The following is a 230,686-nucleotide window of genomic DNA, read 5'->3' as shown; positions in this document are numbered from 1 at the left end:
TCGATCACCGCCAGGGTCTGCCCGGCTTCGATCTGCTCGCCGACCGTGACAAACGGCGCTTCCCCCGCAGCAGGCGTCAGATGCAGCACGCCGTACAGGCTGGCCTTGATCTCGAGCGCCGCCACCGACGGGGTCTCGAGCGCGGATGTTGTCGATACCGGCGATTGCGGGGGCAATGGCTCGCTGGCTAGAACCTTTGCGGCCTGTTTGAAAAGACGAATCGTACTGTCGCCTTCGGTCAGACTCAGTTCGAGCAGATCGGATTCGGCGAGCAAATCGATCAACCCCTTGATGCGTTCTGAATCCATGCGTGGGCCCCTGCCTGTCGAGCTGTCTTAAGTGGATGGGGTCAATGTAGCGAGCCCGCCGAAAGACGACCAAGACGCTTTGGCTTTGGGGTGATAAGCCGTCCTTATGACCACTCAGATCAGGCTGCCGCGCATCTCGGCGACCAGTTCCAACAGGATCGCCTTGACCGCCTGGGCCGGCACAGACAGCGGCAGATGACCGGACAAGCACAGCGCCAGTGGCGCCTCGACCTCGGGCTCGACAATGCGGCACATATGCACCGACGTGGTGGCGACCATCACCCGGGCCGAGGACTCAGGCAGGATCGTCGAACCGAAATGCTCGGCGACGGCGGCGGTCAGAGTGATCGAAGATTCGATTTCAGCCACCACCTTTGCGTTCAGGCCGATGCGCAGGAAGGCTTCATCCACCAATCGACGCATGACGTTGTAGGGACGCGGCAGGAGCATGTCCATGTCCGCCAGTTCGGCCAGCGGGATCTCTTCGAGATTGCTGATCGAAGGATCGGCACTCACCAGATAGAGGTGCTCGCGCAGCAGCGAGACGAAGCTCAAGCCATGGACTTCGCGCCCGCCATAGAGCACGGCCATGTCCATCCGGCCGTTCATGATCAACTCGCTCAAGGTGGTGCCGAAGTTTTCGTTGAGGTACAGCAGAATGCCCGGATGGCGTTCGCGCACCCTGCGCAGCAGCGGCAGTGACAGCGTCGACGCCGCAGTGCCCGGCGCCAGGCCGACCGAGACCTGCCCGGACAACGCCTGCCCCGTGGCATTGATGTCACTCTGAGCCTGTTCGCATTGACGCAGAATGATCTGGGCATGGCCATAGAGCACCTTGCCTGCCTCGGTCGGGGTGACGCCGCGTTTGGTCCGAATCAGCAACTGCTGTTGCAACTCCGCCTCCAGCGTAGCCAGTTGCTGACTGAGTGCCGGTTGCGCGACATGCAGCACATCGGCGGCCTGGGTCATGCTGCCAATATCGACGAGTTTCACGAAATACTTCAAACGGCGCAGGTTCACGGTGGCGGTGCTCTTGCTCGAAAAAGGAAGACAGCCCATAGGCTTTAGCAAGAGCCAGGCCAGCCCCGGCACATCGCGCGCGGGGTTAACGGCAAGACCCAAACCATAAGCCTTTGCTATGGCTGGATCGCAGTGGTCGTGAATGACACCCGCCACGGGCAGACAGGCTTGATCGCACCGCCTTGGTGCAACGGCTGTTCAGTTCCAGCCATAAGCGATGCCTATCCGACCAGAACGATCTCGTCTTATGGCTGCCCGGGTAGCGACTCGTACTGTAGGGCCTCGTCAACGTCATCAACGAGGAACGACACGTGACTGCCTCCCGCATCGCCGCCCGTGTGCAACGCATCAAACCGTCCCCCAGCAGCGCTGCTTCCGACCGTGCGAACGAACTTCGCCGGCAGGGCAAATCCATCATCAATCTGGTGGTCGGCGAGCCGGACTTCGATACCCCGGCAAACATTCGGCAAGCAGCGAACGCCGCCATCGAACGTGGCGAAACCCGTTACACGCAAAATGCCGGTACCCCGGAACTGCGGCAGGCCATCGTCGCCAAGCTGGCACGGGAAAACGGCCTGACTTATGCGGCGAATCAAATCCTGGTCACCAGCGGCGCGAAGAGTGCGATCTTCAATGCCTTCGCAGCCACCCTTGGCGCCGGCGATGAAGTGCTGATTCCGGCACCGTACTGGGTGTCGTACCCGGACATGGTGCTGGCCTGCGAAGGTGAACCGGTCACCCTCGCCTGCCCGGAGGAGCACGCTTTCAAGCTGACCCCGGAGCAACTGCGCGGCGCGATCACCGAGCGTACTCGCTGGCTGCTGCTCAATTCACCGAGCAACCCGACCGGCGCCAGCTACAGCGCTGCCGAACTGCGCGCCCTGGCCGATGTGCTGCTCGATCATCCACAAGTGTTGCTGATGACCGACGACATCTACGAACACATCCGCTACGAAGGCCTGGACAACCCGCACATCCTCGCCATCGAACCGGCGCTGACCGAGCGCACCCTGGTGGTCAACGGCGTGTCCAAGACCTATGCCATGACCGGCTGGCGCATCGGCTACGCCGCAGGCCCGGCCGACCTGATCGGCGCCATGGCGACCCTGCAATCTCAATCGACCAGCAATGCCTGCTCAGTCAGCCAGGCCGCCGCGGTCGAGGCGCTCAACGGCGACCAGGCCTTCGTCAAGGAAAGCGTGGCGGTTTACCAGCAACGTCGGGATCGCTGCCTCGACCTGCTCAACGCCATCGATGGCCTGAGTTGCCGCAAACCCGATGGCGCGTTCTATCTCTATGTGAACTGCTCCGGGCTGCTGGGCAAATCAACCCCTCAAGGCAAGCACCTGGACACCGATTACGACGTGGTCATGTATCTGCTGGAAAGCCAAGGTGTGGCGGTAGTGGCAGGTACCGCTTATGGCCTGGCGCCGTTCTTCCGGATGTCGATTGCCACCGACATCAAGACCCTCGACGAAGGTTGCTCGCGCATTGCTGCTGCCGTTGCAGCGTTGAGCTGAGGACTGACGATGGCCGTGGCGACCCACCCTCCCCTGAGCTTCAAACAGGCCCTGCTGGCGATGCTCGGCATCTCGTTGGTGCTGATGCTTTCGGCGCTCGACCAGACGGTGATCGGCAACGCCTTGCCGAGCATCGTCGCCGAGCTCAAGGGTTTTGAACTCTACGCCTGGGTTGCCACGGGCTACATGCTGGCGTCAATCGTCACTATCCCGATCTTCGGTCGATTAGGGGATTACTACGGGCGCAAGCCCTTCGTGATTGCCGCCACGCTGATCTTCACCCTGGCGTCACTGGCCTGCGCGTTGGCCAGCGACATGCTGTTGCTGGTGATCGGCCGCGCCTTGCAGGGCGTCGGCGGCGGCATGCTGATCGGCACGGCGTTCGCCTGCATCCCGGAACTGTTTCCCGACACCCGACAACGCCTGCGTTGGCAGATGTTGTTGAGTGCCCTGTTCAGCGTAGTCAACGCTATAGGCCCCGGATTGGGTGGCTATCTCACCGGGGCGTTTGGCTGGCGCTCGGTGTTCTACCTCAATCTGCCGCTGGGTTGTCTGGCGCTGTTCTTCGCCTGGCGCTACCTGCCTTACTACCGCCCTCAACAACCGACAAAAATCAGCCTCGACTGGCCCGGTGCATTGCTGATTGCCCTGGCGCTGGGAAGCCTGCAACTGTTTGTCGAATGGCTGGGGCATTCCAGCCTGATGTTGAGTGCGGCGCTGGGTTTGTCCTGCTTGGCTGCAACCGGTGCATTGTGGTTTTGGGAGCGGCGCTGCCAGCACGCACTGCTGCCCTCGGCATTGCTCAGACTACCAAGCATGCGCCTGCTGTTTCTGCTGTCGGTGGCGGCCGGCGCGATCATGTTTTCGCTGCTGTTCTATCTGCCGTTGTTACTGCAAGGCAGCTATGGCTACTCGCCGCAGGATGCAGGTCTGTTGATTACGCCGCTGGCGCTGAGTATCACGCTGGGGGCGATCGTCAACAGTCGCATCGTCACTCGCCTGCGCAATCCAAACTGGTTACCGCTGGGAGGGTTCGTCGCGCTGTTGCTGGCTTGCCTCAGCCTTGCCATTGCCGGACGCGGCGCGTCTTTCAACCTGTTGCTCGGTTTGATCCTGCTGGCAGGTCTTGGCTTGGGTTTCATTCTGCTTAACCTGACCGTCTTCACCCAGACCCTCGCCGAGCGGCAGTTTCTGGGGATCGCCACGGCGTTGACGCAATCCTTGCGACTGGTGGGAGGACTGCTCGGAACCGCCTCGATGGGCGTGCTGGTCAACCTGCTCTACAGCGCCAACCTGCAACGTCTTTTTATCGCCCAAGGGCACGCTGACGGTTTGGCGCTGTACGCCGACCCGCAGGTCCTTTTACGCCCCAATGCCGCCCTGCTCGAACATCCGCAATGGCTGAACCTGGCCCGTGATGCCCTGGCCCAGTCGGTAGGCGTCGGCCTGCTGCTGTGCGCCGGCATCGGCGTGCTGGCGCTGTTCATTCTGTACCGCTTGCCGCCCGTGAGATTGAACGTCTTGCCGGCCACCGTCGCTCCTGAAAAACAATAAAAACCTTTACTGCCGCTTTTGACTGCCTCTCACAACACTCGACAACTCATGGGGATGACTCCGATGGAGCTTTTCAATCGCGCACCTAAAGTAGTGGCCGGCATTTGCGGCCTGATCATCGCTCAACAGGGTTACGCCGCAGGCTTGGTAGAAGACAGCAAGCTGAGCGTGCTGGCCCGCAACTTTTTCAGTAATGCTGACAACCGCAGCGGCGCCGCCGACCCCAACTACACCCAGGAATGGGGCCAGGGTTTTATCGCCAACTTTCAGTCCGGCTACACCCAAGGCTCGGTCGGCTTCGGCGTGGATGCCATTGGCATGTTCGGGGTCCGCCTCGACTCCGGTAAAGGCCGGCACTACAACCCTGAAAGCAGCGCCTTCAACGGCAACATCTTCCCGACCGACAGCGATGGCCGGGCGGTCGATGAGTTCGGCAGCCTGGGCCTGACAGCCAAAGCGAAGTTCTCCAACACCGAACTCAAATACGGCACCCTGGTTCCGATGTTGCCGGTGGTGATGTCCACTGACCGCATGCTGCAACAAACTTTCAACGGCGGGCAGATCCAGTCCAAAGACCTGGAGAATTTCACCTTCACCGTCGGTCAGTTGGAGCATGTGAAAGGTCGCGGTTCAAGTAACCAGATGGGCATGTCCATCCCCGGTGCAAACAACGCGCAGACGGGCGAGTTCGTCAACAAGTTCTATTACGGTGGCGTGGACTACAAGCCGACCAAAGACCTGACCTTGCAGTACTACTATGGCAACCTGCAGGACTTCTACAAACAGAACTTTCTGGGTCTCAAATACGACTGGCAGGTCGGCCCCGGCACCCTGCGTACCGACCTGCGCCACTTCGACAACCGCTCCGATGGCGCCAACGGCCATGATCCCGACTTCTTTACGTTCGGCTACTACGGCGACGGCGTGACCAAAGGCAAGGTCGACAGTCGCCTGAGCAGCGCGCAATTCACCTACCTGGTGAACGGCCATACCTTCGCGGCCGGCCTGCAGCAAGTCAGCGGCGACAGTGATGCAGTCTGGTTGAACCAGGGTGACGGTTCTACCGCCTACTTCATGACGGAGTCGATGATCGGCAAGTTCCAGCGCGCCGGGGAAACCACCTGGCAGGTTCGCTACGGCTATGATTTCGCCAAGGTCGGGGTTCCTGGCTTGAGTTTCCTGGGCATGTACGAAAGCGGCTCGAACATCCGTACCCCGACCGGCGACAAGAGCGAGTGGGAGCGCAACCTGACGGTGAGTTATGTGATCCAGCAAGGTCCGCTCAAGGACCTGAGCATTGCTTTGCGCCACGCCTCGCTGCGCACCGAAGTGTCCACCCAGCGTGACAGCGACGAGCATCGGGTGATCATCAGCTACCCGATGAACATTCTGTAAAAGCCAACACGCTGGGTGATGCGCATCGTCACCCAGCGTAGTGCGACAGCGATTCCCGAGGCTATAGCATCAGACCGCAATCCGGTGTCGTCTCTTACGACAATGGAACAACCGTGAGCCTGTTTGATTCGACCGTCGCAGTCATCTGCATTGCCTGCGGATACGCCAGCAAACACTCAGCGATGGCAGGCTCCAGCTCAACCCGCACTCGCCTTGTCAGGGCCCGAGCACCGAAGCGTGGGTCATGCTTTCGGCACAGCCAGGCGCTTGCCGCAACGTCCAGGACCAGCGTACGGCAATGCTGACCGAGACGTTGGTTGAGTTTGTTCAGTTCGATCTGCAACAACGCTTCCAGCCATTGGGTTTCGATACGTTGGAAAACCAGGATGCGATCAATACGGTTTAGAAATTCCGGTTCGAACCAGGCGTGCAACGCTAGCTCCAACATAGCCTGCTCACCTTGTGGGGCGATGCCGAGCCAGCGCCGCCAACCGCGTGAAAAACGTTCCCTGTAGGTGCTCGCTTGTCGGGCGCCAATGTTGCTGGTCATGAAGATCAGGCTATTGCGAAAATCCAGCGTTCGGCTACCGCCGGCCAAGGTCAGTTGGCCATTCTCAAGAATACCCAACAAGCTGCGCACCACTTCCTTGCTGGACTTTTCCAATTCATCGAACAGCACGATGCCTGGGCGACTGTAGGTACCTTGAATCAATTCGCTATTGAACAGACTGACGCCCTCTTTACTCCCCACATAACCAGGTGGCGCTCCGGTGAGCGCCGCCGAGTAATGCTCCTGGGCCAAGGTGTGCATGTCGATGCGACAAAAAGCATCGGCGCGACCGTGTATGGCCAGTGCCAGCAGACGGACGATTTCGGTCTTGCCGACACCGGTCGGCCCCATGAACAGGTTCACCGACAACGGCCTCTCACGTTCACCAATATCGACCTTAACCACGTTCAGCAACGCCTCGACCGCGCTCATGGCATGTTCTTGGCCGACAATGCGACTGCGCAACAACGCCATGACTTGGGCGGGATTGAAGACGAAGCGTGAGGTCAACGGATCTGCTGCCGGTGATGCTCTGGTCAGGCTGGGCTGTGGGTGGTTTGGGTCGATGCGATCATTCACGAAAGGCATGGTTTAGCCTGCGTGTTTTTCTTTACCGTCGTGGGGAATCTCTCCCACCGGGCAATGAGCCACGCCGACGGTGCTACGGGTCAGTTTTTCGACGTTTTCCCGGGCTTTCTGCGCATCCAGTACCCAGGTGCGGTAAAAGTCGAACGGGCAGTCAGCCACGCCCTTGTCGCCGTCCCCGGAGTTATAGACTCCGGTGTAACCGCGATGCAGCAGCTTGAACAAATGATTCTGTGATTGGTCGTTCGCTCGCGCATCGCGGATTTGCGAAACGGATAATTGTGCGTACTGAATGCCCATTTCCTCTTCACCGCATTCGCCCAGGGTGCGACCGTCGAAGCCAATAATCGCCGAGTGACCAAAGTAGGAATAAACCCCATCGAAGCCGGCCGCATTGGCCACTGCCACATAACAATTATTGGCCCAGGCCATGCTCTTGGACATCATCACCTGCTGCTCTTTGGCCGGGTACATATAGCCCTGGCAACGGACGATCAACTCAGCCCCTTTCATTGCACAGTCGCGCCAGATCTCCGGGTAGTTGCCGTCATCACAAATGATCAAGCTGATTTGCAGGCCCTTGGGACCCTCGCAGACATAGGTCCGGTCACCCGGATACCAGCCTTCAATGGGGCACCAGGGAATGCACTTGCGGTACTTCTGGACGATTTCGCCCTGGTTATTGATCAACACCAACGTGTTGTACGGGGCTTTGTGGGGATGTTCCTCATGCCGCTCACCGGTCAGTGAAAACACCCCCCACGTGTCTGCCGCACGGCACGCGGCGGAAAAGATCGCAGTCTCTTCGCCTGGAATACTGGCGGCAGTCGCCATCATCTCATCGTGGTCGTACATGATGCCCATGGTGCTGTATTCAGGAAACACCACCAGATCCATGCCGGGGAGACCGCGTTTCATACCGGTGATGATGTCGGCAATCTTGCGGGCGTTTTCAATGACCTCGGCTTTTGTATGCAGCCGCGGCATTTTGTAATTGACGACCGCGACACCCACGGTGTCCGGGCTGCTGGAAATATCACCATGACGCATGAAATTTACCTCTGTTAATGGCTGATCATCCAAGGTCTGGAGCCGGTTTTACGCTTGAGCCCCTGTGGATTTTCTTTGGTCGGGGCCAGCGGTTTGCTCGGTGCGCAACAACTGCACCCACTGGGGTGACGACGGTTCTGCTGGTACTCGCCAAGCGTCTGCGGCGCGTGGGCACTTCGCTCGTTGGTCGCCATGGCCTGGCGTTGGCTGCTCGACAACGTCGTCAGTGCCGGCGCAGACAACAGCAACCGCCCTCCTGGGCCCGCGCAAGACGGGCACTGGCACGACTCGTGCCGTTGGGCCATGGGCCGCAACATTGTGAAAGAGCCACAGGTTGGGCATTCGTACTCATAGGTCGGCATGGCGCTCTCCGGACATTGATCGGGCTCGGGCGTGTCTCACAGGTCCGGGGCGATCGGCAGATCGATACTGCCATCGAGGTGTTTGATGGGGCCGTTGGCGTTGGGGTTGATGTCGAACTCGAAGATTTCGGTGGGTAACCAGAGGGTCGCGCAGGCGTTGGGGATGTCGACCACGCCGCTGATATGCCCTTGCACCGGTGCGGAGCCCAACAGTGCATAGCCTTGGGCGGGCGAATAACCAAATTTGGTCAAGTAGTTGATCGCATTCAGACAGGCCTGGCGATACGCGATATTCACGTCCAGGTAGTGCTGTTTGCCGGCTTCATCCACCGAGATACCTTCAAAGATCAGGTAATTCTGGTAGGTCGGGATGATCGGGCTGGGTTTGAACACCGGGTTCTTGATTCCGTACTTGGCCATGCCGCCCTTGATCAGCTCGACTTTCATATGGACCCAGCCGGCCATCTCGATAGCACCGCAAAAGGTGATCTCGCCGTCGCCCTGACTGAAGTGCAGATCCCCCACCGACAACCCGGCGCCTTTGACGTAGACCGGGAAGAAAATCTTCGAGCCCCGGGACAGGTCCTTGATATCGCAGTTACCGCCATGTTCACGCGGCGGCACGGTGCGTGCGCCCGTGGCTGCGGCATCATCCCGCGCCTGGCCCTTGAGCTTGCCCATGTGCGCGGTGGCGGCCAGCGGGGCGTTGGCCAGGGGCGGCACGCGGGTCGGGTGGGTGTCGATCAACTCCTGCTCACGGCGGTTCCAGTCGCCGAGCATTACCGGGTCGGGCAGGCAACCGATCAATCCGGGGTGGATCAGGCCGGCAAAATTGACCCCGGGAATGTGCCGCGAGCTGGTGAACATGCCCTTGAAATCCCAGATGGCTTTCTGTGCGCTGGGAAAGTGGTCCGTGAGGAATCCGCCACCGTTCTGCCGCGAGAAGAAACCGTTGAACCCCCACATGGATTCGGCCTTGGCGCCGATGTCCAGCAGGTCGACCACCAGCAGATCCCCCGGCTCGGCGCCATGCACGCCCACCGGACCGGACAGGTAGTGCACGGTGGACAGGTCGACGTCACGCACATCAGAGGCGTCGTCGTTGTTCTTGATCGCGCCGGCGGTCCAGTCGTAAGTCTCGAGAATAAAGTCATCCCCCGGCTTGACCCAGCAGGCCATGGGAATGTCCGGATGCCAGCGGTTGTGGATCTGTTCGTTCTCGGTGGCGGGCTGGTTGAGGTCGACTTTGATCAAGGTATCGGTCATGGCGAAGCTCCTGAACATTAGGGATGTACCGCGTTGGAACCAGTCTCGAATGGCGGCACGAATCGGCCAATACGTTGGATGACGTACCCCTTTGAGCGGGCTTGCCAGCTGCTACAAAAGGGGCCGATAAACCATCGCGCCGCCCGGCCGCGCCTACACGCAGAGGTAGCGACTGATGGTGGCTTCGTCGACCTTGTCCCGGGTCTCCTCAATCACGAAGCGACCCTTCTCGATCACCAGGAAGCGGTCGGCGATTTCCAGGGTGAATGACAGCACCTGCTCGGAGACCACAATGGTCAGGTCGCGCAGGTGGCGGATCTCTTTCAACGTGCGGGCGATGTCCTTGATGATCGACGGCTGGATGCCCTCAGTGGGTTCATCGAGCAACAGCACCTTGGGATTGGTCGCCAGCGCCCGGGCAATGGCCAGTTGCTGCTGTTGCCCACCCGAAAGGTTGCCACCCTTGCGCGAGCGCATGTCGTGGAGTACCGGAAACAACGCATAAAGGTCTTCGGGCACCTGGCCCCGGGCCGATGCCGGCAGGCCGGTCTGAATGTTTTCCAACACCGTCATGCTGGGGAAAATCATCCGTCCCTGAGGCACATAGGCGATGCCGTGCTCCACCCGCTCGTGGGTTTCCAGGTTCGAGACTTCCTGGCCATCGACGCTGACCTGCCCCCGCCACTGCGGAAGGATGCCCATCAAGCTCTTGAACAGCGTGGTCTTGCCCATACCGTTGCGCCCCATCACGGCGACAATCTCGCGTTTGGCCACGGCCAGGTCGAGGTCGTGGAGGATCTGGCTCTGGCCGTAACCACAGGACAGCTTGTCTACGTTGAACATGCCTGCTTCCTCAATGGCCTAAATAGACTTCGATGACTTTCGGGTTGTTCTGCACCGACTCCATGCTGCCCTCGGCCAGGACCTTGCCCTGATGCAGCACCGTGACCTTGTGGGCGATGCTCTTGACGAATTCCATGTCGTGTTCGATCACCAGCACCGAGCGTCCCTGGCTGATGCGCTTGAGCAATTCCGCAGTCTGTACGCGCTCGTTGACGCTCATCCCGGCGACCGGTTCATCGAGCATCAACAGGTCAGGGTTCTGCATCAGCAGCATGCCGATCTCCAGCCACTGCTTCTGGCCGTGGGACAGCAGGTCGGCCTGCTGCTGCAGCAGTTCGCCGAGAAAGATCTCCCGCGCCACCTCTTCAACCCGGGCAATCACTGCGGCACTGCGTTTGAAGAACAACGCGCCAAACACCTTGCGCCCCGCCGGGTAGGACATCTCCAGGTTCTCGAACACCGTGAGGTTTTCGTAGATCGACGGGTTCTGGAACTTGCGCCCGACGCCGGCACGGACGATGTTGTACTCGCGCATCTTGGTCAGTTCCTTTCCATCGAACTGGATGCTGCCGCTGGTGGCGCGGGTCTTGCCGCAGATCAGGTCGAGCACCGTGGTCTTGCCTGCGCCGTTGGGCCCGATCACCACCCGCACTTCATTGCGGTCGATGTACAGGTTGAGGTTGTCCACGGCCTTGAAACCGTCGAAGGACACCGTCAGCCCCTCGATAACCAGCACCGGCTTGTTCATTTGAAAACCCACGGCGGTCATGGCTGCGTCTCCAGCGAAGGACGTTCAGGAGCCGGGGTCGGCGGCGCGGTGCGCGGCGTCTCCGGCAGGGGCGCGGCAACGGCGGCTTGCTGCGGAGTACGGCGTAATAAACGGCCAAGGGTCTGGCGGCCATGGCTGTCCCAGAGTCCGGCCAAGCCATTGGGAAAGTACATGACCACGGCAATGAACAGCCCGCCCATCAGGTACAGCCATAGCTCGGGGAAGGACTCGGAGAAATAGGTCTTGCCGTAGTTCACCAGCAAGGCCCCATACACCGCGCCGAGTAGCGACATGCGCCCGCCGACAGCGGCAAAGATCACCATCTCGATGGACGGCACGATGCCGACGAACGAAGGCGACATGAAGCCCACCTGCAAGGCGAACATGGCGCCGCCAATGGCCGAGAAGGCAGCGGCGATGCAGAACACGAAAATCTTGAAACTGGCCACGTCATAACCGGAGAAACGCACCCGCTCCTCTTTGTCGCGCATCGCCATCAGCAGCCGCCCGAGCTTCGACGCGAGGACGAAGCGGCCGATGAAAATGCAGCCGAACAGCAAAGCTGCGTTAATGAAGTACAAAAGCAACTTGGCGCTGTCGCTGCGCAGGTCCCAGCCGAGCAGCGTCTTGAGATCGGTGATGCCGTTGACCCCGCCGGTCAGGCCCTGCTGGCCAACGATCAGCACCGTGAGGATCAGCGCGATGGCCTGGCTGACGATGGAGAAATAAACATCCCCCACCCGCCGCTTGAACAGCGCCATGCCAATGATGAAGGCCAGCACTACCGGCACCAGGATCACCGCCAACAGGGTGAAGCTGAAACTGTGGAACGGTACCCAGAGCCAGGGCAGTTCGGTGATCTGGTTCCAATCCATGAAATCCGGAATGCCCGGCGTCGACTGGATTTTGGTGCTCTGCGGGTCGGAGGCTTCGAGCTTGAGAAACATCGCCATGCAGTAGCCGCCGACGCCGAAAAACACCCCCTGCCCGAGGCTGAGAATGCCGCCATAGCCCCAACACAACACCAGGCCGACAGCGACGAAGGCATAGGTCAGGTACTTGCCCACCATGTTCAGGCGAAAAGCATCCAGGGTCAGCGGGAAGACCACGAAAATCAGCAGCGCCAACAGGGCAACGCCCAACAGGTTCCGCTTGCCCGCCAGCATCTTGTCTAAAAGCTTCATCGGCTTGCCTCTACTTGCGCACTTTGATGGAGAACAACCCTTGAGGGCGCAACATCAGGATCAGGATCACCCCGGACAGGGTCAGTACCTTGGCCATCGAACCACTGAGGAAAAACTCCGAGATCGATTGGGTCTGGGCAATGACGAACGCCGACGCAATAGTGCCGAACAGGCTTTGTGCGCCGCCGAAGACCACCACCAGGAAGGTGTCGACGATGTACTGCGAGCCCGCGGTGGGCCCGGTGGAGCCAATGGTGGTAAAGGCCGCGCCGGCCACCCCCGCGACACCACAACCGAGGGCAAAGGTCATGCGGTCGACCTTGCGCGTATTGATGCCCACGGCACGGCTCATCAACCGGTTCTGTACCGTAGCCCGTACTTGCAGGCCCCAGCGTGAGCGGTAGAGCAAGAGAAAAATGGCCCCGGTGAGCAGCAGGGTCAGGGCCATCATGAACAGACCGTTGCGCGGGATCTCGATGGACTCGGTGAAGTTGAACGAACCCATCAGCCATTCCGGCGGCGTGGCGCTGACTTCACGGGCGCCGAACACCGAACGGAAGGTCTGTTGCATCACCAGGGACAGCCCCCACGTCGCCAGTAGCGTGTCCAGCGGACGCTTGTAGAGCCGACTGATCATCGCCCACTCCACCAGCCAGCCAATGGCCCCGGCCACCAGAAACGACAGGGCGATGGCGATGAAAAAGTAATAGGGTTGAAACCACGGGGTGAAATGGCTGGTCAGGCTCGAACAGACATAGGTGGTGTAGGCGCCGATCGTGAGGAACTCGCCGTGGGCCATGTTGATGACCCCCATCTGGCCGAAAATGATCGCCAGCCCCAATGCCATCAACAGCAGCACGCAGAACACGGACAAGCCGTTGAACCCCTGCATCGCCGCGATGGCACCAAATTCCGATAGCCATTCCATGATGATGGACTCCTGCTTGGAGGGAGGATGTGGAAAACCGTAGGGGCCCCATCGCCCAGCCAGCCATCTCCTACACAACGCCCGTAGGAGCTGGCTGCCAGGGATGACGCCAGCCCTTACTGGTAGCCTTTGGGGAAAGGATTCGGTTCGATCAGATCAGACTCGTACACCACCTTGAACTGGCCATCGGGCTGCACTTCACCGATGCGGGTCTTGCTCCACAGGTGATGGTTTTCATGCACTTTGACGTAGCCTTCAGGCGCGGTTTTCAGCTCGATGCCCGGCGAGGCTGCAACCACCTTGTCGACATCGAAGCTGCCGGCTTTTTCCACGGCAGCCTTCCACAACCATGGGCCCAGATACGCGGCCTGGGTCACGTCGCCGATCACCGAATCCTTGCCGTACTTGGCCTTGAAGGCGTCGACGAAGGCTTTGTTGTTGGGGTTGTCCAGGCTCTGGAAGTACTTCATCGAGGCATAGAAGCCGGCCATGTTCTCGCCGCCGATGCCCAGCAATTCATCTTCGGTGACTGAGAGAGTGAGCAAAGTCTGCTTGGCCGAATTGACGCCCGCCGCATTGAGTTGTTTGTAGAAGGCCACGTTGGAGCCACCCACCACGGCGGCGAACACCACGTCGGGCTTCTTCAGCTTGACCTTGTTGATCAGCGAACCGAACTGGGTGTTGCCCAAGGGGTAGTAGTCTTCGCCGACCACGGTACCGTGCAGCACGTTTTCAATGTGCTTGCGGGCGATCTTCATCGAAGTGCGTGGCCAGATGTAATCCGAACCCACCAGGTAGAAGGTCTTGGCGCCCTTGGTCTTGGCGATCCAGTCGAGGCTGGCGAGGATTTGCTGGGTGGCTTCCTGGCCGGTGTAGATCACGTTCTTCGACTGCTCCAGCCCCTCATAGAAAGTCGGGTAGTAGAGCAGGCCGTTCTCTTTCTCGAAAATCGGTAGCACGGCCTTGCGCGAGGCCGAGGTCCAGCAGCCGAACACCGTGGCCACCTTGTCATTGACCAGGAGCTTCTTGGCCTTCTCGGCGAAGGTCGGCCAGTCGGAGGCGCCGTCTTCCTGGATCACCTTGATCTGCCGACCGAGGATGCCGCCTGAAGCGTTGATCTGCTCGATGGCCAAGCGTTCTGCCTGGATCGAACCGGTTTCGGAAATCGCCATGGTGCCGGTGGCCGAGTGCAACTGGCCGACCGTGACTTCAGTGGCGGTCACCGCCAGGCCGGTGCTGTTGGCCTCGTCCGCCCATACACCCTGGCTGAACACACTGGCAGCCAGTAACGACAGGGCCGCCGCCCCTAGCGCCAAGCGGCGCGGCAACAAGCCTTTAGTCCGGATCAATGGTGGTTGCATGCTGCTACTCCTCTGCGGTGACGCTGGTGGTACGCCCTATGGCGGCCAGCAACGGTGGTGGTATCAGCATGGAGGGGCGTATCGACGACGGGTATACGCAGCCTGACGTAAGCGCATACGTCATTTGACGTAGGGAAAAATGCACCAAGGCGGCGCAGGCTATTGCTCCAGGTCCCGACCGACCGGCACTGCGCACACGCGCGCGCAGGCACCAGCTGGCGCGGCAAGACGGCGTGGTGCAGGGCATGAAAATTGCTCGGCTATCCGCCACGGGCACACCCGCCAGGCACGGAGCGCCTTGACCCCAGGAGTCTTTCACCGTGCTTCCACCTGGCACCCAGCGCATCGCCAAGATCCGTCGCGACTACAACAGCTGGGTCGCCGACGAAACCATGGAAGACTACGCCCTGCGTTACACACCAAAGTCCTTTCGCAAGTGGTCGGAACTGCGCATCGCCAACACCGCCCTGGGCGCGGTGTCGTTCCTGGCCCTGGAGGCGATTGGCGGGGTGCTGGCCCTGAGCTACGGCTTCACCAACACCTTCTGGGCGATCCTCGCCGTGAGCCTGATCATCTTCCTCACCGGCCTGCCCGTCAGCTACTACGCCGCCCGCTACGGCGTCGATATGGACCTGTTGACCCGCGGTGCCGGCTTTGGCTACATCGGCTCGACCATCACCTCGCTGATCTACGCCAGCTTCACCTTTCTGTTCTTCGCCCTGGAAGCAGCGATCATGGCCCTGGCCTTGGAGCTGTACTTCCATATCCCATTGGCCTTTGCCTATGTGATCTGCTCTGTGCTGGTGATCCCCCTGGTGGCCTATGGGGTGACCCTGATCAGTCGCCTGCAACTCTGGACCCAGCCGTTGTGGCTGGTGCTGCTGGTGCTGCCCTATCTGTTTGTGCTGCTGAAAAACCCCGAGGCCTTCAGCGACTGGACCAGTTTCCAAGGCCGTGATGCCGGCGGCGACTTCAATCTGCTGGCGTTTTGCGCGGCCTGTACCGTGGCCCTGTCCCTGGTGACGCAGATCGGCGAACAGGTCGACTACCTGCGCTTCCTGCCGGAAAAAACCGCGGCCAACCGCAAGCGCTGGTGGGCCGCCCTACTCTGCGCCGGCCCCGGCTGGATCCTGCCCGGCGCCCTGAAAATGTTCGCTGGCGCCTTCCTGGCGTTTCTCGCCCTGCAACACGAGATCCCCATCGAGCGCGCTACGGAACCGACCCAGATGTACCTGGTGGCCTTCGGTTATGTGTTCGCCTCGCCGGAATGGGCCCTGGCGGCCATGGTGCTATTCGTCTTCGTCTCGCAGATGAAGATCAACCTGACCAACGCCTACGCCGGTTCCCTGGCTTGGTCGAACTTTTTCGCCCGGGTCACCCACAGTCACCCCGGCCGCGTAGTTTGGCTGGTGTTCAATGTGGCGATTGCCCTGATGCTGATGGAGCTGGGGGTATTCGACGTCATCGACCAGGTGCTCGGTCTCTACGCCAACATCGCCATCGCCTGGATCGGCTCGGTGGTCGCCGACCTGGTGATCAACAAACCCTTGGGGTTGTCACCGAAACACATCGAGTTCAAGCGCGCTCACCTCTACGACATCAACCCGGTGGGCGTCGGCTCCATGCTGATTGCCTCGCTACTGTCGGTCCTCGCCCACTTCGGTCTATTTGGTGCGCTGGCCCAGGCAGCACCGCCCTTCGTCGCCCTCGGCACCTCGCTGGTGATGACCCCGCTGCTGGCCTGGGTCACCCGCAGCCGCTATTACATCGCCCGCACCAGCGATCCGCTACTGCTGCAACCGGTGGCACCGAGCACGCAGATCACCTGCGGCCTGTGCAGCAACCCGTTCGAAACCGCCGACATGGCTTTCTGTCCGGCCTACAGCACGCCCATCTGCTCACTTTGCTGTTCGCTGGACGCGCGTTGCGGCGATCGCTGCAAACCCCACGGGCGTCTGTCGGCGCAGTTCGAAGCGCTGTTGCATTGGTTGCTGCCCAATGCAACGGTGCCACGCCTGCACACCCGGCTAGTGCATTACTTGGGCCTGCTGCTCGCACTGATCCTGATGCTCAGCGGCGCTCTGGCGCTGATCTATGGCCAGGCCTCCCAGGGGCTCCCCCACTCGCCGCAAGCCCAGGCGACGCTGTACCAGGCATTTTTCAAGGCCTTCCTGACGCTCTCGGTACTGGCGGCCATCCTCTCCTGGTGGGTGGTTCTGACGCGGGAAAGCCGCCACGTGGCCCAGGAAGAATCGGACCGCCAGACCCAGCTGCTGATGCAGGAAATCGAAGCCCACCGCTTGACCGACCAGGCCCTGCAAGATGCCAAGGAGGCTTCCGAGGCGGCCAACGCGGCCAAGAGTCGCTACGTCACCGGACTGTCCCACGAACTGCGTACGCCGCTGAACAGCATCCTCGGTTTTACCCAGATCCTGCAGCGCGACGCGGCCATGCCGGAGCAGCATCAGGATGCCCTGGCGACCATCCTGCGCAGCGGCTCGCACCTGCTGTCGCTGATCGACGGCCTGCTCGATGTGGCCAAGATCGAGGCCGGCAAACTGCGCCTGGAAGCGACGGAAATCCCCTTCCCGGAACTGATCCACGATCTGGAGCTGATGTTCACCCCACAAGCCCGGGACAAAGGGTTGCGCTTTCGCCTGGAGTTGATCGGCAAGATGCCGGCGGTGGTGCGAGGCGACGAAAAGCGCGTCCGGCAGATCCTCATCAACCTGTTGGGCAATGCGGTCAACTTCACCGACAGCGGCGAGGTCTGCCTGCGGGTCAGTTACATGCGCGAGACGGCAACCTTCGACATCATCGACACGGGTATCGGCATCGACCCCGAGCACATCGAGCGAATCTTCCAGCCTTTCGAACGCGGTGATCTGATGCGCCAGGACAAGGGCGTTGGCCTGGGCCTGACCATTACCCGCATGCTCACCTCGCTGATGGGCGGCGAGTTGCAGGTCAAGAGTCAGCAGGACAAGGGCACCTGTTTCCAGGTGCGCCTGTTTCTCTCGCAAGTACGGGTGCCGCAGGCGGTGATCCATGTCGAACACGACATCATCGGCTACCAGGGGCCGCGGCGTCTGGTGCTGGTAGTGGACGACCATGTGGACCATCGCAAGGTCCTCAGCGGCATGCTCACGCCCCTGGGCTTTGAAGTGGTCCAGGCCAGCAACGGCCAGGAAGCGATTCGCCAGGTCGCCCTGCTGGGGCCGGACCTGATCCTCATGGACCTGTCGATGCCGACGATGGATGGCTGGGAAACCAGTCGGCTGATCCGCCGCAATGCGTTGTCCACGGCACCGATCATCGTGATATCGGCCAATGCCTTTAACGACGAGCGCGAGCGCAGCCTGGCCAGTGCCTGCAACGACTACCTTGCCAAGCCGGTACACACCCCGGAGCTGCTCGAACGGATCCAGAAACAGCTGGACCTGCACTGGCTGCGCCGCGAAAAACCAGCCCCTGCGACATTCCCCGAACCGGGGATATTGCCCTCACAGCCTGACCTCATCGCCCTCGGCGAACTCAGCGCCATCGGCTACGTACGCGGTCTGCACGAAAAACTCGACGCCATCCAGGCCGAGACGCCAGCCACCGCCCCTTTCATCAGTTCGCTACGCAAGCTGCTGAAAAACTTTCGCCTGGACGAAATCAACCGCGCCCTCAAGGAGGCAGAAGATGAATGCACTGACCACAGTCGCTGAACCCGGTGTCGTGCTGATTGTGGACGACACCCCGGACAACCTCGCCATGCTCTCCGACGCCCTCAACGATGCTGGCTACATGGTGCTGGTGGCCCTCGACGGGCTCAGCGCCCTGAACCGCATCGAACGCCGGCGCCCGGACCTGATCCTGCTGGATGCGATGATGCCGGGCCTGGACGGCTTCGAGACCTGCCGGCGGATCAAGGAGCACCCGGCCAACGCCGATATTCCGGTGCTGTTCATGACCGCGTTGACGGAAAGCAGGCATGTGGTCCAGGGCTTTGAAGTGGGTGGCAGCGACTACGTGACCAAGCCGATCCAGACCGACGAAGTGCTGGCCCGGGTCGCCGCGCACCTGCGCACCTCGCGCATCCTGCTGTCGGCCCGAGCGGCGTCACAGCCAGCCGCGCCGAGCCTGGACGACGAGCCGGCGCACAGGGTGCTGTCGGCACGCTTTCAGCTCACCGGTCGGGAAGTCGAGGTTCTGCGCTGGGTGGCCTGCGGCAAGACCAACCGCGACATTGGCACCATTCTCGATCTGAGCCCACGCACCGTGAACAAACATCTGGAACATGTGTATGTGAAGTTAGGTGTAGAGACGCGCACAGCAGCGACCTCCGTGGCCTTGTCGGCCATGACCGATTCACGCAACAGTGCTTCAAGGTAAGCCGCGATAGCCAGATGTAGTGTTGGATCTATTACCGGCCGCATCCGGCAATGGTCACAGTAGCGCCGCTGGGCTTCAGCATCGAAGCCCTTGTCAGCAAAAAGCCAGCGACAGCGTTTGCGAGGATGATCGCGCAATTGGGGGATATAAGGTTGCACGACTTGAAACACACGTCACGCAAAAGTCACGCACATGAAAAAGGCCAATGCTGTGAACATTGGCCTGAGTCATTGAAAAATATGGTCGGGACGGAGTGATTCGAACACTCGACCCCTAGCACCCCATCTCCTTTTGCATACTTCTTGAAAGACTCCAAAATTTTACTGTGGATTTTTCTAAGCTAGTATTTACTTGAGCTCCCGCGGTGTTCTGCTCTACGAGAGTCCAGTAACGTCCATCAAGAGCCAGCGTTTTTGTGGGGGTAAAAGTAGGGGGATCGTACATCAGCAGGGTTCACAGACCATGGCATGATGGTGATCATGCCCTGATCTCTTTGCGAGGTAGTAATGCAACTCTTCGCTGCTCAAATTAGCCCAAGGCTGTCCAAGTAAGCACTCACCTCTCCCATTCCTCGCTCCGCTACACCCAGTAGGTCATCTCGGTCTTTACGATTCAGCGGCAGCGGACCTGCGTTAGACACCCATTTAGAGACGCTGGTTTTGGGTAAACGCCTGGATGACAGAACCATCGCCATAAGGTCGTCCCGTGCTTTTTCATCGTTGAAAACGGCCTGCAAGTTTTGGCCCTTTGGATTGTAACTCGTGCCATCTTTCATACCTGCGGCGTGAAATGAAGCTCGTCTGATAATGCACGGAACGCATTTGCCACACTGCTGATGCGTTCTCTTCCATTTCCCACAGGAGACAGTATCGGTGGCCAGAGCGCTGAGCGAGATTTGATCGGAACAGCCAAGAAGCATTTCCCCTTTTGTCTTTAGCGCATACGGGTTTTTGACAACGACTGGCAAACCAACGGTGTCCAGAATCTGCTGGAACAACCCAAGAAAATGAGGATGAGTCGTTCGGGTGCTCAGCGCCCCTATGCGTCTTGGCGTCATCGGTGGATTGAGAGCGATGAGACCGTTCTCTGGAACGAATAACTCCACCGGTGTACTGGCCACTCTCAATTGCGCCAAAGTAGCAGCGACTAACGTGCCATAAGCAAGGAAGTTGAAACTGCGTGTACGCATCTGCACATCGAGCGTGGTACCAAGCCATGAGGTGGGGTTCGCCACGGCAGCAAATCTCGAGACTTTTACGGGAAGCTGGCTGCTCACAAGGATTTGCTTCTCCGAATCCCCTCTGTAGGAATGACTGATCAGAATTGGCCGTCGCCCTTTACCCAACAGATCAAGCGCACCAATGCCACTGTCCATGCCTCCGGAGAACAAGCTCACACAATCATGGCCAGCAAGCACGGTGATGTGGCCACGATTTTGCGATTTTGATTGTCTAGGGCCGTCAGGCAGCAACTCGATCGTCCAGATGTCACCACTTAAAAAATGAAGCGCTTTTTGAAGCAAAGGAACAGCTGCATACCAAAGATCCGGATCGGCTAATGGAATGACCAAGCGAAGCTGTCGTGCCCACCCATCGTCCGCCTCGGCTTTATCGACAAACGTGTCTGCCGCCGTAACTGCCATCGCAATAGTGAGCAAATCGAAGCCCACGCGACTCACGGGCGCACCTAGACGTCGAACAGCGGTACGAACAGGCCCACCGATTGAACAGGTCCCCTTCGCCAGTGGTCGACTTCCGTACATCAGTACGGGTATGACATTCGGAGAGCATGGTGGAAGTTGGTCAAATTCGTGATGAAAAATTAGGTCAGTCACTGTTCGTAGCTCTCCCACTCGACCCAAACTTCTTTAATCGCACTGAGCTGGATTTTTTCGATTTGGGCACTCGTGAAGGACTTCAAGTTACCCGTTAAAAGGGGGCGCATGTGCTTGTCTGTTACGGCTTCCACCAAAGAAAACAAATCCCTTTCCGCCTGCTCTACCTGCCCAGGAGAGGATGCTTTAGCGAAGGCCTCATTGGAGTCCAGCACTATCTGCCCAAAAACACATTTCGTGACGTACACGAGCATCATTTGGACAAGCATTTCATCATTTATCTTCGTGAAGTCGAATTCATCATAGCCTTCCAGGCAATCCGATAGTGCTTCATTCATCGCTACGCGAACCCGATCTGAATCGCCATCTTCTGGAACGAGTGCTTGGACGATTATGTCAATCGCAACGTCCGTATCTTTCCCGTTAAGGGACGCTAGATCGAGCCCGCTTGGTGACTGGCCGTCACTCAGCGCTGCCATTGCACCAAACAGTGCGCCGCCAGCACCAGCCATCGAGCCAAATCGAATGGGGCCGACACTGCTACCACCTGTAGAGCCACTGGCATAGCTTCGTACAGCAGAGCGAAGGTAGTCGCCGTCTCCGCTGGAGACGAATTTACCCAAGGATTTACGGAAATCTTTGAACCGCTGCGGAGGAGTTTCTGGAATCGCACCCTGGCCCGTTGTGTCTATCCATTCAGGAACAAACGGAGAGTTACCACCGGGCCCTTTACTCGAAGTCGACGTTCCCATGTCATTGCTTCTCTTTAGGCTTAAACCAGCTGACGCTTTTCACCCTGGTACTGAGCCAGGGCTTAATTTTTCCTGGCATGACCGTATGGATGAAATCGGATAACGAAGAGCCTGCATCGGATGAGCGCTCGGCCAACATAAATGCGCCATCAAAACCAGGCGCTCTGGTAGTCCAATCCACGTGGGACCGCATTGACTGAATAAGCTGTGCCATAACAGCCACATGCTCGCCAGTTGGAATTGTGAGAATGGCAGCGATGGCAGATGGGGAGGATGTGTTGGACGCTCTCTTGAGAACCGCAAGCGCTTCTGTCGCAGCGGCCGATAAGCCCGCTCTCAGTACGCGTAATGGCGTGGTCTCACGACTCAAATAGACAATCGGACGGAGATCAGTGTTTGAGAGTGAAGGCTCAAGCGTCAGCCACTCTCTGATAAATTCAGCTTTTACGTTCCACGGTTCAGGGCAAGCTAGTTTGAATTTATCTGGATCCTCCAGCAGGTTTTCGAGTGTCGCCAGTATTTCCGGTTTCCCCCCCGCGGCTGCGTTGATCACCGAGTACATGTGAGCAACCGACTTGTCTTCCATGCACCGTTCAAACAGAGCGAGTTTGGCAATCAAAGCCTCATCCACCGGCATGTCTCTTTGCTTGGCAACACGAGAGCGCATACGAACTACGTTCAACATCCGCTTAACGATTCGTGGATTTCCAAGGATCAGCGTTGAGTTCGCGAGCATAGAGGCCATGCGATCAGCAATCGCAAACCCTTGGGCGATCTGATCTGGAACACCTGTACCAAGAAGACCTAATGCGACCTCGGTGACGATAGGCTCTTCCTTCCAGGCTTTACGCAGATTCTCCTCAAGCCCGGCTCGTAGCTTTTCGATTTTATCCGCTGAAATCACTGCGCCGGCGGACGCGAACAACATGAACAAATAGGCTCTCACTTCTTGTACCCCGAGCCTAGGAACACGTACTGGCACCTGGATGAGCTTGTCCAAATAGTCAGTTACGTGTCGGTCATCTGGGTCTTTGAAATGCTCGCTCACCGAATGTCTGACCATGTCTTCATCGGCAGCGACGACGAATGCCGTTTGCCCCATGAACAAAAACAAGCGAAGGGCTTCGAGGGTTTGGATGGTCTGCTTTGGAAGGCACCGATCGAGGTTGTCTACAAATACGACCAGCGTTTTATCCAACGCAGTGAGAACGTCGGCAAATTCTGACCTAAAGGCGGCGATTTCCTTCGGTGGAGTCCGCTGCTTTTCCTCATCCAACAAACCAGTAAGGTGCCCTTTAGCCTTGCCACCAGCTTCCTTTAGGGTCGATAGCGTTTCTTCATCCGCCTCGCCCGAGAATAGATCGCCTAAGGCCTGCACACCTTTCATGCCAAATCCAAAAGCTGGTATCCCCATGGCCATTGCGCCACCTTCGACCAGAAGACCAAGTGCACGCATTTTATTTACACGGCCCATCAGTTTCTTGGCTTTGGGGATAACCGCTGGTTTTCCTTCCGCAGCTTCAATCAATGTCGATGCGATGATTTCCATCAAGGCTGCTCGGGAATCGTCAAATCCCTGATAAAGCCATGCATCAAAACGCACCACAACGTATTTACTTGGGGCCTCGCCGGGGTTGAGGCCTTCCTCAATCAAATTCAGCAGAGTTGATTTTCCGGTGCCCCAAGAACCAAAGACACCGACCGTCACAGGCCTCATGTTCGGGTCGCGAATTACGTCGACGACCAGATCAGCGACCTCTGAATAATTCAGAAAATCTTGTTTTGTATCGACGTCAGCCCACATTTGAGCCTCCCTGCTTCACATTATTTGCGCACCTGACGGCTTTAAACGACCCATATCCAAAGCCGCAGGCCGTACTGGATCAGTATTGAACGATCCGTATCATTATCGAAAAATAGCACCCATGCCACTATTTTGGCACTGCATTTTCTGATGCAATGCTCTGCATTCGGTGTAACACCACAGCTCAAGGGCTGACTAGGTCGGTACGCGATATATTTCATAGACATTCCGAGCGAAGCTGATGACGTTATTTGAGTTTCTATCTCCTTATGTGAGGTTCTTCCACGGTGCGGCGTATAACCTGCATCAAACGTTAGATGGGTTAGGCATTTCCTCTGCCGGGTTCATCGAACAGGCGGCGGATGGTGGGCTAGTGGGCGGCTTCGCTCCCGGTGAAGCAGTTGTACCCGTATTAGTCGCCATTATGTTTCTAGCACTCTGCTCTTTACCATTGGTACTTTTGGCTGGATACATTCTCGGCAGAGCAAAAGGCATAATGGTAATAGGGCTTCTATTATTATTGCCAGGACTGCTAAACACACTTGGTTTTCTTCCACCTTTTAGCCTAACCCCATCCAAATATTCTGTGGGTGGCACAGGTAATTTGGGAAGCGCCTTTGGATTTGCATCTATAATATTATATGGTGTACTAATCGGATGGTCCGCAACTATAATTATATACGACGCATTCAAATTGAATGACCGTTTCCGCCACTATTACGATCATATTTGGTTTCTTACGGCTATTTTGACAGGAGTATTTTTCGTTGCTGATAGTGGTGCCTCCGAGGACGCTCAGGAGCTGACAGACGCTAGCGCCGCGACTAGAAATGCGAGCTTGTATTTACTAGCGCAAGTACGCGAGTACGATAATTACTGCAAGCAGAACGGATCCTCAGAATCTGTATCCTGTCGCTGGGCTTCACGTGTACAGCAACAGCTTAACGAATACGCTAGTGATCACCATAAGATCTATAAAGAATTCGGCCCTCACGTCAGTCGCACTCTTTACGCTCCAAGCTGGTCTCAAATAACGGATAAAGAAATAATTAAAATCAGACAGGAGATAAATGATTACAACAACCAAAGATGCCCAACTACGAAACTTGGCGTTGGCTCTTACCAACTCTCCCCAGCATCCGGTATCTGTCAAACCGTACCGGCTTCTTATTGCACCGCCTTTCCCGATCCGCCTGAAAACCTCGTCGACAAATATATTATTGGGAGAACTGTAGCTTTAGCATCTGAATGCATAGTACCAACCTTGGTCAGACTCAGGTATGAACAAGAAAAAACGATTACCATAGTATCTCAAAATCAACGCTCCAAACATTATCGCTGGCTATTTTTCATAGTGTTCTCAATCATTGTAGGCGGGAAAATAGCAAACTCCACTACTCGTGTAATCGATATTGATCGAAGGGCTCCCGAAGAACAACAAAGAATTCGAGAACTTGTTTATAAGGTGTTGAAAAAAACCGGTAGCTTGTTGGGATGGGTGGCTAGATTTTTAATCTGGAGTTACCGGTTTCTCAAAAACCAACACAAGACTTCTTGAAGCACGGGGTTACCTACCCGATCGAGCGCTGCGATGCTGCAACGTGTAGCCGGATAGCAGCGGCTCAATGGTATAGTGGCCCACCCACCCCTGCCCCTGATCGGTACAGTCAAGGAAGATAAAATGAATATAAAAAAAATCGAAGTACCACCGTACGTTTCCCTAGCAGGTGACAGATGAGTTTCGTTCTTGAGGATTTAGGATTAGCTTATCGAAAGGCTAAGGTGGATTTATTCTATTCGTCCAGCCCCGACTTATTGGCAATAGCAGCCTACGAGGAACACCTTTCCGAAAATCTCAGTGCTCTTTTGATTCTGCTCAATGGAAGCAACCTAAAGTGGGTTGAGCAGAAAGCGTTTATCGGTGGGTGGACCTTTGCCACTAAGTCTGTTACTTGGGCAGACCGCAAGGAATTTCGCGAAAAAAATGGTACTGGCCTAATTTTTTCTTCTCCTGAAGAAGATTGGGACCGCACTTGCGAGTTGCTTTCGGAAACTGAGGAATATTCAAAGCCTAATGCGGAATTCCGCTTGATGGCTCAATGCAGCATAGATTTTCATGTATTATCTGCTTTATGGTTGCTTAAAGTAGGACATCAGTATGATGCGAAACTTTCCAAATGTGCCTACGGAAATCGATTGCGCCGCACACAAGATGGCAAAAATATAAACCCTCTATCACTAGGCTCATTTGTTCCTTATTTGACACCTTTTCGAAACTGGCGTGACAATGGCATTTCCTCAATGCGTGCCGCCTTGGATGATGGAAAAAAAGTCGTCGCACTCACGGCTGATGTCAGTTCTTTTTACCACGAACTTAAACCTAGCTTCATGCTGGAGTCGTCCTTTCTCCGTGATGTGCTCTCACTTGAGCTAACAGAAACCGAGAAGAAACTAAATCATTTATTCATCAACGCTCTAGAAGCATGGGCAGCGACAACTCCGCTAAAGAAAGGTCTGCCGGTTGGATTACCAGCGTCTGCTGTAGTCGCCAACATGGCTTTGATAGAGCTGGACCGCGTGATCGAACAGCAAGTCATTCCACTGTACTATGGACGATATGTTGATGATATTTTGCTCGTCATGGAAAATGGCGCCCACTTTCGGTCAACGGATGAACTTTGGGATTGGTTATTCGAACGTTCTGACGAAAAACTTGCCTGGGATGGTAAGGGAGAGAGTAAAAGAATAATTTTTCAGCCTAGCTATTTCAAATCGGGAAAAAACAAAAGTCAGATATGTTTTGCCAATGCAAAGAATAAAATCTTTATATTGAATGGCGATACGGGCAAAACGTTCATAGACGCTATTGCTCATCAAATTCACGAACGCGCAAGCGAATGGCGTGCAATGCCACGCTTACCTCGTTGGGCCGAACACGTTGGGACCGATCTTTTGGCAGCAACACAAAGCGACGGTGAGACGGCTGACAACTTGCGAAAGACGGATGCATTAACAATGCGTCGCGCGGGTTTTGCTATTAAGTTACGTGATTTTGAAGCGTATGAACGTGACTTACCTCCCGAAACTTGGAAAGCGCACCGGCATGCATTCTTTCGCGCATTTACCCAGCACGTCCTGGTGCTGCCACAATTTTTTGAGTTATCGATTTATCTACCTCGCGTGATACAGCTGGCAACCGCATGTGAGGATTTTCGGGAGCTACGAAAAATCATCAGAGCGCTTGACCAATTGTGTACGAAGGTTAGGCGAAACTGCTCAGTGAGCGTGAAGGCGTGGCCTGACGATGGACCGGTCGATGACGAGAATGTTCTTGCGTTGTGGGAAGGACACTTACTCAAAACCGTACTTGAAAGCATTATGTCCGCATTTCCGCCTTTTCTCTCCAAGAATGGCAAGCGGGAATGGAAAGAACATATGGCCGACTATCGACCAAGCGATCTTGGAGTAAAATGGCCTTGGTCTACCAAAGCCTTCCAGCGAGCCCAAGCTAGACTCTTTTCTTTTGATTTGGCCCACATGCCATTCCGCTTTATTGGCTTGCCAGAAGAAATGGTCGCGCAGCGGGGTATCCCTGATCGTCGATCAGGTGCAATTCACGATGAATCGGCTCAAATGCTTCCCCAGAGCGTATTACGTGGAGCAACATTCCTCGCAGAATGGAGCAATCTCGAAGGCTTACCCCGGGGTCTTCTTTTCGCCACACGACCTTTCAACCTCCCCGAGCTTTTCGTACTCAGCAAAAATGTCTACTCCAAGGATCATGAGGAGGAAATACGCGCAGTTGTTCTAGCTCTGAGAGGTTTCACGCTAAACGACAAAATGCCGTTTATGGATCGACGAGGAGTTCTACACATTCCCGATGGTACGCCCCCATCAGATTACCGTATTGCCGTATCCAGCTGGCAGACTCGACTGGAAAGTTGGACAGCATCGGTGTCGCAGCAGCCTGACCCTGACATTCAAAAAAGGTACGCTAGGCTGAATCACTTGCTAGACGGCGTGATTTCAAACCCTGAGAAGAGTCGTTACCTAATCCTGCCTGAATTGGCGTTGCCAGCCCTATGGTTCATTCGCATCGCGCGAAAGTTACACGGTCGTGGTATCTCTTTGATTTCTGGGGTCGAATACCTTCATGCCAAACATGCGAAGGTTCACAATCAGGTTTGGGTAGCTCTTTCTCACGACGGGCTGGGGTTCCCCTCAACGATGATTTACCGACAGGACAAGCAACGACCCGCGTTGCATGAAGAACAGGAACTGCGTCGCATAGCGGGCGTGGAATTAAAGCCAGAAAAACCTTGGAAAAAACCACCAATTATTCAACATGGGGAGTTCCGCTTCGCTTTATTGGTATGCAGCGAACTTACAAATATCGGCTATCGAAGTGCGCTTAGAGGAAAGGTAGATGCGCTGTTTGTTCCTGAGTGGAATCAGGACACAGATACATTTAATGCGTTAGTAGAATCTGCCGCGTTAGACATTCACGCTTATGTTATCCAGTGCAACGACCGGCAATACGGTGATAGTCGTATCCGCGCTCCTTACAAGGATAGCTGGAAACGAGACGTTCTTAAGGTCAAAGGTGGGATCACAGATTATTGTGTCATTGGAGAAATCGACATTCAGGCATTACGGCGATTTCAGAGCAGCCACCGCTCACCTGCGGGTCCATTTAAACCAGTTCCAGACGGTTTTAAAATTTCTAAAACTCGTAAAGTCTTACCGAAGTGATCATCATAAATTATCAGTTATGAATGGTCTGCTACTCGCAGGAGTTCCAAACGTAAAAGGCCGCTAACGAAGCGGCCTTTTTATGTCTGCTAGGCTCAGCTGCTAGACAAGGTTTCGCAAAGCTTCAATCCCTTTTCCGTCACCGCAGCCCCCGAAAATTTATAGCCATCCTCTTTATCGAACAGCAGATAGCTCTGCGACGCCAACCATCGAACAAATCTGCAAAAAAATGCTCATCTTCTATCGATTGACCAGACGCCTGCTTTTCAACCGCAGAGGTATGAATCGACTTGTACGCTTCATTGGCCTTGGAGTCCAGAGCCGTCGCATCCAGCTCGCGAGGCACTGAGTAACTTTCCTGCCGCCCTTCCCGGAGTTACATCGTGCACGGATCATAGACCACTCCAACGCCATAGGCCTCTATACCTTCGCAGCTGCCCATAACATCGGCCACACGCCAGCCGGACGAACCGTAACACTCCTTCCTTCAACAGCACATCGCGAATACGGTTATCAAGCATGCAGTTTTGGCAGCAGAAACCTTAGGATTTTCGGAGGCATAGGTCAGTCCACAGCCAAGGATCTGCGGCGCTGCTGCAATTGCAATTGCTCGTTCTGAATCGCTGACAGCGACGACAACAGCGTTGAAGGCATCTTGCAGGCAAATATTGCCGAGGCCCGGCCTTGAGACGCATTCGTTGGATCGTTCTTGCCGGCTCCCTATGCCAATAAAAAACGGATGTAATCCGTCGGGGCATTCAACACCGGAGCACTCGATGCAAGCCAGGCGCCACGATCCTCAAGCTCCCTGATCCAAGGAAATCCGGGGTAGTAGTCACCTGAGACAGAGACTATGCACGTGAGGGCATCGAAGCTAGCCAATTCTCGACTACTTTCACCACTTAAATACGCGCAGCCTGGACAACTCCTAGTTGAACTGTGGCTTCGGATCGATTGCTCCCTGACTTAATGGCGGACCGTAGGGTCCAATTGACAACCGAATCCTACTGCCCCAGCGTTTCACAGCGACGGGCTATCCGTATGCCTCTAACTCCCCAAACAGCGAAATCGCCCTCACAGTCCTTTCGATTTCCGCTGAGAGCCAGTAGTTTTGAGGGGGTAAAAACACTTAAAAAACAAAAGGGGTCGCGAGATAAAATCTCGCAACCCCTTGAATTATATGGTCGGGACGGAGTGATTCGAACACTCGACCCCTAGCACCCCATCTCCTTTTTCATACTTCTTGAAAGACTCCAAAATTTCACTCTGGATTTTTCTAAGCTAGTATTTACTTGAGCTCCAGCGGTGTTCTGCTCTACGAGAGTCCAGTAACGTCCATCAAGAGCCGACGTTTTTGTGGGGGTAAAAGTAGGGGGAGTCTGATTTATGGCCAAAATTACCATCAAAGAACTCGAGTCGCTGACCGCCAACGATGCCGGCCGCATCCTCCGGGAAGATGGCAATCTCGCAGGTCGAATTTCCCTGCGTAAGGACGGCGTGTCGGTCAGCTTTTTTTATCGCTATCGGTGGGGCGACCAGAACAAAGAATACGCCTGCGGGTCCTGGCCACGCAAATCCCTGACGGACATCCGCAAGGCCCGCAACCAGGCACGGGCACTCATTGATGTGCAGATCAATCCCAACGAGCACAAGAAAACCGCCAAGGCACAGGCATACGCCGCGGCTAACGTAGAGGCCGAACAAGTAAAAACGACGAAGGTGCAAACACTGACGGTCCAAGATTTGGCGAAGGCCTGGCTGTTGGATGGCGTGGCGCGTAAAGATGGCAATGCTGAATTGCAACGACGCTTTAACAAGGACCTTTTTCCGGCACTTGGCAAGACCGCGGTGAACAATGTTTCAGAACACGATGTTCGGGTGCTGATCCGGGCCGTGGTCAACCGCGGCGCTTACCGGCAAGCCATCAGCTTCTTCGCCGACCTCACCCAGATGTTTAGCTGGGCTAGAAAACGTCAGCCCTGGCGGGCCTTATTGATCGAGGGTGATCCAACTGAGCTGGTCGACATCTCCCCCTTGATCCCTGCCGACTACGAAGCCGAAAGAAGCCGCATCCTTACGCCAACTGAGCTGTTGGAACTGCACAACCGCTTCCAGCAAATGACCGCCGATTACAACGCCCTCCCCGCCGGCCAAAAATACGAGGGCATTCGGCCGTTAAAGAAAGAAACTCAACTCGCGCTCTGGATCAGCCTGGGCACCTTGTGCCGGATTGGCGAGCTGCTCCAGTCCGAATGGAAAAATGTCGACCTGGACCGGCAGACCTGGTTCCTCCCGAGCGAAAACGTCAAAGGCGCCCGGGGCAAGAAACAGGACCACCACGTTTTCCTCTCCCCCTTCGCATTGCATTTCTTTCAGGAACTTAAAACCCTGACGGGCGACTCCCAGTGGTGCTTCCCCAACAAGCAGGATGATGGGCATGTGGACGTCAAAGTGGTGAGTAAACAGGTCGGCGATCGCCAGGCCCGGTTCAAAAACCGCAAGGCCCTCTCAAGAAGGCGTCACGACGACACGCTGGTCCTTGCCGACGGCCAAAACGGCGACTGGACGCCGCATGACCTGCGCCGCACGGGCGCGACCATGATGCAGGCTTTGGGGGTCAGCCTGGACGTCATTGATCGCTGTCAGAACCATGTGTTGGCAGGCTCGAGGGTCAGGCGCCATTACCTGCATCACGACTATGCCGAAGAGAAGAAGTGTGCCTGGAACCTGTTGGGCGATCGACTCAGTGCCGTGCTGTCCTCAACTTACGAGCATCCACCAAGCAAGTCGATGATGTCTTTTCCAGCGTACGCCTCCACTGAATCCTTGCCGCCTTCATCAGCCTAATCAGCTCGATTAGCCCGGTAGCATCCTTGGCCACCGCTGTGTCTGATCTCACGACTGATCTTAGAGTCTGCTCGCCCTAGCAGCGTGTCCATGGAACGGATCGAGTTACCTGCCACCACTGAACGCGAAATCTCTTCGCGTTCAGCCAACGTCAGGCCCAATCCGGACCTGCGCTGTACAGAGGGGCTGATACCGCCTATTTCCGTCAGGATGCGCTGTATCAATGAGCGGTTTCGTTCAAATAGTAGGGCGACCTGCTGGATAGTCGCCTTTTTACCAGTGATCCCACATCAATTTTTTCTGACTTTCGGTGTAATAGATCCGAGGTCTCTGCTTCATCTGTAACATTCCTTTTGCTTACACAGAATTTAATTGTGGTGCATCGACCGGTTGAATCCACAGTAGATAGCAGCCCTTTCATAACAGGCTGCAACGGACCAAGATTGGTCATTGTTTTCGAACTAGTTGTAGGAGGAACAACACCAGTATCACATTCAACATAGCCAACGAACTTAGCCCAGCAAGCACTCCGCCCGCCCCCCACGTTTGCAAAAGGTAACCACCAGCAAGAGGTGTGAGTGCCTGTCCAATAAGTGAAGGTCGAGACATGCGACCCATTAGCAAAACATAATGCGTTGGCGACATCAGCGTCAACGGTAGCAGCCCCCGAACAATCGCTCGCAAACCATTACCAGCACCATAAAGTACGAGGCCAAGACCCGTCATTGCCGGCGTCATGGTCACAACCGACAGACCGATTGCCACTAGTACGACAGAGATCAACGTCGTCCAAATTGGGTGTCGCTTTCGTGAAAATACTTGCAGAATCCGCGAGCCTACCTGACTCGGCCCCAGTAAAGCGCTGAATCCGATGGCAGCTGCAAGTGAATACCCCTGACCTTGAAGCAAAGAAATCAGCTGAACAGAGATTGCCGTCATGATCACTGCGCCCAACGCAAAAACCGTCGTGAGGAGCCAGTACACCCGTCGATCAATCGACAGACTTTCATCGTACAACGCGTCATTTTTTCTGAGTGAAACCGAGCCTCTCGGTAGCACCCACATATAAAGCGGTGCCACAGTCAGCACTAACAACGCTCCATAGGCCAAACACGTTGAGCGCCAACCGATGTAATCGATGACTAACGCAACCGCCGGCCAGGAAAGCGTTGTCGCAAACCCTGAGATCAATGTAATTCCTGTAATCACACCGCCCGCTCGCTCACCGTAAAGTGAACCTAAACAGGCGAATAGTGCTTCATACAATCCAAGCGCCATGCCAATGCCGATGACTGACCAAGCCAGTAAAAAAAACGGCAATGACGTGGCATTGGCCATCAGAAACAATCCAATGGCGACTCCTAGACCACTGCTGGCAAGAATTGGGCGACCGCCATAGCGGGCAATCAGTCGACTGATCAACGGAGCCAACACCGCAGAAACAAGAATGCTCAGAGACAATGCGCCATAGACCCACTGGCTAGCCCACCCTGTCTCTTCAATGATCGGATCGGCCATTACGGCCATAAGGAAGAACGAACCTCCCCAGACCAAAACTTGCAGTATCCCTAACAAGACGATGCCGAACTTTCCAGGTAGTGGAGTTTGATTTCTCAAAACAATGTCATCAAAGATAAGAAATGCATGCAAAGCCACGAACGCATAAGCGACTGGGCTCAAGGGTGTTAACTATCTTCAAGCCACCGACTCAATAGCAGAGTCGTCAGTTGCGGCTGCTCAAGCGGCGGCAGATGCCCACATTGAGGCACCACCACCAATCGAGAATGCGGTATGCCGCGATGGATTTCTTCGGACTCAACTGGAGGGGTGATTTCGTCGCTTTCACCAACAACGATCAAGGTCGGGACCACAATGCTCTTCAATAATGGTCGATAATCGGGACGCTCTATAATCGCCAATTGCTGCCGAACAAACCCTTCCTTTCCTACTGCTGCGGCCATTTCCTGCACCGTATCGGCAATCGCAGTTCCAATGCAGCGGGGATGCACAAGCTTGGGCAACAGTTGTGGTGTTACGCCCTTGAACCGGCCAAGTTGTGCAAGAGTCAGCAGGCCACGTCTCGCCTTGGTACGGGCTTCATCGTCCGGTCGCACCATCGTGTCTATCATTGCCAACTTCAAAACCCGCTCAGGTGCCTTTTTCATAATTTCCATGGCTACATATCCGCCCATGGACAACGCAGCGAGTGCAAAAAAAGGTGGTGCTTCATCCAGAGTCCGCTCCGCCATCTGAGCAATGCTGGAGTCAAGGGAGACATCAGGGATGCAGATATGCGTTGAGTTTTCCAAGACAGATTTTTGATGTGCCCAAAGGCGGTCATCGCAAAGCAATCCGGGGATAAGCACGAGCGGCGTAAGGTTGGAAGACAACGGGGTTTCCTTCATAGGTTCATGGTCGAGGATTGATGTTGTTCAAAGCATGTGCCCTGCCCAGATTTCGCGACCTACTAGATCGGCGGCAATCTCGATGAACGCATCTCCAACAAATTTTGCGGCGGGGCTGACTCGCCTGTCCGCGGGAAATACCTGGACCAATTTACGCATGGGAATAGGGTCGACCAAAGGTGCAGCACTGAGCACTCCCGATTCAATTTGCGTGTAAATCGATGCCAGTGGCAAAGCTGTCAAACCGAAGCCATTGCGAACCAGGTCAATCATCGCGCCGAAGGAGTCAGCTTCAACACTGGTTTTGAGCTTGATGCCGACTTCTCGCGCACAATTATCCAGAATCACGCGAAGACTGTGGCGGGCGCTTGGCAACACCAATTGCTGCTCGGCCAAAGACTCGAATGACACCGGCGCATCCAGGCGTAGATTGGCACTGGCAGGTCCGACCAGCAGCAAGTTTTCCATCATCACCGGCACGATACGCAGCGTATGCAAGGGTTGGGGATCGTAAGAAATCGCCAGTTCCAATTCGCCACGCTGAACCCAATCCAGCAGGTAGCCGCTAAAGGCGGAGGAGAACCTGATGGCAAGATTCGGATGCTCTTCTTTGATTTTCCGCACCAGCGGAACGGTGACAATTTCCGCTACCGTCGGTGTTGTACCGATCATCACCGTGCCCCGAAAAGAAGACTTCCCGCCCACGACCGAACTTCGAATGGACTCCATCTCTTCCATGATCCGAGTGGCATGCGCCAAGACTTCACGGCCGGCATCGGTAATTTCCATGCCTCGTCCATGCCGATCAAAAAGGTAGGTCCCGAGTTCCTTTTCCAACAGACGAATTTGCCTACTCAGTGCCGGTTGTGCGATGTGAAGCCGGTCGGAGGCCTTGCTGAGACTGCCAAGCTCGGCCACATGAATTAGGGTCTTGAGTTGAACGACATCCATTACCAGGCCAGTCAAAGTCGGGCTCGGCGCGAAATGCGTCGAAAGTAGTATGAGTGTAAACGCATTAGCGTTTCCTGGAATGCCACAGGGCCCGCGTCGCATGGGGCCTAATGGCTTTCTAGCCGGCTGTATCCCCCAGCCCGTAGGGGCTGCAAGACAAGCTATAGAATTTCGGTATATCAGTTAGACCTGGCTGACGGCTTATTACCCTCGTCACTCTGCGGTAGCGTGCAATCAACGTCGACGCCAAGAGCGATCGACTGACTACAAGAATAAGATTCGAGGGCTTGCCGCCATGATTGACTACCTTTCTCGTTACCTGACCGACCCGCCTTATACAGTCAGCGAACAGCTGACCTCTCATATACACCCCCCCGCTTCAAGTGCCTTGGTCGTCGAAGGGTCACAGCACTTGCGTTAAGCACATCAACCCATCGAGCTAGCAACGTCGGACACGCATCAGCGTGCGCCTCGTATCGTCTCGCCTTGAAAAAAGGGTGAACAGAATGTCTGCATCAACCAGCGACTCAACACGCCACACTGAAAAGTCCGATCAGATGAAAAGTCCGAATCGTGTCAGAGCCATCATGGGTGCCTGCTCGGGCAATCTGGTGGAGTGGTACGACTTTTTCATTTACGCCTATACCGCCATCTATTTTGCGAGCTCGTTTTTCCCCAAAGGCGACACCACCAGTCAGTTGCTCGCAACCGCCGGCGTCTTCGCCGTCGGCTTTTTCATGCGGCCGCTCGGCGGTTGGATTTTTGGCTGGATTGCTGATACCCGCGGCCGCAAGGTATCGATGATTATCTCGGTGTTCATGATGTGCGCCGGTTCCTTGTTGATTGCCGTCATGCCGACCTATGAAACCATCGGTGTGGCGGCGCCAGTTTTGCTTGTCGTTGCCAGGCTGATTCAGGGGCTGTCAGTCGGCGCGGAGTACGGCACCGGCGCCACCTACATCAGTGAAATCGCGACACCTGGACGTCGCTGTTTTTATGGCTCCTTTCAGTACTTCACCATCATTGCCGGTCAGCTCTTGGCATTGATGACCGTGGTCATTCTCCAGCAAACCCTCACCGGCGAAGAATTGCGCGAATGGGGCTGGAGGATTCCGTTCTTCATCGGTGCCCTGAGCTCAATCGTGGTGGTGTATCTGCGCCGCGCCATGCATGAAACCGCCACCAAGAAAGACATGAGCCGCAAAGACGCCGGCTCGCTACGCGGCATGTTCAAGCACAAACGGGCGGTCGCGCTGGTGGTAGCGTTTACCATCGGTGGTTCTTTGTACTTTTACACCTTCACCACCTATATGCAGAAGTTCCTGGTGATCTCAGCCGGTTTCAGCCCGGAAACGGTTAGTTTCATCATGACCGCGGCCCTGGTCGGTTTCATGTTCTGCCAGCCACTGTTCGGCTTGCTGGCGGACCGTATCGGGATCAAGGCGCACATGCTGATGTTTTCCGGGTTGGCGATGCTGTTGGTGATTCCCCTGCTCTATTCACTGCAATCGGTCAGCAGCCCGTTTACGGCGTTCCTGCTGGTGTTTGGTGGCCTGGCCATTGCGTCGCTCTACACCCCGATTGCCGGGATCGTCAAAGCTGAACTGTTCCCACCTGCGGTACGCGCATTGGGCGTAGGCTTTCCGTATGCCATCGGCAATGCGGCATTCGGCGGCACCGCCGAATACGTCGCCTTGTCGCTCCGGTCCCAAGGCATTGAGGAATATTTCTTCTTCTATGTCGCGGCCGTCGTGACCATCACTTTCATCGCCGCGATGCTGATGCCGAATCTTTCGCGCTATGGGTACATCAGCGGTTCCGGTGAGATCGAAGAGCGCACCGGTTTGAAGGGTTGCGCAAAGTCGCACGCTGCGAGCGTTTGAAGCACTGACGATTACAGAGGTATTTGAAAAGGGCCCATGAGATCCATGGGCCCTTTTTGCATCACTGGGTAGCAGATGCAGGTGCAACTTGAGTAACAGTTTCGGCGAGGACGTTGGCCGCGTGCTCCCGGTTCGGCCATGCCTGCAAATCAAGATCAAGATCCTTGAACTGACTTGAGTCGAAGACAGGCGTCTTGATACCGGCTTTGCGTTGCTGGTCATAGTCGCGCAGCAAGCGCATGCCAACATTGAACAACAGCGCCAGGGCGATCAGATTCACGAAGGCCAACAGCGTCATGGTGATATCGGCAAAAGCGAACACGGTGCCCAGGTTTTGCACAGCCCCCCAAAGGATCAGCAGCAACACCAAACCACGATAGACAATGACCGCAGCGCGCTTGTCACCCAGCAGAAAGCGCAGGTTATTCTCGCCCAGGTAGTAGTTGTAGAGGATCGACGTGAAGACAAACAGCGCCAACGCCACGCTGATGAAGGTGCGTCCCCAGTCTCCGACCACTGCCGCCAACGCGTTCTGAGTCAGCACCAGGCCATCGCCCTCAAAACCAGCCGTGTAAAAGCCTGACAGCAGAATCAGCAGCGCCGTACAGGTACAGATCACAAAGGTATCGAGAAAAACGCTGAAGGCCTGAACCACCCCTTGAGCCGCCGGGTGATCCACTTTCGCCACCGCGGCTACGTTGGGAGCACTCCCCAGTCCCGCCTCGTTGGCAAACACCCCACGTTTGACGCCCATGACAATGGCACTGCCGACCAGGCCGGCAAACGCCTGATCCAGGCCGAAAGCACTTTTGAAGATGGTCATCAGCATTCCGGGAACATGATCAAACTGGAGCACGATCACATAAACGGTCACGCCAATGTAAGCCAGCGTTTTGACCGGCACCAGCAGGTCCGAGACCGCGGCGATGCGCTTGATGCCGCCCATGAACACCAGGCCCAGCAATACGGCAATCGTAATGCCGGAGTAGGTCGTAGAGAAACCAAACGCATTATTCAGCGAGTGAGTCACGGCATGGGATTGCAGTCCGTTGAAGGCGAAACCAAAGGTCACCAAGAGCAGTAATGCCATGACCTTGCCCAGCCAGGGTTGTTTCAGTCCGTACTGGATGTAATACGACGGCCCGCCGCGGAACTGTCCGTTCGCATCACACCGTTTGTACAATTGCCCCAGGCTGCACTCAAAGAAGCTGGTGGACATACCCACCAGCGCGGTAACCCACATCCAAAACACCGCGCCCGGCCCGCCCAACGTTACCGCCAACCCAACACCGGCGATATTGCCCGCACCTACGCGCCCCGCCAGGCTAAGCATCAAGGCCTGGAAGGAGCTGATCTGCCCGGCACTCTTTTGCACGCTATCGCGGAAGGCGCCGAACATATGCAGAAAATGGCGGAACTGGACAAAGCGTGAACGCACTGTGAAGTAGCCGCCCAGGCCTACTATGAGCACGATCAGAAGCTTGCCGGAGAGAAAATCATTAATGACATCAAGCATGGGTCGAACCTCTTGTTGTTATAGGTACACGGATTTCAGGCACGCACGCGCCTGCACACGTCGCCGCCCGAAGGCAGGAGAAGTGACTGAATCAGCTTTTGAATTTCAACTTCGTGGCCTGGCCAGGCTCCCGCGAATGATCAGGAAGCCCTCAGGACGACCGGGCTTACCCGGTAAGGCTGCTCACCTGGAAATCGGCGATCTGTTGCCACATCGCGATGGGGTTGGAATACATCGGGAAATGCCCGCAATAAGGAATGGGGGCCAGCCGGACACCTTCGGCCTGGATATGCGGCAGATAGGACAGTGACGCGTTCTGCTCGCCGTACATGAACATTCGTGGGCATTTCAAGCCGAGGAATTTGCTCATCAGATCGGCATTATCGGAAAGATCTACCATCGACTGGAATATCCCCCGCACCGCACCGGCACGCACCTTGTGCCGCAAGCTCGCGGAATAGAGTGCACTGGCATAGGCAGGGGCGTGTCGGGCACGTTCGATGAAGGCGGAGAAAAACACCTCGGGATCGTTGCTCGGATAGTCGATGATCTGCCGGCTGAGGAAGCAGTCTTCCGGGGCGATATTGCCCTCGATATCGACGAAACTAAGCACCCGGTCCGGGAACTGATGCGCCAGCATCAATGCGGTCAGACCGCCCATGGAATGGCCGACCAGATGGAAGCGTTCGATGCCGAAATGTGCCAGCACCTGCAGCGCTGTCTGCAGCAGAAAGGGAATGGAAATCCTGGAAAGATCATCGCACTGGCTTTCACCACAACCCGGTGCGTCGTAAGCCACGAAAGGGTGACCGGCGAACGCGGGCTGCTGCACGATGTCGGCATAGTCCTCCTTGGTCGAACCAAAACCATGCAGGAACACGATCGGCGCAAGGACGCCGTCGCGATGGATGGCGGCCACGTTCAGTTGGACACCCTCCACCGTCAGAGGGAGTTGCACATGAGTGAACGTTTCTGGAGAAGACACGTTGTTGACTCCTTGAACGAAAAGGTACCGCCGAACCTGGGTTGCCGGCAGCCAGGCTCGCAATTTCAAGGGAATCGAGCCTTCTGTAAATTCCTAATACGGGAAGGCTTTCATACGCCAAACCTATCATTCTTGTTCACGCATAGGGCCTTGGTCGACTCACACACGGGACTGGAGACGGGTGACCAGCTCCTGCACCAGCGGATTGGGCCGATCTGCATTCCAGGCCACCGCAGTGGTCACGACATTGAGCTTCTGGATCAGTGCTCGGAATACCACATTGTCCGGTGCCAGTTTTTTCAGCGACGCTGGTACCAGTGCGATACCCTGGCCGCAGCTGACAAAGGCAATTTGCGAGGCGACCGAGCGCACTTCATGCAGCACGCGCGGGGAAAAACCGCTGGCGCGGCAAGTCGCGATCAGATTGTCGAAGTAGACCGGACTAACCTTTCGGGAAAACATCACCAAGGGTTCAGTGGCCAGGCTGGACAGGCTGATTCGCGTGCGCGCAGCCAAGGGGTGATCGCTGGGCAGGGCCACAACCAGGCGGTCCTGAGTCAGCGGCAGTGATTTGATCGAGGCCCCCAGATCACCGTCCAGCCGGGCGAAAGCCAGGTCGATATCCCCGGCTTCCAGCGCCGGCACCGCTTCGACGCTGTCGATTTCCCGTACAGACACGGTGAGGTGCGGGTAATCGCTCTTCAGTTGCTCGATCAAACCCGGCAAGACATCAAACATGGCCGTAGAAATCGCGCCGATGGTCAACATCCCCGACTGCCCCGCCACCGCCTCCTCCACGGCGAGCTCCAGCCGTTCCAATTGGTCGGCGAACTTGCGCACGGCCGGCAGAATCGCCGCTCCCACCGGGGTCAGCTTCGCACCGCGTCGCGAGCGATCAAACAGCTTGACCTTGAGCGCCTGCTCCAACACTTGGATCTGCTCGCTCAGCGGTGGCTGGGACATGCCCAAACGCTTGGCCGCACGGCCGAAGTTCTGTTCTTCGGCCACCGCCAGGAACAACCAGAGATGACGAATCAGTCGAAAATTGATCATGATTAATCCATAGGTTTAACGTATCTAATGCATCTGTGATTAGTAATATACCTATCAAATTGTCTCACTGACACTGGGCGCCTCCGTCACCACTGGGGCTTTCCCATGATCAATAAGAGTTTGCTGGATCGCTTGGCGGCGCTGGATACCAACACGGTCTCCGATGCGCTCGACTTCCTCGGCCTGCCGGGTGCCACTGTTGGGCTGCGCCCACTGTGGAACTGCCCAAAGATTGTCGGCCGCGCCAGCACCGTGCTGCTGGCTCCTAAATCCGACAACGTCCCCACTGTGCACCTGATTACCCCCGTGGTGGAACAGATCGACAGCGATGACCGTGTGCTGGTGATCGCAGGTGGAGTCGAAGGCATCTCCTGTTGGGGCGACATCCTCGCCAACGCGGCGGCCAGCAAGAAAGTGCGCGGCACGGTGATCGACGGTTTCAGTCGTGACATCGACGGCAGCGAGTCAATTGGCTACCCGGTTTATGGCCGCGGGGTGACCATGATCAGTGCCCGCAATCGGGTGGTGCAGATCGATGCCGCCGTAACCATCAACGTGGCCGGCGTCGACGTCAGCGAGAACGACTATGTCATCGCCGATACCTGCGGCACCGTGTTCGTGCCCTCAGCCTATATCGAGAAAGTGCTTGACCTTGGCGAGCGTATTGCCCGCCGCCAGGACGGCATGGTCGAGGCTGTCCGCAGCGGTCGCTCGGTCGCCGAAGTGATGCATGACACCCAATTCGAAGCGATCCACACGGAGCACGCCTGATGAATATCGAAGACAAAGAACTGGTCGCCTTGTTTGAAGGCCTGGACACCCCGGGCGTCTCCGATGCGCTGGACAAACTCGGCCTGCCCGGCCAATGCCTCGGAGTGGCGCCACTGGACAACTACAGCAAGGTTATCGTCGGCCCAGCGTTTACTGTGCAATACGTCTCGGCCAGCGTACCTCCGGGCACCGTTGGTGATTTCATCGACGACGTCGCGCCCGGCGATGTGGTGGTCATCGACAACGGCGGCCGCACTGACTGCACCGTCTGGGGCGACATCATGACCCAGTACGCCGGTACTCGGCAGATCGCTGCCACAGTTATCGATGGTGTTTGCCGTGACGTGAACAAAGCACTGGGCGATGGCTACCCGATCTTCAGCAAAGGCCGCTTCATGCGCACCGGTAAAGACCGCGTACAGGTTCAGTCGGTCAACCAGCCGGTGTCCATCGGTGCCGCCCGGGTCTGTGCCCGCGACATCGTAGTCGCCGACGCCAACGGTGTGGTCGTCGTCCCCCGGGCTCGTGCAGCTGAAGTGGCAGCGTGTGCCCGTCAGATCGAATCGGTCGAAGCCGACATTCGCGCGCTGATCAGCCAAGGCAAAACCCTTAAAGAAGCCCGGGTCGCACTGGGTTACCACAGCCTGCAGAGGAAAGTCTGATGACTATGCTCCCCCTCCCCCTGGATTCTTACGCACGGGCAAAAGTGCTGGGCAGTTCGACGCTGTATGAAGCATCTCATCTGCCTTGCGCGGTCGACAGCGCGATCCGCCCGATCTGGGACGGTGCCTTTATCTCCGCTCCCGCTTACCCTCTGGAATGCTCACCCGGCGACAACCTCGCCCTGCACCTAGCGATGGAACGTGTGCCCCGTGGCAGCGTGCTGGTCGTAGGCACGGGCAGCTTCATCGCCGGTTATTGGGGCGAAGTGCTGACCGTGGCGGCCGAAGCGGCTGGCGTGGTCGGGCTGGTGATCGATGGTGGCGTACGCGATATTGCGGCCCTGAAGAAACGCCAGTTCCCGGTGTTCGCCCGCGGCATCTCGCTGAAAGGCACAGTCAAGGCCAGTGCGCCTTCGGTGGGGCAGCCGTTCAATTTCAATGGTGCTTTCGTGACACAGGGCGACTGGGTGGTGGCCGACGATGATGGTGTGATCATCATTCCCAAGGCGGATGCCGCACGCACCCTGGCAGAAGGTGAAGCGCGGGCGGACAAGGAAGCGCAGATGATGCAGGCGTTGACCGAGGGCCGCTCGACCCTGGAACTGATGAACCTGACTGAGTGGAGAACTCGCGCATGAGCGCCGATATCCAACGTCTGAATCAGCGTCTTGCCAATGCGCAGCCGTCCGCGACTTACCGAATCATGGATCGGGTGGCAGAGCGCCGGGCGCAAGGCGCGAAAATTATTTCGCTGTGTGCCGGCGAGCCGGATTTCGATACGCCCAAGCATGTGCGTGAAGCGGCCATTCATGCCATTGAACACGGCCACACCCGCTACACCCAGGTCGCCGGTGTACGTTCACTGCGAGAAGCAGTGGCCGCCAAGTTCCGTCGTGAGAACGGTCTGGACGTGGCCTGGCAAGACACCCTGGTCTGCAACGGTGGCAAACAGGTGATCTACAACGCCTTGGCCGCGACCCTCAATGAGGGTGACGAAGTCATCGTGCCGGCGCCGTACTGGGTCAGTTACCCGGAGATGGTTCAGTTGTGTGGCGGTGAAGCCCGAATCGTTACCTGCGAGGCCGACACTGGCTTCAAGCTGACGCCCTCGGCGCTGGCCGCCGCGATCACACCGCAGACCCGCTGGTTGATCCTCAATTCGCCGTCCAACCCGACCGGCGCGGTGTATAGCCGGAAAGAACTGCACGCCTTGGCTGAGGTGTTGTTGACTCACCCTCACGTGCTGATTCTGGCCGATGACATCTACGAGCATCTGATTTTTGATGATCAAGCGTTCTACACCCTAGCCCAGGTTGAACCACGATTGGCACCGCGCACCCTGACCATGAACGGTGTGTCAAAGGCCTATGCAATGACCGGCTGGCGAATCGGTTTCGCCACAGGGCCGCGCTGGTTGCTGGAAGCCATGGAAAAACTGCAAGGTCAGCAAACCTCTGGCGCCAGCTCTGTGTCGCAACAGGCTGCGCTCGCGGCACTGGAAGGTCCCAAGGATTTCATCCGTGAAAGCCGGGTGGCATTCCAGAGTCGTCGCGATTTGATGGTGGCGCTGCTGAACGACACCCCAGGTCTTGAATGCGTCAGTCCAGCTGGGGCGTTCTACGCGTTCGCTTCCTGTGCCGGATTGATCGGGCGTACCTCAGCGGGTGGCCGGGTACTGCACACCGACGAAGATGTCGCGCATGCACTGCTCGACGAAGCGAATGTGGCGGCGGTGCATGGCAGCGCTTTTGGCCTCGGCCCCTACATTCGCATTGCCTACGCCTTGGATGACGCTTCATTGCGCAAGGCCTGCGAGTCCATCCGCTCGTTCTGTACCAGCCTGCGTTAATCCGCCGCTGAAAAACCAACCCGGCCATGGCCGGGTTTTGCTGTTTATCAGCTGCGTTAACTCGATGTTTCTGATAAACAATCGATCACTTTTTTTCAATCGAGCCTGAGCCATGATCACGTTCAAGCAACTGGAAGCTATCTACTGGATTGTGGAACTGGGTAGCTTCGAATCCGCAGCCATGAAACTGAACATGTCCCAGTCAGCCATCTCCAAACGTATTCAGGAGCTGGAAGATGCTTTCGACATGCCGATCTTTGATCGTTCAAAACGCAGTGCGCGTCTGACGGAAAAAGGCACGGAGTTGTTCGAGCAGGCCACGGAGATTCTGCGCCAGCGCGATTACTTGCTTGAACGCATAAGCTCCAAGGAAGTGTTGGTCAGGCGCTTTCGCATCGGCGTCACCGAGCTGACCGCCATGACTTGGCTGCCGGCGCTGGTCGAGGGTATTCGCAGTGCTTATCCCAAAGTGGTGCTCGAACCCTCGGTCGAGCTCAGCACCGAACTGGTGGCCAAACTGGAGAACGATCAGCTCGACCTGATCATCGTTCCCGACATCTTTGCCGACGCGCGTTTCGTCAGCACGCCGCTGAGTTCAGTGGAGAACGCCTGGATGTGTGCACCTTCGCTGCATCAGGGTAACGAGATCATGAACATGCAGGCTATTTCCTCGTACACCGTCCTGACTCAGGGCGGCGGCTCCGGCACCGGGTTGATCTATGAGCGCTGGTTTGCCCAGAATGACGTCCGGGTCCACCGTACGATCAAAAGCAACTACCTGATCGCCCAGTTGGGCCTGACCCTGTCCGGTGTCGGCATCAGCTACCTGCCTCGCCAGTGTCTCTCGCCATTGGTGGACCAGGGTCGGCTACTAGTCATCGAAACCGAGCCTGCGCTGCCTCCCATCCAATACATCGCCGTGCACCGCTCCGATCGTCTTCAGGGCCTCAGTGTCGAAGTTGCACGTCTGGCGGCAGATTGCTGTGATTTCAGTCGCATGGTGATTTAGCTCTTGAAACAAGAAAAAAAGCGATGCTTTTACATAGATAAATATCGCTAATAGTACCGAGCGACCTTTCTTACTATGAACGCATAGCCCACAAGGGTTCAGTCGTTCATGGAGGTCGCTATGTCATTGCCCGGTTCACGCATCTACCCTTCTCCACCCCAGGCACCACGCTCGCTGCTGGACGCTTTTCAGAGCGTCGTCACGCCGCATATCAGCGACAACCTCGGGCGTCACATCGGTGCCCGGGGGCTGACGCGCTATAACCACACCGGCAAACTGGTGGGCACCGCCCTGACAGTGAAGACTCGCCCCGGTGACAACCTCTACATCTACAAGGCCCTGACGCTGATCGAACCGGGGCATGTGTTGGTGATCGACGCCCAGGGTGACGCGACCAACGCGGTCATCGGTGAGCTGATCAAGCTCTATGCCCAGCAACGCGGCTGTGTCGGCTTCGTCGTCGACGGCGCCATCCGCGATGTCGCCAGTTTTGAAGCCACACCGTGCTATGCCCGCAGCGTGGTGCATTGCGGCCCCTACAAAAGCGGCCCAGGGGAAATCAACGTCCCGGTGTCAATCGGCGGGATGATCATCAATCCGGGCGACATCATTGTCGGTGACGAGGATGGGCTGGTTGCCTTCTCGCCCGACCATGCCGAGCAGGTGTTGGTCAAGGCGCGCGAGCATGACGCGCACGAACAGCAGGTCAAAGCCGAAATCGCCACTGGCGCCATCGATCAGTCATGGCTGGACAAGGTGCTGGAAAGGGCCGGACTGGCGAACTGAGTTTCGCTATGAAGCAATCCTGAATTCCCTTTAGCACGTTATTGACTGCGCTATTTTTGCCGGGCTTTCAGCCCGTTTTTTTTTGCGCGCACATTTTATACAACGCGAATCAGGCCTCAAAGTTTCATCAATAAAAGCGATCTTTTGACAGGAGTATTTGTCGCTTTTTTTACGGTTTCATAATTATTACTTTGGCCGGACAACACCGACAAAAACAAGGTCCGCCCCATGTCTATGCCTGAAGTCACAAAACCAGCCGTGCGCAGCAAATACCGTTGGGTGGTTGCGGCCCTAATTTTCTTGATCTACACCATTGCCGCCGCCGACCGAGCCAACCTGGGCGTCGCGCTACCGTTCATTCGTAAAGAGTTTGAAATGAGTAATGCCGAGGCCGGCGGGTTGATGAGTTTGTTTCTGCTGGCCTATGCATTGGCACAGATCCCATCCGGCCTTGCCTTCGGCCGTTTCGGCGTCAGCAGGATCCTGCCGGGCGCCATGGTACTGACCTCATTGCTGACCGGCCTGGTAGGCACCGTCGGCTCACTGTTGGCATTGAAGCTATATCGCCTGGGTCTTGGCGTCGCTGAAGGTCCGCTGCCGATCAGCATGACCACGACCATCAACAACTGGTTTCCTGCACGGGAAAAGGGCACTGCGTCAGGGATCTTTCTGTCGGCGGTCAAGTTCGGGCCCGTGATCGTGCCGCCACTGTGTGCCGTGATCATTTCGGTATGGGGCTGGCGAGAGATCTTCTACTTCTTTGCCGTGCCCGGGATCGCACTGGCAGTCGTCTGGTATTTCATGGTCACCGACCACCCCTCCCGAAGCCGGTTCGTCAACGCAGCCGAGCTCAGCTACATCAGCGAAGAAACCGGCAGCACTGAAGCGACTCGGCAAACCCGCCCCAAAAAGACACCAGTCTGGGTGAGCAAACTCGATCGAGTCATACGTGCCCGCCAGGAAACGCCCCTCGAGACCAACCGGCAGGTATTCAGGTCCTGGAACATTTGGGGCTGCGCCACAAGCTATTGCTTCCAACTGGGTGTATCAAGCGTACTGCTGGCGTGGATTCCGACCTACCTGATGACGGTCAAACAGTTCTCGATCATGAACATGGGGTTGGTGTCGGCTGCGCCATGGGTGGGCGCCGTGCTCGGCAACCTGCTGGGTGGTTTCTGCTCGGATCGACTGATGGGTGGGCGACGTAAACCGGGCATGCTGCTGTCTGCGCTCGGCACTTCGCTGATGATGTACCTGCTGATCAATTCGCCTGCCGAACCCCTGCCCTACGGCTTGTTACTGATGCTGACCGGCGCTGTGCTTAGCCTGGGTTTTTCCTCCTACATGGTCTACCCAATGGGCCTGACCACCAAAAAAACGTTCCCCATCTCCAACGCCATCGTGAACATGATCGGTCAGTTGGGCGCGGCGGCGACGCCTTTCATCACTGGATTGCTGCTGGACAATTATGGCTGGAACTATGTGTTCGCCTGGCTGGCGGTTGGCTCATTTATCAGCTTCATCATCTTGCTGACCATTTCCGAGCCACGGGAGAAATTGAGCACTCCGGGCTGAAATGCTTTCCGAACAAAGCCCAGCCGCTCGTTTGAGCGGCTTCTGTCTGAACGATTCTGTCATCACTGCGAGGCGTTACACATGTCCCCCCAAGACAAAGAACTGGTTGCCCTGTTTGAAGGCCTGGATACGCCAGGCGTGTCGGATGCCCTGGATAAACTGGGTCTGCCGGGCCAGTGCCTGGGCGTCATGCCCCTGGACAATTATCGGCAAGTGGTGGTCGGGCCGGCCTTCACTGTGCGCTACGTCACTGCCAGTTGCCCGCCGGGAACGGTCGGCGATTTCATCGATGATGTGGCAGAAGGCGACGTGGTGGTTATCGACAATAACGGGCGCACCGACTGCACCGTCTGGGGCGACATCATGACCCAATATGCCGGGAGCAAAGGGATTGCGGCGACCGTTATCGACGGTGTCTGCCGGGACGTCAGCAAGGCACTCGGTGACGGCTACCCACTGTTCAGCAAAGGCCGCTTCATGCGTACCGGGAAGGATCGGGTCGAAGTAGAGTCCGTCAATCAGCCGGCGTCCATCGGCCAGGCCCGCGTGTGCGCCAGAGACATCGTGATCGCCGATGCCAACGGCGTGGTGATCGTGCCCCGGGATCGAGCCCATGAAGTGGCGGCCTGCGCCCGCTCAATCGAAGCAGTGGAAGCCCATATCCGCGCCTTGATCGCCGAAGGCAAATCCCTCAGGGAAGCCAGGTCAGAGCTTGGTTACCACACCCTGCAACGCAAGTCCTGATCGCCTCCCTACGCCCCTTTTCCCTTTGCCCTCACTGCCTGCCCACGACAGCGCAATGTGAGGGCTTTTTTGCTTGTGCGTCCAGAGTCTTGGCGAACGACAAAGGGTGAGCAGCCACTTCTGTGAATGCTCACCCTTTGATCTTGAAGATATGCCGATAACAGGTCAGACCGTCAGCGGTTTTCCTCCTGTGTCACCCTGAACATCCAGCACAGCCGCATGACGCTCAGCCTCGCCCTCACTCATCAACTCGCCCTCCCATTTGGCCACGACCGCCGTGGCGATGGAGTTACCCACTGCGTTGATAGCCGAGCGGCCCATGTCGAGGAAGGTGTCGATCCCCAGAATCAGCAGCAAACCGGCTTCGGGAATATCGAATTGGGTCAGTGTCGCGGCAATCACTACCAGCGAAGCGCGCGGCACACCGACCATACCTTTGGAGGTCAGCATTAACGTCAACAACATGGTGATCTGCGTACCAATGGACATCTCGATGCCATAGGCCTGAGCGATGAACAGTACGGCAAACGTGCAGTACATCATCGAGCCGTCGAGGTTGAAGGAGTAACCCATGGGCATGACGAAACTGGAGATCCTGCGCCTGACCCCGAAACGATCCAGTGCATGAAGAATCTTCGGGTAAGCCGACTCGGAACTGGCCGTGGCGAAAGACAGGAGGAAAGCCTCCCTGATCAGCACCACCAGTTTGAATACACGCCGCCCCAGGAACATCCAGCCGGCAAAGACCAGCATCGCCCAGAGCACGATCAGCCCGAAATAGAAGTCGCGCATGAACACCGCGAATTTCACCAGAATGTAGAGCCCGTTGACCGCCACGGTCGCGGCCATGGCCGCCATCACCGCCAGCGGCGCGAGCTTCATCACATAACCCGTGACTTTCAGCATCGCCTGGGACAGCTCCTCAATGACATTGATCAGCCCCTGAGCCTTCTTGCCCAGAGAAGCCAACGCCACGCCGAAAAACAGCGAGAACACCACAATCTGCAGAATTTCGTTCGTGGCCATGGCCTCGGCGAAAGACCTGGGCACCAAATGCGTGGCGAAATCCTTGAGGGTGAACACCGACGTTTGCAGGTTGGTCGCACTGGTCACCTCTGGCAATGGCAAGCCCAGGTTGTGCCCGGGTTGCAGCAGGTTGGCCATGACCAACCCCACCGACAGCGAAATCAAAGAGGCGGTGACGAACCAGCCCAGCGCCTTGCAAAAGACCCGGCCCACAGCGCTTGCGTCGCCCATGTGGGCGATGCCCACTACCAGCGTCGAAAACACCAAAGGTCCGATGAGCATTTTGATCAGGCGTAGAAAAATGTCGGAGATGATCGAGATGTATCCGGCGATCCTGATCGCCGCCGCTTTGTCCGGGAAGTTGAGGAAAATCATGTAGCCGATAAGGATCCCCAGCAGCATGGCGATCAATATGTCTGCCGCAGCCGGTAGCCTGTTCTTCATCACGCACCTGTTGTCGTATTTTCTGGAAAGTAGCCTGGGTAAACGCCCGCGTGATCACGCGACAGCGTTGAAAAGCGCAAGGGCCGCCGCAGTGCTACGGAATGAAAAAGGCAAGTGCAAAGTGCCTGTATCGGCAGGCCGAGGATGGATGCGGGTGGAACAGATCATGGACAGAGGATAGGACGGGGCAAGCCAACTGCAGGAGGCTGTCATACATAGGTGCAACCCTCGGATCTTATAGTTGTGGTTGCGTCGGTTACGCGCTGTACCGACGTAGCCGGAAACTACGCTAGTGCTGCTCCCCCAATAAGAGCCGATCGCGCTCTACCAGATATGCCCAAATGCGATGGCGGCGCGCTCAAGCTCCGCGTTTTCTCCAACGGCAATTTCTCGGTTTTCCCTTTCCCATAATTCGTGGTTATCGCCGCACACTGCTGCGCCACGCATTCACCGCCCAGCTATACAAAACGGGCATATCTCAAAGACAAAAACGGTAGTCGTCGTTCTCCTTCAGCGCTCCCAGAATGGGTGAAAACACAAAAGCAGCACTGCTTGGGAGATGGGCATGTCAACAGAAGCTGAACAAACCGTGGGACAGGATTGGCAGGAGGACGTATTCCGCGTGCTCAAGGCCCACGACGTCAAACACGTGGTCTTCGTACCGGATGCAGGTCACTCGGCGGCCATCCGCATGTCGTATGCCGACCCGGCCATCAAGGCCGTTGTCCTCACCACCGAAGAAGAAGGCATCGGCTATCTCGCCGGCGCATGGCTTGGCGGCGAGCGCGGCGCTCTCTTGATGCAGTCCAGCGGCGTCGGTAACTGCATCAATACCCTGGCACTTCAAGTCTGTGCCGGCTTTCCGCTGTTGATGGTGGTCACCATGCGCGGCGACTGGGCCGAATTCAACGCGTGGCAGAACCCGATGGGCCAGGCCACAGAAGCCTCCCTGAACCTGATGAAAGTGATGACCTGGCGCGCGGACGTCCCTGAAGACGTCGCCCCCCTGCTGCACGGTGCCGCGACCATGGCCTTCAACGGTGATTCGTCCACTGCCCTGCTGCTCGGTCAGCGCCTGATTGGAGAAAAGAAATGGGTCAAGTAAGTGCAAACCACACCCTGTGCCGCCGCGAAGTGGTCAAGGCCTTGCTGGCCGACCGCAAAGACGTGCTGGTCGTGACGGGTCTCGGTTCGGCGTCCTACGACGTCATGGCTGCCGGTGACAATGATCTGAATTACTACCTGTGGGCTGCCATGGGCAGCGCAATCACGGTGGGTCTGGGCCTGGCGAATGCGCAGCCAGACAAGTCGGTGGTGGTGGTCACCGGTGACGGCGAGTTGCTCATGGGCTTCGGCGCACTGGCCACAGTGGCACTGCAAAAGCCCGCCAACCTGACCATTGCAGTGCTGGATAACGGTCACTTTGGTGAAACCGGCATGCAAGTCAGCCACGCCGGTTTTGGTATTTCCCTGGACCAGGTGGCGAAGACTTGCGGCTTCAGCTGGACCGATGAAATCCGCGACATGGAAGGCGTACATGACCTGCGCGAGCGCTTTGCGAGCCGCGACGGCGTCAAGCTCGCGACGATAAAGATCAAAGCGGAGAACCCGCCTCGGGTGCTGCCGCCGCGCGATGGTCATTACGTCAAGAATCGCTTTCGTGCCGCCTTGGGTTTCAACCCGATCTGATTGCTATTTGCCCGGCCCCGGTCACGCAGGGCAGATGCCGTGCGTGACGCGTTGAGGAGAATAAAAATGACTGACCGTAACTCTGAAGAACTCAATGCCATCCGCGAGGGCGTACGCGCTCTGTGCGCTGAATTCGATGCGGCTTACTGGCGCAAAGTCGACGAAGAAAAAGGCTTTCCGGAAACCTTCGTCAAGGCACTGACCGACGCAGGTTGGCTGGCAGCGATGATCCCTGTCGAATATGGTGGCTCCGGCCTCGGGCTGGCTGAGGCCTCGGTAATCCTGGAAGAAGTGAACCGCTGCGGCGGTAATTCCGGCACCGTGCACGGCCAGATGTACAACATGTTCACCCTGCTACGACACGGCAGCGAGGCGCAGAAAAGCTACTACCTGCCGAAACTGGCCAGCGGCGAATTGCGCCTGCAATCGATGGGCGTCACCGAACCCACTACCGGTACCGACACTACAAAGATAAAGACCACCGCCGTGCGCAAAGGTGACAAGTATGTGATCAACGGGCAGAAGGTTTGGATCTCGCGCGTCCAGCACTCCGATCTGATGATCTTGCTGGCGCGTACCACGCCGTTGACCGACGTGAAGAAAAAATCCGAAGGCATGTCGATCTTCCTCGTCGATCTACGCGAGGCCATCGGCAACGGCATGACCGTGCAGCCGATCGCCAACATGGTCAATCACGAAACCAACGAACTGTTCTTCGACAACCTGGAAATTCCTGCCGATAGCCTCATCGGCGAGGAAGGCAAAGGTTTCCGCTACATCCTGGATGGCCTGAACGCCGAGCGCACACTGATCGCCGCCGAATGCATTGGCGACGGTCGCTGGTTTATCGAAAAAGCCAGCGCCTATGCGCGTGATCGCGTCGTGTTCGGTCGCCCTATCGGGCAGAACCAAGGCGTGCAGTTCCCCATCGCTGAAGCACACATTGAAATCGAAGCGGCTGACCTGATGCGCTGGCGTGCTTGCGAGGAATACGACAGCGGCATCAACGCCGGGGCCAGCGCCAACATGGCCAAGTACCTGGCGGCGAAAGCCTCTTGGGAAGCCGCGAATGCTTGCTTGCAGACCCACGGCGGTTTTGGTTTTGCCTGCGAGTACGACGTCGAACGCAAATTCCGTGAAACCCGTCTGTATCAGGTTGCTCCCATCTCCACCAACCTGATCCTGTCGTACGTTGCCGAACACCTGCTCGAACTGCCGCGCTCCTTCTAAAGGAACAGCGTAAAGCCCAGTGCGTCGGCTTAAGCCGGAGCGACTGGGGAGCCATGACAAGAGAGATAATAATCATGAGCCAACCCAAAGGCATCCGTCCCCTCGATGGCATTACCGTCGTCAGCCTGGAGCATGCGATTGCAGCGCCCTTCTGCACCCGACAATTGGCCGACCTTGGTGCGCGTGTGATCAAGGTCGAACGACCAGGCACGGGGGACTTCGCCAGAGGTTACGACCAACGCGTCAACGGTCTCGCCTCACACTTCGTCTGGACCAATCGCTCGAAAGAAAGCCTGACCCTCGATCTGAAACAAGATTCGGCCACCGAGGTGCTGGACAGTTTGCTGGCCACTGCCGATGTCCTGGTGCAGAACCTGGCGCCGGGTGCGACAGCACGAATGGGACTGTCATTTGAGGCTTTGCATCAGCGATTTCCACGCCTGATTGTCTGTGACATTTCAGGCTACGGCGCAGGCGGCCCCTATGAAAAGAAAAAAGCTTATGACCTGTTGATCCAGAGCGAAGGCGGATTCCTGTCGGTCACCGGCGGACCGGGTGAAGAAGAAATGGCCAAGGCCGGTTGCTCGATTGCTGACATCGCGGCCGGCATGTACGCCTACACCGGAATTCTGTCTGCCTTGCTGTTGCGTGGACGCACTGGCGAAGGTAGCCACCTCGATGTGTCGATGCTGGAAAGCCTGGTCGAGTGGATGAACTACCCGATGTACTACGCCTACGATGGCGCTACACCTCCCCCTCGCGCCGGCGCCGCCCACGCCACGATTTACCCCTATGGTCCCTTCCCCATCGGTGACGGCACCACAGTAATGCTGGGTTTGCAGAACGAGCGAGAGTGGCAGCTGTTTTGCGACAAGGTACTGCTTACTCCTGAACTAGCGAAAGACGAACGCTTCTCTGCCAACTTCAAGCGCGTCGAAAACCGCCAGGCGCTGCGGGCACTCATCGTTGAATCGTTCTCCACACTCAATTTCGATGCCGTGTTTGATCGGTTGGAGCATGCGCAAATTGCTAATGCTCGGGTCAATGACATGCAAGGTGTTTGGGACCATCCGCAACTTCAGGCGCGTGATCGCTGGCGGGAAGTCGAAACCTCTGCTGGCACGGTTCCTAGCTTGATACCTCCAGGCAGCAACAGCGCATTCGAGCCACGTATGGATGCAGTACCAGGCCTCGGCCAGCACACCGAACAGGTGCTCAGGGAATTGGGGCTGGGTAAGGATCGTATTGAACAAATGCGCGCAGCCGGGGCGATTTAGCCTTGAGCTGAAAACAAAAAGCCTGCCTGAAACGATCAAAGTTTTTGAGAGAACACTGCCCAATGAAGATCCTGGTAGCTGTGAAACGAGTGGTCGACTACAACGTGAAAGTTCGCGTCAAAGCGGACAATTCCGGTGTCGATCTTGCCAACGTCAAGATGTCGATGAACCCGTTCTGCGAAATCGCAGTGGAAGAAGCCGTACGCCTGAAAGAAAAGGGTGTTGCGACCGAAATCGTTGTCGTCTCCATCGGCCCGTCCACCGCTCAAGAGCAACTGCGCACCGCGCTGGCTCTGGGTGCCGACCGCGCCATCCTCGTCGAATCCGCCGAAGATCTGACTTCCCTGGCCGTTGCCAAACTGTTGAAAGCGGTTGTCGACAAGGAACAGCCTCAACTGGTGATCCTTGGCAAACAAGCCATCGACAGCGACAACAACCAGACTGGCCAGATGCTCGCTGCATTGAGCGGTTACGGTCAGGGCACATTCGCTTCGAAAGTCGAAATCAGCGGCGACAGCGTTGCTGTAACCCGCGAAATCGACGGCGGCGCGCAGACAGTTTCCTTGAAACTGCCGGCCATCGTCACCACCGACCTGCGTTTGAACGAGCCGCGCTACGCGTCCCTGCCAAACATCATGAAAGCCAAGAAGAAGCCTCTCGAAGTGCTGACTCCGGACGCTTTGGGCGTTTCCACCGCCTCCACCAACAAGACTCTGAAAGTCGAAGCGCCTGCTGCACGCAGCGCGGGTATCAAGGTCAAGTCGGTGGCTGAACTGGTCGAGAAACTGAAAAACGAAGCGAAGGTAATCTAAATGACTATCTTGGTTATTGCTGAACACGACAACAAAGTGCTGGCCCCGGCCACACTGAACACCGTTGCTGCCGCTGCCAAGATTGGCGGTGACATCCACGTTCTGGTTGCAGGCCAGGGCGCTTGCGCCGTGGCTGAAGCCGCTGCGCAAGTGGCTGGCGTGAGCAAAGTATTGGTCGCTGATAACGCTGCCTACGCTCACCAACTACCGGAAAACGTCGCTCCTCTGGTCGCAGAGTTGGGCAATGGCTACAGCCACATCCTGGCTGCCGCCACTTCCAACGGCAAAAACATCCTGCCGCGCGTTGCCGCTGCACTGGACGTTGACCAGATCTCCGAGATCATCTCGGTAGAAAGCGCCGACACTTTCAAGCGTCCGATCTACGCGGGTAACGCCATCGCTACCGTTCAATCGAGCGCTGCAGTGAAAGTGATCACCGTGCGTGCCACCGGTTTCGACCCGGTTGCCGCTGAAGGTGGTTCGGCTGCTGTTGAAGCGGTTGCTGCTGCTCACGACGCTGGCATCTCCAGCTTCGTCGGCGAAGAACTGGCCAAGTCCGATCGTCCGGAACTGACCGCTGCCAAGATCGTCGTTTCCGGCGGCCGCGGCATGCAGAACGGCGACAACTTCAAACACCTGTACGCCCTGGCCGACAAGCTGGGCGCTGCCGTCGGTGCTTCGCGTGCCGCGGTCGACGCAGGTTTTGTACCGAACGACATGCAGGTCGGTCAGACCGGCAAGATCGTTGCTCCACAGCTGTACATCGCGGTCGGTATCTCCGGCGCGATCCAGCACCTGGCCGGCATGAAAGACTCCAAAGTGATCGTTGCGATCAACAAGGACGAAGAAGCGCCGATCTTCCAGGTGGCCGATTACGGCCTGGTGGCGGATCTTTTTGAAGCGATTCCAGAAATGGCCACCCTGGCTTGATCACTGACCGATTGGAGCAAAGAATATGAGCAGCAGTTCCGATTTTTCCGCCTGGATTGGACGACGTCAGGAAAGCCAGGACCGGATCAGTTTCACTCTGGTCAGACGCATTGCCGCGACATTGGGCGAGTCGGCACCACAACCCGGTGAGCCGCTGCCGCCCCTGTGGCACTGGGCATTTTTTCAGGAGCCGGTGGGTGCCAGCGAACTGGGGCCGGACGGCCATCCAGCGCTTGGGGGATTTTTGCCGCCGGCCCATAACCGCAATCGCATGTGGGCGGGAAGCCGAATTGAGTTTTTCAAGCCATTAAAAGTGGATGCTGAAGTGAGCTGTGTATCGACCATCCTCAACGTCGAGGAGAAGCACGGTCGCACGGGTTCCTTATTGTTCGTCACAGTACGCCATGAGTTTTTCCAGGACGGCAAACGCGCCCTACAAGACGATCAGGACATTGTTTACCGTGAACCTTCCCCGCCCAAACTGAACGGTACCGAAAAGCTACCTGAAGGCCAATGGCAGGAACGGATAGAGCCCACTCCAACCCTGCTGTTTCGCTATTCCGCAGTGACCTTCAATGGTCATCGTATTCACTATGACTGGCCGTATGTGACAGAGACCGAAGGTTATCCGGGGCTGGTGGTACATGGTCCATTGATCGCCACGTTGAATTTACGTGCCTTTACCAAAGCGCATCCAACTGCGCGCCTGGAGCGTTTCGCATTCCGCGGAGTACGACCTCTGATTTCGCCTCAGCCTTTCGAGGTGGGCGGACGTCTAATCGAAAACGGCAAGGCACAGGTCTGGGCTGGCAATCAGGACGGCACAGCACAGATCGGAGAGATCGAGTTCAGCAATGGAGCAACGCCATGAGCAAATCAATTGTTCGCTCCGCCCTGTTTGTGCCGGCCACTCGACCAGAGCGCATCTCAAAAGCTATTGCCACCGGGGCGGATCGGGTCATCGTTGACTTGGAAGATGCCGTGCAAGAAAACCTCAAGGAGCAGGCGAGGGGTAATCTCGACGCGTTCCTGACCGAAGCCTCGGATGCACGGATTCTGGTCCGAGTGAATGCCCCAGATCACTGGGCGCATGTTGCAGATCTGGATCTTTGCCGACGCCACGCCGGCGTTATCGGAATTCTGCTGCCCAAAGCAGAAAGCGCGAAACAGGTCACCACAGCTGCCGGTACCGAAAAACCGATTTGGCCAATCATCGAGAGCGCGAAGGGCTTGTCAGCACTCAACGAAATTGCCGGCACTCAAGGCGTTGAGCGCTTGTCGTTTGGTAGCCTGGATCTGGGTCTGGACCTGAACCTGTCTACTGGCAGCCCTGCCGCTGAAGAAATCCTTAGCCATGCGCGCTACGCCGTTTTGCTTGCCACCCGGGTTGCCGCGCTCGCTCCAGCGTTGGATGGGGTATTTCCGTCGATCCAGGACACCGCAGGGCTGCTACGTGCTGTTCATTTTGCACGCGACATGGGCTTTGGTGGCGCGCTGTGTATCCATCCAACCCAAGTCGCGATCATTCATCAGGCGCTAAAACCAAGCCAAGAAGAATTGCACTGGGCGCAACGCATTATCGAAGCCGCTCGTTCAGGTGAAGGCGTTTTCGTGCTGGATGGGCAAATGGTCGATGCGCCGGTCATTGGTCGCGCCCAATCCATTTTGGCTCGCGCGATCTGATTCAACACCGGCGCTGTTGCTTAGAAGCTATGCATCCATTCCCATCCTACAGGACGGTGTCATGACTAACGTTTCCAGCCTTACCCATGCCATTTCAATCAACCCCACCAATGGTGAGCAGATCGGCCACTACCCCTTCGAATCCGCAGCGGAACTGGAGGCGTCACTGTCACGTGCGATTACAGGGTTTTACACCTGGCGTAGCCAACCCGTCGAAATGCGTTCGCAAGCACTCATCGCTTTGGCAAGGGCATTGCGCGACAACGCAGAAACGATGGCGAAGATGATCACTCAAGAGATGGGCAAACCCAACACTCAGGCGCGCGGTGAGATTGAAAAGTGTGCGCAGCTCTGTGAGTGGTACGCCAAACACGGCCCCGCCATGCTGACTGCCGAACCCACACAGGTTGAGGGCGGAAAGGCACGAATTGAATATCGCCCACTGGGCCCGATTCTCGCCGTGATGCCGTGGAACTTTCCCGTCTGGCAGGTGCTGCGCGGCGCCGTCCCGGCGTTGATTGCCGGCAATACCTACGTCCTCAAACATGCGCCGAACGTGATGGGATGCGCCTATCTGCTGCAAGACGCGTTCAAGCGCGCCGGCTTTGCTGATGGTGTGTTCGAAGTCATCAATGTCACGCCCGACGGTGTCTCAACTGCGATAGCAGATCCTCGCATCGCAGCAGTGACGCTCACAGGCAGTGTTCGAGCTGGCATGGCTATTGGCGCGCAGGCGGGTGCAGCCTTGAAGAAGTGCGTGTTGGAACTGGGTGGCTCAGATCCATTCATTGTGCTCAACGACGCCGACCTAGACGAAGCCGTCAAAGCCGCTGTGATTGGCCGCTATCAAAACACCGGACAAGTCTGCGCGGCTGCCAAACGCCTGATTGTCGAGCAAGGCGTTGTCGAGGAGTTTACCCGCAAGTTTGTCGAGTCCACCTGCAAGTTGGTCATTGGCGATCCACTGGCCACAGACACTTACATCGGACCCATGGCCCGTTTTGATCTGCGCGATGAACTGGATCGTCAGGTCCGGGATACCCTGGAAGAAGGTGCGACCTTGTTGTTGGGAGGCAGAAAAGCCGAAGGCCCTGGCAACTACTACGAGCCTACGGTATTTGGTGATGTCACCGACCAGATGACCTCATTCAAACAGGAATTGTTTGGGCCCGTGGCATCGATCATCACCGCGCGGGACGCAGCACACGCACTGGAACTGGCCAACGACAGTGAGTTCGGGCTTGCCTCGACCATCTACACACGCAATGTCGAACTGGCCCAGAAGCTGGCGGGCGAACTGGAAACCGGAGGCGTATTCATCAATGGCTATTGCGCAACCGACCCACGCGTCACTTTCGGCGGCGTAAAGAAAAGCGGTTTTGGCCGTGAACTGTCGCATTTCGGTGTGCGCGAGTTCTGTAATGCACAGACCGTCTGGCTGGACCGTCACTAACATCAAGCAAGTCGCCAAGCCCAGCGAAAACGTCCGCTGAGCCAAAGATGGGCGAGTCAGAAAAAGACTCGCCCCACCCTTATGAGGAGCTTTTGATGCGAGTCTTCCCTGCAATGCTGGGCGCTACTCTGACTGCGGCGTTAACCTTCACGCCAGCGATGGCTGCCGAACTTACCGGTACACTTAAAAAAATCAAGAACTCGGGGACCATAACCCTGGGGCACCGAGACTCTTCAATTCCGTTCTCCTACATCGCCGATGCTTCCGGCAAACCAGTTGGCTACTCCCATGATATCCAATTGAAAATTGTCGACGCTATCAAGCAGGAACTTGAGATGCCCGAGCTGAACGTACGGTACAACCTGGTGACGTCACAAACGCGCATCCCGCTTGTGCAAAACGGTACTGTCGATCTGGAGTGCGGTTCTACAACCAATACCGCAGAGAGGGCGCAGCAAGTCGAATTTTCAGTCGGCATCTTCGAAGCCAGCACCCGACTGTTGGTCCGAAAGGATTCGACCTACAAAGACTTTGACCATCTCAATGGCAAGAACGTAGTGACCACTGCTGGCAGCACTGCCGAGCGGATGCTCAAGGTCATGAATGCCGAGAAAAAGATGAACATGAACGTCATCTCTGCCAAAGACATTGGTGAGTCTTACCAAATGCTCGAGTCCGGCCGCGCCATTGCGTTTATGCAGGACGATGCATTGCTGGCGGGCGAGATGGCCAAGGCAAAGAAACCGGAAGATTGGGTGGTGACCGGCACCCCGCAATCCAACGAAATTTATGGTTGCACCATGCGTCGGGGTGATCCGGATCTCAAAAAAGTCGTGGATGACTCGATCAAGTCACTTTTCGTCTCGGGCGAAATCAACGCCATCTACGATAAATGGTTTACTCAGCCCATCCCTCCCAAAGGCTTGAATCTCAAATTCCCCATGAGCGCAGAACTCAAAACAATCATCGCCCAACCCAACGACCAACCGGCGCCGGAAAAGGCTCTTTAACGGTCGTCCCCTTCTGCTCGAGCGACCAGGACACAGCGAGGCACTCTCCTCGCGCCATGACCTTTGTATCAGCTGAAGATTCCACCAAGAGCCAGAGCTTTTGTAGGGGTAAAAACACCTAAAAATAAAAAGGGGTCGCGAGATAGAATCTCGCAACCCCTTGAATTATATGGTCGGGACGGAGTGATTCGAACACTCGACCCCTAGCACCCCATCTCCTTTTTCATACTTCTTGAAAGACTCCAAAATTTTACTGTGGATTTTTCTAAGCTAGTATTTACTTGAGCTCCAGCGGTGTTCTGCTCTACGAGAGTCCAGTAACGTCCATCAAGAGCCGACGTTTTTGTGGGGGTAAAAGTAGGGGGAACCCATTTTATGGCCAAAATCACCATCAAAGAACTCGAGTCGCTGACCGCTGAAGATGCCGGCCGCATCCTCCGGGAAGATGGCAATCTCGCCGGCCGAATCTCCCTGCGTAAGGACGGCGTGTCGGTCAGCTTTTTCTATCGCTATCGCTGGGGCGAGCAGAACAAAGAGTACGCCTGCGGCACCTGGCCGCGCAAATCCCTGACCGACATCCGCAAGGCCCGTAACCAGGCCCGTGCGCTCATTGATGAGCAGATCAATCCCAACGAGCACAAGAAAACCGCCAAGGCACAGGCCTATACCGCGGCTAACGTCGAGGCCGAACAAGTAAAAACGACGAAGGTGCAAACGCTGACCGTCCAGGATCTGGCCAAGGCCTGGCTGTTGGATGGCGTGGCGCGAAAAGACGGCAATGCCGAGTTGCAACGACGCTTTAACAAGGACCTTTTGCCAGTACTCGGCAGGACAGCAGTGAACAATGTTTCCGAACACGATATTCGGGCGCTGATCCGCACCGTGGTCAACCGCGGCGCTCACCGGCAAGCCATCAGTTTCTTCGCCGACCTCACCCAGATGTTTAGCTGGGCTAGAAAGCGTCAGCCCTGGCGGAACTTATTGATCGAGGGCGATCCGACTGAGTTGGTCGACATCTCCCCTCTGATCCCCGCCGACTACGAGGCGGAAAGAAGCCGTATCCTTTCCCCGGCGGAGCTGTTGGAACTGCACAACCGTTTCCAGCAAATGACCGCCGATTACGACGCCCTCCCCGCGGGCCAAAAATACGACGGCATTCGTCCGCTAAAGAAGGAAACGCAGCTCGCGCTCTGGATTAGCCTGGGCACGCTGTGCCGAATTGGTGAATTGCTGCAGGCCGAATGGAAAAATGTCGATCTGGACCAGCAAACCTGGTTCCTCCCCAGCGAAAACGTCAAAGGCACCCGCGGCAAGAAACAGGACCACCATATCTTCCTCTCCTCCTTCGCCTTGCATTTCTTTCAGGAACTCAAGACCCTGACGGGAGACTCCCTGTGGTGCTTTCCGAACAAGCAGGATGATGGGCATGTGGACGTGAAAGTGGTGAGCAAACAGGTCGGCGATCGCCAGGCCCGGTTCAAAAACCGCAAGGCCCTCTCAAGACGGCGTCACGACGATACGCTGGTGCTTGCCGACGGCCAGAACGGTGACTGGACACCGCATGACCTGCGCCGCACGGGCGCGACCATGATGCAGGCCTTGGGAGTCAGCCTGGATGTCATTGATCGCTGCCAAAATCATGTGCTGGCCGGCTCTCGGGTGAGACGCCATTACTTGCATCACGACTATGCCGACGAGAAGAAAAACGCCTGGAACCTGTTAGGCGATCGACTCAGTGCCGTTCTGTCCTCAACTTACGAGCACATACCAAACGAGTCGATGTTGTCTTTTCTAGCGAACGATGCGTCAGAGCGGGCTCCCTTATAAGGCGGTTACACCTTGTGCTCCGCGGAGTTTAACATCCGCGACAACCGGTGTTTTGACCTTACATTCGCGATGAACAAAGGTGACAGGCCGCATGCACACATTCGTCAGCTTCACCGTTGCGGATCTGTTCGGAAAACTATGGCGAATGCCCATGATCAAGTTGTCCCACGACATTGGTGTTTCCGACGTCGCCGTCGCCAAAACTTGCCGCAAAGCCGGCATCCCTCTCCCTGGCCGTGGCCACTGGGCCAAATCGGGATCGGGAAAACAACGGCAACGCAAACCCAAACCTCCTCAGGCCGAAGGCAAGGTCCGATTCCAGGTGCTCGACCGTGACACCCCACTTGCCACGACTGGCACTGATTTGAACTCACCTATAGTCCGGCGAACGATTATAGATAGTTGTAAGCGCTCTCATTATGCTCGGCCAAGTCCAGGCCTATCTCTTCGACATGCTCATCCGCGCGCAAGCCAATCACCGCGTTGACCAACTTCAGAATGATGCAGCTAACCGCAAAGCAATAAACCGTAGTGAACAACACGCCTTTCATTTGCGCGACCACTTGGCCACCCATAGTCACGCCTTCGACTAGACCGCCAAGCGACGGGACGCAAAATACACCGGTCAATACGGCGCCGATCATGCCACCGATGCCGTGCAGGCCAAACACATCTAGGCTGTCGTCATAGCCAAAGCGTTTCTTCAGCACCGTGACACTCAGGTAACAGAACACGCCACACAACAGACCGATTGCCAGAGCACCGCCGACGCCGACATACGCACACGCGGGTGTAATGCCGACTAGGCCGGCCAAGGCACCGCTTGCCAGACCTAGTGCACTCGGTTTTCCGACCCTGAACCACTCAGTGAACATCCAGCCGAGAATACCGGCACAGGCGCCCAGTTGAGTGTTGAGCATGACGGTGCCCGACAGTCCGTTTAACCCGCCACCAGAGCCGATGTTAAAGCCGAACCAGCCGACCCAAAGCATTGCTGCACCGACCATGGTCAGGCTGAGATTATGCGCTGGCATCGGCGAGTTTTCGTATCCTTTACGCTTGCCCAGCATCAAGCATGCTGCCAATGCTGCGACGCCAGCGTTGATATGCACTGCGGTGCCGCCAGCGAAGTCCAGCACTCCCCAGTTATGCATCAAGGCGCCCGCCCCGCCCCAAACCATGTGCGCCACGGGCGCGTAGACCAGGGTGAACCATATCGCCATAAACAGCAGCGCAGCGGAGAATTTCATGCGCTCGGCGAAGGCACCGGCAATCAGTGCCGGAGTGATGATCGCGAAGGTCATCTGGAAGGTCACGAACACACCCTCGGGGATTTCGCCCACCAGGCTTTCTGGCGTCATGCCTGACAGAAACGCACGACTCAAGCCACCGACGAAACTATTGAAGCTGACCTCGCCCTCAACCATGTTGGTGGTGTCGACCACCATGCTGTAGCCATAGATCACCCACAATACGCCGACCAGTCCAGCGATACCGAAGCACTGAGTGAACAGTGACAACATATTCTTGGCCCGCACCAGACCGCCGTAAAACAACGCAAGGCCCGGGAGACACATGAACAGCACCAGCACTGCCGCCGTGACCATCCAAGCGGTACTGCCGGTGTTAAGCGTTGGTGCATCGGCAGCCTGGGCCAGAGGAATGAGGGCGCCGAGCGCAAGTAATGCAAGAAGGGATTTGCCGAGTAGACGGTTTACCATTTTCGAAGCTCCTGCAATGAATGGAAAAGTGTCTGGCAGAAAGCGAGGTAGAAGTGACGGGCCTTGATGGCCTCTTCGAGGAAGTAACTAGAAGTCGAAGCATTTGTAAAAGCGCACTCACCAGCGACAAATTCCTATCGCAGGCGAGCGCGCTCAGAGGTGGTTAGGGTCTTAGTACTACTTACCTGGAATCCACGAGGTTCCTGCCAGCGGCACTCGGGCCATCGCTGCCGATTCCACAGTCAATGCCACCAGATCCTCGGGATCGAGGTTATGCAGATGAGATTTACCGCAGGCGCGCGCCATGGTCTGTGCTTCAAGCACCAATACGCGCAAATAGTTGGCCAATCTGCGTCCGCCCTCGACCGGGTCGAGCCGTTTCGATAGTTCCGGGTCTTGGGTGGTGATACCTGCCGGGTCACGGCCGTTCTGCCAATCGTCATAGAATCCGGCCGCCGAACCGATCTTCTTCAGCTCCTCGTCGAGGCGCGGATGATTGTCGCCGAGGGCGATCAATGCCGCTGTGCCGATTGCCACTGCATCAGCGCCAAGCGCCATGGCCTTGGCCACGTCGGCACCGTTGCGGATACCGCCGGAGACGATCAGCTGCACTTTGCGGTGCATGCCCATTTCCTGCAGTGCCTGCACTGCCTGCGGGATGGCTGGCAGAATCGGGATGCCAACGTGTTCAATAAACACTTCCTGAGTTGCCGCAGTACCACCCTGCATGCCATCGAGCACGATCACATCGGCACCGGCCTTCACCGCCAACTTGACGTCGTAGTAAGGGCGGCTAGCACCGATCTTCACGTAAATCGGTTTTTCCCAATCGGTGATTTCACGGATCTCGGCAATCTTGATCGCCAGGTCGTCAGGCCCTGTCCAGTCGGGGTGACGGCAAGCGGAACGCTGATCGACGCCGATTGGCAAAGTTCGCATGCCCGCGACACGCTCGGTCACTTTCATGCCCAGCAGCATGCCGCCTCCACCCGGTTTAGCACCCTGACCCAACACAATTTCAATGGCATCGGCTTTGCGCAGGTCATCCGGGTTCATGCCGTAACGCGAAGGCAGGTACTGATAGACCAGATGTTGCGACTGACCGCGCTCTTCCGGGGTCATGCCGCCGTCACCGGTGGTGGTGCTCGTGCCCGCAATGGTCGCGCCACGGCCCAGGGCTTCCTTTGCGTTGGCCGACAGCGCACCAAAGCTCATGCCCGCGATGGTCACTGGAATCTTGAGGTGGATCGGCTTCTTGGCGAATCGATTGCCGAGAATCACATCGGTGCCGCACTTCTCGCGGTAGCCTTCCAAGGGGTAACGGGAAACGCTCGCACCCAGCAACAACAAGTCATCGAAGTGCGGTAGCTTGCGCTTGGTGCCGCCGCCGCGAATGTCATAGATGCCGGTTTCGGCGGCCCGCTGGATTTCCTGGATGGTCAGGCGATCGAAAGTGGCCGACTCGCGCAGTACCGGGGCTTTTGGAGTAGTGGAATCGCTCATGGTCTTGCTCCTGAATCAGTACGCGGAGGCGTTATCGACTTTGAAGTTGTACAGCTGACGGGCCGAACCGTAGCGCTTGAAGTCCGACGCTTTTTCGTTGAATCCGGCGCGATTGAGTAGTTCTTGCAACTCCTCGATATGCTCGGCGCGCATCTCTTTCTCGATGCAGTCCGAACCCAGTGATTCGACTTTGCCTTTGACGAAGATTTTGGTCTCGTACAGTGAGTCGCCCAGCGCATCGCCCGCGTCTCCGCAGACAACCAGTCGCCCGGCCTGGCCCATGAAGCAGCTCATGTGACCGATGCTGCCGCCTACCACGATATCGATGCCTTTCATGGAGATGCCGCAGCGCGCACCGGCATCGCCTTCGATCACCAGCAAGCCGCCATGAGCGGTAGCTCCCGCTGCTTGCGAGGCGCTACCTTTGACTCGTACGTAGCCGGACATCATGTTCTCGGCGCAACCCACACCGACGTTGCCGTGCACGGTGACTGAGGCTTTTTGGTTCATACCGGCGCAGTAGTAACCGGCGTGTCCCTGAATATCCACGGACACCGCTTCGTTGACGCCAACTGCCAGGTTGTGAGCACCGTTGGGATGCATCACCACCCACTCTCGCTCTTCGAGATTTTTAACTTGATCGTGCAGCGCCTGGTTGAGGTCGCGCACGGTGGAAGTGGAAAGATCGATAGTTTTCATGTGCGTGCTCCTTAAGCCGACTCGCGTTCCCAGATGTACATGGTGGCGGGAACGGGTTCCCAGACTTTGGCTTTCTCGATACCTGGCAGGCTCGACAGCGCTTGGTACTCCGAGGCCATAGCAACGTAGTCGTCGGTCTCGGCGAGGATCGCCGGCTTACACGCGATTGGATCTCGGATCACCGCAAAACCGTTACGGGTGCCTACGGCGAAGGTGAAAAAGCCATCCAGTGCTTCCAGCGAGCTGTCCAGCGCAGTCTTCAAAGAGTCGCCCTGCTGCAGACGCCAGGCCAGGTAGCCGGCAGCAACTTCGGTGTCGTTTTCCGTATCGAAGTTGATCCCTTCGCGACGCAATTCCTGACGCAGGCGGAAGTGGTTTGACAGAGAGCCGTTGTGCACTAGGCACAGATCGGCACCAGTGGAGAACGGGTGACTGCCTTCCATGGTTACAGCGCTTTCGGTGGCCATGCGGGTGTGACCGATGATGTGGCTACCTTTCATGCTGCCCAAACCAAAACGTTCGGAGATCTCTTTTGGCAAACCCATGCCCTTGAGAATTTCGATGCTCTTGCCGGCGCTCATGATGCGTACGCTTGGGGCCAGCTCACCCAGCGCAGCACGCACCACAGACTCTTCTGCCTTGACCTTCAGCACCACGGCGCTGGCGTTCTGAAACCAGTCCAGCGACGCACCGAGCTTGCCTTCCAGAGCTGCAATCAGCGCCTTAAAGTCATAACCTTCGGTAGTTGCCTGCAACGTCAACTTGACCCAACCGTCACCCACTTCATCACCGTAGATGGCAAAGCCGGCGCTATCCGGGCCACGATCGGTCATGGCTTCGAGCATTGGCTCAAAGAGCTTGCCGAGCTGGGACTCCAGCGCAGGATTTTTCAGGTAAAGACCCACGATTCCACACATATTCATAACTCCTGGGCAGAAGATGCCCAACCCATTGGCTGGGCATCAGAAACAACGGGTTAAACGAGAGGGTTAGAAAAATTCGGTGTAGCGATTCACTTCCCAGTCCGAGACGTGGCGGCTGTATTCCACCCACTCCATGCGCTTGAGCTTGATAAACTCGCCGACAATTTCCTTGCCCATCACTTCAGCAAACAGCGGGTCAGCTTCAAGCGCATCGCAAGCTTCTTTGAGCGACTGCGGCAAAGTTTTAATGCCCTTCGCCGCAATGGCTTCCAGTCCCAAGCTGTAAAGGTTTTCGTTGCAGATCTGATCGGGCATCAACTGCCGTTCGATACCGTCCAGGCCCGCAGCGATGATCGCGGCACTGACCAGGTACGGATTACAGCCAGCGTCCGGGAGGCGAAATTCAAGACGGCCGTAAGGCACACGAACCATGGCAGAACGGTTGTTGGCGCCGAAGGCGATAAAAGCCGGCGCCCAAGTAGCGCCGGAAAGCGAATTTCCGACTACCAGACGCTTGTACGAGTTGACGGTTGGTGCAGCAAAGGCACAAAGCGCTGGGCCATGGGCGAGCAACCCTGCCGCAAAGTGATAGGCCAACTTCGACAAGCCCATACCGTTCTTGTCAGAGGCATCGAAGAACAGGTTTTTGCTCTCAGCGCTGGCAATAGAAAGATGGAAATGCATGCCGTTGCCAGCACGCTTCGGATCAGGCTTCGGCATGAACGAACAGATCATGCCCAGATCATTAGCAATCTCACCGGCGGCCATTCGGAAGAACGTGAAACGGTCAGCCGACTCCATGGCATCGCTGTAGGTGTAGTTGATCTCGAATTGGCCATTGGCATCTTCGTGGTCGATCTGATAGATGTCGAAACCCACTGGCTGCAGCGCTTCAGTGAGCTTTTCGAGAAACTCTCTGGAGCGCGACAGGCCTTTGTAGTCGTAGCAAGGCTTGTCCAGGTTGTCGCTGGCATCGACCAACTGCAACTTGCCATTGGCATCCCGGCGCATCAGGTTGAACTCGGGCTCCAGACCAGTGTTAAGCGTCCAGCCTTTAACTTTAAGCCGCTCTACTTGTTGCTGCAGGACGTAGCGACTGTCGTAAGGCCAAGGTTCGCCATTGACGTGGCCAATGCAGACAATGCGACCGTAGCCCGGTTGCCATGGCACCGGAGTTAGCGTTGACAGATCGCCCTTGGCCATGAAGTCTGGGCCATGCGGCTCCATACCCATGCCACTGATGGCAAACCCGGCAAAGCCAGCACCAGCTTCTGCAACCATCGGCAGGCCTGAGATAGGTACCGACTTCGTTTTGGCGGAACCATGGATATCCACGAACTGCGCAAGCACATACTTGATACCGTGCTTTTCAATCAGACGCTGGGTCTCTGCTGGTAACATTTTGTCTCTGCTCCATATTCCGATGGGGAAACTTAATTTCCCAATAGGAATGCAAGCTGCTTGCCAAAGTCGGGAATCAAGATCATTTCTCCTTTGTTGGGAGATTTTCTTCTGTTTATATGGGAATATTCATTTCTCTAGAGGAATATTGGCTCGGACACCTTACACCGAGCTCTGCATTTCGCACATTCCCAGTGCGAAATATTTTTTATTGAGCGGAAACAGTGCACGAGTAATGAATATGCCAACCGAAACACAGCCGAAATTGAAGCTTGAGCAGTATTTGGGCATTGAGATCAAACGGCAGCGGCAGGCTCAGGATCTGAAACTCTCAGACGTCGCACGGATCGCCGGTATCAGCCAGGGCATGTTGAGCAAGATCGAAAACGCCCAGGTATCGACCAGCCTCGATAACCTGAGTCGTCTGTGCGATGTGCTGGGTATGCCAATGTCCAAGCTATTCAGCCAATACGACCAGCCAGGTAGCAGCGCCCTGCTGGTCAAGCGTGATGAAGGGCTGGAGGTGGTGCGTCGGGGAACAGAGAAAGGCCACACCTATCATCTGCTCAACCACACACGTGGGCCGAAGAAAAGCTTCGAGGCGTACATGGTCACCATGGACGACGCCAGCGAAGAGTTCCCGACCTTCTCTCATCCCGGCACCGAGTTCCTGCACCTGCTGGAAGGCGAACTCGTGTATCGCCATGGCAATAAGCTGTATCACATGGAGGCGGGAGACAGCCTGACCTTCGACGGTGACATCCCTCACGGCCCGGAAGAACTGGTGAGGGTTCCGATTAAACTGCTGTCGATCATGAATTATGGGTCGCAAGCGGAGTAATCTGACCCGCTGACAAACCCGCAAGAAAGCGCTTACAACGCTGATCTCCCACCACCACCCAGGCGTATCCACAACCGAATCGCGGGCGTGGGCCGCCTCGGCCGCCAGACAGTAACAAAGCAAAATATTCCTTACAGGCAAAAAAGTTTCCAGATAACTCTGGACCCGAAGGATTCTTTCACCTATAAATCCGCCACAGGAATAAATAATTCCCATCGGGAATTTTTATTCATATCAGAAAACATTTTTCACCCCTGAATTTCGATCAGCTTTCAGCTGCCGCCATTTCTCTGAGGACATGTGATGCAACACGAAAAGAACCATTTCATTCTCAAAATCAGCTGTCCGGCGACCTCCGGCATCGTTGCGGCGATCACCTCATACCTTGCAGGCAACGCTTGCTACATCGGTGAAATGGCGCAGTTCGACGATGAATTCAGCGGCAAGTTCTTCATGCGTGCGGTGTTCCGTTTCAACGATGGTCACGTCGGTGACATCGCGCAGTTAAAGGCCGGTTTCGATGACGTCGCCAAGGGTTTTGATATGCAGTGGGAACTGCATGACACACGAGAGCCTATGCGCGTGCTGCTGATGGTCAGCAAATTCGACCACTGCCTCACCGATCTCCTGTATCGCTACCACAAAGGCGAGATGGACATGAACATCACCGCCATCGTCTCCAACCACCTCGACCTGCGCCCAATGGCCGAGCGTGAAGGCATTCGCTTCATCTACCTACCGGTGACCAAGGAGACCAAGGCTCAACAAGAAGCCGCGCTGATGAAGGTGGTCGACGAAACCGGCACTGATCTGGTGGTACTCGCCCGTTACATGCAGATCCTTTCCGACGATCTCTGCAAGCAGATCTCAGGTAAGGCCATCAACATTCACCACTCGTTTCTGCCCGGGTTCAAGGGCGCAAAGCCATACCACCAGGCTTATGAACGTGGCGTCAAATTGATCGGCGCCACCGCTCACTACGTTACCAGCGATCTGGACGAAGGCCCGATCATCGAGCAAGAGGTACAGCGCGTTGATCATGCCTATCTGCCAGAGGATCTAGTAGCCATTGGGCGCGACACCGAAACCGTGGCGCTGTCCAAGGCGGTGAAATACCACCTGGAACACCGGGTATTCCTTAACAAGGACAGAACGGTGATTTTCCGATGAACACTTCCAAACTCATCGATGGCAAAGCGGCCGCCAATCGTGTTTTGACCCTGGTCAAAGCCGATGTGCAACGCCTTAAAGCCGATGGCATCGAACCTGCGTTGGCGGTGATTCTGGTGGGCCAGGATCCGGCCAGCCAGGTCTACGTTCGCAACAAAATTCTGCGCGCAGAAGAAGCCGGCATCCGCTCGCTTGAATACCGCCTGAGTGCCGACACAACCCAGGTGCAGTTGCTCAAGCTCATCGCCCAGTTGAACGATGACGAGAGCGTCAACGGTATCCTTTTGCAGTTACCGTTACCCTCGCACATCGAAGAAACCCGAGCTTTACAGGCCATCGCTCCGGGCAAGGATGTGGACGGCTTCCACAGCGAAAACGTCGGCGGCCTAAGCCAGGGTCGCAACGTTCTGACGCCTTGCACCCCCAGTGGCTGCATGCAGTTACTGGAAGATGCCTGCGGAGACCTGAGCGGCAAGCACGCAGTGGTCATCGGTCGCTCCAACATTGTCGGAAAACCCATGGCCGCCCTCCTGCTCAAGGCTCATTGCTCGGTCACCATACTGCATTCACGCAGCGTGAACGCCAAGGCCCTATGCCGTCAGGCCGACATCGTGGTCGCCGCTGTTGGCCGCCCACGGATGATTGATGCTAGCTGGCTCAAGATTGGCGCGGTGGTCATCGACGTCGGTATCAATCGCATCGATGAGGATGGCCTCAGCCGTCTAGTGGGCGATGTCGATTTCGACAGCGCCCTGCCCCAAGTTTCGGCCATTACCCCAGTGCCTGGTGGAGTCGGCCCGATGACCATCGCGTTTTTGATGAAAAACACGGTGACTGCTGCCGAACAGCAAGCCCATGTACAACCCAGCTCCTCGGAGGCCGCATGCCTTTCAATCTCCTGAAATACGGACTCAGCTCGGAGTATCCCGTCGAGGTGGATCTGCCTGCGCCGAAAGAGCTCAAGTCCTCCTATGACGTGGTGATCATCGGCGGTGGCGGTCATGGCCTCGCCACCGCCTACTACCTGTCGAAGTACCACGGCATCACAAACATTGCGGTGCTGGAAAAGGGCTATCTGGGCGGCGGCAACACAGCCCGCAATACCGCAGTGATCCGCTCCAACTACCTGACCAGCGAAGGCGTGCGTTTCTACGCCGAGTCGGTGCGGATGTTCGAAAGCCTGTCCAACGAATTCGACTTCAACATCATGTACTCCCATCGCGGCCAACTGACCCTGGCGCACACCGATGCCACCGTCCGCTCGTTCCGTCAGCGCGCCGAGGTCAACAAACACTTCGGTGGTCGCACCGAGATGATCGATCGCCAGCAAATTCGTGAACTGGTACCGACCCTCAATCTCGATCCGGGTCACTTACCCGTGATCGCTGGTCTCTGGCACATCGACGGCGCTACTGCGCGACACGACGCCGTGGCCTGGGGATACGCCAAACAGGCGGCCAAGCGTGGCGTCGAGATTCATCAGCTCACCGAAGTGCAGGAACTGGTCATTGAGAACGGAGCCATCACTGCGGTGAAAACCAATCGCGGCACCATCAAGTGCGGCTGTGCGGTGCAGGCGGTGGCGGGCATGAGTTCACAGTTGATGAAAAAGGCAGGCATTCGCTCACCTATTCAGACATTCCCTCTGCAAGCCATGGTCACCCAACCGTTCAAGCCCTTCCTCGACCCACTCGTGAGCTCTTCTGCCCTGCATTGCTACGTACAACAGACCAGTCGTGGCGAAGTGGTGTTCGGCGGCGGCTCCGATCCCTACCCGCTGTTCAACACACGCTCGACGCTGGATTTGAAAGAAAGCCTGCTAGCTCATGCTATCGAGATGTTCCCATTTCTGGCCAATGCCAAGTTGATGCGCCAATGGGCCGGGATAACAGATATGACCCCAGACTACAGCCCGATCATGGGCCTGTCGCCGGTGAAAAATTACTACCTCGATGCTGGCTGGGGTACTTGGGGCTTTAAGGCCACACCAATTTGCGGCAAGACCATGGCCGAGCTAGTCGCCAGCGGCGGCAAGGTGCCGGAGCTGATAAAACCGTTTGGTCTGGAGCGGTTTTCCACCTTCCAGCAAGTCAACGAAATGGGCGCGACAGCGGCCAGCCACTGACGGAGAGCGACAGATGAAAGTCATGACTTGCCCGCTCAACGGGCCGCGCAACATTAGCGAATTCACCTATGGCGGTGAGTTCAAGCAGATGCCTGACCCACAGATCTGTACCGACGCCGAGTGGGCCGACTATGTATTCAACAGCGAGGACACCCTGGGTGTGGTGCGCGAATGGTGGATGCACAACCCTTCCAGCTACTGGTTCCTGGCCGAGCGCCACACCGGAAGCGACGAGATCTTGCGCACCTTTGATCCAAAGGACGTGTTCACCACCCGCGTCGACTTCACCGCCGCCACCGCCAAGGAGATCGCCCAATGATTCGCCTACCCGCTCCCATGGGCTTGCTGATTGACCGTAATCAGCCACTTAGCTTCAGTTTCGACGGCAAGCCGTATCAGGGTTTCGAGGGCGACAGCATCGCAAGCGCCCTGCTCGCTAATGGCCGGTTTCTGTTGTCGCGCTCGTTCAAGTACCACCGCCCTCGCGGCCCGCTGACCATGGCAGGGCAGGACGCCAATACCTTGGTACAACTGCCAAGCGAACCCAATGTGCTCGCCGACAGTTACCTGTTGGAACATGGCGTGCAGGTAACCGGGCAGAACTTCAACGGCTCGCTGGACAACGACAAGGATGCCTACCTCGGCAAATTCTCGAAATTCATGCCAGTAGGTTTTTACTACCGCTCGTTCTACAAACCAAAAGGCATGTGGAAAGTCTGGGAACCAATTATCCGCAAGAAGGCCGGTCTGGGCGTACTCGACCTGAAATTTCAACCGGAGTATTACGACAAGGCCTATCTGTTTGCTGATCTGGCGGTAATTGGCGCGGGCCCGGCAGGTTTGCAGGCTGCACTGACTGCCGCCAACTCTGGCGCGAAGGTGCTGCTGATCGAGCAACAGCCTGTGCTCGGAGGTTCACTAACCTATGCCCGTTTCGATCTCGAAGGTACCCGCGCCGAAAACCTGCGTCGTGAACTTGTCAGCGCCGTTGAAGGCCACGCCAACATTCATGTGCTGAAAAAGGCGACCTGCAACGCCTGGTTCACCGACAACTACTTGCCGGTGATTCAGGGCAAACGCATGTACAAAGTCCGTGCGACCCAGTGCCTTATCGCCAGTGGCTCGTTCGATCAGCCAGTAATCTTTCGCAACAACGATCTACCGGGTGTGATGCTGACCAGTGCTGCGCAGCGATTGATGAAATTGTATGCAGTTAAACCGGGTAACCGCGCCGTAGTTCTGACCGGTAACGATGACGGTTACCTTGCAGCGCTGGATCTGCACGAGCAGGGTGTTGAAGTAGCGGCGTTGGTGGACATGCGGGTGAATCCCGCCGACCGAGCCCTGCTACTGGCGCTGGAGAAACGCGGAATTACTTGCCACCTCGGCAGTACCGTTTACGAGGCACTGCATGAAAAAGGCATGCGTCATGTCAACGGTGCCGACATTCGCAAGATCACCGGTCAAGGCCAGGTGGCAAGTAGTGGTCTGACCCTGGACTGTGACCTGCTGTGCATGTCCGGCGGCTATATGCCGGTGTACCAGTTGTTATGTCAGGCTGGCGGCAAGTTAGCGTACGACGATCACCTGGCTGAGTTCACACTCACTGGCCTGCCGAAAAACCTTAGCGTTGCTGGATCCGCCCATGGTTATCACGCACTGGACAATGTTTTGTCCGACGCAGTTCATGTGGCTGCAGAAATAGTCACTGCGCTCAATCTTGATCTCGCAGCCAAGCCATTGCCAATGCATGCAGAAGCTCAGGTCAACTTTCCTTGGCCGATCTTCCCGCACCCTAAGGGGAAGGATTTCGTCGATTTCGATGAAGACCTGCAAGTGCGCGACATCATCAATGCAACCAAAATTGGCTATCGAGACATTCAGTTGGTTAAACGCTATTCCACGGTAGGTATGGGGCCGTCGCAAGGTCGCCACTCTGCGTTACCGACCGCACGACTGGTGGCGTCTTCGACTCAACGTAGCATTAGCGAAACCGGCGTCACCACTGCTCGACCACCGTTCGAAGCGGAAAAACTTGCTCATGTTGCCGGCCGTGCTTTCGATCCGTACCGGCAGACACCAATGCATAAGCGGCATTTGGATGCTGGTGCGAAGATGATTCCCGCCGGAATCTGGCAGCGCCCCGCCTACTACGGCAAGGCCAGCGAGCGTGACAAATGCATGCAAGCTGAAGCGATGCATGTGCGTAACAAGGTCGGCATTATCGACGTCTCGACCCTCGGCGGTCTGGACGTACGTGGCCCGGATGCCGCCGAGTTGCTCAATCGTATGTACACCTTCGCCTTTCTCAAGCAGCCCGTGGATCGCTCACGATATGCGCTGATGACTAACGAACATGGAGTGGTGATCGACGACGGCGTCTGCGCACGCTTCGGCGAAAACCACTTCTACGTCACCGCCACCACCAGCGGTGTCGATCGCATCTATCAGCAGATGCTCAAGTGGAATGCGCAATGGCGGCTGAACGTCGACATCGCCAACGTCACGGCAGCGATTTCGGCAGTTAACGTGGCGGGCCCGGATTCACGCAAAGTTCTGGAAAAAGTTTGTACCGCCCTGGATTTGTCGGCGGAAGGATTCCCGTATTTGGCCGTGCGTCAAGGTACGGTGGCAGGCATCAAAGCACGTCTACTGCGGGTCGGTTTCGTCGGCGAACTTGGCTATGAAATTCACGTTCCGGCGCGCCATGCGTTGAAGCTGTGGGATGCGTTGATGGAAGCCGGCAACGCATTCGACATCCGCCCGTTTGGGGTGGAAACCCAACGTCTGCTGCGGCTTGAAAAAGGCCACGTGATCATCAGTCAGGACACGGACGGCATGACCCATCCGGCCGAGATCGACATGGGCTGGGCGGTCAATCGCACCAAGCCGTTCTTTGTAGGGCGCCGCTCCGTGGACATCCTCGAGGCGCAGCCCCAGAAACGCAAGCTGGTCGGTTTTACGCTGCCTAAAACTAGCCCTCAACCGCTGGAAGGCCATCTGGTGCTCAAAGGCAAGGACATTAGCGGTAACGTCACCTCTTGCGAGTATTCGCAATCTCTCGGCCAGATCATCGGCTTGGCCTATGCCGCCTTCGATCAAAGCTCTCCAGGGCAGCAGATTCCGATTCGCGTCGAGGACGGAGTGGTCGTCCAGGCCACCGTGGTGAAACTGCCTTTCTTCGACCCTGAAAATCAGCGACAGGAGCTCTGACATGTCCAGCCTCAATGCAGAAAATCATATCGGGCTGAGCCCATTGCAACGATGCGCTGTGGTCGATTTGACCGAAGTGCCCAGAGTCGGCTTTCGCGGCACCGACAGCGCAGCGTATTTGGTGGCACGAGGCTTCGTTCTGCCGGACTCGCCAAATCGTGCAGTGACTCAGCCGGACGGAAGCCACGTTGCGCGGCTTTCGCAAACCGAGTATCTCGTCTTGGGCAGCTTGCAAGATCGTGGAGAGCGCATCGCTGACGAGGAAACACGTTGGGAAATGGATCACAACGCCAACTACTTGCTACCTCGCGAGGACAGTCATGGCTGGCTGCAACTGAGCGGAGTCTACATTGCCGAGGTCATGGCCAAGCTCTGCGGTGTCGACCTTCGGCCGCAGGCGTTTGCGCCTGGTGCCGTGGCACAGACCTCAGCAGCACGTATCAACGTGATTGTGATCAATCTGGGTTCGGTAGCTTCGCCAATATTTCAAATCCTGTTTGATCGCGCCTCTTTGGACTATTTCAAGGGCGCATTGATGGACGCCATGGGAGAGTTCGATGGAACGGTGCTAGGCATCGACGCGTTGGTCTGAAACTCACCGTAGACCATAGCCTGAATGGTTGAGCAGGGACATCTGCTCAACCATTCGTGTTTCATCCGTCGAATTACTCTCGCTCATCTCTCAATCGGAGACCACGATGACCATTCTTGACACACCGAACAAAGAGACTGACTACAGTGTGCCCGCGCTGGCTCGGGGGCTGAGTGTGTTAGGACTGTTCAATGCCAGAACGCGCAGTCTGAACATCCACGAAATATCTGAAAGGCTGGGCGTCAGTACTTCGGCGGTGTACCGCATATTGTTCACGCTCATCAACACCGGCTATTTGAATAAGATAAACGCACAGTACGAATTGGGTGCACGAGTCATCAGTGACGGATTTAGCTACCTGGCTAACCGCGATATTGTCGAAGTGGCTATGCCGCATCTCAATCTTTTACGAGACCACACTTCACTATCATGTCATCTGACTATTCGTGAGCAGACCGACAGCCTCTATGTATATCGTGCGTTTGCCGCTCAACGCCTCTCCGTCAACATCCCCATCGGGACGCGAATCGCTTGCCACTGCACAGCCATGGGAAGAATCTTACTTACCGCACTGGATGACATCGAGTTAGCGGCGCTCTATCAACACATCAGGCTAGACGATTATCCCTCGCCGGCGCCTCGAACGCTCCCTGAACTCCAGAACCTTATCTTAAATGACCGCCAGCGTGGTTGGGTGCTACACCGATCCGATTACTCAACCGCAATTGCTACTTCAATAAAAGACCATAAGGGGGTGGTCACCGCGGCGATCAACCTTTCGGGCCCCGACGCAGTGATGGATCCCCTAGGTGCGCAGGATCAGTTCAAAAAATTGTTATTGACGTGCAGTGCAGACATCAGCCGCGAGCTAGGCTACGTCCCATAATTGGCTATCTGAAGCGCGCGTTGAACGTGCGATAGCAGAAACGGTTTGCTTTCCTGGAATGGGGTCGCCCACGCAGCTGTGTTGGCGCCAGTCCATTTGTCTAGAATCACTTGTACCCTACACCCTTCAAGGAAACGGAAATGTAGAGCGACCCCATCGCACTAAAGCTAGATAGTCAGCACCACGACCACCCTAAGGAGCATTAAATATATCCTGGGTCAGTCGTGATACTCGTGCGCTGGAACTCAACAGCAGCTTCAGTTTTTTAACGGCGGACGTCAGGCCAGTCGTCGTAAAGACGGCCCATCAGGTATGGTGCATAGTCCACGCCGTCCTTACTGAGATCGACCACCTGCTCGACGATGTAAGACGTCTCGCCACCGAGGTGACCACCATCCAAGAACTCTCCTACCGGCACTGTCCCAACACCTGGATCGAAAGGAGATCCTGTCAAAGCGAGATATGCAGAAACAATCGGACGGAATCGATTGATTTGGGTTGAGTTTTTGAAAATGACCAATTCGGGGTTGCGAATAGATCGGCCATTGACCTCGAAACCACAACGCATGTCAAAGTAGTATTCGGGCGCCTCTTCAGCCCCACCCTGCTCCTCGCCGAGCTTGGCGTCGAGTAAGATCAGATCATGGCTTTTACGCCCTGCGAAACCGTGGAAACCGTTACCGTCCTCGAAGTAGTCGATGAACCCCTGCTTCTTGGGCATGCCCCAGAACTCGCGACCCGTTACGATGTTAACCTCTTCAGTTTCCAGCACGGTGAGGTAGTAGCTCCCTTCAACACCGTTGTACATCGCGTTTACGCCGACAATGGCTGCACGATCACGGCCCGCTCGGTTGGATACGCCATGGATCCATTCCATGAAGGAGAGGAAGCCAATTGTGACCTTGGGCTGATCGGGCACCTCCAGGCATGGCGGGAGAACGCTGCGAACGAACTCTGCTGTAGTCGAAAAATTTACGTAACTATAGGAGTGGTGCGTGCGAATATTGTCGTAGTAACGGCGATATTCTTCCAGCTGATGCTGAGTCCAGACGTAGCTCATAAGTGCCCCTAATTATTATTGATGGAGTATCTGAATTAGATGTTTTGCCCCGACCACGGTCAATCATACGTTTTGATGAAAAATAAAAGCTTTACCATACGATGATTTAAAGACTTGTAAGAAAGTATGAGGTTATGCTGCGAGCCGCTTCGTGATACGGCAACAGTAGCGATTAACACTTCTTCAAATCGTTCGCGCTAGATTGCTCCAGATGATTAATATTTGAGCTGCTGAATCAACTTTCTTTGCTGAGCACTCAGTTGGGTCATAGTCTCGCTTGCCGCTGCGGTATGCTCCGCCTCCTTGGCCACCTCGACGGCAGCAAGGCTGATGCTTTCGATGTTCCTACTAATGTCTTCAGCAACCATGCTTTGTTCTTCTGCGGCGCTGGCAATCTGGATGTTCATGTCCGAAATCAGCAGGACTGCCTCAGTGATTGCACTCAGGGCAGTCGTTGTACCTTCAGCGTGTCGAACGCTCTCACTCATGCGCTTGCTACTGCGATCCATGGCCTGCACTACGTCCTGAATGCCCGCCTTGAGCTTTTCGATCATCGTATGGATCTCAAGGGTAGAGCTCTGGGTCTTCATCGCAAGGTTACGAACCTCATCGGCGACCACGGCGAACCCTCGTCCCTGTTCACCGGCTCGTGCAGCCTCAATTGCAGCGTTGAGGGCCAGAAGGTTCGTCTGTTCGGCGATAGATCGAATGGTGTTCAGAATCTGGTTAATGTCTTCACTGTCGGAGGCGAGAGCTTGAACCTTCTCTGACGCGTGCAGTAGCTCATCATGAAGCCTTTGCGTCGTCTTGGTACCAGCCTCAACCACCGTCTGACCGGACTGCACAAAGCGATCTGCCTCGCCGGCTGCTTCCGCCGCCTTCGCCGCACTACGTGAGACTTCTTGCGCAGTTGAAGTCATCTCTTGGGCGGCGGTGGCAATAAGCTCGATTGCAGATAACTGGCGCTGCACTTTCGTGTCTGTCAGGGTGGAGTTTTCTCGTGTTTTCTCGGAGGCATCGGCGATATCTCCCGACAGGGCTGCAACCTGACTTACCAGAAGCCGAAGTTTGCTCAAAAAGCTATTGAATCCAGTGCCAATGTCACCAAGTTCATCTGATCGCGCTATGCTCAACTCTCTTGTCAAATCGCCCTCTCCACCTGCGATGTCACGGAGTCGGGTTGCAGTTTCCCTCAAAGGCCTTCCTACTCCGAAGCTAATCAGCCAGAGTAAGAACACTCCTAAGGCTGTCACTAAGACACCTCCAATTCCCATGAAACGAAGGCTGGACTGGGTATTTGATAACAGAGACGCTTGAAGCTCCCTAGCCTGGCTCATGACCACACTTAAAGGCACATTCACTAGGAGATTCCAGAACACCCCTGTACCAGCGACATTGATAGGGATGACCAACCGCACCGTGTCATTTGCTTCATCCACTTCGTATCTTGGAGCTCGATCACCAGCGGCCTGCACTAGCGAGAGGTCAGCAGGGGTCAGTGACACTGAGGAGAGCTCACCAAGCTTATTAGGCGCCTGAGTACTGGCCACATAACGCCCATTACTGGAAAGCAAGCTCATACTTCCCGCACCGGCATACATGCTGTGATTACTGGTTTCTAGCAAATCCTGAATGAAGCTAAGCGCATAATCGACGCCCGTAATGCCCTCGAATTTGCCGTTGACCAAAATGGGGACTGTAAATGATGCCAACAAAACTTTGCTGCCATCTGTTAAATTATAAGCAGCAGGGTCAATTACGCAGTTTTTCTTGGTCTCCTTCGCACAAAGATAATATTCTCCTTCGCGCACTCCGGTTGGTAGCCGATTTTGACTTTCTACTGTCGGGGCCGGCTCCACCAGAATTTCTTGCTCTTTACTACGATACCACGAAGGCATGAATCGGCCTGTTCCATCATAGCCGTCCGAACTATTTCCGGCGTATCGAATATCTGATGAACCAAATGCATTTGACTCCCATATAACATAAACACTCAATGCTTGAGGACTGGCAATCAAAGTTTCACGAGTTAAGTTAGACATCTGCTCCCGAGACACACTCAATAGCGGTTGCCCATCAGCATCGACTTTTCCAATCGACATGTTAACTACCGCTAATTGTTGCGCAACTTGAAGCGCAGATTGAAGTCTGGCTCCTATCTCGACTGCCTTCGCTTGTCCAAGGCTGGTTAACTCCGCTTGCGCACGGTCAGCCGTCTGAGTATCAGTCGACTCGCGCACAAATGTATTGCTGCGCTCAGTCGTAAAGTAGCTGATGCCCAGAAGCGTGGCGCTGATCAAAAGCATCGCGCACCCTGCCTGAACAACGAAAAATGTCTGTACGGATTTAAATTTCATTCTGACATGACTCCAACAGGGTGCTTACAAGGACACCCGAGGATATGATTTGACTTTCAGCAAACTGGCGCCGCCATTTGCAACGTTATTGTTATTTCAAATCCTTCAGTACCAAGCCACCCGGCTACAGCGTCACAAGCTGCAGAAAAAATCGGATGAGCTAGGAAAAAAGATTATTTCCTCCCTGATGATGCATCCAGCCCAATAAAACTATGTTGTAGAGCGTCCGACTTAAAATCTGCGAAAAAAAGCCGCCCCGGTGGGCGGCAAAATTCCGGTTGGTAAGACCGGAGACAAGCTAGGGGTAATGAACATGCCCCCATCAGGGCATGATCAAAAAGCTTTTCCGAACAGTTTCACGAACATCCCATTCGCCATGACAGTTTTCAGGGAACAGAACGGCATCGCCGGCATGGAGCTCGATGGGCTCCCCTTCATCAGGAATGAAGAAGCAATGGCCAGCGACAAAATGACTAAACTCACGCGAAAGAACCTGGCGGCGCCACCTGCCTGGTGTGCACTCCCAAATGCCAGTCAACAACTGGTTTGGCCCCTCTACCGCATGAGTAGAAGTCTCGGAGACCAAATCACCGACAGGTTGTGTGACAGGCTTAAAGTCAGTGAGCGGAAAACCTTTTACATTCGAAAGAAGAATCGGTTGAGGCATCATCTACTCCAGTATCAGAGGTTTTTGTCTTCAAGGCCCGCCGGAGCGAGCCCTGCGAGTTTTCGATCCAACCAAGCGGGACTTTCATCATCAGCTTCGGCGGCCTCTTTACGCTGAACAGCCCCACGAACCATCAAACCACCGAGATAGCGGAACGGCTCCGGTGGGAATCGCTTAGGCTCACGCCCTACGAGACCGCAGTGACTCCACTCATCGTCTAGTCCAAGAGCCAGACTCGCCAGAATTCGGCCCCCAAGGCGGCTCGGGCCAACGCCGTTTCCACTCCAGCCAACACCGTAGAAAATGTGAGGTGATCCATCTAGGTGACCGAAAACGGGCAAACTGTCGTAGGTACGATCAATCGGGCCACACCAGGAATGAGTGATTGGCACATCGTTCAGCTGTGGGTAGGTACGTCGAAAATCGCGTTCAGTATCTTCACTCAGGCTTGGATTGTCGTCATATCCACCATCCACGCGACTGGCGAAACTGATCATCCCGGTGCCCTTACCAAACGCGATACGGCCATCCTGAGTGGTACGGTAGTAGTCAACCATCAGCTGAGAATCAGTGATTGCCTCCCCCCCCGTCCATCCGATTTTTTCCAAACGATCCGGAATTGGCGCGGTGGCAACGATAGTGCTCGTAACGGGAAGGATCGTTCGGCGCAGCTCAGGGATCTCGGCAGACCAAGCGTTATGTGCGAGTACGACACGGGTAGCGGTAATCGAACCATTGGGCGTATGTAGCACGGCGGGAGATGAACGCTCGAAATTAATCATGGGAGTATTCTCGAAAATCTTAATACCCTTCTCTAGCGCAACTCTGCGCATGCCACGAACCAGCCTGGCGGGCTGCACAGTGGCGTTGCTCATCTCCAACACACCCTCAAGATGCTTTCCTGAGCCGGCACGTCGAGCAACTTCATTGTTGGAGAGCGGCAGAAACACAGATTCGCCGAGACGCTGGCATGTTTTCACCACGTCCTTCCAAGCACCACGTTGGGCATTGGTGGTGGCAGTCCAAAGCCAGCCTGCGCGGCGGAAGTGTGCATCGATATTATGCTCTGTGCAGAACTGTTCAATTTCACCGATTGCAGCAGCTGAAGCACGAGCAAGTCGCACCGCTTCATCTTTGCCACATTGCGCCGACAAGGAGCTGATCTTTGGCCACCAAGACATGACGAAGCCACCATTGCGGCCGGAAGCACCACCACCGCAGATGTCACGTTCGATGATAATCACCTTGCACTCAGGGTCTAGCTCGACAATCTGTAGCGCCGTCCATAGGCCTACGAATCCGCCACCAACGATGGTGACGTCCGCCACATGATTACCTTCCAACGAAGGCAAAGGAGTCAGCTCGGAGGAAATCTCCTCCAACCACAGCGAACGCTTCATTTTTATTAGCCTGTACGTGAACCTATCGGTATGTCTACTTTCAACTGACGAAGACAACCATTCAATTGTGAGTTCGCCAGAAAATAAAGACTCAACTCGTACGATGATATGAGTTAGTCATATTTTGAATAAAAGCAAATAAAAATCCGCAAATGCCAACTTTAAAGAGTCAACATTTGCGGTACACAGCTGTGCAATGGCGTGCGCCTAACGAAACTTTAAACTGCAGAACTGAAATGGCCCGCTGTTGCGCCACCATCCAACGAATAGATAGCACCGTTGGTATATGAAACTTCATCGGAGGCCAGGTGCAATATCGCTTTGGCCACGTCATCAGGCTGGGCAAAACAGCCCAGCGGAACCTCCTTCGCGTAGGACTTCATTTCAGCTTCAGGATCACTAGACTCGGAAAGCAGAGCATCCATCATCGGCGTGAGCACAAAGCCCGGACACACCGCATTCGAGCGAATGCCCGACGGGCCATAATCCAGCGCCAGGCAGCGCACCAGACCAAGAACACCGTGCTTCGAAGCGCAATAGGGCGCATAACCAGAGGCCCCACGCACAGAGGCATCGGAGCCTATCGCTACAAACGCACCCTTCCCTTGTTTAAGGAAAATGGGCATCGCAGACTTCGCCGTCAGCCAGACATCTTTGTGGTTGATATTGACGATGAAATCCCAATCCTCTTCGCTTTGCTCGTGTACCGCGCTTGTTTTTTCCACCCCTGCGCATGCAGCTACAGCATGGAGATTGAGCCCAGTCGACCTAACGTACTTCAACGCCTCAGCGACCTGTACCTCGTCTCGGACATCCAAGGTCACAGCATGCACACGATCATCACCTAAGAGCGATCTCGTCTTGTGCAAACCTTCCTCTGAAAGATCGAGGCCAGCTACAAAATGGCCCTGCTTAGAGAATGCAACGGCGGTGGCCTGGCCAATGCCAGACCCAGCGCCTGTAACGACCACAACGGACTGTTTACTCGTCAGCAACATACCTATAACTTTTATTTTTATTACGCATATCCACTACGCTAAACGTAATGAAGGCAGCAACTGTCAGCCCCACCATTACATAGGGCAGCGCGCCAAATACCCCACCTGGATCAGCGACAAAGTTATATACCAGGAGTGCAACAAAAACGAACACACCAATCGAAATCACGGTTATTTTAACTGGCTCCATCCTACCATCACGAATTATTTCCTTAATGGCTCCAAGACCAAGCAGCACGTATGGGGCAATCCAGAACAGCGAATACAGCGTTGACAAGTAAGCAGTAGATTGCAGCGGTGGCGTCTCCGTCAATACTTGTAGTGCAACAGGGATAAACGCTGCAGCAACACCCATTAGTACAGTTGAACCAGTTGGCGAACCAAACTTAGGATGAATGCGGGAAAACACCTGAGGAATGAAACGGTCAACAGCAGCAGTGGCAAACACCCGACTTCCGTAATTCATAAAGGCCACCAAACTCGCAAATGTGGCGGCACCAAGAAGAAAATCGATTGGCATCTGCAGGTACTCAAGGCCAGCAGCTGCAGCCAAGATTTGGGTCGGTGACTCCCCATTCGCAAGCGCGGTCAGATGCTCCGCCATCAGAGGTGCGCTCAGGATCAAAATTGCAATGAAGCTGAGACCTGTGATGAGCAGTACGTTACGCAGAAGCAGCGGAACGTTCTTTTTTGGGGCATCTGTTTCAGCTGCTAATGCCGCCAAAGCGTCGCAGCCTACAAAGTAGGCTAAGGCCACAATCGTGCCTTCCGCCAGACTCGTTAACGTTACGCCGTCCAGGGTCAGTTGGGCATTGAGATCAACACCCGTGTTCATAGCTGCGACGATAGCTACCAGCGCAAGCAACGGTACCGGCAGGAAAGACAACCAAGCTGTCACTGAGATCGAGGCATCTAGGCCGCGCCATGTCAAAATGCCTGCCAGCAGCGAAATCACGATCGCTGTAACAGCCTGAAACCACCCGGCCAGAGCAAAGTCCACTCCCAGAGAATGCAGCAAACTGCTACTGAACGTCACAAAGCAAGCCGACAGAGCCGCACACACCACTAAAAAGCCAACGAGGTATGAAGCCGCTACGACTCGCTGAGGCAGCCTTCCGAGCGCGATGCCCACATATGAAAGAAGCGATCCTGTCACCACGTATTTGCGGGCGAACACGTTAACAGCTGCCGTCATGCATAGGGCAGCTAGAAGAGCGAGCGCCATGGCCAGCCAGGAACCGTAACCCGCATATAAGGGAATAGAACCGGCAGCGATTGCGGCGCTTGGCCCCAATTGCTGTCCTGAAAGCCCCAACAAAGTCACCCGGGTTAATGAAACTTTCTGCGCTGGAATTGCAATGCGCTCAGCGTCAGCTCCGACATTCTCGGTTTCTATCGTCTTCATTGTTATTTTCTCATGACATGTTAGAAGCGGCTTCATATTCATCAAACCGCTGGGAAGTTCCATCAAAGAATTGGTGTGGCGTCCCTTTCTAAATTTGCATCGGCATCCTTGATCAACAGCAACTCAGCTCGGACATCGAGACTCCTGCAAAAAAGCCAATAGAGAATCCCACCCACTGGAATACCTACAAAGAACGCGTAATCCACACCGCCAAACCAAGTAGCGACTGGGCCTTGATAAAACGGCAGGTACATGAAAGGAATCATGACAACAAACGAGATTACATAAGCTGCCATGCCTCTCCAGTTCCATTTCCCATAAATTCCATCAGACCGGAAAATTTCTCGCACCGAGTATTGGCCTTTGCGGACTACGAAGTAATCAACAAGATTGACCGCAGTCCAAGGCGCCATGAGATAAGCCAAAACGGCAAGCACTGTGTAGAACGTAGTGTTGATAAACGTGTCGGGCAACAGCACACCTACTATCGTTGCCGAAATACCTAGGATGACGATGGCCTTGATACGTAGTGAGCGGTTCGGATTCGTCGGGACAATGCTGTCCATAGCAGTGATCAGGGTCAATGCGCCCCCGTAAACGCACATGCCGTTGAAAATGAGCAGCGCTATACCTCCCACCACGAGAACTACAGCCCCAAAACCTGGATAGATCGAGTCACCGGCCAGTTGCAGACCTTGAGTCAATGCATCCTTTGGATACAAAGCAGCACTGATAGCCCCTACCGCCTCCATGCTAAACACACCGAAACCGGCCCCCATTGCGGTGTAGGTGATGATCGAACGATGGCTCGTGGTAGGAGGCATATACCTTGAATAATCAGAAACGAAGAACGCCCACGACAACTGATAGGCCAATGCAGCAGACGTCACCATCAAGAATGGGGTGAATGAGAACGTCCCTTCAAGAGCGAGCAATCCCGATGTAAATCCTCCGGCCATCGCGAGCCCCACAACGAACACACCGAGCACAGCAACCAAGGCCACAGTCGTGTATCGCTGTCCAACGTGGAGTAGGTTGTAACCAAAGATGGCGACAACAATAGAAACGATGCCTAGGACTACCCCCGAAATCGTCACTGTCCCAAGCCCCAATTGTTGAGCGGTAGCCCCCATCAAATTCACGTTCAGAACAACGTACCCCCAATAAACCAGCACCGCTACGATCCAAATGAACACCGCACCGTAACGCCCAAACTGGGGCCGTGTTTGAACCATCTGGGGCAAGCCGAGGTGAGGGCCCTGGCTGGCATGCGCGGCCACCGGAATCGTCCCAAGGAACGTTCCTAGGGCGAGGCCAATCAACGTCCAGACGAGATTCAATCCCAAAGCGATGCCCATCGCCCCGGTCGCCAAACTCAGCAACTGAGCACTGCCTGCAAACCAGATGGTAGCCTGATCCCCCAGGCGTCCATGCCGCTCTGACAACGGCACATAGTCAATCGATCTCGTTTCGACAACCGTGGCACGTCGTTCCCCCTGTGAAGAGTCAACGTTCACACTTTCACTCATGTTACTACTCCTTCAGAGGGCGGCCTGCCGACAGTCATGACCACCTGATCCGTTGCACTAAATCGGACATTTATTATTTGGAGGGGTTAGAAAATTTCGAGTGGGTAGCTTAATGAGAACCGCGTTTGGGTGATGGAACCACCGGTACTCGGCGCTCCGGAATGCCATGACTGGAAAACTTTTGCCGAAAGATCTTTTGCTGGCCCTGACTGGACAACGTATTCAGCAATTATGTTTGTCTCGTGCTCTTTCTCAGATTTACCATACAAACCAAAGTAAGCTGAATCTTCAGATAAGTTGGTGCCGTCGATGTCATAGCCTCGGAGATGCTTGAGCGTAAACTTCGCCCCGGGGACACCAAAAGTCGACATATCTAGATCATATCGAACCTGAACTGACCGCTCGTTAGGGGCATTAAAATCGGAAATTTCGGTTGCGTTAGCAAGATAAATACCGCCACTGTAAACACCTGCAGCTACACCCGGCCGAGTACTGCCGATAGCAGCATAGTCCTGAGGCTGGTCGCCATCATTTCGCTGTATCGCAAGCAAAAACTTATGCGGGCCAGTTGAGAAAGCAGCAGATAAGGATGCTGCAGTGAGATTGATATCACCCGCCTCGGCGTGACCCGAATCAACACTGCGATAAATATTGAAGTCAAATGTGAACGCCTGAGTATCCGAAAGCGGCAGTATGTAATTCACATTCGAGTAATACTGATTCATAAGGTCTTTGAATTGGGCCGCGTAAAGCATTACCGACAACTGATCATTGAAGGAGTACGCTCCGCCGGCATAGTCAATTTGCGAAGTACTCTTCCCGGCATAAGCGAGCCCCAAATCACCATCACGATTAGTCGAAATGTAGCCAGTACCAGATGTGAAGTGACCGCCCCCCAAGGTCAGGCCGGAGAGTTCAGCGCTGTCGAGCATCCAACCGGTCGCAGTTTGATTCAGTTGGTAGTAGTTACCAGTAGCGAACACAGGCACTTGAGGTTGCAGGTCACCGTACCGAAGCGTTGTGCTCGACAGCCTTAATTTCACACTGCCGCCAGCCTTGCTGTAGCTATCCGCTGGATCGCCATCATCACGAAAAGGCAATGTCATTGAGCCTACTTGCCCGCTTCCACCATCGAGCTTTGCAGCACCGTAAGCAAAGGCATCCAGGCCAAAGCCGACAACACCCTGGGTGAATCCAGATGTGAAATCCAGCATTTCACCCTGAGTCCAGTCCTTCTGCTTACCTGCATCTCCGGTCTGGTGCCAATAGTAGTTGCGAGAAAGGAGCTTGAGGTGGCTGCCTTCTACAACGCCAGCAGAATCGGATTGCTGTTCAGCGTGCGACATAGCGACTGGAAGAATGAATGCACCTACGCAAACATGCCAACGTGCTGGGAATTTATTCTTGTTCTTCATTTTTGAAATCCCGAATTAACTACTGATACGAGGGGAACAACCCTCGACACTTAAATAAAACGCGAACTTCCCCGAACTACATTTACGAAGCCATGCTAAGCAAAATCCTCCCCACACGTCACTCGTGCAAAGATACTAATCTGCACGCCCAATCCGTACATTCGATCAATTGAATTTACAAAACAACAGGATTTAATTGTTAATGCGGCCCCCTGTAAAACTACAATTAAACATGGTGAGCTTATGCAAGCGCGACTGGCAAATAAGCACGTATTTATCACTGGTGGCACCCGTGGAATGGGTGCCGCTCATGCAATGGTACTTGCCCGACACGGAGCAAAAGTCCACATCGCTGATGTGTTGCACGACGAAGGACGCAAACTGGCAGCACAAGCAAGGGAAGATGGGCTAGCCATTCACTACCTCGAACTGGACGTGACGAGCGAGCAATCTTGGCAAGACGCAGTTCAGGCTGCTGAGGAGCGCTGGGGTGACATCAATGTGCTGGTGAACAATGCCGGAGTCACAGGGCAACCAGGTGGATTTGCTATAGAAGACCCTCAATTCTGGAATCGCACCATTGCCGTCAATCAAACGGGTGTTTACCTCGGCATGCGGGCGGTCGTACCATCTATGCAGCGGGCGGGAGTAGGCTCAATCGTCAACATCTCGTCAATCCTAGGGTTCGTGGGCGATTCGGAATATTTCGCCTACAACGCTTCCAAAGGCGCATTGCTGACAATGACTCGCAGCGCTGCACTGAAACTAGCAAAACAAAACATTCGAGTGAATACGGTTTGCCCTGGCATGGTCGCCACACCCATGAATGAGGCGGAAGTCGAATTGCAGGCATACATTGATGCAACGCCAATGGGCCGCATGGCGAAACCTGAGGAGGTATCAAACGTTGTGCTGTTCCTGGCTTCTGACGAGTCGTCCTACGTGACCGGCGCCGATCTTGTTGTAGATGGTGGTTTCCTAGCCCACTGACCCCCAACTCAGCCTGCCCAAACCTTAGGGCAGGCCATACTGCACTACATCTCTCGCAGTCGATTAATGCGGCTTCATCGAAGAGAACAGCTGAATCGTAACAACCCCCGCCACAATCATCCCCATCCCCGCGATTGCCGCCATATCTGGCTTTTGGCGATAGATGACAACACTCACGAGCGTAACCAGCACAATTCCCATACCCGACCATATCGCATAAGCAATACCGATCGGAATGGTCTTAACGACAATGGCGAGCATATAGAAAGATGAGACATACCCTACGATAACAGCCAACAGAGGAAGTGGTTTTGTTAAACCTTGAATCGATGCCAGCGCACTTGTGGCAATAACTTCCATACATATGGCAATGGCGAGCGCTAAATGTCCATTCATGCTTCAAACTCCCAATCAAAATACCGGTCAACGTCGTTGGCCGGCAATTCAGAGAAGCGATAAGCGACCCGCTCAGCACGACAGGTCGCCTTGCTCACATCAGACTGATTAAATGTCTGGGCGAGTGTAAGGGAACCACCAACCCTGAGTTTCAGCCTTGAATTGCATGTGAATGTGCTTCACATCAGTAAAGGCATTAATGCCATCCAGACCGAGCTCACGACCCAGGCCGGACATCTTCTTGCCACCGAACGGAGCGGCTACGTTGTCTTTCAATGGGTCATTGATCCATACGTGGCCAGCATCGATCTCGGTTGCAGCACGCATGGCCGACTCGAAGCTGGAAGTGAAGATGCAAGAGCCAAGGCCGAAGTCGGTATTGTTGGCATGCGCGATTGCCTCATCTAGAGAGCGAATACGGCAGAAAGTAGCTTGCGGGCCGAACAGCTCATGGCGCGGCTGTTGTTTAAGCGGGTCAGTGATCTCGACAATAGTCGGCTCGAAGAAGTGACCGCGAGTGAAGCCGCCACGGGTGCCACCATGACGGATGGTAGCGCCCAAGCTTTGCAGATGCGCCAGACCTTTTTCGACAGTGTTTACTGCAGCCTTGTTGACCAGTGGGCCGAGGTCAACATCACCCATCGGGTCACCGATGCGCAGAGTGCGAACAGATTTGACCAACGCATCCATGAAATCGTCATAGATCTTTTCGTGGATGAAGAAGCGCTCTGAACCGGTGCAGACTTGGCCCGAGTTAAGGAAAGCCGAGAAAGTAGCGGCCTTCACTGCCATATCGAAGTCGGCATCATCCATGACGATGAATGGATCAGAGCTCCCCAATTCAAGGAGCAACGGCTTCATACGTTCAGTCGCGCCCTGCATGATTTTCTGACCGGTAGGAACCGAGCCGGTGAAGGCAATCATGTGAGTGTCAGGGTGCGAAACCAGGTAGGCCGAGCCTTTGGCACCACAGGTGACAACGTTGAAGATGCCTGGTGGCAGGTGATCGAAGATCTTGGCCAGCAGCAAAGCGGTCATCGGGGTGACTTCCGATGGCTTGACGATACAGGTATTACCCGCCGCCAGAGCCGCTGCAACCTGCCAGGTCATCAACAGAATCGGGAAGTTGAAAGGAAGAATGCTGACAATAACGCCCAGCGGCTCACGCACCACCAAGTTCATCTGACCATGCATGTTTGGTTGAACAACCTGGCCACCTTGGGTTCGAGCCACTTCTGCCAGGTGGCGGTAGGCATCAACGCTCCACTCGACTTCGTCGAGAGATTCGCGCAGCGGCTTGCCGCTTTCCTGGGTTAGCAGGCGAGCCAGCTCAGGAGCATGTTTACGTAGACGCGCAGCACAGGTGTGCAGCAGTTCAGCACGCTCGCCGGCACCAACGCGCGCCCATTTGCGCTGAGCAGATAAGGCAGAAGCGACGACTGCATCCAGCTCGCTCATGGTGGCCTCAGCGACTTCGGCAAAAATCTCTTCGGTTGCCGGGTTTTCAACTGGAATAGCCGAGCCTTGGCTCTGGACAAACTTGCCATCGTAGTAAATGTTCATTGTTAACTCCTGCTTACTTTACTAAGTTTTTGTTGTACTTTGAATTCGAGTTATGCGAACGCTGGATGCGGTTTAGCTGCTACGTGTTCGCGAGCAAATATCACGGCGATTATATTGAGCACGACCAGGGAAAATGATGCTGCAATAAAGCCATCGGTATAATGGCCAGTGTTGTCTTTCACCATCCCAAGAATAATGGGATAAACAACGCCACCTAACAGAAACCCAATACTCATGATGATTCCATTAGCTGTTGCAGCGAGCTTGATCCCGACAGAATCAGCCGCCAAGCAATAAGCTAACGGTATGCCACCGTAAGCAAACAAACCGGATATAGGAAGCATTGCCGCGAGAAGCGTGTAGTTCTTGTTTGCCAAGGCAAATGCACAACCAAAAAAGGCGATCGTCATGCCAAGGCCAGAAATAAACATTAGTGGCTTCCTGCGACCCAGACGATCAGAAAGCAACCCAAAACTTACCGCGCAAATCATACCTACCAGCGGATAAAGCGCACCGATCAAGCCAGCATCACTTTCAGTCCAGCCGTTTTCCTCCATCAGGATCGTAGGAACCCAATAGACCGCCACCGCATAGGAGCCCCAAACACCGACGAGGAATACAGACGCAACCAAAACGTTTCGATGCGTCAGCGCTGTGAGGAAATCTCGAAGAACCGATTGCAATTTTGGTTCTGAATCTGGCTCCGCGAAATGCTTTGGCTCCTTCAAGAAGAAGATCGCTACAAACATCGTGACAACAAGCACAATTGCACCCAAAGCTGACCCGTCACGCCAACCGTAGGCGTTCAGGACATGCGAGTAGGCGTACAGCGCCAACAAGGTGCCAATGCCGTCAGTAGCCAACATTGTCCCCATTGCGACACCAGTCTTACCCGACTGCTCAAACCAACGAAGAGCGAGCGTATAAGGCCCTATGAACAAAAGCGGAATGCCCGCACCAAGGAAAATCCTAGAAAGCAACATGGCATCATAGGTGGGCACATAGGCGAAAGCCACTTGCCCAACCGCAGATATGAACAGCCCAACAACAGTAATTTTCTTAGCACCCCAGCGATCAACCAACATACCCGCAAAAGGAAGCACTATGCCGCCGGCCACAGCTGACGCGGATGCCAACGTGCCTACCATCGCGTAAGTCATGCTCAGATCGGTCATCATTGTGACGATCTGAGTTGAGTAACCGACATAGGGGACAAAAATCGCTACCGTTGCGATGAAGCAAAGAAACAGGGCAATCCATTTCCCCTGGTCACTCGCATGGTTATTAGTAGGCATGATGTAGTTTCACCTGTTAGCTGAAGTAACTTGTGAGCCGCATACCCCGGAATAACCGAGGCATGCGAGTTACAACTTATTCTTCATTTCTTGCATGGTGGAAAGAGCGCAGTCGCTGATTACTCCCCAAAACGCTTTGGTTTTGGGAAGAATCGGAAATCGTCGTACTTCTGACCATAGATGAACGGCACATATGCGTCACGATCTGGCAACTCATCGAACCATGGTACAGTCCAAGAGGAAGCACCTTCTGCGTAGAAGGCCTCACCCACAGACACGATCGGAATAGTGTCCAGCGGATCCATCTGGGAGCCGTTGAGCTTCAGAGTGCCCTTACCAACGCGAGTACTACGGTACGACTCTTCGGTTTTCATGCAGTTGAGAACTACGTCGTTCTGCAGGCCGATGCCAGTGACGTGCGGCTGAGCTTTGATTTCGAAGTCGTAGTTGCTGGCTTCCAGCGGGCCGAGTTCCGGGCCAAATTCCGCAGAGATCTCGATCAAACGAACACCATTGCGCTCGGTGTAACCGTAGGCATCGTTGCCATCGAAGTACAGCTGGGAGGAAGCGAGCTTCTTGCCTTCACCCCACATTTCACGACCGATAGTCACAGGCATATCGCCGCTCACGAAGAGGGTAAGCATGGTAGTACCAGTGAACTCTTTGTAGCGGCAATTCAGATAGATGACGCCGCAGTCGAACTCGCCGCACAGGGCGCTTTGCCAGCGGGATACGTTAGCGATAGCGGTCGGTTTCTCGGGTAACTCAAAGCACGGAGGCAGAACTTTCCGAAGGAACTCGAAAGTAGTTTCGAATTCGATGGAAACGGATTCCACGGTAAAACGCCCTTTAGAAAGAAGCGCCTGGATTTCTTTAACTTCTTCGGGAGTTTTAACAAAGCCCATAATTATTATCCTCGCTATTGTTCAAATAATTGTTTTTTCCCGATTCAACGAGAACCGTGACCTCATATTCAGCCCCCGCCACTTGACGAGCAATAGTTCAAACGTAAAAAAATAATCAACCCCACTGTTCGATCGTACAAGCAAACTTATCGCACCAACAAACCACAAAAAAACACTTTGAAAAACCAGCCCCCCCCCAGCCTCTCTAAGGACATAAAAATCATGCAACGAAACGGCAAAAAATAGACGAGTTAATTCACGCCTTAGCCAGGCGTGAATTTCAAAAGTGAACAAATCTCATTACTAGCCAACTGCTTTATATCGTTCTTCGCCTATTACTGACGCCGCTGATCCACCGGCACATTTTGCAAGCGCTCCAGCCAAATCAGCTGCCTTTAAGGCAAACCACAAAATTGAAACATCGTCAGTGGAATCAAGCGATCGGCCGGTTATATCTTCAATTCGCCGAACGCGATAAACAAGCGTTTGCTTATGAATATGAAGCTTAAGAGCGGTATTAACCCATGACCGATTATTTTCAAGAAATGTGCGAAGAGTATGAATTAAAGGTGCATGCTGAGTTTTATCGTACTCTGCCAGTCCCCCCAACACCTTGTGGAAGGCCTCGGTCGCATCGTGCAGATTTTGAGGAAGCCAAGGAGCACTTACTCCAGCATCTGAGTAGAAACTCAATGGCATTAAAGTAGTGGCATGAGCTAACGCAAGACGAGCTTCACGCAGCGCATTCGTAAAGTCATCTAGGTAATTAAAAACTTCGCTTACGCCAATCATGACATTAAGCGTGGATTGCAAACGCTCTAATGACGCATCATCCCAGCATAGAAAGATGACATCCTCACCTTGCGCCCGAATTATCAGTTCAAAACCCTGCTGAACCAGCGCCTGGTCAATCTCCTTTACGGAAATCGTCACCCCTTCACATACTGCCATACGCAAATGTTCGACATCCACACTAGACGCCTCCAGGCGGCTTTGAGCTTGGCGAGGAAGTACACGCTTATGAAGCAGGTCATCGATAAGCTCGCTACCAAGCCGGAGCTTGGTCTCTCTTTCCACCTTTAGGCGCTCAAGCTCAATACCGATCACCGCAACGATATGGTGAAGCAAGCCATAATCCAGTGCTTCAGCGCTATGCGCAGCTAACAACCCTCCTCTATATGACGGAACCGACATTAGCACTGTCTCCCCCCCCTCGACAGCACAGCGCTGAACGACAGGAGGGCTTCGGACTGAACGAGGACGCTGGAGCAGAATCTCACGATGCGAGTCTGGCAATTCACGCAACCCAGCCATCCATGGACGCAGAGTTTCGGGCTCAACCAAATTCAGTACAGCTCCAACATCGTTGCCTAACGAGTTCAATAGGTGCGGCAGACCAATACCCTGAATACTGACACGAGCGGTTTCATAGATTTTCGTAATGGCAGTACGTCGCGCGTATTCAAGCTGCTTATAGGCCTCCATCACCGCCTTCGTTACCGCCGAGAAAGGAACACCGTACTCAGTCATGAGTACCGGAAAACCTAAGTTTTCAGCCTCTTCGATGAGAGCATCAAGGCAAGCAGGCGCTTTCATATTGTCGCCAATCATCATCCCAGCAACTCCCCCCGCATGAAGCCGCCGGACGTAGGACACCTGCTGAGAAGCATCGACGGGAATACCGATGCCTGTGGTCATGAGAACATCGCCTTTACCCAACCATTCAGAGGGGTCGGGCAGCTCGCAGACGTGCGCCCAGCTCACCAACTCATTCCCCCCCCTCTCACCAGCTACCATACGCGAGCGAAGCTCTGGAGTTTGGGCCAGGTCATTCAAGGTAATCGGCATGATGGTCTCCCATTGACAAAACAACCGGTGGGCGGTCGATCCCCCCCATACACACATGCATCAAGCAAAAGACGAGCCAGGCAGTAATCACACCCCTTATCAAGAGCGGAACTGGCGATATAAATGCGAATTTTAGCTAGTTATATCATCATGTTACGGGAGCAACCCTTGGTCTCTTTGATACCTGAATCCCAATGCGATTTCGACGGGTTGATGGCGTGAAACTGTGTGGAAACGCGCCATACTAGGTCGCTCGACCGATTTTGTAACCTTTCACTACGACAGGAACCTCTAATGACACATTGCACCTTCGACCTATTTTTTCAGTCGCCAGATGCGTTGCTTCAAATTGCTCACTTTCACACTTGCCAATATCATCAATTCAAGCAACTCTTAACAAATAACTCCTGCACGAGAGCAATTTGTACGAATGAACAGCACAACCAACGAAATGTATAAGCCGGTAAAATATAGCCGTGCCGAAAAACGATCGCGAAAACTTGACGAGATCAATGATGCGGCTGCGGCAATTTTTCTTCGTGATGGATACGCTGAATTCTCAGCCCGGAAAGTTGCCAAAGAAGTCGGAATAAGCCTTAGCAACTTACAGCACTACTGCGGAAACACTGAGAACCTCTACATCAAAATGATAAAATCGAAACTAGAGCGGTACGTCATTAGATTCGAAGAAATTTATCTTAACGACTCAATATCACCCCTCGAACGATTTGAATTAGCCATTCGAGAGAACATGCTAGCAACGATGGACGACATGACGAGCAGACTATTCTTTCAAATTGGTGCACTTGCAACTCAAGACGATCAAACCAGGAAAATAATGATCGACCAATACGACCATTTCCTTAGCGGAATGAAATATTTGGTTGCTCTTATCAACCCTCTTCTCAGCGCACAGGAGGTTCAAACATACAGCGGGCTTATAGCTACGATGATTGAAGGAAACTTCTTCTATCAATGGCAGCCAAGCATGACCCCACAGGTACGCGCTGACATGATCAAGACCGCTGTTAATCTTTGGTGCCAGATACTAACTGGCAAGTCATACCCCAGCAAAATGAATGATACGAAAATAGTTTTTCATGATTCGCAAACCTAAAACAGAGAACACTACTACAACTCTAGCTGCGATCAATGTATCAAGACTGAAAATCAGGCGGCTCGCAAAATGCCCGACACCTTAACACTCTCATGTAATTTAATCCAAGAATACAGCTTTGAACATCTCAACTACAGAATTGATAACTTCAGTCATGATCTACCACAACACATTAACATAACCAATTCCAAAATATTCAGTTCTTCCTCACCACCATGATTAGGCGCCATTTTACTTCGGCAGCCTTACAATCCTCACGCCGCACTAGAAATCACCACTAGACGTCAAAGGTTCTCCAGTAGAAAAACAGACCCTCGAAAAATGACAAGAAAACTTATAATTTCGCACAAATTGCTGGCGCTTATTTATACAAATGTCTGATTGCTTCTAAAATCACCAACATCGATACTGGCTTTATAACCTGACAGAATCCCTACCTCTAGCTCTAAGAATTTTTCCTTAAAACCAGGGAATTCTGAATATTCTTCACACCAAACCACTAAAGAGCATTCCGATGAACTTTGACAGTATGGGGGCAGCCATTTCGCTATGCCCGACAAGCGGCGAAGAAATTGGTCGTTATTCTTATCAAACTGCTAGTCAATTGGATGCAGCGTTGACACGTGTACAAAAAGGGTTTGATGAATGGAGTGTCATTGACATTAGCGTACGGGTGACCGTTTTGCTGCATATGGCAGATGAGCTGCGAAAGCAAGCAGATTCAATGGCCATTATGGCTGCAAACGAAATGGGTAAACCTGTCGCGCAAGGACTCGCAGAGGTCGAAAAGTGCGCGGCACTCTGCGAATGGTATGCAGAGCAAGGCCCTAAAATGCTTGAGCCTGAGCCGACTCTGGTGGAGGACAATAAGGCCTTTGTGGCGTATAGACCATTGGGTGCTGTTCTTGCAGTGATGCCTTGGAATTTCCCTTTCTGGCAAATCATGAGAGGCGCTGTCCCTATCATATTGTCAGGAAACCCTTATGTACTAAAGCACGCTCCAAATGTGATGGGCTGCGCTTACCTGCTCCAGGATGCTTGGCGGCAGGCAGGTGTACCAATGGGTGTCTTTGAAGTCATCAACGTTCCGCCCGCAGGTGTATCTAAGGCCATCGAAGACACTCGTATCGCAACAGTTGCTGTTACAGGCAGCGTTAGAGCAGGATCGGCAATTGCGTCTCAAGCCGGTGCCGCATTGAAAAAATGCGTACTGGAATTAGGAGGATCTGATCCATTCATCGTGCTAGCTGATGCGGATATTGAAGAGGCGGTAAAAGCAGCAGTCGTTGGGCGGTTTCAAAACACAGGCCAAGTTTGCATTGCCGCAAAGCGTATTATCATCGAAAAAAGCATATCGAAAAAATTTGAAAAAAAATTCGTCGCTGCGGTCTCTGCACTGAAGATGGGAGACCCTCTAGACCATACGACTTATATTGGCCCAATGGCCCGCTTCGACCTTCGCGAAGAGCTCCATCAGCAGGTTCAGGCCTCGTTAAAACAAGGAGCGAAATTACTTCTTGGTGGTAATAAGAGTGCGCTACAAGGAAATTATTATGAACCTACAATTCTTGCTGATGTAACTCCTGAAATAACTTCGTTTAAAGAGGAACTCTTCGGCCCGGTAGCGTCGCTCATCGTGGCGGATGACGCCGCACATGCTCTGGAGTTGGCCAACAATAGTGAGTTCGGCTTGTCAGGGAGTCTCTGGACGGCAGACGTAGAAAAAGCAAAATACCTCGCATCCAGAATGGTCACCGGTGCAGTGTTCATCAATGGATACTCAGCGTCCGATCCACGCGTTCCAATTGGCGGGGTGAAAAAAAGCGGATTTGGACGAGAGCTATCACACTTTGGCGTGCATGAGTTTTGCAATGCCCAAACTGTTTGGATGGATCGTCGCTAAGTAGTTAGCATGTGACCTGTCGAAGCTAATTGGGCTTCGACTTCCTTGCAGGATATTACGGCCTTAAAATTCCAGATTAAGTTAAAATACACGTAACCAATGGAATACGTATCATCGATTCTGGATCTACGCGCGGATCAGCCATAACTCTAAAATTCGACCATCGATTGCCAAATTGGTAGTTTTCAATGCGATACTGTGATTCAGGCCGACAAATCAAAAAAAGCCGCCCGAAGGCGACTTAGTGGAGGGCTGACCAATCTATTGTTTGACGGCCCAAGCATTGAAGCGCTGCTCCAGCTGCTCTCCATGATCTGCCCAAAAAGATGCGTTCATAGCCACTTGGTGAGCCAGGTTCGCCTTGTCTGTAGGCATATTGCTGCGTCGGGCTGCATCTACAAGCGGAACCGCCGCCCGGTTAACTGGGCCATAGGCGATTTGCTGGGCGAAAGCTTTCTGAGCGTCTGTATGCAACACAGATTGAATGAAGCGAATGCCTTCCTCTGGGTTTCGGGCGCCTTTGGGAATAGCATAAGCGTCCATGTCATAAATACCCCCATTCCAGACAACACGAAGATTGCTCTCGTTTTGCACTGCAGCGATGCGTCCATTGTAAGCAGAGCTCATTACGACATCGCCAGAAGCAAGATATTGAGGGGGTTGAGCACCGGCCTCCCACCATTGAATATAGGGTTTAATCTTGTCGAGCTTCGCAAAAGCCCTATCTTGACCTTCCCGAGTACTAAGTACGTTATAAACGTCTTTTGGCTCAACACCGTCGGCCATCAGTGCGAACTCTAATGTATACATTGCCCCCTTTCGCAGACTTCGTTTTCCTGGGAATTTTACAACATCCCAAAAATCCACCCAGCCAGTAGGTGCGGTCTTGAGCTTGTCTGCATTGTAGGCAAGCACAGTTGACCACACAAAAAAACCAACCCCGCAAGGCTGAACTGCACCGGGCAGCAGCTCGGTAGCCAACTGAGAAATGGCCGGTTGCTGACCAATTTCTTCCAACATACCGTCGTCGCATGCACGCGCCAATTCAGGCATTTCCATCTCGACTACATCCCAAGATACGCTGCCCGTGTCGACCTGCACCTTAACCTTGGCCATCTCACCGTTGAATTCATCAGCGATGATTCGAGTGCCTGTTTTCTGCGTGTATGGCTCGTAAAAAGCTTTCACCTGTGCAGTTTTATTAGCGCCACCATGTGAAACAACAGTCAGGTCTGCGTGGGCCTGCATAGTGAAGACGCACCCCAAAGCCAATGAAAGGGAAGTACTGAGGACTTTTTGCATTATTATCATCTCCGGTGCTCATAAATCGTCCGTGATTTTGAAGTAATGGTGCCGCTAGGCCTCGCCGGCTCACGAGCCGCTGTCTAGTCTTGAGGGCGCGCGCGCACTCAAGCAATAAGACATAACAATGATTTCAAGAGGCATACTCGTACATCCGTATAAAGGGCAGACCTCCAAAGGAAAACCTATGGTGCGTCATCGATACTGCTCCGCGAACCTAGACCTACCACTCTCGGACTGACCATGCCATTTTGCATCCCAGACATCATTGACAACTCGAGCCTCCGGACGCGCCTTCTCAGCGGCGCTGACGGAGCGAATCGACGCCTGCGATGGGCTCATGTCTGTGAATTAACTGATCCAACAGAATGGCTCGGAGAGGGAGACCTGTTGATGACAACAGGCATCGGTATTCCTCACTCTCCTGGAGAGCAACAAGCGTATGTGGAGCGCTTGGTGCGAGCGAAGGTTACGGGACTTATGATCGGCGAGAACATGCAGGCGCCCGCTGATATCACCTCTCTTCAAATGGAAGCATAGATATCTGGTTTTCCGTTACTGATGACCCACTATTCGGTGCCATTCTCGGCAGTAACTCGCGCAATAATAGACGCCAGTAAACAAGAAGAGCATGAACGACGTGGAGCGGTAACCAGGGTGTACGAAAGCGCCCGCATTGGACTGCGAAGTTTAGGTTTGACAGGACTTTTGAAGCGCTTGGCCGCCGATGTTCAGTCGAACCTTTACCTTTTCGACTCGCGCTGGCTTGAACCCTGGCAAGAGGGTCTAGTGGCGTTGCCGAGAGCTGGCAACGAACACTCGCCGCACGTGGAACTGTGTCTTCCTCAGTTACCCAATGTACTGATGGTAATGAGGACGCATTAGTAATGGCGTTGCCATCGCTCACGGCATGCGAAATCCTCGCCGCCGGTGGTGACCTTATTGATTATGATCGACTCCATCATCTCGTCGCAGTGTTGGGAATTGAGCTTGAACGCCTTCTGGTAGAGAACGAACGTTCGCTGAGACTGGGCTCTGAGTTGCTAGATGCCTTGATTCAATCTCGCCTTCCTGAACAAGCTGCGCTTGATCGTTTGGAGCAGTTAAATTGCCCTGCTGAACAGCCCAGCTTGGCATCTGCAAGACCGACGACAGAACCGGTGATTGATTGGCGACAGCGCCTGCGACGCCTAGGAGTCGATGGTGCGGAGTCAAGGGAACGAGTTGATCGTGTTGCTGGCCAATGGTGGAAGTACACATCAACTCCAGGCAGCATTGAAATGCAACATTGGGGATAGTAACCCACTGATTACACCATCTAGAACCGTGGAAGCGCTGCGTGAAGCACGTCTAGCTTTGGCTCACGGTACCGAGCAGCGCCCGCTGGTGATGTACAACAATGCTCAAGATGAGCAGTCTTGGCTTCCAACGAACTTGGAGGAGGCGCGGAGAATACACAGGCGTGTACTTGGAACTTTGACCGACTATGACGCACAGCAGGGTGGGCAGCTTCAGCACACACTACTTGTGTTCCTGCAACAGAATCGCTCTTGGCAAAAAGCCGCTGATTGACTAAACGTGCACAAGCAAACGCTGGTGTACAGGATCCGACGCGTAGAGGAAATTTCTGGGCGCTCAATAGACTCCTCGGAGGACGTGGTTGTGCTCTGGATTGCCATGCGAGCAGGGCAAATTGCTGGAATCATGGAGTGATCACGAAACTCTTGCGCACCGTTTCACGTACATCCCAAACTCCTTGGCAGTGAGCGGGGAATAACACTGCGTCTCCAGCGAGTAGTTCGACAGGCCCCCCCTCATCTGGGACGAAAATACAGTAACCCGCTATGAAGTGCCTAAATTCTCGTGCAAACACCTGGCGACGCCAGGATTGCTCGATACTCGTATCCCCATTAGTAAAAAAGATCATCTTTGCCAAGCAGTAAATTCGCGACCAGGACAAAAATCTGTCGCCGAAGTTATCTGTGATAATTACAAAATGACTAAAATGCATTGACCAAGCATTTTTTTGCTAAAAAAAGGCGCCCTTTCAGGCGCCAAAAGACATCCGCCATGCTGGATGTATCTGCTCAATCTGATGCAACGTCTGGTACCGCTGCCTGAGCAAAATGAGTGAGAGAGGCGTCGTACTTTGAATAATCTGAATCCGTATCATTTGTTCGCTTTATTGAATCGGGCCGGTTTACGGAACAAACGGAAATCGTCAAATTTTTGCCCGTAAATAAAAGGTAGATACGCATCAGGGTCTGGCAATACGTCCAAACGCGGTACAGTCCAGCTAGACTCACCTTCGGTGTAGTAAGCCGTCCCAACCGATACGACTGGAATAGTGTGAAGCGGATCCAGCGCAGTACCACTAAGCTTCAGAGTTCCCTTCCCTTCGCGCTTTACTCGTAGGTTTTCCTGGTTCTTCATGCAATTCAGAATTGGGTCATGCTGGAGCCCAAAGCCCGTAGAATGAGGCACCGCTTTAATTTCAAAATCATAGCTTTCGCTACTTGAAGGGCCTTGATCATCCCCAAACTCGGCTTCAATCTCGATCAAACGCACGCCGTTGCGCTCGCAAAAACCGTAAGCCTCATGTCCATCCATGTAGACTTGGGCGATGCCTGTTTTCTTTGCCTCGCCCCACATCTCGCGACCGATCGTGACTGGCATATCCCCGCTCACGATCAACACAAGCATGGTCGTACCTTCCAGCTCTTTGTATCGGCATTTAAGGGAGATAATGCCGCAATCAAATTCGCCGCACAGCTCGCTTTGCCACCGTGAAATGCTGGCGATTGCAGTAGGTGTTTCAGGCAGATCAAAACAAGGAGGCAGTACCGACCGTAAGAACTCGAAGGTTGTCTCGAACTCAATCGATACGGCTTCAATGGTGCAACGACCTTCAGAGAGAATTCGTTGAATTTCCTGAAGCTCTTCTTTCGTTTTAACGAAGCTCATGACAGTCGGTATCCTTAGTATTTTTTTTAAGGTTTAAAGGTGACAATCTGACGTGGAATTCAAGCTTTCAAGCGCTTGATCACTGCTTCAGCCACGCCTAGAGAAGACGCTGGATTCTGGCCGGTGATCAACGATCCGGAGACGACAACGTGACTTTCCCAATCACCGGATTTCGAGTACACCGCTCCAAGTGCTTTCATGTCAGTTTCGACGAGATAAGGAACGACCTTCTCGAGGCCAACAGCGGCTTCCTCACTGTCACTAAATGCAGTCACCTGGATGCCTTCCACTAGGGGGCGCCCATCGCTTTTGCGAGCATCGAGTAATGCGCAGCCCGCATGGCAGATTGTGGCAACGGGCTTGCCTGACGAAATAAACGACTCAATCAGTGCCACAGAATGAGGATTGTCGCGCAAGTCCCACAGAGGGCCATGACCGCCTGGATAAACAAGCGCGCTTATATCCGATGCCGATACAGATGAAAGCTTGGCGGTGCCGTTCATGCGCTCTGCCAGAATGCGATCAGACTGATAGCGCTGGTATAGAGGGTTGCCCTTCAGAGTTTCTACCGAAGCAGGATCTACAGGTGCATTTCCTCCCAGGGGCGAGCAAAGGCGAACCGGGAGGCCGGCGTCAACAAAGCTGTAATAAGGAGCTAGAAACTCTTCAAGCCACAGCCCAGTTTCCTTTCCAGTATCACCGAGTGTCGTGTGGGAGGTTAATACAAATAAAATACTCATCGTGTTCACTCCAGACGTTTTAGCCAAATGGCTGGCATTCAGGCAGCAGTTTGCTGTTCCCACAAATCTTGGGCGCTAGACCAAGATTGGTTAACGTCTTTTCCGTCCGCGGTTTTCCAGGTAATTGGGCCAACCATCTGAAGAATGAAAGTGGTGTCCGCGAGCATCTTGGTTTCTTCATGCTCAGCACCAGTAGCTTCATACAGAAAACCGTGCTTGATACACAGCGCACCACCATTTTCCGGCCCGCCACGCAACTCAAGGATGCCGTCGAAAACGTAGCCCTCTGCAGGCCCGTGGTGAATGTGCGGCATCAGGATGGAGCCGTTTGGACAGAAAAACATTACTGTCCAGATGCCAAATTCAGGAGATACATGAAGCAGCTTCCACTTCACGCCGCCGGTATGAAATTGCTCTGGAAAATCCTGCCATTCTACTTCGTCAACCTGCACATAAGCATCTTGTGGTTTCTGGATCTGGTTCATTTCAGGCCTCACGGATTGTGGGTATCGGAGGACACAAGCTACATCCGGGGTTCAGTTCGTCCTATCCAGAATTGGCAACAGGCGTGACCTCTCCGGCAAGGAGGAGCAAAAAAGTAGAGTTGCCGAAAATGGCTATTCACTTATCGGTTCAGCGCTTAGCTTTTGGGGTGTACGCAACCCGGCGAGCGCTCCTCGCCCATATGAGGAATAAGATGATGACTAAAACAATAACGGTAATCGGCACTGGTTTGATGGGCTCCGGCCTTGCACGCACGCTGCTGGCTGCAGGGCGAAAAGTCACGGTTTGGGATCGTCGCCCCGAAGCCACTAAGGCTTTGGTAGAGCAAGGCGCGACGCTCGCCCCTTCCTTCGTTGACGCGGTGCACGCAAGCGACCTGACCATCATGATTATTAGCAGCGCTGCCGGCGGTGCATCGCTAATAGAAAGCAATATTGAGGCGCTAGATTTAGCCGGGCGCTTTGTAGCCAATCTCAGCACATCTATGCCAGAAGACGGCCAGCGCTTTCGCACACTCGTAGAGCGTCGAGGTGGCATTTTTATTAACGCCGCCATCTCTTCGTACCCCGACCTGATTGGCGGCCCATACACCGCGATTCAGTACGCATGTGATCCAGCTGTATGGGATGAAATTGCAGAAACCGTAAAACCAATGGCACCGCAAGGCACGATTTACACCGGTGAAGACTTGACTGTCCCACCAATCGTTGACGCCGCGATGACTGGCAGCTTTTACGCTGTGGGCCTGGCCGGTTTTCTTGAGGCAGCGGCGTACGCTAAGACCCAGGGCGTAAGTGCCAGCCAGCTCTCAGAGTTTGCTGACAAGATGCTGGATCTGCTGCGCTATAAAGTGCAAAAAAGCATCAAGGAAATCGAGGCCAATGATTTCAGCACAATCCAGGCGACTGTCGACGTATACCTGGACGCGGTCGTTCAATGGCGTGACGCACTCAAGGCAAGCGGTCTGCGGGCCAGCCATATCTCGGCACTCGCGGATGATCTCAAAATTGCTCAGGATGCAGGTCATGGCGATCTTGGCTTCAATTCACAATATCTAGTGGCCGGGGCAAAAGGCTAAGGATAGCCAATAAAAAAGCCGGCTCTAAACAGCCGGCTTTTTTATTTCATAAATTTCAATGATGGCGCCTCTGAGCGCCCAACCTGCTAACAGTCTGAGATGGGAGCTCTCCGAAAAACTCCTGATAATACTTTGAGAATCGGCCCAAATGGCTGAAACCAGCATCAAGAGCGGCGCCTTGAATTGTTTCCTGGGGAGAGGACATGAGCAGCTTTCGTGCTATATTCAATCGTACAGATCTTACGTAGTTGAGCGGAGTCATCCCCAATACATCTTCGAAACTGTACTGAAGTGTTCTACGACTAATTCTCAAATGATTACAAAGATCTAGCACCCCAATGCTTTCATCATGAACATGGTGAGCAAAAAACTCGCAACTTTTTTCAACGATATATGTCCTCGTCGAAGGAGGCACAACTAACCTACTCGAAGTCTCAAAATCCAAAATTTCCTGCACACAGCCGAATACCCTTTCCAAGCCGGAGCTAAATGAAACTGGACCGATACCTGCCTGTACATCGTTCAAGTGAGACTTGAGATTAAGTTCAAAATCGATTTGAGTATCAGTGGAGGGTTGGATAAATCGCTCGAAAGGTTTCTCCTCAATGTTAAAGAAACCTTCTGTTCTGAATCTTTCAAAAAAAGCTGTCTTACTGACAGTCAGCATCAACGCTTCGATGGGTGCTTTTGAGACTGCATGAAAAGATCGACCAGACGAAATGTGGAAGGTGCTCGCATTTACGTACCGACCGTTTAGGAGTACATCTTCGTCAGATCTCACATTTACGATAACTATCGAATCAAGTGGAACATGACAAATTTGCTCGACACACTGACTGTCCATCGTCTCCCGAGTCACCTGCACTTTTCCGGCAATGGAATGACTCGCGATGGCACCGTGAAAATGAGCTTTCTTCTCAAGTTGATGATAACGATTGTCATCCCACTCATTTAAGCCGCCAGCATGCTCAAACGCATCATGCGACTCCATGAAACGAAATTGAGTGCTGCTCTGGGGCGTATGAGTTGCCATCATGAAATCTCGGCTTAGCTAAAAGGGCTTGAACTGACAAGCAAGTCCCATGCCGTTCAACACCGCCCTTAATCCCATTCCCCCCAGCAGTTGTCGAAACGCTCAAGCACAGGCATTGCAGGCCCATTAAAAAAAGCGCGAAGCCGGTAACGACTTTGCGCTTCATATTGCCATGTCACCTTTTCGCACAATACTCGGTCATGCGACCCAGTATGGTGCGATTTTACTCATTTCAAAATTGTTACCCCGAGAAAAAATTACTCAACTGGCTAGCCAAAGTGCCCTGCAGTCGCCCCACCATCGAGGGAGTAAACGATCCCATTCGTGTAATTGGCTTCATCTGACGCCAAGTGAAAAATGACTTTGGCCACCTCAACAGGCAGAGCAAATCTGCCCAACGGCACCTCTTTTGCGTAAGATTTCTTCTCGGCCTCAGGATCGATCGCCTCCGCAAATAAGCTGTCCATCATCGGTGTCTGCACGAAGCCAGGACACACCGCATTGCTACGTATACCCAAAGGGCCGTAGTCCAACGCAAGACACCGCACAAGACCTAAAACACCATGCTTGGAGGCACAGTAGGCGGCGTACCCCGATGCACCACGCACCGATGCGTCCGATCCAACGGCAACGAACGCTCCGCCTTTTTGTTTCATGAATATTGGCATCGAATACTTCGCCATCAACCAGGTGCCGGTGAGGTTTACTCCCAGCGTAAACTCCCACTCCTCCCTCGATAAATCATGAGCCAGTCCTGTGCGAGCAACTCCCGCACAAGGGATCACTGCATGAAGCGGAAGCTTGAGGGATTTGACGAATTCAAAGAGCTCTCCCACCTCATTCTCCCGGGAAACATTCACCACCCGAGCATAAAAGTTGCGAGTGCCGATCTTCCGAGCAGTCTCTTCCAAGCCAGATTGCGAGAGGTCGCAGCCGATCACACAGAAATTGCTCCTTGCGAAATGGACGGCGGTCGCTTGGCCGATCCCAGAACCCGCTCCAGAAATAACGACGACACGCATGTCATTGCTCATAGCTGCACTCCACTTTTTTGAGACTGAGTCCCTAAAGTAGCGCCAGGGCATGCATGGCCATAGCCAATATCGGCAAAGCTCAAGAAGGCTTTTCGATAGGGGCAGCGTTGTAATGGATTGCCAAAAACGGATACGAGGTGACAGCCGCCAAGCGTAGGCTGAATACAGGGCGCTATGGACAGGTTTACTGACCGTCGAAGGGAAGCAATAACAAAGCGTCCAGCAACACTTACTACCGCTGCCATAATAATTTTCTAAAACAGCCAAAGCGGACGGCATCGTAAGAACTCGTCCAGAGAGCAACGACATGAGCAAAGCTGACGTTGAACACGGCACAGGAATGATGAGTACAAGCGAAAGCTTGAACACGGATCTGTTGAAACAACTGGAGGCCATGAACCAGCCCGAGCACACCTCCTCCGAATGCTGGAGTAGCGCGGCTTCGCTAGTTCGAGAGGCGTCGGTATGGATCCTCTTTGGTGCTGTCCTTTGGATTGGTACCTTGCTTGCAGTAGGAGCAAACGCATGAGCACTTCACATAGTATCGAACAAGAAGCACTTGCGGGTCGGCTGCCAGTTCTGGCTGGTAATCGGGTATATAAAACCTATGGCTCGTTCCTCTGGACATGCTGCGCTTTCAGTGCCGCCACTTGGGCGTTCCTGATTGGTAGCTATCTTCCTTACGTAGGAGATTGGCGACTCGGCGTGATGGGTTACGTGATTGGCCTCATCATCGGCATGGCACTGGTTTCGCTTGCCTCAGGGGTACCTAGCTACAAATACGGCACCGACCCTATTGATACCGCTAAAGCCTCTTTCGGCTACAGAGGGATCATCGTTCCCTTATTTGGCTTGCTTGCAACCTTGATCGGCTGGTCTTACGTAGTTGAAGCATTGACTGCTAGGGGAGCTGCGAACGTAGCCGCCACCGTCACAGGAAGCCAGGTTACCGGTGATTCACATGAACATCTGGTGATTGGCGTTGCCTTGGCTGCTCTGTTGCTTGTTTGGTTCATTGCATGCAAGGGGCCTAAGTTTTTTGAACGTCTCAACGGTTTCATTGGGCCGCTGCACATGCTTATCACCCTGGTGATGTTCGGCATTCTGGTGCATAAGTTTGGGCTCGAAAACCTTTGGCACAACCAAGTAGCACCGGATCAGATGCTTTCGCATGATCCCGTACAAGGCCTGGCACTCGCCGTTGAGTTTGGCGTTTCCAACGCCATGACTTGGTGGCCAGTCATGGGTGGTCTTACCCGCCTGGTAAAAAGCAAAAATCATGTCATGGGCCCATCAATCATTGGCGTGGGAATCCTCGGAGCAGCGGTTGTCTCCACCGTCGCGGCCCTTGCAGCCATCAGCGCAGGCACTTACGACCCAACGATTTGGATGATCGCTGTTGGCGGGCAAGTGTTCGGCTCAATCGTGATGACCATCGTCCTGACGGCGAACATTGCCACGATGGTTGTGATGATCTATCTGGCAGGTGTTTCAATTCAGCAGGTCAAATTCTTCGCAAGATTAAAATGGGAACTGCTTCTCGCCCTCCTCCTGCTGCCTGGTGTGTACTTTGCCTTTGAGACCGAATGGTTGCTATCCAAGGTTATGAGTTGGCTGTCGTACAACGGCGTGATGTTTGTGGGCATCTCCGGGATCACGCTGGTTGATTACTTCATCCTGAGACGCGAGCAGCTCGATGCTCCAAGTCTTTTCGCGACTCGTAACAGCCACTATGCCTACTGGGGCGGCGTGAACTGGGCAGCTGTATTAATCAGCATTGTTGCGGTGGTTGGTTATTTGGCTCTGTACGACCCTGTAACAGTCGCAATGAGTGGATGGTTCCGCTATTTGGGCGCATCCATCCCTGTAATTGCTATTTCTGGATTCTCCTACTACTTGGCCGTGAGACTCATCGTGGCTCCAATGGGGAAAGGGAGCTATACGAAGGGGACGGCGATCGCCAGTCGCCCAACACTTGATCCACAGCCAAAGCCGGGGACAGTGAGGGTCGGCCTCTAGCTGCCCAAACGGCATCCCCCTATGAGCCTCAACTAACAGCTGAGCTCTAAATCAGGCTTCCCTCAGGGCGTCTTCTAGGCGCCCTTTTTTATGCAATGCGCGCAGTTCACTGCGCCCAACAGAGGCGTTGCTCATGCTATCGATGTATTCAATGAAGTTCAGGACGCTGGCCCTGGCAGGACTATGCTTAGTGACGACACTGGCGAGCGTCGTTGCCCTCAACGTCTACCAGGGAAAAGTGTCTTCAGATGAAATACGAACGCAGAGCAGTGTTCTATTAGAAGTCGCAGCTCGCGATCAGCTCATTGGCAATGGGAAAGCCCAGCAAGCTCGCATAGAAAAAAAATTTAGCGATGCCAATCTCCTTGCTCAGCAGGTAGCTCTGCAGATGGGTACGCTTCGAGATCAGTTTGCGGAGGGTCGGATTAGCGCCGAAAACCTGAGGCGAGACATGGTCAAAAGCATTCATCAAGCAATCGCGGCCAACCCTGCTTTCTTGGGGCTATACGTATCTTTTGAACCCAATCAAGCAGGTGGCGAAGATGAAAGCTTCAAAGGCAAGACAGAGTTCGGTTCAAACGAAATAGGACGCTTCTCAACCTATTACTCTCGTTACGGCAGCACTACATTCGAATTAGCAGCATTAGACGAAAAAACTATCAACGGAGATCAACCGAATGCTAGCGGCCAACCGATGAATTATTGGTACAGCTGCTCGAGGAGTACGCTTAAGCCCTGCATCACTACCCCTTACTTCGACACACTGAATGGCCAAACTGAAGGTCTCGTATCGCTTGCTACCCCCTACTTGGAAAAGGGTAAGTATGTGGGTGTGCTCGTAGTCGACTTGAGCCTGAATGACCTTCAGGGGCAAAGCGAAAAGCTCTCCCAAGATATTTATGAAGGGCATTCGACGGTGAGCATCGTGAGTGACTTGGGCGTAATCGCTGCGAACAGCGCCTCTGCGAAATCAGCGGGAAAATTCGCTTCTGAGGTATGGCCCGAAAATGGAGCGCGACTTCAGGCACGAACATTTGCCTCTGGGATATCAGCCGCTCGCGAACGCGATAATTTTCAGTTGCTACTGCCCTTCTCTCCAATTGGCGAGTCAGCACCTTGGGCAGTGAAAATCGATGTTCCATGGGATACGTTGATGGCACCTGCTGACAAGCTGGCAGTCCAGCTAGATACACGGCGCCGTTCAGGCATGTGGGAAAGTATTATGTTCGGTGCGCTGCTCGGAACATTAGGTCTCTTGTTATGCGCGGTAGTCATTCACAAATCGCTTCAACCATTGAGTGTGATCACGCTCATGATCAAGGAAATTGCGACCGGCGACGGCGACCTGACCAAGCGAATCAACTACCGCCAGCCTAACGAACTCGGCGAGCTTTCAGGATGGTTCAACCGCTTCTTGGACAAACTGCAGCCCCTTATCAAAGAGATCCAAGCATCAGCCCAGCAAACTCGCGAGGCTGCGACGCAAGCGTCCGCGATAGCACAGGCATCTCGCATTAGGTCGAACTCTCAGGCGAATGAGGTCGATCAGGTCGCTACGGCGTCTACCGAAATGGCTGCGACTGCACAGGAAGTTGCCAGGAACACCGCATCAGCTGCTGAGGCGGCGCAAGATAGTAATCTCGCGGGAACACAAGCTGATCGGATCATCGTCAACGCGAGTCAAACAATTCATAAGCTCTCCAATGGCATGAGCCAGAACATGTCACAGGTCAAAGCGCTCGCCGATAGCAGTACGAAGATCAGTTCCGTACTGGAGGTCATTCGAGGGATCGCCGAACAGACAAACCTACTCGCGTTGAATGCAGCGATCGAAGCAGCTCGAGCGGGCGAAGCCGGACGAGGATTTGCGGTTGTCGCAGACGAAGTTCGAACGTTAGCTCGGCGAACCCAAGATTCGGTGTCAGAGAGCCAGCAAGTTATCGAGGCCCTCCAACTGAACACCATCAATGTGGTCTCAGCGATGAGCGACAGCCACTTACTGACATGCACCACGGTTGAAGAGTTTGCCAAGGTGGGGGATGCACTTCAGCAGATGAGCGTCGGGGTCGGAAAGATAAATGACATGACGCTGCAGATCGCGACGGCCACAGAGGAACAAAGCAACGTGGCTGACGAAGTAAGCGCAAACGTCAGCAACATCAGAGACTTCACTCAGAGCTTGGCAGTGAACGGCCAGGAGCTGGAAACTATCAGCATGCACCTCGATCAGTTGGCTAAATCACTCGAAGAAAAGGTCGGCCACTTCAAGGTCTGATTTCCGTACTCCGCGCCCTCGGACAGGGGCGCAATCACCATATTAAATAGAGCTATCTGCCAACGTAGGCGCCAAAGCGCCAGCTCCAATAAAAAGTGGTCTCGACCATCTGTTCGCGAAGTCCTGGCGTTGGACTCCCTGATCCAAGTCGCCGATCTCTCAAGCTTCACTTTCTTCATACCTTACGTAGCGGCAGTGAAATCGTGGCGCCAGACCATGTTTTATTCAGGACAACGAGCCAGCCTCTTCACGGCCAATCTTCACTGCATGGAGATGGCCGTTGCTGAAGGTCGCGGAGACCTTGGGATCGCCGCCACATACGCCAATCACATTCAACCTGACCGCCAAGAATATTGACGAAAAAAGCCCCGGAAATATCCGGGGCTTTTGGCTTCGCAAGTAAATCTACAGATGCTGTAAGAACCAGTCCGTCGCTGCCTTACTCGAAGCTTCAAAGTATTTGACGTAAGGGTCGAAGTGACCACCTTCAAGTAGAACCAGGGCCTTCGGCTGAAGCGCCTGCTCGTATGCTTTGAGCGCCAAATCCGTGACCGTCAACGTATCGCGCTTGGCCACAAGCATCAGCAGCGGAGTCGGACTTATGCGATCAATGACAGACCCCGGCTCATACTCATTGAGCATCTCAACGCTCTTGAGCGTTACCTCGTTGCGCCAAGCAGGAGCGATGGTTCGTCCACTGTGGACGAAGAAATCGTAGGAATCCTGCCCTGGAAGAGCACAATCACTCGCTGGGTCTTCATTAACGACTTCGAGCATCATAGGGACCTTGCCCGCATAGCGATCAGCCCGGTCGACCTCGAATGCATCAATGACTACAGGCAGCAAGTCGGGGCGAATAGCGAGGCGCACATCCATCGACCCGCTTATATCAGGCACCTGTGCCGCTACACATTTCACCCGGCGATCAAAAGCTGCTACCTGTAAAACATGTCCACCACTGTAACTTGACCCCCAGATGCCGATCCGCTGACTGTCGATCTGCTCAAGCGTACACGCGAACGTAATGGCGTCTCGGTAATCGCGGATCTGTAGGACGGGGTCAACTTCCTGCCGAGGAAGACCATCACTCGATCCGAAATTACGGTTGTCGTAGATCAATACGGCAAAACCATTTTGCGAAAATACTTCACCGTATTTATCCAGGTACTGCTCTTTTACTGCAGTAAAACCGTGGGCCATGACGATGGCCGGATACTGATGCTTTGCCTGTCCTTCAGGAGTGTACAGCCACCCTCGGAGCGTCACGCCATCGGTAGTTTCGAAGCTGATGTCACTGCGCATTGTTGGTTCTCCAGGCGTCGCCGCCCGTTAATGTGCGTTAAAGGATGTCTTCGGCGGTGGTATTTAAAGCGGCATCTGGAGCAACCAGATAATTGGGATCGCGCATCTCGATCCATCCGCAGAACGGTGGGTTCGTGCTCCAGCCCAACAGGCGCTGAACACGCTCGGGGAACTCACGAACACGCTCACGAGGCACAGCGATGTATTGGTTTTCCTCTTGGCGCAAGTAACCCAAAACCAAGGTAGTTGCGATCGCAGTACGTGGTTTGTCCACCGTCGTGTTTTTGCCACCACTGTGGTACGTCGATCCGAGGTAGATCAAGCCGTCACCAACATTCATCTCAGCCGGCACGGATTCCTCGTAGGTTGGCGCACGATCGTCATCCCATTTGTGGCTACCTGGAATAACTCGCGTCGCACCATTTGCCTCGGTGTATTCGCTCAATGCATACAACACCTGGATCTGACTGTCAGGGCCAGGGTGACGGCGGTGGTGCGCAATATCATCCCGATGCAGCGGCTGTGCTCCTTCACCAGGCATGATCATGATTGCCTGGGTCAATGACATCTGCAGCGCTGGGATGGACACGTGCTGAACACCGTCGAGCCAGTATTTGAAAGGCTTGCACAGATGCTTCTCTGCTGCGCCGTACAACTGTGGCTGAGTGATGAGTTCTTGCATGTGCAGTGACCGGGAAAACAGCCCCGATATGCGCCTTGTTTTACGCCCAACGAAGGAACCGTCGCCGTTAGGAGCAACGTCCAGCACGTCAACCAAATCAGCCCATAATCCGTCGATGGTCTGTTGCTTGAGCATGTTTTTAACAATGCACCCACCATCGCGCTCCAGGCACTCAAGGATGTCGTCGATGCTCGCGCTGCTAGGCAAAGTGACCAACGCTTTTTTGCTACTCATCTTGCTCTCCGGAAAACTTCAGGTGTTCGTGGAGCTTTTATACAAGGCGAATGAGCATTCCTTTATCCATAATCGGCAAGCCGACGTGGCACCGTAGTCGTTTCCTGCCCTCTGCATCCGTTGCCAATACTGGCTAGGCAAGTTGGCGAAGTTCGAATAGCGTCTCCTCAACAATTCCTATCGTTAAAGGGCACCAAAATGAAAAGACTCGAAGGCAAAGTTGCGTTGATTTCCGGGGCGTCATCAGGCATTGGGGCTGCCAGCGCCATACGATTCGCAGAAGAAGGCGCCAAAATTGTCATCTGTGACATCGATGAGGCGAAGGCTAGTTCAGTTGTGCAAGCTATCCAGGCTGCAGGTGGTGAGGCAATATTTGCCCGCTTGGATGTTCGGGATGAGAGTCAATGGACTTCAGCGTTTCAGGCAGGAGTATCAAAGTTTGGTTTCGTGAACGTCGTCATGAACAGCGCTGGCATCGCGGTACCCGGCAATGTCGAAACCATGAGCTTTGACGACTGGAACAAGGAGCTTTCAGTCAACCTCAATGGCAGTTTCTTCGGCATAAAACATGCCTTCAAGAACCTGCGAGAAAAAGGTGGATCGATTATCAATCTATCGTCCATCGAAGGCATTGTCGGCCATCCAGAATACGCGGCATATTGCGCAGGTAAAGGCGCAATCCGTAACCTCACCAAATCTGCTGCGCTGCATGCTGGCCGAAGTGGCTACAAGATTCGGGTCAACAGCATTCACCCTGGGTACATAGTGACGCCAATGGTTGGAAATGATCCAGTTGAACTGGAGCAATTAGCGAAACTGCATCCTATCGGCTTCTTGGGCGAAGCTATCGATATTGCCAACATGGCGCTCTTCTTGGCTTCAGACGAGTCGCGCTTTGCGACAGGAGCCGAATTTGTGGTCGACGGCGGATTCCTTGCGCAGTAAGTTGACGCCCTCTTCGCTTTCATCAAGGCTGGTGCCAGCGACCACTGCGCAATCCGTTCTATCGCATTGCGGCACCTCGACTTCGCGTCAACGGCGCGATGACGCGACGGCGTAGAAAATGAGTGACGCTGGGATTGCTACTTCAGCAAGAGCTAGAGCTAGAGCTAGGAAAACGGGAGCGGCGCAGCTACATTACGCAACACGGCAAATACGTTGAGTGCCATTGCCACCAACGCGTAATATCCAAAAACGCCTGTCAACTCGATAACTGCAGGTTCACCAAGCGTACTGACGGCCTCTGCGTACAGGGCGTCATCTACACGACGATCTTCATAGAGCGCCTTTCCGAGATGATAGACGATGCGTTCGTCATCACGCTGAATTCGGGTAAGACCTGCTGCTTGATAGCCTCTATGACAAGGTCTGAGCCCCACGCGCTGCGGGCAATTGGCTCGTGAATTTTCCACTCTGCCTAGGACTGCCACCAGGCAGCAGTGACGAGAATAGCTAGCTCGTTTAATCGTAGTTCCAAGCGCGTACCGTACCTGCAGAACGCACCAAGCCTTTGCGCATGATTGGCAAGCTCAGGACTGTGAATCGACGCGAAAAAACGGGCCGTCGAAGTTGACTCGTGGGTCACTGAGAATATCCTTGAGAACAGCTCTCTGCGAATCTTCCATCTGTTCTTCTGACAGTGTGCTGAGGCGCAATGGATGGTCATATCTGATGCTCCTTTAAGGCCCACCTTCGAGCTACGTCCCCAGAAAATATTTGCAGCGATTACTCCGATGTTTGAACTAAAGCTGCTGCTCGGAGGAGCGCTTAAAAATTACAACCAAGATGAAACCCGCTTGCGGAACGGAATTGCAAGTGAAGGTGCCGTCTGTTTAAAAGGCCGACGCAAGAGCGCGGCCCCTACGAAGGTCACTCAAAAATTGAAGGTGTAGCGCATGATGAAGCGATTTTCGTTAGCACTATCCGCATAAGTTGAGCGGTTCGTCGAGTTACGCCATTGGAACGCTAAGCCTTTGGCAGGCCCACTTTGGATAGCGTATGAAATATCGGTTACCCGTTCCCATTCTTTTCCCTGATCCCCGGTCAGGTGCAGAGCAGCAGCTTGGCGGGTCGTCAGTAGCTCTGGATCTACATCGTCCCCTTTGACATACCTGGTAGTAAACAATAGGCCAGGCAATCCTAACGCCGCGAAATCATAGTCATAACGAGCAAACCAAACTCGCTCATTTGGTGCGGTAAAGGTACTTACCAACGATTCGCCGAAGAGGTAAGAATCAGCACCATTGACGAATGCGAATGGCGTATCGCCCCACGCCTTCTGATAACCGCCACCGAAGGTATGTCCCTTTAGGTTGTAAGCAAAATAGCTACTTAACGTCCGATTATCAACGTTGCCAAGCTTATTTAACCCGCTTTCCCCTGAATCAAAAAAACGTACATCTGCTATTACATTTCCGTCAAGGAATGGCTGCGTAGTTTTCATACCAGCAAAATATGTACGATAAAGATCCTCAAGCTCAGCCGAATGTAAACTTAGTGCTAAATTATTTGCGGGTTTAAAGTCCAAGGCCAAGTAACTATAGTGATCTGCCTCAACCGGAGCATACCCAGTAGCCGTAAGAGATTCAAAATCAGTTGAATTTCTTTGTTTGACCGCATTGATGCGTATCGCTGTCACCGTAAGTCTGTCAATGTCCTTGACGGTTAGTAGGCCACCACGAAAAACTTGTGGCAAGAGCCTGCTATTGTTGCTCCAGAGCAAGGGCATAAGAGGATTGACACCGCCAATCCTAATTTCCGATTTCCCTAAGCGAACTTTTGCCGTGGCAACAAACTTACCGTACTCATCCTCAACATTGCGATCGGAATCAAAAGCAAGCAGGCCAGATCCCGTTCTATCCGAACTCGAATCTAATTTCACGCCGAGTAACCCGAGGGCATCAACACCGAAGCCCACCGTCCCATCTGTAAAACCCGACTGAAGATTTACGATAAAACCTTGCGCCCATTCATCACGCTTGGACTGAACTGCGCCTTCATTTCGAAAATCTCGATTGTAATAGAAATTCCTGAGTTCAAGGTTGCCCTTGAAATCATCGACAAAATTTGCGGAAGCGAAGGGAGCAAACAACAGAGACGAGCAGACACACGCGACTCTTTGAGAAAAATAAAGCATCACTGGCACCTTGTTTTTATTTTGTGCGAGTTATGAACCACTCGACTGTGGTTCATTTAATGAAATTGCAGTGCTTTTCACTTTACCAAGTACAGCGGGGTATAAATATTCCTTTTCGCCGGTTAATTACCGACAACTTCTGACCAACCTCGAAGCAATAGTTCTAGAGAAACCCATAGTAAGCTGAATGCAATCTGGAATCCAAAATCGCATGAGTAAGTAGAGACACTACCCGGCGACCCCATCAAGAATATACAGGTGAGCTGATGAGGATCTGAATCTGAAATCGATAATATCTTCATACTCTGGGGAGTAGTAAAATTCGCGAGCTTTCTCGACGGACGAAAATTCGAGAAAAATAACGCGTGGCACGACTCGCTCACCCTCAATCACTTCAGGCGAATCGGTTGCAACTAAAAATTTAGCTTCGAATTTCTTTATTACCGGCTTCACCCTGCTCATATATTCCTCGTAAAAGGCACTTGGATCGGTAACTGTAAGCTCCGCAAAAAGGTAACCCTTCTTACTCATTTCCACCCCCCTTTTCAAAACAAGTTAATCTGAGCATTCATATGAGGTGGAACCATAGAAGTCCCGCCTCACGCCTTTCTAGATTGCTTGGTGGTTGACTAAAAACCTGCTGGCAAGTGACTTGGCCGCTCGCAGGCGACTGTTCCCATTTTCGCAGGCACTGACATTTCAAACAGCTCAAGATCCGATGAGATAGCTGTTTCATTGTGCTTGAGTCCTGGCGGGATAAATAGCGATTCGCCAGTTTCAACGCGGATAGTGCGCCCGTCTTCAAACTGAAGTTCAATCCAGCCCCGAAGTGCGTATATAAAATGAACATCGCAGATGTGATAATGCCATCCAGTCTGCTCCATTACATCAGTTGCGCAGGTGACCTGCGCCCTAGCTACACCGGCGGTTGCATCGGTTAAGCCAAGATCGCGATATTTGAAAAAAGCACGACGACCAGGAACAAAAGGGGCGTTTTGCGGAGTGACATATGTTAATTTTTTTGCCAGTTCGGCAACAGATTCTGGGAGTTCCAGCGAGACTTTCGATTCAGCTTGCATCTATTCTCTCCTTACTTTATTAGGCGATAATCATGTGGGAAATATTTATACTTCGATCGCCTACGAAATACGCTGCTAAAGCTTCAGCCAACAAGCCTTTTAGATTATCTACTACTGCAGACATGACCAAAAAATGACACTACCGGCCGTAGTACACTATTCAAATAAGCCCTGTGGTATAGAACATCGCAATCACAAAAAACACTGCAATGGTCTTGATGATGGTTATCCCGAATATCTCCTTGTATGACTGTCTATGGGTGAGCCCAGTGACGGCAAGCAATGTGATCACCGCACCATTGTGAGGTAGCGTATCCATGCCACCGCTTGCCATCGATACGACGCGATGCATAACTTCAAGCGGGATATTTGAAGCGTTAGCCGCTGCAATAAGTTGATCGCCCATTGCGGCAAGTGCAATGCTCAGCCCTCCTGACGCAGACCCTGTGATCCCTGCCAGCGTACTTACCGAAACAGCAGCCTTTATTAAGGGATCGGGGAGATATTGGAGAGCACTACTAACCACGAGGAAACCTGGCAGGATTGCTATGACGCTACCGAAACCATATTCAGACGCTGTATTGAGCGCCGCCATAGAAGCGCCGGAGACAGCTTGTTTTGCGCCCGCTACAAAGCGCTCGCGGATCTGCCTAAATGCAACAGCGGCCACAAATAAGATGCCGCAAAGTAGCGCGCCCTGTACTGCCCAAATGGCGGCTGTGCTAGAAGTTTTTCCAGTAATAAGCGTCGGCAACCCTGGAAAAATTTCGGGACTAATTGAGTATAGAGCGCTGTACCAAGTCGGAATGTAGATGGTGAGACAGTAGTTAACAACCCCCACCACTAGCAAAGAAGTCAACGCCAGAATGGGATTAGGTAGATTTGCGGACTGGACACGTTCAGGCTCATTAGTATGAGCCTCGCCATAACCCTCGCCCACCGACATAGCAGATTTGCGTCGATACTCCAAATAGATCAAACCTACAATTAATACAAATATGGAGCCCGATATACCTAGTATTGGAGCAGCCCAAGACGTTGTATTAAAAAAAGTAGTTGGGATTATATTCTGGATTTGTGGTGTACCGGGAAGGGCATCCATAGTAAACGAGAAAGAACCCAAGGCTAGTGCACCAGGCATCAGACGCTTGGGAATATTATTTTGTCGATAAAGCTCCGCTGCAAACGGATATACAGCAAAAACCACAACGAATACAGAAACGCCACCGTAAGTCATCAGCGCACACGCTGCAACAACGATTAAGTTAACCTTAGAACGACCAAAATAGCGGATTGCTGCAGCTACAATTGCCTCTGAAAATCCGGATATTTCAACGACCTTCCCAAATACAGCACCAAGCAGAAACACCGGCAGATACAGTTTCAGAAATGTCGCCATCTTTTCAAGAAATACACCCGAGAAGATGGGTGCGACGGATGACGGATCGACAAAAAAAACAGCGCCGAGGGCCGCCACTGGTGCTACCAGTATGACACTGTGGCCCCGATAGGCCATGAACATGAGGAAACCTAACGCTGCCAACGCAATAAGCACAGACATAGTATATCTCACACCTAATTAGATTTATTATTATTTAAAGCAGACTTCGTAGATTTAACTGATTCTAGGCCCATTAAGAGCCTAGAAAACAAAGCTAGTTAACTCAACTTCCCTGTCTTGCTTACACCGCTCGCGAGATACCCCCCATCCACCGGCAAATATGCGCCGTTGATGTATGCGGCACCGTCAGATAGAAGAAAAAGAATTGTCGCGGTCATATCGTCAAGTACACCAAGGCGGCGTGCAGGGATCATTGAGGTGTACGCCTCAATCGTCTCGGGTGTATAGCTCGCCTCAGTCAAGGGAGTGAGAACCGGGCCTGGGGCAATGGCGTTCGCTGTAACGCCATGAGGTCCTAGTTCCATTGAAAGCTGTTTGGTGAGCCCGACCATAGCTGCTTTAGAAGTTCCATAGGCTGTACGCCCGATCCCAGCACGTACGGCGCTCACTGAAGCAACATTGACAATACGACCATATCCCGCCTTTAACATGCTTTTGCCAGCACGCTGCGAGCACAAAAAAGTACCTGTGACGTTCACAGCCATTACCATGTTGAAAAGCTCCACCGGATAGTCGATGAACGCGTGAATGCCCAGAATGCCAGCGCTGTTGACTAGGAGGTGTGTCGTGTCTCCATACCATTCCTCGGCAGTATTGAACGCGGAATCAACGGAGTTAGCATTCGACACATCAATCAATACAGCAATGGCGTTGCCACCTTGCTCCAAAATGGAGTTTGCGACTTTAGTTGCGTTCTCCAGGTTCAGATCAGCTACTACTACGTGAGCACCTCTTGTAGCCAACGCAACCGCAGCAGCTTCGCCAATGCCCGAACCGCCGCCAGTTACAAAAGCAGTTTTGTTTTCAAAATTCATACCATACACCTCAGGCCATGCTTCTTAATTATTTTAATACGCCAACCATCATTAATTTTTAAATCTGACTATTGGCTGAACTATCGCTGAATCTGACGACCAATAGAAACACTGCGTTCACTATCGGAAGTGGTAATCTGGGAAAAGCTTGATACCGCAACAAAATCTTCTTTGGATAAAATCAACAGAGCCACAATCGAAATCACTCCAGTACCCACATAGAAGTACCACGGCGACGATATATCTCCAGTCATTTGAATTAACCAAGTAGAGATAAATGGAGCGCTCCCACCAAATAAGGCTACTGGAATATTGTAAGCAACCGCAATACCAGTGGAACGGATACGCGTAGGTAGAAGTTCACTCATTGTTGCGTAGGTTGAGGATGCATACAATCCGAATAAAATTGCTACCACCATCAAAGGCAGAAAGAACGAACCTGGTGTCGCACCTTCAGCAACATTAAATAGCCAGTACATCGCCACGGTCGCTGCACAGCCCACAATCAGAAGAAATGGTTTGCGTCCATATCGATCAGTGAACATCCCACCAAACGGCATGACAAACGCAGCAGAAACGCTTGCGATGAAAACCAGAAAAAGAGTCGTTACCGCGTCAAACTTCAATATGCGAGACATGTAGGTCGATGAAAAGGTGAGTACCAGATAAAAGATTGAACTATGAAGCGAAATAATGAAGAACACCAGAGTGACAGCTCGCTTCCATAACCACACTTCTCGCAGTGGAGCTTTGGAGGTTTCACCTCTACTTTGAATAGCTATGAATTCGGGACTGTCTTCCAATTTGAGGCGGATGTACATCGAGACCAAACCCATTGGGCCCGCGACTAGAAAAGGTAAGCGCCACGCCCAATTCTGCATGTGCTCGGCGCCGAGAATCCAAGTAAGTCCGTTAGCGACTACACCCCCCAAAACGAGGCCGAGCACAGCGGTTACCATTAACCAGCAAGTCGAAAAACCGCGTCTTCCTGGGCCTGCATACTCAGAAATGTAGCTTGTGATCGTTCCTATTTCCCCCCCGGCAGAGAAGCCCTGCATACAGCGGATGAGCACGAGGAGAATGGGCGCAGCGATACCAATCGACGCGTAACTAGGAAGAAGTCCCATCAGAAACGTTGAACCTGACATCATAATGAGGACGGTGACTAACGTCCGACGACGGCCTATTTTGTCAGCTAGGGGGCCAAAGAACAGTCCTCCAAGTGGTCGTATAAAAAAACTGAGAGCAAATGCAGCAAAGCTGCTGAGCAAGCTTGTCGTTGGATCATCTGAGACAAAGAACGCATGTCCGATGTAGACGGCTAAGAATCCGTATACACCGTAGTCATACCACTCAATTAGGTGGCCGGAGGTCGCACCGATAAAGGCTCTTCTTCTATGGCGTGCAAGGCTATCATTATGCATCTGAGATTCCCTCTTTTTATTCTTAATGGAAAGTGCAGATCGTTCCTCATAAAGCAAGGAGACTTATTACCACCGTGCAATTTTTTCTTTTTAGCTTTAGCAACTCCAGGTCCTTCTCAGCAGGCGAAGAGCTTCCGCACCGGGTACAAGCGCGCCTCTAGTAATGTTCATGGTGACGGCATGCTTTATTTTCGCTCTCGACCTTTACTAACTCGTTGTTAATTAGAAAACTGGCACTCTCTTACAGAGACATGACAGGTATTCCACTATCAAAACCATCGCAATTTTTTTGATAACAACTACTAAAAGAAACTTATATGATAATTACGAAACACTCCGGTATATCTGTGATGCGTGATATTGACCTACAGATGTCGGTATCTCACGCTCGCCATGACGTTTTCCTAGCTTCGTTTGGTAAGGAGTACCTAGATTGCCGCAATGCCGACAGCTTTCGCTATTCGTGCAACTACGTACAGGGATTGGTAACCTAAGGTTCGATTAGGCTTGGACGAGCACCTATTTCAGGGTGGAGAACGATGACTGACCCAACACGCCAGCAGCTACAAGACCTCGAACGTCTTGCTTTCCAGGTTTCTCCTGCGCCCCAGGTGATTACGGGCGATAGGCGCATACTGGAGCTCAATGATGCATTCGCGACTCTCTTTGGATTCAAGCGAGAAGAGCTGCTCCATGAGCATCTACTGAAGCTTTACCCGTCTAAGGCGGACTTTAAGATCATCGGTGATCGCAGCCTGAATTGGTTAAGGCATGCCAAGAATGGTTCGTACTCAGATGAACGCTTTATGCAGCATCAAAGCGGTGAGGTTTTTTGGGCAAGGGCTAAGGGGTACACGTTGACGCCAGAAGATCCTTTTCATCTCATGGTTTGGCATTTTGAGCGGATTGATCAAGCTGTCCGACCGACCGTCAACCTCACGCCTAGAGAGCGGGAGATCGCCGTTCATATCGTCAATGGGCTCACATGCAAAGAGATCGGGCGTAAATTCGACATTTCACATCGCACTGTTGAGGTTCACCGTGGACGGCTTATGAAAAAGCTGAAGGCAAAAAATAGTGCTGAATTGGTCTCAAAAATAATCGTCTTAAAGTAGATCACCATCCTTTTATTTATTCGCGATGTCGGCACACTGTCGCGCCGTACGCAATCCCATAATTCACGGACATCCAAGTAGTCCTCAGACTGTTGTGACTTGAGCCTCTTTGTTCCACCTGAATCTGAGGCGAGCCAACTTGTCCTTCAAACGCGGTATCGCGGCGATAGCCCGCTAAGCGCCTGATGCTATGTCGCGACGCCGCGTTGACAGCCCTGGGTCAAGGTCGCGATTGCTCGCCCTTGATCTTAACATCCTGCCAATTCCTCGCGTTTTGAAGAATCTCCGGCTCGACACCTGAGAAAACCCCCTTAGCCTCCATATCACCGAGCAACAGGAATCTAAACCAAGCTGTCATGTAGCCATCAGCGTGATCAAGCGTATTGCCATGATCTACACCTCTGCGTCGTGCCATCACGGCGATCGCGTTTCCGGTCAAATCGTCGAAATTCTTTCCGAGGGACGCCAGCGGTGCAATTGTCTTGGCATCAATACCTCCAGTTCCCGCGACCATCATGTAAGGAATCCGAATCTTGCTGACATCATATATCCACCTCTTGTCGATCTTCCATGATTCAATCATCGATAGTGAGACGGCACTTGCGCTGTAAAGTACTCGATAATTTGAACCGTTTGGAAAATCCGTGACTGCGTGGATTGCGCCCGCCCCACCTTGCGAGTGTCCGGCAATGCCTATCTTTTGAACGTCTACCTTGCGGTAGAACAGGCTAGAAGGATCTTTACTTTGAGCAAGTATAAAATCCAGTTCTTTGGCCGAGGATGACCCGAGTGCGCTCCATTCATCGTCATTTCCAGCGACGATGAATCCCCAAGAAGCTAAGTGTTCAAAGATTGGCTCATACCTGGGATACGTAACACCGGTGCCGTTGGCCATGATCACGAGAGGATAGGCCTTGTTCTTCTGTTCCATTTCCGCTGGATACCAAATTTTATAGCTCGGGAACTTCTCCTCGCCACTGCTGAAGGTTCTCGATGCGACCGTGAACTCCCCTAACCCAGTGTACTTCGCCTCAAGCGGCTTGGCAGTCGACACGCCGTTAAAATAACGTTCTTTGACCATTGGTTGGCTCGCGGAGTCACAGCCGACTAGCCCAGCGAAAGCCAGAACAATCAAACCAATATTTGCCAATCTCATCATTACTACAGCATCCCATTATGCGATTTTTCCATCGACAGGCCTCATGTCGACGGCCTGTCCATTCAACGATTTAGCACTCTTCAATCTTTCGATGAGCTCAGGTCGACCGAGCTGGCGCGGCCAAGCGCTTATGTGCGCAAAGACGCGCTTTCAGCGCTGCGCAGACTACCTAGGGCTGCTTGTTTTATATCATTACCCAGCCTGCGATCTTGATTGATTGGTCGTCCAGTCTGGCCTTTTTTTCAAGAGATGGCTGGAGATGAGCAATTTATACCCAATACTGAGTCTCCGATGACTAACCGGTCTGATCCGGAGATTGATACATCACGCATCCAAGTCCGCGTATTGAATGAATCTCTACTCCACCAGGGGCAACTGCCTTCCTTAGTCAAGAGACATGGGACCCAAGTGTATTGGATTCTATGAATTCGTCAAATCCGTAAACTGCCTCCGTGTGTATTTCACTGGAGACGGTACGACCAAATATTTGACAAAGCGAATCAAGAACAAAGAGCTACTAATGGATGTGGGAGAACCACTTCTCCTTCCTTGGCGCTACTGGGAGACTACTTGGACATTTGTTGAGTTTGCGGCCACTTGCTTCTGCTATGCTCCTCATTGGACATCGAAAAAACCGCATAAAACAGGGGCTTGTTTTGGATGATCGTAGGAGTATAGACTTTATAAATCAGCACAATTTCATTGTAAAATATGCACTTGTTCTTCTATGCGAGTCTAGGTGCGGAACCCGCCCATAAGTTGCTGCTGATGATTCGCTAGTAAATTCAAGGATTGACTGATGCTCGCAGAATCTTTCGATTGTCGTGCCAGAACATCTGTGACGTCCCGGATGCTGGATAAGTTACGATTCACCTCCTCTGAAACGACGCTCTGCTCTTCCGCTGCACTGGCAATCTGAATATTCATCTCACTGATAATCTCGATACCCTGATTGATTTTTTGAAGCGCTCCCACAGCACGTTTCACCTGCGCAACACTGCTATCGGCCTGGCTGCGACTGTTTTGCATCGACTGAACCACGCTTCGAGTACCTGATTGAAGATGTTCGATGACGTGTTGAATCTGACCTACCGACTCTTGGGTTCGCTTGGCTAAATGACGCACCTCGTCCGCGACTACCGCAAATCCCCTACCAGACTCACCTGCCCTGGCCGCTTCAATCGCAGCGTTCAAGGCAAGAAGATTCGTTTGCTCAGCAACAGAGCGAATTACTTCGAGGACTGACCCAATTTGCTCGCTATTGTTGGCCAGCGCCTCTACTTGTTGCATCGCCTGATGCATTTCCGTAGCAAGTTGTGTGATGCAATCAGTGGTTCTGTCGATTGTCTGCACACCCTCCTGGGTCGCGAGATCAACATTACGAACCGCTTGAGCTGCTAACGCAGCATTGCGTGCCACTTCCTGCGAAGTCACGCTCATTTCCTGAGATGCAGTTGCGACCTGGTCAACTTCAAGCAATTGTTGCTGCATGCCGCTATTGGTTTGCGTAACAATGTCTGCTGCCTGGTCAGCAGTACGACGGGTGTCATCAACTGATGATTTCACTTGAGCGATAATGGGCTGCAGCTTGTCAAGAAACCGGTTAAACCAACTCGTTAAATTCCCGATTTCATCATGTCTTTCATAGTCCACCCGCCGTGTCAGATCACCCTCACCACTTGCGATGTCCTGGAACATCGCGGCAACACGTAGGATCGGCTGCGTGATGCTACGAGCCAGCATCCATATCAGCACCAATCCTGATAATGCCGCCAAAATACCCACCATGAGTTGAATGCCAGCCGCATCCTTGTTTGCTTTGTCCAGCGCCTCTTTGAGCTGTCGAGCCGAGGCCAGCAGGACCACTTCTGGAACCTGAATGACAATACTCCAATGCTGTGCACCTGGAATGGGGGAAAACGGCATGATGACGACGACGTTCCCGTCACGCTCAAGTACCTCAGGAGTATCACCTTTCGTACTCGCCGAGATTTGTTTTCCAAGCTCAGGATCTACGCTTACCAAAGGCTTTCCCGCCGCTTGGGGCTCACCACTTCGAGCGGCAACAACCCCGTCAGCGCTGATGAAACTTACCTGTGCATTGCCGCCGTAAAGCGCACGGCTGGACCTTTCTACCAGCTCTTGCAGGCTTGCCAAACTTAAGTCCACACATAGAACGCCGAGCACAGAATCACCCCTCATCAAAGGGACTGAAACAGTCGACATCAGCGTCGTGATGCCTTGGGCATTAGTGAACGCATACGGGTTACTTACGCAGTCTTGTTTGGTTTTGAACGCACAGGTGTACCAAAAAGTACCTGGAGTCCCATCATCGGCCATCTCCTTTTCGCTCATGGTATAGCTCGGAACAAGCGTGGATGCGTAGGAAGCGAAACGACCTTTTTCATTCCCTCCATCGGTTTGCTGGTTCGTAAAACGAGCGTCATCGCCATCCAATGCATTGGGCTCGAATCCTACTCCTAAACCTAGTACGTCCCGATTAGCAGCCACTTGCAGCTGCATAAGTTTGAATAGGTCACCACGCAATGTTTTGGTGTCCGAGGCTAATCGCTTTGCTTGTTCACGCTGGAAGATCACTTGGTGCATGACCGTGTCGCCAAAAACCCTACTGGTGACGAATCGTTGACTCACAACTTGGGCTTGCTGCTCGCCCAGCTTGGTCATGTACTGCAATGCCCCCTCTTTGATGGTGAGTGAGCTGGACTCATTGCTCAATGTCGAGATAGCGTCGATCCGGTAGATTGAGAAACCTATCAAGATGGCCGCTACGCCCAACATGCAAATGCCCGCGAGCAGCGTTATGCGAAGCTTTATGGAAAAGCTGAAAATGGACATGTCAACGCTCCGTGAGTTACAACAACTCGTCAGTCATTCGAGTGCATGGTCCTGCTGGCTTTGCTCCCACACGTTGCGGGATAACATCTAAACAAAACGCAAGTGGCGGCCCAACGAAGAAAGCACCACCACTTGCTAAACAGGCGAAGTTAAAGAGCGTCGGCGATCGCTTGGCCTACCTCTTGGGTTGATCCCTGTCCGCCCAAATCACGCGTCTTAGGACCTTGCGCAATGACCGTCTCAATGGCCTGCATGATTGCATCGTGAGCAGCACGGAACTCCGAACCGCCACCCAGGAAATCAAGCATCAACGCACCCGACCAAATCATGGCAATAGGATTGGCGATGTTCTTGCCGAAGATATCTGGCGCCGAGCCGTGGACGGGTTCGAACAGCGAAGGAAATTTGCGCTCCGGATTGAGGTTGGCCGAAGGCGCAATCCCAATGGTGCCCGTGCAGGCCGGGCCGAGGTCAGAGAGGATGTCGCCAAACAGGTTGGACGCCACCACCACATCAAAGCGATCTGGATGCAAGACAAAGCGGGCGCACAGGATGTCGATATGTTGCTTGTCCCATTTGATGTCGGGGTAGTTGCCCGCCATCGCCGCAACACGTTCATCCCAGTACGGCATGCTGATTGCCATGCCATTTGACTTGGTAGCGGCGGTCACATATTTGCGTGATCGTGTCTGGGCGAGGTCGAAGGCGTATTTGAGGATGCGGTCGACACCTCGCCGGGTGAATACCGATTCCTGCAGCACGAACTCATGTTCAGTACCTTCAAAGACCCGGCCTCCTACTGAAGAATATTCACCCTCGGTATTTTCCCGGACAACGATGAAGTCGATGTCTCCAGGCTTGCGATTGGCTAGGGGACATGCCACACCAGGGAATAACTTCACCGGGCGGATGTTCGCGTATTGATCGAACTCCCGGCGAAATTTCAACAAGGACCCCCAAAGAGAAATATGGTCTGGCACTTTGTCCGGCCAACCAACAGCACCAAAATAAATGGCATCGAAACCTTTAAGTTGCTCAAACCAGTCGTCAGGCATCATCTTGCCGCAGGCGAGATAATAATCGCAGCTGGCCCATTCAAAATTTTGAAACTCAAGCTCAATACCGTACTTGGCAGCAGCCTTCTGCACAACTTTAATACCCTCAGGCATCACTTCGACGCCGATTCCGTCGCCGGCAATCGCTGCAATTCGAAACGTCTTGCTCATTACACTTCCTCTTTTGATTATCAAACAGCAATAGCTATTAATTAAATCGACTCAAGCAATAACAAAGCGCGATAAATAACTTTAACTTTACGTTCATCATCATTAATTTAGCCGCCACTGCGCCCATCGCAGCAGCGGCAAAGACAGGTCACCGAGTTGTCAGACTTGATCGCCTAACGAGGACTCCAACCGTGCATATTTCTCGGGTGACCGGACACTTAAGTAAAATGCGCCCAGGAAACCCAGCGCAAACGAACCAAACAACAGCGCCATGAAGAACACCTCAAGTGCGCCTTGTACGCCCAGCAAGACATCGAAGCTGGTCAGGGCAAAATAAAGAAACGGTAGGAGACCTGCGACACTTAACAGCGGCGCGAGAAAGGTGTGCCACATCCGCTTATCCACCTTGGAGCGACGGAAGAACACAAAGATCGCAATACTGGCAATGCACTGGATGGTAATGATCCCGGCCGCACCGACACCGGTAAACCAGGTGAATAGCGTGTCGTAGGGGTTCAGCCCGAGCACCGCGAAGATCGCGACCACTATGGCCACCATTGCAGTTTGCACGTAGCACGCCACATGGGGCGACTTCTGGACCGGGTGAGTCGAGCCCAGCTTCTGGCTGAGCAAACCCTGGCGCCCCAAAGAGTAGAGGTATCGGGCAACGTTGCTGTGGAACGTCACGATGGCAGCAAACAGACTGGTAATCACCAGCACCTGAAATAGCTCGGTCGCCCAACCTCCGAGTATCTTGTCACTGACCCAGAAAATCAGATTGCCCGATTGGTCTTTGGCCACTGCCACCGCTTCATTTGCGCCGATCGCGTTAATGATCAACCAAGCTGTCAGCGCATAAAACACGCCCATGAAAATCACTGCGATGTAGGTGGCAATCGGCACCGTGCGTTTGGGGTCGCGCGCTTCCTCGCCGTAGATGGCCGTGCCTTCGAAGCCAATGAACGAAGCATGGGCGAACATCAGAGCGACACCAATTGCGCCGGAAAACGTCGCGGAGGGGCTGAATGGTTCAAACGAAAACTGGCTCACTGGCACCGCGTGATCGCCAAACAAAATGCCCAGGTCCAGTATCAGGATGATTACCGTCTCCAGCGTGAGCAGGACCGCCAACACCACGGCGCCTGCATGCAAACGCCGTAACCCCAGCCACAGGCACATCGCCATGGCCGTGAAGGAGTAAACCCACCACGGCAAATGGAGGTTGAGTTGCTTGCCGAGTAACTCATTGAGGTAATAGCCGATACCTCCGTACAGACCAAGTTGAATAGCGTTATAGGAAAAAATTGCCAAAGAAGCAGAACCCAGTCCCATGGGGCGACCGATGCCTTTGGTGATGTAGGCGTAGAACGCCCCAGCGTTGGTGATGTGTTTACTCATCGCCACGTAACCCACAGCGAACAGCAGCAGCACCAGGGCGACCGCCACAAATGCGCCGGCGATGCCGATGCCGTTTCCGGAACCAATGATGACAGGGAACAACGCGACAACCACGGTCAGTGGAGCCGCAGCGGCAATCACAAAGAACACGATACCCATGATGCCGATACTGTTTCGCTTAAGGTCTCGGCTATCAGAACTTGGGTTCATGGTCTTTCCCGGTGTTGATCCCGTTAATTCCAGCGTAGCTGGTTTATTACTATATTCGTATGACATCGCTAAAACCCTGTAGGTAGTGAGTTTTTTATTTCGGTAAAGCGAGGCAGTCGTTAAACAAGCAATACTTGGCAGCGTGCCTATATACACCTCGGCACTTTCTGGTTTTTTCGTAGTAACAAGTGTCCTTATTATTGATGAATCGGTGCAGACGTTGTTCGTAGATCCGTCATATTACTGTACCGCGACAACCAAAAGATCTCTCCAGACTGTTCGCGCCCAAATCAAATGCTTTAGAACAGACGTTCATGATATAAGACGTGTATTTATGACTCCAAAGTACAACGTTCAAGTTTGGTCGATATGAACTTCACGTCGAGATACTCTTGAAGTCCCCAGTGACCACCTTCCCTGCCCAGGCCGCTGTCCTTATTGCCACCGAACGGTGCTTGTGCGGTCGATGGTGCTCCATCGTTGACGCCGATCATTCCGTATTCCAACGCTTCAGCAACCAGTTGCGCTCGGGTCAAGTTCCTTGTCCACAGATAGGCCGCCAAGCCGTATGGCGATGCGTTGGCTGCCGCCACCACTTCAGCTTCACTGTCGAACGTAATCAGCGGCGCCACCGGGCCAAAGGTTTCCTCCTGCATGATCAACATTTTTGCAGTCACGTCCTGGAGCACTGTCGGTTGAACATAGAAGCCTTCCATCCGGACACCTCCGGCGATGATTCGAGCACCTTGGGCCACCGCATCGGTGATATGGCTGAGTGCTTTATCGCGTGCATGTTCATCCACCAACGGGCCTATCCGGGTGGACTCTAGCAATGGGTCGCCCACCTGGAGCCGATTGACCGCAACGGCGAGTTTTTCGGCGAACTGATTGGCGATTGAGCGATGGACATAGATGCGATTGGTGCACACACAGGTCTGTCCAGCATTGCGGAATTTGCAAGCCACGACCTCATCTACCGCCGCGTCCAGATCGGCATCTTCAAAAATGATGAACGGCGCATGCCCCCCCAATTCCAGAGACATCCTTTTCAGTGTCTTGGCCGACTGTTCGTACAGACGCTTGCCCACCTCAGTGCTACCGGTAAAGGTGAGTTTGCGAATACGCGGATCATCGAACATCACCTGAGACACCGTCCGCGGATCCGTGGTGGTAATCACCTGCAAGGTTCCAGGAGGGCCCCCGACTTCTTCCCACAGTTTGGCGAAATACAGCGCTGTGAGCGGTGCTTGCACGGGAGGTTTGACAATGGCCGTACACCCCACTGCCAGCGCCGGCGCCAGCTTGCGGGTGATCATCGCCGCAGGAAAATTCCACGGTGTAATGGCATACACAGGCCCAACCGGCTGTTGCAGGGTCGCCAGCCGTTTATTGCCATGTTGGCTCGGCATGCTTTCGCCGCCGACACGCCGCCCTTCTTCGGCAAACCAGTCGATAAACGACGCAGCGTAAACGACTTCTCCACGGGCTTCCTGAATCGGCTTGCCCATTTCCATGGTGATGGTACGGGCAATGCCCTCGGTGTGTTCGATAACGGCGTTGTACCAGGCACGCAGCAGTGCGCACCGATGATGAGCGGTTGTCTGACGCCAGGTCTGGAAGGCGGCACTGGCGGCATCGGCAGCCAGCATCGCCTCTTCAATACCGGCGCTCGGAAGCTCGGCGATGATTTCCCCGGTCGCGGGAGAACGCACCGGGAACCAGCCAAAGGCGCTGATCCATTGACCATTGACGAACATCTTGCGACGACCGCCATCGTTCGAGCCCGGTGTAAAGATTGGAAGTTTCATGTAGTGATCCACCTATTCGGTTATGCCGCCTTCCCATCAAGAGAAAGACACGCCGTACACAATCGCTGTCACTTGCTCAGGCGTTCGGTCAGGCTTCGAAAAATGCGCGACCTGGCGACCTGATAGCCGAGGCGTTGCCCGACATCCGTTTTCAACAAATTGCCAATCAGCCCGTTATCCGCCTTGAGCACCTTTCGCCCCGCTGCCGTATCGGTTTGCCCGGCCAGGTCGGCAAGGATGCGTTGCGCCGCGTTGTGCCCGGGCATACCACTGACACCGCCGCCGGGATGGCTGCCGGAACCACAAAGGTAATAACCAGGAACCGGCGTGCGGTAATGCGCCGCCGCTTTGATGGGACGATTGTCGAAGAGGTTGTCCAGGCCGATCATGGACTGGTGGAAGATGTTTCCACGGGTGATGTGATAGTCGCGATGCAGATCCAGTGGGGTGATCACGTGGCGAGCGAGAATGTGATTGCGCATGTTCGGTGCATAGCGGAAATAGATCTCCAGCACCTTGTCAGCCCACTCTTCCTTACGTGTGTCCCAGTCTCCATGGGCCAGGTCAAATGGCAATTGCTGCACCCCCAACGAGAGCGTATGAGTACCTGGCTGGCTCACCAGACCCGGGTGGGTCACAGATGGAATCAGCGCCTCAACCACCATGTCATCCGGAAACTCGCCACGCTGCTGTGCTTGCCAAGCCATTTCATACAGGGCTGGGGATGGGCCGAGAATGTTCAAACCCTGATGCTGGGGCCCCAGCTTGCCGGTCGGAAAACCGACATAATCCGGCAGAGCGTCCACTAGCAGATGAATACGCGCCATGGAACCGCGCTGATCAATCTCCTTGGCATCGGCTGCTGCCGCCTCTGGTAGCGCCCCTTCGGGTAACAACCCCACCAGAGAGCGAGTCGGGTCTGCACCGGAAATGACCAGCGGCGCACGAATCTGCTCGCCCGAGGCCAGCAGAACCCCCACAGCCTTCCCCTCTTCAATCAACACCTGCTGGATGGGCGTACTCGTTTCAACCCTTCCGCCGAATGCTTGCAAGGCGCTGACCAGCGATTCGCTGATCATGCCCATCCCGCCTTTCGGCAGGCCATAACGACCGAACTGACCTTCGAACTCTCCCAATGCGTGATAGCCATATACATAGGCCGTGCCTGGCGTGGTTGGACTTCCCCACGTGGAGACCAGGCCCATGAACATCATGAAGCCGCGAAGACGATCGGATTCTATGTAGTCCTTCAGCAGGTCCTCGGCCGAAGCCGTCATGAACGCGTCGTACAGCACGCTTTCACCGGCGTCGTCAAAGATCGCTTTCAAGCGTTGTTGAGTCGGCGGGTCGCTGAGCTGGATCTCATGCGTCAGCTCACCGAAACGCTTGAGCCGCGTGGCGAAACGCATGAAATTGGCGCCATCGGCCTTGTTGTGATCTTCGATCGAACGTAGGGTCTTGTCGATCTCCTGCCAGAACATCACACGATCGCCGTCGTCCCATAGCGCCATTTCCTGCAAGCCCGGAGCCACTGACTCCAGGCCGTATTTTTTTAGTTCCAGATCGTCGACCACTTCCTGTCGAAACATCATCTGAATGTACGAGCAAGAAGAGAAAATAGCGCCCGGTATCAGTTCTTCACTGGTACAGGCGCCGCCTACAATCGGACGGGCCTCCAACACCAATACCTTGAGGCCTGCCCTGGCCAGATAGTTTGCGCACACCAACCCGTTATGGCCGGCACCGATGATCAGGGCATCAAGATCGTTATGCTTACTCACGGCGTCATTCCATCTGAATGTGAAATCGAATGCCTGTCCACCTGCTCGGTGAACAGGCCGCCTGCACGGCCAGCGACTCAGGCCGGCAGCACCAACTTGAACAACTGGTGATCGGTGAAGGTGTCATCCGGGTGACCGACAAAATTGCCCGTCACAATGCCGGTCGCGCCTTCGAATCGGCCACCACCACGAATCACGCGCCAAGCGATCGAACCGGTGCTGTAGCCGCTTGCCTGCACTTTGAACTGGCCTGGCATGACCGTTTCAACATCGAGATAGCTGTCGATCCCGGGGAAGTCGACTCGACCGGTTTCCCAACTTTGCTCGCCCCGCACGGTCACCACCGTATCGAAGTGTGCGACACCGGTCGGCACCTGCAACGCTCCCTCGCCCTGCACATCCGCCACTGGGTCGAGCGCAAGAATCAGCCCCTGGGCACGGGACCGTACGACACCGGTGGCGTGGCCGATGGCTTCGGCCTTGCCGGTGAAGTAGATCAGCATGGAGTAGGTTTTCATCATCACCCCCTCACACCGGTGGTTTTGCTCAGATCGGCCATGACTTCGGCCAGAATGTCGAGGAAGTAGGCGGCGTTGTCGGCGGTAAATGGCAGCGGCGGGCGTATCTTCAGAACGTTGCCCAACGGACTGGAAGCGCTGATCAACACATTATGGTCGCGCAATTTGTTGACCACTTGCATGGCCAGTTCCTCGTGCGGTTCTTTGGTAAGCGGGTCCTTGACGAACTCGGCACCGATGAACAGACCCGCACCCCGAACATCACCGATCACCGGGTATTCCTTGGCCAGATCACGCAGACCGGCACGCAATAACTCACCGACCACCAGAGAATTCTTTTGCAGGCTTTCCGCTTCAATCACCTCCAGTACCGCCATCGCCGCGGCGGTGGAAACCGGGTTACCGCCAAAGGTATTGAAGTAACGCGCGGTCGTGGCAAAACGGGTCAGCAGTTCCGGTTTCGCCACCACACCACCGATGGGAAGACCGTTGCCCATTGGCTTGCCCATGATCACCAGGTCTGGTACGACACCGTGACGCTGGAAGCCCCAAAACGTATCGCCGGTACGCGCGAAACCAGGCTGGACCTCGTCAGCGATGAACAGCCCGCCAGCCCGGCGGACAGCTTCGACGGCCTTGACCAGAAAACCACGCGGGTCGGAGAAGACGCCATCACTGGAGAATATGGTGTCTGTCACCAGCGCCGCCGGACGGATGCCGTGACGCAGCATGTCCGCAATTGCCGCTTCAACCGACTCGGCGAACGCGTCGCCGACGTCCTTGTCGCCCGCACGATAGGCGTCCGGTGCCGGGACCAGGCGCACCATGCTGCCCAGCGCCACGCCTTCACCCAAAGAGGGGGACATCTCGGCAATCGCGGCAGTAATGCCGTGGTAGGCGTTTTCAGTCACGATGATGCCAGTATTACCGGTATGACAACGCGCGATTCGTACCGCAAGGTCCGATGACTCACTGCCGGTGCATGTAAACATGACGTTTGCCAATTCCTCGGGGAAGGTCGCGATCAGCTTTTCGGCGTAGGTCAGTACAGTGTCGTACAGATAACGGGTATGGGTATTGAGCAGTGCCATCTGCTTGGAAACCGCCTCCACGACATGAGGATGGCAATGTCCTACCGAAGGCACGTTGTTGTACACATCCAGGTACGGCGTGTTGTGCGAGTCGTACATCCACACGCCTTCAGCGCGGACGAAGTGCACAGGCTTTTCATAGAACAACTTGTAGGACGGGCCCAACACTTTTGCGCGGCGTTTGAGCAGTTGTTCGATCACTGGGTCCAGGTCATGAGCCTGAGCAGGATCGAACGAGTTGATCATCAGTGGACGATTCATTATTTCACTCCAGGTTGCATGCTTTACGAAGAATGACTTGGGCATCCGCTCGACTGACTTGCGCCAATCGCTGGAGCCCGTCCCAGGCAACGCCTGTGTTCTTGAGGATGTAATGACGGTTTGCGGGATATAGACGTGCCCGAAACTCGGTGATCGCAATCGCAGTACACAGACGCGTGATAATCAGGTCATATAGCAAGTCCACTTCCTCGACCAGGAGCGGCAGCACGCGGTGATAGGCCCCAAGCATCTCGGCCACCTTGCTCAACGGGTGGTCGCCGTCGGTGTGGTAACTGGCGGCAATGGCGATGTCGTTGATCAGCTGGGTCGCCACCATGTCGCCAAAATCGAGGATGCCCGAGACTTCATCATGGCACCCCTCATCCATCAGGATGTTGTGTGGATTGAAGTCGGCATGAACCACCTGGCTGCGCATTTTGATAAGTCGGTGGTAGACGACTTCGTCGAAATAATCGAAGCCTGCCCGAACCAGGTTCCAGGGTTTATCGCCATCGGCATTCTGCGTTGATGGCAGCATCTCCCGGCAAGCTGCCGCTTGCTGAATGTCCCACGCCAGGACTCGATCAGCCCCCGGGTGATTGAAGCCATGCAGCGCTATCCCGAGTTCGGCAAGACTGATGCCGATGTTGCGCAGCTGGGCTTGCGAGCTGACACTTTTCGGCAACGCCAAGCCTTCCAGAAACGAAGTCATCCAAATAATTCGTCTCGGGTTGTCACCCACTTTAGCCGCAAAGGACGCTTCACCGTTGAGCGACGCAATCAACAGTGGAACCGGAATATGCGGTGCGCGTTCGGCCAGCCAGGCCAGCGCTTGAATCTGCATATCAATGGTCGAGTGATCGTCTGCAGGGTTCGACATCCGCAGGATGTACTGCAAGCCGTTGACTGAAAAAACATGGAACAGCTCGTCACGCTCACAACTGATTCGCGTGCATCGGACACTCATGCCATACCGACCCAATACAAGCGCTTCGACTTCCGCCAGGGGCGTCTCTTCGACAGCGGTCGTCATATTGCTCAGTGATAGCGAAAGACCGTTAATAGTCATTGGATATGCTGCCTAATGCTATTCAGGACCCGTTTTCGAAGCACGGTCCAGCCGCGACCTGATAAACAGGTCGCTCTGCAGTGCGTTCACAAGAGCCCCGAATCTCGAATATCGGGAGTACCCCCCGCCGGAGCGGGGGCGTCATATCATTCGAAGTTCATCATGACGTGACGAACGACCGTGTAGTCTTCCAGGCAGTAGATCGACTGATCCTTGCCATAACCGGACATCTTCATGCCGCCATGAGGCATTTCGCTCAGGAGGGTGAAGTGTTGATTGACCCAAGTGGTGCCGTATTGCAGGCGAACGCTGACCTTGGCAGCGGTCTTGGCATCACGGGTCCAGACTGACGAAGCCAAGCCATAGCGGCTGTCATTTGCCCAGCCGATGACCTGATCGACGTCCTGGAAGGAGGTCACCGAAACCACGGGGCCAAACACTTCACGCTGGACGATTTCGTCGGTTTGCAAGGCTCCGACAACGAGGGTCGGCTCGTAGTAGAAACCATCACCCGCCACATGTTTACCACCCGTGATGACCTGGATATGCGGCTGATCCTTCGCACGGTCGACAAAACCTGCAACGCGTTCACGCTGTCGGGCGCTGATCAGCGGACCGAGCTCTGTACCGGCCTGGTCGGTGGGCCCGAGCTTGATTGAGCACACGGCCTCCTTGAGGGCCGCGACGAGGGTGTCGTGGACGCTTTCATGCACGTAGATTCGGCAAGCAGCGCAGCAATCCTGACCGGCGTTATAGAAGCCAGCCGAGCGTACAGTGGTAACCACCGCCTCCAGGTCCGCGTCGGCCATCACGATCACCGGCGCCTTGCCGCCCAGCTCGAGATGGGTGCGTTTGAGATTGCCAGTCGCCGCTTGCAGGACTTTCTGGCCGGTGGTGACATCACCAGTGATGGACATCATGTTGATGTCCGGGTGTTCACCCAGGGCCTGACCGACCGTTTGCCCGCGTCCGGTGACGATATTGACCACACCAGGTGGCAGCATCTCGGCAAGGATACTGCCCAGTTTCAATGCGGTGAGCGGGGTGTTTTCCGACGGTTTCATCACCACGGTATTACCCACGGCAATCGGCGCGAAAATCTTCCACGTGGCCATGGCCAGCGGGAAGTTCCAGGGAGCAATGGCCCCGACCACCCCAACCGGGTCACGACGAATGATGCTCGTATGGTTGGCTGCGTACTCACCGGCCGCCAGCCCGGTCAGGCAACGCGCCGCGCCAGCAAAAAAGCGAATGTTGTCGACCACGCCCGGGATCTCATCCTCAAGCATGCGCTCGTAGGGCTTGCCCACGTTCAACGATTCTATTTGGGCAAAAGCGGCGCCTTCCTGTTCGATTCGATCGGCAATTTTCAGCAGCAGCGCCGAGCGTTTTCCTGGGGGCAACTGCGACCAGGCCGGGAACGCCTTGCGAGCGGCTGCCACCGCGTTATCAATCTGTTCAAGGCTGGCTTCCGGCACTTCTCCCAGCACTCGACCGGTGGCCGGGTTCACCAGCGTTTCCGCGTGGCCTTCGCCGCGAACCAGCTTGCCGTCGATCAACAGATCAATCACGAACTCTTGTGTAGTGCTCATAGTTACTCTCACGCTCGTCTGTAAAAACTGTGGCAGGGCAACCAGCACGTCACGACCCGGCTGCGCTCCTCGTTACAGACAAACTATGACAATATGGACTGAGCCCCTATGTCCAATCGGAACTAGTTGTTATGTCCACTTTTGACCCCAATTTACTGTCTGACCTGATTCTCGCCACGCTGAAGGAAAGCAGTGGAATATCGCTGCAACGGCAAATCTACAAAGTGGTGCAGCAAGCGATCCTTGACGCGCGGCTGGCCCCGGGTCATCGCCTGCCTGCAACTCGCGCGCTGGCCAAAGAATTGAAGGTCTCACGCATGACCGTCACCTTGGCCTACGACAAACTGGGCGCCGAGGGATACATCGTCAGCACTCATGGCAGCGGCAGTTTCGTAGCCAATATTCACCCTGCCGTCAGCCGGGTACAGATGGCAACGGAGCTTTCAGCGTCTGATGACAGACCAGGACTGTCACGCCGGGCGGTCGAACTGGTGGGTGGGACTCACGGTGCGACAGAGCATGAAGGGGCATTCGTCCCGGGTGTTGCCGATACCACCAACTTCCCCTTCCATATCTGGCAACGCATGCAGAATCGATACGCCAAGAAGCCCTTCTCGGCGCTGACCGGCTACAGCAGCGACGGTGGTTATCTGCCTCTGCGTCAGGCCCTGGCGGAGTACTTGCAGATATCGCGCTCAGTAAAATGCAGCCCGCACCAGATCCTGATCACGATGGGAACGAATCAGTCCCTGGACTTGTGCGCGCATATGCTGGCCGACACGGGCGACGTCGCACTGATCGAGGAGCCCTGCAACTGGAGCACGGCACTTATTTGGAAAGCGGCAAGTCTGAGAGTAGTGCCTGTTCCGATCGATGAGGATGGTGTCGCTGCTCAGCTCTTTCCTTTTCAGAAAACCAAGCCTGAAGACCTGCCAAAATTACTCTTCACGACACCGTCGCACCAATACCCGATGGGGGGCTCGATGGGCTTGCATCGGCGGCGACTGTTAATTGAGTTGGCCAGGGAACACAACTTCTGGATTATTGAAGACGACTACGACAGCGAGTTCCGTTATGACTCCAGCCCCCTGCCCTCTCTGCAGGGACTGGATGAACATGAGCGGGTCATCTATCTGGGCACCTTTAGCAAGGTGATGTACCCAGGATTGCGAATGAGCTATCTGGTGGTGCCCGAAGCACTCGCCGACGCCTTCGCCAGTGGCCTGACTCAGTTGTACCGCCCAGGCCAGCTTGGACTTCAGGCCGCCATGGCCGACTTCATCGGCGAGGGTTATTTCGCGACCCATATCAGAAGAATGCGGGGCATTTACGCTGAGCGTCAGCGCGAACTGAAACGTGCGTTGAACGAACACTTTGGTGACACCATAACGGTTTCAACCGGTCACACCGGACTGCACCTGACCATACAGTTCACCTCCAACATCGACCTTGCCAGAATGACAGCAGAAGCCAGAATGAGAGGCGTATATCTGCGCGACATAAGCCTCTATCACCAACTGCCGCACTCAATGAAAGGTTATGTCCTGGGGTATGGAGGAGTCAGGACGAATGATATCGAACCCGCCGTCAAAAAGATGGCCGAGGCCTATCAAGTAGCAAAAAAAAGTAACAACCAGGCATGCTGAATATGCGAGACGTGGATCGCTGCCAAAATCATGTACTGGCCGGCTCCCGGGTGAAGCGACACTAACTGCGTCACGATTATGCCTAAGAGAAGAAACACGCCTGGAACCTGTTGGTGATCAACTCAGTGCTGCGCTGTCCTCAACCTACGAGCATGCACCTAGCCAGTCGGTGATGTCCTTTCTCCATCCGAACAGCTACCGCTAAAAAAGCATAGATAAACCTTCATAGATGCAGCTACGAACGCTTACCTATGCAAAGGGTGAGTTCAGATATACGCGATAAATCCAAGCATCAGGGGAGCATTCAGGTCGCTGGCTCCGCCATATACGTACTTTCACTGTTGTGCCTGACAAGCCCCCACACAATCCTAACAATAAAAAAGCTACCACCTCAGAAGGTCACCGGGACGCCCGACACGCCCCGGCTACTGGGGTGGTGCTCGCAGTCTGCACGTACCTTCACCAGAATAGGCGCTGAGCCACGCCTACCCCAGACAGTCGATTAACTCACTACATCAGGCAGCGCTTCGCCGACCAACGCGCGGCGGGCACGCTCTACTGCACCGTCTTGCAGCGCCCCCAGGGAAGTGTTCGAGCGCCAGGCGATATGCGGGGTCAGAATCACATTGGGAGCGTTGCGTAAGGCGTTATCCGCCGGTAACGGTTCCTTGGCGAACACGTCCAGAGCCGCACCGGCGATGTGGCCTTCATGCAGCGCTTCGGCGAGCGCTGGCTCGTCGATCAACCCACCTCGGGATACATTTACGATCACCGAGTCTTTGCGCATGCGCTTGAGCACTGCAGCGTTGATCATGTTACGGGTGTCGGCGTTAAGGGGAAGGTGCAGTGAAACCACGTCCGACTGTTCGAGCACTTCTTCTAGTGAAGCCTGGGTCACGTTATCGAAAGTAGCGTAAGGATCGTAGGCTTTCACACGAGTCCCCAGCGCCGCCCACCAGCCGGCCGTCAGACGACCAATCCGGCCCATGCCGACAATACCCACTTCCATGTTGGCAAGCTTGGGCGTGTCATAGGCAATCGTGCCCGCCCAACCACCTCTCTCGATCGAGGCCTGGCCTTGAGGCAAACGGCGAGCCAGTGCGATGCCCATCGCAAGCGCATGCGCGGCCACTTCCTCAGAAGAGGCGTCCGGAACGATCGACACCGGAATATTGAGGTTTTTTGCAGTCTTGACGTCGATGTTGTCGTAACCCATGCCGTAGCGAACGACCGCCTTGCATCGCGTCATGCGCGAAAACTCGGTTTCGTTCACCTTGCCATAAGGCGTCACCATGACGATAACGGCATTCGTCATCCCGTCGGTGAAAGCTTGTTGGTCAGCGGCAGCCACCAGTTCAAGGCCGAATTGGTCAGCCAATGCCTGCTCACGCTCAAGGTGCGGAAATTGGTGAGGGGCAATCAAAAGAGTTCCGTTGGAAATAGCAGAATGCATCGCTCTAATCCTTGTTTTTCAGAATTCGAAAGGAGCCTCGCCGTTACGCGGATAAGGCCCGTTTAAGTCAGTCGATTCGACGGCCTATACGGTCATAAATGACAGAGCCGCGACGTTTGAGATAAATGGCAAGCACAATGCCGACGATGATGGACAGGTAGGTCAAACCGACCAGCCCCCACATCACAGCTGGCGGAGCATCGATCAACAGTTCAATGTTCATCGACGCAGTGACCAGAACGACACCTACACCGATAGCAGCGATCAAGGGGGCATAGAAGATCTTCCACTTTGTCCCCCCCTGAGGGTCCCTTTTGAAAAACACCAAGACAGCAATCGACGTCATGAACAGCAGCAACAACATTCCGTAGAACGCGATTCCCGCTGCCGCGCCATACAGCGCAAGATCCTTGCCCCCCGTCGCGATCAACGCCAGCAGTGCCAGCAGCCCCGCAGCCCCAACGGCCATTGCCGAACGATAGGGAGAACCGTGTTTAGGATGAACAGAGGCAAAATATTGCGGCAGAACCCCGTCCACACTCAGCGAGTGGGTGTAGCGCGAAAGAATGTTCTGCAACGCGAGGGTGGAGGCAAACATACTGGTGACGATTAATACGTTGACAACCTGATTGGCAAACACGCCTACGTATTTCAAGACTGCATCAGGCATCATCGCCGCTGGATTGGCCTGAGCCGCCGCGACAGCATTACTAACGCCAGACGCCAGGATCAGTCCGTAGGACGAAATGGCATAGAAAACGCCTAGAAAAATGATCGCCAGATAGGTCGCGCGCGGGATGGTTTTGAGCGGGTCCCGAACCTCGTCCCGATAGATGGCCGTGGCTTCAAAACCGTTGAATAGACCAACGCTGAATAACAGCAGCAAACCCAGCTTGGGCGTCACCAGGCTCGCCGGATTCCACGGTTCCAGTGCATAGCCTTCAGGTCCACCGTTGGAAATCACGGCGACGTCGAAGATAACGATTGCAATGATTTCAAGTACTAGAAGTGCCGACAGCACTTTGGCCGAAAACTCCACGTTGAAGTAACTCATAGCCCATACGACCAACAGCATGGCCATCGACCATACCCACCAGGAGATCGCAGCGGTGTGGACAAAGCTGGCAATTAGGTTGTTAACGGCAACGCCAGCGAATACCAGTGCAGCGATAATGTTGAAGCCATAGGTCACAAGTGCGAGGAAAGACCCACCCAACCCCAAGGGACGTCCCAGGCCTTCAGTTATGTAGGTATAAAATGCCCCCGGTCGAGGTACCCTCCGGGTCATGTTGGTGAAGCCCGTCGCAAACATGATCATCAATACCGTGACACCCAGGAACGCGATAGGTACACCGATACCAAAACTGATGTTGAACGATAGAAACCCGCAAACAACACCCAGCGGCGCCGAAAAAGCGAGTACGGTGAACATGAGATCGAGTGTTCCCATGTTGCCCTTGAGTTTGTAACCGGGTGCAGCTTCTTGTGCGTCGCCTGAAGCGACTTTCATACTGTCTTGTACAGCGTTCATTTTTGATTTTCCTGTTGGCATTTTTATAATGTAAAAAATTTATAGGCAGGAGAAATACGGGCACGACTTCGTGGAGCATCCAAAGATATGGCTGATTTTTGTTTTACGTCATGAGCCGCAATTCGCGACTCATAACGTGTCAAACCTGAAACTTTGAAAGCACGTACAGCATCAGGTTTAAGGCTCGGTTTTCACTCTGAGAGCAAACCTGCCAGGTCTTTCACCGTTTTACGGCTTTGCTGGCGTGCAAACTGCTGCACATACCATTTGCCAAGCGCCTGTTTACCTGTGGAGCCACTGGCTTTCCAACCGCCGAACGTTTGCGGACCTGGCCACCATCCTGTGGTCGCGTGTCCTGGTACATTAACGTCCACGCAACCCGCTTCGATTTCGCGCAGGAACGTACGCGCCTCTTCCGCATCACCGGTATAGATGCCCGCAGTAAGGCCCATCGACGTCGCGTTTGCCGCGGTCAAAGCATCCTCAAAACTGTCGACTTTGCTGATAGAAACCAGCGGGAGGAAGTACTCGGTAACCGCCAGTTCATGTTCAGCGGGCATGCCCGAGATTACCGTGGCCTCTACAAAGTAACCTTCTTGTTCCAGCACCTGGCCACCGTCAACGCGATAGCCGCCAGCTTTAGCCTGCTCGACAACCTGCTTGAAACGCTGGACGGCGCGCTGGTTGACCAGTGGACCGCCGAAACTGTCTTTTACAGCTGGCTCGGCAATCACCACTTTCTGACGACGCTCGGCGACCAGTTCAACCAGGCGCTCGTAGGCCTTGGGTGTCGCAATTACACGGGAAAGCGCACTGCACTTTTGCCCTACCAGATCGAAGGCCGAGAACACGATGCCGTCAGCCGCCATTTCCAGATCAGCGGTGTCAGTGACGATTACAGGGTTCTTGCCGCCCATTTCGGCGATTACCGGGCGTGGATAAGGGCCGCTGTTGAACTGTCGAATGATCTCCTGGCCCACAGCCACGGAACCTGTGAAGGACATGCCATCGACATTGCTCGCAACCAGCACACGCCCCGGTTCGTCGGCGCCGTGGATGATATTGACCAGGCCTACGGGCAGGTCCATCGCCTCACACATTTCATAGACGGCGTGACAAGACCACGGGCCATCATGGGTTGCTTTGATCACCATTCCATTGCCGGCGATGATAGCGGCAATAGTAGGTCCGGACGCCTGCACGATCGGATAGTTGAACGGCGTAATAAACCCGAACACACCGTATGGACGAAGCACGGAGGCATTAGCGAACCCTGCGGGATCTGCCTCCCGCTCATCCTCAAAGGCACCCGGACGGCCCGCGTATTCAGTATAGAACTTCAGAATTTCCAGCACTTCCGTGGCTTCGGCACGGGCGCCGACGCGGGTTTTACCGATTTCCACCGCTACGCGAACAGTCCAATCGTCGATCTTGCCAGCAACGTAATCCAGCGCCTTGGCGACTCGTGCGATACGCTCCTTCAGCGGTACCTTGACCCATTCGCGTTGCGCTTCGCGGCTCTTCTCGACTGCCAAGTGAACCAGCTCGGCCGGAGCGTCATGGCAACCGGAAACAATCACTGAAGGAAAGCTTGGGTCTTCACGCTTGAGCAGCGCACCGTCGAAGTACTTCTTACCCGCGATCACATGCGGAACTATCGTAGGCGGCTTGGCGCGTTGAGCCGCAACGGCGTTGGCGAAAAATTCATGGTTGGCGGTAGTCATCATCATCCTCGTACCAAAGGAATGGACACTCGGACGAGTGTTCACTTGGTAATCAAGGCTACCCACAAAGCCCCGCCTCAACTGTCCCAACCTGAGACATAAGCATAACCATTTGTTAAATATATATTTTTTCTAAATCCCTTCTTGCAGCAAGCTTGCTCAAGTCTTCCTACATATTGAACATCACTGCAAAGAGATAACCGCAACTGTCATTCTTTGATGAATACCAAACGACGCACACCACCTCGCCACTGATCGCACCTTGTCCCAAGTCGGCACAGTTAGACGTTTTAAGCCGAAGTTAGTCTAGCCCCACGATGTCGACCACTTAGGTCATTCTTCTCAGGAGACGGGCGGACTATCATGGCAAGCAATAACGACAACCACAGCCTCAACCAGGATCCACAACTTCGTCGTGGCTCAAAGGGTTTCCCCCTTCTGCCCGGTGGCTTTGGCCGCTCCACCTACTATCTGGGTGCCCCCACCCCCTACGCCGTTCGCGGCGAAGGGTACAAGGTATGGGATGATCGTGGTCGCGAACTAATCGATGCCAACAACAATTTCACAACCCTGATCCACGGCAACGCCCACCCCGCGCTGGTCGAGGCGGCCAGCCGAGTGATCAAGAACGGCAGTTGCTGGGGTATTCCGAACAAGCAGGAATGGGAACACGCGGAGTTATTGCTGGCGCGTCTGCCGGGCCTAGATCAAGTTCGCTACACCAACTCCGGCACTGAAGCGGTCATGACTGCCGTGCGTGTGGCACGTGGCGTAACCGGACGTGATGGCGTCATCATGATGCATAACGGGTACCACGGTTCGTCCGAACTGGCACTGTGCACAGGCGGCCCGCAATATCGCCGAGGCGTTCCGGCAGGCGTTTCCAACGATGTCACGCTGGTCGCTTTCAACGACCTTGCAGCCCTCGAAGAAGCCGTGGCAGCAAGACCGGATTACTTCGCGGCAATCATCATCGACGTACTCCCTAACCGCGCCGGATTGATCGCCGCCACACCGGAGTTCATCAAGGGCGCCCGCGCCCTGGCCTCGCGCTACGGCGTGATATTGATCATCGATGAAGTCATCAGCTTGCGCCTTGGCTTTAACGGTGCCTGTACCGAATATGGCATTACCCCCGACCTGCTCACCACCGGCAAGCTGATTGGTGGTGGCTTCCCGGTAGGTGCATTCGCCGGCCGCGAAGAGTTGATGCGCCACCTTGACCCGACCGGCCCGAGCCCGCTTCCACAGGCTGGGACCTTTTCCGGGAATCCAGTGAGCATGGCGGCCGGCGCAGAGTCACTGCGCCTGCTGACACCCGACGTCATCGGCTCAATGAACGCATTGGGCGATGAAGCCCGCCTGGCCATTGCTGATCGAGTAGACGCACTGGGTTGGGAGGTTCGCGGCAAGGGCTCGTTGTTCCGCCCATTCCCCAAGACGGGAATCGCGTATACGACCGAGCTACAACACAGATTGTGGTGGGCAGCGTATGACCGTGGCGTGCTGCTCTCCCCAGCCAACTTGATCGCGCTTTCTTCACCAATGACTCAAGCGGTGGTCAACGACCTGGCGGATCGCCTGACGGATGCCATCAGCTTCGTCGCCAATAACTAATCCTCGATAACACCTGAGCCCGCAAAAAAGGCCCGGGCGACCTGCGCCTCGTTCAACGTCGAGCGGGCGCCCGCGCAAGCTCAATCACGTTGTAACTCACAATAAGTTGGAGGTTTTTATGGATATCGGTCTCTTCATGGTGCCATTTCGCGCACCACAGACCAGCCTGAAAGATGGCTACGAATGGGACATGCAAGTCATTCGCTGGGCAGATGAGTTTGGTTTATCCGAAGTGTGGGTAGCCGAGCACAGCACCATGCGCTGGGAGCCCGTCTGTTCGCCTGAGCTTTACCTTGCGGCTGCGCTTGCGCAAACCAAGCGAATCAAGCTCGCCACCGGCGCCAACGTGCCGGCGAACCACAACCCGGTTGCCCTGGCTCACCGGCTGATGCAACTGGACCACATGTCCCAGGGCCGTCTAATCGTCGGTCTGGGCGCGGGCGCTTACCCTTCCGACCACAAGATACATGGCAACACCAACCCTCCCGAGAAAATGGCTGAAGCCGTAGATATCATGCGTGCAGTCTGGGAGAACAAAGGGCCATTCAAGTACGAAGGCAAATACTGGCAATTCGAAGTTCCCGAGTACGACGAAATTCAGCAAGGGCCATTCTTTGAACCCTTCCAGAAACCGCACCCACCACTGGCGATGGCCGGCCTGAGCCCGAATTCGAAGACGCTGACCGAGGCCGGCCGCAACGGTTATCTGCCGATGAGCTTCAACGTGGGCCGCGAATACCTGGCCGGTCACTGGTACCGCTACATGCAGGGTGCGGAAGCGGCTGGCAAGGTCGCTGACCGAAACCAATGGCGAATCGCCCATAACATCCTGGTAGCCGACACCGACGAAGAAGCGATCGACATGGCCGTCAACGGTGCGATGGGGCAGGCGTATCGCGAATGGCTGCTACCAGGCTACGAGCGCGGCGGGTTCCTGCCAGTGATGGTTCCAGAGCTGGGTAAAGTGACAGCGAATGACATCGACATTGAATACCTGGCGCGAGAGAAGTGGCTTGTCGGCTCTCCGGACACCATCGTGAAAAAACTGCAACGTGATCTGGATGCATCCGGTGGCTTCGGCACCCTGATCCACTTCTCGTTCGACTACCTCGATCAGCGTGAAAAATACCGTCGTCACTTCGAACTGTTGGGCACCGAAGTACTGCCTCGCATCAAGGGCATCGTGCACAAAACCGAGAAGCTTGCGGACTTGAAGCGCCCCGCTGGCATCAACGACTGATAACCGCGTCGAGGGGTGCCTGCACTCCTCGTTGCCTGTATCACTCACCTTTTGCTCGGTACGCAGGCAAACCACGCCAATGCTCCGAGCGCGAACCTCGCCACAGCACTTCACTTATCAAGGTAAAAAAATGAAGCTGGTAAATTACGAAAGCCAAGGCAAGTTGCAGCCTGGCATCCTGATTGACGAGCATGTGTTTGACACCAAACGATTGCTCACCGCCATTGGCGAAGACGCCCCCGCACAGCTTACCAACCGCCAACTGTTGACCCAGTGGCAGGGCAAGCTGGCGGTTCTGGAAGAGCGCGTTGTCAAATCGGCCAGGGCCACCCCGGAAGCTGCGGTTGGCCAAATCGGCAAGCTGCGCCTGGGCCCACCTATTCATGATTCGAGCAAAGTCTTGTGTGTAGGTCTGAACTACCGCGATCACGTGGCTGAAACTGGTCGAAAACTGCCGACCGCTCCCGACATTTTTTGCAAATTCAATACCTCGCTGATCGGCGCTACGGATGATATCGCCTGCACAAGCCTCACCCCGAACCTGGACTTCGAAGGTGAACTGGCCGTGGTGATCGGTAAGCCATGCCGCAATGTCAAACCGGAAGAGGCACTTGACTATGTGGCCGGCTTGACCGTGCTGAACGACACCTCCGCTCGCGACCTGCAACTGCGCGGCACGCAATGGACGCCAGGCAAAGCGATCGACGGTTCGACACCTTGTGGCCCGGCCCTGGTGACCCTGAACGAAATCAGCAACCCGCAAGAGCTAGATATTCAGACTCGAGTCAACGGCAAGGTGATGCAATCCTCCAACACCAGCTATCAGATCTTCTCGGTAGCTGACGTGGTTTCGTTTATTTCAAGCTTTCTCGAACTATCGCCTGGCGACATCATTGCGACGGGCACACCTGAAGGCATCGGCAGCAAACGCACTCCGCCATTCTGGCTGAAGGCCGGTGACGTGGTCGAGGTAGAGATCAGCGAAGTGGGGCGTCTGCTCAACGTAGTACGCTAATGCTTGATGAAAAGAGCCCCGGACTTGCGCCGGGGCTCTTTGCATTGTGTTGATGTATTGATGAAACTGTCAGGAACGCACTTCGATCTCAAAGCCTCGTACGGTGTATGAGTCTATCTTGCGATACAGTGTCGAACGCCCTATCCGTAGTATCGCAGCAGCACGCAGCCGATTCCCGCCCGCCTCGATCAGCGCCTCTCGAATTTGCTCCAGTTCTGCTCTTTGCAAGCGACTGAGCCGGATCCGCGCCAGCGCACGACGATGCACTTCTGCCAGATCGTCCAGCCTGACCTCAGTCCCTGTCGCTCTGAGTGCCGCTGCCTCGACGACCTCCTTGAGTTGCCGGACGTTACCGGGCCACTCGGCCCCCGCCAGTACCTCGAGCAGGCGTGACGAAATACGACGTGGTTGAGGCAGCGCATTGAGGAAATGGTCGACCAGCAACGGGATGTCATCGCGGCGAATACGCAATGAAGGCATCTGAATTTCAATGCCTTGCATACTGGAAATCAACGGGAGCATATCGTCAGTCACGGTGGCAAACGTCATGAACACCCTGGGTTGGTCCAGCCCCGAAAGCAATAATGTCAGTTGGTCCCTGAACAGCGTCGGCAAACTGTCTATGCGATGAAAAACCACCGTGCCACCGTTAGCCAAGTCATCGGAAACCTGCTGGATGTCCAGCGGACTGCCCAAGGACAATGCAGCGCATTGATGTGTACGGGTAGGCCCTCCCACTCGACCGGCCAAGGCATCGGCCAACAACAGCTTGCCGGTACCGGCCTCACCGACGATGTAGGCCGAGATCCCCCTGGCCGCAGCGGTCGCGGCGCCCTCGATGGCCCGCTTGAAGGGTGAACTGTTACCAATCAGTTGCTCGAACTGATCCTTGCGCCCCGCGATCCGAAGAACCTGATTGCGGGAAAAGCGCGCTTCAGACTTGCGCAAACGCATGACGGCACCCGCCTCTCCGTCACCACTGTCGACCGGCCGGGCTTGCAGGTACAGCGCTTTTTCCGGACCGCAACTGATCTCGCGCTCGATAGGCTCGCTGCAATGCTGAATCTCCTGGGCATAACCTGCCAACACTGCATAGTCACTCTGATCGAGCATCTGCATCGCACTGCGGCTGGCGATGGTGGTCTTGCCGTCCATGGCGACCACCGCATCGGTGCCCCGCTTGCGCACTTCACGCAGATATTCAGACAACAGCAGCTGCTCACGCGCAGCGAGGCTGGCGGCCAACGCACTGTTGATCTGGGATGCCGCCCCCTGAAGGATCAGCAGAATCGAACGTGGGTCCATACCAGTCACAAGTCGCTCGGGAAACGCAAGGCTCAGGACGCCGCGAATAGAACGCCGCAGCGGGTCGCGGATCGGTACCGAGGTGCAATACATATCCTGCAGTGCGTCATTGAAGTGCTCGGCGCCCCAAACCTGGACGGCACCACCCTCCTCAATCGCCGTGCCTTCCGAATTCGTGCCGATCTGATCTTCGGACATGCAGCCCCCCAGAATCGGGAAACACTTCTCGGCACGCTTAACCATCATCGGGTCGCCGCGAAAATCAGCGATGGTCCCCATTGAATCGGCCAGGGTCACAATGCCTTGTGATTCCACACACAAGCGTTCAAGCTCGTCTAGAATGGGCCGTGCCGTTTGTAAAATCCTTTCATCCAGGTGCGGCTTGGCGACCAGTTCCATGGTTTTTTGAGCAGGGCTGACCTGACATAGCGCGCTGCGTTGCCACGATCTTGCAATTACCGGGCGTAGCGTGGACAAATCGGTATGCAGTGGGTCACATAGAAATTTTTCTCTGAGCGTGATGATGGCAGATTTAGTAAGTGAACCTGCGGCAACTTCGTGCCGCTTGTTAGTCATTTTAGGGTTCATGTCAATTCTCCGCCCTTGAGAGGCAAGCAAGGCAGTGCAGACCGGCTTTACGCTTGGTGCAGACCTCAAGGGTGCACCGTCCCCCCCCAAGCCCCTGATGAATACTCCTCCGCCTCGGTTGAGTTAAACGTCCGCTGACGCTATTCGTCAGAATCCTTCGCAAGTATTCGTTGGGGATGAAACGAGTGGCTGTTGGCGGACGCTGAACCCGAGAAAGCTGGTGAAGTGATCCATGAGCAATTGTGATGCCAGACCACCCAAGGCCGGTTTGTCTCTATTACTGAGCGGTATAGCCGCCGTCGATGTACAGCTCGGTACCCGTTACGTAGCTCGCTTCATCACAGGCCAGGTACAGCACGCCGTAACTGACTTCCTCTGGACGCGCACCTCGGCCCATAGGCGTAGCGGCTGCGAAGGCATTATTTGATTCGACACCCTCTTCTTCTGCCATCGGAGTCATCACCAGACCTGGGCAAATAGAATTGACGCGAATATTGTCCTTCACATATTGCATTGCAGCCGCTTTAGTCATCATGCGCACGGCGCCCTTGGAGGCCTGATAGGAAAAGAAGCCCGCTCCGCCCACCTGGCCGTTGATGGAGCAAACGTTGACGATGGAGCCGCCACCGGCACGTTGCATGGCCGGCACAGCGTGCTTGATGCCGAGGAAAACCCCCTGCTGGTTGATCGCCGTCAGTTTGGTCCAGGCGCTGAGTTCTTCTTCGTGGGCACCTTTCATGGAACCCACGATGCCGGCATTGTTCAGCAGAATATCTACCCGTCCCCAACGCGCTTCGGCCTCTTTGACGACAGCGATCCAATCAGCCTCGGACGTCACATCCATGTGGAGATAATGAACATCGTAGCCGGCATCACGCAGTTCTTGCGCCACCGCCGAACCGGGGGCATCGAGCACATCGGTCATCAACACCTTTGCACCTTCGGAAGCGAACAACCGCGTGTGAGCTTCGCCTTGCCCACGCGCTGCACCGGTAATAATTGTCACCTTGCCCAAAACTCTATTCATGACTCTCTCCGTTGTTATTAATGGGCTCACGCCCAAGCATTGTTACTCGCGTCACCTTAGCGCCCTGTCAAGGATGCCGACTGTGTCATTTAGGTACAGGCGTCTATGCCCGGCGGCAAGGGTTGGCGGCACTCAGACCTTGAAGTGATCCATCAGCCGCATCTGCTCGACCGTCAACACATTCAACTGACCGGTGATCTGCGCCGACTGGCTCGCCTGACGGGTCAAGGACTCCGTCACACTGCGGATGTTGGCGACGTTACGATTGACCTCTTCAGCAACCGCGCCCTGCTCTTCGGCGGCGCTCGCAATTTGCAGGTTCATGCTAGTGATGACGGAGACTGCTTCACCGATACGATCCAGAGCCTTGAGTGCCTTGTGAATACTTTGCGCATTGTCCTTGGTCTTGCTGTGACTGTTGTGCATCAGCGTGACAACCCCACGGGTGCGGTCCTGGATCTGCTCAACGACATGGCGGATTTCTTCGACTGAGTCCTGAGTGCGTCGTGCGAGAGCCCTCACCTCATCGGCCACCACAGCGAACCCACGCCCGCTGTCACCCGCTCTCGCCGCTTCGATGGCTGCGTTCAATGCCAGCAAATTTGTCTGCTCCGCGATGCCCCGGATGACATCCAGCACCGAGCCGATCTGCTCGCTGCTGACCGCCAGTGCCTCAACCTGGACCACCACGCGGCTTATCTCTTCACACAGGTTGGTAACCTCAGCCGTACTGTGACGGATGATCGCCATCCCATCCTGAGCCTCATTATCCGCGACCTGGGCGGCAGTGGCTGCACTTGACGCATTGGTGGCAACGTCCAGCGCGGTGGCGCTCATTTCATTCGATGCGGTAGCGACCTGGTCGATTTCCCGAAACTGAACCTGCATGCCTTCGCTTGTTTCACGGGTGACTGTCGAGGACTGGTCGGCGGCAGTTCGGATTTCAATAATGCTTTGCTTGATCCGGGCGACGGTGGGTTGCAATTTGTCCAGAAAACGATTGAACCCGCTCGCCAGCTCACCGAGCTCATCTCGCTTGACGTAATCCAGGCGACGCGTCAGATCGCCATCACCGGTGGCAATCTCCTTGAGCATCTGTGCCACCGAGTTGATTGGACGAATCACCCCAGAGGCCATCAGCCATATCAGCGTCAACCCAATCGAAGCTGCAACGAAGCCAACCAACACCGTATTCGTCACCCCTCGAGCCTGCGCGTCGTTCAGTTGCCGCTGCAACGCGAGCGTGTCTTCGAGCAGCACCTGTCGGGGCACGCCCAGGAGCACATTCCAAGGCGTTACGCCTTCTGCCACATTCAAAGGGATCGTCGCACGAATTTCTCCCTCGCTCTCGACCACCGCGGTGCCATCTTTTGCCAGATCCTGCACCTTGCCACCCATGTCGGGCGGCAAAGGTGCGCCAATGGCTGCGGGATCGACACTGTCCGCCGCAACGACGCCATCGGCGGATGTCACAATGATGTAGCTCTGACCTCCAAAAAGACCCGCAGCACTCTCATGCACCCCGGCTTGCAGCGCCGCCAGCGATAGATCAACCCCGACGACGGCCACTACAACGCCATTGACCATGACGGGCATCGATATCGTCGTAAGCAGAGCCTTTTCACCGTTGACGGTATCGTTGTAGGGCGATTGCACGCATAGCTGCCGCGTCGTTTTCGGACAAACGAACCAGTTATTGTAGGGAACACCACTGGCATTCAGGTCGGTTTTCAGTAGATCCGCTTCTGCGATAGTCGAATTCACCGAGCTCCCGCCGTAGCGACTCCATTGAGCGGTGAAGCGCCCGTTGTCGTTACCGCTGTGAGTTGCATCTCCCACAAAAACGGCATCTTGACCATCCAGTGAATCTGGCTCGAAGACGATCCACAGCCCTTGCAAGCCGAGTGCCGTGTTGCGTTCATACAGCTTTTTCACGCTATCGTTGAGCAACTCACGCAATACTGCGGGGTTACCGCCGTGTCGCTTCCACCCTTCACTCTGGGCGGTGACTTGATCGGCGAGCGACGTCAACAGTATCTGGCTCTGACGAAAATAACTGCCCAACACGGCCGTCTGTTCAGCCGCCTTGGCCTGAAGCAAGGTCTTCGCGGCGTGGATCATCGTGCGCTCGCTGGCTTGGGCAATTAGCGAATTATTCACGCTGGAAAAGTGGATATTCATGGCCACCACCACAGCGACTATGCCGAGCAGGCACAAGCCTGCCAATACAACAATTTTGACGCGAATAGAGCCAGTATTGAGAGACATGTTTTTCCCGATGACGACAGCCGGACGGATTGATGAGCAACCACCTCAAAGACTTTTCTAGACAGGCCACAACCGTTCAAGAAACTGTCTGAGAGCAGGTAGAGAAGCCTTCAGCTTGCTGATTTGCAGCACTGCATCAGCCGCTTGCCGCCCCTTAGCATGGAAATGTTCGAGCATGACCTGATGCTGTTGCGCATTCTCGGGAGCAGCCTTGGGACACGCGAGTATCGATAACACCAGCACGCCGGTATCCAGCCCTACCCGCATCAAGCCGTTGGCCACGGACTGAGAAAGAAAATGGCTCTGTTGCCACGCCGGGTCTTCCTCGACGTAACCTGCGGCAACAACCACCTTGTAATCTCCCGTTCTGGCCAGGTCCATCGCCACATTGGGAACTGCGAACAGGTCGGACACGACAAATGACTCAATCCGCTCTATGGGAACTTTCTCGCGAAACCCATCGAAGGCCTGCTGAACGAATTCCTCGCGTGCGCCCGCTTTGATAAATGCATAGACAGCATTCTTCATGGCGTTTGATTCCGTCTTGTTTTTTGTGTGGACGCACTTGCAACGCTGCCAGATGCCTCTGCGCCCAAAGGCCCGTCATCCCCGGGCAAACCTCCAGGAACATGGCAGCGTAATAACGTGCTCGGCCAAGTCTCGGCGATCACGACAGCAAAAAACTGTCCCATCTTGAGCCACTTACAGATCGCGCCGACAGCGGTAAGGCATGGTCCCACGCCCGGCTCCTATCCACACTCAACTCGCTACAACTCTCGTTGGCTCAAGTTGGGACAGTTTGACTATTCGTTTGTGAGAGAACCTGAGATCAGAGGCAACCCGCCCCTCTGGTAACGATGAGCTCCTGGGTCGAGAGGGACAGAGATGAATCCCGAACCCTGGACCGCTGGCGACCATACAAGAACGCGCCGCCAGTTTTGATCATGTGATTTTCATGACAGCTAGACAGCGCTTCGGCGCGAACAAATGCACAACCCCGCCAAGCCTGTGGAGATAGAAAAATGTCAGAGATACAAAGTGTTAGCCATTCCAACTCAGGGGTCGATAAAACCCTGTTCCTGCATGCCATGTCGATTCTGCCAGGCCCGGTTTCGCTGGTAACGACAGGTGAAGGGGAAAACCGAATGGGTCTTACCGTCTCGGCGCTGTGCAGTCTCTCGGCTGAGCCACCGTCGCTGATCGTGTGCGTGAATAAAAACGCCAGTGCCCATGATGACCTCCTGTCACGGGGCACGTTCGGCGTTAACGTACTCAAACCTGATCAAGCCGACTTCGCCACACTGTTCACACAGCGCGGCGTAGATCGCTTCGCCAGTTCCGAATGGATACAACGCGTCACCGGCGCGCCCCTGCTGGGCAGCGCGCTAATCGCGTTCGACTGCAGGCTGGAGCGTTCCATCGATGGTTTCTCCCACACCATTCTCATCGGCTCCATCGCCGATATCGTGGTAACGCCAGAGGCTCCATCGGAATGCCTGGTCTGGCACCAACGCCGTTACCGCACCTGTGCAGAGATCGCCTGATAACCGCTTCACACTGTGAACCAACAAGTGACTGATTCGATAAGGCATCACGACCTGAGAACAGCGCCTGACAACATGATTTGACCTTGGCCATTACGCGCTGAGGAAACCAGAAAAAGAAGATGAGGTAACAACATGGTCGCCAATCGATACGCATTCATCAAAGCGGGCTGGCACAGCGATATCGTGAACCGGGCGTTGGAGGGGTTCTACGAAAACATCTGTCCGGATCAAATCGATGTGTTCGAGGTGCCTGGCGCTTTCGAACTGCCACTGATGGCTCAAGAGCTTGCATTGACCGGCCGGTACGCGGCGGTGGTCGCAGCGGCGCTTGTGGTGGATGGCGGTATCTATCGACACGACTACGTCGCGCAGACAGTCATTGATGGTTTGATGCGCGTTGGCCTGGATACCCGCGTGCCGATTCTTTCCGTGTCGCTGACCCCGCATCACTTCCAGGAGACGGATCACCATCGCGCGATCTTCAGTGCGCATTTCCTGGAAAAAGGCCGCGAAGCCGCCAACGCAGCAATCAAAATAGGCATGACCCGGGCCACAGTGTTGGGTAAGCCGCAACGAAAGCTGCAATCGGCAGGCTGATCAAACGCAGCAAACTGCCGAGCGAGCGATCCGACCCGATACAGGGTCGCCGCTCTGCAGCAAAGACCGTTGCCGTAGCCATCACATTGCTCCGGACACAGCTCACCCGGCCTTATGTATTCCTCTGCAGTGACGTGGGCCTGAGCAGAAAATGCCCCAGCGCCTCATCCCACACCTCGGGCATCAATCCTTTCAACATCAACGCCTCACTCCAACGATTCGTAACATCCCGCCAATCGCCCCGGCGATCGCATGGCGGGCCGGGTTCGCAGGTAAAGGACAGCTAGGGGTTCTCGCCTTTCAGCCAATCCCCGCTCTCGCAGCGTCATCAACCAAGTAAACGCTCGAGCCAGGGTCGATGCTGGGCAAAACTAAACGAAGCCTCCAGGTCGGCAACTGGCCCACAGCAGACCGATGCCTTTCAACGATTTCCACACTCAAAGAGCAGCTCTTGCCCCCCCCCCAAGAGGAGGAGTGCGAACGCTTAAATTTCCGTAATTGAGATAGGCACCTTATAAGAGCGCATCGCAGCGCTTCGCTTTCTTACGGTGCACTAATCCAGACATTCTATCGCGCAGCCCCAATAAAAAGGCTCTCCATCAGTTGGCATACACATTGCTTAATTGAAAAAACCGAACGACCGTTCGTACGGAACCCCAAAACCAATTGCTGAGCCTCGGTACAACCGCACCCTGCAGCCCGAACGAGAATGCTTATGCCTACCAAATTTCCAACCATAGCAATCGTGGGAAGCGGCCCCTCTGGCTGCTACGTCACCCAGTTCCTTAACAAGAAGTGGCCCGAGTCGCAGATCACAATTTTCGAAGCACTTCCGGTTCCGTATGGGCTTGTCCGCTACGGGGTGGCAGCAGATCACCAGGGTAGCAAAGCTGTTACACAACAATTCGAGCGTCTATTAGAAAAAGAAACCATCGAGTTTCGGGGCAACGTAGCTGTCGGTAGGGATATCTCCTTCGTAAAGCTAACTGAGTCTTACGATGTAGTGGTGTTGGCAACTGGGCTCAATTATGACGCCACCTTGAGCATACCCTTGGCTCCTGCAGCTCAAGTAATTGGTGCCGGCGCGCTTTTAAAAGCGCTTAACGGACATCCTGAAGCGAACCTGCCAGTGGACGCGAATGGCGAAATCAGGCGCTTAGGAAAACATATCGCAGTGATTGGCAGTGGGAACGTAGCCATCGACGCGTTACGGATGATCGCGAAAACCGATGATGCATTGGCGGGATCAGACATTTCTGATGAGACTCGAATAAAAATAGATACCGCGAGCGTCAGCGACATCACGCTCATCAGTCGCTCAAGTGCAGACGAAGCGAAGTGCGACGACTCAATGATGGCCGAATTGGTTGCTCTACCTAACGTGAAGGTCAGCGTGAAGGGGCTACGAGAGACTGACGTCGGTACCATCGCCCAAATGCTGAGAAAGGCGCAATCCGCAGACAAAGCTGAGACCGAAGCACAGGTCAGCCTGAAATTTATTTTCAACGAAGTGCCTCAATCAATTTCTTACGTAGAGGGCTTCGGAACAGAACTAATCAGTAACAGTAAAAGCACCGATTCAGAATCATCACGAATTTTCGACTCAATCATTACGGCGATTGGTTTTACTAACAGCGCTGAATCTAATCAAATAATCCCCCAAGAGAATTTTGAGGGTGACTCGATTTATAGAGTTGGGTGGCTCCGCAGAGGTGCCAACGGCACCGTAGCGGAAAATCGTAAAGACGCAAAAACGGTAACAAATCAGATCATCGAAGACTTTGAAAGCGGAAAAATCAAAGCAGTGAAACGCGGTCTTGCATCTGTAGTCCGCGATCTACCCGTTAACCACGTAACTTATGAAGGATGGAAGCGCATTGATCATTACGAGCAAGCTTCAGCCAATTCTTCGCGTTGCCGACAAAAGGTGCCGGATCTTTTGATGATGCTCAAAATCGCACACGGCCAGCACGACATGAGTTAACACAAAAGCAAATATCCTGACTCGACAAATTAACTAATAGGAAAGGTGAGACCATGCTTGATGTACTCGTTGCCTACGGCACTGAGAGCGGGAACGCAGAAATGGCTGCGGATGATATAGCAGCGAATCTTGACGCTCGCGGGATTAAGACCGATGTTAAATCGCTAGATAACTTGAGCTTGACAGAGCTTACAAAAATTTCGCACCTTGTAGTTGTAACATCTACCTATGGCGAAGGTGAGTTACCGGAGACTACGGCACCGTTCTATGCCGAACTTGACTCAAACTCTCCAAATTTAAGTGGCATAACGTTTTCGGCATTTGGCCTCGGTGACAGCACTTATAACAACTTCAATAATGCGATCAACATTGTGTCGCGAAAGTTGATAGAGCTAGGCGCCACCCAATTGGGTGAAACCGGTACACACGATGCCGCCATGGGTAAGTCGCTGACTCTAGCAGCAACCACATGGATTGACACAATTACATCCAACAGTGTAAATGGGCATAAATAATGAATATCACACATGACATTTTACCGTGGTCGCATCCCGACTTTCGGCGAAACCCCTATCCTTGGTACGCCCGACTGCAGCGAGATTACCCGCTGTACCAAGAAAACGAGCACACTTACATCATTTCGCGGTATGAAGACTACATAAAGTACGTAAAACACCCAGCTATGAGCATGGTTGAACCTGACTGGGTGAAACCTCATAACTGGCATGTTTTTTTGGATACGATCTTGTTTTATGATCCTCCGAAGCACACGACTATTCGGCGACACACCAACAAATGGTTCACACCCAAACTTGTTGCAGAGTGGGTCAAACACACTATCAGCGTGACCGAAGAGGCTCTAAATCAGATAGAGCCCGATGGCTATATTGAAGCGCACCACCATATTTGTGTCGTCCCTACTCATACAACTATGTGCCGTGTACTCGGTGTCATCGAAGATGAAATCGAGCTAGCGACGCTGAACTCTTTGAAAATCGTTGGCATGCAAACCCCAGCAGCAACTCAGGCCGACAAAGACCGCGCTCGGGACGGCTTTGAATGGTTATTTGCTAAATGCGAGGCAATGATCAACGAAAAGCGCGCAAATCCAGGTAATGGTTTGCTTGATGCCATGCTGACTCTCGAGGCCAGTGGCGACATGACATATAACGAGGTCCTCCAGACGCTGGTACTTTTTTACTTCTCGGGCGCACCGAACCCGGCGTACCTGCTTGCGTCAATTCTTGAACACTTTGCTCGCGAGCCGCACTTATTTGAACTTTACCGGGACAATCCGGAGGTTCGCCAGGCCATGATCAACGAATTCATACGTCTGAACCCACCGGAGCAGTCGTTCACTCGTTATCCGACAGAGGACATCGAGATCCGGGGCGTCACGATTCCGGCGGGCTCCTGCATACGCTTCATGACCGCAGCCGTAAACAGAGACGAGACTGTCTTCAAACGCCCTAACCAATTCGATCATACCCGACCTCAAGAAGCGAGCCAGCACGTCTCGTTCGGTGTGGGCGTACACGCTTGCGCTGGGCAGGTGATCAGCCGCGCCGAGGTCCAAGCTTCTCTGGACGTAATCGCCCAACGATTCAAACGGATCGAATTGGCCGAAGAACCAGTCACGATGAACGACGACCGAATCCGTAACTACATTACGCTGCCACTGATCTTCAAATAAGAGTGCCCCTCCCCCTAACCTCTGAATTCGCGACTGATACAACCTAAATAAGAAAGAAACTATGGTTTTTCGGAAGGCGTTTTTCCTTAATGAGGTTAGGACCACCTTCGCCAAACTGAACAAAATTACGAAATACCTGTATAGCGAAATTTACCAAAACTTATTATAAAAATATTTTTAATTGTATATCTCTGCCCGCCAAACAGAATCGAATCAATAGATAGACTAGGAGATAGCAATGACGACAACAGCGCAGGCAAAGGCTTTGCAAATCGATGCACCTTCCAAACACAAAAAGCTCGCCGGTCAGATGGGGGCATTCAGCTTAGCTCTCACAGTTCTAGCTTTTTCAGCACCATTGACCACGGTATCAGGATACATTCCTGTCGCACTCATGTTTGGGGGGGTGGGCAGTCCGCTCGCGTTCATTTTCGTTACAGCAATGATTCTAATCTTCGGGATTGGATATGTGACACTCAACGCTGAAGTCAAACGCCCGGGAGATTTTTATTCTTTCATAAGCTATGGACTTGGAAAGCCTGCAGGCCTTGGCTCAGGGCTGATGGCCGCTGTATCATACTTTCTGATTCTAACCGGCGTGGCCGCATATTTCGGTGTATCCGGGGCAGATCTACATAAAGAGATTTCCGGAACCTCATATCCTTGGTATGTCTACGCTCTACTCTGCTGGTTTGCCGTCGCCATCATGGGCTATCTCCATATAGAGCTTTCCGCCAAGATTCTAACTTGGGTCATGGTCGCGGAAATCATAATATGCATTATTTTCGCTTTGGGAGTAATGTTCAACGGTGGCGATAGCTCGGTGACGGCGGTCGCCCCCTTGTCGCCCTCAGAACTGACAAAGGATTCGGTGAACCTTCCGTTTGCCATGCTGTTCGTAGTTTCGTTTTTCATGGGGTTTGAGGCGACTGCGCTGTTCAGAGACGAAGTGCGAATGCCAGACAAAACAATTCCAATGGCCACCTACGGCGCAATTATTTTTATTGGCGTAGTTTACACATTCTGCGCATATGCAATGATCATAGCTTATGGGACTAGCATCCAAGATATAGCAACTAACTCCCCAGCCAATATGTTTAATGACGCATTCGGCAAATACGTAAGCGGAAAATTTCATGTTTTTATTTCAGCATTGATATTGACCTCCTCGTTTGCGTGCATTCTGTCCATACATAACGTACTCTCCCGATATCTCTACAACTTGGGCACAGACGGTGCGCTTCCTTCCGTGCTTCGCAAAGTACATGCCAATCACTCTTCACCTTACATCGCTTCGCTAGCCGTGTCTCTACTAGTATTATCCGTAATGCTACCTTTTATTGTATTGCAGGTTAAACCTGATCTGCTGTACGGCCAACTGTCGGGCGTCGGCACCGCCGGTATAATAATCCTACTCACGCTTGTCAACTTATCTGCTCTCTCCTGGTACTTCAAGAGAGGCTGGAGCCAAAACGCCAGCGTATTAAAGTCTCTGGTAGCCCCGACCATTTCAACTATCTTTTTTACGGGCCTTGTTTACCTCGTTGAGAGAAACTTTGAACTGTTGGTCGGCGGTGAACCCGGACAACGTACATGGATGCTATACAGCCTGGGGGCAATTATGATCTTAGGCATTGCGTTGGCGCTCTATTATAAACTTGCACGTCCAGACACGTATGAGCGACTTGGGCGCACTCATCACTGACTTAGGTTTACCAGGGAGTCGCCTCAGACTCTCCTGGTTAACTCAGGGCTAGTCGAGCAGGTTTTGGTGGAATCATATACTCCCCTTGTGTACCATTCGGCCCATCGCTGAAACAGGTAGCACCCACCATGACCAAGCTTGACAATGTTAATAGCATGATTTCTATGCTTGACAAATACATCGGCACATTCGATTGGGGCAGCCTAACTAAAAGTAAGCAGATCATTCTGGACTCTTTCTTGCGAGTTGCGACGAGTGAAGGTATCGCTAATGTGTCGATGCGCACACTCGCATCAGCAGCTGGCGTCAAACCTCCTACAATATATTCTCACTTTCCAGGAGGCCGGGATGAAATAGTATCCGCGGCACTTCATCGACACTACAATAACTTCTCAAAAAGTCTACGCCAGGCACTGCATGGTTGCACATGCGCTGAGGAGTACTGGGCGTCCCTAGTTGCATTTCATGTCACGCAACAGTTGTCTCAACCTGAGAACGATCTTTGGGACATACTGATTGCTACTGACAAAGTAAATAGTTTACTGGATCCGGAACTACGGCGAGAAGTTAATGATTGGGAAGAGTTTTGCGATCAGATGTACTGTGCTGTCGCACGCGACTTAGGAAACTCTAACTGTACTCAGGACGCGCTAGTAATTCGAAAGACGCTGGACGGCATTGGAAGCTGGTGGCACTGGGATGGTTCAGAAGCTCACCTCAATCAGGCCATTGACTATGCGCTCGTTCTGACAAAGCACATCCTAGCAACACCCAAAACCGTATTTCACAAAGTCTAGGTTTTGTACGAAAAATACTGTTTAAAACACCGCATGGCACAATCCAGTTAAACCATCCGCGCATAATTTTTTTCGAGTTTGTCGAAGCGTGTAACGATGTGGCGGTTTTCTTTCAGCCAGCCAAATATAGCTCTATTATATTGCATTCCCGGTACTTGGCATGGTCAATCAGCCAGGCTCACTGAAGCGTTTTCCAACCAAATCCCAGACTGCCCCGGGAAGTTCATACCGTTGGCCATCGTGGGCCCCTACCCTTGATGAACTTGGACTTTACTGAGTCTCGACGCTCGCTGGGGCCAAATGAGTTACAGCTGATTTAATACAGAGCCTAAACGCAATGATCAGAATCAAAGCCTCTACAATTTAGCGCGCGACAACTCCACGCGGGCAAGGGCCACAAGTCATTACATGACTCGTTCGTCGAGGGCGCCTGCGCGCATCAGCTACTGCTTGAAAAGCACCGATAACCCCATACCCTATCAGCCCCCCATGTGAAGGGGCTGATAGAGCCGCTAGAGCGCCAAGCAAACTGTCAACTCAGGCGCTTGGCAGTCCAGTATAAAAAGCTTGCGCATAACGCCATAGCAGCTCCGATTATCGCCGGGGAGGTCCAGCCAAATCCGGCAGTAATAGCCATACCACCTAGCCAAGGCCCAAGTGCGTTAGCAGCATTCAGCGCAGCATGGTTGCTTGCTGCGATTAATTGTTGGCCATGTTTGGAGACATCCATAAGCCGCATTTGCAGCGCCGGACATAGCCCTATCATACTTCCGAGTGCCATAGTCGCAACAGCCACACCCACCTTTGAGCCAGCAAGCAGCGGGAATAGCAATAAAGTTATGAGACTGAAAGATAAAATTATCTTAACAGAAGCGAACTTGAAGCGGTCGTATAGCCAACCACCGGCGTAATTCCCTACCAACGTGCCCACACCAAAAAAAACCAGCATTGGTGCAATCCAATAATCTTCAAGCCGTGTAACATTCAATATGATAGGTGCTAGATAGCTGTACACTCCAAACATTCCCGAAAACCCAATTGCTGCAATACCTAGCGTCAACCACACTTGCGAATTAGCAAAAGAAGCCAGTTCGTGCTTTACATTAAGAGGCGGTTCCTTGCTCATATCTGGCGCATACCGATGTAATAAGAAAAGACCAATTAAACTGACAAAGCTAATCCCGGCAAAAATCCACCGCCAGCCCAGCTCTTGACCAATGTAGGTAGCACCTGGCGCGCCCAGTAGAATTGCTGCGGTGACGCCCATTAAAACTCGGCTTACTGCCTTGCCCCTTTTATTGAACGGTGCGTTCGAGGCAGCCAACACGGCAGCCACTCCAAAGTACGCAGCATGCGGAAAGCCCGCCATCACACGGGAAAATAGAAGCAGTTCATAGTTCGTAGAGAAAAAACTGATTGCATTTGCGACTGTGTATACGCCCAATAGGAACACTATGAGGTTCCGCTTGCTCAGATACACCCCGACAAACACCATGATGGGAGCGCCGATCACCACACCGACGGCATAGGCACTAATAAGATTGGCTGCTTGAGTTTCAGGTATGGAGAAAGCCGCTGAGAAGCTTGAGAGAAGTCCCATCATGGCAAACTCACCAGTGCAGAGGGAAAAGACGCCAGCCATCAAAGCTAATTCAACTAAAACCCTCTTGCTAACAATCGCCTTTAACATATCACGTCACAGCCCTAGCGGCCTCAACATTGAATTGCGGCCATTACGATAAAGTCCAGAAAGGGCATCATTACATTGCGCCTTGCCAGCATGAGGGGATTCAAATGGGATTATTCGAACGACTACTGATCGCCATTATAGTAACGAACAATCGTTCGGACACATTGTATGTTACACCGCCATAGCTGGCAATGAGGGCAGTATAACTGCGGAAATTTGGCGAGTGGGCTGCCCGGACCGTTAGGTAATCTCGGAACCTGTAGCCCCAAGCTCAGTGCATTCATAATGGGACGCTCACCGCTTTGCCGAAGACTAATCTTTTGACTGTGTCAGTATTTCAGCCATAGGCGCACAAACAGCGTGAGGCAGCGTCCCTCAAAATTCAGCCGTCCAGGCCCTATGTGTCCGGGCCTAGCTAGTTAATACCGACACTAAACTACCTTTTCACATAGTTGTAAACACTACGTCCAATGTTGGAGAAATGGGAGCTTTTCTCCAGTAACTCCATGAAAAATTTTTGATCAAACGGCTGCTCAGGGTAGAGCGCCACACGAGGATCCTCGTACTCCCGGACATAGCCGACACTTGCCCCACCCATTTCATAGCCGATAAGACGCTGGAGTTCCGGCGTGAAGTTTTTCGCCACCTCCAAGGGAATTGACAGGTACTGATTTTCTTCCTGCCTGACCCAACCCACACAGTAATCAATATTCAGAGCACGGCGGCTAGTTTGTGACTTGTTCTCACCGCCGCCATGAATGGTCTTGCCGGTATAAACGAGCACTGAGCCCTTTTTCATCTCAGCTGCGAAAGTGTCGGCCTGAGCGAAAGTCAGAGGAAGCAAGTTATGCTTATGACTCCCGGGGATAACGCGCGTTGCGCCATTTTCCTCGGTGAAATCGTCCATAGCCCAGATGGTACTTACTTCAATATGGAAGTTCACAGGAAAATGATCATACCAATCCCAGGCACCTTCATCACGATGAAGAAACTGAGCTTTCTGACCCGGATCAATGCATATGACTTGGGTAAGGTTAAGCTGCACCGCAGATGAATTTCTACCCAAGAACTTTCTAGTCGCTCCTAGCACGGTTGGGTGCATAACCATAGCGTGAGATGCAGAAGAGCGGGCAGGTACCGCACCGCAACGACGAGTAAGCGTACCTACGGCATTGTTCTCACCTTCAGGAGTGCGATCCAAGTATGGTTGAATTTGATCGTTGACTGCATCTATAACCGCCTCACTCACAGCGTTATCGATAATACAGTACCCTTCAGCATCCAAGCAGGCAATCACTTCATCAATCGAGCAATTGGAAGGCAGGTGAATAAGAGACATATATCCTCCAGATTAAAACTTAGGAATTTATAAAGTCAGATAGAAGACTTTCAATCAAGCTATCGCAACACAACAAAATGCACATCCATCTTAAGGATGAGCTCGCACCACATCATCGGCTACAAAGACGGCACGTATCATGCTGAGTAGCGTTATAGCGCTGTAAGAATCGCTTCATTGGGGCATGCACTGCACCATCAGATGGCAGATACACCCCCTAGCGCTTTAATTTCGTGCAATGCAATACGAGGTACCCCAAATGCATAACGCCGAGCTTAGTACACGATGCCGAGAGTACGCGCAAAACACGGTAAAATTCTTGAAAAAAACCACTGGCTGCTCGGCCGTTGTGTTCACGTGGTATCACGATAACCGAAGCAAACCACCTCACTTTCAATTGGGCGCAGATGAGGAAATGATCACTGAATATTATGACCGCTACTATCACGCAGATCCGCTTCGTGCTGACCTGTTGATCGAAACAGCAACACACTTTGAGACCCTATCGAATGCCCGAGAGAAGCACGACGAAAATTTGCTAGAACAGTATTATCCCTTTCTCCGTAAATATAAAATTCGAGAAGAAATGGATCTGCTTTTCTGTGCAGGCGGAATTCCTGTGGCTTCTGCCGCATTGCTGCACCAAGAAAGCAGTAGAGAGAAGAAAATGGGGGCTTGCGACTTAAAGGAAGTGCACAAATACCTGCAATATGCATTCTCCATTCTACCCTCGGTCAGACTTATTAACATGAACGCGGAGCTTGAGGCTCGCTACAAACTAACTCCTAAAGAACGGGCGGTGGTGGAGCTCATAGTGTCGGGAGAATCTAACAAATCTATCGCGGCGCGGCTCGGCATGGAGCTGCCGACCACTAAAACCCACGTCCTGCACATTTTTGAGAAGCTCGAGGTCGATAGCAGAGGCAAGGTAATTTCATTGTTAATGGGTGTACGCTAGCTAAGGGTTGAGGAGGTCGTGTGTGCGCCACCGCCCCCCCCCTTTAAGTACAGGACGCTACAGATCTAGTTTCGCACTGCCTCATACCTTAGGTTGATGTGCATCACCGATAGATCATGGATAGTCGTAGGACGGCATGGTGGAGCGCTTATACAAATATTATTATTTAGCGAATTATCTCTCGCATGCCGACACTGCCGCTCAACGTCTATAACTAGGGTGATGTCAATGAAAGACTTAGACGGGGCATTTAAGCCCTCGCGTGCGATCTATATAACTCCACCTGAGCTCACTTATGCCCCGGGCACACAAGCTCTCAAAGGAAAAATGTCCGGATGGGAATTACTCTGCTCCGTTCTGGCATTCGCAGCTCCCGTAACTTCAGTTAGCAGCTTGATTCCATTCGTTATTCAAGGAGGAGGGATTGGCGCGCCGCTATTGATTTTGGCAGCAACCATATTGATGCTGAGCTTCAGTATTGGTTTCGTTGCCATGTCAGGGCATGTGGCTAAGCCTGGCGCGTTCTACGCCTATGTGGCCGAGGCTTGTGGCATCAAAATAGGCCACGGTACGGCATTTGTTGCGGTCTTTGCTTATTTCACACTGGGGTTCTGTACCGTTGCGTTGATAGGGCCCGTGTTTTCCAGTTTTCTATCCGAAGTCTTCGGCATCAGAGGTGTTCCCTGGTACGTAGGCAGCATGCTTGCATTTATGATAACGGGTTTTTTGTCCTATCTGCGCATTGACCTTTCGGCAAAGGTATTGACTCTTACTATGTTCGCAGAGATTGCCGTCGTACTGATTTTCAATTTAATCGTACCGATTTCGAACAGTGGCGAGAATTTTTCTGTAGAACCACTCTCGGCTAGCCACTTCTTCGACGGAAATTTCACAGTTGCCTTTCTGTATTCGATCATTATTTTCATCGGTTTTGAATCTACCGCGGTTTATCGTGACGAAGTAAAAAATCCGAAAAAAACCATTCCACTCGTAACCTATGCAGCTGTCCTTTTCATCGGTTGTTTCTACGCATTCAGTGCATGGATGATCATAATGGCATATGGCGTAGACAATGTTATGGAAGCAGCCAACAAGGACACGGCTAACCTGTTTATGAACGCTATGGCGACCTACATGGGTAAAACCAGCGTAGACGTAACCCGGGGAATTCTAATCATTTCCGCTATCGCGTGCCTGCTCTCGGCGCATAATGCACTGGCTAGATACATTTACTCGCTGAGCCGTAACGGAGCGATCTCGCATAAATTCGGTAAAATCCACCCTAAACACATGTCACCTTATGTCGCCAGCCTCAGTTGTACCTTTGGCTGGGCGCTGGCAACCCTGGCTTTCATCAAGTCAGATCCAAGCCTCCTCTACGCCCAGGTCGGCGGAGTTGGCACGTATGCCATGCTAATCCTGATGTCGCTGACCAGCATCGCGGTTCTATATTTTTTCCTTCGCCGCAAAGAATTCAGCTTCAGAACCACTGTTTGCCCTTTGCTAGCCGTCGCCGGAATTCTGAGCTTTACACTTCTGACCACGGTTAACTTTCACTACCTAACTGGAGGCGAGCCGGGTTCAGGTATATGGCTGCAACTAATTATTGTCGGCATGTTCGCTTTTGGCTACTTTTCAGCATTGTTCAAGCCACAGTCTGCGGCCATAGCGGCAACCGAGAGCTAGCCAGCGCTGGGGAAAATACAACATCGTTGCCATACCTCGATAGCGCGCCCACGCGACGCTATCGAGGTGTGCCTGCAAAAGAGGAACTTACCTCCCGGACTCAGAACTCTGACACAACATTACCATTCAAATTAGCTTTCTTAGCTGCAGGCGAGAAACGCGACTCACGATCGCTTACACTAAACGCCCCACACTCTGAAGTTAGGATTTTCAGAGGGCAGTGAAATTCGCAACCCTACGCTCCAAGAAAAAATTGACTCCCTCGTTGAAATCGCCGCTCGCAAGGATCGGCACTCTGCCAGCAGGTAACCCATCGTGCTCCCCCAGCCGATGTCTGGACAAATCGAATCATTGCGCCGCCTACGGCATAGTGACCATGATCCCATTCGACATGGGAGTGCCCTACTCACTTTCTAGATGGATCTCACGAAAAAATGCCAGGCCTCTCTTCCGATCAGCTCTGGCAAACGTGGAGCAGGCATTAGTGGATGTAAGTTTTAGAAGTTAAATGTATAACGCACGATAAACCGGTTTTCATTAGCACTGTCGGCGTAGGTGGAGCGGTTTGTTGAATTGCGCCACTGTACCGAGAGACCTTTAATAGGGCCGCTCTGAAGAACATATGTGAGGTCTGTCATGCGTTCCCATTCCTTTCCGTCCGCACCCTCTGCGCGCAGCCCTGCTGCTTGACGAGTTGTAAGCAAGGTAGGATCGACATCCTCACCTTTTGCATATTTCACTCCCAGTGTCAGTCCAGGAATGCCCAAAGCAACGAAGTTGTAGTCATAACGTGCGAACCAAACTTGTTCTTGAGGAGCGGTGAACGTACTGACCAAAGATTCGGCGAAGAGATAGGTATCTGCTCCATTGACCATGGCGAAGGAGGTGTCTCCCCATGCTTTTTGATACCCCCCGCCGATCGTATGACCATCTAGGTTATAAGCGAAGTAGCTGCTGAGGGTGCGGTTATCGACCTCTCCGATTCCCTTATCACCGGTTTCTTTTGCATCAAAATAGCGAATATCGGTGATAAGTACACCCGTTGACAATGGCTGATTAAATTTCAATCCGAAGAAGTTGGTGCGATAAAGATCTTCTAAGTCCGAAATATGGTAGCTCAATGCGAGGGTTGGCAGAATCTTGTAGTCAAGTGCGAGATAGTTGAAGTGATCGGCCTCAACCGCTCTATAGCCGAACGCGGTAAGCGATTCAAAGTCAGTCGAGTTGCGTTGCCTTACTGCGTTGATACGGTAGGCCGAAATCGTCAAGGGATCAAGGTCGCTGGAGACTAGTGATCCCCCCCTGAAGACCTGTGGTAAGAGGCGACTGTTGTTGCTCCATAGCAATGGCATGAGAGGACTGATTCCGCCCACCCGCAGTTCGCTTTTCCCCATGCGAGCCTTGGCTGTCAGCATTATTTTGCTATATTCATCCTCTACATTGCGCTCGGAGTCGTACGCGAGAATTCCGGAACCGGTGCGATCTGGACTAGAATCCAACTTGATGCCCAGCAGACCTTGCGCGTCTACACCGAAGCCAACTTTCCCTTCAGTGAAACCGGACTGTAAATTGAGAATGAATCCTTGCCCCCATTCGTCTCGCTTCGATTGGATAGCGCCGTTGTTACGAAAGTCTCGATTATAATAAAAGTTGCGTAGCTCCAAACTTCCTTTTGCATCCTTCAAGAAGTCGGCTGAAGCGAACGGAGCTGGGAGTACAATCGCTAAGGCTGTTGCTAGTCTTGTTGCTCTTTTCAGCATGACGGACACCATTGTATTTTTGTTTTTTTGTTATGTGCGTTCAACTTGTCGCTGCAGGAAGCGGGGCGATCGTATCTTCTCCACCCAGGCCCCGGTTCACCGGGGTCAAGGCGAGGCAAAAGTAGCAATTGCTCTTCAAATACAATCGAGTGAAGTAATCCCAGCTTTACTCAGCCGAGAACGCCGAAGATTTCTTTGCTTGAGTGGAATCCGCACAAGACTGGTTAATCAATACCACCGCCACGGCACCTATCAAGCCCGCCAGGCTGATTGCCATGAAGTTGTGCTCAAGTGGTAGGTTCATAGACACAAGCCAGCCGATCAGCACTGGCGCAAGGATCGCGCCAATGCGTCCCACACCTGATGCAAACCCGACACCCGCTGAGCGTATCGTGGAGGGGTAGAAGTCACCTGCGTAGGCATAGGCCAACAGCTGTGTGCCCAGTGTGGATGCCCCAACTACGAAGACTACTGCGTATAGCAAAGAAACGGAGCGTGTATAGCCCATGACGGCCAGAGCAATGGCTCCGACAATGTAGAAACTGACCAAAACGTATTTAATGTTGAGCTTATCGCTCAGCCACCCACCACCTAGTGCTCCGGCGATCGCACCGAGGTTGAATACGATAACGAAATTAAGTGCTGAGCCGAGGCTAAAGCCAGCCATGGCCATGAGTTTGGTTAGCCAGGAGTTGAGCGCATAAACCATAAACAGGCCGGTTATGAACGCTGTCCAAATCATCACCGTGCTGAAGCTACGTCCATCCTTGAAAAGATTACGTACTGGAGCATCCAACTTGCCCAGAGCAGCTAGGTTGCCGGTCATCTCAGTTTGGCTGGTGAGATTCAATGTCGGCTCAATACGCAGCGCAACCTTGCGCAGCTCATCCTGACGACCTTCCTTCAGCATGTAACCGATGGAATCAGGCATGGTTTTCAGGATGAACGGGATCAGCAGAACAGGTAGTGCGGCGACATAAAAAATCCACTGCCAGCCATGGCTCTCGATCAATTGCTTGGATGTGACGGCAACTAATATGCCGCCTACTGAATAGCCAGCAAAAACCAGCGTGACGAGGCGAGTTCGGAGTTTCAAAGGGGCGAATTCACTCATCTGAGCGGTGCACACAGGCAACACGCCACCGATACCCAAACCGGCGATGAAGCGCATGATACTGAAGCTGACAGGGTCGTTGGTGAAGCCCGCCGCGGCTGTGAAAAGGCTGAACAATGCTACGCAGATGGCGACCATTTTCGGACGGCCGATACGGTCGGCAAGTGTTCCAAGGAAAATGGCACCCAGCATCGTGCCGAACAGGGCGGAACCCGCCATGATCCCCGCACTGGTTGCGTCAATTTTCATGTCTTGCATGATGGCGGGAAGAGCCGCACCGACGATGGCGAGGTCATAACCATCGATCACAAGAATTAGTACGCACCAGAATAGTATAAGCCGGTGAAATCGATTGAATTTTGAATCGCTGGCGAGCGCGTACACGTTAACTGTCTGCATATTATGTATCCTTCAGTATTGTTGTTGTTTGTGAAGTGCACATCGATTTGGGTATGTGATATCAGGCCACTTCGAGAGAAGAGCCTCCGAGCCGGCAGTCTGCTGTAAGAAAAGCTAGCTTTGTTTTCACAGCTCTGCTCGAAATTAGTAAGCTACTGTCTATGGGCACAGCGTATTAAAATATCCTATGCCACAATCAGCTAAAGAGCGCTTTAAGACCCTCTAATACATAAATTATTAATTATCACGCCTGTCGAAGTGTGAGTTTGAAACTTTCGCGCGCCACTCACTCTTAAGTCCTAGCCCTAGCCTGCTGCTTGGCAATCTCCTGGTTACGCAGGATGAACCGTTGCAGCTTGCCGCTCGGTGTTTTCGGCAATTCATTGACGAACTCGATTTCGCGTGGATAGGCATGAGCCGCGAGGCGCTGGCGGACGTGTTGCCGCAATGTTTCGGCCAGTTTCGGGCCAGGTAGATATTGCTTGTTCAGTACTACGAAAGCCTTAATCACCTCTGTCCGCTGCGGGTTGGGCTTGCCTATCACGGCGGCCTCAATCACGGCAGGATGCTCCGCCAGCGCGCTTTCAACGTCAAACGGCCCCACTCGATAGCCGGAGGTGGTGATCACGTCGTCGTTACGGCCGACAAAGCTAATGCTCCCATCGTCGTTGAGTTCCGCGGTATCCCCGCTCAGGTAATACCGACCCACGAAGGCCTTGGTTGGCATGCCGAAGTAACCACCGAACCAGTACAAGGGCGAGCGTTCGCGATCGACTGCCAACGCACCGGGCTGGCCAGCCGGTAATTCCTGGTGCTGCTCATCAAGCACTACCATTCGGTGGCCAGGAATAGCGTAGCCAGCAGCGCCCTCATGTACAGGGTGGCTCAGGCCGTGATGGTTGCTAAGTACCATGCCCAGTTCGGTCTGGCCATAGTGGTCGTGGATGACCACGCCTAAGTGCTCGGCGAACCAGCGGATGACTTGGGGATTGAGAGGCTCTCCGGCGCTACTCACCACGCGTAATCGACCTTGGATGCTATCGGCGAATTCCATGCCCGTGGAGATAAGTAACCTGAAGGCCGTCGGCGAACCGGCGAGGTTAGTGATTGCATATTTGTTGATTACCCAACAGGTGCTATCGACCGAAAATGGGCCATCGTAGAACAACGTCGCGTGACCTAAAGCCAGTGGCCCGGTGACCGAGTAATAGAGGCCATAGGCCCAGCCGGGATCAGCTAGGTTCCAAAAGCGATCGTCCGCCCGCAACTCTACTGCATCATGCATGTATCCTTTGAAAGCCAAAAGGGCCCGCAATGGAACCTCTAGAGGCTTGGCTGGCCCGGTGGTGCCGGAAGTGCACATGAGAAGAAATGGGGCTTGGCCGTCCTGAAGCAGCGGCTCGCAGTCGTTGCTCTGGCGTTGGAGGGTACTCCAAAAATCATAATCGCCGAGGTCCTGTTGAGCGGCTTCCACTGTGATCACAATGGGGCAGTTGGTGACTTCGTTCAGTTTGGGCCGGTTGTGCGCATCGGTAACAATCCAGCGCGCACCAGAGCAACCCAGCCGCTGCTCGATCGCCTTAGGACCGAACGCGGTGAACAGCGGTTGGTACACCGCTCCTACCCGCCAGGCTCCCAAGATCGTGATCAGTAGCTCGAATGTTCGCGGCAAAAGCCCGGCGACCCGGTCACCCGGTTGCACGCCTTGCTCACGGAGGAAATTGCCAAATCGGGCAGCCTGATCCTGTAGTTCGCGAAAGGTATGCTGCGAGGCCCGGCCATCGTGTGCTTCATAGTACAAGGCCACATCTTGGCCGTCGGCATGCCGGTCACAGCACTCCACGCAGGCGTTAAGGCCGTCCAGACTACCGTGCAGTTCTCGCACGGCGGTTTGCAAGTAGTTGAACTCGCTTGCGGCGGTGTGATAATCGCGCATCCCGACATCCTATAGTTGTTGTTAAAGTCGTTGAAACACGAGAATATCTCTAGTTTATGAGTCCAGCTATGGTCTGGCCGCTCAATGTGTTTGACTGGTTTGGCCAAAAAATTTGATGCCTATCTAATCAGCACAGCTGGATTAGACTTATGCTCAGCCGCACCATTAGGATAATATTGCGCATCCCGACGTAATTCTGGCATTAAGCTAGGCTTCGGGATTGCTAGGGAGCTAACTAAACAATCGTTTACGCTGTTTTATTCTGATTCAGATATTTTGGGAAAAAATAACTACCCCAAATGCTATGGCGCCGATCAGGTGTACGGTTCAGGCAGTTACGGTTACGCTTTTTAATAGTCATGCTCGCATTTTCTGAGCCTATAAAGCCTTTGCCAAAAATCTGACATTTAAACTATTGGGCATTTCTCTGGTGTAGGTGGTTGGCTGTGTCTTAGGTTCCAGTGAAACTCGCGTTCCTACGCTCCAAGAACGAGTTGACTCCCTCTTTGAAATCATCGCTCCCCAAGATCGGCAGTAGATCTGGTATTAACCGATCTATCGCTATTTGCTCGCCATGACTGATGGACAACCGTGCACTTCCGAGGGTCGCTGCGACGCCCAGGGGAGCCTGCCGGGCTATTCGTTCTGCAATTTGCATTGCCTCTTCGAATTGCTGGCCAGCAGGGCATACAGCCTGCACCAAACCCATACGATAGGCTTCATTTGCGTCAAACTCGTCGCCGGTCAGTAGGTAACGCATCGTGTTCCCCCAGCCGATGTTCTGGACAAATCGAACCGTTGCGCCGCCTACGGCATAGAGACCTCTCTGCACTTCGATCTGGCCGAAGCGACAATTGTCAGCAGCGACCCTAATATCAGCAGCTAGCATCAACTCCAGCGCAAGTGTGTAGCAGATTCCGTGGGCTGCCACGACAATCGGCTTGCTTACCCGGCGTGACTGATTCAGGCCGAAAGGATCACAGGCGCCTGCTGGAAGCTCGGGGAAGCACCCCTTAGCGAACTGACCGGCCCACAGCTCCAGCTCCAGGCCAGCGGTAAAGTTTTTCCCTTCGCCATACAGCACGCCGCAGCGCAGTGTTGGGTCTGTATCCAGGACGCCGTAAGCCACAGCTAGCTCGATATAGAGATCGATGTCCATCGCGTTCATTTTTTCAGGGCGATTGAACCCGATGCACAAAACACGGCCCCGCTTTTCAACTTTGACTTTATCGACCATCAAAAACCCAACCCATTGTCTAAGTGTTCGTTAATTTGCAACTGATGCTTTGCAAGGTGCGCCATTTTCGCCGCTTGCCCAAATGATCGCCTGCTCTACCAAACGTGAGTAATTCACGTCTCGATATGTTTCAGCGTAGTGCCCCAACGCAGAATAAAACGCTCGCCCGTTTCCGAGACAGTGCTTCCAAATCATCGGATGGTCGATACCCATACTGATATCGGTACCAGCCATCTTCGGCGAATAGCTTGTTTCGTCGATGCTTAGCAGCACCTCCACCCTTGGACGTGGACTTGTGTCGAACGAATACCACTCATCATCCATCACCCATCTGGGTGGCAGGTGGGCAACTATCGGGTCGTCAGGAGAGTCGACAACCAGAGTGCCAGATTGCTTCTGCGGGAACAGCGGATGCCCTTTAAACTGAGCCTTAATGAGATCCTTTACATACCAATCCCAAGCGTACTTGGGATCTCCACCTGAGGCATGCAATGCTACAAACCCCCCACCATTGCTCAGGTAGGTTTTTAAAGCTTGACGTTGCGGCTCGGTCAGTACGTCCCCGGATACGTTGTTCCAGATCACTGTCTGAAATTTGCTCAGGTCGTCCGCATTGTGCACAGCCGCATTATCGGTGTGGTAGAGAGACCAGCCATTCTTCTTCGCCAACTGGCTGAGCATCTCATTTGCAGCAGGTATCGCATCCTTGTGAATGAAGCCATTGGTTTTGTCGAACACCAGGACTGCTGGCATCTTGACCTTCACATCAGAAGGACGATCTTGATCATATTCCGGCTCGCGAAACATCCCCTGCGAACGCAGGAAGAAATAGACAAAGGCGCCAAGGCATATCACGAACAGAAGCAGGATGAGCGACAAGCGACGAATAATTTTCATATGTACACCGAGCTTCCTGGTTAGATGCGACCTGACTGATATTCGGTGACGGCGTGATCCACGGCCCTGACGGTGAGCGCCATCAAAGTGAGCGAAGGATTCACGCATGAGGCAGAGGTCATGCAGGAACCGTCCGTCACGAACAGGTTTGGCACCTCGTGACTCTGATTCCATCGATTGAGGAACGAGTCCTCGCGGTTGTGCCCCATACGTGCCGTCCCCATTTCATGGACGCTTGCGCCAGGAGGCGTGCCGGAGAAATCCTGGATCATCACCGCCCCCGCCGCTGCCAGCATCTGGTGGGCCTCGGAAACGATATCCGTAATCATCGCCTTCTCGTTTTCTCTATAGACGTAGTCGAAGCACGCCAATGGAATGCCGTACGAATCTTTTTTCGTCGGATGCAGGAACATGTGGTTTTCATGGTTCGGAAGAACCTCACCAAATCCCGCTACATACATAATCCAAGGGCCCGGTCCTTTCATGGCCTCCTTAAACTTCGCTCCGATCCCCGGAACCATCGAGAACTTGGAGTTCCAGCCCAGACGTTGAGCCGCTGCCTGGTAACCATAGCCACGTAGATAGGGCTGATCGTTTTCCCTGAGATTTTTGAAGCGCGGGATGTAGATCTGGTTGGGACGATAGCCGTAGGGGTACTTGTCCAAATAGCCAGGCATCACCCCGAGTGCGCCATTACCGTAGGTGTGATCCATCAAGTAACGTCCCAATACCCCGCTGGTGTTACCCAGGCCATTGGGGAAAGACTCACTCTTGGAGTTGAGCAGGATCTGCGTACTGCCGATAGTCGAGCCGCAGAGGAATACCATCTTTGATGTGAACCTCAGCTTTTGACGAGTATTGGCATCAATCACTCGTACAGCTGAAGCACGATTGGTTGTGGGATCGTAGTCGATACTCTCGACTACGCTATCGCAACGTAGCGTCAGGTTGCCGGTGGCCTTGGCCGCCGGCAACGTCGAGACAATGCTATTAAAATATGCCTTGAAGGTGCAGCCACGCTCACATTTGTAGCAATAGGTACAAGCACCTCGATTGTTTTGTGGTTGGGTCTGAATGGCCATTCGCCCCATGGTCACACAGCGCGAATCGTCGAAGGTTTCCCTAACCTTGTTTGCGAAAACCTTCTCGACATGGTTCATTTCCATCGGGGGTTGGAACTCCCCATCCGGAAGCTGCGGCAAACCTTCCTTCTGCCCGCTCACACCGATGAATTTTTCTACGTAGCTGTACCAGTCCTTGATATCGGCATAGCGAATGGGCCAATCGCAGCCATGCCCATCTTTCTTGTTGGCTCCAAAATCCAGATCGCTATAACGATAGACATGCCTCCCCCATACCAACGACTTGCCACCTAGCACACCGCCACGAATCCATACAAACGGCTTCTCTGGGTTAAACGCGTAAGGATTAGCTTTGTCGTTATTGAAGAAGTGGCGGGTGGTTTCGTCAAAAGCGTAAATTTTACTTTGGACAGGATATTCAGAGTCGTAAAGGTCACGTAGGGGCTTGCCGCCGAAAGGGATCTTCCATGGCGGTTGAAACATGCCCTTGTAGTCGATGTCATGCTTGATTTCCCTCCCGCGCTCCAGCACAAGAACTTTTAAACCTTTCTCGCAGAGTTCCTTTGCGGCCCAGCCGCCAGTGATCCCTGAGCCTATGACAATTGCATCAAAATCAGTCTGCATAACTCACCATTAAATAGCTGCCGAGCGCAGCGCATTACGCGCTGCGGCTGGGGAATCACCAGATGTACTGGCGCCCGCCACTCGCTTGCAGGGTTGCCTCACCGTCGTATCTGCCTGGAACAGGCAAGTACTGCATTTCCGTGCTGGAAGCAGTTTCGGAGGTGTAGTAGCCAACCACTACTAACTCCTTAAGCTTGGTAAAGAAGGGTGCCTCTTGATCGATATCCCCCTTACCCATCAAAGTGGCGGGGGTAACCGGTTTCGGATGCGCCTTCGCGTATGCCTGCGCGATGGTTTCGGCGTCTTGCAGGCTGACCGCCTGTTGCGCCGACGTGGAGCTCAGGAAGTCGCTACCAAACTCTTTCAGACAGTACTTATCGAGCTCAGAGAGCCCATCAAGGAAGATCGTTCGCTCTCGATGGGTGTACCAATCGGACACCAGGCTCTCGATGAAATTGGGAACGCCCGCATCCACTGCACCGGGAGTGTCGGTGCGGGGAATGACGAGGTCTGATAACACCAGGCAAAGCTGGGCCTGGTGCGACGTGAGCGGGAAAGTGAGGAGTGGCTTATCACCTCCCGTCAACGCATTTACCAACCCGCTGGCGGTAATCCCTCCTAGTAAAACGCATGTGTTTGTCAGTAACTGCCGACGAAGCATGTTCAATCCCCCGGAACTGGTTGAAATTGAGTAGCAACGGATTGCGTTAACGCACTCCGGCCTGCCTCAGACGTGCGGGGGTAAAATCTTGCAGATCGGGCTTCACGTCGAAGTTGACTGGCGTTTCTTCCTGAGCAAGAGCGTTGATCGTATAGCGTCCAGAGATGAGGTCGTATTGGGCTTCGCCTGCAGTCCACACGATTTGATGGTCGTAGTAGTTGATGATGTAGGTCTCGGCGAGACGCCACAATTCACCTCGGCTATCACGGCTTTCAGCCACCAGTATCTGGTAGGAGTCTTCATCGAAGTAGAAGTCGCGCTGGGAGTAAACGTGGCGCATTCCTGGCTTCAACTTGGCTCGCACATGCCACACTCGGTGCAGCTCATAACGAGTGAGATCCGGATTAACGTGGGCGGTCTGAATGATGTCTTTGTATGTATTGGTGCGAGAGGCAAAACGGTAGTTGTTGTACGGGACATACATCTCTTTCTTATCCAGGATCTCCCAATTGAAGCGATCCGGGGCACCATTGAACATGTCTACGTCGTCCACCGTCATCAAGCCGCCTGCGGTAGGAGTGTCATAGCCGACAGTGGGGGATCGCCGAACGCGACGTTGACCCGGTGTGTACACCCAGGACTGACGCGGAGCGACCGTCTGGTTGACGGTGTCTTGGATCAGTCGTACTACACCGGCATCGCGCGGTGGGGCCAACGTCTCCTGAAGGTAGTAGAAGAGCATATTCCCTTCAGTTGAGCCGTCGTTACGAAAGTCGCGGTTGTAGAGGTAGATATCCCGGTTTTTGTTTAGGGTATAGCTACCCCCAGCCTGAATATTGGCACCTGCATTGGTTCGCTGTACTGCATTTCCACGGTAACGCAGCAAATGGTTCCATAGCACTTCTAAGCCAGACTTCGGTACCGGGAACGGCGTGGCCACCTTCACTTCCGATACACCATTGCCATCCTCTGTCAGCTTAGTGTGCTCGGCATTCACCTTAACTGCGTCGTATACGAATTGCGGGAAGGACGCCGACCTGTGAGTTGGATAGACGTTCATCTTCCAGGTATCAGGGTGTCGGCGCAGCATGGCCAACTGTCCCTCACTGATTTTGTCTTTGTAGCTCTCTGCGTTGGCAGCGGTGATAGTCAGCAGCGGCTTCTCTGCTTCGTATGGGTTTTTATAGCCCTTCGCCGAATCAAAGGCATCCTTGGTCATTGTTAGGCCGCCAGTCCAGGCGGGAATCGAACCATCGGCATTGCCGGCCTTTAGTGCACCAACAGGCGTGAGATCCTTGCCAAGACGATCTACATCAGAGGCCGCGAGCGCATGGCTACAGGACACCAACACGAGCGCAGCAACAATTTGAGTCTTATAGAATGCATTCATCACTAAACCTCAGAAACTGTACTTGAGATTGAAACTCAGAAAATCGCGGTCACGGTTGTAGCGCCCGCCGCCGTTGAATGCCGTGTAGCTGATGCCGGCACCAATTACTTCTTTATAAGTGGTATCCACTTTTGCGGTGTAAGCGCGTTCGCCTTTGTTGTTAGCGCCGTTACGCCCGTTGATGGCGCTGTAAACGCTTACGCCAGGAGAAACGGTGAATTGCCCGAAGATGTCGTTGTAGGTCAGAGAGCCAGTGGTTGTAGCGCCCCATGAGCTGTTGGTCATGCCGCCGGGCAGGTCTGGGTTATCAAACGTCTGTTGGGGCAGACTTCCATAGATTCGGTTAGCACTTACTTCGGCAACAATGCTTCCAGAGTCCGCACTCAACACGCCGCTGGGTAACAGATAGATACCGGAAAGAGTTGCTTGTGCCCGATCCCTTTTCACATAGCCAGGGATGTATGTCCCTTCGAGTAAGCCCCCAACCACAGCCGGAGAGATCACAGCTCGAGAGGTGTACTTGCTGACAATCGAATCGGGGCGATAACTAAGCTCACCAGCGACAGCCAACCCATCCAGCGGGCCGCCGTTGACTGTTGTATTGAAGCTGAAGCCGTAGAGATCACGCTTGCCTAAGTACTCAGCAAAGTAGGTCGCGCGATTGGCAAACGGAATTTGGCCAACACCAGGCACTGCCACGATGGATCCCGCTTTCGCGCTCACTACTGGTGTCTGTGTGCTATAGCGAAGGTAATAAAGACCGAAGTCCGATTGGTTCAACTCTGGAGCCGTCCAACGCAGGCTAATGCCATATTGAGCATCACCATCCGGCTCGACATCATGCGAGCGAGGCACAAAAGTACTCATCAGCAGGGACTCAGCGAGAGCCCTCGTGCCGGCAGGCACACCATTGAGATAGGCACGCACTTCGTCCGGGCTGTCGAATGCCGTGGATCTACCAAGCAGGCCCGTAACAGACTCTTGGATGGCGGAGACGGGCAGATAATCGCAATCATCGTCTCCGATCACATCAGTGGTCGAGAAGAAGGTTCCGCAGGCGTCCAGCTTCGCTGCTTCCCAAGATGAACCCGGCTGCCAGTAGCCCTCAAGGGTCATGTTCTCGGTCAATTCAAAAGAGAACGAACCCATCAGGGTCGGAAGAAAGGCTTCCTTGATTTCTGATCCAGGTGCACGGAGGGCGCCTACATCATAGGGGTTGGTCGCTGAAATGCCGCCTTGAGCGAATATCGACTCGCCCCAGTTGATGACTTGTCGGCCCAAGCGAGCCGAGAACTGATGATTCCCGAGCTCCCAAGAACCATAAACGAATGCATCAAGCAGTTCAGCGTTCGAGCCAGCAAGATCCTCGCCATCATCACTGAGTTCACGTTGACGACGGGAGTCATCCTTTAGCTCGAAATCATAGAACGCGCGACCACGTACAAACACACCGTAATTTTCCTGGAAGCGCAGATCCAGATCTGATACGACTTTGGCCACCTCGGATACCAATTCTCCCTTGCGGAAGTTCAGATCACCGTCGTCATAAACGATGGGGCCATTATCGACACTGCCCCCATTGGAGCGTGCAATCAGCTTCTTTGAGGCAGCCTGTGTTCGGTAAGTGGTGCCGTAGGAGACCGTAGTGTCGAGCGAGCCAGACACAGTTTCGCTTTCAAATTGAAAAGCAAATACTGATCCGCACGGCGCCAGGCATAGAGCCAATGCGCCAAGAGTCAAATTGGGTCGGGAGTAGCCGTGGACTGCCGCACGAACAGCTCGGCTTAACTTGGGTGTGTTTTGCATCCTATGTCTCACTTGTTTTTATTATTGAGCGCAACCCATGCCTGCATGCGGGCGGCAGGAATGGTCATTGCAGACGCGTTTCATCAGCGTGAGCCCACAGCAATGATCGGACTCACGATCGGGGTAAACACTACGTCTCAGGTATGCTTGATCGCATTAACCCCAAAGGACCAAATTAATGCGAATCTATTAACTGACTGATAAATATAGTTTTTTTCTACTTCTTAGGAGATATAAGCGTTACCGTAGTTCTTTTCAGAATCTCGCTAGTGCTTTGTGGCTAGTGACGCACTAGGAGGACTGGCCCCATACTAAAAGCCGAAAAATCAGACAGGCTTCACTGCTATGAGATGAGTAAACCCATGATTCCAGCATCCCCTCCCCCTGACACCAGCCTTCCCCAGCTTCCACGAAAACCAAGAAGCCACATCCTCCGCACATCACTAATGAACAAGGTTCTCTCTCGGGATGTCAGACTGCGCTTGCTCTGTGCCGCTGCCGGTAGCGGCAAAACCACCTTGATGGCGGACTGCGCACGGACCAGGACGGCAGGGCGAACTATCTGGATTTCCATGCACGGGGCGGCGCAGAATAACGAAGGTTTCCTTCAGAGCATCCTTGCGGCCTTTGCCGAGAGTGCGCCCGAAAAAGCCAGCGAAGCGCTCGTGACCAAAACCTTGATGGAGGTTTCAAGTTCTGTATGGATCATGCTCGATGACTACCCTCATCGACCCACACCAGAGCTTGACACCTTGCTGGGGCGGCTGCTGAATTTACCCAACAATGCTGTTCAATGGTGGGTCACTACCAGGCGGCGGATTGGTATCAACTTGGCGAAATTGCTAATTGCTGATGAGCTTCTTGAAATAACCGGTCTCGATCTCGCCATTACCCAAGGGGAACTAATCATTCTGTTGGGCGAAGAAAACGATACTAAAGCTTTCGAAAGTACCTTCCGCGACACCCAAGGTTGGTTTGCTGCTGCCTCAATTTGGCTCGCCGCGCAGCAAAGCCAGCGTCCCCATCTGAGCAATAATTACCAGATTGAGTCGTTGCTACGCGATTACGTAGAGATCGAGCTGCTCGACACACTGCCCGACAAACTTCGGAGGCAGTTGGCTATTCTGGCCGTAGCTTCAGCTTTCAATGACGCGCTTTGCTCGCACCTCCTCGAACTTGATAACAGCCATGCGTGGTTTAGGGACTTAGAAAGCCAAGGCGCTTTTCTCTACCCGATCGCGGAGCATCCTGGCTGGTTTCGGCTAATGCCTACTGCGGCTTCCATTTTGGCGAGAGAGCTGAATGCAGAAGACACCCGGCGCATTCACTTGCGAGCCTGTAACTGGCTGGAAGATCAAGAACAATACCGCTTCGCAATCGACCATGCTCTGGCTGCTGGCATACATCATCGAGCGACTAAATTGCTCGAGCAGCTAGCCGATAGACGCCTGCTATACGGATTCCAGTCCACACAAGTTTTTGAATGGTTCAACGACTTGCCCGCTAGCCTTACCCACAGCAGCAGTGATCTGGTGCTGCTCGGTGCTTTTGCATTTGGCGCAACCTTTCAAGTAGAGAAAGCAGCGGTTTGCCTAGAGAGCCTCAACAAATTTCTACCGGCTGCAGACGCTGAGCAGCAACGACGAACATTCAGTCGGGCCCAAGCGCTGCTAGGGCTTCTAGCCCATGCTTCGGGAGATCTTTCGAATGCACAGCTACATTGCCGAGATGCCATTGAACTCCTACCAGTCCAAGATTGGGCGGTACAGTTACTTTGTCGCTCCACTCTAATAAACCATGCATTGTTTGCTGGTCAGCTAAAGGTTGCTGACAACCTTTTAGCGTCTGCACGGCAGTTCTTGAAGCTGCTAGATAGCGATCTGCCCGTCGTGATAGTGGATAACTACCAAGCTGACGTAATGATGGTGCGAGGACAGTTGACTCAAGCAGAGTCGATGCTCGAACGCAATCTCCTGCTCATCTCCAATACCATTTTTTCCGAGCGCGGGTGGGTTGGCCGTACTCATCTCAAGCTTGGCCAGATACAGATGCGCCTTGGAAAAATGGCGTTGGCAGAGGAACAGTTTTTGATCAGCTTTCGCATAATGAATAACGCATTGGAACCGGCCGCCTATCAAGCTCTTCTAGCGTTAGCAGATCTAGCGTTGCTGGACGATGAGGTCGGCAAGGCATCTAGCCTGGTTGATAAAGCAGCCAAGTTATTGACCGAAAGGAAAATGGCACCCGCAAGCTACTTGGCTTGTTTGGAACTAGCCCAAGCCAAAATACTGATCCGTCGCGGCGAGCCCAGCCGCGCAATACCTTTGCTTGAGCGCATCCAGCAACGTCATGCGTCGGGACAATGTACCCAGCCATTCTCCACCATGGAGCTGCTGCTTGAATGTGAAGGACTGGCAGCTGAAGCTGGAGCGTCCGACTACCCAAAGGCCATCAGTAAACTTCAGGCTGTCATCACTAAAGCGTACTCTCAAGGCTATCTAACCAGCGCCGCTGACTTGACATTTAAACTTGCACTTATCATCTATAAAGCCGGCGATAAAGAGGAGGCGCGGTTATGGCTTCTAAAAGGGCTTGAAGCCTCCAAGCCAATGCAGCACCGATTGCCAATGGAAAACCTTGAGCGAACCTATCCAGACCTCTGCTCCTCGGTGGAGAGGGATAAACAGTACGTCGTGCTTTCGGATCGAGAAATAGAGGTCTTACGTTTGGTTGAAGCGTGTCTATCGAATGCCGAAATTGGGCAGCGGCTGTACATCTCGGTGTTTACGGTGAAAAGTCATATACAGCGGATTTGCGGAAAACTTGGAGTAAGGCGAAGAGCTCAAGCTGTGGCTAAAGCTAGATCAATGAGTATCCTCTGAGACTATCGGGCTGTTGAATTTGAGGCACTACTGCCTCGGAATAGGAGAACATCATGAATATCAATATTAATCACTTGAGCGGTCGATGATAGAGCCTTCCCGAGCTCGACGCCCCACTGATCAAACAGTTAACTCCCAAATAAACCTTTGGACGAACACTTTTTGTTCATAAAGCGATTGAAGCGACTAACGTAGATGGCGTGACTTTTTGCATCATGATCATATTGCTCGGGCGGTTACCGGGAATAATTTTGTGATGCGTGATCCGTACTAGTTCCTCTTTGGATAAGCCCATGCCTTGCAAGACATCCTCAACTTCGGCTCGACTCATACCTTGCATAAGCGCCTGACTTTGCGCCACACAGTTCGCGAACAGCCATTACTGGTGATCAGCCAAGGGATTGTGGCTCATCACCGACGCAATAAAGTCAGCGGGGATCAAGTGGATCCCTCGTGCAGCAGTTGATGGTAGGCATGCTGGCCATTGCACCCCACGCCTCCCCAAATAACAGGTCCAGTCTGGATTGAGACGCCTTGACCATCGTGCCACACCTGCTTGCCATAGGACTCCATATCCCAGGAAAATGGCGGAGAGCCTATCGAATAGCAAAAAAATAAGCACAACCGCCCTATGCAATAAGATCCAATGTCAACAGCAATGTCACCTTTCTACAAGCGTAGCGAGTCATTTAGTAACGCTCTAGTGTCCCCGTTTAGGTAACGATTTGTAGATACGAGACGTAATACGCACCAATGTAGCGCACGCCACCGCGACGATCATTCGAGACCGGCTTGTTAGCTCAACTTCCTCACCTACTTTGCCCCCTGAATCCTGACCAACACCAGCAATCTCGCCAGGGCCATTACCCGTGTCATCTATTGCGATGGGGATCTCGTCTTGGATACGGTACCTTTTAATACCAGCGATTGAATTTAGCGAGTGCATAAATACCTCTAGCCATAGTAAAGGACCACAAAATCCGATGCAAAAAAGACACCAGATTTGGAGAAAAACCGTTTGATAGATTTTTCAAGCGGTACTGAGTCGAGCGATAAATTTGCCGCATCAATTATTGAAGCCATATCGAGGCGATATTATTTTTTTGCCTTGATGCTGCGAAAATTAATCCGGAACAAAACTAGCGTTCTGCGGAACAAAAGGATGAATAAGCACGTGTGGCTTATCTTGCAAGCTCAAAGTGTTTTTTATATACTCGCCAATCCCAAGCGCGGCGATGCAGCAAAGCTTGGAGAATATCCTCCGAGGACTAGCTCAATGCTATTGAAGATCAACAATGAGATTTGAATTGGATCGCTTTAACGGCGTGATCATTGACCCTGCTTCGTTACCAAAGACTACAGAGGAATTAAAAAACGACATTGAAACTCTCTTGACCTATCTTGAGACTAATAGAAAATCTCTTTCTTGGGTCTCTCTTCCTATTACTCGTTCCGAGTGCGTTCCATTATTCGTCAGTGCTGGTTTCACGTTTCACAGCTGTCTTCGTGAAGAACTGACATTGGTCCGTCAGCCGTCAGAAGTCACCTTTGTACCGTTTATTCCAACACACACAATTGGTGCAAGCGCGATTGTTTTGAATGAATTGAATGAGATCCTTTTGGTGAAAGAGCGAGGCACCACAGGATTCAAACTTCCCGGAGGGTATATTGAAGCAGGAGAAAAAATCCAACACTCTATCCAGCGTGAGATATTCGAGGAAACGGGAATAAAAACATTGTTCAAGTCCATCGTGGGATTCACTACAATGCATACTCACCAGCTCGGCAAATCCAATCTGCACTTTATATGTAGGATGAAACCACTGACACAGGCAATTAACATTTTGGATATCGAAGAAATTGAGGACGCAAGATGGACACCCTTGAGTTCATACATTTCCGAACCGTGCAATAGCCTTACAGATCGACAGCTGATTGGCACCGTTGCTTACTGCGCGGGTCTAGTCACGACGGATTTCACAGGCAATATAGAGCCACACAAAAGGGACGAAATATACATATCCCAAAGATTGACGAGCTTTGAAGATCAAGGTCAAAACCGTTAAATCTTCTTGTATTTTACGCGCAACCTCCGGAAAGTTATGTGCAATACAAAAAAGCCAAGCGTGTATATTCCATTAAAGTCCATTTTCACACCACTTTTCTTTCCAAGTGCTGAGCTAGCCAATAGATCAAACACCCTACAAAAGCCATGCCGGCACCCACGTAACCTGTCGATGTCCACCCCCAACCGGCATTAATTGCAAGCCCACCCAACCAAGGGCCAAGCGCATTAGCAAGGTTCAACGCAGCATGATTGGAAGCGGCAACAAGTGACTGACCACGCTTACTGATATCCATCAGTCGCATCTGTAAAGCTGGTGCCAACGCAACCATGCATCCAAGCAACACCGTGGCAAATGAAACTCCCGGCAATGTTCTGGACAAAATAGGAAACGCGAACAGGGCAAAAAAACTGAACAGCATAATGAAATTCACAGCGGCAAATTTTACGCGATCATAAAGCCAGCCTCCTGCAAAATTTCCAATCATCGTACCTACACCAAACAACATGAGCATGGGCGCGATCCAATGAGCTTCCAGTTTAGTCACATTTAAAACAATTGGAGCAAGATAGCTATAGACGCCGAACATTCCGCAAAAACCAACGGCGCCGATTGCTAGAGCCAGCCATATCTGAAGTTGAGCGAAAGGCGCCAATTCCTCTCTAACGTCAAGTCTACGATCATCCTCGACCTCAGGTGCGTTGCGATATAGAAGAATCAAACTCATCAGGCTAAAAATAGTAATAGCGGCAAAAACTGAGCGCCAACCGCACTGCTGACCAATGTAGGTTGCACCCGGCGCACCAACCAGTATCGCTGCCGTAACTCCCAACAGGATTCTACTGACCGCCTTCCCTCGCTTATTGAAGGGAGCCATAGATGCCGCGATCATTGCAGCAACACCAAAATAGGCTGCATGGGGGAAACCGGCCAGGAGTCTGGATAGCAATAATGTTTCATAGTTAGGCGCCAACAAACTAAAGGCGTTTGCACAGGTATACAATCCCAACAGAAAAAGAACCAGCTTTCTCTTTTTGAGATAAACTCCCACAAAAACCATGATAGGAGCACCGACTACAACACCAACTGCATATGCGCTGATTAAATGAGCGACACTCGTCTCAGGTTTTTGAAAAGCGTCCGACAGGCTTGAGATAAGGCCCATCATTGCAAACTCGCCAGTGCAGAAGGAGAACACTCCTATGATCAGGGCCAACTCAACGAGGAATCGCTTGTTTCTAAAAAAAATCAAACTAATCACCTCATCTTATGCAAAAAAACACTCAGCATAGTTTTTTATGCTGAGTGCAAAGCACGCATTGTTCAGTCAAGATCTGCGTAACAATCTGTGTTCCTCCACTACACCACCTTTACTTCGCCTGCACAGCAGAGGCCAGCATACAGTTCCCCTCTCGTCGCGCCGATTGAAGGAAGACGTAGTTACCTTCAGCGCAACCAGCACAGATAGCTTGTTGCTCCGCCGAAGGATCGCGATCCATCTCGATAGCACTGTAAGATCGATTGCACACATGACATTCAATGTGGGTCCGCCAAACATCTGCAACGTCGTCACGAGGGTCCGCAGTTCGCGATATCAAACCACCGTCGACAAATTTTAGAATCGACCAATAACTAAATGCAGCCAGACCGGAGATCAGAATAGGCGCGGTTTCCACGTACCAGCTCCCCTTGGTTCCCGCTTCAACGATTGCAATACCCACTACGGTTGAAATGATCATTGCCCATGCACCTGGCATGATGGCTTTGACCCTGCCCGGTCGGAACTCGAGACCATATTTCACATCTCGGTTGAGCACGTAATGGGTCATGAGAATGGCGACCCAAGAGGTGACCGCTACGCCCTGCCATGCTAGCGCCTTGAGCAGATAGCTGAACACATTTGTAAGCATAAGCAAATATACGCAGCAACCTACAAACAGCACCCACACCCAACGTGGCCAGTTGAGATGTAGGCCGCGAGCGGCAAAGCCAGCGAAGTTCAACGAAGCCACATAATAATTAGCCGTGTTAATCCTAGTCTGACTGATCAGAATGAAAATCAAGCCCAAAAAACCGGCAGCATTCAATATGGCTTCCGCCACACCGCGCTCACTGGCTTGCAACTCAGGAAAAACAGTATTCATTATGAAAACGCCGGCTAATCCATTCACAACGAATAACGCTAGATAGAACACTGGGCCAAAAGTAATTAGGCCATGAAATTTTGCATCAGAAGGTTTCCCGAACCGCGAGAATTCAGCTGTAACCATCATATTGATACAAATACCCATGTACACTATGAACGCCCACATCCATCCGGGAATTACCGGATCGGTAGACGCTGGAATGGACAGAAATGCAGTAGAAAACCCATATTTATTACCGGCCATGACAATAACCAGTATCAAACCAATAATGTAGAGAGGTAGCAACGCACCGTTGAGTTTATCCAGCCAGACCTGAACACTGCCCATAACTAAAGGCAGGGCATAGAGAACTACCAAAAAATACCACCAGCGTATATCGCTCTCGGGCGAAAAATACTGGTGGAACGCAACGGCTATGATCGACCCCTCAAACACTGCGTAATACGTCGCCGTTACAGCAAATAGCAATGATGAAATGATCGCACCCGCCCCCCCGAAAATACCTCTCGACAACAAAGCGACCGTCAGGCCATTTTTAATTGAGCGCTGAGAGATGACATAATTTATGCCACCGTAAAAAAGTGCCGAGAGTGTGACCCCAATAATCGCACTCTTACTACCTACGGCTTGAGCGACCGCCACACTTATATATAAATAAAACATCGCACTGAGCACGGACCAAGAGGCCATCGCTAAGCTCCAGCGATTAGTTCTAGCCGACAGGGGTACCACATGCCTCGAATAATCTTCTGCTGATTGCTCGGCCAGAATACGAGGATCATCAGCATAAGTAATGTTTAGCGGCTGCAATTCTGACATGACAGTTCTCGTTATTTAATGGTCTACGAACTGAACGCCCAGACAACAACGCCCTATAAAACACTCGGGCGTTGTAGATCATCCCTACACTCTCACTTTATATTGGAAAAGAACTTCAAGAGCTCATCAACCAAGCCGTTGGGTTGCTCCTCGGGAATATAGTGGCCGCTAAACACCATAGTACCCGAGACATTGGCCGCCACCTTCTTCAACTCGCTGACCAGATCAGGCATCGATCCTTGGTCTGCGCGAACAGCCAGCACTGGCATCTTAAGTAAGGATTTGGCGAACTCACGGTTTTGTTCAGCCGATTGTGTGATCGCCCGGTAATACGCTAGACCGCCTTTCCATCCATTCAGTCGGAACGCACGAAGATACTCCGCAAAATCGTCCTCGGTGAAGATTTGAGGGTTTGCCGCTTTCCGCTGCAGATACCATCTCAGGTAGATGTGCTCACGGCCTTCCAGCAACTCTTCCGGCAAGTCCGGAATGTTGTGGAACGCTACATGCCAAGTCCGCCAAGCCACATCAGACGCCCACGGTAGATTATCGGGCAAGCTGATACCAGGGATGCCGGTGTCAAGGATGGCCAGCCCTGTGACGCTGTCACCGAATTGAGCGCAGTAAGGGTAACCAACCCAGGCACCAATATCGTGAACCACCAAGGAGTGCTTCTCTACACCAACCTGAGTCAAAAATTTTTTCAGCAAGCGCGACACGTTGCCAGTATCACAACTGGACGGACGATCCGAATCACCCTGCCCGGGAAGGTCCGGTGCAATTACACGGTAGTGCTTGCCCAGCAGCGGCAGCACCTTACGCCAGGCATACCAGCTCTGCGGAAAACCGCATACCAGCACCATGACTTCCCCGTTATCGACGCCACCGCTTACATAGTGGATACGGGTGCCGTCTACTGTTTCAAACCCTCGCTGAAATCCTTCAACACCACTGTCCGGCCACTCACGCGTACTAAACATTATCCGCTACCTTTGCATGGAAGATTGACGTTGTTGAGTCACAGATGCATATCAGAAGGGATCACGCGCCGCAGCCAGCCATCCACCATCCATCACGTATTCACTGCCATGGACGAAATCTGCTTCGTCGCCACCCAAAAAGGCGGCAAGCTTTGCGATCTCGCTTGGCTGGCACCAACGTTGGGCCGGGAATTTTTTGATCGCCGCTTCCATATCCGGAGAGCCCGCGGTTACCGGATCGGCCAGGGCCAGAGGCGTCGCTGTTGCGCCAGGGCAGATCGTGTTAACGCGAATACCGCGTGCACCATATTCAAATGTCAGTTGGCGGGTTAGACCGATGACGCCGTGTTTGGAGGCGGTATACGCAGTTCCGCCGCCAGCAGCACTGAATCCTGACGTCGACGAAGTGTTGATGATCGCGCCTTTGCCTTGCTTAAGCATTTGCGGGATGACAGCACGGGCCATCAGAAACGGCCCGGTCAGGTTGACTGCAATTACTTTATTCCATTCTTCCAGGCTAACTTCATGCGCAGTCGCGTGGCCGTCCAAAATGCCTGCATTGTTGCACAGTAAATCAATGTGGCCCCAACGCTGGATAATGGCGTCCACAGCTGTTTGGACGCTTTTAGGATCGCTCACGTCCACCGCATGAGCAAAGGCAAGGTCAGGTTTGGCCAGTTCGGAAATGGTTTCTTCGGCGCGCTTTGGATTGATATCCAGGACTGCCACATTGGCACCGCGAGCGGTAAATTCATGCACCATGGCGCGGCCCATGCCAGAGCCACCACCAGTAACTATTACCACACGACCGTTATAATTATTCACGTTTTCTACCCCGCCATTATTGATGTCGCCGAAACCACGAACATGGATCAAATGCCAAAACATGTGTAAATGGTCAGCAAATTAGATCAGTACTAAAAAACAGCTAAGTTAATAGAGTCCATCCTTCGAACTCGATATTCCTCTTCCGTCATGATAGGGTCAAATCCCGATTTCCGATTGCCAGCGATAGCCATAGCTTATCAAGCATCATTTGGGATAACCCCAGCGTTGCCGAGTTATTCCGCTCACTCGACAGCCTTAACCATATCTTCAATGACCTTCTTGGCGTCACCGAACACCATCATGGTCTTGTCGAGGTAGAACAGCTCGTTGTCCAGGCCCGCATAGCCGCTGGCCATCGAGCGCTTGTTGACGATGATGGTCTTGGCCTTGAAGGCCTCGAGGATCGGCATGCCGGCAATCGGCGAATTAGGATCGTTCTTCGCGGCCGGGTTGACCACGTCGTTGGCGCCCAGGACGAGTACCACGTCGGCCTGGCCGAACTCGGAGTTGATGTCTTCCATCTCGAACACTTGGTCGTAAGGCACTTCGGCCTCGGCCAGCAGGACGTTCATGTGCCCGGGCATGCGACCGGCCACCGGGTGGATCGCGTATTTGACGGTCACGCCGTGGTGGGTCAGCTTCTCGGTCAGCTCTTTCAGCGCGTGCTGCGCTCGTGCCACCGCCAAGCCATAGCCCGGCACGATGATCACTGTGTCGGCGTTGGTCAGCAGGAAAGTCGCATCGTCAGCCGAGCCGGATTTCACCGGACGGGCTTCTTTCGAGCCTGCCGGGCCAGCTGCATCTGCCGTGTTGCCGAAGCCGCCAAGTAGCACGTTGAAGAACGAACGGTTCATCGCCTTGCACATGATGTACGAGAGGATCGCACCACTCGAACCCACCAGCGAACCGGCAATGATCAGCATCGAGTTGTTCAGCGAGAAGCCGATGCCCGCTGCGGCCCAACCGGAATAACTGTTGAGCATCGAGACCACTACCGGCATGTCCGCACCGCCGATCGGGATGATGATCAGCACGCCCAATACAAAGGCCACGGCCAGCATCAAGGCGAATGCGCCGAGATTGCCAGTGAACATGAAGGTCAGGCCCAGGCCCAGTGTGGCGAGGCCCAGGATCAGGTTGAGCTTGTGCTGGCCGCCAAACTGTACCGGTGCGCCCTGGAACAGGCGGAACTTGTACTTGCCCGAGAGTTTGCCGAAGGCGATCACCGAGCCGGAGAAGGTAATTGCACCAATGGCGGCGCCGAGGAACAGCTCCAGGCGGTTACCGGCCGGAATCGAATCGCCGAGTTGTTTGACGATGCCCAGGGATTGCGGCTCGACAACAGCAGCGATGGCAATGAAGACGGCAGCCAGGCCGATCATGCTATGCATGAAGGCGACCAGCTCCGGCATCTTGGTCATCTCGACACGCTTGGCCATGATCGAGCCGGCGGTGCCGCCAACTAGCAGGCCGACGATGACGTAGCCGATGCCCGCAGTGGCGAGCTCTGCGCCCAGCTTATAAATGAGGCCCACAGTGGTGAACACCGCCAGCGCCATGCCGAGCATGCCGAACAGGTTGCCGCGACGGGAGGTGGTCGGATGCGACAGGCCTTTGAGGGCCTGGATGAAGCAGATCGACGCGATCAGGTAGAGCGTCGTTACCAGGTTCATGCTCATTACTTGGGCGCCTCTTCTTTTACGGCTTTCGGGGCTTTTTTCTTGAACATCTCAAGCATGCGGCGCGTTACCAGGAAGCCACCGAACACGTTCACCGCGGCCAGGGCCACGGCGAGGGTGCCCATGGTCTTGCCCAGAGGCGTTACGGTCAGCGCGGCGGCGAGCATGGCGCCGACGATCACGATGGCCGAAATGGCGTTGGTCACCGCCATCAACGGCGTGTGCAGTGCGGGTGTTACGTTCCAGACCACGTGGTAACCGACATAAATCGCCAGCACGAAGATGATCAGGTTGTAGATACCGGGGGAGATAAGCTCTTCCATTGTCTGAATCCCTGCTTAGGCGTTTTTGCGGATGACTTGGCCGTCGCGGCACATCAAGCACGCGGCGACGATGTCGTCTTCCAGGTTCACGTCGAACTGACCTTCCTTGGTGAAGACCAGCTTCAGGAAGTCCAGCAGGTTACGGGCGTACAGCGCCGAAGCATCGGCCGCGACTTCGCCTGCCAGGTTGGTCGGGCCGACGATGGTGACGCCGTTCTCGACAACCACTTGATCAGCCACGGTCAACGGGCAGTTGCCACCCTGGGCCGCTGCGAGGTCGATGACCACAGAGCCGGGTTTCATCTGCGCGACGGTTTCAGCACTTAGCAGCGTCGGTGCCTTGCGGCCTGGAATCAACGCGGTGGTGATGACAATGTCAGCCTGCTTGGCGCGCTCGTGCACGGCCTGGGTCTGACGTTGCATCCAACTGGCCGGCATGGGCCGGGCGTAGCCACCGACACCGACAGCGCATTCACGCTCTTCGTCAGTCTCGTAAGGCACGTCGACGAATTTGGCGCCGAGGGATTCGATCTGTTCCTTCACCGCAGGACGAACATCCGAAGCCTCGATCACTGCACCCAGGCGCTTGGCTGTGGCAATCGCCTGCAAACCCGCCACGCCCGCGCCAAGAATCAGCACGCGCGCCGCTTTCACGGTGCCTGCGGCGGTCATCAGCATCGGCATGAAGCGCGGGTAGTGGTGGGCGGCCAGCAGCACGGCTTTATAGCCGGCAATGTTCGCTTGAGACGACAGCACATCCAGGCTTTGGGCGCGGGAGGTACGTGGCGCGGCCTCGAGGGCGAAAGCGGTAATGCCGCGTTCGGCCAGCTTGGCGATGGTTTCGTTGTTGAACGGATTGAGCATGCCCACCAGAACGGTGCCGCTCTTGATCAGCGTCAGTTCGCTGTCGCTGGGGGCAATCACCTTGAGAATCAGCTCGGCCCCGAATGCATCACTGGCACTGCCAATGGTTGCGCCCGCCGCCTCATAGGCACTGTCGATAACGCTGGCCTTGATACCGGCGCCGCTTTGGACGGTGACTTTATGGCCTTGGCCGATCAATTTCTTGATGGTTTCCGGGGTAGCAGCCACCCGCGTTTCACCGGTCTGGGTTTCGAGGGGAACACCAATGTGCAAGAAAGTTACTCCTTGTTGTTATAAGAATTGGGAAGCCCAACGTGGCTAGTGCTTCAGCGAACGTCCACTTTCGGAGGTAGGGACGCAGGTTCAATCATTCGTACCGAAGCGTGGCTAGGGCCATTTCGGTAAACCTGTGGCTCCAGAGACACAGGCAGACCTGTTGAAACCGATCGCTCTATGGCAATCAAGACACGGAGATCGGCCATCCCCTCTTCTCCATCGTCTATCGGTCTAGAACCGCTGACGATGCACTGGGAGAAATAGGCGATCTGGCCTGCAAAATGGTCGTAGTGCGCAAATTCGATTCGCTTCGAATCTGCAGAGCTCTCAATCTCCATAGCCATCGGCTCTTCGAAGCGGAACCCTGGCTCCATGCTTATCGTTCCCTGGGTGCCTACAACTCGATAGACATCGAGCGGATGCGCAGCAAAACTGCAATAGAACTGCCCCAGACGATTGCCTGGGAAGCGTAGCGTCACCGCAATCGAATCGTATATTTCTCTGAAACGCTGGTCATTCTCATCTCTGGAGATAACAGCCAGTACTTCGATTGGCTCGGCAGCAAATACGTGGCGAGCCGCATTGATGCAATAGATACCAATGTCCTGAAGCGGCCCACCCCAATACGCCGCGCGTAAGCGATGATTATCTGGATCGGATTGAAAACTGAAGGTCGCGGAAAAAAAACGAGGGTCGCCAATAGCACCTGAACGAATCGACTTAAGTGCTTCAACAGTGCCGATGTCGTGATGCAAACGGTAACTGGTCATCAATAGAGCGCCGGTCTGCTGCGCAGACCTGATCATGGCCTCGGCATCCGCCAGTGATGTGGCGATCGGTTTTTCCACCATGACATGTTTGCCATGCCTCAACGCACTGATCGCAAACGAGGCGTGCATGGGATTAGGTACGGCAATGTAGACAGCGTCGATAAGATCGCTGCAGAGCAGTGCGTCATAATTCTCATACGGTACTACTGTGTCGATACCATATTGTTCCGCGATTTTTCTCGCTTTCTCGGTGTCGCCAGTAACAAGTGCCGTGACAACGGAATTACCGGTTAGCGTTGACGCCGGCAGGAATGCTTTTTGAGAAATCCAACCCAGCCCTACTACTGCATATCTAATCATCTTTACCTCACGATTCCTAACGAAGCTCTGCCGCTAAACTGCGAGAGAAATGGCAGGTGGCATGAAATAACAATATTCCGTCCAAAACCACTTTCACGAATAGAATGAAGGGCACGTCGGTAGAGAAAGATGAATTAATGGTGATACGTTACTATCAGCGATAATCTGTTCGGCTACGGCTGTCGTAATATAACCATCCCAAGCATTTGCGCCCGCATTGGGTTTGCCCGTCTGAATTGTCTTAATCCACGCCTTCGTCTGCTCCTTGTAGGCCTCAAGGAACCTTGGCACCCAATAGGACGGATAAGACAATGCTCTCTGCCCCGCCTTATGAATAACTTTCGAAGGCATGGACGACAAAGAAACAACACCCTGTTCGCCAACGATTTCCGCATGAACGTGATAGCCATACTGGCAGTTCATGTTGACTTCAGTGGTAATGATGACACCACCGTTGGTACACGCTTCAATAACAAGCGGATCGCCTTTTCTTGTCGTGGTGATTCTTATGGTCGAAAGTTCGGTGTTGAGCAGCCAGCGAGTAATATCGATCTCGTGCACAAATGCGTTGGAAATAGACATTGAACCGGTCATCCACTCAGGGGCTACCGGGTTGCGATGAATATTATGGACGATCAGCGGCTCACCAATTTCCCCACTGTCGAAGCTATGCTTGAGCATCTGATAGGCGGGATCGAACCTGCGCATATAGCCAACTTGCACTAAGCGCCGGCTTTTGGACATCTCCAACTCAACGATAGCCAACGCCTGCTGCGCAGTCATCGCCAACGGTTTCTCGCACAACACTGGCTTGCCCACCTCTAGGCAGGCCATAACCAGTTCTGCATGAGTCGAATCAGGCGAGGCAATTAATACCGCATCAATATTATTTGACCGAATCATTTCCAAGGGATCTGAATAGGTCAGCGAACCGCAAGCTGCAGCATCGGCTTTTTGAGGGTCCGCATCACAGACGCCCGCGAGCTTCGCCCCTGGAGTATCCTCTCGCAGGATCCTCGCGTGCTCGCTTCCCATCACTCCCGCACCCACCAACCCAACTGCAATGCTCATCGTCCATCTCCTAAGAACTTGCTACGTGCGTCGTTGGATGTCACGAGATGGGTGTGAACGCTCGCACCCATCTCGAATGCGGTTTTATGCAGTCGGTTGTTCGATCTCTTCCCAGTTGCCACTTACGCCCGAGTTCAAGATCGCTTCAGCGATGCGTTCAATCTGCAAACCATCGTCGAAGTTAGGCGATGCAGGCGCTTTTTCCGCAATGGCTTTGAGAAAGTTGTACCACTCGATGGATTTCACATCGATGTAGCCCTGGCCCATGCCGGCCACCGGCCACAGCTTGTCGCCAAACGGCTGATGCGGACCCGAATAGATAGTACGGAAGCCGAAGGTGTCAGCCGGATCATCAGCGAAAGCCACGCGCAGTTCATTCAAACGCTGGTAATCGAATGCAATTGAACCCTTGGTACCATGGATCTCGAAGCCAAGCTGGTTGTGATGGCCCCAAGCATTTCGGGTCACCTCGATGGTGCCGTAGACGCCATTAGTGAAGTGAATCATGGTCAGTGCTGCGTCATCGACATCCACCTGACCCTTTTCGGAAGACGCCTGACCAGCTGGGCCGAAGAAGCGCCCAGCAGGCAGAGGACGCTCAGCGATAAAGGTTTTCACGATAGAGTTTACAGAAGCGAATTCACCGACCAACAAACGCGCAGCATCGATCACATGAGTACCGATATCGCCCAACGTGCCTGAACCCGCCTTGGCTTTGTTAAAACGCCACGACAGCGGAGTTGATGGATCGGCGCCCCAATCCTGAAGGTAATACCCGCGGAAGCTGAGGATCTTACCGATCCGGCCTTCATCAATCAGCTTCTTGGCCATTTGGATGGCAGGAGTATGGCGATAGTTATAGGACACCATGGTCACGACGCCGGTCTTCTGCGCAGCTGCTTGCATTTTTTCGGCATCAGCGACGGTCATGGCCATCGGTTTTTCGCACATGACGTGCTTACCGGCCAGTGCGGCTGCAATAGCGATTTCAGCGTGAGTATCATTAGGCGTACAAATATCGACAATATCGATATCAGGACGATTGACCACATCGCGCCAGTCGGTGGTGTATTCTGCAAAACCATATTGTTTCGCAGCATCACGGGCCAGTTCCTCATCGATATCTACGATGATTTTGCGCTCGATCTCTACAGGTGCGCCAAATAAAATCGGAACTACAGCAGTCGCAATGGAATGCGCCTTACCCATAAATCCGGTGCCGATAAGTGCTACATTGTATTTCTTCACGATCAACACTCCCTCCAGCCTGGATTGGCTGTTAACAAAGTCGGGTATTTAGAGTTTTCACTGAACTTCAACAACAAACCGCATAGCAATTCATGGCGATCTCAATAAAGAGCAATGGCCGCCAGAGGCTGACCTATTGAGACCATCGTTCCCGCCGAAACCTTCTGTGTAATGACGCCATCGCTCGCTGCAACAACCAACGTTTCCATTTTCATCGCTTCGATCAGCGCGACTCCATCACCCTTTCTTACAGTCGCACCGTCATCAACCAGCCACTGTTGTAAAGTGCCAGGAATCGGCGCAGTAACATCACCCTCAGCGCCCGCAGCGGGTGACGTACCCGATGAAGTAGGAACGGGCACTCCGCTGAACAATGAAGAGGGAATACCCAACTCGTGCCGTTTGCCGTCTATTTCGATGAAGCACCGATGCAAGTCGGAATTTACTGCCTCGATTCGTGGGCTCGGCGGCACACCGTTGAATTCGGTTTCAATCCAGTTGGTGTAAACGCCGAATTCAGCATCGCCATTGAAACAGGCTTCTTCCAATACCGCCCGATGAAATGGCAGCACCGACGCAACACCCTCAATGGTGAATTCTTTTAGCGCACGACGCGCACGAGCAATTGCTTGCTCGCGCGTAGACCCCGTGATGATCAGCTTAGCCATCATTGAGTCGTAAAGGCCGGGAATAACGGAGCCCGTCTCAACTCCCGATTCGACGCGAACCCCCGGCCCGGACGGAGCACGGAACAGTTTGATTCGCCCCGGCGTCGGCAAGAACCCCCTCCCCGGGTCTTCAGCATTGATACGAAACTCAAAAGCGTGGCCCCTCAATTCTGGCGCCTTGGTAATCGACAATGGCAACCCGTCAGCGATGCGCAACTGTTCAACAACGATGTCTATGCCCGTGGTCTCTTCGGTGACAGGATGTTCGACCTGCAACCGAGTATTCACTTCAAGAAATGAGATTGTTCCATTCCGCGATAAAAGAAATTCGACCGTGCCTGCGCCGGTGTAGCCGGCATGCGCACAGATCGCCCGGGCCGCCTCATGAATTCGATGACTCTGATCAGTAGTGATGAATGGCGCAGGCGCTTCCTCTACCAACTTCTGATTACGACGCTGGAGAGAACAATCGCGTGTCCCTAGAACTACTGTATTGCCGTGCTGATCGGCGATGACTTGCGCTTCGATATGTCGTGGGCGCTCAAGAAATTGTTCGGCATAGCATTCGCCACGGCCAAATGCTTCTACGGCCTCACGCACCGCGGAATTGAACAGGTCGCCCACCTCTTCCAGCTTGTGAGCAACCTTCATTCCGCGACCGCCGCCGCCAAACGCAGCTTTAATCGCCAACGGCAAACCCGCTTCCTTGGCGAAGGCTATGGCTTCTGCGGCATTCGCCAAAGGACCTGGAGTACCTTTGACCAGTGGAGCACCGACGGCTTGTGCAATACGTCGGGCTTCGACCTTGTCCCCCAGTGACATAATCACCGAAGGCGAAGGTCCGACCCAGATCAATCCCGCGTCGATTACGGCCTGTGCGAACTCGGCGCGCTCAGAGAGAAATCCATAGCCTGGATGAACGGCATCAGCGCCGGCACGCTTGGCAATGTCAATGATCTTGGAAATATTTAGGTAGGTGTCGCCCGGCTTGCCCGGACCCAGCCCATAGGCCTCTTGTGCAAGCTGGACGTGCAACGACTCAGCATCAGCGTCGGAATAGATGGCCACCGACTCGACACCATAATCCCGAGCGGCACGCATGACACGGATAGCGATTTCACCGCGGTTAGCGATCAATAATTTTTTCATTATTCTTGTTCCTTAGCGATAACCTGGAAATCCACTATTGGGTTGAAGTGAATCTTGCAGCCAATAGGGATCTGCGCAGCCAGACTCAGGTGATGCGAAGCCACCACAGCTATTACCGGATAGCCGCCCGTAAGCGGGTGATCGGTTAGAAACAACACGGGCTGACCGCTTGCTGGAACCTGGATTGAGCCAGCACAGGTGCCTTCGGAAGGCAGTTCATCTTGCCGGGCACGAACCAGCGCTTGCGCCCCCTGCAGGCGTATACCTACACGACTCGATTCGGCAGTGGCCGTCCACGGCAGGCTGAAGAAGATCGAAACGGATTCTGACGTGAACCAATCAGTACGAGGCCCCATCACAACGTCAATGGTAATAAGGTCGCTTCCACAAGGGAGCGATGTACCAGCTAGAGGATATGGGTAGATCGAAACACAAGTCTCGTTGGCAGGCAGCAGGATGTCTCCTGCTTTGATTGGTGCTGGTCCCAATTTAGCCAGTGTGTCGGTGGACCTTGATCCCAACACTCTATCCACGTCAAACCCACCCCGTATTGCCAGGTAGCTACGTACGCCTGAGAGCGGCACACCAAGGGTCAAAAGGTCACCAGCATCAAGAGCAAAAGCGACACCTGGGGAGACTTCTACGGTGCGTCCATGTGCAGACCCAATGCGAATGGGTACATCAGCGCCGGTCACGGCACAAGTTACAGGCTCGCCTGCCTTCAGGGAGAACCCGCCATAAGTGATTTCGACCGCGACTGAGTCAAGCACATTACCCAGTAACTCATTCGCAGTACGCAGAGCAGCAAGGTCGGCGGCGCCGGATTCGGAGACGCCCTGATTACCTAAGCCTGGTCGTCCTGCATCTTGATAGAGGGCCGGACGATCCGTGGAAATAATTTGCAAACCGACGGAGCCTTTGGGTCGCGGTTTAGAAAATGCCTGCGCCGCAGCTTCTGCGGAAATGCAATCTCCTTTCCTGACCTCGCGAAAGCGAACCCGATCACCCGGCGCCAGCAATGCGGCGCGCTCACGGTTCAAATCCCACATCATAGAGGGAGTCGTGCCAAGCAACTGCCAGCCGCCCGGACTGTCTGTGGGGTAAACACCGCAAAATGGTCCTGCAACCGCAACAGAGCCGGCAGGAATTCGCACTCGCGGGCTATTCCGACGCGGTACATCCAACTGATCGTCGTCACAGGTCATGTAAGCAAAACCTGGCGCGAATCCAGTAAAAGCGACGGTGAACGTGGCGGCGCTGTGGCGGCGTATCAGTTCCTCCACAGTCCAGCCCAGGTGAGACGCTACAAATTCCAAGTCTTCGCCATCATAAATGACCGGAATTTCGATCAACTGCCCTACAGACTGGGCTCGGCGATCCAACTCAACGCCACTGATCAACCTGACCAGGTCGTCATGGCTTATGACCAGTGGATCGAAACGAACAAGTAACGTCCGGGCGCCGGGAATTATCTCCTCTATCCCCTCGAAAACCGCAGCAACAATAGCCTCGAACATTGCCAGAGTAGTGTCTAAATCTGGCAACTCAATCAGCACTCCTGTACATCCGGCTCGCCGGAACTGCAGGAAATCACTCACGCCCACCTCCGTTCACTCCAGGAATGAAACTGGCGACATGAACGCCATTGGCAATGAACGCTTCTTTCAACACACGGGCCGTCGCAACAGAAGTCGCATTGTCTCCGTGGATGCAGATCGAGTCGGCCTCAATAGTAATTTCTTCGCCGTCAATTGACTCAATGACTCGGTCCTTTACGAGTCGCAGCATGCGTTTTGCGATCACTTCAGGATCGTGAATTACGGCACCTGGGAGTCGCCGATTCACCAACGAGCCGTCGGCGCTGTAAGCCCGATCGGCGAATGCCTCGCAGACCACTCGAAGTCCTGCTTGACGTGCCTGTTGAACAATCGGCGCCCCTGCCAACGCCAGCAAGGTAAGCTCAGGATCGATTGCCTTGATCGCTGCAATTACATCCGAAGCCTGTCGAGCATCGTTGGCGATTGTGTTGTAAAGCGCACCATGGGGTTTCACGTAGTGGATGGAAGTGCCCGCCGCTTTGGCTAAACCTTGAAGCGCACCAATCTGGTAAATCACATCCCCAATCAGCTCGGCGCTAGAAGGCTCCATTGCCCGGCGACCGAAGCCGACGAGATCACGGTAGCCTACATGGGCTCCAATGACGACACGGCGAGACATTGCCTCCCTAATTACAGACAAGATGCCTGCTGGGTCTCCTGCGTGGAATCCGCAGGCGATGTTGGCACTGGATACCAGATCCAGCATCGCTGAATCATCACCCATCGGCCATGGGCCGAAGCTCTCACCAAGGTCGCTGTTGAGGTCGATACTAACCATATTGTTTATGTCTCAACATTCGTCATAAAACACGGGCATCTATTCGCAGCAACTTAAGAAACGCGCGTGTATTTGGTCAGGGTCGACGCCTTGATCAAATGGCCATATTTCTCACCGAAGGCCTTCGAAAAATCGCTGCTCGAATGCAGTTGCAACGCTGCCTCGTCATCCCAAATTTCGTAGAACAGAAACTCACCTGCATTTTCATTGGAGACATGCAGGTCATATTGCACGAACCCCTTCTCGGTCTTGGCGACTGGTACCAGCGTCTGCAGCGCCGCCTTTAGCTCGACCTCTTTACCCGGCTGAGCTGTAACCGTTGCAACCACAACCAACTTATTGCTCATACGTCACCTCTTCACTTTATTAATCACTATCGATTTAACCGACTCGCACCGAAACTTTGGTCTTGATCGAGTTGGCAATAAAACATCCCTTGTGCGCGCGATGATGCAGTCGCTCAAGAGCGCGCGCATCAGGTTGCTTGTCCGAGCTGAACTGGACCTTTGGATTGAGGGTAATTTCCGATACCCAAAAGCCACCTTCATCGCACTTGTCGACCATGCCCACTGCGTTATCCGCATAGGTACTGACGGCGTATCCCTGGCCTTCTGCGAGTGCAAGGAAATACAACATATGGCAACTCGCGAGGGCACTGACCAAGAGTTGCTCGGGATCGGCTTTCTCCGCCGAACCCAAGTAGTCCACAGCCGCTGAGGCCATGATCTTCACCTCTGGACTGACGTGAACTATCAGGTCGCGACTATAGGTTTCCGGCTTGGTCGAGTGCGCCGCAGCACTCCACTCCAGATCCACAACATGCTCAGACATTCAGCCTCCTTGAACTTAGTTTCTGTGAACGCACAAAACTGAATATCAAGCCACTGACAACTCGTTAGCATCAGCGGGTAAATCGGTTACCAACATGTAACCAGGCTCGTGGGTAATGGCGATGTCCACATTAGCTTGTTGGATAGCCATTTGCGGGGTGACTCCACATGCCCAAAAACCGAGAATGTCGCCTTCCTGAATAACCGGAACGTCACCGAAGTCAGGCTGATAGATGTCTTTGATACCGATTTCTTCAGGATTACCAATGTGCACCGGGGCACCGTGCGCGAGTGGGAAACGCGACGACAGCAAAATAGCTTGAACCAGATCGCTTGGGCTAAAGGCTCGCATGGATACGACCATGTTCCCTTTGAACGGCCCGTTCTGCACCGTTGGTAAATTCGTCTTGTACATGGGAACGTTGCGCTTGGCCGTGATATGCCTGATCTCAATACCCGCATTCAAAATAGCGTTTTCGAATGAGAAAGAGCAGCCGAGCGCGAAGATGACGAGATCATCTCTCCAGATACTCAGCAGGTTATCCACCGTGTCGATATGAACCCCCTGCCGATATACACGATAACGTGCCACATCAGTCCTGATGTCGATGTCGCCCGCTAAAGGTAAAGAAGGGTCTCCAGGCCTCCCCATGGCTACCAGCGGGCAGCTCTTGGGATTCTTGTCACAAAACCCTTTGAAATCAGCTGCATATTGAGCTGGCAAAATCATTAGGTTTGCCTGCATGTAGCCGTCAGCGTAACCGCTCGTTGGGCCACGTAACTGCCCGTCCCGAATCATTTGACGGACTTCCTGCGCTGACTTCGTTTGCATCGCTTTAATCGGTTCCATCGACTGTCACCTGTTCGGCAGTATCAAGGTATGCATATCTATTTTTCTTGGATTGCCGAAACGATCACATTTGCAATCGCTTCGTCGGCCTCTACAGGGCCGCCGGAAACACCCACACCACCGATGACTGAGTCGCCGTCAAAGACTGGAAATCCACCGCCGAACACCACAAACGGACGAGAGCATGAACGTTCAAGCCCGTACAACGCAGCTCCCGGCTGTACAACATCCATCCATGCAGCCGTGGGCTGTCGAAATGCTGCAGCCGTATAGGCTTTGTTCTGTGCAATTTCAATGGTGCCAAATGCAGCATCGTCCACACGGATCGAGGCGATTAGATGACCTCCTTCGTCGACCACCGAGAGCGTTGAGCGCTGATTCAGCTCTTTCGCTTTTCGTATGCCAGCAGTCAAACCAAGAAGTGCTGTCTCATGCGTAATTTTTTTCGCCATGACACCTACCTCATATCAGTTATAAGCGCCGCCACACACATTGATTGCCTGTGCGGTGACGTAAGAGGATTCGTCGGACGCCAGATATACAAATAGGGGCGCCACCTCATTTGGGGTCGCTTGACGTCCCAATGGAATGTTCGCTTGAACGACCGAATCCTGTTTGCTCTTACCGCCCATGAAGTCGATGATTGGCTGATTGAACGGCGTATCAATCCATCCTGGGCATACGGCGTTAACCCGCACGCCGTCTTTAGCCAGCTCAATGGCCAGCGAATTAGTAAGCCCAATAATTGCTGCCTTTGATGCAGAATAACAACTCAGACCTGGCCCTCCTCGTTTGCCAGCCAATGAAGACATCAACACGACAGATGAGTTTGTTGCTTCGCGCAAATAAGGCAAGGATTCTTGAATAAATACGAAATTAGCCCTCACGTTGATGGCAAATACTTTATCCCAAGCTTCCATAGCAAAATCTTCAATATTACCGGATAACTGAACGCCAGCATTCAGACACAAAGTATTTATACCACCAAGCCAACCTGCGGCGTTATTTACGACTTCGCGGATTTCGCTCTCGCGCGAAAGGTCCGCCCGGAAAAACTTAACTGATCTCGGGTGACGACTTTGTATTTCCATGCCGCGTTTTTCGTCAATATCAACCACCGCTACAGTGGCGCCTTCGGCAACAAAAGAGTCCAGGATTGCCAATCCTATGTTGGCAACTCCCCCCGTCAAAAGGACGCACTTACCCTTCAATCGATTGGCCATTTTATCCGCCTATACGAAAATTACATATTCAAATTTTTCTGGCGCCTCCAACATCGAGGCGCCAGATCAGAAGTAAGCGTTACTTTGCTTTTGCGATATTTTCAATAAGCAGCCGATTAACCTCTGCGGTCGATTCCATTTGAGGCATATGGCCTACGCTCGGCAGTATATTAAGTATGACGTTTTGTGGAACTTCAGATTCCGTTGGCATTGGCACAATCTCGTCGCGTTCACCCCAAATCAGCAGCACGGGACCTCTGAACTTACTCAACGTCGCCGTAATCGATTGCACTTGCCCTTGTTCGTTGGCAATTACGTCTTTAATTGCTCCGAGGGCCGCAGGAACACCTTCCAGTCGCTTGAACTGCAGGGTCGCCTCGACCATGTCATTGCTAATTTTCGACGGATCGGCGAACAGTCGCTCCAATACTTCCTTCAGCGGACGGCGTCGCTCAGCGGTGACGAAATCATCAAGGAATAGTTTATTAATGGAGGTACTCAGGCCAATAGGCGCTAGAAGGCTAAGCGACGCGACAGCTTCGCCCTTGCGCTCAGTCAAGGCAGCAGCAACAGCCCCGCCGAAGGAATGTGCTACTAGATGGAGCTTGCCTTTAGCCAGGCTATCGATCGCTTTCTCGACCGCGTCGGTCAAGGAACCCAGCACATCCCCCCCGCTAATGGGCGTCGATGCGCCATGACCGGGAAGATCCAACGCCAATACGCGAAAATCTTTGGCGAGCGCGTCCTGGTTGAACATCCACGTGGACAGATCACCACCAAAACCGTGAAGCAAAACCACCGTGTTTTCGCTTTCGGGCCCGATGACCAATGCGTTGATGACCGTACCGTCGCCGACATCGATTTTCTTTGCCGCAACTGCGCCAGACTCTTCGTCAGCATCCTGCTTGATCGAGCTCGCAAACTGAGCAATGAAAGCATCAATGTCTTCATCAGTGGCGCTGTCGTCTGCGACAACAGCCACCAATGCGCCTACCGGGGCGGTATCTCCCTCGGGCACCACAATCCTGCGCAATGTGCCGCTGACTGGAGACTCCACCGCATTGGTAGTCTTGGTCGACTCGACCTCCATAATTTCTTGACCGCGCTCGATCCGATCACCGACCGCTACCATCCACTCAGCCAACAACCCTTCGGTCATGGTCATTCCCCACTTGGGAATGGTGATTGCTTCGATAGACATAGACCCAACCTCTAAATGATGGACTTGACCGCTTTGATCACAGCGTCGGCATTAGGAACATAGGCATCTTCCAAGTTCGGCGCGTAAGGGACCGGCGAGTGAGGAGCCGTTACCATCTTGATAGGCGCCTTCAGGGCGTGGAAACATTTGTCGGCAAGCAGGGCCGAGATATCCGCCGCCATGCCACAGCGCGGATTAGCCTCATCAATGATGACGACGCGGCCGATCTCTTCGGTGAACTCCAGCAGAGTGTCTTCATCTAGCGGCGAGGTGGTCCGAGGGTCAATCACACAAGCAGACACACCTTCCGATGCGAGTTTGCGAGCAGCTTCTTCAGCGACTTGAACCATTCTGCCAAAGGCAATTAACAGCACGTCATTCCCATCGCGAACTACCCGGGCCTCACCAAACGGGACGGTGTAAGCGCCATCCGGCACTTCACCAACCATGTCGTAAAGCATTTTGTGCTCCAGGAAAATAACCGGATCATCATCGCGGATCGCCTGCAACAAAAGCCCTTTGGCATCGTAAGGGTTCGATGGAATCACCACTTTCAAACCGGGGAAGTGCGTGAACACTGGGTAGAAGGCCTGGGTATGTTGAGCTGCCGAACGGGTGCCCGCCCCAAACGTTGCCCGAATCACCAGAGGGGTACGTGCGTGACCACCAAACATGTACCGAAACTTCGCGATCTGATTGACGATTTGATCGAGACACACACCTGCAAAGTCTACAAACATCAGCTCGGCAATCGGACGCATGCCGGTGAGCGCAGCACCCGCAGCCGCACCAACGAATGCTGTTTCGCTGATCGGTGTATCGCGCACTCGTTCCGGACCGAAAGCCCCCAATAGCCCGCGCGTTACGCCAAAAGGACCGCCCCACGCGTCTTTAACACCATTGGCACCGGCACCACCGGTCAGATCCTCGCCCATCATGATTACTTTCGGATCGCGTGCCATTTCCAAGTGAAGGGCATCGTTGAGAGCCTGACGATAAGAAATTTTAGCCATTACGAAGCTCCTTACAGGTACTTGACGTAGACGTCAGAGGTGAGTGCCGAAAGCGGAGGAAGCGGCGCGGCGCGAGCAGCAGAAACTGCTTCATTCACTGCTTGCTCGATCTCCTCATCGATGGCTTTCAGTGCATCCTGTAGGGACTGCGATTCGACCGCGGCACGGAACTTGGTCAGGCAATCTTGTTCGAGGCGCATGGCTTTCTTTTCTTCGGGGGTGCGGTAACTGTCCGGATCACCACTGTAGTGGCCGTAATAACGAGGGACATGAACATGAATCAGACTCGGACCGCCACCATTACGGGCACGCTCAATCGCCTCACCGGCGACGCTATAGACCTTGAACAGATCAGTGCCATCTACTTCTGCGGCAGGGATACCGTAACCAGCAGCTCGCCCGGTAAAAGTACCGGCCGACACGAATTCATTTGCGGTCGCTTCGCCAAAACCATTGTCTTCAATGACGAACACCATTGGGAGCATCCAGATTTTTGCCAAGTTGAGGCTTTCTGCCATGGCTCCCTCGTTCATCGCACCGTCGCCGGCGAATGCTATGGCAACATGCTTGGTCCCCGTTAGCTTGGCAGTCAGCGCTGCGCCACAGGTGATCGGTGCACCACCCGCAACAATGCCGTTGGCACCGAGCATCCCTTTGCGCAGATCAGCAATATGTTGCGAACCGCCTTTACCACCACAAGTGCCAGTGGCCTTGCCGAAAATTTCAGCCATCATACCGACGATGTCACAGCCCTTTGCAATACAGTGGCCGTGTCCACGGTGGGTGGAAGAGATATAGTCCTCGTCAGACAAATGCATGCACACGCCCACCGCACTTGCTTCCTGACCAGCGTACAAGTGGGTGTTCCCAGGGATATCACCGGTCCCCATCTCAATCATGATGCGCTCTTCGAAAACGCGGATGGTCTGCATGGCCCGATAGGCTTCGAGCAACCGTTCACGTGATAAATGTTGCGAGAACATTCCACTTCTCCTCATTCGAACTTTGCTTTCGGATTTTTTGTAAGTAGCAAATAGAGCTTTGGCCTACACCATACACTCGACATCAGCTTCCCATGGACGCGGCGGGAACCAAAACCTGTGAACCCATCGTCGCGCGCAGCACTGATAACGTCCAATTGTGATTGCGGATTGCTTGAGATAACGTCCGCTTATCAAATCATTCGACTTTTCCGCTTGAGTGGGAGATCTTGAAAAAAGATTCACCATTTAGTTTGCTGCGGTAACCTGTCTAGGACGCCATCTGGCGAGACAACAAGCTGACGAACCATGATAGAGAGACACTGAATGATCGACTTGAGAAGCCTTCAGACGTTTTATGCGGTCGCTCAACAAGGAGGATTTCACAAGGCGGCGGAGAAGCTTCACACCTCTCAGCCAGCGGTGTCAGCGCGTATCGCGCAGCTCGAGCGCCATCTGAAATGCCGGCTTCTGGAGCGAGACAAACGAGGATGTTTTCTTACGCCCCAAGGCCGGGAATTGCTGACCTATGCGGAACGAATGTTTGCGCTTGAAAACGAGATGATCGAGGCAGTTGCCGGTCATGGAGGGCTTCGAGGCACCGTAAGCCTAGGCGCCTCTGACACCATCGTGCACGCATGGCTTTCCGATCTGCTCAAGCATTTAAACCGTGAGTATCCGGAAATAACTCTAGAGATAGTGGTGGACAGCACAACCAACATGACGGCGGGCCTGGCAGACTTTAGCCTCGATGTTGCGCTGCTGATGGGCCCTGTGAACATAGGCAATGCGGAAAATCTACCGCTGTGCCAATACCCGATCACTTGGATCAAATCTAAAGAGCTAGATATTGGTACCGACACCCCCAGCCTGGCAGTATTAGCTGAATTCCCAATCATTACCTATGCCCGAGTCACCCGACCTTATTGGCAACTCAAGGAAATGTTTGAACGAGAGAATCTGCACCGAACAAAAATTTTCGCCAATTCCTCCCTGTCATCAATCGTGCGCATGACACTCGACGGCATTGGTATCGCTGCTATTCCTCAGCACGTCGTTGCTGAAGAGCTCGCAAGTGGAAAACTTGAAATCGTCAATACTCCACATGAGATGCCAGTCATGTCATTTACAGCGAGCTTTATCGAGCGACCCGATATGCCACTAAACCGTATCGTCGCTCAGCTCGCACAGAAGGTTGCCGCCGATTACTGGCGCATCTGAAAGCAGTGAATGCTGAAATGCGAAACGGGGCCAAGGCCCCGTTTCTCATTTCAACGCTTCCCAATGTTAAGAGTGATGAGCACGCCCCAATCGCGCGAATACTTCTGGGCGCTTGAACTTGTAAAACTGAGCTAGCCCCATGCCGGCAAACAGAACTCCAATCAGGCAATACAGCATCCAACGCCGCTCGCCCGGCTCGCCGCCTACCAGCAAGTGGAAGTGGTACGCCACTAAACCGACCAGCGAGACGAAGAAAATCGTGGATATTGCCGGAGCCAGGAATGCTTTGAGAAAACTTGCGCCCTCTTGCTTGCCACGACGTACGTACCAAGTCAAAGCGGACAGGTTGACGATAGTCATCAGGATGATGACCCCGGAGGTCCCTAATCCAGAGAGCTGACCATACAAAAATTCTGGCCGCACATTCATCACGATGAACGGGATCAGAATGGCCAGCACCATGAGCGACACCGCCATGGACGCTGCGAACGGGGACGAGTGCCGAGTATGGATGTTACTGAAAAAGCGTGGGATAGCACCGTCTGTTCCCAGATTAAATAGATAGCGCGAGAGAACATTGTGCGTCGACAGACTCGCAGCAAATGCCGAGCTCAGCACCAAGATAGTGATGATTACCTGGACACGGTTATCGACGAAAAGACCGAAAGCATTGGGGAACATAGTCGCAGGACTGTCGGTCGCCACAGCCTGCGCCGTGTGACCGTACGCCATGATCATCGCATACGCGCAAAGCGTGTAAAGAATCCCAATGAAGATGATCGAGCCGTAGGTGGCACGAGGTATGGTGATATCCGGATTTTTGCATTCGTCACGAAACAGTGCCGTCGCCTCGAACCCCATGAAGAAAGAGACCGCAAACAACATTGCGAAGGGAATATTCACCCCTTCTTTCGTCAACTCTCCCGGCGTGAACGGAGCACCGGCGGCGAGCTCTCCATTGCCGCCTGCCTGGAGCACACCAAAAGCGAACGCGAGGCAAATGACAATTTCAGTCAGCATCACCCAGAAGAGCACCTTGGCCGAAAGCTCCACATGCAAATAACCAAGAATACCAACAGCGGCCCAGCATCCCAAAGTAAACACGTACCAGGGCAACGCGGTACCGGTTAGGCTTTTTTGGAGTTCGGCACAAGAAACGCCGAAATAGGAAGTGACGCCCGCCAGCAGCATGAAATAGGACAAGGCTGCGGCGATGCCAGAACCCAAGCCTGCCGATTTGCCCAAGCCATAGCTGATGAAGGCGTAGAAATCACCCGGTCGCTTGACCGCGTTATTCAAAGTCACGTAACCGATACCGAACAGCAACATCATTATACCGACGATTATAAAGAGCAACGGCGATGCGATACCACCGAACATCAGAGAAACAGGGATATACCCTGCCACTGTCGTCAAAGGCGCCGAAAATGCCAGAACCGTCATGGCTAAACTGAGCGCACCCATACTCCCTGATAGCTTGATCGGCGCACTCTTGACACTCGCCACGCTTTCAGCCTCTAAACTAACTGCCATTTCCTTTCTCCTTCGAATTGTATGCGTACAACTAACGTAATAGACAGATTCAAGTATTACGGTCGGCTATACGCCACTTTTTTTGTTGTAGGGATACTCGGCTTAATGCACACAACTCTGAATGTCCGTTCTTCCTTTCGTTTCTCAGAACGTTCGTTCAGGATCCTTCCGACATCGTATGGAGCGTGCTCATCGCGCTGTGGCAATCGTTGCTCTCGGCACCGATAACGTCAAATTCTTATTGCCGATTGAATCTGATCATAAAAAGCTATCACCCTGACCAGGCGCCGGAACGGCGCAGTGGAGCGACATTTTTAGCGGTAAATCCGTCATAACGCGCTTAAAACAGGTGCATTCCAGAGCGAATCGCTACCAGTATCCAGGTTGCTGGTAAACGGCTTTTAGAAAATCGATAAAGTGTCGTACCTTGGCAGGTAAGTATCGTTGCTGTGGGTATACGGCCTGGATGTCATAATTAGGAAGGGCGAAGTCATCGAGTACCGTAACGAGCTCCCCGCTCATGAGCTCTCTCTGGATCTCCCACGTAGATCGCCATCCAATCCCTACTCCTTGGCGCATCCATGCAAAGAGCAGTTCTCCATCGTTGCAGGCTAGATTGCCGCCGACGCGTATGGCCACAGCTCTGCCGTCTTGCTGAAAGGTCCATCCCCGCTGCTGACCGCCTTGGGAAGTAAACGCCAGGCAGTTGTGTCCAGCTAACTCCTCTAGTGTTGTCGGCGTTCCATGCGCCTTGAAATACGCAGGCGTCCCGCACACGACCCGCCGATTAGAGAACAATTTAATGGCAACATAGTTTGGATCTGTCACCGGACCGATCCTAATACTCATGTCATAACCCTCCCCCACCAAATCCACCAGGCTGTCAGTGAGATTGAAAGACAGCTTCAGGTGCGGGAACTGACGGTGAAAAGCCAAAGCATGTGGCGCAACGTGCAAGCGTCCAAACCCAGCTGGCGCGGACAAAAGTAAGTTTCCGGTAACCCGTTTCGCACTGCTGCTGATGTCCGCCTCAATATCATCAAATTCCCGTATCAGCGACCTCGCTCTCTCAAGCAATTGCTCACCCAATTCGGTCAGGTGCAGCCCACGGGTTGAACGATGCATCAACTTCACACCCAGACGTCTCTCTAGAGAGTCCAGTCTCCGTCCCAACATAGCAGGCGTTACCCCTTCACTGAGCGCCGCGGCTGCAAAGCTGCCCTTTTGAGCAATTTGAATGAAGCTGTGGAGTTCTGTGTAACGAGCCATTCGATACCTTTTATATCGACAGAAAGCATTATTTGGGGGTTCATCGCCTTAAAAAGCTAATCCAAACTGCAGACCTCTACAAAAGATATGGGTTCGGCCCTAGGACTACACCATGGCAAAAATAAGAGCAATAGATGCAGCCGTTTTGGTGATGCGCCGTGAAGGTGTGGACACCGCTTTCGGCATCCCGGGTGCCGCGATCAACCCGCTGTACTCCGCCTTGCAGAGAAACGGTGGTATTGATCACGTCCTCGCTCGTCACGTGGAAGGCGCTTCGCACATGGCGGAGGGTTATACCCGCGCCAAGGCCGGCAACATTGGCGTGTGCATCGGCACCTCCGGCCCTGCTGGGACCGACATGGTCACTGGCCTTTACAGCGCGTCGGCCGACTCAATTCCGATCCTCTGCATCACTGGGCAAGCCCCCCGCGCTCGTATGCACAAGGAAGACTTCCAGGCCGTCGACATCACCGCCATCGTCAAACCAGTGACTAAATGGGCGACGACCGTCATGGAGCCAGGTCAGGTGCCGTACGCGTTTCAAAAAGCCTTCTATGAAATGCGCTCCGGTCGCCCTGGACCAGTCCTGATAGACCTGCCGTTTGACGTGCAGGTGGCCGAGATCGAATTCGACATCGATGCCTACCAGCCATTGCCATTAGCCAAACCCGCGGCCAACCGCGTGCAGATCGAGAAAGCCCTGGCGATGCTCAATCAGGCTGAGCGTCCATTGCTGGTGGCCGGTGGCGGCATCATCAACGCCGATGCCAGCGAACTGCTGGTGGAGTTCGCCGAACTGACCGGCATCCCGGTCATTCCCACCTTGATGGGCTGGGGCACCATTCCCGACGATCATCCGCTGATGGTCGGCATGGTCGGCCTGCAAACCTCCCATCGCTATGGCAACGCAACCTTGCTCAAGTCGGACGTGGTGCTGGGCGTCGGCAACCGCTGGGCCAACCGTCACACCGGTTCGGTGGATGTCTATACCGAAGGCCGTACGTTCATTCACGTGGACATCGAGCCGACCCAGATCGGCCGCGTGTTCACTCCCGACCTGGGCATCGTTTCCGATGCCGCCTCGGCCCTGACGGTGTTCATCGAAGTGGCCCGTGAATGGCAAGCCGCCGGCAAGCTGAAAAACCGCGACGCCTGGTTGCAAGACTGCCAGCAGCGCAAGGCCAGCCTGCAACGCAAGACGCACTTCGACAACGTGCCGGTCAAGCCACAGCGTGTGTACGAAGAAATGAACCAGGTATTCGGCAAGGACACCTGCTACGTCAGCACCATTGGCCTGTCCCAGATCGCCGGGGCGCAGTTCCTCCATGTCTACAAGCCGCGCCACTGGATCAACTGCGGCCAGGCCGGCCCCTTGGGCTGGACCATTCCGGCCGCGCTGGGGGTGGTCAAGGCCGATCCAAGCCGCAAGGTCGTGGCGCTGTCGGGTGACTATGACTTCCAGTTCATGATCGAAGAGCTGGCGGTGGGGGCGCAGTTCAAGCTGCCCTACATCCATGTGGTGGTGAACAATTCCTACCTGGGCCTGATTCGCCAGGCCCAGCGCGGGTTCGACATGGATTACTGTGTGCAACTGTCCTTCGACAACCTCAACGCCCCGGAACTCAACGGTTATGGCGTAGACCACATCGCTGTGGCCGAGGGCCTTGGCTGCAAGGCTATACGTGTGTTCGAACCGTCTGAAATTGCCCCTGCTCTTCGCAAAGCCGAGCGGATGATCGAAGAGTTCAAAGTTCCGGTGGTCGTCGAGATTATTCTGGAGCGAGTGACCAACATTTCCATGGGCACCGAGATCAACGCCGTCAATGAATTCGAAGAATTGGCGCTGGTCGGCAACGATGCACCGACGGCCACTTCATTGCTGGACTAACAATTGATTGCTCCCACGGGGGCTTGCAAATTTATGGGAGACCATCATGCCGCGTTTCGCCGCGAACCTGTCCATGCTGTTTACCGAGCAGGACTTCCTCGCCCGTTTCGAAGCGGCCGCCAAGGCCGGTTTCAGTGGTGTCGAGTACCTGTTCCCTTACGACTACAGCTCTGCCGAACTCAAGGCCCTGCTCGATGCCAATGGACTGACCCAGGTGCTGTTCAACCTGCCGGCCGGCGACTGGGCTAAAGGCGAGCGCGGCATTGCCTGCCTGCCGGACCGAGTTGAGGAATTCTGCGCCGGGGTCGACCGGGCGATCGTCTATGCCAAGGCGCTGGGCAATACCCAGGTCAATTGCCTGGCCGGGATTCGTCCGCAAAACTGTGATGAGGCAATTTTAGAACAAACTTTCGTTGCCAATCTGAGGTACGCCGCCGAAAAGCTACAAGGCGAAGGCATTAAGCTGGTGATGGAAGCCATTAACACCCATGACATTCCGGGTTTCTACCTGAACAACACCGCCCAGGCCCTGTCGATCAGCGAGCAGGTGGGCAGCGCCAACCTGTACCTGCAATACGACATCTACCACATGCAGATCATGGAAGGTGACCTGGCCCGGACCCTGTCGGCGCACCTGGGCGAGATCAACCACGTGCAACTGGCGGACAACCCAGGCCGCAACGAGCCGGGTACGGGGGAAATCAACTACCGCTTCCTGTTCGAACACCTGGACCGCATCGGCTACCAGGGGTGGGTCGGATGCGAATACAAGCCATTGACCACCACTGAAGCCGGCCTGGGCTGGCTGAAGACCCACAACGCGATCTGACCCGACTCTTTCCCCCTGTGGGAGCGAGCTTGCTCGCGATGACGTCAGTAGAGCCAACATCACCGGCACTGACCCCACCGCTATCGCGAGCAAGCTCGCTCCCACAGGAAAGCAGTCCCTCATTTGCCTGAAGCAGCGATAACAACAAGAGGATTCTCTCATGGCTAAAATCGGATTCATCGGCACCGGCATCATGGGCCAGCCCATGGCACTGAACCTGCAAAAGGCCGGTCACAGCCTGTTCCTGTCCCAGCACCACAACGCGGCCCCGGCCGATCTGCTGGCCGGTGGCGCAGTAGCCTTGGCCAACCCGAAGGAAGTGGCCCAGGAAGCCGAGTTCATCATCGTCATGGTCCCGGACACCCCGCAGGTCGAAGACGTGCTGTTTCGCGCCGATGGCGTGGCGGCGGGCGTGGGCGCGGGCAAGGTGGTGATCGACATGAGCTCGATCTCCCCCACCGCCACCAAGGCCTTCGCGGCGAAGATCAATGAAAAAGGCGCGCAGTACCTTGATGCCCCGGTGTCCGGCGGTGAAGTCGGCGCCAAGGCCGCCACCCTGAGCATCATGGTCGGTGGTGACAGCGCCGCCTTCGAACGCGCGCTGCCGCTGTTCCAGGCCATGGGCAAGAACATCACCCTGGTAGGCGGCAACGGCGATGGCCAGACCGCCAAGGTGGCAAACCAGATCATCGTCGCGCTGAATATCCAGGCGGTGGCCGAAGCCTTGTTGTTCGCCTCGAAAAACGGTGCCGACCCGGCCAAGGTCCGTGAAGCGCTGATGGGCGGTTTCGCCTCGTCGAAGATTCTTGAAGTGCACGGCGAACGCATGATCAAGGGCACCTTCGACCCAGGCTTCCGCATCAGCCTGCACCAGAAGGACCTGAACCTGGCCCTGCAAGGCGCCAAGGAACTGAACATCAACCTGCCCAACACCGCCAACGCCCAACAAGTGTTCAGCACCTGCGCGTCCATCGGCGGCAGCAACTGGGATCACTCGGCGCTGATCAAGGGGTTGGAACATATGGCCAATTTCTCCATCCGCGATAACTGACACACCACACCCCTTGTGGGAGCGGGCTTGCTCGCGAAGGCGATCTTCCTGTCAATGAAGTGTTGACTGACACACCGCCTTCGCGAGCAAGCCCGCTCCCACAGGGTCTGCGTTGCCCTTCAAATAACAAGAATCCCGGGAGCCCGCCATGTCGGTCGATCCGCAACAACTGCTGCGCGAGCTGTTTGCCACGGCCATCGACGCCGCCCACCCCCGGCACGTCCTCGAACAGTACCTGCACGCTGACCGCAGCGGTCGGGTGATCGTCATCGGTGCTGGCAAGGCCGCCGCGGCCATGGCGCAAGTGGTCGAGCGCTGCTGGCGCGGCGAAGTCAGCGGCCTGGTGGTGACCCGCTACGGCCATGGCGCGCCCTGCCAGAAAATCGAAGTGGTGGAAGCCGCTCACCCGGTGCCTGACGCCGCGGGCCTGGAAGTGGCCGGGCGCGTGTTCGAACTGGTCAGCAACCTCAACGAAGACGACCGCGTGATCTTCCTGCTGTCCGGCGGCGGTTCGGCGTTGCTGGCCTTGCCGGCCGCTGGCATTACCCTGGCCGACAAACAATCGATCAACAAAGCCTTGCTCAAATCCGGCGCGACCATCGGCGAGATGAATTGCGTGCGCAAGCACCTCTCGGCGATCAAGGGCGGACGCCTGGGCAAGGCCTGCTGGCCGGCGACGGTCTACACCTATGCGATTTCCGACGTGCCCGGCGATCTCGCCACGGTCATCGCGTCCGGCCCCACCGTCGCCGACCCCAGCACCTCAGCCGAGGCCCTGGCGATTCTCAAGCGCTACGCCATTGAAATCCCCGCCTCCGTACGCAACTGGCTGCAGAGCCCGGAGTCGGAGACCGTCAAGCCCGGCGACCCGAGCCTGGCCCGCAGCCATTTCCAATTGATCGCCCGCCCCCAGCAGTCCTTGGAAGCCGCGGCCGTGAAGGCTCGCCAGGCCGGTTTCAGTCCGTTGATTCTCGGCGATCTGGAAGGCGAATCCCGGGAAGTGGCGAAAGTCCACGCCGGCATCGCCCGGCAAATCGCGCTGCACGGCCAGCCTCTGGCAGCACCGTGCGTGATTCTCTCCGGCGGCGAAACCACCGTCACCGTGCGCGGCGATGGCCGTGGCGGGCGCAACGCCGAATTCCTGCTGAGCCTGACCGACAGCCTCAAGGGCCATTCCGGCATCCATGCGCTGGCTGGCGACACCGATGGCATCGACGGTTCCGAGGACAACGCCGGGGCAATCATGACCCCGGACAGCTATCGCCGCGCCGCCGAGCTGGGCCTGTGTGCCAGCGACGAGTTGGACAACAACAATGGCTACGGCTACTTCGCCGCCCTCGACGCGCTGATCGTCACCGAACCGACCCGTACCAACGTCAACGACTTTCGCGCCATCCTGATTCTTGAGGATCCAAAAAATGATGCTCGATAAAATCAGTTCCTCGCGCCGCGCTCATCTATGACATCTGCGCGTTTATGGACGGGCCGTTAACAGAAGTTGTTCACCAAAACAAAAGATCGTACTCAGTGTTAATTCGCTGAGTAATGCAACGTATCTACAACGCCTTGCCTGGCGACGTGGGAGGCCAACCACAATAAGAGCTCGAATCTGTCTGTAATGCTGAGGCACTTCCATACTAGGCCACGCTTCGTGTTCCACCTTGGCTAAAGCGAAGATGCATCATGCCCACCCCTCAAGTCGCAACGTAGCCCGAACCAAGCGTTGTTCCTCGCTTTCGATTTCCCTGAGGTTCTCGCAGATGCTCTGAATGTGAGCGATAGCCGCCTTTCGCGCCTGTTCAGGCAAGCGGCCGGTGACGGCGTTGTAGAGCCGCGCATGTTGACGGTCGATCTGACGCTTTTGCGGTTCGCGGTGGTAGAGGTTGTTGACCGAGGTAAACACCGAGTTGAGCAGCAAATCTGTCAGCGAACGCAAGGTTTGCACCAGCACCGGATTATGCGAAGCCTCGCAAATTGCCAGGTGAAATGCATGATCGAGCTGGGCATGTTCACTCGCCTCCAGCGAACGACTGTGGGCATCGAGCAACGCATCGTAGCTACGGGTGATGAGGACGAAATCAGCCTCGGTTCCGCGCAAGGCCGCCAAACGCGCTGACTCGCCCTCGAGCAGGCTACGTACCTCGAATAGATCATAGAGCGTACGTGGCTGCGAGCTGAACAAGTACATCAGCGGTGACGCCAATCCATGCCCCGACAGGTCCGCCACGAATGATCCCTTGCCTTGCTCGGTCTTGATAATTCCGCGAGCGCGCAACAACTTTAGCCCCTCTCGAAGGGCGGTACGGGAAACGCCGAGTTTTTCCGTCAGTCGACGCTCCGAAGGCAACAGTTGCCCGGTCTTGAGCACGCCGTCTACGATCAGGCGCTCGATGCGCTCACACACCACATCGGCGACTTGCAAATTACGGCTCGCTTCTACGCTATTCATTGATTATCCAACTGGTATGACCAGCTTCAGCGCAAATCTTGCGCTTGCCTTGACAGGATAATAAGCCGATGTTTTTAAAGTCTTTTTCCAAAAAAAAGAAGGAAGCAAGATTAAAAAACTGGTTCGACCAGACCTACAACACGTAGACAGTAAAGCGTCTCACACCAATGATGCAAGTCAGCAGTATCAGAACAGACTTCTAATAAAAACAACCGAGTCTCGCCCACCGTCTATGAACATTCTCTACGATGAACGCGTCGACGGCGTCCTGCCTGACGTTGACAAAAGTGCGTTGCTACAGGCCCTGCAAGCTCAGCTTCCAAACCTTGAAATCCTGCATCAGCGCGAAGAGCTTAAACCGTACGAATGCGACGGGCTCTCCGCCTATCGCACCACGCCCATGCTGGTGGTGCTGCCACGTCACCTAGACGAGGTCCAGGGCGTGCTTCGTCTCTGCCATGAACGCAAGGTACCCGTCGTCGCCCGCGGTGCAGGTACTGGTTTGTCCGGCGGTGCGCTGCCGTTGGAAAAAGGCGTGCTGCTGGTGATGGCGCGCTTCAACAACATCCTGCACATCGACCCCGCCGCCCGTACCGCACGGGTTCAACCGGGCGTGCGTAACCTGGCGATTTCCCAGGCTGCCGCGCCGTTTGGCTTGTACTACGCGCCAGACCCTTCGTCCCAGATCGCCTGTTCCATCGGCGGTAACGTGGCAGAAAACGCCGGTGGCGTGCATTGCCTGAAGTACGGCCTGACCGTCCACAACCTGCTCAAGGTCGACATCCTCACCGTTGACGGTGAACACTTGAGCCTGGGATCCGACGCGCTCGACTCACCGGGCTTTGACTTGCTCGCACTGTTCACCGGTTCCGAAGGCATGCTCGGAGTGATCACTGAGGTCACGGTCAAACTACTGCCCAAACCGCAAACCGCCAGAGTGCTGCTGGCGGCTTTCGACTCTGTCGAAAAGGCCGGTCGGGCGGTCGGTGACATCATTGCCGCAGGCATCATCCCGGGCGGCCTGGAGATGATGGACAACTTGGCCATTCGCGCCGCCGAAGACTTCATCCACGCCGGCTACCCAGTGGACGCAGAAGCCATTTTGTTGTGTGAACTCGATGGTGTAGAAGCCGACGTTCATGATGACAGCAATCGCGTGCGCCAGGTGCTGGAACAAGCCGGCGCCACCGAAGTGCGCCAGGCTCGGGATGAAGCGGAACGCATACGTTTTTGGGCCGGGCGCAAGAATGCGTTTCCGGCGGTGGGCCGCCTCTCTCCGGATTATTACTGCATGGATGGGACGATCCCGCGCCGAGAATTACCTGGCGTACTGCGCGCAATTGCGGCGTTGTCGGCCGAATACGGCCTGCGAGTGGCCAACGTTTTCCATGCAGGTGACGGCAATATGCATCCGCTGATTCTGTTCGATGCCAATCAACCGGGGGAACTCGATCGCGCCGAAGCACTGGGCGGCAAGATCCTCGAATTGTGCGTGAAAGTCGGCGGCAGCATTACTGGCGAACATGGTGTCGGCCGGGAGAAGATCAATCAGATGTGCGCACAGTTCAACAGCGATGAGTTGACCATGTTCCATGCCGTCAAAGCAGCGTTTGATCCGAGCGGTTTGCTCAACCCCGGCAAGAACATTCCCACCCTGCACCGCTGCGCCGAGTTTGGCGCCATGCACGTTCACATGGGTCAGATGCCCTTCCCCGATCTGGAGCGTTTTTGATGCGCAGCGAACACGATATCGATGACAGTGGCGCGCTGCTGGAGCAGGTCAATCAAGCGTTGCAGAATGCCACTGCGCTGCGCATCCAGGGTTCCAACAGCAAGGTGTTTCTTGGACGTATCGCGGCGGGTGAAGTGCTCGACACGCGCTCCCACCGTGGCATCGTCAGCTATGACCCGACTGAGTTGGTGATCACCGCCCGCTGCGGTACGCCGCTGTCAGAGCTAATGAACGTATTGGACAATGCACAACAAATGCTGCCCTGCGAAGCACCCTCCTTCAGCAAAGATGCCACGGTCGGCGGGATGATCGCTTGCGGGTTATCGGGGCCGCGGCGGCCTTGGTCGGGGTCGGTACGCGACTTTGTCCTCGGCACACGGGTCATCACCGGGCACGGCAAACATTTGCGCTTCGGTGGCGAGGTGATGAAGAACGTAGCGGGCTATGACCTTTCACGGTTGATGGCCGGCAGTTTCGGCGCACTTGGCGTGATCACCGAGGTTTCACTCAAAGTCCTTCCGAAACCACGTCAGTGCTTAAGCATCAGCCTTGAAATGGACAGCGAGCGCGCCTTGCTTCGCCTCGCGGAATGGGGCCAGCAGCCGCTGCCGATCAGCGCGGCCTGCCACGACGGGGAGCGTCTGCACCTGCGCCTGGAAGGAGGCGAAGGTTCGGTGGCGGCGGCCCATGATCGTTTAGGTGGCGAGTGGCTGGACTCTTCGTATTGGCAAGATCTGAACGAACATCGGTTGAGTTTCTTCGATGAGGATCAGCCCCTTTGGCGCCTGTCCTTGCCGCATAACACGCCCCGGCTGTCCCTGCCGGGTGCTCAATTGATCGATTGGGGCGGCGCCCAGCGTTGGCTCAAGTCTGGCGCCGAAGCGACCTTCATTCGCTCCCTCGTCGAACAAGTCGGAGGGCACGCGACCTGCTACAGCCATGGTCTGATCGACAGCCCATTCCAACCGCTGCCTGACGCACTGATGCGCTACCACCGGAACTTGAAACAACAACTCGATCCACGGGGAATCTTCAACCCCGGTCGCTTGTACGCGGAGCTTTGAATCATGCAGACAACCCTGAGCGAAGACGCCCGCCAACTGCCTCGCGCCAAAGAAGCCGAAAGCATTCTGCGCAGTTGCGTGCACTGCGGTTTCTGCAATGCCACCTGCCCGACCTATCAACTGCTGGGTGATGAACTGGATGGCCCCAGGGGGCGCATCTACCTGATCAAGCAGGTGCTTGAAGGCAACGAGGTGACCCGCAAGACACAGGAACACCTGGATCGCTGCCTATCTTGCCGCAACTGCGAAACCACTTGCCCTTCTGGTGTCGACTATCACAACTTGCTGGACATAGGCCGGGCGGTGGTCGATGCGGCAGTGGCGCGCCCTCTCGGCCAACGACTGATGCGCGAGGGTTTGCGCGGCGTGCTGCCCAATCCGGCGCTATTCAAAGGGCTGGTTAACAGTGCCCAGGTTTTCCGCGCATTGTTGCCAAACTCGCTGCAAGTCAAATTGCCTCGCACCGTGTATCCGGCAAAGCCACGACCGACCACTCGTCATACCCGACAAATGCTCATGCTCGAGGGCTGCGTGCAACCGAGTCTGTCGCCCAATACCAACGCGGCCGCCGCACGCGTGCTGGATCGACTGGGGATCAGCGTCACCACAAACCGCGAGGCCGGATGTTGCGGCGCGGTGGACTATCACTTGGACGCTCAGGCCGCCGGCCTTGAGCGGGCCCGCCGCAACATCGATGCGTGGTGGCCAAGCATTGAAAGCGGTGCCGAGGCCATCGTGCAAACCGCCAGCGGCTGCGGTGCCTTCATCAAGGAGTATGGCCACCTGCTCCGCACCGACCCGGTGTATGCCGACAAGGCAAAAAGGGTCAGTGCCCTCGCCAAGGATCTGGTGGAAGTATTGCGCGGCGAGCCGTTGGATAAGCTCGGTGTACACAGCGACCAACGCCTGGCGTTCCACTGCCCCTGCACTTTGCAGCACGCGCAAAAACTCGGGGGTGCAGTCGAAGCCATTCTGACAAACCTGGGATTCAACCTGACCTCTGTTCCCGATAGCCACCTGTGCTGCGGCTCGGCGGGCACTTATTCGCTGACCCAACCCGAACTGTCCAGACAATTGCGCGATAACAAACTCAATGCGCTGGAAAGCGATCACCCCGACGTCATTGTCACCGCCAATATCGGCTGCCAGACCCACCTCAACGGTGCAGGTCGAACCCCTGTCAGGCACTGGATCGAACTGATCGAAGCCGCGTTGCCTTAAACGAGCACTGGAGAATTCCCATGAAAAGCAAAGCCGTACTGAGCCAGACCGAAGTCAGCAAAATTCTCGCTGCCGCACGTACCGAAGCCCAACACAATCAATGGGCCGTCACCATCGTGATTGTCGATGACGGAGGCCATCCATTGGCCCTCGAACGCCTCGACGGTTGCGCACCAATTGGCGCCTACATCGCCACCGAAAAGGCACGCACTTCGGCCCTGGGTCGGCGTGAGTCCAAAGGCTACGAGGAGATGGTCAATGGCGGGCGCCACGCCTTTTTGTCAGCCCCCTTGCTGACCTCCCTTGAGGGCGGCGTGCCGGTCATCGTCGACGACCAGGTGATCGGTGCGGTCGGTGTGTCGGGGGTCAAGGCTGAGCAGGATGCGCAAGTGGCCAGGGCCGGTGCGCAATGTCTAAAGTGAATTGAGCGGGAAGGTATTAAAGCTAGACCGACATTGGGTGCCTCACCTCTCAGAGGGTGACTGAACTATCCAGTCGCCCTCCACTGGTCACCCTAAGTCCCTTTGCCAAACGTCAAAATAATATTTCTAGTTAAGCGATATATTGCACCTAATCACCTCGATAGCAATCAAGCCATCCCATACCGTCAGCCGTTACCCCAATAGGCTTATACTCACATCCAACCCAGCCCTGATATGAATGAGCGCTGAGAAAATCTAAAATTGCTCGCGCGTTGAGGCTCCCCACATTAGGTTCATGCCGTCCTGGAAATCCAGCAATTTGAAAATGATCAGCCTGGTCAAGATAGCGCGCGGTGCAATCCATTGGGTCAAGTTGCTCCATAGACGCGTGATAAATATCCAAAATTAGTCCAAGCCCATCCAATCGTTCCGTCCATCGAATGGCGTCAGGCAACGAGCGGATAAAATAATCAGCCACCGAAACTTGATTGATGGCTTCGATAACCAGTTTGATTTTATAGCGACCCGCTTCTTCAATTGCCCAACTCATATTTTCTTCAAATTTACGGCGTGATGTCTCATAGCTCGCGTTATCGACAATTCCGCTTAATACGTGCAGGAGCTGACTATTACCCGCTATGGCATAGTCCAACCCCCGAAGAAAATCATTCTTAAACTCCCGTGTTTGGCCGGCTAGCGCAGCTAAGCCCTTGCTGTCGGGTCGCAAGGGAACGGTTGCCAAAACCTGCTGGAGACCGTTGCGATGTAAGTATTTTGCGACGGTGACGGCTGAGATGCCTTGCGGAAAACTGAACTCAACGGCCTCAAAACCAGCGTCGCGCGCCGCATTAAACCGATCTTCGAAGGGGAATTCAGTGAAGAGCAACGATAAATTTGCAGCAAATTTGATCATTTAGCGCCTCGGATTATCCCCGTCGATTTTTTCTTTTGTCGCTTGGTTGATCTGCTCAATCAACGCTCCGATACCATCCAGCAAAAAAGTTCGGGCGGCTCCATCCGCCAACCGTCCATGTTCTATTTTACGGTGTACGTCGCCAATGACGATCTGGGGATAAACCACCAAGGCAGCCCTGACCGCCCAGAGGGTTTCGTTGAGTTGTTGATGGGCTCGAACTCCTCCAGTAAACGCAGGCGATGCCGTGAAACCCAACACTGGGAGTCCAGCCAGGACAGACTTGCCATGGGGCCGGGACAACCAGTCCAGCGCATTCTTCAAAACACCCGACATACCGTGGTTGTATTCCGGCGAGCCGATCAATACCCCATCGGCGGCCGCCACGGCTGCACGCAGGTCGCTAACCGCCTGCGGAGCATGGACGCCGTCGTAATCTTCGTTGTACGGAGGGATGCTTTCCAATCCATGGAGCGTCAATCGAACCTGCCCGGTCAATCGTTCCGCTACTGTGTTGAGGATCGCCGTATGGGCCGACTGCTGACGCAGGCTGCCTGACAGGCCGAGGATATTTATCGTCGCGGTCATTCAAATACTCACAATCTGCGGTTTTGGCTTGAGGAGGAAATGAGCGAGCGCCGGCACCAGTATCAATGCACCCACCATGTTCCAGATGAACATGAAGCCGAGCAGGATGCCCATATCTGCTTGGAACTTAATGGGAGACAACACCCAGGTCAGTACGGCAATACCCAAGGTAATCCCCGTCATCACCACCACTTTCCCTGTCGAGAGCAGGGCCAGATAGTAAGCATCGGACAGGCTTGAACCATTACGCAGGTTGGTCAGGGTCACGCTAAGGATGTACAGCGCATAATCCACCCCGATGCCAACCCCCAGCGCAATCACGGGCAGCGTCGCGACCTTCACGCCGATGTTGAGCCCCACCATCAAGGCTTCGCACAAAATAGATGTCAGCATCAGCGGCAACACTGTGCATACGACAGCTCGCCAGGATCTGAAAGTGATAAAACACAGAGCGATAACGGCTGCATAGACCATGAAGAGCATCTGTACATTCGAACGCTTCACGACGATGTTCGTGGCTGCTTCGATCCCGGCATTTCCTGCCGCATTCAAGAACTGGATCTGATCAGTGTTATGAGTCGCCGCGAACTGCTCGACGGTCTGCACCACACTGGTGAGCGTGTCCGCCTTATGGTCCGTAAGGTAGACATAAACCGTGAGCAAATCGCAATTCTGGTTAAAAAGTTCACGTGGTGCGCGTGTGATGATCGCGTTCAATAGCCCTTGATTACGCGGTATCTCATACCAGGTCATGCTGCCTTCATTCATACCCGCTGCAGCCTGCTTACTCAGCGCGGCTAAAGAAGTCGTCGATACCACCCCAGGCAACTGCTGAAGCTGCGCTTCCAGCGCGTCGACCGACACCAATGTTTGGTAATTGGCGCAATAGTATTGGGGGGTTTTTACCATCACGACGTACTTATCGCTGCTGGCGGAAAAGTTACTGACCATAAAGCGATTGTCGGTGTTGTAGCGCGATTCGGGACGCAGCTCCGGTGCTCCAGGATTCAGGTCACCGATCTTCACGTGCAGGCTGACGGCAAACCCGGCGGCCCCCAGCATCACGGCGATAATGATTGCACCGCTCGCCCATTTGCGCTCGGTGAATAGATCCAGAAACGCCCAAAATGGATGTCGGGCGTGGTGAGCGTCTAGCTGCGAGAACTTGTCGTTAGCCGCTTCACGCAACGCTGCCGCCTTGCTGACACCGGTGTACGACAACAGGATCGGCAACAGAATCAGGTTGGTGAAAATCAACGTCAGCACGCCGATCGTCGCGGCAACGGCCAGGTCCTGGATTACCGGAATCTTGATGATCATCAGAACCGCGAAACCCACGGCATCCGCCACCAGCGCCATCAACCCGGTCAAAAACAGACGGCGAAAGGTGAAGCGTGCTGCCACCAGTTTGTCGGCGCCACGTCCGATATCCTGCATGATCCCGTTCATCTTCTGCGCGCCATGGCTCAAGCCTATGGCAAATACCAGAAACGGAACGAGGATTGAGTACGGGTCAAGATCAAAACCCAGAGTAGGCAGCAAGCCGAGCAACCAGACCACAGCGATGATCGAGCACAGCAGCACCAACAAGGTGCTGCGCACGCAGCGGGTGTACCAATACAACACGATGCCGCAGATGATCAAAGTGGCGGCAAAGAACATCTGCATCTGGCGCATGCCGTCGATCAGGTCACCCACCACCTTGGCGAAGCCGGTGATGTGGATCTTGATGTTTTCGGTTTCGTACTTTGCCCGGATCTGTTCAAGCTGACTTGAAAGGGTGTTGTAATCGAGCGGCTGACCGTCGTCGGATGCACTTTCCTGAAGGGGCAATAGCACGATGCTGGACTTGAAGTTGGCAGCGACCAGGCGGCCAACCTCTCCCGAGCGTTCGACGTTCTGTCGAATCTGCTCCAGGCTATCGGCTGACCCATCGTAATTGTCAGGTATTACCGGGCCGCCGTCGAAGCCCTCCTCCGTCACGCCGATCCAACGGGTCGCGGGCGTCCACAGCGACTTCATGTATGAGCGATCTACGCCAGGTAACAGAAATACCTCGTCATTGATTTTCTTGACCGTCTCAAGGTACGAGGCATCGAAGATGCTGCCCTGCTTGGCCTCGATCGCGATACGTAGAGTGTTGCCCCCCTCGCCCAGTTGGCCTCGATTCTTCAGATAGTTCTGCACATAAGGGTGATCCGTTGGGATCATTTTTTCGAAGGCAGCATTGAGCTTCAAACTCAGTGCCTGGTAGCCCAGTACCAGGCTGAGTAACACGCAAATGCCTAGGATGACACTGCGATGATTGAACAAAAGCCGTTCAACCAGAGTGCCGGAGGATGGGTCGAATACATCCGGCTTAGGGGTGGTTTCGTGCTCTGCAGAGCGTGTATAGCTATTCATTGATCTGCTCCGGCGATTCCACTGCATCTGCGGACGACAGCATGCCCCGTGCGCTGCTGATGATCAGGCTACCGTTTGCGGCCTGCGCCATACCTGTGAAATAACTCGGTTGAGTGATCTTCAGGACAGAGGCTTTGGTACTGCCTTGCTGAAAGCGCAGCACTCTCCCCGACTCATCAGCAAGGAGCACGGAGCCATCCTCAAGACGCAGACCACTAGTCAACGTGACCGGCTGCAAGGTGTCGAGACGCTGCCAGGTATCACCGCGGTCCTTGGACTCGAAAGCTTTACCGCGCAGCCCAAACGCTAGAATTGATCCGTCGTTGGTAGATTGAAGTCCGAAAGTCGTGCCTTCATAAGGTGACGTCAGTGACTCGAAGGTCTTGCCCTCGTCACTTGAACGCAACAGCGTGCCCTGCTCGCCAGCAATGAACAGATCCGTTCCCACCCGTTCGATGCTGTAGAGATGCAATCCGCTTGGGTTATCAATACGGGAGCGCATCGATTGCCAGGTGAGCCCGCCGTCGTGAGTAACAAAAGCCAAGCCATAAGCACCAACGACTATCCCGTTTCTGGAGTCCACGAAGAGTAGATCGAGAAAAGGTTTGTCGGGGCCATCGTCCACGAGTTGCTGTGCTTGAGCTAAACGCTCTTGCGCTTTTTCTGCGTCTCGAGCAGCTTCAGCGACTTGCTTGGCTTCTTGCAATTCGATATCAGCGGCCAGAACGCCGTCCAACTGCTTGTCCCAGTTCAGTCCGCCATCCCGGCTGTGCAGGACCACCCCAGCGTGTCCGACTGCCCAACCTTCGAGGTCGTCGAGAAAGCGAACTTTGACAAGGGTCATACTGACAGGGGACCTGACTTGCCTCCAGCTACCACCGTTATCCTCAGATACAACAATGAACCCTCTTTCGCCAACCGCCACAAGGCGTTGACCTGCCCTCGCGACACTCAGCATGACCGACTTAGCTGCCATGGCGCTTGTGATTGATGGCTGCACCGACAGTCCGCCAGGCTGTGCCGCAGCTACGCCGGTGAGCGCCGTTATGATTGACACACTTAGCATCAACGCCTTGAACGGATGTTGGTATGAAACCCTGGGATTTTGAATTCTCATTGGCGAGCCTCGATGATGCGGTTCAGCGGACGCCGCGCCAGTGACACCGCGTCCATGGAACACAAGTTTGAAAAGTTGCTGCGAGGCTCAGCGCACCGACCCGGATGCCACCGCGGTACCGGTGAAAAAGTTCTCGGGTTTGCGCGGTATCACGCTGTAGGTTTCCCCGTTCAGACCCTGGACGACGCTGTAGGTCTTGGCCTGCAGGTTGTAGATCACTACAGGTTTGACCACCACCGCTGGGATGGCTGGCACCACGAATGGCAGCACCTGGGAGACACGCCAGAGTTTGCCCTCGGCGTCGTAGCCATCCACCAGCGAGATGGTCCAGCTGTCTTCGTCGATGAAGAATCGGCGCTTGGGCACGGCATGGCGTTTGCCCGGCGCCACCGTGGCTTCCAGCTCCCAGACACGGTGAAGTTCCCAGCGCACTTTGTCGGCATTGAGGTGGTTGGCGGTAAAGGCATCTTCGCGTTTTTCGGCGTGGAACTTGTTGTCGTTATAAGGGATGTACAGTTCTTTCTTGCCCACCAGTTTCCAGTCGTAGCGATCCGGATGACCGATGAAGCCGTGCACCTCATCGAAATAGTTGGCGCCCGAAGCGACGAAGTCCGGGGTGTCATAACCCACGGTAGGCGCCCGCCGCACACGGCGTTGGCCGACCAGATACTGCCAGGCCTCTCGCGGCTGCTGAGCGTTGATGCTGTCATGGGTCACCAGTGATTCCCCAGCCTTGAACGGCGGCTCGCTGGTCAAGAACCGCAGCAGCGCATACTGCCCGGACCATTTATCTGCGGCACCGTTTTTGTAGTAGTACGGGTACTGCCAGTTCTCCACGCCCCTGCTGGCCAGCGTCCGAGTCCCGTCGGCGTTGCCGATGATGTTGGAATAGCCCATCTGTATGGATTCGGCTTCAACCCGCAGCAGGAAATTCCAGATGACCTCATTGCCGTTTTTCGGAATCGGGAACGGGATTCCGCCGTAGCACCCCTCTACTGACAAACCATTGCTGGTGGTCTTGCAATTGGTGGCATTGGCGAAGGTGTTTTGATAGACGCTGTCCGGCGCCGCAGCGCTGCGGTGAGTCGGGTAGACATCAAGGTGGAAGGTGTCGGGGAATTTGGCCAACAGGGCTTTGGTTCCTTCACTCAACTTGTCGGCGTACTGCGCAGCGTTCTTGGCGTTGATCTGCAATAGCGGTTTTTCGCCGGGGAACGGATCGGCGGGTACATCGCCGAACTTGGCCCCGGCGACATCCTTGGTCAAGCCGCCGGTCCAGGCCGGAATGGAGCCATCGGCGTTGCCGGCTTTTTCGGCCCCCATGGGTGTCAGCGTGGTCTTGAGCTTCGCCGCCTCGTCAGGGCTGACCGCTGCCAGCGCGGTACCGACAGACAGTGAGATCGACAGAGTGGACAGCAATAGCAGTTTAATTTTTATCATTATCAGGGCCCGCCTGTTCTTTGCTTAAAAGGTTCGCTGGATCGAAAACGCCACGAAATCCCGGTCTTTCATGTTTTGCTGATAGGTGAACGAATTGGCTGAATTGATGACGGGCCCGGCCTCACCAAAGAAGTTGGTGTAGCTCAGCGAGGCGTACCACTGCTTCTTGTAATCGGCCTTGAGACCCAGGGTCAGGTCGCCGCCATGTTCCGGGCCAAATGCCTGGGGCGTGACGGAAGAACGCCCGGACGGGTTATAGCCAAGGGTGATCGGCGCTTGGACGTCGATGCCAGGAAAAACCTGGAAATATTGCGGTTCAAACGTGAAGCGCATGGCGAACGCATCGCGCGTGGTGTTGGGGTCCAGTTGATCGGCGTTCTTGGTCACGCTCAGCCGTCGGTTGAACGCCAGTTCACCCACCAGGGATGCGCCGTCCCACAACGCGGATCCGCCGTAGACATTGATCATCGATACCTGGGCATGCCACGACCGACCAATGGGATACGCGGGGTTGGAATCGTTGTCGGCGTCCATGCCAGTGATGATGGTGCCGCCGATACCCGCCAGGGGCGTATCGAGCCTGATCGATGTTTCACCGGCGATATTGGCCTCGCCCACCAGCGTACTGAAGCTGGCACCGAAGACCTTCACGTCCTCGGGATAGACATTGATAAAAGAGTCATCGGCCCCCGGCACCAGAGCGGCCGGACGGAAGTAAAACACCGGCGTCTTTTCGTGATATTTCGCGGCGTAGAGACCAAACTCCCAGTCCTCCACAGCGAACTTCAACTGCGCGCCGAACTGCCCGGAATCCCTTGCATCCTTGTCCTTGCCATGGCGCAGTTCGCCGGTTGGGAAGAAGACCCGCTCCCCGCCTTCACCCACAAAATCCGCGCCGCTGAAGTAGCTACCTGCGGCGGGCAAACGGGTCTTGTTCCATTCGAATTGGTAGTAAGCCCCCACACTCACCGTGTCGTTCAGTTGCCAGTTTCCGGACACTTGCTTGGTGGGCATCAGGATTTCTTTGAACTGGGAACCGGGGACTGACTGAAGCTTCACCAGGTCTACGGTGGATTGGGCGTTGGCAATACCGTTGGCACCGAAGAACAGGCTTTCGCCGTAGATCTGTGTGAACTGCCCGAGCCGCCCGGACAACGAAGTCGTGCCGATCTCCGTCGAGCCATAGACAAAAGCGTCGAGGATTTCAGTGCGTTGACCGTGGATCCGGCGGGTGTCGCTGGTGAATTCGTCGTGGTCGACACTCAACGAGTTGGCGGTGCCTGGCGAATCGTTGTCATTGTCCTGGCTGTAGACGTTGTCGTACCAGGACGCCGCGCTGAGGCGCGCACCGACGTCTTTGTACTTGATGTCGAACTCGGAAAGGATGTCCAGGCGATTGGAGATGAGCCCGCGGTCGAAATTTCGATCGCCGTCGTCCAGGTTGGGGTTGCTGTTGGAGGTCCCAGGGCCGACCGCCACCTTGTGATCGAGCTTGTTCACCCGCCAGGCGTTGCTGTACTTGATGGTGTTATCCCAGGTCGCCGAAAGGTCGGGGTTGCCGGTATCGATCTGGAAGGCTTGCGCCTGGGTTGAAAGGCCCAGCAGTACCGTTGCGCTGACTGCGCAAGCAAGGCTGGAGACCGGCAACGGGCAGAACCGCTGGTTGGCTGTTTTCATGGAGATGTTCCTGTTTTTTTGTTTTTGTAAAAGGTCATCCACTCGCAGCCTTGGCCGCGAATACCACTGGCATTGCTTATATGCGTAAAAATACCATTACTGCACTTAAATATATTTTGTGCACAAAAACTATCCCTGCGCAAATTCAAAGTCAAGCGGATAAATCAGTCTTTGCACTAAACTGTGTTTTGCGCATAAAATCCTTTTGGTGCAAATTTTAGGACGACTCCGACCATGATCCCCTCCCCCAGCATTCCGCTGATCGATGTCGCGTTGACGAAGATGAAAAAAGCGATCGTCTGTTGTGAGCTGGCGCCCGGCGAAAAACTCAAGGTCGCAGAGTTGTCCAAGACCTACGGACTCAGCAGCTCGCCGATTCGTGAAGCCCTCAATCGACTGACCCAGGATGGCGTGGTTGAAGCCAGCGATAACAAGGGCTTCAGGGTCGCCGCCATTTCCGTCACTGACTTTCGCGACATCACCCGCATGCGCTGTCTGCTGGAATGCGAGGCGTTGGCCGATGCCATCCAACATGGCGACGATGCCTGGGAAGCCGATGTGCTGGGGGCCTTTCACCGCCTGAATCTGGTCGAGAAAAAACTCGGGAGCGGGGTGCTGGTACTCGATGATGAATGGTCGGCCCGACACAAGGCCTTTCACTTTGCCTTGTTCGCGGCGTGCCCCTCGCCGTTGTTGCTGAAGATGATCGACTCGCTGTTTGATCGGGCCGAGCGCTACCGGCGCTTTTCCGCCCAGCAGCGGGTCACCCAGCGGCACAAGGGCAACGAGCACCAGAGATTGATGGAAGCGGCCCTTGCTCGCGACAGCGAGAAAGCCGTCACCTTGCTGCGCAATCACATCCAGGAAACCCTGGGCCGGATCGTCGAAGCCATAGAACGCCGACAAGCCACGCTTCAATAAGCCTTATTGACACATCATAAAAAAGCCCTTCGCCTGGCACTGTTTTCGTGGACAGTGCCAGGCGAAGGGCGTGTTGCCTGTCAGGATTTAAGCCTGTGCGAACCTGATCGTCTTATCGCAGACGCCGCCTTGGGCCGGCGTGGGTTTCTGCGGCGGCTTGCACCACAGCGCAAGCTCCATGCCCTCGAGCAACTCCATCGCCCAGGCCACCGTCACCGCCCCACCATATACGTAGTGGTCGGGCCGCACGATCACCACATTGCACCCTCGTTGTTCCAGCCATTGCGCCAACAGCCCATCGACTTCCTGGTACTCATCAGCAGCGCGGGCCCCTGATTGCTCAGAGCTGACCAAGCGCACGACGTGAACAGGCAAGCCCTTAAGTGACTGGCTGCTGCGCAGGCACCTCAACAACGCACTGGCATCGAACCCGGGGGCAACGACCACGCGAAACGCTTGGCCAGTAAACTCATCAAGCAAGGCCTGCTTGCCTGCATGGTTGATCACCATTGGCTGGGGAAACAGCTCTCCGGCCGGCGACACTTGCGCGATAAACCCCTGGGACAGACCGGGGATCAGCGATTGCCGGATGGTCCCGCCCGGGTTCTCCTTCATATGTTCGATCAGCCGTGCATCCCGGTTCGCCGCTCTCTCGCTGTCGCGCTCGCAGATCACACCGCCGAACTCCTTGGCCGCAAGGGTGGTCTGGCGCACATGAGGGATACGCTCGATCTGATAGGTCTCCAGGAAATCCGGAGCCGCCAGCCCTTCTTTCACCAGGGCGATTTTCCAGACCAGATTCAAGGCATCGCGAATCCCCTGGCACATGCCTTGCGCCAGGAATGGCGGCGTCATGTGGGCCGCATCTCCGAGAAAGAACACTCGGTCGGCTTTCCATTGCTCCAGGATCAACGCGTGGAATCGGTACGCCGAAGCCCGCCATAACTGATAGTCCTGCTCTGGCAACCAGCGGGCAATCAGCTTCTTGATCGTTTCAGGCTTTGAGATTTCCGAAGGCTGCTCATCCGGATTGATCATGAACTCCCAACGACGATGGCGCCCGGGGCCGACGACAAAGGTGCACGGCCTGGCCAATTCGCAGAACTGGACGTTGGTCTTCGGTAGGTCCTCCCCAGCCCCTTCGTTGAGGATCACATCGACCACCAGCCACGGCTCGTCAAAAGCCAGGTCGTCCATCTTCAACCCCAAGCGGGTGCGGATTGGGCTGGTGCCGCCATCACAGGCCAGCACATGGGTTGCCGTGACCGTGCGTTCGGTCCCGTCCTTCGCCTGAATGCGCACATTAGCCAGGGACTCGTCGGAGTCGACCGACAGCACCTCGGAGCCAAGCTCAACGGTTACCGATTTGAAACGAGCAATTTTTTCACGAAGTGCGCGTTCTACCGGTGGCTGGGAAAACACATAATTTGGCGCCCAACCCAGTGGAAAAGGCGGCTTGGCAGCGTCAATGCGCTTGATCAACTGCGAACCGGTCGTGCGGTATTCCGAGGGGCGGTACGGCATGACATGTTCGGCAATGTTCTCAGCCAGGCCGATATTGCCGAAGACGCGCATCACTTCATGGTCAAAGCCCATGGCCCGAGGGTTAGCATAGACCGCTTCGGACTTGTCCACCACCAGGGCATTGAGCCCCCACAGACCGGCCAGATTGGCGCACAAGGCGCCCACCGGTCCCATTCCAACAATGATGACATCGTAGTCCATCGTCTACTCCGCTTCTTGTAGTTGTCGATTGCGAATGCTGGTTGATGTCGATAGGGACTCCTGTCATCAACCAGGCTTCATCTGTACCGGAGGGAACGGTCAGGCGATTCGGACCCGTTGCTCTTCAATCCTCGCGCGAATGGAATCCATCCATTGCGCGCGTGTCTGGAACCCTGGACGACGCCTGCACATTGCCTCGGTCTGAGCCAGGATGACCTCGCTCGGCAGCTCAAGATCCAGTGGCTCCTTGCACGGCTGAGCGCTATAGAACGGTGTATCGACATACATTTCGACGGGGTTGCCTTCAGGGTCTTTGAAGTAAATCGACCAGGCATTTCCGTGATCTACTTGGGCAATGCCTTCAATGCCGCTTTTCTTGGCAAATTGGTAATAGGTCTTCAGATCATCCAACGAATTGAGCA

188 protein-coding genes and 5 pseudogenes (2 of these 193 cut by a window edge) are annotated in these 230,686 nt (G+C 54.2%); 75 read left to right on the top strand and 118 right to left on the bottom strand.

Features of this window, described 5'->3' with window-relative positions:
* Positions 1–308: the 5' portion of an acetyl-CoA carboxylase biotin carboxyl carrier protein gene (locus Q7F16_RS14300; RefSeq protein ID WP_409557275.1), read on the bottom strand. Its footprint begins 115 nt before the window's first position; only the first 308 of its 423 coding nucleotides appear in the window; the start codon lies at positions 306–308; its stop codon lies off the left edge, out of view.
* Positions 309–422: 114 nt separating this feature from the next.
* Positions 423–1,328: a nitrogen assimilation transcriptional regulator NAC gene (gene nac / locus Q7F16_RS14295; protein WP_409557276.1), complete on the bottom strand. Its 906-nt coding sequence runs from the start codon at positions 1,326–1,328 to the stop codon at positions 423–425.
* Positions 1,329–1,639: 311 nt separating this feature from the next.
* Here nac and Q7F16_RS14290 point away from each other — a divergent pair, with 311 nt between their 5' ends.
* The 3 genes from Q7F16_RS14290 (at position 1,640) to Q7F16_RS14280 (ending at position 5,797) form a co-directional block, all read left to right on the top strand.
* Positions 1,640–2,848 (top strand): aspartate transaminase, encoded by a 1,209-nt coding sequence (locus tag Q7F16_RS14290; RefSeq protein ID WP_409557277.1) that lies wholly within the window; start codon positions 1,640–1,642, stop codon positions 2,846–2,848.
* 9 nt (positions 2,849–2,857) lie between these two features.
* Positions 2,858–4,402, top strand: a complete 1,545-nt coding sequence (locus Q7F16_RS14285; RefSeq protein WP_409557278.1) for an MFS transporter — start codon at positions 2,858–2,860, stop codon at positions 4,400–4,402.
* Between the two features lie 63 nt (positions 4,403–4,465).
* Positions 4,466–5,797: an OprD family porin gene (locus Q7F16_RS14280; RefSeq protein WP_409557279.1), complete on the top strand. Its 1,332-nt coding sequence runs from the start codon at positions 4,466–4,468 to the stop codon at positions 5,795–5,797.
* Between the two features lie 94 nt (positions 5,798–5,891).
* On the opposite strand, the gene Q7F16_RS14275 is transcribed toward Q7F16_RS14280, so the two are convergent.
* The 9 genes from Q7F16_RS14275 to urtA all read right to left on the bottom strand — a co-directional run bounded on the left by Q7F16_RS14275 (position 5,892) and on the right by urtA (position 14,695).
* Positions 5,892–6,935 (bottom strand): AAA family ATPase, encoded by a 1,044-nt coding sequence (locus tag Q7F16_RS14275; RefSeq protein ID WP_409557280.1) that lies wholly within the window; start codon positions 6,933–6,935, stop codon positions 5,892–5,894.
* Between the two features lie 3 nt (positions 6,936–6,938).
* Positions 6,939–7,982 carry an aliphatic amidase gene (locus Q7F16_RS14270; RefSeq protein ID WP_095962816.1) on the bottom strand — a complete coding sequence of 348 codons (1,044 nt, stop codon included), beginning with the start codon at positions 7,980–7,982 and terminating at the stop codon, positions 6,939–6,941.
* A 14-nt stretch (positions 7,983–7,996) separates the two neighbouring features.
* Positions 7,997–8,344, bottom strand: a complete 348-nt coding sequence (locus Q7F16_RS14265) for an FmdB family zinc ribbon protein (protein WP_041475843.1) — start codon at positions 8,342–8,344, stop codon at positions 7,997–7,999.
* Between the two features lie 36 nt (positions 8,345–8,380).
* The gene (gene fmdA, locus Q7F16_RS14260; protein WP_003203578.1) at positions 8,381–9,610 is read right to left on the bottom strand and encodes a formamidase; all 1,230 of its coding nucleotides are present in this window, start codon (positions 9,608–9,610) and stop codon (positions 8,381–8,383) included.
* Between the two features lie 153 nt (positions 9,611–9,763).
* The gene (gene urtE, locus Q7F16_RS14255; RefSeq protein ID WP_014337575.1) at positions 9,764–10,453 is read right to left on the bottom strand and encodes an urea ABC transporter ATP-binding subunit UrtE; all 690 of its coding nucleotides are present in this window, start codon (positions 10,451–10,453) and stop codon (positions 9,764–9,766) included.
* 10 nt (positions 10,454–10,463) lie between these two features.
* Positions 10,464–11,222 (bottom strand): urea ABC transporter ATP-binding protein UrtD, encoded by a 759-nt coding sequence (gene urtD / locus Q7F16_RS14250; protein WP_003203582.1) that lies wholly within the window; start codon positions 11,220–11,222, stop codon positions 10,464–10,466.
* Entirely contained in the window at positions 11,219–12,406 is a 1,188-nt protein-coding gene (gene urtC / locus Q7F16_RS14245) for an urea ABC transporter permease subunit UrtC (protein ID WP_046064625.1), read from the bottom strand. Before urtC ends, urtD begins: the two co-directional genes overlap by 4 nt.
* A 10-nt stretch (positions 12,407–12,416) precedes the next feature.
* A complete protein-coding gene (gene urtB / locus Q7F16_RS14240) occupies positions 12,417–13,334 on the bottom strand; it encodes an urea ABC transporter permease subunit UrtB (protein ID WP_003203586.1) in 918 nt (305 codons plus the stop codon).
* A 116-nt stretch (positions 13,335–13,450) separates the two neighbouring features.
* Entirely contained in the window at positions 13,451–14,695 is a 1,245-nt protein-coding gene (urtA, locus tag Q7F16_RS14235) for an urea ABC transporter substrate-binding protein (RefSeq protein ID WP_003203587.1), read from the bottom strand.
* 320 nt (positions 14,696–15,015) lie between these two features.
* Between urtA and Q7F16_RS14230 the strand changes: the two genes are divergently transcribed.
* Entirely contained in the window at positions 15,016–18,408 is a 3,393-nt protein-coding gene (locus tag Q7F16_RS14230; RefSeq protein WP_409557281.1) for an ATP-binding protein, read from the top strand.
* Positions 18,383–19,075, top strand: coding sequence for a response regulator (locus Q7F16_RS14225; protein ID WP_013693775.1), 693 nt, complete (start codon positions 18,383–18,385; stop codon positions 19,073–19,075). Before Q7F16_RS14230 ends, Q7F16_RS14225 begins: the two co-directional genes overlap by 26 nt.
* 29 nt (positions 19,076–19,104) lie before the next feature.
* Here Q7F16_RS14225 and Q7F16_RS14220 read toward each other — a convergent pair.
* The 4 genes and pseudogenes from Q7F16_RS14220 to Q7F16_RS14205 all read right to left on the bottom strand — a co-directional run.
* Positions 19,105–19,224, bottom strand: a pseudogene (locus Q7F16_RS14220) (IS5/IS1182 family transposase); the annotation flags it as partial.
* A gap of 374 nt (positions 19,225–19,598) precedes the next feature.
* Complete coding sequence (qatC, locus tag Q7F16_RS14215) at positions 19,599–20,909, bottom strand: Qat anti-phage system QueC-like protein QatC (protein ID WP_412007494.1); 1,311 nt, start codon at positions 20,907–20,909, stop codon at positions 19,599–19,601.
* Complete coding sequence (locus Q7F16_RS14210; RefSeq protein ID WP_409557283.1) at positions 20,906–21,661, bottom strand: hypothetical protein; 756 nt, start codon at positions 21,659–21,661, stop codon at positions 20,906–20,908. Before Q7F16_RS14210 ends, qatC begins: the two co-directional genes overlap by 4 nt.
* A gap of 1 nt (position 21,662) precedes the next feature.
* Entirely contained in the window at positions 21,663–23,465 is a 1,803-nt protein-coding gene (locus Q7F16_RS14205) for a KAP family P-loop NTPase fold protein (RefSeq protein ID WP_409557284.1), read from the bottom strand.
* Between the two features lie 241 nt (positions 23,466–23,706).
* On the opposite strand from Q7F16_RS14205, the gene Q7F16_RS14200 reads away from it, so the two are divergent.
* From Q7F16_RS14200 to Q7F16_RS14190, 3 genes are all read left to right on the top strand, one after another.
* Complete coding sequence (locus Q7F16_RS14200) at positions 23,707–25,023, top strand: hypothetical protein (protein WP_409557285.1); 1,317 nt, start codon at positions 23,707–23,709, stop codon at positions 25,021–25,023.
* A 176-nt stretch (positions 25,024–25,199) separates the two neighbouring features.
* The gene (locus Q7F16_RS14195; protein WP_409556377.1) at positions 25,200–28,217 is read left to right on the top strand and encodes an RNA-directed DNA polymerase; all 3,018 of its coding nucleotides are present in this window, start codon (positions 25,200–25,202) and stop codon (positions 28,215–28,217) included.
* Between the two features lie 1,386 nt (positions 28,218–29,603).
* Positions 29,604–31,064, top strand: coding sequence for a tyrosine-type recombinase/integrase (locus Q7F16_RS14190; RefSeq protein WP_409556376.1), 1,461 nt, complete (start codon positions 29,604–29,606; stop codon positions 31,062–31,064).
* On the opposite strand, the gene Q7F16_RS14185 is transcribed toward Q7F16_RS14190, so the two are convergent.
* The 4 genes from Q7F16_RS14185 to Q7F16_RS14170 form a co-directional block, all read right to left on the bottom strand.
* Complete coding sequence (locus tag Q7F16_RS14185) at positions 31,061–31,180, bottom strand: hypothetical protein (protein ID WP_238143968.1); 120 nt, start codon at positions 31,178–31,180, stop codon at positions 31,061–31,063. The two genes, Q7F16_RS14190 and Q7F16_RS14185, sit on opposite strands and share 4 nt — an antisense overlap.
* Before the next feature lie 331 nt (positions 31,181–31,511).
* On the bottom strand, positions 31,512–32,630 hold the full coding sequence (locus tag Q7F16_RS14180) for an MFS transporter (protein WP_409556386.1): 1,119 nt from the start codon (positions 32,628–32,630) through the stop codon (positions 31,512–31,514).
* A gap of 119 nt (positions 32,631–32,749) precedes the next feature.
* A complete protein-coding gene (locus Q7F16_RS14175; protein ID WP_003442251.1) occupies positions 32,750–33,469 on the bottom strand; it encodes an alpha/beta fold hydrolase in 720 nt (239 codons plus the stop codon).
* A 27-nt stretch (positions 33,470–33,496) separates the two neighbouring features.
* Positions 33,497–34,420: a LysR family transcriptional regulator gene (locus Q7F16_RS14170; RefSeq protein ID WP_409556375.1), complete on the bottom strand. Its 924-nt coding sequence runs from the start codon at positions 34,418–34,420 to the stop codon at positions 33,497–33,499.
* 506 nt (positions 34,421–34,926) lie between these two features.
* Between Q7F16_RS14170 and Q7F16_RS14165 the strand changes: the two genes are divergently transcribed.
* Positions 34,927–36,303 carry an MFS family transporter gene (locus tag Q7F16_RS14165; RefSeq protein ID WP_409556374.1) on the top strand — a complete coding sequence of 459 codons (1,377 nt, stop codon included), beginning with the start codon at positions 34,927–34,929 and terminating at the stop codon, positions 36,301–36,303.
* A 61-nt stretch (positions 36,304–36,364) separates the two neighbouring features.
* On the opposite strand, the gene Q7F16_RS14160 is transcribed toward Q7F16_RS14165, so the two are convergent.
* The 3 genes from Q7F16_RS14160 to Q7F16_RS14150 all read right to left on the bottom strand — a co-directional run bounded on the left by Q7F16_RS14160 (position 36,365) and on the right by Q7F16_RS14150 (position 39,857).
* The gene (locus Q7F16_RS14160) at positions 36,365–37,819 is read right to left on the bottom strand and encodes an alanine/glycine:cation symporter family protein (RefSeq protein WP_150743837.1); all 1,455 of its coding nucleotides are present in this window, start codon (positions 37,817–37,819) and stop codon (positions 36,365–36,367) included.
* Positions 37,820–37,985: 166 nt separating this feature from the next.
* Positions 37,986–38,804 carry an alpha/beta fold hydrolase gene (locus tag Q7F16_RS14155; RefSeq protein WP_409556373.1) on the bottom strand — a complete coding sequence of 273 codons (819 nt, stop codon included), beginning with the start codon at positions 38,802–38,804 and terminating at the stop codon, positions 37,986–37,988.
* A gap of 159 nt (positions 38,805–38,963) precedes the next feature.
* Positions 38,964–39,857, bottom strand: a complete 894-nt coding sequence (locus tag Q7F16_RS14150) for a LysR family transcriptional regulator (RefSeq protein WP_003442236.1) — start codon at positions 39,855–39,857, stop codon at positions 38,964–38,966.
* 105 nt (positions 39,858–39,962) lie between these two features.
* On the opposite strand from Q7F16_RS14150, the gene Q7F16_RS14145 reads away from it, so the two are divergent.
* From Q7F16_RS14145 to Q7F16_RS14110, 8 genes are all read left to right on the top strand, one after another.
* Positions 39,963–40,628 carry an RraA family protein gene (locus tag Q7F16_RS14145; RefSeq protein ID WP_409556372.1) on the top strand — a complete coding sequence of 222 codons (666 nt, stop codon included), beginning with the start codon at positions 39,963–39,965 and terminating at the stop codon, positions 40,626–40,628.
* A complete protein-coding gene (locus Q7F16_RS14140; RefSeq protein ID WP_409556371.1) occupies positions 40,628–41,290 on the top strand; it encodes an RraA family protein in 663 nt (220 codons plus the stop codon). Before Q7F16_RS14145 ends, Q7F16_RS14140 begins: the two co-directional genes overlap by 1 nt.
* Positions 41,290–41,928: an RraA family protein gene (locus Q7F16_RS14135; protein ID WP_409556370.1), complete on the top strand. Its 639-nt coding sequence runs from the start codon at positions 41,290–41,292 to the stop codon at positions 41,926–41,928. Before Q7F16_RS14140 ends, Q7F16_RS14135 begins: the two co-directional genes overlap by 1 nt.
* Complete coding sequence (locus Q7F16_RS14130; protein WP_409556369.1) at positions 41,925–43,139, top strand: pyridoxal phosphate-dependent aminotransferase; 1,215 nt, start codon at positions 41,925–41,927, stop codon at positions 43,137–43,139. Before Q7F16_RS14135 ends, Q7F16_RS14130 begins: the two co-directional genes overlap by 4 nt.
* A gap of 112 nt (positions 43,140–43,251) precedes the next feature.
* Positions 43,252–44,148, top strand: coding sequence for a LysR family transcriptional regulator (locus tag Q7F16_RS14125; RefSeq protein WP_409556368.1), 897 nt, complete (start codon positions 43,252–43,254; stop codon positions 44,146–44,148).
* 120 nt (positions 44,149–44,268) lie between these two features.
* Positions 44,269–44,934 carry an RraA family protein gene (locus Q7F16_RS14120; protein ID WP_095191723.1) on the top strand — a complete coding sequence of 222 codons (666 nt, stop codon included), beginning with the start codon at positions 44,269–44,271 and terminating at the stop codon, positions 44,932–44,934.
* A 228-nt stretch (positions 44,935–45,162) separates the two neighbouring features.
* Positions 45,163–46,509, top strand: a complete 1,347-nt coding sequence (locus tag Q7F16_RS14115) for an MFS transporter (RefSeq protein ID WP_409556367.1) — start codon at positions 45,163–45,165, stop codon at positions 46,507–46,509.
* Positions 46,510–46,590: 81 nt separating this feature from the next.
* The gene (locus Q7F16_RS14110) at positions 46,591–47,253 is read left to right on the top strand and encodes an RraA family protein (protein ID WP_409556366.1); all 663 of its coding nucleotides are present in this window, start codon (positions 46,591–46,593) and stop codon (positions 47,251–47,253) included.
* Between the two features lie 165 nt (positions 47,254–47,418).
* Here the strand turns inward: Q7F16_RS14110 and Q7F16_RS14105 are convergent, their stop codons facing one another.
* Complete coding sequence (locus Q7F16_RS14105) at positions 47,419–48,723, bottom strand: dicarboxylate/amino acid:cation symporter (RefSeq protein ID WP_409556365.1); 1,305 nt, start codon at positions 48,721–48,723, stop codon at positions 47,419–47,421.
* Between the two features lie 565 nt (positions 48,724–49,288).
* Between Q7F16_RS14105 and Q7F16_RS14100 the strand changes: the two genes are divergently transcribed.
* From Q7F16_RS14100 to Q7F16_RS14050, 11 genes are all read left to right on the top strand, one after another.
* Entirely contained in the window at positions 49,289–49,828 is a 540-nt protein-coding gene (locus Q7F16_RS14100) for a thiamine pyrophosphate-binding protein (RefSeq protein ID WP_409556364.1), read from the top strand.
* Positions 49,816–50,412, top strand: a complete 597-nt coding sequence (locus Q7F16_RS14095) for a thiamine pyrophosphate-dependent enzyme (RefSeq protein WP_003442218.1) — start codon at positions 49,816–49,818, stop codon at positions 50,410–50,412. Before Q7F16_RS14100 ends, Q7F16_RS14095 begins: the two co-directional genes overlap by 13 nt.
* A 66-nt stretch (positions 50,413–50,478) precedes the next feature.
* Positions 50,479–51,642, top strand: coding sequence for an acyl-CoA dehydrogenase family protein (locus tag Q7F16_RS14090; protein WP_003442215.1), 1,164 nt, complete (start codon positions 50,479–50,481; stop codon positions 51,640–51,642).
* Between the two features lie 74 nt (positions 51,643–51,716).
* The gene (locus Q7F16_RS14085) at positions 51,717–52,919 is read left to right on the top strand and encodes a CaiB/BaiF CoA transferase family protein (protein WP_048381773.1); all 1,203 of its coding nucleotides are present in this window, start codon (positions 51,717–51,719) and stop codon (positions 52,917–52,919) included.
* Positions 52,920–52,981: 62 nt separating this feature from the next.
* Positions 52,982–53,731, top strand: coding sequence for an electron transfer flavoprotein subunit beta/FixA family protein (locus Q7F16_RS14080; protein ID WP_048381771.1), 750 nt, complete (start codon positions 52,982–52,984; stop codon positions 53,729–53,731).
* Positions 53,732–54,661, top strand: coding sequence for an electron transfer flavoprotein subunit alpha/FixB family protein (locus tag Q7F16_RS14075; RefSeq protein WP_409556363.1), 930 nt, complete (start codon positions 53,732–53,734; stop codon positions 54,659–54,661).
* A gap of 25 nt (positions 54,662–54,686) precedes the next feature.
* Positions 54,687–55,532 (top strand): FAS1-like dehydratase domain-containing protein, encoded by an 846-nt coding sequence (locus Q7F16_RS14070; RefSeq protein WP_003442203.1) that lies wholly within the window; start codon positions 54,687–54,689, stop codon positions 55,530–55,532.
* Complete coding sequence (locus tag Q7F16_RS14065; protein WP_003442201.1) at positions 55,529–56,344, top strand: HpcH/HpaI aldolase/citrate lyase family protein; 816 nt, start codon at positions 55,529–55,531, stop codon at positions 56,342–56,344. The genes Q7F16_RS14070 and Q7F16_RS14065 overlap by 4 nt, the downstream gene beginning before the upstream one ends.
* A gap of 61 nt (positions 56,345–56,405) precedes the next feature.
* Complete coding sequence (locus tag Q7F16_RS14060) at positions 56,406–57,797, top strand: aldehyde dehydrogenase family protein (protein WP_003442198.1); 1,392 nt, start codon at positions 56,406–56,408, stop codon at positions 57,795–57,797.
* Between the two features lie 95 nt (positions 57,798–57,892).
* Positions 57,893–58,807, top strand: a complete 915-nt coding sequence (locus Q7F16_RS14055; RefSeq protein ID WP_003442195.1) for a transporter substrate-binding domain-containing protein — start codon at positions 57,893–57,895, stop codon at positions 58,805–58,807.
* A 375-nt stretch (positions 58,808–59,182) separates the two neighbouring features.
* On the top strand, positions 59,183–60,634 hold the full coding sequence (locus tag Q7F16_RS14050) for a tyrosine-type recombinase/integrase (RefSeq protein WP_409556362.1): 1,452 nt from the start codon (positions 59,183–59,185) through the stop codon (positions 60,632–60,634).
* Between the two features lie 392 nt (positions 60,635–61,026).
* Here Q7F16_RS14050 and Q7F16_RS14045 read toward each other — a convergent pair whose 3' ends face one another.
* From Q7F16_RS14045 to glnT, 5 genes are all read right to left on the bottom strand, one after another.
* Positions 61,027–62,355 (bottom strand): ammonium transporter, encoded by a 1,329-nt coding sequence (locus Q7F16_RS14045; RefSeq protein WP_409556361.1) that lies wholly within the window; start codon positions 62,353–62,355, stop codon positions 61,027–61,029.
* 177 nt (positions 62,356–62,532) lie between these two features.
* Positions 62,533–63,858 carry an FMN-binding glutamate synthase family protein gene (locus tag Q7F16_RS14040; protein WP_409556360.1) on the bottom strand — a complete coding sequence of 442 codons (1,326 nt, stop codon included), beginning with the start codon at positions 63,856–63,858 and terminating at the stop codon, positions 62,533–62,535.
* 15 nt (positions 63,859–63,873) lie between these two features.
* Positions 63,874–64,557 (bottom strand): protein glxC, encoded by a 684-nt coding sequence (locus tag Q7F16_RS14035; RefSeq protein WP_409556359.1) that lies wholly within the window; start codon positions 64,555–64,557, stop codon positions 63,874–63,876.
* Positions 64,558–64,568: 11 nt separating this feature from the next.
* Positions 64,569–65,474 (bottom strand): class II glutamine amidotransferase, encoded by a 906-nt coding sequence (locus Q7F16_RS14030; protein WP_409556385.1) that lies wholly within the window; start codon positions 65,472–65,474, stop codon positions 64,569–64,571.
* Between the two features lie 72 nt (positions 65,475–65,546).
* On the bottom strand, positions 65,547–66,881 hold the full coding sequence (gene glnT, locus Q7F16_RS14025) for a type III glutamate--ammonia ligase (RefSeq protein WP_409556358.1): 1,335 nt from the start codon (positions 66,879–66,881) through the stop codon (positions 65,547–65,549).
* Positions 66,882–67,116: 235 nt separating this feature from the next.
* Between glnT and Q7F16_RS14020 the strand changes: the two genes are divergently transcribed.
* From Q7F16_RS14020 to Q7F16_RS13985, 8 genes are all read left to right on the top strand, one after another.
* Complete coding sequence (locus Q7F16_RS14020; protein WP_409556357.1) at positions 67,117–67,722, top strand: helix-turn-helix domain-containing protein; 606 nt, start codon at positions 67,117–67,119, stop codon at positions 67,720–67,722.
* Positions 67,723–68,025: 303 nt separating this feature from the next.
* On the top strand, positions 68,026–68,892 hold the full coding sequence (gene purU, locus Q7F16_RS14015; RefSeq protein WP_409556356.1) for a formyltetrahydrofolate deformylase: 867 nt from the start codon (positions 68,026–68,028) through the stop codon (positions 68,890–68,892).
* Positions 68,889–69,794: a bifunctional methylenetetrahydrofolate dehydrogenase/methenyltetrahydrofolate cyclohydrolase FolD gene (gene folD, locus Q7F16_RS14010; protein WP_409556355.1), complete on the top strand. Its 906-nt coding sequence runs from the start codon at positions 68,889–68,891 to the stop codon at positions 69,792–69,794. Before purU ends, folD begins: the two co-directional genes overlap by 4 nt.
* Positions 69,776–71,017 carry an FAD-dependent oxidoreductase gene (locus Q7F16_RS14005; protein WP_409556354.1) on the top strand — a complete coding sequence of 414 codons (1,242 nt, stop codon included), beginning with the start codon at positions 69,776–69,778 and terminating at the stop codon, positions 71,015–71,017. Before folD ends, Q7F16_RS14005 begins: the two co-directional genes overlap by 19 nt.
* A 13-nt stretch (positions 71,018–71,030) precedes the next feature.
* Positions 71,031–71,336: a sarcosine oxidase subunit delta gene (locus tag Q7F16_RS14000; RefSeq protein WP_409556353.1), complete on the top strand. Its 306-nt coding sequence runs from the start codon at positions 71,031–71,033 to the stop codon at positions 71,334–71,336.
* Positions 71,333–74,230 (top strand): 2Fe-2S iron-sulfur cluster-binding protein, encoded by a 2,898-nt coding sequence (locus Q7F16_RS13995; protein WP_409556352.1) that lies wholly within the window; start codon positions 71,333–71,335, stop codon positions 74,228–74,230. The genes Q7F16_RS14000 and Q7F16_RS13995 overlap by 4 nt, the downstream gene beginning before the upstream one ends.
* A gap of 1 nt (position 74,231) precedes the next feature.
* Entirely contained in the window at positions 74,232–74,822 is a 591-nt protein-coding gene (locus Q7F16_RS13990) for a sarcosine oxidase subunit gamma (protein ID WP_409556351.1), read from the top strand.
* A gap of 106 nt (positions 74,823–74,928) precedes the next feature.
* Positions 74,929–75,708, top strand: a complete 780-nt coding sequence (locus tag Q7F16_RS13985; protein ID WP_409556350.1) for an IclR family transcriptional regulator — start codon at positions 74,929–74,931, stop codon at positions 75,706–75,708.
* Between the two features lie 265 nt (positions 75,709–75,973).
* On the opposite strand, the gene Q7F16_RS13980 is transcribed toward Q7F16_RS13985, so the two are convergent.
* The 9 genes and pseudogenes from Q7F16_RS13980 to Q7F16_RS13940 form a co-directional block, all read right to left on the bottom strand.
* On the bottom strand, positions 75,974–76,768 hold the full coding sequence (locus tag Q7F16_RS13980) for an acetoacetate decarboxylase family protein (protein WP_409556349.1): 795 nt from the start codon (positions 76,766–76,768) through the stop codon (positions 75,974–75,976).
* Between the two features lie 215 nt (positions 76,769–76,983).
* A complete protein-coding gene (locus Q7F16_RS13975) occupies positions 76,984–77,739 on the bottom strand; it encodes a methyl-accepting chemotaxis protein (protein ID WP_409556384.1) in 756 nt (251 codons plus the stop codon).
* Positions 77,740–77,841: 102 nt separating this feature from the next.
* Positions 77,842–78,042: pseudogene (locus Q7F16_RS13970) on the bottom strand (HAMP domain-containing protein); the annotation flags it as partial.
* A 1,405-nt stretch (positions 78,043–79,447) separates the two neighbouring features.
* On the bottom strand, positions 79,448–79,792 hold the full coding sequence (locus Q7F16_RS13965) for a cupin domain-containing protein (RefSeq protein WP_409556348.1): 345 nt from the start codon (positions 79,790–79,792) through the stop codon (positions 79,448–79,450).
* Positions 79,793–79,806: 14 nt separating this feature from the next.
* The gene (locus Q7F16_RS13960) at positions 79,807–81,192 is read right to left on the bottom strand and encodes an NAD(P)/FAD-dependent oxidoreductase (RefSeq protein WP_409556347.1); all 1,386 of its coding nucleotides are present in this window, start codon (positions 81,190–81,192) and stop codon (positions 79,807–79,809) included.
* A gap of 218 nt (positions 81,193–81,410) precedes the next feature.
* Positions 81,411–82,190, bottom strand: a complete 780-nt coding sequence (locus tag Q7F16_RS13955) for an SDR family NAD(P)-dependent oxidoreductase (RefSeq protein WP_409556346.1) — start codon at positions 82,188–82,190, stop codon at positions 81,411–81,413.
* Positions 82,174–83,658, bottom strand: a complete 1,485-nt coding sequence (locus Q7F16_RS13950; protein ID WP_409556345.1) for an APC family permease — start codon at positions 83,656–83,658, stop codon at positions 82,174–82,176. Before Q7F16_RS13950 ends, Q7F16_RS13955 begins: the two co-directional genes overlap by 17 nt.
* Positions 83,658–85,124, bottom strand: coding sequence for a purine-cytosine permease family protein (locus Q7F16_RS13945; protein WP_409556344.1), 1,467 nt, complete (start codon positions 85,122–85,124; stop codon positions 83,658–83,660). The genes Q7F16_RS13950 and Q7F16_RS13945 overlap by 1 nt, the downstream gene beginning before the upstream one ends.
* 86 nt (positions 85,125–85,210) lie before the next feature.
* Positions 85,211–86,539, bottom strand: coding sequence for an OprD family outer membrane porin (locus Q7F16_RS13940; protein ID WP_409556343.1), 1,329 nt, complete (start codon positions 86,537–86,539; stop codon positions 85,211–85,213).
* A gap of 243 nt (positions 86,540–86,782) precedes the next feature.
* On the opposite strand from Q7F16_RS13940, the gene Q7F16_RS13935 reads away from it, so the two are divergent.
* Positions 86,783–87,529: an SDR family NAD(P)-dependent oxidoreductase gene (locus tag Q7F16_RS13935; RefSeq protein WP_409556342.1), complete on the top strand. Its 747-nt coding sequence runs from the start codon at positions 86,783–86,785 to the stop codon at positions 87,527–87,529.
* Between the two features lie 63 nt (positions 87,530–87,592).
* Here Q7F16_RS13935 and Q7F16_RS13930 read toward each other — a convergent pair whose 3' ends face one another.
* From Q7F16_RS13930 to Q7F16_RS13910, 5 genes are all read right to left on the bottom strand, one after another.
* Positions 87,593–87,925 (bottom strand): DMT family transporter, encoded by a 333-nt coding sequence (locus Q7F16_RS13930; RefSeq protein ID WP_409556341.1) that lies wholly within the window; start codon positions 87,923–87,925, stop codon positions 87,593–87,595.
* 108 nt (positions 87,926–88,033) lie between these two features.
* Positions 88,034–89,488: an aldehyde dehydrogenase family protein gene (locus Q7F16_RS13925; protein ID WP_409556340.1), complete on the bottom strand. Its 1,455-nt coding sequence runs from the start codon at positions 89,486–89,488 to the stop codon at positions 88,034–88,036.
* A 50-nt stretch (positions 89,489–89,538) separates the two neighbouring features.
* Positions 89,539–90,783 carry an MFS transporter gene (locus Q7F16_RS13920; protein WP_409556339.1) on the bottom strand — a complete coding sequence of 415 codons (1,245 nt, stop codon included), beginning with the start codon at positions 90,781–90,783 and terminating at the stop codon, positions 89,539–89,541.
* A gap of 119 nt (positions 90,784–90,902) precedes the next feature.
* Positions 90,903–91,688: an acetoacetate decarboxylase family protein gene (locus tag Q7F16_RS13915; protein WP_409556338.1), complete on the bottom strand. Its 786-nt coding sequence runs from the start codon at positions 91,686–91,688 to the stop codon at positions 90,903–90,905.
* Positions 91,689–91,991: 303 nt separating this feature from the next.
* Positions 91,992–93,536 carry a PucR family transcriptional regulator gene (locus tag Q7F16_RS13910; RefSeq protein WP_409556337.1) on the bottom strand — a complete coding sequence of 515 codons (1,545 nt, stop codon included), beginning with the start codon at positions 93,534–93,536 and terminating at the stop codon, positions 91,992–91,994.
* Positions 93,537–93,966: 430 nt separating this feature from the next.
* Between Q7F16_RS13910 and Q7F16_RS13905 the strand changes: the two genes are divergently transcribed.
* Positions 93,967–94,653, top strand: coding sequence for a TetR/AcrR family transcriptional regulator (locus Q7F16_RS13905; protein ID WP_409556336.1), 687 nt, complete (start codon positions 93,967–93,969; stop codon positions 94,651–94,653).
* Positions 94,654–95,167: 514 nt separating this feature from the next.
* Positions 95,168–96,556, top strand: a complete 1,389-nt coding sequence (locus tag Q7F16_RS13900; RefSeq protein WP_409556335.1) for an aldehyde dehydrogenase family protein — start codon at positions 95,168–95,170, stop codon at positions 96,554–96,556.
* 261 nt (positions 96,557–96,817) lie between these two features.
* Here the strand turns inward: Q7F16_RS13900 and Q7F16_RS13895 are convergent, their stop codons facing one another.
* A complete protein-coding gene (locus Q7F16_RS13895; RefSeq protein ID WP_409556334.1) occupies positions 96,818–97,858 on the bottom strand; it encodes an ABC transporter substrate-binding protein in 1,041 nt (346 codons plus the stop codon).
* Between the two features lie 243 nt (positions 97,859–98,101).
* On the opposite strand from Q7F16_RS13895, the gene Q7F16_RS13890 reads away from it, so the two are divergent.
* The 3 genes from Q7F16_RS13890 (at position 98,102) to Q7F16_RS13880 (ending at position 99,571) form a co-directional block, all read left to right on the top strand.
* Positions 98,102–98,398, top strand: coding sequence for a PucR family transcriptional regulator ligand-binding domain-containing protein (locus tag Q7F16_RS13890; RefSeq protein WP_409556333.1), 297 nt, complete (start codon positions 98,102–98,104; stop codon positions 98,396–98,398).
* Positions 98,399–98,745: 347 nt separating this feature from the next.
* On the top strand, positions 98,746–99,156 hold the full coding sequence (locus Q7F16_RS13885; protein ID WP_409556332.1) for a hypothetical protein: 411 nt from the start codon (positions 98,746–98,748) through the stop codon (positions 99,154–99,156).
* Between the two features lie 280 nt (positions 99,157–99,436).
* Positions 99,437–99,571, top strand: a complete 135-nt coding sequence (locus tag Q7F16_RS13880) for a helix-turn-helix domain-containing protein (RefSeq protein ID WP_409556331.1) — start codon at positions 99,437–99,439, stop codon at positions 99,569–99,571.
* Here the strand turns inward: Q7F16_RS13880 and Q7F16_RS13875 are convergent.
* From Q7F16_RS13875 to Q7F16_RS13860, 4 genes are all read right to left on the bottom strand, one after another.
* The gene (locus Q7F16_RS13875; protein ID WP_409556383.1) at positions 99,561–99,785 is read right to left on the bottom strand and encodes a cupin domain-containing protein; all 225 of its coding nucleotides are present in this window, start codon (positions 99,783–99,785) and stop codon (positions 99,561–99,563) included. The genes Q7F16_RS13880 and Q7F16_RS13875 overlap by 11 nt on opposite strands.
* A gap of 242 nt (positions 99,786–100,027) precedes the next feature.
* Positions 100,028–100,822, bottom strand: coding sequence for an acetoacetate decarboxylase family protein (locus Q7F16_RS13870; protein WP_409556330.1), 795 nt, complete (start codon positions 100,820–100,822; stop codon positions 100,028–100,030).
* A gap of 59 nt (positions 100,823–100,881) precedes the next feature.
* A complete protein-coding gene (locus Q7F16_RS13865; protein WP_409556329.1) occupies positions 100,882–101,562 on the bottom strand; it encodes a type 1 glutamine amidotransferase domain-containing protein in 681 nt (226 codons plus the stop codon).
* Positions 101,563–101,600: 38 nt separating this feature from the next.
* Positions 101,601–102,047: a cupin domain-containing protein gene (locus Q7F16_RS13860; RefSeq protein ID WP_046061859.1), complete on the bottom strand. Its 447-nt coding sequence runs from the start codon at positions 102,045–102,047 to the stop codon at positions 101,601–101,603.
* Between the two features lie 128 nt (positions 102,048–102,175).
* Between Q7F16_RS13860 and Q7F16_RS13855 the strand changes: the two genes are divergently transcribed.
* Positions 102,176–103,144, top strand: coding sequence for an NAD(P)-binding domain-containing protein (locus Q7F16_RS13855; protein WP_409556328.1), 969 nt, complete (start codon positions 102,176–102,178; stop codon positions 103,142–103,144).
* A gap of 55 nt (positions 103,145–103,199) precedes the next feature.
* Here the strand turns inward: Q7F16_RS13855 and Q7F16_RS13850 are convergent, their stop codons facing one another.
* Together Q7F16_RS13850 and Q7F16_RS13845 are read right to left on the bottom strand one after the other, a co-directional pair.
* Positions 103,200–104,180, bottom strand: coding sequence for a helix-turn-helix domain-containing protein (locus tag Q7F16_RS13850; protein WP_409556327.1), 981 nt, complete (start codon positions 104,178–104,180; stop codon positions 103,200–103,202).
* Between the two features lie 266 nt (positions 104,181–104,446).
* Complete coding sequence (locus Q7F16_RS13845; RefSeq protein WP_409556326.1) at positions 104,447–105,211, bottom strand: SDR family NAD(P)-dependent oxidoreductase; 765 nt, start codon at positions 105,209–105,211, stop codon at positions 104,447–104,449.
* Positions 105,212–105,518: 307 nt separating this feature from the next.
* Here Q7F16_RS13845 and Q7F16_RS13840 point away from each other — a divergent pair, with 307 nt between their 5' ends.
* The 4 genes and pseudogenes from Q7F16_RS13840 (at position 105,519) to Q7F16_RS13825 (ending at position 109,505) form a co-directional block, all read left to right on the top strand.
* Positions 105,519–105,740, top strand: a complete 222-nt coding sequence (locus tag Q7F16_RS13840) for a hypothetical protein (protein WP_223616363.1) — start codon at positions 105,519–105,521, stop codon at positions 105,738–105,740.
* On the top strand, positions 105,737–107,230 hold the full coding sequence (locus Q7F16_RS13835; RefSeq protein WP_409556325.1) for a cytosine permease: 1,494 nt from the start codon (positions 105,737–105,739) through the stop codon (positions 107,228–107,230). The genes Q7F16_RS13840 and Q7F16_RS13835 overlap by 4 nt, the downstream gene beginning before the upstream one ends.
* 133 nt (positions 107,231–107,363) lie before the next feature.
* Positions 107,364–108,647: pseudogene (locus Q7F16_RS13830) on the top strand (PDC sensor domain-containing protein); the annotation flags it as partial.
* Positions 108,648–108,800: 153 nt separating this feature from the next.
* Positions 108,801–109,505, top strand: coding sequence for a methyl-accepting chemotaxis protein (locus Q7F16_RS13825; RefSeq protein WP_409556382.1), 705 nt, complete (start codon positions 108,801–108,803; stop codon positions 109,503–109,505).
* Positions 109,506–109,910: 405 nt separating this feature from the next.
* Here Q7F16_RS13825 and Q7F16_RS13820 read toward each other — a convergent pair whose 3' ends face one another.
* Positions 109,911–110,807: an alpha/beta hydrolase gene (locus Q7F16_RS13820; RefSeq protein WP_409556324.1), complete on the bottom strand. Its 897-nt coding sequence runs from the start codon at positions 110,805–110,807 to the stop codon at positions 109,911–109,913.
* A 37-nt stretch (positions 110,808–110,844) separates the two neighbouring features.
* Positions 110,845–111,723 (bottom strand): phytanoyl-CoA dioxygenase family protein, encoded by an 879-nt coding sequence (locus Q7F16_RS13815; RefSeq protein WP_409556323.1) that lies wholly within the window; start codon positions 111,721–111,723, stop codon positions 110,845–110,847.
* 198 nt (positions 111,724–111,921) lie between these two features.
* Between Q7F16_RS13815 and Q7F16_RS13810 the strand changes: the two genes are divergently transcribed.
* Complete coding sequence (locus Q7F16_RS13810) at positions 111,922–112,668, top strand: SDR family oxidoreductase (protein WP_409556322.1); 747 nt, start codon at positions 111,922–111,924, stop codon at positions 112,666–112,668.
* 928 nt (positions 112,669–113,596) lie between these two features.
* On the opposite strand, the gene Q7F16_RS13805 is transcribed toward Q7F16_RS13810, so the two are convergent.
* The 6 genes from Q7F16_RS13805 to Q7F16_RS13780 all read right to left on the bottom strand — a co-directional run bounded on the left by Q7F16_RS13805 (position 113,597) and on the right by Q7F16_RS13780 (position 119,798).
* The gene (locus tag Q7F16_RS13805) at positions 113,597–114,859 is read right to left on the bottom strand and encodes an OprD family porin (protein WP_409556321.1); all 1,263 of its coding nucleotides are present in this window, start codon (positions 114,857–114,859) and stop codon (positions 113,597–113,599) included.
* Between the two features lie 228 nt (positions 114,860–115,087).
* The gene (locus tag Q7F16_RS13800; RefSeq protein WP_409556320.1) at positions 115,088–115,390 is read right to left on the bottom strand and encodes a DUF1330 domain-containing protein; all 303 of its coding nucleotides are present in this window, start codon (positions 115,388–115,390) and stop codon (positions 115,088–115,090) included.
* Positions 115,391–115,488: 98 nt separating this feature from the next.
* Entirely contained in the window at positions 115,489–115,938 is a 450-nt protein-coding gene (locus tag Q7F16_RS13795) for a cupin domain-containing protein (protein ID WP_082344403.1), read from the bottom strand.
* 160 nt (positions 115,939–116,098) lie between these two features.
* Positions 116,099–117,499: a GntP family permease gene (locus tag Q7F16_RS13790; RefSeq protein ID WP_409556319.1), complete on the bottom strand. Its 1,401-nt coding sequence runs from the start codon at positions 117,497–117,499 to the stop codon at positions 116,099–116,101.
* Positions 117,500–117,597: 98 nt separating this feature from the next.
* Entirely contained in the window at positions 117,598–118,374 is a 777-nt protein-coding gene (locus Q7F16_RS13785) for an SDR family NAD(P)-dependent oxidoreductase (RefSeq protein WP_409556318.1), read from the bottom strand.
* A gap of 80 nt (positions 118,375–118,454) precedes the next feature.
* Entirely contained in the window at positions 118,455–119,798 is a 1,344-nt protein-coding gene (locus Q7F16_RS13780) for an MFS transporter (RefSeq protein WP_409556317.1), read from the bottom strand.
* 539 nt (positions 119,799–120,337) lie between these two features.
* Here Q7F16_RS13780 and Q7F16_RS13775 point away from each other — a divergent pair.
* A complete protein-coding gene (locus Q7F16_RS13775) occupies positions 120,338–120,913 on the top strand; it encodes a response regulator transcription factor (protein ID WP_409556316.1) in 576 nt (191 codons plus the stop codon).
* Positions 120,914–121,133: 220 nt separating this feature from the next.
* Here Q7F16_RS13775 and Q7F16_RS13770 read toward each other — a convergent pair whose 3' ends face one another.
* The 10 genes from Q7F16_RS13770 to Q7F16_RS13725 all read right to left on the bottom strand — a co-directional run bounded on the left by Q7F16_RS13770 (position 121,134) and on the right by Q7F16_RS13725 (position 135,882).
* Complete coding sequence (locus Q7F16_RS13770) at positions 121,134–121,994, bottom strand: poly(ethylene terephthalate) hydrolase family protein (RefSeq protein ID WP_409556315.1); 861 nt, start codon at positions 121,992–121,994, stop codon at positions 121,134–121,136.
* Between the two features lie 813 nt (positions 121,995–122,807).
* Complete coding sequence (locus Q7F16_RS13765; RefSeq protein ID WP_442092222.1) at positions 122,808–124,928, bottom strand: methyl-accepting chemotaxis protein; 2,121 nt, start codon at positions 124,926–124,928, stop codon at positions 122,808–122,810.
* A 149-nt stretch (positions 124,929–125,077) separates the two neighbouring features.
* Positions 125,078–126,154, bottom strand: a complete 1,077-nt coding sequence (locus Q7F16_RS13760) for a tartrate dehydrogenase (RefSeq protein ID WP_409556314.1) — start codon at positions 126,152–126,154, stop codon at positions 125,078–125,080.
* Positions 126,155–126,313: 159 nt separating this feature from the next.
* Entirely contained in the window at positions 126,314–127,762 is a 1,449-nt protein-coding gene (locus Q7F16_RS13755; RefSeq protein ID WP_409556313.1) for an APC family permease, read from the bottom strand.
* A 332-nt stretch (positions 127,763–128,094) separates the two neighbouring features.
* Positions 128,095–129,570: an NAD-dependent succinate-semialdehyde dehydrogenase gene (locus Q7F16_RS13750; RefSeq protein ID WP_409556312.1), complete on the bottom strand. Its 1,476-nt coding sequence runs from the start codon at positions 129,568–129,570 to the stop codon at positions 128,095–128,097.
* A gap of 68 nt (positions 129,571–129,638) precedes the next feature.
* Positions 129,639–131,351 (bottom strand): phytoene desaturase family protein, encoded by a 1,713-nt coding sequence (locus Q7F16_RS13745; protein WP_409556311.1) that lies wholly within the window; start codon positions 131,349–131,351, stop codon positions 129,639–129,641.
* 77 nt (positions 131,352–131,428) lie between these two features.
* Positions 131,429–131,869, bottom strand: a complete 441-nt coding sequence (locus tag Q7F16_RS13740) for a hypothetical protein (protein ID WP_409556310.1) — start codon at positions 131,867–131,869, stop codon at positions 131,429–131,431.
* A gap of 2 nt (positions 131,870–131,871) precedes the next feature.
* Positions 131,872–133,221 carry an aspartate aminotransferase family protein gene (locus Q7F16_RS13735; protein WP_409556309.1) on the bottom strand — a complete coding sequence of 450 codons (1,350 nt, stop codon included), beginning with the start codon at positions 133,219–133,221 and terminating at the stop codon, positions 131,872–131,874.
* A 4-nt stretch (positions 133,222–133,225) separates the two neighbouring features.
* The gene (locus tag Q7F16_RS13730) at positions 133,226–134,290 is read right to left on the bottom strand and encodes a phosphotransferase (RefSeq protein ID WP_409556308.1); all 1,065 of its coding nucleotides are present in this window, start codon (positions 134,288–134,290) and stop codon (positions 133,226–133,228) included.
* A 146-nt stretch (positions 134,291–134,436) separates the two neighbouring features.
* The gene (locus Q7F16_RS13725; RefSeq protein WP_409556307.1) at positions 134,437–135,882 is read right to left on the bottom strand and encodes a gamma-aminobutyraldehyde dehydrogenase; all 1,446 of its coding nucleotides are present in this window, start codon (positions 135,880–135,882) and stop codon (positions 134,437–134,439) included.
* Between the two features lie 131 nt (positions 135,883–136,013).
* On the opposite strand from Q7F16_RS13725, the gene pdxR reads away from it, so the two are divergent.
* Positions 136,014–137,528 carry a MocR-like pyridoxine biosynthesis transcription factor PdxR gene (gene pdxR / locus Q7F16_RS13720; RefSeq protein ID WP_409556306.1) on the top strand — a complete coding sequence of 505 codons (1,515 nt, stop codon included), beginning with the start codon at positions 136,014–136,016 and terminating at the stop codon, positions 137,526–137,528.
* Positions 137,529–137,539: 11 nt separating this feature from the next.
* A pseudogene (locus tag Q7F16_RS13715) lies at positions 137,540–137,733 on the top strand (hypothetical protein); the annotation flags it as partial.
* Between the two features lie 297 nt (positions 137,734–138,030).
* Here Q7F16_RS13715 and Q7F16_RS13710 read toward each other — a convergent pair.
* The 3 genes from Q7F16_RS13710 to Q7F16_RS13700 all read right to left on the bottom strand — a co-directional run bounded on the left by Q7F16_RS13710 (position 138,031) and on the right by Q7F16_RS13700 (position 142,242).
* The gene (locus Q7F16_RS13710) at positions 138,031–138,981 is read right to left on the bottom strand and encodes a C-terminal binding protein (protein ID WP_409556305.1); all 951 of its coding nucleotides are present in this window, start codon (positions 138,979–138,981) and stop codon (positions 138,031–138,033) included.
* 67 nt (positions 138,982–139,048) lie between these two features.
* The gene (locus Q7F16_RS13705) at positions 139,049–140,512 is read right to left on the bottom strand and encodes an APC family permease (RefSeq protein ID WP_409556304.1); all 1,464 of its coding nucleotides are present in this window, start codon (positions 140,510–140,512) and stop codon (positions 139,049–139,051) included.
* Positions 140,513–140,703: 191 nt separating this feature from the next.
* Positions 140,704–142,242, bottom strand: coding sequence for an aldehyde dehydrogenase family protein (locus tag Q7F16_RS13700; RefSeq protein WP_409556303.1), 1,539 nt, complete (start codon positions 142,240–142,242; stop codon positions 140,704–140,706).
* A 357-nt stretch (positions 142,243–142,599) separates the two neighbouring features.
* Here Q7F16_RS13700 and Q7F16_RS13695 point away from each other — a divergent pair, with 357 nt between their 5' ends.
* The 3 genes from Q7F16_RS13695 to Q7F16_RS13685 all read left to right on the top strand — a co-directional run bounded on the left by Q7F16_RS13695 (position 142,600) and on the right by Q7F16_RS13685 (position 146,108).
* The gene (locus Q7F16_RS13695; protein WP_409556302.1) at positions 142,600–143,853 is read left to right on the top strand and encodes an aspartate aminotransferase family protein; all 1,254 of its coding nucleotides are present in this window, start codon (positions 142,600–142,602) and stop codon (positions 143,851–143,853) included.
* Between the two features lie 118 nt (positions 143,854–143,971).
* Positions 143,972–145,093, top strand: coding sequence for an LLM class flavin-dependent oxidoreductase (locus tag Q7F16_RS13690; protein WP_409556301.1), 1,122 nt, complete (start codon positions 143,972–143,974; stop codon positions 145,091–145,093).
* 130 nt (positions 145,094–145,223) lie between these two features.
* Positions 145,224–146,108, top strand: coding sequence for a fumarylacetoacetate hydrolase family protein (locus tag Q7F16_RS13685; protein WP_409556300.1), 885 nt, complete (start codon positions 145,224–145,226; stop codon positions 146,106–146,108).
* Positions 146,109–146,177: 69 nt separating this feature from the next.
* On the opposite strand, the gene Q7F16_RS13680 is transcribed toward Q7F16_RS13685, so the two are convergent.
* From Q7F16_RS13680 to Q7F16_RS13665, 4 genes are all read right to left on the bottom strand, one after another.
* Positions 146,178–148,001, bottom strand: coding sequence for a sigma-54-dependent Fis family transcriptional regulator (locus Q7F16_RS13680; RefSeq protein ID WP_409556299.1), 1,824 nt, complete (start codon positions 147,999–148,001; stop codon positions 146,178–146,180).
* 277 nt (positions 148,002–148,278) lie between these two features.
* Positions 148,279–149,028, bottom strand: coding sequence for an SDR family NAD(P)-dependent oxidoreductase (locus Q7F16_RS13675; protein ID WP_409556298.1), 750 nt, complete (start codon positions 149,026–149,028; stop codon positions 148,279–148,281).
* Between the two features lie 132 nt (positions 149,029–149,160).
* The gene (locus tag Q7F16_RS13670) at positions 149,161–151,296 is read right to left on the bottom strand and encodes a methyl-accepting chemotaxis protein (RefSeq protein WP_409556297.1); all 2,136 of its coding nucleotides are present in this window, start codon (positions 151,294–151,296) and stop codon (positions 149,161–149,163) included.
* Positions 151,297–151,353: 57 nt separating this feature from the next.
* Positions 151,354–151,824, bottom strand: coding sequence for a 6,7-dimethyl-8-ribityllumazine synthase (locus tag Q7F16_RS13665; RefSeq protein ID WP_409556296.1), 471 nt, complete (start codon positions 151,822–151,824; stop codon positions 151,354–151,356).
* Between the two features lie 494 nt (positions 151,825–152,318).
* Between Q7F16_RS13665 and Q7F16_RS13660 the strand changes: the two genes are divergently transcribed.
* The 7 genes from Q7F16_RS13660 to Q7F16_RS13630 all read left to right on the top strand — a co-directional run bounded on the left by Q7F16_RS13660 (position 152,319) and on the right by Q7F16_RS13630 (position 159,619).
* Positions 152,319–152,840 (top strand): flavin reductase family protein, encoded by a 522-nt coding sequence (locus Q7F16_RS13660; protein WP_409556295.1) that lies wholly within the window; start codon positions 152,319–152,321, stop codon positions 152,838–152,840.
* Positions 152,841–152,975: 135 nt separating this feature from the next.
* Positions 152,976–153,440, top strand: coding sequence for a 6,7-dimethyl-8-ribityllumazine synthase (locus tag Q7F16_RS13655; RefSeq protein WP_409556294.1), 465 nt, complete (start codon positions 152,976–152,978; stop codon positions 153,438–153,440).
* A 715-nt stretch (positions 153,441–154,155) separates the two neighbouring features.
* Positions 154,156–155,424: an FAD-dependent oxidoreductase gene (locus Q7F16_RS13650; protein WP_409556293.1), complete on the top strand. Its 1,269-nt coding sequence runs from the start codon at positions 154,156–154,158 to the stop codon at positions 155,422–155,424.
* Between the two features lie 53 nt (positions 155,425–155,477).
* Positions 155,478–155,939, top strand: coding sequence for a flavodoxin domain-containing protein (locus tag Q7F16_RS13645; protein WP_409556292.1), 462 nt, complete (start codon positions 155,478–155,480; stop codon positions 155,937–155,939).
* Positions 155,939–157,117: a cytochrome P450 gene (locus Q7F16_RS13640; RefSeq protein ID WP_409556291.1), complete on the top strand. Its 1,179-nt coding sequence runs from the start codon at positions 155,939–155,941 to the stop codon at positions 157,115–157,117. Before Q7F16_RS13645 ends, Q7F16_RS13640 begins: the two co-directional genes overlap by 1 nt.
* A 238-nt stretch (positions 157,118–157,355) precedes the next feature.
* The gene (locus Q7F16_RS13635; protein WP_409556290.1) at positions 157,356–158,822 is read left to right on the top strand and encodes an APC family permease; all 1,467 of its coding nucleotides are present in this window, start codon (positions 157,356–157,358) and stop codon (positions 158,820–158,822) included.
* A gap of 128 nt (positions 158,823–158,950) precedes the next feature.
* Positions 158,951–159,619, top strand: a complete 669-nt coding sequence (locus Q7F16_RS13630) for a TetR/AcrR family transcriptional regulator (RefSeq protein ID WP_409556289.1) — start codon at positions 158,951–158,953, stop codon at positions 159,617–159,619.
* A 532-nt stretch (positions 159,620–160,151) separates the two neighbouring features.
* Here the strand turns inward: Q7F16_RS13630 and Q7F16_RS13625 are convergent.
* Positions 160,152–161,309: an MFS transporter gene (locus Q7F16_RS13625; RefSeq protein WP_409556288.1), complete on the bottom strand. Its 1,158-nt coding sequence runs from the start codon at positions 161,307–161,309 to the stop codon at positions 160,152–160,154.
* 436 nt (positions 161,310–161,745) lie between these two features.
* Positions 161,746–162,648: a phytanoyl-CoA dioxygenase family protein gene (locus Q7F16_RS13620; protein WP_409556287.1), complete on the bottom strand. Its 903-nt coding sequence runs from the start codon at positions 162,646–162,648 to the stop codon at positions 161,746–161,748.
* A 319-nt stretch (positions 162,649–162,967) separates the two neighbouring features.
* Here Q7F16_RS13620 and Q7F16_RS13615 point away from each other — a divergent pair, with 319 nt between their 5' ends.
* The gene (locus Q7F16_RS13615; RefSeq protein ID WP_409556286.1) at positions 162,968–163,606 is read left to right on the top strand and encodes a helix-turn-helix transcriptional regulator; all 639 of its coding nucleotides are present in this window, start codon (positions 162,968–162,970) and stop codon (positions 163,604–163,606) included.
* A 228-nt stretch (positions 163,607–163,834) separates the two neighbouring features.
* Positions 163,835–165,292 carry an APC family permease gene (locus Q7F16_RS13610; RefSeq protein ID WP_409556285.1) on the top strand — a complete coding sequence of 486 codons (1,458 nt, stop codon included), beginning with the start codon at positions 163,835–163,837 and terminating at the stop codon, positions 165,290–165,292.
* Between the two features lie 497 nt (positions 165,293–165,789).
* On the opposite strand, the gene Q7F16_RS13605 is transcribed toward Q7F16_RS13610, so the two are convergent.
* The 9 genes from Q7F16_RS13605 to Q7F16_RS13565 form a co-directional block, all read right to left on the bottom strand.
* Positions 165,790–167,052 (bottom strand): OprD family porin, encoded by a 1,263-nt coding sequence (locus tag Q7F16_RS13605; RefSeq protein ID WP_409556284.1) that lies wholly within the window; start codon positions 167,050–167,052, stop codon positions 165,790–165,792.
* A 166-nt stretch (positions 167,053–167,218) separates the two neighbouring features.
* Complete coding sequence (locus Q7F16_RS13600; protein WP_409556283.1) at positions 167,219–168,565, bottom strand: MFS transporter; 1,347 nt, start codon at positions 168,563–168,565, stop codon at positions 167,219–167,221.
* Between the two features lie 292 nt (positions 168,566–168,857).
* The gene (locus Q7F16_RS13595) at positions 168,858–170,501 is read right to left on the bottom strand and encodes an AMP-binding protein (RefSeq protein WP_409556282.1); all 1,644 of its coding nucleotides are present in this window, start codon (positions 170,499–170,501) and stop codon (positions 168,858–168,860) included.
* A gap of 451 nt (positions 170,502–170,952) precedes the next feature.
* Entirely contained in the window at positions 170,953–171,738 is a 786-nt protein-coding gene (locus Q7F16_RS13590; protein WP_409556281.1) for a crotonase/enoyl-CoA hydratase family protein, read from the bottom strand.
* Between the two features lie 30 nt (positions 171,739–171,768).
* Positions 171,769–172,635 (bottom strand): ThuA domain-containing protein, encoded by an 867-nt coding sequence (locus Q7F16_RS13585; protein ID WP_409556280.1) that lies wholly within the window; start codon positions 172,633–172,635, stop codon positions 171,769–171,771.
* A 20-nt stretch (positions 172,636–172,655) separates the two neighbouring features.
* On the bottom strand, positions 172,656–174,341 hold the full coding sequence (locus Q7F16_RS13580) for a GMC oxidoreductase (RefSeq protein ID WP_409556279.1): 1,686 nt from the start codon (positions 174,339–174,341) through the stop codon (positions 172,656–172,658).
* A 55-nt stretch (positions 174,342–174,396) separates the two neighbouring features.
* Complete coding sequence (locus Q7F16_RS13575; RefSeq protein ID WP_409556278.1) at positions 174,397–175,002, bottom strand: gluconate 2-dehydrogenase subunit 3 family protein; 606 nt, start codon at positions 175,000–175,002, stop codon at positions 174,397–174,399.
* A 46-nt stretch (positions 175,003–175,048) separates the two neighbouring features.
* Positions 175,049–176,392 carry a DUF1329 domain-containing protein gene (locus tag Q7F16_RS13570; protein WP_409556277.1) on the bottom strand — a complete coding sequence of 448 codons (1,344 nt, stop codon included), beginning with the start codon at positions 176,390–176,392 and terminating at the stop codon, positions 175,049–175,051.
* A gap of 9 nt (positions 176,393–176,401) precedes the next feature.
* A complete protein-coding gene (locus Q7F16_RS13565; RefSeq protein WP_409556276.1) occupies positions 176,402–178,198 on the bottom strand; it encodes a DUF1302 domain-containing protein in 1,797 nt (598 codons plus the stop codon).
* 362 nt (positions 178,199–178,560) lie between these two features.
* On the opposite strand from Q7F16_RS13565, the gene Q7F16_RS13560 reads away from it, so the two are divergent.
* Positions 178,561–181,080 carry a helix-turn-helix transcriptional regulator gene (locus Q7F16_RS13560; protein ID WP_413201703.1) on the top strand — a complete coding sequence of 840 codons (2,520 nt, stop codon included), beginning with the start codon at positions 178,561–178,563 and terminating at the stop codon, positions 181,078–181,080.
* Positions 181,081–181,169: 89 nt separating this feature from the next.
* On the opposite strand, the pseudogene Q7F16_RS13555 reads toward Q7F16_RS13560, so the two are convergent.
* Positions 181,170–181,656, bottom strand: a pseudogene (locus Q7F16_RS13555) (glucose-6-phosphate isomerase); the annotation flags it as partial.
* A 719-nt stretch (positions 181,657–182,375) separates the two neighbouring features.
* Between Q7F16_RS13555 and Q7F16_RS13550 the strand changes: the two are divergent.
* On the top strand, positions 182,376–183,146 hold the full coding sequence (locus Q7F16_RS13550; protein ID WP_409556274.1) for an NUDIX hydrolase: 771 nt from the start codon (positions 182,376–182,378) through the stop codon (positions 183,144–183,146).
* Between the two features lie 85 nt (positions 183,147–183,231).
* Here the strand turns inward: Q7F16_RS13550 and Q7F16_RS13545 are convergent, their stop codons facing one another.
* The 21 genes from Q7F16_RS13545 to Q7F16_RS13445 form a co-directional block, all read right to left on the bottom strand.
* On the bottom strand, positions 183,232–184,407 hold the full coding sequence (locus Q7F16_RS13545; RefSeq protein WP_409556273.1) for an MFS transporter: 1,176 nt from the start codon (positions 184,405–184,407) through the stop codon (positions 183,232–183,234).
* A gap of 109 nt (positions 184,408–184,516) precedes the next feature.
* Positions 184,517–186,112: a purine-cytosine permease family protein gene (locus Q7F16_RS13540; RefSeq protein WP_409556272.1), complete on the bottom strand. Its 1,596-nt coding sequence runs from the start codon at positions 186,110–186,112 to the stop codon at positions 184,517–184,519.
* Positions 186,113–186,204: 92 nt separating this feature from the next.
* Positions 186,205–187,092, bottom strand: a complete 888-nt coding sequence (locus tag Q7F16_RS13535) for an alpha/beta fold hydrolase (RefSeq protein ID WP_046061901.1) — start codon at positions 187,090–187,092, stop codon at positions 186,205–186,207.
* Between the two features lie 51 nt (positions 187,093–187,143).
* Complete coding sequence (locus Q7F16_RS13530; protein WP_152667473.1) at positions 187,144–187,980, bottom strand: SDR family NAD(P)-dependent oxidoreductase; 837 nt, start codon at positions 187,978–187,980, stop codon at positions 187,144–187,146.
* 182 nt (positions 187,981–188,162) lie between these two features.
* Positions 188,163–189,599 carry an NAD(P)(+) transhydrogenase (Re/Si-specific) subunit beta gene (locus Q7F16_RS13525; RefSeq protein ID WP_409556271.1) on the bottom strand — a complete coding sequence of 479 codons (1,437 nt, stop codon included), beginning with the start codon at positions 189,597–189,599 and terminating at the stop codon, positions 188,163–188,165.
* Positions 189,599–189,922 carry an NAD(P) transhydrogenase subunit alpha gene (locus Q7F16_RS13520; protein WP_003187010.1) on the bottom strand — a complete coding sequence of 108 codons (324 nt, stop codon included), beginning with the start codon at positions 189,920–189,922 and terminating at the stop codon, positions 189,599–189,601. Before Q7F16_RS13520 ends, Q7F16_RS13525 begins: the two co-directional genes overlap by 1 nt.
* 15 nt (positions 189,923–189,937) lie before the next feature.
* Complete coding sequence (locus tag Q7F16_RS13515) at positions 189,938–191,059, bottom strand: Re/Si-specific NAD(P)(+) transhydrogenase subunit alpha (protein WP_409556270.1); 1,122 nt, start codon at positions 191,057–191,059, stop codon at positions 189,938–189,940.
* 53 nt (positions 191,060–191,112) lie between these two features.
* Positions 191,113–192,192: a Gfo/Idh/MocA family protein gene (locus Q7F16_RS13510; protein WP_409556269.1), complete on the bottom strand. Its 1,080-nt coding sequence runs from the start codon at positions 192,190–192,192 to the stop codon at positions 191,113–191,115.
* A gap of 93 nt (positions 192,193–192,285) precedes the next feature.
* Positions 192,286–193,263: a Gfo/Idh/MocA family protein gene (locus Q7F16_RS13505; protein ID WP_409556268.1), complete on the bottom strand. Its 978-nt coding sequence runs from the start codon at positions 193,261–193,263 to the stop codon at positions 192,286–192,288.
* 84 nt (positions 193,264–193,347) lie between these two features.
* Entirely contained in the window at positions 193,348–194,511 is a 1,164-nt protein-coding gene (locus Q7F16_RS13500) for a Gfo/Idh/MocA family protein (protein WP_046062120.1), read from the bottom strand.
* Positions 194,512–194,612: 101 nt separating this feature from the next.
* Positions 194,613–196,328, bottom strand: coding sequence for an acetyl/propionyl/methylcrotonyl-CoA carboxylase subunit alpha (locus Q7F16_RS13495; RefSeq protein ID WP_217859839.1), 1,716 nt, complete (start codon positions 196,326–196,328; stop codon positions 194,613–194,615).
* Positions 196,328–197,914 carry a 5-oxoprolinase/urea amidolyase family protein gene (locus Q7F16_RS13490; protein ID WP_409556381.1) on the bottom strand — a complete coding sequence of 529 codons (1,587 nt, stop codon included), beginning with the start codon at positions 197,912–197,914 and terminating at the stop codon, positions 196,328–196,330. Before Q7F16_RS13490 ends, Q7F16_RS13495 begins: the two co-directional genes overlap by 1 nt.
* Positions 197,915–197,918: 4 nt before the next feature.
* Positions 197,919–198,704 (bottom strand): LamB/YcsF family protein, encoded by a 786-nt coding sequence (locus Q7F16_RS13485; RefSeq protein ID WP_409556267.1) that lies wholly within the window; start codon positions 198,702–198,704, stop codon positions 197,919–197,921.
* A 53-nt stretch (positions 198,705–198,757) separates the two neighbouring features.
* On the bottom strand, positions 198,758–199,051 hold the full coding sequence (locus Q7F16_RS13480; protein WP_310360363.1) for a putative quinol monooxygenase: 294 nt from the start codon (positions 199,049–199,051) through the stop codon (positions 198,758–198,760).
* Between the two features lie 34 nt (positions 199,052–199,085).
* Entirely contained in the window at positions 199,086–199,535 is a 450-nt protein-coding gene (locus Q7F16_RS13475; RefSeq protein WP_409556266.1) for an OsmC family protein, read from the bottom strand.
* 45 nt (positions 199,536–199,580) lie between these two features.
* On the bottom strand, positions 199,581–200,384 hold the full coding sequence (locus tag Q7F16_RS13470) for a putative hydro-lyase (RefSeq protein ID WP_200899316.1): 804 nt from the start codon (positions 200,382–200,384) through the stop codon (positions 199,581–199,583).
* A gap of 38 nt (positions 200,385–200,422) precedes the next feature.
* Complete coding sequence (locus tag Q7F16_RS13465) at positions 200,423–200,836, bottom strand: GlcG/HbpS family heme-binding protein (RefSeq protein ID WP_046061909.1); 414 nt, start codon at positions 200,834–200,836, stop codon at positions 200,423–200,425.
* Positions 200,837–200,851: 15 nt separating this feature from the next.
* Entirely contained in the window at positions 200,852–201,607 is a 756-nt protein-coding gene (locus Q7F16_RS13460; RefSeq protein WP_046061910.1) for an SDR family NAD(P)-dependent oxidoreductase, read from the bottom strand.
* Between the two features lie 79 nt (positions 201,608–201,686).
* The gene (locus Q7F16_RS13455; protein ID WP_409556265.1) at positions 201,687–202,808 is read right to left on the bottom strand and encodes an acetoin dehydrogenase dihydrolipoyllysine-residue acetyltransferase subunit; all 1,122 of its coding nucleotides are present in this window, start codon (positions 202,806–202,808) and stop codon (positions 201,687–201,689) included.
* A gap of 11 nt (positions 202,809–202,819) precedes the next feature.
* On the bottom strand, positions 202,820–203,821 hold the full coding sequence (locus tag Q7F16_RS13450; RefSeq protein WP_046061912.1) for an alpha-ketoacid dehydrogenase subunit beta: 1,002 nt from the start codon (positions 203,819–203,821) through the stop codon (positions 202,820–202,822).
* Positions 203,822–203,832: 11 nt separating this feature from the next.
* Entirely contained in the window at positions 203,833–204,804 is a 972-nt protein-coding gene (locus Q7F16_RS13445) for a thiamine pyrophosphate-dependent dehydrogenase E1 component subunit alpha (protein WP_225936062.1), read from the bottom strand.
* Between the two features lie 324 nt (positions 204,805–205,128).
* Here Q7F16_RS13445 and Q7F16_RS13440 point away from each other — a divergent pair, with 324 nt between their 5' ends.
* Positions 205,129–206,022: a LysR family transcriptional regulator gene (locus tag Q7F16_RS13440; protein ID WP_207962429.1), complete on the top strand. Its 894-nt coding sequence runs from the start codon at positions 205,129–205,131 to the stop codon at positions 206,020–206,022.
* Positions 206,023–206,088: 66 nt separating this feature from the next.
* Here the strand turns inward: Q7F16_RS13440 and Q7F16_RS13435 are convergent, their stop codons facing one another.
* Together Q7F16_RS13435 and Q7F16_RS13430 are read right to left on the bottom strand one after the other, a co-directional pair.
* Positions 206,089–207,555 carry an APC family permease gene (locus Q7F16_RS13435; protein WP_310360383.1) on the bottom strand — a complete coding sequence of 489 codons (1,467 nt, stop codon included), beginning with the start codon at positions 207,553–207,555 and terminating at the stop codon, positions 206,089–206,091.
* A gap of 369 nt (positions 207,556–207,924) precedes the next feature.
* Positions 207,925–208,824 carry a LysR family transcriptional regulator gene (locus Q7F16_RS13430; protein ID WP_207962425.1) on the bottom strand — a complete coding sequence of 300 codons (900 nt, stop codon included), beginning with the start codon at positions 208,822–208,824 and terminating at the stop codon, positions 207,925–207,927.
* A 112-nt stretch (positions 208,825–208,936) separates the two neighbouring features.
* Here Q7F16_RS13430 and gcl point away from each other — a divergent pair, with 112 nt between their 5' ends.
* The 4 genes from gcl to Q7F16_RS13410 all read left to right on the top strand — a co-directional run bounded on the left by gcl (position 208,937) and on the right by Q7F16_RS13410 (position 214,024).
* Complete coding sequence (gene gcl / locus Q7F16_RS13425) at positions 208,937–210,712, top strand: glyoxylate carboligase (protein WP_409556264.1); 1,776 nt, start codon at positions 208,937–208,939, stop codon at positions 210,710–210,712.
* Positions 210,713–210,758: 46 nt separating this feature from the next.
* Positions 210,759–211,541, top strand: a complete 783-nt coding sequence (hyi, locus tag Q7F16_RS13420) for a hydroxypyruvate isomerase (protein ID WP_409556263.1) — start codon at positions 210,759–210,761, stop codon at positions 211,539–211,541.
* Between the two features lie 160 nt (positions 211,542–211,701).
* Positions 211,702–212,592 (top strand): 2-hydroxy-3-oxopropionate reductase, encoded by an 891-nt coding sequence (locus Q7F16_RS13415; RefSeq protein WP_409556262.1) that lies wholly within the window; start codon positions 211,702–211,704, stop codon positions 212,590–212,592.
* A gap of 148 nt (positions 212,593–212,740) precedes the next feature.
* Positions 212,741–214,024 carry a glycerate kinase type-2 family protein gene (locus tag Q7F16_RS13410; RefSeq protein WP_409556261.1) on the top strand — a complete coding sequence of 428 codons (1,284 nt, stop codon included), beginning with the start codon at positions 212,741–212,743 and terminating at the stop codon, positions 214,022–214,024.
* A 249-nt stretch (positions 214,025–214,273) separates the two neighbouring features.
* On the opposite strand, the gene glcC is transcribed toward Q7F16_RS13410, so the two are convergent.
* A complete protein-coding gene (gene glcC / locus Q7F16_RS13405; protein ID WP_409556260.1) occupies positions 214,274–215,041 on the bottom strand; it encodes a transcriptional regulator GlcC in 768 nt (255 codons plus the stop codon).
* A gap of 232 nt (positions 215,042–215,273) precedes the next feature.
* Here glcC and glcD point away from each other — a divergent pair, with 232 nt between their 5' ends.
* From glcD to Q7F16_RS13385, 4 genes are read left to right on the top strand one after another with little or no spacing between them, the layout of a single operon-like run.
* Positions 215,274–216,773 (top strand): glycolate oxidase subunit GlcD, encoded by a 1,500-nt coding sequence (gene glcD / locus Q7F16_RS13400; protein ID WP_217859846.1) that lies wholly within the window; start codon positions 215,274–215,276, stop codon positions 216,771–216,773.
* Positions 216,773–217,837 carry a glycolate oxidase subunit GlcE gene (glcE, locus tag Q7F16_RS13395; RefSeq protein ID WP_046061923.1) on the top strand — a complete coding sequence of 355 codons (1,065 nt, stop codon included), beginning with the start codon at positions 216,773–216,775 and terminating at the stop codon, positions 217,835–217,837. Before glcD ends, glcE begins: the two co-directional genes overlap by 1 nt.
* Positions 217,838–217,840: 3 nt before the next feature.
* The gene (gene glcF, locus Q7F16_RS13390) at positions 217,841–219,058 is read left to right on the top strand and encodes a glycolate oxidase subunit GlcF (protein ID WP_310360408.1); all 1,218 of its coding nucleotides are present in this window, start codon (positions 217,841–217,843) and stop codon (positions 219,056–219,058) included.
* A gap of 20 nt (positions 219,059–219,078) precedes the next feature.
* Complete coding sequence (locus tag Q7F16_RS13385) at positions 219,079–219,480, top strand: heme-binding protein (protein WP_046061925.1); 402 nt, start codon at positions 219,079–219,081, stop codon at positions 219,478–219,480.
* A gap of 148 nt (positions 219,481–219,628) precedes the next feature.
* Here the strand turns inward: Q7F16_RS13385 and Q7F16_RS13380 are convergent, their stop codons facing one another.
* The 6 genes from Q7F16_RS13380 to Q7F16_RS13355 form a co-directional block, all read right to left on the bottom strand.
* Entirely contained in the window at positions 219,629–220,393 is a 765-nt protein-coding gene (locus Q7F16_RS13380) for a hydroxypyruvate isomerase family protein (RefSeq protein ID WP_409556259.1), read from the bottom strand.
* Positions 220,394–220,981, bottom strand: a complete 588-nt coding sequence (locus Q7F16_RS13375; protein WP_217859849.1) for an NADPH-dependent FMN reductase — start codon at positions 220,979–220,981, stop codon at positions 220,394–220,396.
* A complete protein-coding gene (locus Q7F16_RS13370) occupies positions 220,982–223,384 on the bottom strand; it encodes an efflux RND transporter permease subunit (protein WP_409556258.1) in 2,403 nt (800 codons plus the stop codon).
* Positions 223,377–224,342, bottom strand: coding sequence for a WD40/YVTN/BNR-like repeat-containing protein (locus tag Q7F16_RS13365; RefSeq protein WP_409556380.1), 966 nt, complete (start codon positions 224,340–224,342; stop codon positions 223,377–223,379). Before Q7F16_RS13365 ends, Q7F16_RS13370 begins: the two co-directional genes overlap by 8 nt.
* 246 nt (positions 224,343–224,588) lie before the next feature.
* Entirely contained in the window at positions 224,589–225,941 is a 1,353-nt protein-coding gene (locus Q7F16_RS13360) for a DUF1329 domain-containing protein (protein WP_409556257.1), read from the bottom strand.
* 24 nt (positions 225,942–225,965) lie between these two features.
* Positions 225,966–227,618 (bottom strand): DUF1302 domain-containing protein, encoded by a 1,653-nt coding sequence (locus tag Q7F16_RS13355; protein WP_409556256.1) that lies wholly within the window; start codon positions 227,616–227,618, stop codon positions 225,966–225,968.
* 234 nt (positions 227,619–227,852) lie between these two features.
* Between Q7F16_RS13355 and Q7F16_RS13350 the strand changes: the two genes are divergently transcribed.
* A complete protein-coding gene (locus Q7F16_RS13350; RefSeq protein ID WP_409556255.1) occupies positions 227,853–228,539 on the top strand; it encodes a GntR family transcriptional regulator in 687 nt (228 codons plus the stop codon).
* Between the two features lie 87 nt (positions 228,540–228,626).
* On the opposite strand, the gene Q7F16_RS13345 is transcribed toward Q7F16_RS13350, so the two are convergent.
* Both Q7F16_RS13345 and Q7F16_RS13340 read right to left on the bottom strand, forming a co-directional pair.
* Positions 228,627–230,264, bottom strand: coding sequence for a bifunctional 3-(3-hydroxy-phenyl)propionate/3-hydroxycinnamic acid hydroxylase (locus Q7F16_RS13345; RefSeq protein WP_409556254.1), 1,638 nt, complete (start codon positions 230,262–230,264; stop codon positions 228,627–228,629).
* A gap of 99 nt (positions 230,265–230,363) precedes the next feature.
* Positions 230,364–230,686: the 3' portion of a VOC family protein gene (locus Q7F16_RS13340; RefSeq protein ID WP_409556253.1), read on the bottom strand. It continues 238 nt past the right edge of the window; 323 of the gene's 561 nt are visible here — the last part of the coding sequence; its start codon lies off the right edge, out of view; it ends in the stop codon at positions 230,364–230,366.

Origin of the sequence: Pseudomonas sp. Lb2C2 (genome assembly GCF_052112205.1) — a bacterium.
GTDB lineage: Bacteria > Pseudomonadota > Gammaproteobacteria > Pseudomonadales > Pseudomonadaceae > Aquipseudomonas > Aquipseudomonas kilonensis.
This window is presented reverse-complemented; position numbering and strand designations above follow the sequence as displayed.

Excerpts from the sequence above, each read along its gene's own strand:
- Q7F16_RS13875 (WP_409556383.1), bottom strand. The coding sequence starts at position 99,785 with ATGATCTTTTTTACTAATGGGGATACGAGTATCGAGCAATCCTGGCGT.
- Q7F16_RS13825 (WP_409556382.1), top strand. The coding sequence starts at position 108,801 with ATGGCTGCGACTGCACAGGAAGTTGCCAGGAACACCGCATCAGCTGCT.
- Q7F16_RS14105 (WP_409556365.1), bottom strand. The coding sequence starts at position 48,723 with ATGAAGAACAGGCTACCGGCTGCGGCAGACATATTGATCGCCATGCTG.
- urtC (WP_046064625.1), bottom strand. The coding sequence starts at position 12,406 with ATGAAGCTTTTAGACAAGATGCTGGCGGGCAAGCGGAACCTGTTGGGC.
- gcl (WP_409556264.1), top strand. The coding sequence starts at position 208,937 with ATGGCAAAAATAAGAGCAATAGATGCAGCCGTTTTGGTGATGCGCCGT.
- Q7F16_RS13380 (WP_409556259.1), bottom strand. The coding sequence starts at position 220,393 with ATGATCAAATTTGCTGCAAATTTATCGTTGCTCTTCACTGAATTCCCC.
- Q7F16_RS13415 (WP_409556262.1), top strand. The coding sequence starts at position 211,702 with ATGGCTAAAATCGGATTCATCGGCACCGGCATCATGGGCCAGCCCATG.
- Q7F16_RS13945 (WP_409556344.1), bottom strand. The coding sequence starts at position 85,124 with ATGAGTGAAAGTGTGAACGTTGACTCTTCACAGGGGGAACGACGTGCC.
- Q7F16_RS13785 (WP_409556318.1), bottom strand. The coding sequence starts at position 118,374 with ATGAATTTTGAAAACAAAACTGCTTTTGTAACTGGCGGCGGTTCGGGC.
- Q7F16_RS13625 (WP_409556288.1), bottom strand. The coding sequence starts at position 161,309 with ATGTTAAAGGCGATTGTTAGCAAGAGGGTTTTAGTTGAATTAGCTTTG.
- Q7F16_RS13855 (WP_409556328.1), top strand. The coding sequence starts at position 102,176 with ATGGCTATTCACTTATCGGTTCAGCGCTTAGCTTTTGGGGTGTACGCA.
- Q7F16_RS13865 (WP_409556329.1), bottom strand. The coding sequence starts at position 101,562 with ATGAGTATTTTATTTGTATTAACCTCCCACACGACACTCGGTGATACT.
- Q7F16_RS13780 (WP_409556317.1), bottom strand. The coding sequence starts at position 119,798 with ATGCATAATGATAGCCTTGCACGCCATAGAAGAAGAGCCTTTATCGGT.
- Q7F16_RS13370 (WP_409556258.1), bottom strand. The coding sequence starts at position 223,384 with ATGAATAGCTATACACGCTCTGCAGAGCACGAAACCACCCCTAAGCCG.
- Q7F16_RS13725 (WP_409556307.1), bottom strand. The coding sequence starts at position 135,882 with ATGAGCACTACACAAGAGTTCGTGATTGATCTGTTGATCGACGGCAAG.
- Q7F16_RS14085 (WP_048381773.1), top strand. The coding sequence starts at position 51,717 with ATGAGCCAACCCAAAGGCATCCGTCCCCTCGATGGCATTACCGTCGTC.
- fmdA (WP_003203578.1), bottom strand. The coding sequence starts at position 9,610 with ATGACCGATACCTTGATCAAAGTCGACCTCAACCAGCCCGCCACCGAG.
- Q7F16_RS13685 (WP_409556300.1), top strand. The coding sequence starts at position 145,224 with ATGAAGCTGGTAAATTACGAAAGCCAAGGCAAGTTGCAGCCTGGCATC.
- Q7F16_RS13835 (WP_409556325.1), top strand. The coding sequence starts at position 105,737 with ATGAGCACTTCACATAGTATCGAACAAGAAGCACTTGCGGGTCGGCTG.
- Q7F16_RS13590 (WP_409556281.1), bottom strand. The coding sequence starts at position 171,738 with ATGGTCGATAAAGTCAAAGTTGAAAAGCGGGGCCGTGTTTTGTGCATC.
- Q7F16_RS13710 (WP_409556305.1), bottom strand. The coding sequence starts at position 138,981 with ATGCATTCTGCTATTTCCAACGGAACTCTTTTGATTGCCCCTCACCAA.
- Q7F16_RS13435 (WP_310360383.1), bottom strand. The coding sequence starts at position 207,555 with ATGGCAGTTAGTTTAGAGGCTGAAAGCGTGGCGAGTGTCAAGAGTGCG.
- Q7F16_RS13410 (WP_409556261.1), top strand. The coding sequence starts at position 212,741 with ATGTCGGTCGATCCGCAACAACTGCTGCGCGAGCTGTTTGCCACGGCC.
- Q7F16_RS13605 (WP_409556284.1), bottom strand. The coding sequence starts at position 167,052 with ATGCTGAAAAGAGCAACAAGACTAGCAACAGCCTTAGCGATTGTACTC.
- Q7F16_RS14145 (WP_409556372.1), top strand. The coding sequence starts at position 39,963 with ATGATCAATAAGAGTTTGCTGGATCGCTTGGCGGCGCTGGATACCAAC.
- Q7F16_RS14225 (WP_013693775.1), top strand. The coding sequence starts at position 18,383 with ATGAATGCACTGACCACAGTCGCTGAACCCGGTGTCGTGCTGATTGTG.
- Q7F16_RS13475 (WP_409556266.1), bottom strand. The coding sequence starts at position 199,535 with ATGTCTGAGCATGTTGTGGATCTGGAGTGGAGTGCTGCGGCGCACTCG.
- Q7F16_RS13455 (WP_409556265.1), bottom strand. The coding sequence starts at position 202,808 with ATGTCTATCGAAGCAATCACCATTCCCAAGTGGGGAATGACCATGACC.
- Q7F16_RS14205 (WP_409557284.1), bottom strand. The coding sequence starts at position 23,465 with ATGTGGGCTGACGTCGATACAAAACAAGATTTTCTGAATTATTCAGAG.
- Q7F16_RS13770 (WP_409556315.1), bottom strand. The coding sequence starts at position 121,994 with ATGGTCAAAGAACGTTATTTTAACGGCGTGTCGACTGCCAAGCCGCTT.
- Q7F16_RS13350 (WP_409556255.1), top strand. The coding sequence starts at position 227,853 with ATGATCCCCTCCCCCAGCATTCCGCTGATCGATGTCGCGTTGACGAAG.
- Q7F16_RS14135 (WP_409556370.1), top strand. The coding sequence starts at position 41,290 with ATGACTATGCTCCCCCTCCCCCTGGATTCTTACGCACGGGCAAAAGTG.
- Q7F16_RS13765 (WP_442092222.1), bottom strand. The coding sequence starts at position 124,928 with ATGTCCATTTTCAGCTTTTCCATAAAGCTTCGCATAACGCTGCTCGCG.
- Q7F16_RS13620 (WP_409556287.1), bottom strand. The coding sequence starts at position 162,648 with ATGTCTCTTATTCACCTGCCTTCCAATTGCTCGATTGATGAAGTGATT.
- Q7F16_RS13575 (WP_409556278.1), bottom strand. The coding sequence starts at position 175,002 with ATGCTTCGTCGGCAGTTACTGACAAACACATGCGTTTTACTAGGAGGG.
- Q7F16_RS13585 (WP_409556280.1), bottom strand. The coding sequence starts at position 172,635 with ATGAAAATTATTCGTCGCTTGTCGCTCATCCTGCTTCTGTTCGTGATA.
- Q7F16_RS13540 (WP_409556272.1), bottom strand. The coding sequence starts at position 186,112 with ATGTCAGAATTGCAGCCGCTAAACATTACTTATGCTGATGATCCTCGT.
- Q7F16_RS14080 (WP_048381771.1), top strand. The coding sequence starts at position 52,982 with ATGAAGATCCTGGTAGCTGTGAAACGAGTGGTCGACTACAACGTGAAA.
- Q7F16_RS14130 (WP_409556369.1), top strand. The coding sequence starts at position 41,925 with ATGAGCGCCGATATCCAACGTCTGAATCAGCGTCTTGCCAATGCGCAG.
- folD (WP_409556355.1), top strand. The coding sequence starts at position 68,889 with ATGAACACTTCCAAACTCATCGATGGCAAAGCGGCCGCCAATCGTGTT.
- Q7F16_RS13950 (WP_409556345.1), bottom strand. The coding sequence starts at position 83,658 with ATGGAACTTCCCAGCGGTTTGATGAATATGAAGCCGCTTCTAACATGT.
- Q7F16_RS13670 (WP_409556297.1), bottom strand. The coding sequence starts at position 151,296 with ATGTCTCTCAATACTGGCTCTATTCGCGTCAAAATTGTTGTATTGGCA.
- Q7F16_RS13915 (WP_409556338.1), bottom strand. The coding sequence starts at position 91,688 with ATGGGCTTTGTTAAAACTCCCGAAGAAGTTAAAGAAATCCAGGCGCTT.
- glcD (WP_217859846.1), top strand. The coding sequence starts at position 215,274 with ATGAACATTCTCTACGATGAACGCGTCGACGGCGTCCTGCCTGACGTT.
- Q7F16_RS13885 (WP_409556332.1), top strand. The coding sequence starts at position 98,746 with ATGGCGTTGCCATCGCTCACGGCATGCGAAATCCTCGCCGCCGGTGGT.
- Q7F16_RS14060 (WP_003442198.1), top strand. The coding sequence starts at position 56,406 with ATGACTAACGTTTCCAGCCTTACCCATGCCATTTCAATCAACCCCACC.
- urtA (WP_003203587.1), bottom strand. The coding sequence starts at position 14,695 with ATGCAACCACCATTGATCCGGACTAAAGGCTTGTTGCCGCGCCGCTTG.
- Q7F16_RS14170 (WP_409556375.1), bottom strand. The coding sequence starts at position 34,420 with ATGGATGTCGTTCAACTCAAGACCCTAATTCATGTGGCCGAGCTTGGC.
- Q7F16_RS13700 (WP_409556303.1), bottom strand. The coding sequence starts at position 142,242 with ATGATGATGACTACCGCCAACCATGAATTTTTCGCCAACGCCGTTGCG.
- Q7F16_RS14275 (WP_409557280.1), bottom strand. The coding sequence starts at position 6,935 with ATGCCTTTCGTGAATGATCGCATCGACCCAAACCACCCACAGCCCAGC.
- Q7F16_RS13820 (WP_409556324.1), bottom strand. The coding sequence starts at position 110,807 with ATGCGCAGTGACATCAGCTTCGAAACTACCGATGGCGTGACGCTCCGA.
- urtD (WP_003203582.1), bottom strand. The coding sequence starts at position 11,222 with ATGACCGCCGTGGGTTTTCAAATGAACAAGCCGGTGCTGGTTATCGAG.
- Q7F16_RS14045 (WP_409556361.1), bottom strand. The coding sequence starts at position 62,355 with ATGGTAAACCGTCTACTCGGCAAATCCCTTCTTGCATTACTTGCGCTC.
- Q7F16_RS13650 (WP_409556293.1), top strand. The coding sequence starts at position 154,156 with ATGCCTACCAAATTTCCAACCATAGCAATCGTGGGAAGCGGCCCCTCT.
- Q7F16_RS13530 (WP_152667473.1), bottom strand. The coding sequence starts at position 187,980 with ATGTTTTGGCATTTGATCCATGTTCGTGGTTTCGGCGACATCAATAAT.
- Q7F16_RS13900 (WP_409556335.1), top strand. The coding sequence starts at position 95,168 with ATGAACTTTGACAGTATGGGGGCAGCCATTTCGCTATGCCCGACAAGC.
- Q7F16_RS13535 (WP_046061901.1), bottom strand. The coding sequence starts at position 187,092 with ATGTTTAGTACGCGTGAGTGGCCGGACAGTGGTGTTGAAGGATTTCAG.
- Q7F16_RS13755 (WP_409556313.1), bottom strand. The coding sequence starts at position 127,762 with ATGAACCCAAGTTCTGATAGCCGAGACCTTAAGCGAAACAGTATCGGC.
- Q7F16_RS13735 (WP_409556309.1), bottom strand. The coding sequence starts at position 133,221 with ATGAATCGTCCACTGATGATCAACTCGTTCGATCCTGCTCAGGCTCAT.
- Q7F16_RS13570 (WP_409556277.1), bottom strand. The coding sequence starts at position 176,392 with ATGAATGCATTCTATAAGACTCAAATTGTTGCTGCGCTCGTGTTGGTG.
- Q7F16_RS14120 (WP_095191723.1), top strand. The coding sequence starts at position 44,269 with ATGTCATTGCCCGGTTCACGCATCTACCCTTCTCCACCCCAGGCACCA.
- Q7F16_RS13920 (WP_409556339.1), bottom strand. The coding sequence starts at position 90,783 with ATGCCTACTAATAACCATGCGAGTGACCAGGGGAAATGGATTGCCCTG.
- Q7F16_RS13995 (WP_409556352.1), top strand. The coding sequence starts at position 71,333 with ATGATTCGCCTACCCGCTCCCATGGGCTTGCTGATTGACCGTAATCAG.
- Q7F16_RS13485 (WP_409556267.1), bottom strand. The coding sequence starts at position 198,704 with ATGGTTAGTATCGACCTCAACAGCGACCTTGGTGAGAGCTTCGGCCCA.
- Q7F16_RS13565 (WP_409556276.1), bottom strand. The coding sequence starts at position 178,198 with ATGCAAAACACACCCAAGTTAAGCCGAGCTGTTCGTGCGGCAGTCCAC.
- Q7F16_RS14285 (WP_409557278.1), top strand. The coding sequence starts at position 2,858 with ATGGCCGTGGCGACCCACCCTCCCCTGAGCTTCAAACAGGCCCTGCTG.
- Q7F16_RS13940 (WP_409556343.1), bottom strand. The coding sequence starts at position 86,539 with ATGAAGAACAAGAATAAATTCCCAGCACGTTGGCATGTTTGCGTAGGT.
- glcE (WP_046061923.1), top strand. The coding sequence starts at position 216,773 with ATGCGCAGCGAACACGATATCGATGACAGTGGCGCGCTGCTGGAGCAG.
- Q7F16_RS13665 (WP_409556296.1), bottom strand. The coding sequence starts at position 151,824 with ATGAAGAATGCTGTCTATGCATTTATCAAAGCGGGCGCACGCGAGGAA.
- Q7F16_RS14175 (WP_003442251.1), bottom strand. The coding sequence starts at position 33,469 with ATGAAGGAAACCCCGTTGTCTTCCAACCTTACGCCGCTCGTGCTTATC.
- Q7F16_RS13905 (WP_409556336.1), top strand. The coding sequence starts at position 93,967 with ATGAACAGCACAACCAACGAAATGTATAAGCCGGTAAAATATAGCCGT.
- Q7F16_RS13985 (WP_409556350.1), top strand. The coding sequence starts at position 74,929 with ATGACCATTCTTGACACACCGAACAAAGAGACTGACTACAGTGTGCCC.
- Q7F16_RS13705 (WP_409556304.1), bottom strand. The coding sequence starts at position 140,512 with ATGAACGCTGTACAAGACAGTATGAAAGTCGCTTCAGGCGACGCACAA.
- Q7F16_RS13910 (WP_409556337.1), bottom strand. The coding sequence starts at position 93,536 with ATGCCGATTACCTTGAATGACCTGGCCCAAACTCCAGAGCTTCGCTCG.
- Q7F16_RS13960 (WP_409556347.1), bottom strand. The coding sequence starts at position 81,192 with ATGAAGCGTTCGCTGTGGTTGGAGGAGATTTCCTCCGAGCTGACTCCT.
- Q7F16_RS14165 (WP_409556374.1), top strand. The coding sequence starts at position 34,927 with ATGTCTGCATCAACCAGCGACTCAACACGCCACACTGAAAAGTCCGAT.
- Q7F16_RS13730 (WP_409556308.1), bottom strand. The coding sequence starts at position 134,290 with ATGACTATTAACGGTCTTTCGCTATCACTGAGCAATATGACGACCGCT.
- Q7F16_RS13795 (WP_082344403.1), bottom strand. The coding sequence starts at position 115,938 with ATGCAAGCTGAATCGAAAGTCTCGCTGGAACTCCCAGAATCTGTTGCC.
- Q7F16_RS13505 (WP_409556268.1), bottom strand. The coding sequence starts at position 193,263 with ATGAGCATTGCAGTTGGGTTGGTGGGTGCGGGAGTGATGGGAAGCGAG.
- Q7F16_RS13465 (WP_046061909.1), bottom strand. The coding sequence starts at position 200,836 with ATGGCGAAAAAAATTACGCATGAGACAGCACTTCTTGGTTTGACTGCT.
- Q7F16_RS13980 (WP_409556349.1), bottom strand. The coding sequence starts at position 76,768 with ATGAGCTACGTCTGGACTCAGCATCAGCTGGAAGAATATCGCCGTTAC.
- Q7F16_RS13510 (WP_409556269.1), bottom strand. The coding sequence starts at position 192,192 with ATGATTAGATATGCAGTAGTAGGGCTGGGTTGGATTTCTCAAAAAGCA.
- Q7F16_RS14035 (WP_409556359.1), bottom strand. The coding sequence starts at position 64,557 with ATGAAAACTATCGATCTTTCCACTTCCACCGTGCGCGACCTCAACCAG.
- Q7F16_RS13355 (WP_409556256.1), bottom strand. The coding sequence starts at position 227,618 with ATGAAAACAGCCAACCAGCGGTTCTGCCCGTTGCCGGTCTCCAGCCTT.
- Q7F16_RS14125 (WP_409556368.1), top strand. The coding sequence starts at position 43,252 with ATGATCACGTTCAAGCAACTGGAAGCTATCTACTGGATTGTGGAACTG.
- Q7F16_RS13740 (WP_409556310.1), bottom strand. The coding sequence starts at position 131,869 with ATGAAAACCTACTCCATGCTGATCTACTTCACCGGCAAGGCCGAAGCC.
- Q7F16_RS13445 (WP_225936062.1), bottom strand. The coding sequence starts at position 204,804 with ATGTTCTCGCAACATTTATCACGTGAACGGTTGCTCGAAGCCTATCGG.
- Q7F16_RS13775 (WP_409556316.1), top strand. The coding sequence starts at position 120,338 with ATGACTGACCCAACACGCCAGCAGCTACAAGACCTCGAACGTCTTGCT.
- Q7F16_RS14195 (WP_409556377.1), top strand. The coding sequence starts at position 25,200 with ATGAGTTTCGTTCTTGAGGATTTAGGATTAGCTTATCGAAAGGCTAAG.
- Q7F16_RS14005 (WP_409556354.1), top strand. The coding sequence starts at position 69,776 with ATGCCTTTCAATCTCCTGAAATACGGACTCAGCTCGGAGTATCCCGTC.
- Q7F16_RS14140 (WP_409556371.1), top strand. The coding sequence starts at position 40,628 with ATGAATATCGAAGACAAAGAACTGGTCGCCTTGTTTGAAGGCCTGGAC.
- Q7F16_RS14200 (WP_409557285.1), top strand. The coding sequence starts at position 23,707 with ATGACGTTATTTGAGTTTCTATCTCCTTATGTGAGGTTCTTCCACGGT.
- Q7F16_RS13595 (WP_409556282.1), bottom strand. The coding sequence starts at position 170,501 with ATGCGCGATTATCACACCGCCGCAAGCGAGTTCAACTACTTGCAAACC.
- Q7F16_RS13610 (WP_409556285.1), top strand. The coding sequence starts at position 163,835 with ATGAAAGACTTAGACGGGGCATTTAAGCCCTCGCGTGCGATCTATATA.
- Q7F16_RS14150 (WP_003442236.1), bottom strand. The coding sequence starts at position 39,857 with ATGATCAATTTTCGACTGATTCGTCATCTCTGGTTGTTCCTGGCGGTG.
- Q7F16_RS13520 (WP_003187010.1), bottom strand. The coding sequence starts at position 189,922 with ATGGAAGAGCTTATCTCCCCCGGTATCTACAACCTGATCATCTTCGTG.
- Q7F16_RS13470 (WP_200899316.1), bottom strand. The coding sequence starts at position 200,384 with ATGGAACCGATTAAAGCGATGCAAACGAAGTCAGCGCAGGAAGTCCGT.
- Q7F16_RS13750 (WP_409556312.1), bottom strand. The coding sequence starts at position 129,570 with ATGAAACTTCCAATCTTTACACCGGGCTCGAACGATGGCGGTCGTCGC.
- Q7F16_RS13845 (WP_409556326.1), bottom strand. The coding sequence starts at position 105,211 with ATGAGCAATGACATGCGTGTCGTCGTTATTTCTGGAGCGGGTTCTGGG.
- Q7F16_RS13965 (WP_409556348.1), bottom strand. The coding sequence starts at position 79,792 with ATGCCTCAACCGATTCTTCTTTCGAATGTAAAAGGTTTTCCGCTCACT.
- Q7F16_RS13660 (WP_409556295.1), top strand. The coding sequence starts at position 152,319 with ATGTCAGAGATACAAAGTGTTAGCCATTCCAACTCAGGGGTCGATAAA.
- Q7F16_RS13600 (WP_409556283.1), bottom strand. The coding sequence starts at position 168,565 with ATGCAGACAGTTAACGTGTACGCGCTCGCCAGCGATTCAAAATTCAAT.
- Q7F16_RS13645 (WP_409556292.1), top strand. The coding sequence starts at position 155,478 with ATGCTTGATGTACTCGTTGCCTACGGCACTGAGAGCGGGAACGCAGAA.
- Q7F16_RS13955 (WP_409556346.1), bottom strand. The coding sequence starts at position 82,190 with ATGTTGCTGACGAGTAAACAGTCCGTTGTGGTCGTTACAGGCGCTGGG.
- Q7F16_RS14265 (WP_041475843.1), bottom strand. The coding sequence starts at position 8,344 with ATGCCGACCTATGAGTACGAATGCCCAACCTGTGGCTCTTTCACAATG.
- Q7F16_RS13790 (WP_409556319.1), bottom strand. The coding sequence starts at position 117,499 with ATGTCTGTGCTTATTGCGTTGGCAGCGTTAGGTTTCCTCATGTTCATG.
- Q7F16_RS13525 (WP_409556271.1), bottom strand. The coding sequence starts at position 189,599 with ATGAGCATGAACCTGGTAACGACGCTCTACCTGATCGCGTCGATCTGC.
- Q7F16_RS13930 (WP_409556341.1), bottom strand. The coding sequence starts at position 87,925 with ATGAATGGACATTTAGCGCTCGCCATTGCCATATGTATGGAAGTTATT.
- glcF (WP_310360408.1), top strand. The coding sequence starts at position 217,841 with ATGCAGACAACCCTGAGCGAAGACGCCCGCCAACTGCCTCGCGCCAAA.
- Q7F16_RS14055 (WP_003442195.1), top strand. The coding sequence starts at position 57,893 with ATGCGAGTCTTCCCTGCAATGCTGGGCGCTACTCTGACTGCGGCGTTA.
- Q7F16_RS13695 (WP_409556302.1), top strand. The coding sequence starts at position 142,600 with ATGGCAAGCAATAACGACAACCACAGCCTCAACCAGGATCCACAACTT.
- Q7F16_RS13810 (WP_409556322.1), top strand. The coding sequence starts at position 111,922 with ATGAAAAGACTCGAAGGCAAAGTTGCGTTGATTTCCGGGGCGTCATCA.
- Q7F16_RS13460 (WP_046061910.1), bottom strand. The coding sequence starts at position 201,607 with ATGGCCAATCGATTGAAGGGTAAGTGCGTCCTTTTGACGGGGGGAGTT.
- Q7F16_RS13805 (WP_409556321.1), bottom strand. The coding sequence starts at position 114,859 with ATGCTTTATTTTTCTCAAAGAGTCGCGTGTGTCTGCTCGTCTCTGTTG.
- Q7F16_RS14090 (WP_003442215.1), top strand. The coding sequence starts at position 50,479 with ATGACTGACCGTAACTCTGAAGAACTCAATGCCATCCGCGAGGGCGTA.
- Q7F16_RS13345 (WP_409556254.1), bottom strand. The coding sequence starts at position 230,264 with ATGGACTACGATGTCATCATTGTTGGAATGGGACCGGTGGGCGCCTTG.
- Q7F16_RS13365 (WP_409556380.1), bottom strand. The coding sequence starts at position 224,342 with ATGCTGAGTGTCGCGAGGGCAGGTCAACGCCTTGTGGCGGTTGGCGAA.
- glnT (WP_409556358.1), bottom strand. The coding sequence starts at position 66,881 with ATGTTACCAGCAGAGACCCAGCGTCTGATTGAAAAGCACGGTATCAAG.
- Q7F16_RS13800 (WP_409556320.1), bottom strand. The coding sequence starts at position 115,390 with ATGAGTAAGAAGGGTTACCTTTTTGCGGAGCTTACAGTTACCGATCCA.
- Q7F16_RS13580 (WP_409556279.1), bottom strand. The coding sequence starts at position 174,341 with ATGCAGACTGATTTTGATGCAATTGTCATAGGCTCAGGGATCACTGGC.
- Q7F16_RS13870 (WP_409556330.1), bottom strand. The coding sequence starts at position 100,822 with ATGAGCTTCGTTAAAACGAAAGAAGAGCTTCAGGAAATTCAACGAATT.
- Q7F16_RS14280 (WP_409557279.1), top strand. The coding sequence starts at position 4,466 with ATGGAGCTTTTCAATCGCGCACCTAAAGTAGTGGCCGGCATTTGCGGC.
- Q7F16_RS13890 (WP_409556333.1), top strand. The coding sequence starts at position 98,102 with ATGCCATTTTGCATCCCAGACATCATTGACAACTCGAGCCTCCGGACG.
- Q7F16_RS13815 (WP_409556323.1), bottom strand. The coding sequence starts at position 111,723 with ATGAGTAGCAAAAAAGCGTTGGTCACTTTGCCTAGCAGCGCGAGCATC.
- hyi (WP_409556263.1), top strand. The coding sequence starts at position 210,759 with ATGCCGCGTTTCGCCGCGAACCTGTCCATGCTGTTTACCGAGCAGGAC.
- Q7F16_RS13385 (WP_046061925.1), top strand. The coding sequence starts at position 219,079 with ATGAAAAGCAAAGCCGTACTGAGCCAGACCGAAGTCAGCAAAATTCTC.
- Q7F16_RS13990 (WP_409556351.1), top strand. The coding sequence starts at position 74,232 with ATGTCCAGCCTCAATGCAGAAAATCATATCGGGCTGAGCCCATTGCAA.
- Q7F16_RS13450 (WP_046061912.1), bottom strand. The coding sequence starts at position 203,821 with ATGGCTAAAATTTCTTATCGTCAGGCTCTCAACGATGCCCTTCACTTG.
- Q7F16_RS13655 (WP_409556294.1), top strand. The coding sequence starts at position 152,976 with ATGGTCGCCAATCGATACGCATTCATCAAAGCGGGCTGGCACAGCGAT.
- Q7F16_RS13440 (WP_207962429.1), top strand. The coding sequence starts at position 205,129 with ATGATCGACTTGAGAAGCCTTCAGACGTTTTATGCGGTCGCTCAACAA.
- Q7F16_RS13375 (WP_217859849.1), bottom strand. The coding sequence starts at position 220,981 with ATGACCGCGACGATAAATATCCTCGGCCTGTCAGGCAGCCTGCGTCAG.
- Q7F16_RS14070 (WP_003442203.1), top strand. The coding sequence starts at position 54,687 with ATGAGCAGCAGTTCCGATTTTTCCGCCTGGATTGGACGACGTCAGGAA.
- Q7F16_RS13925 (WP_409556340.1), bottom strand. The coding sequence starts at position 89,488 with ATGAACATTTACTACGATGGCAAGTTTGTCCAGAGCCAAGGCTCGGCT.
- Q7F16_RS14100 (WP_409556364.1), top strand. The coding sequence starts at position 49,289 with ATGTCAACAGAAGCTGAACAAACCGTGGGACAGGATTGGCAGGAGGAC.
- Q7F16_RS13760 (WP_409556314.1), bottom strand. The coding sequence starts at position 126,154 with ATGAGCAAGACGTTTCGAATTGCAGCGATTGCCGGCGACGGAATCGGC.
- Q7F16_RS14190 (WP_409556376.1), top strand. The coding sequence starts at position 29,604 with ATGGCCAAAATTACCATCAAAGAACTCGAGTCGCTGACCGCCAACGAT.
- Q7F16_RS13635 (WP_409556290.1), top strand. The coding sequence starts at position 157,356 with ATGACGACAACAGCGCAGGCAAAGGCTTTGCAAATCGATGCACCTTCC.
- Q7F16_RS14110 (WP_409556366.1), top strand. The coding sequence starts at position 46,591 with ATGTCCCCCCAAGACAAAGAACTGGTTGCCCTGTTTGAAGGCCTGGAT.
- Q7F16_RS13640 (WP_409556291.1), top strand. The coding sequence starts at position 155,939 with ATGAATATCACACATGACATTTTACCGTGGTCGCATCCCGACTTTCGG.
- Q7F16_RS14000 (WP_409556353.1), top strand. The coding sequence starts at position 71,031 with ATGAAAGTCATGACTTGCCCGCTCAACGGGCCGCGCAACATTAGCGAA.
- glcC (WP_409556260.1), bottom strand. The coding sequence starts at position 215,041 with ATGAATAGCGTAGAAGCGAGCCGTAATTTGCAAGTCGCCGATGTGGTG.
- Q7F16_RS14065 (WP_003442201.1), top strand. The coding sequence starts at position 55,529 with ATGAGCAAATCAATTGTTCGCTCCGCCCTGTTTGTGCCGGCCACTCGA.
- Q7F16_RS13895 (WP_409556334.1), bottom strand. The coding sequence starts at position 97,858 with ATGCAAAAAGTCCTCAGTACTTCCCTTTCATTGGCTTTGGGGTGCGTC.
- Q7F16_RS14210 (WP_409557283.1), bottom strand. The coding sequence starts at position 21,661 with ATGGGAACGTCGACTTCGAGTAAAGGGCCCGGTGGTAACTCTCCGTTT.
- Q7F16_RS14030 (WP_409556385.1), bottom strand. The coding sequence starts at position 65,474 with ATGTGTGGAATCGTGGGTCTTTACCTGAAAAATCCTGCGCTGGAGTCC.
- pdxR (WP_409556306.1), top strand. The coding sequence starts at position 136,014 with ATGTCCACTTTTGACCCCAATTTACTGTCTGACCTGATTCTCGCCACG.
- Q7F16_RS13480 (WP_310360363.1), bottom strand. The coding sequence starts at position 199,051 with ATGAGCAATAAGTTGGTTGTGGTTGCAACGGTTACAGCTCAGCCGGGT.
- Q7F16_RS13675 (WP_409556298.1), bottom strand. The coding sequence starts at position 149,028 with ATGAATAGAGTTTTGGGCAAGGTGACAATTATTACCGGTGCAGCGCGT.
- Q7F16_RS14160 (WP_150743837.1), bottom strand. The coding sequence starts at position 37,819 with ATGCTTGATGTCATTAATGATTTTCTCTCCGGCAAGCTTCTGATCGTG.
- Q7F16_RS14095 (WP_003442218.1), top strand. The coding sequence starts at position 49,816 with ATGGGTCAAGTAAGTGCAAACCACACCCTGTGCCGCCGCGAAGTGGTC.
- Q7F16_RS14020 (WP_409556357.1), top strand. The coding sequence starts at position 67,117 with ATGAATATGCCAACCGAAACACAGCCGAAATTGAAGCTTGAGCAGTAT.
- Q7F16_RS14270 (WP_095962816.1), bottom strand. The coding sequence starts at position 7,982 with ATGCGTCATGGTGATATTTCCAGCAGCCCGGACACCGTGGGTGTCGCG.
- Q7F16_RS14050 (WP_409556362.1), top strand. The coding sequence starts at position 59,183 with ATGGCCAAAATCACCATCAAAGAACTCGAGTCGCTGACCGCTGAAGAT.
- Q7F16_RS14040 (WP_409556360.1), bottom strand. The coding sequence starts at position 63,858 with ATGAGCGATTCCACTACTCCAAAAGCCCCGGTACTGCGCGAGTCGGCC.
- Q7F16_RS13430 (WP_207962425.1), bottom strand. The coding sequence starts at position 208,824 with ATGGCTCGTTACACAGAACTCCACAGCTTCATTCAAATTGCTCAAAAG.
- Q7F16_RS13690 (WP_409556301.1), top strand. The coding sequence starts at position 143,972 with ATGGATATCGGTCTCTTCATGGTGCCATTTCGCGCACCACAGACCAGC.
- purU (WP_409556356.1), top strand. The coding sequence starts at position 68,026 with ATGCAACACGAAAAGAACCATTTCATTCTCAAAATCAGCTGTCCGGCG.
- urtE (WP_014337575.1), bottom strand. The coding sequence starts at position 10,453 with ATGTTCAACGTAGACAAGCTGTCCTGTGGTTACGGCCAGAGCCAGATC.
- Q7F16_RS13935 (WP_409556342.1), top strand. The coding sequence starts at position 86,783 with ATGCAAGCGCGACTGGCAAATAAGCACGTATTTATCACTGGTGGCACC.
- Q7F16_RS13560 (WP_413201703.1), top strand. The coding sequence starts at position 178,561 with ATGATTCCAGCATCCCCTCCCCCTGACACCAGCCTTCCCCAGCTTCCA.
- Q7F16_RS13840 (WP_223616363.1), top strand. The coding sequence starts at position 105,519 with ATGAGCAAAGCTGACGTTGAACACGGCACAGGAATGATGAGTACAAGC.
- Q7F16_RS13860 (WP_046061859.1), bottom strand. The coding sequence starts at position 102,047 with ATGAACCAGATCCAGAAACCACAAGATGCTTATGTGCAGGTTGACGAA.
- Q7F16_RS13495 (WP_217859839.1), bottom strand. The coding sequence starts at position 196,328 with ATGAAAAAATTATTGATCGCTAACCGCGGTGAAATCGCTATCCGTGTC.
- urtB (WP_003203586.1), bottom strand. The coding sequence starts at position 13,334 with ATGGAATGGCTATCGGAATTTGGTGCCATCGCGGCGATGCAGGGGTTC.
- Q7F16_RS14075 (WP_409556363.1), top strand. The coding sequence starts at position 53,732 with ATGACTATCTTGGTTATTGCTGAACACGACAACAAAGTGCTGGCCCCG.
- Q7F16_RS13550 (WP_409556274.1), top strand. The coding sequence starts at position 182,376 with ATGAGATTTGAATTGGATCGCTTTAACGGCGTGATCATTGACCCTGCT.
- Q7F16_RS14115 (WP_409556367.1), top strand. The coding sequence starts at position 45,163 with ATGTCTATGCCTGAAGTCACAAAACCAGCCGTGCGCAGCAAATACCGT.
- Q7F16_RS13680 (WP_409556299.1), bottom strand. The coding sequence starts at position 148,001 with ATGAACCCTAAAATGACTAACAAGCGGCACGAAGTTGCCGCAGGTTCA.
- Q7F16_RS13360 (WP_409556257.1), bottom strand. The coding sequence starts at position 225,941 with ATGATAAAAATTAAACTGCTATTGCTGTCCACTCTGTCGATCTCACTG.
- Q7F16_RS13850 (WP_409556327.1), bottom strand. The coding sequence starts at position 104,180 with ATGATGGCAACTCATACGCCCCAGAGCAGCACTCAATTTCGTTTCATG.
- Q7F16_RS13630 (WP_409556289.1), top strand. The coding sequence starts at position 158,951 with ATGACCAAGCTTGACAATGTTAATAGCATGATTTCTATGCTTGACAAA.